Here is a 221,918-nt window from a genome sequence, read left to right as displayed (position 1 = left end):
GTTTCGCAGCGACAGCACCTACAATGATGTTTTCGCCCAGCGCGACCTGATGCTGAAGAAGCTTGACGAAGCCCGCGCGCTCGCCGTTGGCCAGCCGGACATCCTGAAATCCATCGACGATATGCAGAAATCCGCAACCGTGTTCTTCAAGGAACTGGCGGAACCGCAGATCGCCGCACGCAAGACGACCGAGGCACCGATTTCCGAAATCATCGAAATCGGCCGCAATCAGGCGAAAGGCCAGCTCGATGGCTTCCGCGCCTCCGCCGCCAAGATCAAGGACCAGCTGAACGGATTGTCGGCAAGCTACGCCGCGCAGCAGGACACCGCCGCACTCAACCTCAAGCTCGCGCTTCTGGGTGGCGGCGCTGTCGCCGGTCTTCTGGCCTGCGCTCTCATCTGGGCGCTGTCGCGCTCCATCGTCACACCGATTGTCGGCATGACGGCGGCGATGAGCAGGCTTGCCGATGGTGACATGACCACGGAAGTTCCGGCCCTCGACCGCAAGGACGAAGTCGGCAAGATGGCGAAGGCCGTTCTCGTCTTCAAGGAAGCCGGGCTGGAGAAGTCCCGCCTTGCCGGCGAGACCGAGCGCATGCGCTCCGCAACCGAAACCGAGCGCCGCCGCAACGAGGAAGAGAAGGCGCAGGACGAAGCCGCCAACGCCCTTGCGCGTGACGAGCTTGGCAAGGGTCTTTCGGCTCTGGCGGAAGGCGATCTCGCCTACCGCATCGAAACGCCGTTCGCTTCCTACATCGACCCCATCCGTATCGATTTCAACAGCGCCGTCGAAAAGCTCCAGCATGCCATGCGCGCGGTTGGCGAGAACGCGGCAGCAATCAATTCCGGCGCTTCGGAAATGCTGTCTGCCGCCGACGACCTGTCGCGCCGCACCGAACAGCAGGCCGCCTCCATCGAGGAAACCGCAGCAGCTCTGGAAGAAGTAACCACCACCGTGCGCGATAGCGCCAGGGGTGCAGAAGACGCCGGCAATCTGGTTCAGCGCGCCCGCACCGGTGCGGAAAAATCCGGCGTCGTGGTGCGCAAGGCGGTTGCCGCCATGCGCGAGATCGAAAAGTCTTCCGGGGAGATCGGCAACATCATCGGCGTCATCGATGATATCGCTTTCCAGACCAATTTGCTGGCACTGAACGCCGGTGTGGAAGCCGCCCGTGCGGGTGATGCCGGCAAGGGTTTTGCCGTGGTTGCACAGGAAGTGCGCGAACTCGCCCAGCGTTCCGCCAATGCCGCCAAGGAAATCAAGACGCTGATCGGCGCCTCCAGCCAGCAGGTGGAAAACGGCGTCAATCTCGTTGACGAAACTGGCAAGGCGCTGGAACTCATCGTGGCGGAAGTCGAAGAAATCAACGCCCATGTCAGCGCCATCGTCGTTGCTGCCCGCGAACAGGCGACGGGCTTGCAGGAAATCAACACGGCCGTGAACACCATGGATCAGGGCACGCAGCAGAATGCCGCGATGGTGGAGCAGCAGACCGCCGCCAGCCATTCGCTCGCCCGCGAAGCGGAAGCGCTTAACAGCCTGCTCGGCCAGTTCAGGGTCGGCGGTGTTCGTGGTGCCGTTGCCAGCAATGGTGGATATTCCGCCCCCCGTCAGTCCTCGGCTAAGCCGACCTTCCAGCCTGCTCCCGCCGCGCCGGTCAGAAAAGCGCCGGTAAAACCTGCCTCCGCAACCGCAAGGCCGGTCGCCTCGCCAGCCCGCGCGCTTGGCCAGAGCCTCGCCCGCGCCTTCGGCGGTAATCAGGAAGTGCCTGCCGCCAAGGATCAGGACTGGACGGAGTTCTGAGCGAGGCGGTCACGATCGTTGAGTGAGAATTGGGGGCTGTGAAGCCCCCTTTTTGTTGCTAGATGTACGGGTGCGAGCATTCAACCGCCCGTTTGTCGCGGTTTTCCAGCAAAGGTGATTTCGAGATGGCTCCTCGCATCAAGTTGAAAATCCTTGACGGTGCATATGGGGTGGCCCGGCTCCACGCCTCTGAAGCCATTCCGGCCTGGGCCGATGGCGGTGGCTTCGTCAGCATCACCCGGACCGATGACGAACTTTCCATCGTCTGCCGGGAAGATCGTATCCCCGGCGATGTGCGATCCGATACGGGTTGGTCCTGTTTGAAGTTACAGGGTCCATTTGCCTTCGATGAAACGGGCATCGTCTTGTCCGTGATCGAGCCGCTGTCGACCAACGAGATCGGAATATTTGTGGTTTCGACTTTCGATGGCGACCACCTGCTTGTGAAATCGAACGATCTGGAAAAAGCTTTCGTTCTGCTGAAAAATGCAGGGCATACCCTCATTTAGAGATCCATTCGCCAAGACGACGTCTCCAAGGAGGAGCGTTGTGAAGATTGAAATGGACCACCCGGCGCATGGTTCAAAAGCTGCAATTCAATCGAGCCGAATGGCCGTTTCCTCTTTCGCCGTTCGTATGACGACCATGGTGAAAAAGCGTGCGACATTGTTTTGGTCGCGGAACAACCTGTCGCAAAGTGCATCGAACTCCTCCATGTCGCGCAACCGCAGCATCAGAACGACATCAGTAGCACCGGTAACGGAATAGGCGTGTGAAACCGCGTCCTCGGCGCTCGCCAGGTCGAGAAAACGGCGCATATGCTGCTCGCCGTGCAATTTCAGCTCCACCGTCACCAGCGCCTTGATCGCCCGTCCGGCTCTGGCGGGATTGAGGATCGCGACAATGCGGTCGATCACGCCCGATTTGCGCAACCGTTGCAGACGGCGCAGGCAACTGGAGGGCGACAGCCCCACCTCCTCGGCCATGTCCACATTGGTACGCGATGCATCGCGCTGCATGAGGTTTAAAAGTTTGCGGTCGATACGGTCCATTGCCGCAGCATAATCTCCCATGGTCAACTTGCAATAAAATTGCACAAAGCTGCAATCTTTGACCACAAATGCGAACCGGCTCGAGCTAGTGGATGGGGACAATCTTTAAGGAGTCTCCGATGCCATTGCTGATGCCCGTCTGGCGTAAAACGCGGGAAACGCTTGAAATCTATTGGGTGCTTGTCCGGATCACCGTTCCGATTGCGATCCTCACCGAACTGTTGTCGAGGATGGGCGCGATCGAGGCCGTGGCCCCGGTCTTTGCGCCGGTCATGAACCTGATTGGGCTTCCGCCGGAGCTGGGCCTGGCCTGGCTGACGGGAATGCTGGTGGGAATATGGGGCGCTGTGCCGCTGGTTTTCACGCTGGTTCCCGTATCCTCGCTCAGCGTGGCGGATGTAACGGTTTTCTCGGCCCTCATCCTGTTCGCGCATGGGCTGCCCATCGAGCAGAAGATCATTGAAAAGGCCGGCCCCGGCGTGATCGCAACGACGCTGCTGCGTATCGGGGGCGGATTGCTCTATGCCTTTCTCCTGCACCATTTTCTGGAGGTGACAGGGTGGCTTTCAGCCCCGGTGAGCCCCGTCTGGACTGCCATGGGCCCCACGCCCGACTGGGCAGACTATTTCTGGGGCCTTGGCGAAACCATGCTCTCGATGCTCGTCATCCTTCTGGTCCTGTCCTTTGGCCTTGAAATCCTCAGGCTGACTGGCGTCCTGGCATTGATGATGAAAGCGCTTTCGCCCGTGCTGCGTCTTGCCGGCATTCGCGGCGAGGCCGAACATCTCACTGCCATCGGCTTGTTCCTCGGCATTTCCTATGGCGCCGGTCTTCTGATCCGCGAGGCGCAATCGGGAGCGATATCGCCGCGTCAGGTCTTTTTGTCATGCGTGTTCATGGGTTTTGCGCATAGCGTGATCGAGGACACCATTGTCGTGATGTCGCTGGGTGCAGATGTCTACGGCGTTCTGGTCGGGCGGCTCGTTTTCGCCATTGTGGCAACCGCCGCCATTGCCGCACTGCTGCACCGTCTTTCCGACAAAGTGTTCTTCGCGCGGATGTTCAGGCCGCAGGGTACATAGGCGAAGACACGCCAGGTTTCGTCGCGGGACCGGCGTGGTCAACCCGGATGGGGTGCCAGACGGAAATATCGCGCGGGGCATCCAGAAGCTCGGGCAGTGCATCGTGCCATGCCTGCCGATAGGGACGATGAACCTGAACGTCGAGCACGTCCTGATGGTCGCTCCAGGTTTCGTGCAGCAGGAAGTGGTTTTCGTTTTCGCCGTCCCGATGCAGGGTCGCATTCACAAAGGTGTCCTCGTGTCGCATGGCGTCGAGCAGATCGTTCAGCAATGCCAGAAAACGTTCGCGCTGGCCGGTACGGACCTTGAAGCCGATGAGATAGGTGGTGTGCATGGATGCTTACTCCTTCGTGCCGTGCATCAGGGCGGCGCGTGTCTCCGCGTCGGCCGGGTAGAAACATTCCAGCACCAGCTCGGACAGCGTCACATCCGTGGCGGTTCCGAAAACCGTGGTGGTGGAAATGAAACGCAGCACGCCCCCTGACGACGGATCGCGCAGTTCAAGCGGTATCGCCAACGGATCGGTCCCGGCGACATGCCGCGGAGCCGCCGGCGCGGGATAGGCGGAAAGTTCCGCATGCAGCCGAGAGAGCGTCTCGTCTCCGGTCTCTTCGACCTGGCGGCGCAGGCGATCCAGCAGGTGATGCCGCCATTCGGCAAGATTGACGATGCGTGAACTCAAGCCATCCGGATGCAGGCTCAGCCGCAATACATTGAGGGGCGGGTGAAGCAGGTCTTCGGATATGCCGGCGAGAAGCGATTTGATTGCATCATTGGCAAGTACCAGATTCCAGTGGCGGTCGACGGCAAGTGCCGGGAAGGGCATGTGCCCCTGCACCACGGTTTCGACGGCCTTACGGGCTGCTGTCATGTCCGGCGCATCCAGCGATCGTTCGGAATGGATCGGCGCGTAACCAGCAGCCAGCATCAGCCGGTTGGTGGCACGGGCGGGCATCGACAGCTGCTCCGCCAGCCGCGTCAGCATCTCGCGGCTGGGCGATGACCGCCCGCTTTCCACAAAGCTTAGATGGCGCGCCGATATCTCTGCGTCGGAAGCCAGATCGAGCTGGCTTAATCTGCGGCGGGCCCGCCATTCCTTCAGCACCTGGCCGACATGTTCTTGATGATGTGTCATGCCCCGCAGCCTAGCAGAAGATATCGGCAATGCGATTACCCCTGAGGTAATTGTTCTGCGTCGCGGCCCCCGGCATGCTCAGGCCGTCAACCAAAAGGAGCGCAATCATGACGCAACATCTCGCAATCGCCGAAACCTATCTCGCGGTCTGGAACGAGGAGGACGGTGAACGCCGCAAGCACCTCGTCAACAAGGCGTGGACCGAAACGGCGCGCTACGTGGATCCTATGATGCAGGGTGAGGGGCAACAGGGGATTGCCGCGATGATCGACGCGGCGCGCCAGAACTTTCCCGGCTTCCGCTTCGTTCTGACGGGCACCCCGGATGGCCACGGCGTCTTTACCCGGTTCTCATGGCGTCTGGTCTCGCCTGCGGGAGAAGATGTGGCCGGCGGCACCGATGTCGTCAGCCGCGATGCCGAGGGGCGGATTGAAAATGTCGTCGGTTTCCTCGACGGCGCCGCAGCATAATGCAATGAGGCGGCGTGGTTGTCCCCGCGCCGCCTCATCGTAAGAAATGTGCTCTCAGCCAGCGAAACCCATATCCACCCGGCGCTGGCCGAGGGCATCAAACACCGTGGAAACGATGCCGGCACGGTCGAGGCCGGCATTGGCATACATGGTCTCGGGCTTGGCTTGCTCGACCCATTGGTCAGGCAAAGTGAGCGTCCGAACCTTCGGGCCATGATCGAGCAATCCGGCACTTGCCATGAAATGCAGCACATGCGCACCGAAGCCGCCGACGGAGCCTTCCTCGATCGTCACCAGAATTTCGTGATGTGCGGCAAGCTGGCGAATGAGGTCGAGATCGAGCGGCTTGGCGAAGCGCGCATCGGCAACCGTGGTTGAAAGTCCTGCGGCATCGAGGTCTTCTGCCGCGGCAAGGCATTCGGCAAGGCGCGTGCCGAAGGAGAGGAGCGCGACCTTGGTGCCTTCCTTGATGATGCGGCCCTTGCCGATCTGCAGGATTTCGCCGCGCACCGGCATCTCGACGCCCACGCCTTCACCGCGCGGATAACGGAAGGAAATCGGGCCTTCGTCATAGCTTGCCGCTGTGCGGACCATATGTTTCAGCTCGGCCTCGTCTGCCGCCGCCATCACCACCATACCGGGCAGGGTGGCAAGGAAGGTGGTATCGAAGGAACCGGCATGGGTCGGCCCATCCGCACCGACGAAACCGGCGCGGTCGATCGGAAAGCGCACGGGCAGGCTCTGGATGGCCACATCATGCACCAGCTGGTCGTAACCGCGTTGCAGGAAGGTGGAGTAAAGCGCGCAGAACGGCTTGTAACCATCGGCCGCAAGCCCTGCGGCGAAGGTGACGGCATGCTGTTCGGCAATGCCGACATCGAAGGTGCGGGCCGGGAAAAGCTCGGCCATCTTGTCGAGACCGGTACCATTAGGCATGGCGGCGGTGACGCCGATGATCTTGTCGTCGAGGGTCGCTTCCTGGATCAGCGCTTCGGCAAAGACGCTGGTATAGCTCGGCGCATTCGGCTTGGCTTTCGCCTGCGCGCCGGTGATGACGTCGAACTTGTTGACGCCGTGATATTTGTCGGCAGCGGCTTCCGCCGGCGCATAACCCTTGCCCTTCTGCGTCACCACATGGATGAGAACAGGGCCTTTCTGGTTGTCGCGCACATTGCGCAGCACAGGCAGCAGGTGATCGAAGGAATGACCGTCGATCGGGCCGATGTGATAAAAGCCAAGCTCCTCGAACAGCGTGCCGCCGGTCACGTAACCGCGCGCATGGGTCACGGCGCGGGTAATGGCACGGTCGATGGTCTTGCCGAGATAGGCGGTGAGTTTCTTGCCGAAATCGCGGAAGCCCATATAGGTGCGGCCGGATGCCAGCCGCGCGAGATACGCGCTCATCGCGCCCGTCGGCGGCGCAATCGACATGTCGTTGTCGTTGAGAATGACGATCAGCCGCGCGTCGAGCGCACCGGCATTGTTGAGCGCCTCAAACGCCATGCCAGCCGACATGGAGCCGTCGCCTATGACGGCGATGACCTTGCGGTCGCTCTCATCCAGCCCCGCCGCCACCGCCATGCCGAGACCGGCGGAAATGGAGGTGGAGGAATGACCGGCGCCGAAATCGTCATATTCGCTTTCGGCCCGCCGTGTGAAACCGGAAAGACCGCCTTCCTGACGCAGCGTGCGGATGCGCTCGCGACGGCCGGTCAGGATTTTGTGCGGGTAACATTGGTGGCCGACATCGAAGATCAGCCGGTCTTCCGGCGTGTTGAACACCTTGTGGATGGCAATCGTCAATTCCACCACGCCAAGGCCCGCACCCAGATGCCCGCCGGTTTTCGACACCGCGTCGATCATCTCGTCGCGTAGTTCCCTTGCCAGTTCCGGCAGGTCGCGATCGTCGATCTCCTTGAGATCGGATGGAAAATTCACCCGGTCAAGCAATGGGGTCTGTGGCATTCCGGTCAATCGTTCGGCCTTTTCTCGTGGTCAGCGGCGGCGCCAGAGCGTCTTTCATATGGAAAGCCGACGGTCCAGTCCTGCATGTCGTTCACTTCTATAGAATTTCAACCCTCCGGCAAAGGGACAAACTCTTCTTCGTCGCCGGGAACGATATCGAAGCGTCCGGTTCTCCACTCCTGTTTGGCCTGCTCTATGCGTTCTTTTGATGACGAAACGAAGTTCCACCAGATGTAACGGCGCGAGTTGAGCGCCGCGCCGCCGAAGATCATGATGTGACAGCCGCCGCTGCCGCCCTGAAGCGTGATATCGTCGCCGGGTCGGAAAACGAGCAACTGGTCGGCAGCAAAAACGTCGCCCGCGACATCCAGAGAGCCGGAAAGAATGTAGATCGCCCGTTCCTCATGGTCGGCGGAGAATGGGAATTTCACACCCGGTTCCAGCGTCAGGTCGACATAAAGCGTATCGGTGAAGGCCGAAACGGGAGAGGTGAGGCCTTCGAACTCGCCGACCACGACCCGACCGGACGCGCCCTTGAGGTCGATCAGCGGCATGTCTTCCCGTGCCGTGTGGGAAAAGGCCGGGGCGATTTCTTCCATATGATCGGGAAGGGCAAGCCAGGTCTGCAGGCCGGACATGGAAAGCGGATGGCCGCGCAGGTTTTCCGGCGTGCGTTCCGAATGCACGATGCCGCGCCCGGCCGTCATCATGTTGATATCGCCGGGGCGAATCACGAGCTCGGTGCCGAGACTGTCGCGATGTTTGATCTCGCCGTCGAACAGATAGGTGACGGTGGAAAGCCCGATATGCGGATGCGGCTTGACGTCGAGCGCTTCGCCCGCCTTCAGAATAGCCGGCCCCATACGGTCGAAAAAGATGAAGGGGCCGACGAGACGCCGTTGCCGCGTCGGCAGCGCGCGCCGCACCGCAAAGCCGCCAATATCGCTGGTGCGCGGAATGATGAGGTTTTCGATGGCGTCGCAGGCGAAAGCATCACCCGCGACAGGATCGTTGCCGGGAAAGAAGGACATCGGAAGCTCCTCGTATCGTTACCCGGAAGCCTATCACGACCGGCGCAATATGGCAGCGCCGAGATGTTGAACGCTGTGTCGCTCCGTTCAACAGGACGTGTTTATTCGCCGTCCAGCGGCTCCACGCCCTGCGGTTTTCCGGCGCGGTCGAGACGGATTTTCTCGATGCGCTTTTCAGCGGCATTCAGAAGCGTCTCGCAATGTTTTTTCAGGGCTTCGCCGCGCTCGTAGATGGCGATTGATTCGTCGAGAGCTACATCTCCGCGTTCCAGGCGTGCGACAATGCTTTCCAGCTCGGCGACGGCCTTTTCGAAGGAATAACCGCTGACATCGGCTGTGTTGGCATTTTCCGTCATTTTTAACCCTTCATCATTCTCAAAATATGCATGGCTGCCGATTCCGCCAGCCCTTCCAGATCATAACCGCCTTCAAGCAGGCTGACGACCCGGTTCGAGGCGTATTTGTCAGCCATTTCCAGAAGCCGCCCCGTCGCCCAGTCGAAATCCTCGCCGACCAGATTGATCTGCGCCAGCGGATCGCGGTGATGCGCATCGAAACCGGCGGAGATGATGATGAGATCAGGCGAAAAATCGGCAATCGCCGGCAGGACGCGGGATTTGAACGCCTCGCGGAAATGGTCGCTGCCAGTATTGGGCGAAAGCGGCGCGTTGACCACATTGTTCTTCACGCCGGTTTCGTTCTTTTCGCCGCTCCACGGGTAAAGCGGCATCTGATGGGTGGAACAGAACAGCACTGACGTGTCGTTCCAGAAGATATCCTGCGTGCCGTTGCCGTGATGCACATCCCAGTCGATGATGGCGACGCGCTCCGCCCCATGCGCCTTCTGCGCGTGGCGGGCGGCGATCGCGGCATTGTTGAAGAGACAGAAGCCCATGGCCTTTGCGGTTTCCGCATGGTGGCCGGGCGGGCGGGCCGCAACGAAGACGTTGTCGGCAGCACCCGTGAACACGTCATCCACCGCCGCCATCGCAGCACCTATGCCGGTCAGCGCCGCCTGCAGGCTTTTCGGCGAGACATAGGTGTCGGCCTCGATGCGATTGATTTCGCCATCCTCTTCGGGGATCTGCCGCATGACGGCAAGCAGATGCTCCTCCGGATGCGCCAGAAGCACGGCGTCCTCATTGGCCTGCGGCGCTTCTTTCCGGACCAGCCGCTCGAAATTCGGATGTTCGAGCGCGATGTTCAGCGATCGCAGACGATCCGGCCGCTCGGGGTGGCCTTCGGGCGTGATGTGTTCGAGGAAGATCGGATGTTCGTAAAGACGGGTCGCCATTCTTTTCCTCCGGGAAGCGGATTGTTCAGGCGCGCTGCGGCAGAAGCGGATAACCAGCCATCACGGCGCGGCCGGCAAGAGCGGCAAGCACGGCCTTCAGCGCATCGCCCGGAATGAAGAGGAGCGAACCCATGAAGGCCTTTTCGAAGCCGAGCCCGACGACGAGCGCGAGATAGGTGATGCCGAAAGCGTAAAGCACGACCACCCCGCCGGCGAGGCTGGCGATAAAGAAACCGATACCCTGTGTCAGTGCGGACTGGCCGCGATTGACGAATTTTTCCGAGAGAGTGCCGGTGACGAAAACGGCTGCGATCCAGCCGATCAGGAAGCCCGTGGTCGGCGTGGTGAAGATGGAAAGACCGCCGCGTCCGCCCGAAAGCACCGGCAGGCCGATGGCGGCGATGAGGATCGTCAGGAGAACCGCGAGTGTGCCGCGTTTTGCACCCAGCACCACACCGGCCAGCATGACGCCAAGCGACTGCGCGGTGATCGGCACCGGGATGAAACCAAGGGTAATCGGCGGCAGAAGACCGAGCGCAATGATGATGGCGGAAAACAGCGAGATCAGCACAAGGTCGCGGGTCGTCATGGCTCGGAAACTCCGGATGGTTGTTTTGCCGTCAGCTTTGGCCTCTGAAACCGCGCGCGTCAATGGCGTCGGCAATGGCATCGGCATCCTTCAACGTCATAATCACCAGCGGCACGATGATCGTCGCAAACCGAACGGGAAGGCCGCGCGCCCGGTGCGCATCGCGCACGGCATGGTAACGGTTGACGATCTCAGGCACGAACCGCACCACAAGCCCAACCGCCAGCCCGATATCGGCAGCCTTCACGAGCCCCAGCCTTTCCAGCGGAGCGGCGGCAAGCGCGATTTCGTCCATGAACTGCGAAATGCTGACGGTGATGGTAACGGCGGTGGCGAGAAGCGCCAGCGCCGTCAGCCGCAAAAGATTGACACTCGCATCATGGGCCGGAAGCAGCAGATAGCTGAAGGCGGCGACGAGAAGAATGGTCAGCATCGCCGGGCGCAGCCGCAGACCGATCTCGCGAAAGGGCAACCGCGTCTCGCGCAGAATGACGGCGGCCAAGATTACGGCGCATCCCAGCAACAGCAGATCGCGGGTGAGAAACAACGCAATGCTGAAGCCCATCAGTGTCAACAGCTTGAGGCGCGGCGAGACGCGATAAAGCCAGCCGGTGCCTTCGACATGCAGGGATTTCATCGCGATGCCACCTCCAGATAGCGCGCCACCGCTTCTTCGGGCGCGGCATCGGCAACCAGCGCACCCTCGTGAAAAACCAGCACCCGGTCGAAGCCGGCAACCAGCGGCAGATCATGGGTGATGACGATCAACGCCTGCGACAGCCCCGCCATCGTTTTTTCAACGATAGCGCGGTTTTTCAGATCGAGCTGGTTGGTCGGTTCGTCGAGAATGAGGATTTGCGGTTCGGTGACCAGAAGCGCCGCCAGCGCCGCCAGCTGCAATTCCCCGCCGGAAAGCTCATGCGCGCGCCGCTCCTCCAGATGGGCAATGCCAAGCCGGGCAAGAACCGCTTTGACCCTGGTGTCTGTCTCCGCCCTGCCGAGGCCGAGCCGTTTGAGGCCGAAGGCTATATCGTCACGCACGATCGGCAGGATGATCTGGTTCTGCGGATTCTGGAAGATGAAGCCAACCGTTTGCAACACCGCTTTCGTGTCTTTCACGGTGTCCAGACCATTCACCGAAACCTTTCCCCCGGTCGGCTTGGTCAATCCGTTGATCAGCCGCGCGAAGGTCGTCTTGCCCGAGCCGTTGAGGCCGATCACGCCGATACGCCGTTGCGTCAATGTCAGGGATAGCGGCTGTAACGCCTGCCTGCCCTCGAAGGTCACACCGGCGGTGTCGAAACGGATTTCCAAGATTGATGCATCCCTCTGTCGCTTTCCGGTTCTATATCGTGTCATCAACAGAAGTGAAACAAAGAACAAAAAAGAACATTGCAATCCTGAAAAAGCCGTCATACCTTCAGCGCCATGACGATCAAGGTTTCGAACGAAGCGGCAAGGCGGATTTTTCTGGCGCGGCAGGGGCTTTCCTCCCCGCCCGGCAAGGCGCTTTCCAAGGATGGCCTGTTGCAGCTCATTACCGATATCGGTTTTGTGCAGGTGGACAGTATCGGCACGGTGGAACGCGCCCATCACCAGATCCTTTTTTCCCGCAACCAGACCTACAGGCGTGAACATCTGACCACGCTGCTGGAAAAGGACCGCGCGCTCTTCGAGCACTGGACACATGACGCCTCCATCGTACCGACGGAATTTTACCCCTATTGGAAACACCGCTTCCGCCGCCGCGAGCCGATCATTCAGGAACGCTGGCGCAAATGGCATGGCGAGGGTTTCGATGCGGCTTTTGCTGAAACGCTGGAACGCATTTCCGCCACCGGTCCAGTTCTGGCTCGGGAGTTGAAGGAGGAGGGGCATCAGTCCGGCGGCTGGTGGAACTGGCATCCCTCCAAGACAGCACTCGAATATCTGTGGCACACCGGCAAGCTCGCAATCTCCGGCCGCGTGAATTTCCAGAAGGTCTATGACCTGGCGGAACGGGTCATTCCCGGCGAGCACCACGAAAGCGAAGTGGAGCATACGGAATTTGTCGACTGGGCCTGCCGGCAGGCGCTCAGCCGATTGGGTTTCGCCACCCATGGCGAAATCGCCGCCTTTTTCGATCTCGTCACCCCGCAGGAGGCGAGGGACTGGGTCAAGAGCCATCGTGACGAGCTGTGCGAGGTCTCGCTTCTCGCAAGCGATGGCGGCGCTGCCCGCCCGTCCTACGCCTTTGCGGATTTCAGCGCCGATGTCTCCAACCTGCCGGAACCGTCGTCCCGCGTCCGTGTCCTCAGCCCCTTCGACCCGCTTTTGCGCGACCGCAACCGCACGGAAAGGCTGTTCGGCTTTTATTACCGCATCGAGGTCTTCGTGCCTGAGCCGAAACGGCAATATGGCTATTATGTCTTCCCGCTGCTGGAGGGCGACCGGCTGATCGGCCGCATCGACATGAAAGCGGACCGCAAGCGCAGCACGCTGGATGTACGCCGCCTGTGGCTGGAACCGGGCGTGCGCGCCTCAGCAGGACGGCTTGAAAAGCTCGACGCGGAACTATCGCGGCTTGCGAAGTTTACCGGGGTTGAGAGCGTGAATTATCTGGAGGGCTGGCGGGAGGACAAATGAAGGTGTCTTTTCGCGGTGCCGGAATGTAGTGGCGAGCGATGCCACCCGGCGTCATCCTCGCCCTTGAGGCGAGGATCCACAAGCCGCGGAAACAATGGCTTCCGGGGTCGTGACTTCATGTGTCCGGAACATCTCAAGCATGTCACGTCGGGAACTGTGGGATGGATCCTCGGCACAAGGCCGAGGATGACGCCGAGCGGGGGGAGAGCGCGCCAACCGAAGCGCTCTCGCGAAGCCCCTAAATCACCCGATATCCGTAGCCGAAATCTTGATGCCGAAACCTTCGAGACCAACATAATGACGCTCGCGCGTCGTCATCAGCTTGATCGAGCTGATGCCGAGGTCTTTGAGGATCTGCGCGCCGAGACCGATTTCCAGCCATTCGTTTTCGCGCGAGCGGGCCTGTGCATGCGCCTCGTCGGGATCACGCGCCTTGCGCCGTCCAACCACCTGGCCGACGCCGACGGAACCTTCGCGCAGGTAGACGATGACGCCGCGGCCTTCCTCGGCGATCTTCTGCATATAGTGCTGCACCGGCTGGCGGTCGCCGAACACGTCGTCGGCGACGTTTTCCGGGTGCAGGCGAACGGGAATATCGACGCCGTCGCGGATATCGCCGAAAATCACCGCCATATGCTGCATCCGGTCCCAGGGCAGGGAATAGGTCTGCGCCTTGGCAGGCCCGAACGGCGTTTCGATGGTGAAGGAGGATTCCATCTCCACCAGCGTTTCCTTGCGCTGGCGATAGGCGATGAGGTCGGCGACGGAAACCTGCTTAAGCTTGTGTTTTTCCGCAAAAGCGGTGACCTGCGGCCCGCGCGTGACAGTGCCGTCATCATTGACGAGTTCGCAGATGACGCCGATGGGCGGCAGGCCCGCCAGCTTGCAGAGATCGACAGCCGCTTCGGTATGGCCGGAGCGCATCAACACACCGCCTTCGCGGGCAATCAGCGGAAAGATGTGGCCCGGCCGGGTGAAATCGGCGGCGCCGGCATTGGGGTTGGCGAGATTGCGCACCGTCAGTGTGCGGTCGTCGGCGGAAATGCCGGTCGTGGTGCCGTGCTTGAAATCGACGCTGACGGTAAAGGCCGTCGTATGGGCACTGTCGTTTTCCGCCACCATGGCGTTGAGGTTCAGCCGCTTGGCTTCTTCGCGTGGCATGGGCGCACAGACGATGCCGGAGGTGTGGCGCACGATGAAGGCCATGTTTTCCGCCGTGCAATGCACCGCGGAAATAATCAGATCGCCTTCGTTCTCGCGGTCGTCGTCATCGGTCACGACAACGATTTCACCGGCTTCGAAAGCGCGGATGGCGTCGACGACACGTTTCTGATCATATGCCATTTCTAGTCTACCTCACTTTAGCCGGCCGGTCTGGCCGCGGTCTCTCAGATAGTGGTCGGCAACGGTGCAGGCGATCATTGCCTCGCCGATCGGCACGGCGCGGATGCCGACGCAGGGGTCGTGGCGACCCTTGGTGCGCACATCGACATTGTTGCCGTCGGTATCGATGGACAGGCGCTCCGTCAGAATGGAGGAGGTCGGCTTGATGGCGAAGCGGGCGACGACGGGCTCGCCGGTGGCGATACCACCCAGAATGCCGCCCGCGTGGTTGGACAGGAAAATCGGCTTGCCGTCATTGCCCATGCGCATCTCGTCGGCATTTTCTTCGCCGGAAAGCTCGGCGGAGGCAAATCCCTCTCCAATTTCCACACCCTTGACGGCATTGATCGACATCAGGCTGGAAGCGATATCCTGATCGAGCTTGGCGTAGATCGGCGCGCCGATGCCGGCCGGAACCCCTTCCGCCACGACTTCGATGACGGCGCCGATCGACGATCCCGCCTTGCGGATGCCGTCAAGATATTCTTCCCACACGGGCACCATGGCCGGATCCGGGCAGAAGAACGGGTTCTGGTCGACCTGATCCCAGTCCCAATTGTCACGGTTGATCTTGTGTTTGCCGATCTGCACCAGCGCACCGCGCACATTGAGGCTTGGCACCACCTTGCGGGCGATTGCGCCTGCGGCGACACGCGCCGCCGTCTCGCGGGCGGAGGAGCGCCCACCGCCGCGATAATCGCGAATGCCGTATTTCAGGTCATAGGTGAAATCGGCATGGCCGGGGCGGAAACGTTTGGCGATCTCGCCGTAATCCTTGGAGCGCTGGTCGGTATTCTCGATCAGCATGGAGATCGGCGTGCCGGTGGTTATCATCGTCTCGCCGTCCTCATCCAGCATCACGCCGGAGAGAACTTTTACGATGTCATCTTCACGGCGCTGGGTGACGAAGCGGCTCTGGCCGGGCTTGCGCTTGTCCATCCAGTGCTGCACCTCGGCCAGCGTGAAGCGAATGCCGGGCGGGCAACCGTCCACCACGCAGCCCAAAGCGGGCCCATGGCTTTCTCCCCAGGTGGTAACGCGAAAAAGATGACCGAAGCTGTTATGCGACATATTTCTCTAGACCGGAAAACAGGGCACGCCTGCGGACAGGGGCCGTTTAAAACAAGCGGACTTGTCATAGTAGAAAATCGGACCAAGGCAAAAGCCTTTCTTTCATCGCAAGTCCGATAAGAAGGTGACGCACCGTTCACGACGCGGAGCACACCGGAAAACGACAGGCTTCGCCTTGGGAACCGACCCGGGCGGGGGAAATGATTCGGCGGCAATGGCCAGGTTTTTCCAGATGACAGAAGTGTAAAAACGCCGGCGTTTTCCACGCTATTCCGCAGTTTTCCAATATTGCTGTGAAATGCGGTGTAAAAATCACTAACGACTTGAACACGATCCCAAATCCGTTCATCAATTGGGCCGAAAATGTCATGGTTGCGGGCAATTTCCGCCACATTCGAAAGGCAATTCTTCATGCATGTAAGGTTTTCACGCAAATCCACGAAAGCTAGATCGATGCGTATGATGATTGCCGCCCTTCTGGCCACCGCCAACTTGCTTATGCCCATCAACAGCTACGCCCAGAGCGTCGATGTCGAGGGAATGATCAGCAAGATCGACGTGAATGCGCTGACCATTACGCTGAACGACGGAAAGAACTATCGCGTGCCGGAGGAGTTCAACTTCGAAGGCCTGAAGGCGGGCGTGAAGGTCGTTGTTTTCTATACCGAAGTGGACGGGAAACGCGTGGTCGACGATCTCGAGGTCGTGCAGTAAGGGCTGCGGTTGCGGCTCTGCCTCTTGACGGTGCGAACCTCTCTAATCTTGTTCAGGAAGCACGAACATTTCCGTCATGCCGGACTTGATCCGGCATCCAGCCGTTGCGGCTCTCGCGGGGCGGGATGAGCTTTTTCAGCCCAAGGACTTGGGCTGGCTAGATTCCGGCTCAAGGCCGGAATGACGAGGCGAGGGGTTCCAGCGCTTCCCTCAAGAAATCCAGTCTGCAATGTTCCTGTCGATCTCGACTTTCAAAATCCGGTCCTGCGGGATTTGCGTCGTGGAAGCCTCGTCCTTGTCCATGCCGGAAACCAGCCGGAAGATCGAGCGGATGACGCCGCCGTGGCAGACGCATACCGTCGGTACCTCGACGGAGGAGAGCCATGCGCCGATGCGCCAGGACAGGATTTCGTAGCTTTCGGCGTCCTGTCCGGGGGGAATGAAATCCCACTTGTTGGCCTTGCGAGCCCTTACCCGGTCGGGAAATTCTTTTTTCAGTTCCGGAAGCGTCTGACCTTCCCAGTCGCCGAAGGAGACTTCGACGAGGCGGTCATCGGTGCGGTAGGCGAGGGGATCGAGCCCCATCGCCCCGCGCATCAGTTCCATGGTCTCGCGTGTGCGCCCGAGCGGGCTTGCCACGTAATCGAATTCTTCGGCGGAAGCGCCTAGAATTTGCGCGAGAACCTTGCCGTTACCGACCGCCTGTTCGCGGCCGAAATCATTGAGCGGAATGTCTTTCTGGCCCTGAAGCCGGCGTATCGCATTCCAGTCCGTTTGTCCGTGCCGGATCACATAGACGAGCAAGGCGATACCCCTGTTTCAAGCTTCCGCGCTGGTCAGTCCTTGACCACCGAAATATCCGGCGCGTCCACTGCCTTCATGCCGATGGTGTGATAACCTGAATCGACATGGTGGATTTCGCCGGTCACAGCCGTCGAAAGGTCGGACAGCAGGTAAAGCGCCGACTTGCCGACTTCCTCGATGGAAACGGTGCGCTTCAGCGGCGCATTATATTCGTTCCATTTCAGAATGTAACGGAAGTCGCCGATGCCGGAGGCGGCAAGCGTCTTGATCGGGCCGGCGGAAACGGCGTTGACGCGGATGCCGCGATTGCCGAGGTCGACGGCGAGATAACGCACGCTGGCCTCAAGAGCCGCCTTGGCCACGCCCATGACGTTGTAGTTCGGCATGACCTTTTCGGCGCCGTAATAGGTGAGCGTGATGATCGAGCCACCATCGTTCATGATCGGCTCTGCCCGCTTGGCAACGGCGGCCAGCGAGAAGACGGAAATGTCCATGGTGCGGTTGAAGTTGTCACGGCTGGTGTCGAGATAGCGGCCGGTCAGCTCGTCCTTGTCGGAAAAGGCGATGGCGTGCACGACGAAATCGATCTTGCCCCAGTGCTTTTCCAGCCCGGCAAACACCGCATCGATCGTCTCGAGATCGGTCACGTCACAGTGGCCGGCCATGAAGGCGCCCAGTTCCTGCGCCAGCGGTTCAACACGCTTCTTCAGCGCGTCGCCCTGCCAGGTGAGCGCGATTTCCGCGCCCGCGTCCGCGCAAGCCTTGGCAATGCCCCAAGCGATTGAACGATTATTTGCGACACCCAAGATGATGCCGCGTTTGCCAGCCATAAGGCCGGATGCCTGAGCCATTGTATGCTCCCTGATACTTTCGATTGATCCTGCCTATGGCATAGGCTGCAATCCTGTTCAAGATTGCCGGGGATCATCTACTGTTAGGGAGCGTAACAAAGGGTGCGTTGTCCCGCCTATTCGCAAAACTTTCACAAATAGAGGCCTTCGCGCATGTGCCGCATGAGATCGGTCACCTTCTCATCAGGCTTTTCGAGCAGGATGATGCGCAATTCGATGACGAGATCGCCGTATTCACCCTTGCCATCGGCAAGGCCCTTGCCGGCAAGCCGGAGCACGCGATCGGAGCCGGACCAGGCCGGAATGGTGACGGTTTCCTCGCCAAGCGGTGTGCGGATCTTGGTTTCGCAACCCAGAACCGCGTCACCGAGCGAGATCGGCAGCGTCGTATGAATATCGAAGCCGCGCAGGGAAAAGGCGTCGTCGCGTGCCGCGAGCAACGTTACGGAGAGATCGCCACGCGCCATGCCGGGAAGTTTCAGTCCCTGTCCCTTCAGCCGCACCACATGGCCGTCGGTCATTCCGGGTTCAAGCTGGAAACGGGATTCGCGGTCCTCGGCAAGCGCAACGGTTATCCATTTGCGCTCCAGAAGGTCGGCAACCGTGACAGTGGCTTCCGCCGTGATATCGGGTGCCTTTTCTGCTGCCGGCTGGGCGGGGCGGAAGCGGCGCACGAGCGCGCTGAAGAGATTGACGGCAAGCGAGACGGGGGCGGATTTGTCGTCGGCAGCGCCCGGCTGCCCGGGTTCACCGGCGCTCGGCATATCACCTCTGACGCTGCTGGCTGCAGCTTTCGCCGCTTCCGCTGCCTGCTGCACCTTGGGGTCGTTCTGGGCCTCGGCGCCAAAAATCCGCTCGACGATATCCTCGGCCGTTTCCGGCTTGGCATCGGCTTTCTGGCCGGTCTGCGCCCTGTTACGGGCATCCGCACGGGCAAGTTCTTCCATCAGTTTTTCAGCTGCCCTGGCGCGCTCGGCGGCCTCGCGTGCCGCCTCCCGCTGCTGCATGATGGTTTCGCCACGCTGCTTCTTTTCGGCTGCCTTGCGGGCCTGATCGTAAAGATCGCGCTTTTTGGGGTCTTTCAGAAGATCATAAGCCTGCCCCACCTCGGCGAATCGCGCTGAGGCGTCGGGGTCGTCGCGATTGGCGTCCGGATGGACGGTTTTCGCCTTCGTGCGCCAGGCGGCCTTGATGTCCTCGTGGCGGGCGTCACGTTTCACGCCGAGGATGGAATACGGATCGCGCATGCGAAACACCAGTTACGTTGGCTCAGGCGCGTGCCGCCGCTCATGGCGCAATCCTGAAACAAACCCCTCCGAAAAGGGATGCCGCGATCATTCGCAAGCACGCCCTCGGTTTACTCAACGTCGACTGTTGCAATAAGTTGCTAATCAGTTCTTTACGGGGAATGCGTGCTGCCGTGCGGCCAGCCTTATTCCACGCACCAGGGTAAACAGTTTATTTCTGCTCGAAGCGGGTGAGTAACCATTCGCCGGTTTCCGACATGCAGGCCTGTCCGGTGTAGCTTGCAACACCTTCGAAGGAATGGCGTGTCGTCTTGAAATCGCGGCAGACGAAACCGCTGGACTTGTCTTCGCGGATGGTGGTGACGACGCCGGCGCTGCCGGTTGCGGCATTGGCCCATGGCAGCGGCTGCTCTGCGAGTTTGGTGAGATCCGCCGATGTCACGGCGTTGCGGATGGTCGCGTCGTCAGTTTGCGGGCCGTTGCTCGATTGATTGGGGACCGAAGCGGTGGAAAGTGAACGGTCGATCTTGTCGCCGCCGAACAAATCGAGGCTGACGCATCCGCTCAGCACCACGAGCATTGACACGATGGCGGAAACTTCCGCTATCGACGAAAGGAGGCCCTTTGTTCGACTGTTCGACTTTGCTATGACGGTCACCATCTTTCACCAGAGATCATCTCTGGGGTCCAAATCAGCTCGGGAGCATTTTAGTCAATATGTCGGAAACGGGGTTAACATCCAGTGACTTCACTGAAGAAAATGAACCGTTCACGCTTTTTGCCGAGTGGCTGAAGGACGCGGCGGCTTCCGAAATCAACGATCCGAACGCTGTTGCGCTTGCAACCGTCGATGAAAACGGCCTGCCGAATGTACGCATGGTGCTGTTGAAAGACGTCGACGATCGCGGCTTCGTTTTCTACACGAATTTCGAAAGCCAGAAGGGCAGGGAAATTCTGGGGCAGAAAAAGGCGGCCATGTGTTTCCACTGGAAAAGCCTGCGCCGGCAGGTGCGCCTGCGTGGCGAGGTGGAAATTGTCACCGACGCGGAAGCGGACGCCTATTACGCTTCGCGTCCGCGCGGAAGCCGCATCGGCGCCTGGGCATCAAAGCAGTCGCGGCCGCTCGAAGGCCGTTTTGCGCTGGAAAAGGCCGTTGCCGAATATACCGCCAGATATGCGATAGGCGATATTCCGCGCCCGTCCTACTGGTCCGGTTTCCGCATTCGCCCCGTCAGCATTGAGTTCTGGCACGACCGCAAGTTCCGCCTGCACGACCGCGTCGAATTCCGTCGCGAGACGCCGGACGCGCCGTGGTCGAAGGTTCGCATGTATCCTTAAGGGCAGCGAAGGCGGGCTGTTGGTGAGATATCTCGCCAAACTCGACGTCATTCTCGGGCTTGACCCGAGGATCCATGGTCGCCGCTGATTGTGGATCCTCGCCTCAAGGGCGAGGATGACGGAGAGGGAAGCGCACTGCCGCTGCAGGCGCTCCCTTTTCTCCGTCTATTTCAGCAGCGAATCAAACAATGGCAGCCCGATGACGGCGGAAATGGCGATCAGGCCGTAGCAGATGCGCCTGAATGCCGCCTCGTCGGCAAGCCCGTGCAGGCGCGCCCCGGCATAAAGACCCGCTCCGTAAAACGGCAGGGCCAGCAGGAAAAAAACGAAGACATCGGCGGTGAACAGACCACCGAAAAAATAGCTGGCGGTGGAAATCACCGTCGAAATCGCGAAATAGAGAATGACATTGGCGCGCACGAAAGCGCCTTTGAGGGCGCCACCAAGCCAATAGGCGACGATGGGTGGACCACCCAATTGTGCCGCGCCGGAAAACAGCCCGGCAACAAGCCCGGTGAACAGGGTCAGCGGCGTTTTCGGCCGGCCGCTGTAACGCCAGCCGGACACCAGAAACAGCAGCAACACGACGACCACGACGGAAATGATCCAGCGCAGGGTCAGGGGATCTCCGTTGGAAAGCAGGAGTGTGCCGAGCGGCACGCCGACAAGCGCTCCGGCCGCCATGGTGAAGACTTCGCGCCTGTCCGCCATGCGCCAGGCAGGTGGTATCATGCCGAGTGTCAGGACACCGTCCACCACCAGCAGAACCGCCGAGGCGATGCGTGGCCCGACGATGGCGCTCGCCAGCGGAATGAAGATGAGGGCAGCACCGAAACCCGAAAAACCGCGGGCAAGGCCGGCGAGAAAGGCAGCGCCCGCAAACATCGCAAGCAGCGACGGGCTATGCGCGGTGATGAGAGCAGAGAAAAAATCGAGGTGAGACATGGGCGATGGCACGGTTGTTCGAATACCTTTTCTCTATCCCGCTTGCAGGCGCATGTCGCGGAAATTTCCGTTCATGGTTGCACGACGCCCTTAAGGGTCGACGCCGTTGAAGAATCATGATTAGAGTTGTAGCGCAGGAACAAAGGATGAACAAATGCTTGCTGACATGATGCGTCGGTTTGAAGAGGCCTCGCAAAAATATGCCGCTGAAAACGGAATATTCCGCGACCCGGACTGGTACATGCTGAAGCTTCAGGAAGAGGTTGGCGAGGTCACGCAGGCCTGGAACCGACTGACGGGGCGGGGACGCATAAAGGGCAGGAGCAAAGAGGAGATGAAGCGGGATCTGACCGATGAAACCGCCGATCTCCTCGGCCACGTGCTGTTGCTGGCCCATTATAACGGTCTCGACATCAAAGCTTCGATAGAGCGCAAGTGGCGTTTTACGCCACCGGTATGAAAGTTTGCGGCGAGGCATCCAACCTTTGCGCTACCGGTTCTGTCACCGCTGTGATTATGAGAGCGAGACGATAAAGAACAGAATAGCGAGAATGGTGGCTACGGGCGTCATGACCCGCCGCTCCGCACGGCTTCGCGACATTGCGTTCAATCCGATGCTCACCGCAAGAGTGCAGGCGATGATCCAGATGCCGGCTTCGATCCAACCTGCCGGCCACAGAGTAATGAAGCCTGCCTTTTGCAACGGAAATGATGCCGCAAGGGCGTAGATCGCGACAGATGCCAGGCTGGCAATGCGTTGCGTGGCGGGAAGAACCCTTTGCTCGCCGCCCCAGGCGAAGCGACCGAGGGGCGCACCCGCCGCAAGGGCAATCTGAAATGCGCAAAGAGCGAGCAGTATAAGCGTCGTGAGCGACACGGCGACAAGCAACATGACCACTCCGTTTATGGATGCGCCGACAAATGAATTCGAACAGGATCGGCCTGTCAGCCGATATGCTCGTCACCATAAGGACCAATGGCTAAAGGCATGTGACGCACTTTCATACCTCTGATGACGGCGCCTTTTGCAGAAGGCCTGCAACCACATGAAGGTCGCTTGAAACAGCGATGCATTTTTCCCGCATTTCCTCGGTCGGCGGTGCGACGTCAGGCACCATGATCGTCATCATGCCCGCCGAAGAGGCGGAGCGGACGCCGTGCCAGGAATCTTCGAGCGCGAGGCAACGGCCCGGATCGATGCCGAGACGTTTTGCGGCGGTCAGATAGGGCATGGGCGAGGGCTTCGGCTCCGCATAATCACCGCGGGCGACGATGGTGTCGAAACGTTTGAGCAGGTCATAAGGACCGAGATGGCGCGTAACCAGATCGTGCCGCGAGGAGGTGGCGATGGCGCGGCGGATGTCGAGCCTGTCGAGAAGATCGAGAATTTCGACGACACCGGGTTTCAGCGCCACACCTTCCGCCATCATCACGGCAAGATGCCTGAGCCACGCATCGCGGAAGGCATCGATCGGAAAATCTGCGCCATAATCGGCAAAGATGGTTCCTGTGATGACATCCCACGGGCTGCCGCAGACCTTCTGATAGGTCTCGACCCGCATTCCGTGGCCGCCCTCATCTGACGCGGCCAGAAAGGAATCGCGATAAAGCGCCTCGCTTTCGATCAGCAATCCGTCCATGTCGAAAACGACAGCATGCGGGAGAAAAGGCAGCATGGTGGCTTAACCGAACCGGAAGGAGCGTTCGCCGAGGCTCTCGAAGGGCCGGATCAGGTAACCGTCCGGATCGGCCACAATGAATTGCCGGTTGCCGACTTCGACGGTGCCGCGCCTGTACCACTTTTCCTCCGGCGAAAGGACAAGATCGACCGAGGATCGCTCCAGCCGCGCGAGAATGGGCAGCAGCGAAGGAACGGCAAGTTGCAGGTTCATGCCGCGACCCAGCGGAAACTCAAGTGCTGCATTTTCCGCCACGAAAGTCCGGGTCGCACCGATCTGGTCAATCATCAGCTGCGCGTCACCCAGCGCCAGATAGGCAAAGCCCTCTTCGGCGCGCTCGTAGACCACATGAAAACCGATCAGGTCGCAATAAAAAGCGCGGCTTCTCTGCCAGTCGCTGACGGCAAGTTCCGGGACGAGGGCATTTCGTATGATGGTCATGGTCTCCTTTGCCGCGCAGGCCCGGCAATGGGAGGAGGGGCCTGCCGTGATGGTGCGATCTTAGCGTCTTCTCGGCGGCGTGCCAGAGGAATCCTCATCATGGCAGCCATGTGCGATACTGTGGGCTGAGATTATTGCGGCAAGTTCAGCTTTTCGACTGGCCGCAACTCTCCTTCCCGTCATGCCGGACCTGATCCGGCATCCAGCCAGCCCAAGTCCTTGGGCTGAAAGGGGGTATTCACGCCGCGCCGACGCGTATCGGGTGGATTCCAGCTCAAGCCGGAATGACGGATGTGGGGATATGCCGCCAAGGACTACTGACAGTAATTACCAGCAGGTCGGCAGATTTACGCCTTCGTGCCACCGACGGTGATCTGATCCATGCGCAGATGCGGCTGGCCGACGCCGACCGGCACCCATTGTCCGGCCTTGCCGCAGTTGCCGATACCGGTGTCCAGTTTCGAGATCGTTGCCGATCATCGAGACGCGCTTCATCGCATCCGGGCCGTTGCCGATCAGCATCGCGCCCTTGACCGGCGCACCGATCTTGCCGTTCTCGATCAGATAGGCCTCGGTGCAGCCGAACACGAATTTGCCTGACGTGATATCCACCTGTCCGCCGCCGAAGGACACGGCATAGATACCCTTTTTGACGGAGGCGATGATTTCCTCGGGCGTCTTGTCGCCGGATAGCATGTAGGTGTTGGTCATGCGCGGCATCGGCACATAGGCATAACCCTGACGGCGGCCGTTGCCGGTGGCTTTCGCGCCCATCAGCCGGGCGTTCTGGCGGTCCTGCATGTAACCCACCAGCCTGCCGTTCTCGATCAGCACATTATAGGCCGACGGCGTGCCCTCGTCATCAATGGTCAGCGAGCCGCGGCGATTGTCGATTGTGCCGTCATCCACAACTGTCACGCCGGGGGCAGCGACCATTTCGCCCATCAGGCCGGCGAAGGCCGAGGTCTTCTTGCGGTTGAAATCGCCTTCGAGACCATGGCCTACAGCCTCGTGCAGCATGACGCCGGGCCAGCCGGAGCCGAGCACCACATCCATGGTGCCGGCCGGCGCATCGATGGCGGTGAGGTTGACCAGCGCCTGACGCAGCGCCTCGTCGGCGCCGTGCTGCCAGCTTTCCGTCGTGATGAAATCACCGAAACCGACACGGCCGCCAATACCGTAGGAGCCGCTCTCCTGTCGGTCGCCTTCACCCGCCACCACGGAAATGTTGATGCGGGTCATGGGTCTGATATCGCTGACGCGATGACCGTCGGCACGCAGAATGTCCACCATCTGCCAGCTTGCGGAAATCGTTGCCGTCACCTGCCGGACATTCGGGTCCTTGTCGCGCAGATAGGCGTCGATATCAGTGAGAAGCTTTACCTTCTCCTCGAAGCTGGGGCTGCCGATGGGGTTTTCGTCGCCATAAAGCTTCTTGTTGGTGCGCTGCGGCGCTGCGGCATAGGAGCCGGAATATCCTCTGGTCACGGCACCGACGGCGTCGGACGCACGTTTCAGCGCGGCCTGCGAAAGCTCGCCCGCATGGGCATATCCAACCGTCTCGCCGGCGACGGCGCGCAGGCCAAAACCCTGGTCGGTGTTGAAGGAACCGCCCTTCAGGCGGCCATTGTCGAAGGTCAGCGATTCGGCCTGGGCATGCTCGATGAACAGCTCGCCATCGTCAGCACCGGTGAGCGCTTCTGCGACCAGCTTGCGCAACTGCGTCTCGTCGCAATCGAAGAGATTTACAAGGTCGTTGGTCATCGAAGGCTCCAGTCTTTATCGTTATGACCGATTTAGGCACTGGAGCCGTCAGACGCAAGGCTGTCTCTTTATGACAAGCCTCAGGGAAGCGCGTCGTAGCCTTCGGCAAAGCCGGTCAGCTCGATCGGAATGCCGACACGATCCTGATCGACGGATTCACGCAGCGCGAAAACCGCGTTCTTGCCGGCGCGCAGAACCTTCAGCAGTTCGTCGTCGATATCGACCTCGACATAGCAGCCTTCGGAGAAGCAGCGGGTGAAATAGGCGCGGCCGATATTGTTGTTGTCGATATAAAGCTCCATGCCGTCCTTGAGCAGCACGCCGAGCGGCGCCAGAATGCGCAGGATGCGCGACTTGCGGTCGGCGGTCTTCAGCACCACCACCGAAAGCCCGACTTCCGGGCGGTCGTCGGCGATCACGTTCTGCATCAGGGCGCATTGATCTTCGGACGCGCCAGCCGGCTTGTCGCAGATCACCGACCATGCTCCATGCGTCGACTTCGGCGTTCCGGGCGGCTGCTGTTGCGCCAGCGCCGATGCGGCTGGAGCGATGATGGCAAGACCGGCGGCGGCAAGAAAAGTGCGCGCGAGCGGGGAAAGACGCATGGATACCTCTGGGATTCAGATCAGTGCGGCTATTTTGACGCCATAATCCGGAAAAAAAGCCTTGGTATCTCAATTCCAGCCGAGTTGGGCGGAAATAGGACCTGTCCGCTGATGCCGGCACCTGATTTGACCGTCGATCAGTCGGTGTCCGGCGGCTTAAGTCGGCCATAAAAGCGGCTGGCAGCAGGGGCTGTGCCGGATTTTGACCATTGCAAAGCGCGTCCGAAATATCTGGCAGGATGCGGCACGTGGGAAACTCGGCCACGATGAAAAATGGCGAAATTGCCAGACATCCGTGTCCTTACGCATATTGCGGCAGAGGACAAACTGTGGTTTGAAGATTAGTACCATTAGCATGGATTCTGCGTCTGTTATTGATCAAGATCAGACGCGTGAGGGAGAGGGTACCGTGACGAATAGGATTTACGCAGCACTGGCGGGGATGACCTGTCTGCTCACGGCTGTCGGCGCCCACGCCGATCAGCCGGTGCATTGGCAAATGGGCATGCAGGAGGCCGCCACGCCGATCATGCACGAAATACGCTGGTTTGAACAATATACACTGTGGTTCATTGTTCCGGTTACGCTTTTCGTTCTTGCGCTGCTCATTATCGTCGCCTTGAAATTCCGCGCCGCGAAAAATCCGGTGCCTTCCAAGACCAGCCACAATACGACGATCGAGGTGGTGTGGACGCTCGCGCCGGTTCTCATTCTCCTGTTCCTCGCTTTCCCGTCGTTCAATCTTCTGAACGCGCAGCTGACCCAGCCGGAAAACCCGGACCTGACGCTGAAGGCGACTGCGACGCAGTGGCTCTGGAGCTACGAATACAAGGCTGCTGAGGGCGCCGAGCCGCTCTCCTTCGACAGCTACCTGCTGAAAGAGCAGGATCGTGCGGCTGCGGGCAAGGAGGACAAGGCCCGCTATCCGCGTCTTCTTGCGGTAGACAATGAAATGGTGGTTCCGGTCGGCAAGACCGTTCGCCTTCTGGTGACGGCGGCGCCGACGGATGTCATCCACGCCTTCGCCATGCCCGCTTTCGGCGTCAAGATCGATGCCGTTCCGGGTCGTCTCAACGAAACATGGTTCAAGCCGGAGAAGGAAGGCCTTTATTACGGCCAATGTTCCGAGCTTTGCGGCAAGGACCACGCCTTCATGCCGATCGCCATTCGGGTGGTTTCCGAACAGCAGTACAACGCCTGGCACGCCGCCGCCGCTTCTGATCTGAACGGCGCGAACCGGGCACTGATGGCCTCCGTCGATGGCGCTCCGCGCACGGTCGACGTTGCCGCCAACGAAACCAACTGAGACCTGGAGTGACGACAATGGCTGGACCTTCCGCACACGACGATCATCACTCGCATGGTCAATCCGCTCACGATGGGCATGCTCATGACGATCATTCGCATGATCATTCCCATAAGCCGGGCTTTTTCGCCCGCTGGTTCCTGTCGACCAACCACAAGGACATCGGCACGCTCTATCTGATCTTCGCCATCATGGCGGGGATCATCGGCGGCGGCCTTTCGGTTGTCATGCGCATGGAGCTGCAGGAACCGGGCATCCAGATCTTCCACGGTCTGGCTTCCATGGTCTACGGCTTCGAGGGCGACGCTGCCATCGACGGCGGCAAGCACATGTTCAACGTGTTCACGACAGCGCACGCGCTCATCATGATCTTCTTCATGGTCATGCCGGCGATGATCGGCGGTTTTGCCAACTGGATGATCCCGATCATGATCGGTGCTCCGGATATGGCTTTCCCGCGCCTCAACAATATTTCCTTCTGGCTGATCGTTCCGGCCTTCATCCTGCTGCTCCTGTCGCTCTTCGTTGAAGGTCCGGCGGGCGGTTACGGCGTGGGTGGCGGTTGGACGATGTATCCGCCGCTTTCGACCAACGGCATGCCGGGACCGGCGGTGGATCTTGCGATCTTCTCGCTGCACGTCGCCGGCGCGTCCTCGATCCTTGGCGCCATTAACTTCATCACCACCATCCTGAACATGCGCGCACCGGGCATGACGCTGCACAAGATGCCGCTTTTCGCCTGGTCGGTTCTGGTTACCGCATTCCTGCTGCTGCTTTCGCTGCCGGTTCTGGCTGGTGGCATCACCATGCTTCTGACCGACCGTAACTTCGGCACGGCATTCTTCTCGCCGGAAGGCGGCGGTGATCCGATCCTCTACCAGCACCTGTTCTGGTTCTTCGGCCACCCGGAAGTGTACATCCTGATCCTGCCCGGCTTCGGCATCATCAGCCACATCGTGTCCACCTTCTCCAAGAAGCCGGTCTTCGGTTATCTCGGCATGGCCTATGCCATGGTCGCCATCGGCGCGGTCGGCTTCATCGTGTGGGCGCACCACATGTACACGGTTGGCCTCTCGCTTGAAGCGCAGCGTTACTTCGTTTTCGCAACCATGGTCATCGCGGTGCCGACGGGGATCAAGATTTTCTCGTGGATTGCGACGATGTGGGGCGGTTCGCTGACCTTCTCGACCCCGATGGTCTGGGCGATCGGCTTCATCTTCCTGTTCACGGTCGGCGGTGTTACCGGCGTCCAGCTCGCCAATGCCGGTCTCGACCGTTCGCTGCACGACACCTATTACGTGGTGGCGCACTTCCATTACGTGCTGTCGCTCGGCGCCGTCTTCGCGATCTTCGCCGGCTGGTATTACTGGTTCCCGAAGATCACCGGCTACATGTACAACGAGTTCATCGGCAAGCTGCACTTCTGGGTGATGTTCGTCGGCGTTAACCTGATCTTCTTCCCGCAGCACTTCCTCGGTCTTGCCGGCATGCCGCGTCGTTACATCGATTATCCCGATGCCTATGCCGGCTGGAACCTGGTGTCTTCCTACGGTTCCTATATCTCGGCCGTTGCCGTGTTGATCTTCCTGTTCGGCGTTTGGGAAGCCTTCGCCAAGAAGCGGATCGCTGGCAACAATCCCTGGGGTGAGGGTGCGACGACGCTCGAATGGCAGCTGTCCTCGCCGCCGCCTTACCACCAGTGGGAACAGCTTCCGCGCATTCGCTGAATGCCGGACCGGGAAGCGCGGGCGGGGCTCGCGATTTCCGGCAGCTGAAGAAAAAGGGGATGGTGCGGGCCTGCCCGCACCGTTTTTCCCAGATGGACGGCATCTGCTGCGGTATGAGGCATTTTGTCCAAGCGAAGCTTTTCGCGTGACATGATAATGGACATGATAAATGCCAAGTGCTGCCGCTATAATTAAGCGGAGGCAGCAGGATGATGGAACGGGGCATGGTATTATGCCGGGCGTATGACATCGGGTCTTATCCCCCGGAACTGATCCTGCCGGAACGTTCCGTCCAGTGAATTGCCGCCGAAAACGACATCCGGTTTAAGGACCGGTGCAAGGGATGCCGCGACAAGCGGCGTCTACAAGAAAAACAGGACAAGAAATGACCGTCATCGACAATCGCGAAATGCTTGCCGTAGAAAGCTCCGAACCTTCGGAAGCCGGCGCGCGCGATTATTTCGAATTGCTGAAACCGCGCGTCATGTCGCTCGTCGTCTTCACGGCGTTTGCGGGCCTCGTGCTGGCGCCGGGTCACATCAACCCGGTTCTCGGCGTCATCGCCATTCTCTGTATCGCCGTCGGTGCCGGCGCATCCGGCGCGCTTAACATGTGGTACGATGCCGATATCGACGCCGTGATGAGCCGCACCGCCAAGCGGCCGATCCCGTCGGGCCGCGTGGCACCCGGCGAGGCGCTGGCCTTCGGGCTGACGCTTTCGGCCTTTTCGGTTGTTATCCTCGGGCTTGCGGTCAACTGGTTCTCCGCCGGTCTGCTCGCCTTCACCATTTTCTTCTACGCCGTCGTTTATACGATGTGGCTGAAACGCTCGACGCCGCAGAACATCGTTATCGGTGGTGCTGCCGGCGCTTTCCCGCCCATGCTCGGCTGGGCCTGCGTTACCGGCGGCGTTTCGCTCGACAGCGTTATCCTGTTCCTCATCATCTTCCTGTGGACACCAGCGCATTTCTGGGCGCTGGCACTGTTCAAGATGCGTGATTACGGCGCCGTCGGCATTCCGATGATGCCAAACGTGGCGGGTGAGCGCTCCACCAAGAACCAGATGATCGTTTACGCCGTCCTGACCGCCGCTGCCGCCGTCGCCCCGTATTTCACGGGTCTGGCGAGCTTCGGTTACGGTATTTTTGCCGCCGTGCTGAGCGCGATCTTTGTGTACTGTTCGTTCGATGTCCGGCGTATGCCGGAGGGTGACGAAAAAATGCTGCCCGCCAAGAAGATGTTCGCCTATTCGGTGCTTTACCTCTTCGCCATCTTCTCCGGCCTCTTGGCCGATCATTTCGCTCCGGCCCTGAAGGCCGTGATTTCGGGAGTTTTTTGATGGAAACGGTGGAACTGAGCGCGGCGCAGAAAAAATCGAGGCGCGGGCGCAACATCGCGCTCGGTGTCCTGCTCGCCGGTCTGGTGGTGCTGTTTTACGTCATCACCATCATCAAGATCGGCTCGCATTGACGGCCTGACAGCGAGAGCATGATCGGAGGAGAGGAGGGGGACATGGCAAATTTGGGAGCAGATACGGGAAGTTCCGGCACGCAGCGGGTGAGCAATCGCTCGATCCTCGTGCTCTGTCTCGTGTTTTTCTGCGCTATGATCGGCATGGCCTATGCCGCCGTTCCGCTCTACAGCCTGTTCTGCCGCGTCACCGGCTATAACGGCACGACCCAGCGCGTCGAGCAATATTCCGACGTCATTCTCGACAAGACCATCAACGTCACCTTCGACGCCAATACGTCGAACGGCCTCAACTGGGATTTCCGCCCGGTCGACAAGCTGGTCACGCCGAAAATCGGCGAAACGGTGCAGATCAACTTCAAGGCGACGAACCGCTCGCCGGTGGCAACCACGGGCACTGCGGTCTTCAACGTCACGCCCATGGAAGCGGGCGCCTATTTCAACAAGGTGGAGTGTTTCTGCTTCACCGAAACGACGCTTCAGCCGGGCGAAACGCTCGAAATGCCGGTGGTGTTTTTCATCGATCCGGATATCGCCACGGCACGCGAAACGAAGAACATTCATACGTTGACGCTGTCCTATACGTTTTATCCGGCCAAAACCGAAAAACCGGTTGCGTCCTTGCCGGTAAAAACTGAATCTGGCGAAAGCAAATTGTGAGAGGAGATCGGGCCTTTTCAGGAAGGCCGGATCAGGGAAGAGATACCAGGGGATTGTCGCACATGGCAGATACGCATCAGAAGAACCACGATTACCACATCATAGATCCAAGCCCCTGGCCGCTTCTGGCCTCGATCGGCGCCTTCATTCTGACCTTCGGCGGCGTCTGTTACATGCGTTACCTGTCGGCCGGCTCCTTCAAGCTGTTCGGTATGGAACTGGCCAATCCCTGGCTGTTTTACATCGGTCTCGTCATCGTGCTTTACACCATGTACGCATGGTGGGCAGACACGATCAAGGAAGCCAACGAGGGTAGCCACACCCGTGTCGTCTCGCTTCACCTGCGTTACGGCATGATCATGTTCATCGCCTCCGAAGTAATGTTCTTCGTCGCGTGGTTCTGGGCCTATTTCGATGCCAGCCTGTTTCCGCACGAGGCCATTCAGGCGTCGCGCCTCGAATATACCGGCGGGCAATGGCCGCCAAAGGGCATCGAGGTCATCGATCCCTGGCACCTGCCGCTCTACAACACCGTCATCCTGCTTTTGTCGGGCACCTGCGTCACCTGGGCGCACCATGCCCTGCTGCACAATGACCGCAAGGGCCTGATCACCGGTCTCGTGCTCACGGTTGCGCTCGGCATCCTGTTCTCGACCGTGCAGGTCTACGAATACATGCACGCCCCGTTCGACTTCAAGAATTCGATCTACGGCGCGACCTTCTTCATGGCGACCGGTTTCCACGGTTTCCACGTTTTCGTCGGCACGGTTTTCCTGCTGGTCTGCCTGTTCCGGGCCATTGCCGGCGGTTTCACGCCCAAGCAGCATTTCGGTTTCGAAGCGGCGGCCTGGTACTGGCACTTCGTTGACGTCGTCTGGCTGTTCCTGTTCTTCGCCATCTATATCTGGGGTGGCTGGGGCGCACCGGTTCACGGTTAATCGCATCGCGGAGGGGCGGCGGCTTGCCGCCCTTGGTCCAGAGCGAGCTTCCCGCACGCTCGGCGTCATCCTTGGGCTTGGGCCCAAGGGTATAAACCAGCGGCGTCGTGTATCCTCGGGGCAAGCCCGGGGGGATGACGGAGGAGGGGGAGTACCTTCGTCACGACGCCACGGGCGGCGATTGCCGCCCTTATGCTTGGGGTGCCGCTCCTGCGGAGAGCGGTTTGCCAGCGGAAGCGGGAGGCCTTCCATGTCTGAACAATCGAACGACGGTTTTGCGCCGGTGGACCCGATAAAAGTCGGGCTGAAGGGCTGCTGCCCGCGTTGCGGCAATGGCAAGCTGTTCGACGGCTTCCTGACCCCGAAACCCGCATGCAGCGCCTGCGGGCTGGATTACGGCTTTGCCGATGCGGGTGAAGGTCCGGCTGTGTTTGTCATGCTGATCGTCGGTTTTCTGGTCGTCGGGCTGGCGCTGTGGTTCGATCAGCGTTTTGCCCCGCCCGTCTGGGTGCATGTCATGCTCTGGTTGCCGTTTACGGTGATTGTCTCCCTCGTGCTGCTGCGCAAGCTGAAGGGGATCATGATTGCGCTGCAATACCGCAACAATGCAAGCGAAGGCAGGCTTGATCGTGAATGACGTTTCCCACATGAAGGCGGCGGAAAGACGCATCTGGTTCGCCGCGCCGCTCGTTCTGCTGGCACTGGCCATCCTTCTCGGGCTCGGCACATGGCAGGTGAAGCGGCTTTACTGGAAAGAGGCGCTGATTGCCGATATCGAGGAGCGGCGCAACGCAAGCCCGGCCACGCTTGCCCAGATCGAGGCGATCGCCAAAAGCGGCGGCGAAATAGAATATCGCAGGGTCAACCTGTCAGGCACTTTCGATCACGCCCGCGAGCGGCATTTTTTCGCCACCCATCAGGGCAGAACCGGTTATTACATCTATACGCCGCTGTCGCTTGCCGATGGACGTATCCTCTTCGTCAATCGCGGTTTCGTGCCTTTCGAAATGAAGGAGGCGGCCAAGCGGCCGGATGGGCAGGTGGCGGGCGAGGTTGAGATCAAGGGGCTGGCGCGTGCGCCGCTCGTTGCAAAACCGTCTTCTCTGCTGCCGGACAACGATATCGCCAAGAACATCTTCTACTGGAAGGATCTGGCGGCGATGGCCTCAAGCGCCGATGTCCCTCCCGGCCGGCTGGTCAACCTGTTCGTGGATGCCGACGATACGCCGAACCCCGGCGGCTGGCCTGAGGGCGGCGTGACGCTGATAGATTTGCCCAACAATCACCTGCAATATGCGATAACGTGGTATGGCCTGGCGGTGGCCCTTGTCATCGTCGTCGGTTTTGCCTATTTCCGGAACGGTAAGGCGCAAGGTGAATAAAGCGCGCCCTCACCGGCAAGGCAGGTTATAGGGCAAGGCCCAGGAGCAGGCCAAGGAGCACGAATGAACATCGCCGTTTCCAAACCCCCTTTGACGATAAGGCTGTGCGGACCGCGCGGCTTTTGCGCGGGCGTGGACCGGGCGATCCAGATCGTCGTGCTGGCACTCAAGGCCTATGGCGCACCGGTCTATGTTCGTCACGAAATCGTGCATAACCGCTATGTGGTCGAGGGGCTGGAAGCCAAGGGCGCAATTTTCGTCGAGGAACTGCACGAAATCCCCACCGAACATCGCGAGCAGCCGGTGGTCTTTTCCGCCCATGGCGTGCCGAAATCCGTGCCGGCCGACGCTGAAGCGCGCAACCTGTTTTATCTCGATGCCACATGCCCGCTGGTCTCCAAGGTCCACAAGCAGGCCATGCGCCATCAGCGTCTTGGCCGCCATGTCGTGCTGATCGGCCATGCCGGTCACCCTGAGGTCATCGGCACCATGGGGCAATTGCCCGAAGGCACCGTTTCGCTGGTCGAGACGGTTGAAGATGCCGGCATTTACGAACCGGTGGACCGCGAAAACCTCGGTTTCGTCACCCAAACAACACTTTCCGTTGATGATACCGCCGGCGTTATCGCCAGGCTTCAAGAACGCTTCCCCGCCATTCAGGCGCCCGCCGCCGACAGCATCTGTTACGCAACCACCAACCGTCAGGATGCGGTGAAACAGGCGGCGCCCGGCTGCGATCTGTTCATCGTCGTCGGTGCGCCCAATTCCTCCAATTCGAAGCGGCTTGTCGAAGTGGCGTTGCGCGCCGGTGCCAAACACTCCGTTCTGGTGCAGCGGGCAGCGGAAATCGACTGGGATGCTATCGGCGATATCCGCACCGTCGGTCTTTCGGCTGGCGCCTCCGCACCCGAGGTCATCGTCGACGAGATCATCGAGGCCTTCAAGGCGCGGTTCGACACGACGCTCGATCTCGCCGTCACGGTTGAGGAAACGGAACATTTCCTCGTCAACCGCGAGCTGCGCAGCATCGAGCTGACAACGGACGACATGGCGTTCGTCAACGGCAATGCCAGCAATGCCTTGCCACCGAAAACCGCCACTGGCGCCTAAGTAAGATGGCGAAACATGTGAGGGGTTTTCCCTCACATCCGCTATCCTCGCTCAAGATTTCCATTCCATCCTTCATCAAGAGATTTGAAATTGGCAGTTTATACGGACATCACCGAAGATGATCTGAGGAATTTCCTCATACAATACGACGTTGGCACGCTCACATCCTACAAGGGCATCGCCGAAGGTGTCGAAAACACCAATTTCCTGCTGCACACCACCAAGGACCCGCTGATCCTGACGCTTTACGAAAAGCGCGTGGAAAAATCCGATCTGCCGTTCTTCCTTGGCCTCATGCAGCATCTGGCCGCCAAGGGCCTGTCCTGCCCCTTGCCGCTGCCGCGCAAGGATGGCGAATTGCTGGGCGAATTGTCGGGCCGCCCGGCGGCGCTTATCTCCTTCCTTGAAGGCATGTGGCTGAGAAAACCGGAAGCGAAACATTGCCGGGAAGTCGGCAAGGCGCTGGCCGCCATGCATCTGGCTGGTGAGGGCTTCGAGATCAAGCGCCCGAATGCGCTCTCCGTCGAAGGCTGGAAGGTGCTTTGGGACAAGTCCGAAGCCCGCGCCGACGAGGTGGAGAAGGGCCTGAAAGATGAGATCCGCTCGGAAATCGATTATCTCGCCGCCCATTGGCCGAAGGATTTGCCCGCCGGCGTCATTCATGCGGACCTGTTTCAGGACAACGTGTTCTTCCTCGGCGACGAGCTGTCCGGCCTGATCGATTTTTACTTCGCCTGCAACGACCTGCTCGCTTATGACGTGTCGATCTGCCTCAATGCGTGGTGCTTCGAGAAGGATGGCGCTTACAACGTCACCAAGGGCAAGGCGCTGCTGGAAGGTTACCAGTCGGTACGTCCGCTGAGTGCGGCGGAGCTGGATGCGCTGCCGCTTCTGGCGCGCGGTTCGGCGCTGCGGTTTTTCCTGACAAGGCTTTATGACTGGCTGACGACGCCGGAAGGCGCGCTGGTGGTGAAGAAAGACCCGCTGGAATATCTGCGCAAGCTGCGGTTCCACCGCTCCATCGGCCATGTTGCCGAATATGGGCTGGTTGGCGAATGAAACACGTTGATATCTTTACCGATGGCGCCTGCTCCGGCAATCCCGGTCCGGGTGGCTGGGGCGCTGTGCTGCGTTATGGCGAGACCGAAAAGGAATTGTCCGGTGGCGAGGCCGACACCACCAACAACCGCATGGAGCTGCTGGCGGCAATCTCGGCGCTCAACGCGCTGAAAAGCCCCTGCGAGGTCGATCTTTATACCGACAGCGCCTACGTCAAGGACGGCATCACCAAGTGGATTTTCGGCTGGAAAAAGAAGGGCTGGAAAACCGCCGATAACAAGCCGGTCAAGAATGTCGAACTGTGGCAGGCGCTGGAAGCGGCGCAGGAGCGCCACAAGGTCACCCTGCACTGGGTCAAGGGCCATGCCGGCCATCCGGAAAACGAGCGCGCCGACGAATTGGCGCGCAAGGGCATGGAGCCTTTCAAACGCCGGTAACGGAAGCCTGATTTATTATAGGCGGTTTTAAGCCGGACCAATCCTGATCCGGGGTTGTGAAAACTCAAACCCGATCTATCTTGTCGTCAAACAGCTGGACGATGTTCCAGCGGAGGAGAGACATTCGGATGATCCAGCATTGTGTATTTCTACGGTTCAAGGCCGCAACGGCAACCTCTGAAAAACATGCGGTGTTTGAGGCGATTGCGGCCCTGAAGGACGTGATACCCGGCATAATCGATGTGAAATACGGCCAGAACGTTTCACCGGAAGGCCTGAACGGCGGTTTCGTGGATGGCTTCATCGTGACGCTGGAAAGCCCGGAAGCCCGCGACGAATATCTGGCGCACCCGCAACACATGGAAGTCGGTCAACGTCTGGTCTCGCTGACCGATGGCGGTCTGGCCGGGCTTCTGGTGTTTGACATGAACGTATGAAAAAGGGCGGTTTTACCGCCCTTAGACTGCTGACAAAGTCCTGAAATCTTTCCTTCGTCATGCTCGGGCTTGTCCCGAGCATCTGCAACGTCTTGATTTTATGCGACGTGATTAGATCCTTGGGACAAGCCCAAGGATGACGCCACGGGTTTGGGGTGTGTCTACCTCTCGGGTCAACAGGCCACCCCTTTCCGCGTAACCTTACAGTTGCTCGATCATCGCCGCGGCGGCCGAGACGGTCGCCTGACCGGGGTTTTCTTCCACGTTGAGCGACGTTACCACGCCGTCTTTCACCAGCATCGAATAGCGCTTGGAGCGCACGCCGAGGCCGCCGCCGGAGAGGTCGGCATCAAGGCCGAGCGCCTTGGTGAAGCCGGCATCCCAGTCGGCGAGGAAGTGGATTTTGCCCTGACCGCCGGAAGATTGCGCCCATGCGCCCATGACGTGCCAGTCGTTGACGGAGACGACGGCGATGTCATCCACGCCCTTGGCGAGAATGGCGTCACGGTTTTCGAGGTAGCCCGGCAGATGGTTCAGCGAGCAGGTGGGGGTGAAAGCGCCGGGCACGGCGAAAAGAACCACCGTCTTGCCGCCGAAAAGCGCATCGGTGGTGGTTTCCACCGGGCCATCGGCCGTCTTTTCCTTGAAGGTTGCGGAAGGCAGTTTTTCGCCGATCTTGATGGTCATGTCCATGCTCCTGTGGCCGTTCGGTTCGCGCGACTATAGAGCACGGAAATGAAATCTGTCATGCGGTTTTCGCGGTAAATTCCATGGCCGGGACGGTCGCTCAGGCCTGCTCGCCGGTGTGCCTACGGCTTTGGAAAATTGAGCACCGTTTCCATCGACCGGTCGCCGGATTTGACCAGAATGGGCCAGCTGTTGCCCTGCACCTGATAGGTTTTCGGCAAGCCCTTGATGTTCATGTAGAAGGATAGCTTACGCTTGTCGCTCACCATGTTCTGCGGCTCGTAATAGGCAAAACCCGAGGGGCCGGCGATGAATATCTCGGTTTCCTTCGGTGCGTTTTCCGGCAGTTGCAGCTGCACGCCGAGCATGGTCTTGTCAGGCGTGATGTGGAAATCCGTGACTTTGAAATCGTCGGATGCCGCTTCGGGCAGCGTCTCGCGCGCCTCTTCCAGCAATCGCCGTTCCTCGTGATCGTCATCGCCCGCATTGCCGCGGCTGATCGAAAACGTCGCCTCGAACGGAATGCAGATATTCTGGCAGACGCCGATGAAGGCGGTGAGGTCGATGTTGCCGCCCGCTTGGGCGTCCACGGCTCTCAGCTGAAAGGGAATGCTGACGGCGTGATCGTAGCCGATATCGGTGATGTCGCCGTTCTCGATGAGTTTGGGAACAGGATAGGCCATCGAGGTCAGGTTCACGCCGCTTGCCGGATCAAGCGTGATCTTGGGCGGTATTCCGGCTTCACCCGGCTCGCGCCAATAGGTTATCCAGCCGTCTTTCGGCTCGATCTGCAATACGCCGCGCACCACGCCGTCGCCGTCCATGGCAAGGCTTGCCACGCGCATCTGGCCGCCTTCGCTTCTGGCCCAGTCGGTAATTTCGGCCTGCGCGGCCTGCCCGCCACCGAGAAGGGCGGCGAATGCGACGGCAAGGCGAAGATGTGAAAATCGAAAGAATGTCCTGACGCTCATTCTTTCCGTCTAACCCAACATCGTCTGGTCGGCCAGTTACGAATTCGTGCGGTTCATCATTTTCGGTTGATTGATTGGGCGCTATGCCGCATCCTGTATCCTGTCGAGGTGCGAACGCCGTTTTCCGTTTGGTGATGGAACTCGGCCTGCTGGAGGCGCCGGTGAGCTTTTCAACCCTGATGGACAAACGCGAACGTGGTTTTTTCGACAGCCAGTTCCTCATCGCGATGCCGGGGCTGGACGACGGCAATTTTGCCCGTTCGGTAATTTATATCTGTGCCCATTCGGATGCCGGCGCCATGGGCTTCATCATCAACCGGCCGCAGCAGATCACCTTCACGGACATTCTGCTGCATCTGAAACTGGTGGACAGCAACGACGCCATCATGCTGCCCAACCGCACCCGCGAATTTCCGATCCAGTGCGGCGGCCCGGTCGAATCCGGCCGGGGTTTCGTGCTGCATTCGGATGATTACGTCAGCGAATCCAGCATTCCGGTCAGCGACGACATTTCGCTGACGGCGACGCTGGATATCGTGCGCGCCATTTCCAACGGCCGCGGCCCGCAAAAGGCCACCATGATGCTCGGTTATGCCGGCTGGGGTCCGGGCCAGCTGGAAAACGAGATCGCCAACAATGGCTGGCTGAGTTGCCCGGCGGCGGAAGAACTGATTTTCGACCGTGGGCTGGACAATAAATACGAGCGGGCGCTTGCGCTGATGGGCGTTGATGCCCGCATGCTCTCCCCCGATGCCGGGCACGCCTGAATTTACATACCTGAATTTTCCGCCGCCACCAGCCGCGTGCCGGCTGGAACCAAACCTTGCCGCTTACGTTACTCACCCGGAAGGCCAGACAGCCAGTCTGGCTCAACCAGGGAGTAGTGACATGGGTAGCACATCAGACAAGATTGCCGGTAAAGCCAACGAAGTTGCAGGCAAGGTGAAGAAAAGCGTCGGTGAAGCGACCGGCAATGACGAGTTGCGCGCCAAGGGTGCGGTCCAGGAAGCCAAGGGCAAGGTCCAGAGCACCGTCGGCAAGGCCAAAGATGCCGTCAAGGGCGCCGTCGACCGTATGTGATATCGCCTGACGAGATTGCGCCTCTCTGATGAGGCGGCGCTATGGAGCGCATGTGTTTTCGCACATGCGCTCCTGTCGTCTGGGATGCCGGAATGGCGAGCTTGTTACGCCGTTCACGTTGGCATCATAGGTTTACCTCTGCCCAACTCATCCATCGCAAGGGTTTCATGAATGAAGCTTTTCTCCTGCGCTTCCTGTGGTCAGCCGGTCCACTTCGACAATCGTTTCTGCGTCTCCTGCGGCCATCGTCTGGCCTTCGTGCCGGAGCGCCTTTCCATGGAAGCTCTGGCGCCTGCGGGCGAGCCGAACTGGCAACTTGTCGCTCAGCCGGAAAGACAGGTGCGGTTTTGCGCTAACGAGGCGAACGATATCTGCAACTGGTCGGTGCCGGCGGAAAGCCAGAACGCCTTTTGCCCGGCCTGCAGCCACAACCGTCTGGTGCCGGATATCGCGACGGAGCAGGGCATCGAACAATGGCGGGGTATCAGCCAGGCGCAGCGGCATCTGTTTTATTCAATCTTGCGGCTCGGCCTGCCGCATCCGAACCGGGATGCCGATCCGGCTGGCGGGCTTGTCTTCGACTTTCTGGTCGATGAGGTCGCGCCCGACGGTTCGGTTATTCCCGCCATGACCGGCCACGACGAGGGCCTGATTGCCATTCGCGCGGCGGAGGTGGACGATGCGACGCGCGAGCAGGTGCGCGCCAACATGAACGAGCCCTATCGCACCATGCTTGGCCATTTCCGCCATGAGGTCGGGCATTTCATCTGGAACAAGCTGGTGCGCGACGAGAACCGTCTCGAGGCCTGCCGCGCGGTATTCGGTGATGAGCGCGAGGATTATGCAGCAGCCCTGCAACGCAATTACGGGCAGGGACCGCGCCCCGGATGGCAGGAAACCTTCATAAGCGCCTATGCCTCCGTCCATCCCTGGGAGGATTTCGCCGAATGTTTCGCGCATTATCTGCACATCGTCGACACGCTGGAAACCGCGCGTGCCTTCGGCGTGGCGATAGACCCTGATGGACATGAGGAAATGGCGGCGGAGGTTACTTTCGATCCCTACAATGCCCGCAGCGCCGCGCAACTGGTCAGGGCGTGGGTCCCGCTCAGCGTCGCCATCAACTCGATCCAGCGCAGCATGGGGGAGGCGGACCTTTATCCCTTCGTGCTGGCGCCTCCGGTGGTGACCAAGATGGAATTCATTCACGAGCTGCTGCGCGGCAGGGTGGCTGCGATGCCTCAACAGCAGATGCAGCAGTTTGCGATAGTGCAGTGAATACGGCCCGCCACTATTTTGGCACGCCATCGAAAAAATCCGAGGCGTAGAAGAGGACTACCACCTCTCCTCCGTCATCCTCGGGACAGGCCCGAGGATGACGTGGCGCGTGAGGCATGGCGTCGCGCACTGGGAGAAGAGGCGCATCTTAGCCCCATCTCACTTACGAAGCCCGCTTCGTCGGCTGGAACCGCTCCCGCAGAAGCTTCAGCGCGGCATCGCCGGAAACCGGGGTGCCGAACAGGAAGCTCTGGCCGAAATGGCAGTTCATGCGTGAAAGTTCAGCCGCATCCTCTGGCGTTTCGATGCCTTCGGCCACCACCTGCATGTCGAGCGCGCGCGCCATGGCGATGACGGAACGCAACAGCACGTTGCGCTTGTCGCTGGTATTGGCCACCAGCGCCTTGTCGAGCTTGATCGTATCGAAGGGGAAGCGGGTGAGATAGGCAAGTGACGAATAGCCCGTGCCGAAATCGTCCATGGCGAGGCTGAGGCCCGTTTCCTTCAGCTTGGAAAGTACCAGCCGCGCCTGTTCCGGGTTCTCCATGACAACGGATTCCGTCAGTTCCAGCTTCAGCTGCTGCGGATTGCAGCGCGTGCGCGTCAGCATGCCGCGCACATCGTTGTACAATTCGTTGTTCAGCAATTGCGCGCTGGAAATATTGACGGAAATGAAGATCGGCATCTTCTCGATGGCGTGCTGCCAGTCCATCAGATCGGTTGCTGCCCGTTCCAGCGCGAACATGCCGAGCGGTTCGATCAGGCCGGAGGCTTCCGCGATGGGAATGAATTCGCTCGGCGGAATATTGCCACGCTTGGGGTGCTCCCACCGCATCAGCGCCTCGAAACCGGCCAGCGCACCATCGTCCAGCTTGACGATCGGCTGATAGGCGAGCGACAGCTCCTTGCGCTCGATGGCGCGGCGAAGGTCGCTTTCCATTTGCAGGCGGTCGGTGCCTGACGTGCGGAAGGCCGGGCGGAACGGCTCGACGCGGTTTCCGCCAGCCCGCTTGGCGCGGTACATGGCGAGTTCCGCGTCGCTCAAGAGACCGGCGGCACTTTCCTGCTGGTCGATCCATGAGACGAGGCCGATGGAGGCGGTGAGGATGATTTCGCGGTTGGCGAAATTGATCGGTACCATGATCGCCTTGTTCACCGCATCGGCGAAGTCGGCCACACGCTGCGGATCACGTTCCGAGGTCAGGATCAGGCCGAATTCATCGCCGCCGAGACGCGCCAGCGTATCTTGCGGTTTCAACAGACGGCGCAGACGCCGTGTCAGCGCGATGAGGATATTGTCGCCCGCAGCAATGCCGAGCGTATCGTTGACCAGCTTGTAACGGTCGATATCGATCGCCATCACGGTCGGGCGCACGCCGTCGCTTTCGGGGGAGAGATTGAGGATCGATTGCAGGCGGTCGAGAAATACCTGCCGGTTCGGAAGCCCGGTCAGATTGTCGTTCATCGCGTCCTGCAGCAACCGTTCCACCGAATTCTTCTGCTCGGTGATATCGGTAATGGTGCCGACGCAGCGGATGATTTCGCCGTTGGAGCCCAGAACCGGACGAGCGCGGATTTGCAGCCAATGGAAATGCCCGTCTTCGGCACGAATGCGGAATTCGTGGTTGAGGCGACCCTTGCGATGATCGAGCAGCACGTCGAGCGTCGCCTTGAACCGGTCGCGATCGTCCGGGTGCAGGCGCGGCAACCAATTGCGCGCCGCCCCATGCATGGTGCCGGGCTCCAGTCCCAGACGGTTGGAAATGTCGGGTGTGGTGACGATGCGGTCGCGCGTCACGTCCCAGTCCCACACGGTGTCGCCGCTGCCCGTCAGGGCGAGAGATTGCCGTTCGAGATCGGAGAACAGGCCCTGCTGATAGGCGCTGCCGGCAAAGGCGTGCTGGATGACGGTGAAACCGATCAGAAGCACGATCAGCACCAGCCCGCCGCCGAGTGCCGGCTGCACGATGTCGTTGTCCAATTGTCCCGTCACCGTCAGCCAGCTGCCGAACAGCCAGACGAGGATGAGCGCCCAGGAGGGAACGAGCAAAATCGCCCGATCGTAACGGTTGAAGCCGAGATAGATGATGAGCGCGATACCGGCGGTCGCTGTCAGCGCGAAGGACACGCGGGCGATGCCTGACGCGACCGAAGGATCGTAGATCGCGACGCCGAAAAGCAGCGCCAGACCCACCACCCAGGCAAAGGTCGCGTAACCCAGATGCGCATGCCAGCGGTTGAGATTGAGATAGGTGAACAGGAAGACCACGAAGCTGGAGGCGAGAGCCACTTCGGCGCCCGCCCTCCATATTCGCTGATCGCTTGAGGTGACGGTGATGAGTTTTTCAAGGAAGCCGAAATCGACGCAGATATAGGCGAGCACCGCCCAGGCGAGCGCTGCCGATGCCGGAAGAACGGAGGTTCCCTTGACCACGAATAGGATGGTCAAAAGCACGGCCAGCAGGCCGGCAATGCCGAGTACGATGCCGCGATAAAGTGTAAACGCGTTGATCGTGTCCTTGTAGGCTTCCGGTTCCCACAGATAGATTTGCGGCAGCTGCGGCGTGGAAAGCTCGGCGACGAAGGTGATGACGGAGCCGGGATTGAGCGTAATGCGGAACACGTCGGCATCCGGGCTCGGCTGCCGGTCTAGCGCAAAGCCTTCGCTCGGCGTGATCGCGATGATGCGCTGCGAACCGAGATCTGGCCAGAACAGTTTCGAGTTCACCAGACGGAAATGCGGAGCGACAATGACGCGCTCCAGCTGCTCTTCGGAGACGTTGGCGAGCGCGAAGACGGCCCAGTCGCCCTGATGGTCGGTGGAGCTGGCGCGCACCTCGATACGGCGGCGGATGCCATCAGGTCCGGGCGCGGTCGAGACCTGAAAGGCCTCGCCCTGATTGGCATAGATATCGGTGGTCGCGGTGAGGTCGAGCGCCGTGTCGTCACGGGAAATCTTCACCGGTTCGAAGGCGTAGGAATGAGAGGCAACAAGCAGGAAAAACAGGAAGAACGGTGCAGCCAGTGCAAATGCCGCCAGACGTTTCGACAGGCACGGCGCAGAGTGATTGTAAGTCATGTATCGTACTTCGTTCCACTGGAGCTTTGCTTGTCGGCAAGAAGGGAAAACATCGTATGATCCCGCCATTGGCCGTTGATTTTCAGATATTCCCGCAAGAGGCCTTCCCGCTGGAACCCGGCATTTTCGAGAAGCCGGATGCTTTTGAAGTTTTCCGGAATACAGGCTGCCTCGATACGGTGCAACTGAAGTCCGTTGAAGATATAGGGTATTACCAATTTTAATGCGGCAGACATATGGCCTTGCGCGGCGTAGCGTTCGCCCACCCAATATCCGATCATGCAGCTTTGCGCGGCACCCCGGCGGATGTAGCCGATGGTGATACCGCCGACGAGCAGGGTCTCCTTCTCGAACAGCAGAAACGACACTGCCGTGCCGGAGGAAAACTCCTGGCCGTTGCGCACCACGCGCGTGCGGAAGGAGCCTTCCGTTAATTCGTCCGGCCGCCAGGTGGGTTCCCAGGGCTGGAGAAACTGCCGGCTCTCGGAGCGCAGGACGTGCCATTGCCTGAAATCGGCATAGCGCGGCAGTCTGAGAAGATGGTTGGCGCTGCGCAATTCGGGCGTGTCGTTATGTCGGGAAAGAAAACGCAGCATTCACCATCCCTGTGCGGAAGAAACCGCCACCCTCAGCCGTTCGCCTTTATCCTTGCGGGCTGCTGCGCGGAAAGCGCGGCAGTGATGTCTGAAAGAGGCGGCAGCTGTTCGAGCGGGCCAATTGCGGACAATGTCGGAACTGTATCGAAAAACAGCCGTCCTGCAAGATCGGTCAGGCGTTGCTGTGTGATGTGCTCGAGGCGCTCCATCATCTCTTCGTTGGGGATGGGGCGGCCGTAAAGCATCATCTGCCGGGCCATCTGGCCGGCACGGGCAGCCGGGCTTTCCTGACCCATCAGCAATTGCGCGCGGATTTGCGCGCGGGCGCGGTCAATTTCTTCCTGATGGATGGTCTGCGAAGACTTGCGCAACTCTTCCAGGATGACCGGCACCAGTTCCGGCAGGTCGTTGCCGCCGGTGGCCGCATGCACGCCGAAGATGCCGGTATCGGAAAAACCCCAATGGAAGGCATAAACGGAATAACAAAGGCCGCGAGCTTCGCGCACTTCCTGGAAGAGGCGAGACGACATGCCACCGCCGAGAATATTGGCGAGAATTTGCGAACAGTAGAAATCGCGGGCGTGATAGGCCTTGCCCTCGAAGCCGAGAAGCACCTGCGCGTCCATCAGGTCGCGGGTCTCGCGGATTTCCCCGCCGGTATAGATCGCCTTTTCGAGAACCGGCGTGGTGACCGGCAGCTGCGGCAGCGAGGCGAAACGTTCTTCAACCTGCTTCACGAAACTCTGGTGATCGACAGCACCGGCCGCAACGACGAAGATTCGGTCCGTCGTGTAATTGCGGGCGAGATAATGCCGTATCTGGGCGCTGGTGAAGGATTGCACGGTGTCCGGCGTACCGAGGATCGGGCGGCCGATCGTCTGGTCGCGATAGGCGACGCCGGAAAAATTGTCGAAGATCACGTCATCAGGTGTGTCGGTCGCGGCGCCGATTTCCTGGAGGATGACGTTTTTCTCCCGCTCCAGTTCGTCTTCGTCGAAGAGCGATTCCGTCAGAATGTCGGCGAGGATATCGACGGCGAGCGGAACATGGTCTTTGAGGACGCGGGCATAATAGGAGGTTGTTTCCGTCGATGTCGCGGCGTTGACTTCGCCGCCGACATTTTCGATCTCTTCGGCGATCTGCCGGGCGGTGCGGCGCGCCGTGCCCTTGAAGGCCATATGTTCGAGAAGATGGGCGATGCCGTGCTCGGCAGTCGTCTCGTTGCGGGATCCGGATTTGATCCACACCCCAAGAGCGACGCTTTCGAGATGTGGCATTTTTTCCGTGACAACGGTCAACCCGGACGAAAGCCGGGTCACATTAACTCTCATACTCAACGTCTTTCCGCGTCTCTATTTGCCGGCGCGTGCATGGCTGCCGATGAAGGTTTCTACGGCTTTCAGCTCTGCGTCCAGAATGTCGAAACGCTCCTCCCGGTTCATAATGTCAGCTAACCATACTGGAAGCGCCGGGTCGATTGCGCAAGCGGATTTTACGGCGGCCGGGAATTTAGCCGGATGGGCGGTAGACAGGACCACCATCGGGCTGGATGCTTTTTCGTGCTTTTCCGCCACGAAAACGCCGGTGGCCGTATGCGGGTCGATCAGGTAGCCGGTCTTTTCAAGCGTATCGCGGATCGTCGCCGCCACCTGCTTTTCGGTGGCACGACCGGCACGGAAGTCCTTTTTGATGAATTTCAGCGCATGCGGCGGAATTTCAAATGCGCCGGACTGCTTCAGGCCGTCCATCGACGCCTTCACGGCGGCGGAATCGCGGCCATAGGCCTCAAACAGCAGCCGCTCGAAATTGGACGAAATCTGAATGTCCATCGAAGGCGAGGTGGTGGGCGTGACGCCGCGCATCTCGTAACGGCCGGTCTTCAGCGTGCGTGCCAGAATGTCGTTGTCATTGGTGGCGATGACAAGCTTGTCGATCGGCAGGCCCATCTTCTTGGCGACGTAACCGGCGAAGATATCGCCGAAATTGCCTGTTGGAACGGTGAAGGAAATCTTCCGGTCCGGGCCGCCGAGTGACAGGGACGCCGTGAAATAATACACGACCTGCGCCATGATGCGCGCCCAGTTGATGGAGTTCACGCCGGAAAGCTTCACGCCGTCACGGAACTTCGCATCGTTGAACATTTCTTTGACGAGGTTCTGGCAATCGTCGAAATTGCCGTTGATCGCCAGCGCATGCACGTTGGATGCTGTCGAGGTCGTCATCTGGCGCTGCTGCACCGGCGAGACCTTGCCATTGGGGAAAAGGATGAAGATATCGGTGCGCTCACGGCCAGCAAAGGCGTCGATGGCAGCACCACCTGTATCGCCGGAGGTGGCGCCGACAATGGTGGCGCGCTCGCCGCGTTCAGCCAGCGTATAATCCATCAGGCGGGCGAGAAGCTGCATTGCCACGTCCTTGAAGGCGAGCGTGGTACCGTGGAAAAGCTCCAGCACGTAGGTGTTCGGGCCGGTCTGCGTCAGCGGCGCGACGGCCGGATGGCGGAAGGTCGAATAGGCGTCGTCGATCATCGCCTTGAACTTGTCGGCTGGAATTTCACCGCCGGTGAAACGGTAGAGAACCTCAAACGCGATGTCCTGATAGGATTTGCCGCGCAGGTTGCGGATTTCCTTCTTCGACATGGAAGGCCATTCGCGCGGCACGTAAAGCCCGCCGTCACGGCCAAGACCCGCCAGAAGCGCGTCGCAGAAACCAAGCGAAGGGGCCGCACCCCTGGTCGACACATATTTCACGAGATAGTCCCCTGTCTTTTACCGATCTGTCCGTTACCGATTTACCGGCGTCTTCTTCAGCAGCGTCTCACCGAAATGAGGCGATTGGCGAGGTAATGAAGGGCTTTTTTGAAAATTCAAGCAAAACCGAACATGCCAATCGATTTTTTCCGGCGTCGCTGCTATAGACCATCGCCAACCTGCGTGAAAGGTCAATAAACAGCGTCTCCGGTTCGGTTCCGGGACAATGGAGAGGAATTAGAAGAGTGTCAGGGAATTTCTTGCGTTTGTCCGCCGCGATGTCGCTTCTGGCCGTCGTTGCAGGATGTAATTCCTCCAATCCGTCGGACTCGCTTGCCGTCAACCCTCCAACGGCGCAGGCCAATCCGGTCGGTGCAGTCGTGCAGGCAAACTGCCCGACGGTCACGGTTCTCGACGCCAACGCCGTTCACCGGGTCTATGCCGGCGGTGCCAAGGACGATCCGCAGAAACTCGCCTATCAGGTTTCGCTCTCCGATACGACGCGTTCGTGCACCGCGAACGATCCACGCTGACGGTAAACGTGCTGGCCCAGGGCCGCCTCGTTCCCGGCCCGATGTCGAAGCCGGGTCGCGTTACCGTGCCAATCCGTGTCACCGTTAAGGACGGCAACGGCGAGATTTACGGCGAAACGACCAATTTCGCCATCGACGTTGCCGCAGGTTCGGCCGGCACGCAGTTCATCTTCAACAACGATCATGTCGCCATTCCCAACGGACCGGGCGGCGCACCGAAGTCGGTCAGCGTTTATATCGGTTTTGCCGAGCAGGGCGCAAAGGCCAAGACCAAGCGCCGGTAATCCGGCCACGGAACGTTAAAAAACCGGAGGCTGCTTCTGCGGGCTCCGGCTTAGGTGGGTGACAAGCCATCCCCCACACGCGGCGTCATCCTCGGGCCTGTCCCGAGGATCCAAACACGTATCGTAAAATCAAACGGTTGCAGATGCTCGGGACAAGCCCGAGCATGACGGAGGAGAGGCGGTTGCCTTTTGTTGGTTATTCCGCCGCAGGTGGTCTAGCAGCTATGCTCTAACGGCGCCGAACATCTCGATACGCATCCACGGCCTTAAAAAATGCGGGCGGTAAAACGTCCCTGGCGGGATGCGCATTTGCCAGCTCCTCATCCGTCATCTCAGGAAACTCCACGGCATCCCAGTCCGCTTTGGCATAGCCACGCCCAGGCTTGAATTCCTTTGACTTCGGGGCTTCTGCCATAGAGGTTTCCTCAGAAAGCGCCTTCCCATTCCGCCATCGCCGCAATAACAGCCGGCAGGTCCTGCATGCGCGAAATCACCGTTTCCGCGCCCGCATCCGTCAACCGGTCGGCGTGGCTCGGATAGGTGTGGGATGCGCCGGTGAAGCCGATGACCCGCATGCCTGCGGCTCTCGCACCGTGGACGCCATGCACGGAATCCTCGATTACCACGACGCGGTCGGGGGAGACGCCGAACTGTGCTGCGCCGTGCAGGAAGATATCCGGCTTCGGCTTCACGCGGTCGGCGCCGAGATCCTTGGCAGAGTAGATATGCGGGGCAAAATAGGGTTTCAGGCCCACCTTCGTCAGCATCATGTCGAGGCGGTGGCTGGAGGAATTCGAGCAGATGCAGCGCGGCGTCGTCAGGCGCGATAGCGCGAACTTGACGCCTTCGATAATCTTCACGTCGCGTTCCAGCCGCGCGTCGAGCAGCTTTTCCGACTTGTCGAGCAGGGATGCGGACAGCGGGATGCTGGCTTCGCTTTCCACCTGCAGGAGGATGTTCTTCCAGGTCATGCCGGCGAAACGCTCACCCATTTCCTCGACGGAGATCGGATAACCGGCCTCGGTCAAAAGGCGGGATTCCACCTGTGCTGCTATGATTTCGGAATCGACCAGAACGCCGTCACAGTCGAAAATAATGAGATCGAAGCCGCTCATGGGCGCTCCCTGTATCGAATTTGCTTGGAAGAAAGTGATGCCGGGGCTTTTAGCCCAAGTCCGCGCCAAGCTCAACCGGTTGGCCCGCAAGGGTCGGTCCCATCAGGCTCATAGCTTGGATTTGGCTTTGCGCGTTTCCTGCGTGCAAAAACCGCTACACAGATCAGCGCCGGATGCGTTATGGGATGTTATGCCCAAGACAGCGAAAACCAGACCCGAAGATACCATTGCCGCACGCATCAGCCGCACTCTGGCTGATCGCATCGTTCGCGGTGAGCTGTCGCCGGGTGAACGTCTGAGGCAGGATCACATTGCCGCCGAATTCGGCGCATCGCATGTGCCGGTGCGCGAAGCGTTCCGCAGGCTGGAGGCGCAGGGCTTGGCCGCCAGCATTCCGCGCCGCGGCGTGCGGGTCGCGGATTTCGGCCTCGCCGATGTGCGCGAAGTCGCGGAAATGCGCGCCGCACTCGAGGTTCTGGCGCTGCGCCACGCCATTCCCAACATGACTTCAGCCATTCTCGATCAGGCCGAAGCAGCGACGTTGGAAGGCGACAGCGCCGTCGACGTGCAGCACTGGGAGGAGGCCAATCGCCGCTTCCACCGCCTCATCACCGCGCCCTGCAACATGCCGCGCCTGATGGAGGCGATCGACGGTCTGCATGCGGCGAGCGCCCGGTTTCTGTTTTCCGCCTGGCGGGCCGGTTGGGAGCGCCGCACCGATACCGATCACCGCGCGATCCTCGACGCATTGCGCGGCGGCCGTGCGGAGGAGGCGGTGCGTATCCTCGACGGCCATGTGCAATGGATCGGCCGCAAGGCGATCCGCACCTCTTCCGGCTCGGTGCACGATGCCTTCGCGATTGTCGGATAGGCCGGAGGCTATCAGCTGCGCTGCTTTGGACTCCGCCGGAAAAGTCGGTTATCGATATCCGCCCGCGATGACGATCCGCGGTTTGCGAAGGGAGCATGGATGGCAGCTGATACGGCGAAATCACGGAGCAGATTTTTCCTCTGTCCGCTGATCTGTTTCCTTCATCGGAAACGCGCCCTGTGACGGTCCGCCTTCGCCCCCATCACCTTCTCTGCATGCTGACCTATGTCGGGAAGGGTTACACCTCCGGTTTCGTCGAAAATTACGACCGTGTCGCCGCCCGCCTGAATGCGGGCGAGGAGGATATCGAGCTGGTGGACGGTCCTGACGATATCTGCGTCGGCCTGTTGTGCGAGAGCCATGCCCACTGTTTCAACGAGGGCGTTGTGCAGAGGGACGAGGCGGCCCGGCTTTCTGTTTCGACGCTTTTGAACGAGACAATCACTGCCGGAAAGCGGCTGCGGGCAACGCCGGAGCTGCTGGCGAAAATGCGTCTGGCCTTCGCCGCCGGAGACATCCGGCAGGCCTGTCGCGGTTGCCAGTGGATAAGGCTGTGCGATCGTATCGCGGCATCAGGGTTTGCCGGCGTGAAGATTGGTGAGCCGCCGGCGCGCCAAACCGGGCAGCGGCTTGCACCTACTCCGGCACATTCGTCTCGGTTCTCTCGGCGGCCTTGACCGTTGCCTTGATTTCCTTCGGGTCGCGGCCGGATTTCTGGTCATAGCTCACCTTCACCGAATAGTCGCCGGGATGCAGCGTCTCCTGATGCCGGGTGCCGTAACGGCCGGAAATTTCCTTTTGCGTGCCCTGAAGGTCTTTGGTCGTTTCGACGATATCGATCCGCTCGGCACCCGGCGCCGTGATCGCCAGAACGCCCGCATCGAGGTTGAGATTGATTTCGGTGCGTTTTCCCGCAGTTACGGTGAATGGTTGCTCCACCGTGACCTTGCCCAGACGCGCACGCATCACGAAATCGCCAGCGGGCATTTTCATGGTCTTGCCGGTGCCGTAAGTGCCGTTGATGGTCTGGCGGGTGCCATCAAGCGTCTCCTTGGCGGAAAGCGCCTCGAAACGGATGTCGTCCGTCTCCACCGCCTTGCCGCCATCGGCATAGACCGCCTTGGCGACGACTACGCCGCTCGGGATGACAAGCTCGTGGCTGATCGTTTCGCCCGCCTTGATGGCAAGGGTTTCCTGCGCGCGGGCCGGGCCGATGCTGCCGGTGAGGAGGACTTCGCCCGCCGGAACGAAGGTCGCATTCTGGCCGTAGACGCTGTCCTTGAAGTCACCCTTGGTGATTTCGGTTTTCGCCTGGCTTTCCACATCGCCGCCGGGGCTGCGTTTCGGAACCACCGTCAGTTCCGCCGCGTCGAAATTGACCTTCGGCCTTGCGACGCTTCCGTCCTTCACCTCGAAGGGTATTTCGCGGCGGATGTTGCCCAGCGCCGCCACACCGACATATTTGCCCGCGGGCAGCTTCGCCTCGAAAGTGGCGTCGTAGGACCCGCCGGCATTGACATCGCTGCGCGCTCCGGCCCGGTCGGCCTTGTAGAAATCCCACCGCACCCTATCGCTGTTGCCGAGCGAGGGGCCGCCATCGAACAGCACCGCATCGGTGACGACGTTAAATTGCGCCGCCGGCTGCTGCGCCCACAATGGTGACGGCAGCGTGGCCACGAGGAGAGCGGCGGAAATGATTTTCGTCATGGACCCCATTTGCGATTTACCCCCTGAATTGCCGGTCTTCCTGCCGCACCAATATGCGAAACAGGACGACCCGTTGTGCACAACGTTTTTGCGCGACTTCAGGTTCCCCGCCCGCCGCCGCAAATCCGGCGAAGAGGGCGTAATTGCCATTTATTTTGCATTTTCCGTGACTTGTTCAGGCTTTGATAACCATCTTCGGTAACCATAAGCGTCAGTAGAGAGTAAGCGTATGGAGCGAGTACCAATGGCAGCAGTTTTTCCGCTGGCCGATTTTCGGCGTGCCGGTTTTGATCGTGCGGGCGAGAGTGACGCCTGGAAAGACAGCATAATCAAAGGTGATTGTGTTGCTGCCTTGGATGCCCTTCCGAGCCAGTCGGTGGATGCCATATTCGCCGATCCGCCCTATAATCTTCAGCTTGGCGGCACGCTTCACCGGCCCGATCAGTCGCTGGTCGATGCCGTCGATGACGAGTGGGACCAGTTCTCCTCCTTCGAGGCCTATGACGCCTTCACCCGCGCCTGGCTGCTCGCCTGCCGCCGCGTGCTGAAACCGAATGGCACCATCTGGGTCATCGGCTCCTATCACAACATTTTCCGCGTCGGCTCCATGCTCCAGAACCTCGATTTCTGGATCCTTAACGATATCGTCTGGCGCAAGACCAACCCCATGCCCAATTTCAAGGGCCGCCGGTTCCAGAACGCCCACGAGACCATGATCTGGGCGAGCCGCGATCCGAAAGCCAAGGGCTACACCTTCAATTACGAAGCACTGAAGGCATCCAACGACGATGTGCAGATGCGCTCCGACTGGCTGTTTCCGATCTGCAGCGGCCATGAGCGGCTGAAGGGCGACGACGGCAAGAAGGTGCATCCGACCCAGAAGCCGGAAGCATTGCTGGCGCGTATCATCATGGCTTCCACCAAGCCGGGTGACATCGTGCTCGACCCGTTCTTCGGTTCCGGCACCACGGGTGCGGTTGCAAAACGTCTCGGCCGCCACTTTGTCGGCATCGAGCGTGAACAGGATTATATCGACGCGGCCTCTGCCCGCATCGCCGCCGTCGAGCCGCTCGGCAAGGCGGAACTGACCGTCATGACCGGCAAGAGGGCCGAACCGCGCGTTGCCTTCAACACCCTGGTGGAAAGCGGCCTCGTCCGCCCCGGCCAGGTTCTGACGGATGCGAAGCGCCGTTATAGTGCCATTATTCGTGCCGATGGTACGGTTGCATCCGGCGGGACCGCTGGCTCCATTCACCGCCTGGGTGCAAAGGTGCAGGGTCTCGACGCATGCAACGGATGGACGTTCTGGCACTTCGAGGATGGCGACCAGTTGAAGCCAATCGACGATCTGAGAACGATCATTCGTAGTGAACTGGCAAAGGCCTGACAGTCAAAAGCCCAAAAGGCTGAAGGCAACGATCCACCGCCCGCCATTGTCAGCATACGTCTCCGTCCGGTTTAGTACCTTCAGTCCCGGATGGAGAACGACCAACGCCCGGCACCTCGGTGTCGGGCGTTGGTATATTCGCACATCTAAATTTAGCTAGACAAGTTTCGCGCAAGAGAACGGTCATAAAGTCTGACGCAAAGCAATGGTTGTGAAAATCCGGTTCGGAGATTCACGAAAACATTGCTGTCCCATGCCGCTTGCGGCAGGACTGGCGCAGGCCGGAGACCGCCATTTCCGCCTGCGCCAACTTTCTTTTTAGGCCTCCGCGCACTTTCATCAGCCCTTTATGGCGGCCCGCGCGGCCAAGACGAATTCCCCAGCCTTAACAATAGATGTCCTGCGCGTTACGGAAGATTAACGTGACGCTATACATGGCGGGGAGTACATATTCTTCCAGGCTGAGTGTCGCCGGCGATTAAACAGGATCGCGACGCGACGATGCGAGACAGCCGGATTCGTGGGCCATTACCTGCGATGAACAAGGAGGCGTGCCATGCGCTCGCTTTTCAAGACAGTCACAATAACAGCCTTCATTCTGGCGGCCGCCACGGGCGGCGCTTTCGCGGACGGACATTCGCACGGTGAGCATTCCGGCTCCGGTGGAATGCATGGCGAACGCTCCCACGATTTCGACCGGGGTGGGAGACATTTCTTCCGCCATAACGATGACGACATGTTCATGAATGATATGTCCATGAACTATACCGCCCCTGCTGCTTACGGGCAGAGGCCGCATCTGGTCCGTGTACTTCATGAGCTTCGTGTCGCCGACCACCGGATCGATTTCGAACGCCAGCAGGCCAGGTTGAGCGCGAGCGCTTTCAACAGGCTCGAAAATGAATCTTCCGCAATCCGTACCCAGGCGCTGAAAACCGCCGACATGCATGGTGGCTATATTCCCATGAAGGCATTTGCCACGCTCCAAAGCGAAGTCCGGCAACTTGATCGGAACATCGTCCGCATGAGCTGACCTGGGCACGAACCCGCTCTCCCGCCTTCAGGATTGACCCCAAGGGCTGCGCGGATTTCGAAAGAACGATTGGAAACTCAAAAACCATGCGCCTGAACGGCTGAATGGGGTGCGGCTCAGTCTGCTCCCCTGACGGCCAGGGCCGTGGGCAAGTCCCTGAAAGGAAAAACGTCATGCCCAGTATTCTTCGCAGATATCGCATCGCAGCTTTGCTTGGTGCAGCCTTTATTGCCGCACCGCTTGCGATGCCTATTTTCCTGCACAACACGCCCGCTTATGCCCAGGCCGGATTATCGGCCGTCCCCGGCCCGGTAACATCCGGCGGTTCCTTCGCGGGTATCGTCGCCGCCGACAAACCGGCGGTGGTGACGATCACCACTGAAATGAAAACGCAGAAGCAGACGACGGACGATACCACCCCGTTCGAGGAGCAGTTTCGCCAGTTCTTCGGTGAGCAGGGTATTCCCCTGCCGCAGCAGCAGCCCAAGCAACAACCGTCGCAGCAGACGGAGGCACTGGGATCCGGTTTCATCATCTCGCCGGACGGCTACATCGTCACCAACAATCACGTCATCGACAATGCCACCTCCATCAAGGTGACGCTGGATGATGGCACGGAGCTTCCCGCCACGCTTGTCGGCGCCGACGCGAAATCCGATCTCGCCGTCGTCAAGATCACGTCGCCCAAGCCCCTGCCGGTCATTTCATGGGGTGATTCCGACAGGCTTAAAACTGGCGATCAGATATTGGCCATCGGCAATCCGTTCGGCATCGGCACCACGGTCACCGCCGGCATCGTTTCGGCCCGCGGCCGCGATCTGCACAGCGGACCCTATGACGACTTCATTCAGATCGACGCACCGATCAATCACGGCAATTCCGGTGGCCCGCTGGTCGATGTCGAGGGTCAGGTGGTCGGCATCAATACCGCGATCTATTCGCCAAACGGCGGCAGCGTCGGTGTCGGTTTCGCCATTCCGTCCGATCAGGCGCAAAAGGTCGTCGTCCGCCTGATGAAGGACGGTTCGATCCGGCACGGCTTCATTGGCGTCCAGATACAGCCGGTGACCTCGGATGTGGCCAACGCAATCGGACTGGCGACGGCGGAAGGTGCACTGGTCGCCAAGGTTGAAACCGATACACCGGCAGGCCGTGCCGGCATAAAGACCGGTGACGTGATCACCGCACTTGACGGGCAGGCGATCAAGTCCCCGCGCGACCTGTCGCGCATGGTCGCCGATCTCTCGCCCGGCCAGAAGGAGCATGTCACGGTCTGGCGGCAGGGAGAGAATAGGGACCTTCTTGTCACCGTGGGCGGAAACGACCCCAAGAGCGGGCAAGCTTCCGCCGATAACGGTCAACAACAGGGCGGTGCCTCGTCGCAATCCCTGCCGATGATCGGTCTGGGGCTGGCTGACATAACGCCAGCCGTCCGTCAGGCTCTCAACCTGCCGAAGGGCGAGACCGGAACGGTGGTTGAAAGCATCGCGCCTTCGAAACCAGCCGCCAATGCCGGCCTGCAGGTGGGGGATGTGATCGTTTCGGTCAACCAGACCGCGGTGAAATCGGCAAGCGAAGCCAAAGCGGCCATTTCGCAGGCTGGAAAAGCCGGGCGCAAATCCGTTCTGTTTCTGGTTCAGCGCGGCGATTCGCAGACCTACCTTGCCGTGCCCTTTGCAAATGGCTGAAACCTGAGTTCCGGAAGAACTGAACGAGAAAGGGCAGCTCCGCCGGAGCTGCCCTTTCTGTCATTCTCAGGCATCTATCCCGTAGGCCCGCAGATCCTGCCTCAGCTTTTCCGCGCCGGTAAAATGCACCGCCTGCCAGCCGGCCGCCTTGGCGCCGTCTACGTTGGCGAGCGTATCGTCGATGAAGATACTGGCGGCGGGATTGAGGCCGAATTCCTTGGCGTGCAGATCGTAGATCGCCACATCCGGTTTCAACAGTTTCACATCGCCAGAGACCGTCACGCCGCGCGGCAGGGTGAGGAAGGGGAACATTTCCTGCGCCTCGCGAAAGGTGTCGGAGGCGAAATTGGTCAGCATCGTCACGTCGTGGCCGCTATCGATCAGACCCGTCATGATCGCGACGCTATCGTCGTAGGAAGGCGAGACCATCTCGTGCCAGAACTTGCGGAAGGCGCGGATGTGCTCTTCCCGCTCGGGAAACCGTTCCATCAGCAGCGCCTCGGCGTCTTCCCAGCGGCGTCCGCGATCCTGTTCGAGGTTCCAGTCATGGGTGCAGACGTTTTCGAAGAACCATTTGCGCTCGTCGGCATCGGGAATGAGACGGCTATAGGGAATATGCGGATCGTAGTGGATCAGTACCTTGCCGATGTCGAATACGATATGCTCAATCTTGGTCATCGAAACTTCCTGCTTTCATCGAATGCGGATGGAATAGCTTGGGCGATGACTTTTTTCATCACCGTCGGCAAGGCTTGTGCGTCAAGATTTGTAACCGGCTCCCACCATCCGTCATCCGGGCCTGTACGAAGGCCGTCCGGCACCTGCGCACGGTAGACCGTGAGCCGCAGTTCGAAATGGGTGAAGACGTGCACGATGATACCCGCCGCCTGCCAGGAGGCGGCAAAGGGCGCATGGGTTGTGTCCGTGCCGCCATCCAGCCGCGCGGTCCATGCCGTTGTCGGCACCTCGGTCATGCCGCCGAGAAGGCCGCTTTCGATGCGCCGCCGCAGCAGGATTTCGCCGCTTGCATTCACCGCCACGAAAGCCGCTCCCAGCCGCACCGGCTTTGCCTTCTTCGCGGCCTTGACCGGAAAACGCTCCGGCTCGTCATGGGCAAGCGCAAGACAGCAACCGTTGAACGGACAGAGCGCGCAGGCTGGACGCTTGGGCGTGCAGATCGTCGCGCCGAGATCCATCATCGCCTGGGCGAAATCACCGGGACGGTCTGCGGGCGTGAGTTCAGCCACCTTGGCCTTCATGGCGGGTTTCGAACCGGGCAGGGGCGCATCGATGGTAAAAAGGCGGGAAATGACCCGCTCGACATTGCCGTCCATCACCGCCGCCTGCCGGTTAAAGGCGATGGCCGCGACGGCCGCAGACGTATAGTCGCCGATGCCGGGCAGTTTCTTTAGGCCCTCTTCGGTATCAGGAAAGACACCGCCATGCTCTTTCGCTACGGCTTCGGCGCATTTTTTAAGGTTGCGGGCGCGGGCATAATAACCAAGCCCCGCCCATGCGGCCATCACATCCTCTACCGGCGCCGCCGCCAGATCGTTGACATCAGGCCAGGCGGCGAGGAACTTCAGGAAATAGGGCTTCACCGCCTGTACCGTCGTCTGTTGCAGCATGACTTCGGACAGCCAGACATGATAGGGATCGGCACGTTTTCCTTGTGTCGCCATGGCCGGAGAGGTGCGCCATGGCAGCTCGCGATGGTGTCGGTCGTACCATGCGAGCAGCATTTGCGCCTGAGGCGCCGGGGCGGTTTTTTGAAGCATGGTTTGCCGTTTCTCTTCGATTCGGCCTATAGTTGGGCCATTCATACCGACCTATCAAGCAGCTCCGGGCCTGTCCGGTCCTGAAACCCGAGTGAAAAATGCGATATCCACGCAAAGGCGTCATCCAGATCGCCGAAATAGCCAATGGCATCATGGATCCCCTCCTGTCGAAACGGGCGGGTATCAACACGGCGCTGCTCGGCTCGTGGGACGAGATCGCCGGGGATGACTTTGCCGATTGCACGCGGCCTGAAAAGATCACCTGGCCGCGCCGCGACGAAGGACCGGATCGCGGCGGTTACCAGCCGGGCGTGCTGACGATCGCCTGCGAAGGTGCGCGTGCGCTGTTTCTCACCCATGCGCAGGGCGAACTGATTGCCCGCATCAACGGCTTTTTCGGCTTCCCGGCCGTGCGCCAGATCAGGATCGTGCAGAAGCCGGTCTCGCAGCCGGTTACCCGTAGACGAAAGCCGCCGCCGTTGCGCGGCGATGCGGCAAAGCGCCTTGACGACATGATGGACGGCATAGAGAGCGAGGCGCTGCGCAAGGCGGTGGAAAGGCTCGGCACGGCGGTGATGCAGAAGAAACCACCGCGGTCGGGTTTGAAATAGGAAGAAATTTCACCGGCGGTTTATGGCTGGGCGGAAAATAGAATTTCATTCTCTATTTCAATTTGTTGGCCGCCTATTTCCGAATTACTCCATGGTCCAAAGGAGTATGCGGATGGAAATCAAGGAAACGGCTGAAATGTGGGTCCTGCGCATGGCCAAGCGCCTGCGGATACCCGACGTCAGACACGCGGCTGCCGAATATGCGCCGATAATAGAAAAGCAGATCGCCGATTATGGGCTGGAGGCTGAAGGCCCGTGGCTTTTCATTTCCCGTAATCTGCCGAGAGACAGTAAAACCCTCTTCGATTGGGAAATATGCCGATCGGTAAGAAGGCCTGCGCAGCCTGACGAAGCAATGGAGCTTCATCACCTCGAACCAATCATGGTTGCAAGCGCGGTGCATCAGGGATCGCTGAGATCGTTGTTTACCAAGGGATATGCTCCGCTGGTCGCGGAAATAGAAATGTCCCGTCACCATTTCTCAGGCGAAAGCCGTGAAATTTATCACGGCTGGAACGGCCATGGTTCATCTTACCACAATATCGAAATACAGTTTGGGCTGTCCCGTTGAGGTCACGAAAGGTATCCGCTCGCTGCGACCATTGTTCGCGCCTCTGTATTTTGATGCTTTCGCCTTCTCGAAGTCACGATTCTTTGACAATGAAGTTCTAGAGCCCGCTTGTCGTGCTGCCAGTGCTGGTGGTATCGGGTTAGCGAATTGCGCATCAGGCAGTTTCAAATCAACACGGGTGTTTCCATGCCGATTTCCGAATTGAATATTACCAGACGCAGCCTGCTTGGCGGCGTTGCTCTTGCAGCCGTTGCCACGGCGCTGCCGTTTGCCTTCACGCCCGGCCTCGCTGAGGCGGAGGAATTGCCTGAATCCACCGGTGATGTGGACATGGCTGCCGTGTTGAAGCCCGGCCCGCTGCCGGAAGCGGCGCTCGGCGATGCGAACGCGCCCGTCAAGATCGTCGAATACATGTCGATGACCTGCCCGCATTGCGCCAACTTCCACAACAAGACCTTTGACGAGATCAAGAAGAAGTACATCGACACCGGCAAGGTCTACTTCGTTATCCGCGAATTCCCGTTCGATCCGCGTGCGGCGGCTGCCTTCATGCTGGCGCGCTGCGCACCGGAAGGACAGTATTTCCCGTTCGTTTCCATGCTGTTCAAGCAGCAGCAGAGCTGGGCCACGGCGCAGGATGCCCGCGCAGCCCTGCTGCAATTGTCGAAAATGGCCGGTTTCTCACAGGAGTCTTTCGAGGCCTGCTTGACGAACCAGAAACTTCTGGATGATGTGAACGCAACGATGCAACGCGGTGCGACGGAATTTGGCGTCAACTCCACGCCGACTTTCATCATCAACGGCAAGAAATACGCGGGAGACATGTCGGTTGAAACCATGTCGGCTGTCATCGACAAGCTGCTCTGATCGCCGAACCCTTAAAGGAACGGGCGGCGGATACTTCCGTTCGCCCGTTTTTTATTGCCGTATTTCTGTCCGGAGCATGGCGGCATGAAGTTCAACAAGCTCCGCGTCGTTGGTTTCAAGTCCTTCGTTGAACCCTCGGAATTCATCATCGAGCCTGGCCTGACCGGTGTCGTCGGCCCGAACGGCTGCGGCAAGTCCAATCTGGTCGAAGCGCTGCGCTGGGTGATGGGCGAAAACTCTTACAAGAACATGCGCGCATCCGGCATGGATGACGTCATTTTCTCCGGTTCCGGCAACCGTCCGGCCAGAAACACCGCCGAAGTCGGCCTTTATCTCGACAATTCCGACCGCACCGCGCCCGCCGCCTTCAACGATGCCGATGAAATTCAGGTGACGCGCCGCATCGAGCGCGAAAACGGCTCTGTCTACCGCATCAACGGCAAGGAGGCGCGCGCCAAGGATGTGCAGCTTCTGTTTGCCGATGCCTCCACCGGCGCGCGCTCGCCCTCCATGGTGGGGCAGGGGCGTATCGGCGAACTCATCAATGCCAAGCCGCAGGCCCGCCGCCAGCTGCTGGAAGAGGCGGCCGGCATTTCCGGCCTGCATTCCCGCCGCCACGAGGCCGAACTGCGCCTTCGGGCAGCCGAGACCAATCTGGAGCGACTGGAGGACGTCACCGCCCAGCTTGAAAGCCAGATCGAAAGCCTGAAACGGCAGGCGCGGCAGGCCAGCCGCTTCAAGATGCTGTCGGCGGATATCCGCGCCCGTGAGGCGACCCTGCTGCATATTCGCTGGGTGGAGGCCAAGGAAGCGGAAGGCGAAGCGGAAAGCGCGCTCAACCAAGCCACAAACATCGTTGCGGAAAAGGCGCAGGCGCAGATGGAGGCGGCAAAGCAGCAGGGCATTGCCAGCCTGAAGCTGCCGGAACTGCGCGAGGATGAAGCGCGTGTCGCCGCCGCCCTGCAACGCCTGCAGATTGCCCGCACCCAGCTGGACGACGAGGCGAACCGCCTGTTGCGCCGTCGTGATGAGCTGGCGCGCCGTCTCTCGCAACTTGGCGAAGACATCGTCCGCGAAGAGCGGCTTGTCTCTGACAACGCCCAGATCCTTGCACGGCTCGATGAGGAAGAGGCCGACCTTCTCGAAATCCTCGCCGATTCCGGTCGTCATGCCGAAGAGATGCGCGAAGCCTTCGAGGCGGCTGCTGCCAAGCTCACCGAAAGCGAAACCGTTTTCACCGCCATCACCGCCGAACGCGCCGAAGCCGCAGCCGGGCGCCAGCAGCTGGAACGGGCGATCCGCGAGCTTTCCGACCGCAAGCTCCGGCTGGAACGCCAATCACAGGAGGCATCCTCCGAGATCGACGCCGTCGATGAAAAACTCTCCGGACTTCCCGATCCCTCCGAGCGCCGCGAGGCGGTGGAGGCTGCCGAGATCGCGGTCGAGGATGCGCTGATCGTGGCGGAGGAGGCCGAATCCGCCGTTGCCACGGCACGTTCCGCCGAAGCGCTGGCGCGTGGACCACTGGAAACGGCGAGAAACCGGCTGAACGCGCTGGACACGGAAGCGCGCACCATCACCAAAATCCTCGCTTCCAGCGCTGCCGCCAATGGCAGCTTCACGCCGGTGGCGGAAGAAATGACGGTGGAGCGCGGTTTTGAGGCAGCACTCGGTGCAGCCCTTGGCGACGATCTTGAAAGTGCTCTCGATTCCGCCGCTCCCGCTTATTGGGCAGGCAATGGTGATGGTTCGGGCGACCCTGCCTTGCCTCAGGGCGTGAAGCCGCTGCTGAATTACGCGCAGGCGCCGGGTGCTCTCCAACGCGCACTGGCCCAGATCGGCATTGCAACCGATACTGCCGAAGCCCTGCGCCTGATGCCGTCGCTGAAGCCCGGCCAACGGTTGGTGACGCGCGAGGGCGCGCTGTTTCGCTGGGACGGCCATATCGCCAGTGCCGACGCGCCGGGAGCCGCCGCCCTTCGTCTGGCGCAAAAGAACCGCCTTGCCGAAATCGAGACCGAACTGGACGAAGCTCGTTTCGGTCTGGAGGAGGCCGAAGAGCAGCTCTCCATCAGAACCGACGACATCAGAAGCGCCGAATTGCGGCTTTCGGAGGTGCGCGACAGAAGCCGGTTGGCGACACGTCAGCTTGCCGAAGCGCGCGAGGCTCTGACCGTTGCCGAACGCGCCTCGGGCGATCTCCTGCGCCGTCGCGATATCGTTTCCGAAGCGCTGAACCAGATCGGCGCGCAGATCGACGAGATCGTCGTTCAGGGAGAAAACGCCCGTATCGAAATGGAAGACGCGCCCGATCTTTCCGCCCTTGATCTGCGCCTGCGTGAAAGTCAGCTTGAAGTCGCCACCGATCGTGGCCTGCTGGCGGAAGCGCGCGCCCGCCACGAAGGGGTGAGCCGCGAGGCGGAAAGCCGCCAGCGCCGGCTTCAGGCAATTGCGCAGGAGCGCTCCACCTGGGCATCGCGGGCCGCCAGTGCCGCCGATCATATCGCCACCCTGCGTGAACGCGAGGAAGAGGCGCGTGAGGAAATCGCCGAGCTGGACATAGCGCCGGAGGAATTCGACGAGAAACGCCGCAACCTCCTGACCGAACTTCAGAAAACAGAAGATGCCCGCCGTACGGCCGCCGACCGTCTGGTGGAAGCGGAAAACCTGCAACGCGCTGCCGACCGGGTTGCGACAACGGCGCTTTCCGAACTGGCCGAAGCCCGCGAAAAGCGTGGACGCGCCGAAGAACGTCTGGTTTCCGCTCGCGAGAAGCGGCAGGAAACCGAACATCGCATCCGCGAAACGCTGAATACCGAGCCGTATATGGCGCTGCGCCTGACCGGCCTTGGCCCCGACCAGCCGAAGCCAGATATTCGCGATGTCGAGCGCGACCTCGACCGGCTGAAGATCGAGCGCGAGAGGCTTGGCGCGGTCAATCTGCGCGCGGAAGAGGAGCAGGCGGAGCTTTCCGCCAAGCTCGCGGCGCTCATCAAGGAGCGCGACGACATTATCGACGCCGTGCGCAAGCTGCGCGCCGGCATTCAGAACCTCAACCGCGAAGGCCGCGAACGGCTGATTGCCGCCTTCGATGTGGTCAATTCGCAGTTCCAGCGGCTTTTCACCCATCTGTTCGGTGGCGGCACGGCGGAATTGCAGCTGATCGAATCCGACGATCCGCTGGAGGCAGGGCTGGAAATTCTCGCCCGTCCGCCCGGCAAGAAGCCCCAGACCATGACGCTGCTTTCCGGTGGCGAGCAGGCGCTGACGGCCATGGCGCTGATTTTCGCGGTCTTCCTCACCAATCCCGCGCCGATCTGCGTACTGGATGAGGTGGACGCGCCGCTGGACGACCACAACGTCGAGCGCTACTGCAACCTGATGGACGAGATGGTGGCCTCCACCGAAACGCGTTTCGTCATCATCACCCACAATCCCATCACCATGGCGCGCATGAACCGCCTGTTCGGCGTCACCATGGCTGAACAGGGCGTGTCGCAACTGGTGTCGGTGGATTTGCAGACCGCCGAACAATTGCGCGAAGCCGTCTGACACCACAACCCCGGTCATTGCGAATTTATATGAAGGCATCACCCATTCGGGTGAGCGACAATGCGCGGCGTTTTGCTATGTCTTTTTGAAAGCAATCAGGGTTATTTCCAGACCCCCCATCCGGTTTCCTGTACCCGGATGGAATGCCTTGCGAGGCTGCTGTCGCGGCCTCGCAAGGCTTTCTTATGGGTGAGCCGTATCGGCAAAATTGAGGCCATGGTTTTGTGACCGGAATTGCGTGGACGAGGATCCCCACCTCCGTCATACCGGCCTTGAGCCAGTGTCCTTTCAGCCCAAGCCCTTGGGCTGAAAGGACTCTTCTCGCCGCGCAGACGCGCGTCGGCTGGATTCCGGCTCAAGGCCGGAATGACGGATGGAGGGGACACTACGAACCCCGGTAAACGCCGAACTTGCCATAGCTGCCGATCGTGTGGAGCGCTACCACCCACTCACACCGGCACCAGCCGCAGCCTTGTCCCCCATGGATCAATCGCTTCCACGACATTGTTTTCCATCTCCACCAGCACGTAACCGGCGGCCCGCAGCCTTGTCTTTTGCGCTTCAAGGTCGGTGGCATTTCGGACGGTGAGCGAAAACCAGTCGAGGCCGGTTTCGGTGGCGTTGCGTTGCTTCGCGCCGCGGCTGTTCCAGGTATTCACCGCCAGATGGTGATGATATCCGCCCGACGACAGGAAGGATGCATCCGAACGTGCATCCTGCGTCGGTTGCAGGCCGATGGCCTCTTCGTAAAAGGCGCGGGCGGTGGCAATCTCGCCGACCCGCAGGTGAATATGGCCGATGCGCATCCCCGTGGGTGCGGCTTCGTAATCGCTTTTCTTGGTGTCGGTCAGTGCCACGAGATCATCGACGTCGAGCGGTTCGGTGCCCATTTTCACCACGCGGCCGTTCCAGACCCATGTGTCCTTCGGCCGGTCGCTGTAAACCTCGATGCCGTTGCCTTCGGGATCATTGAGATAGACCGCTTCGCTGACATTATGGTCGGCAAAGCCCGTAAGCGGCACTTGCCGCAACGCCGCATGCACCAGCCAACGCGCCAGATCCTTGCGGCTGGGCATCAGATAGGCGATGTGGAACAGGCCGGCGGAGGTCGGGCTTTCATAATCAGCCGTCGGTTTGTGGACGAGATCAAGCAGCGGAACGGTGCCGACGCCGAGTGTCACACCACGCGATGTGCGCTCCACCTCGTTCAGCCCCAGCACGGAGCGATAATAGTCGATCATCGGATCGAGATCGCGGACCCGAAGCGCCGCCTGGCCGATATGCATCGGGGTCGTCAGCGCAAAGGGAAGGGCCGCACCGGCATTTGGGACGGGCGAACCGCCTTCTGCTCTCAGAGCACCGGCAAGGGCGGTGGCGGCGCAAGAAATTCCGGCAAATTTCAACGTGTGACGGCGAGTAAATTGCATGAATAATCTCTTTTGGGCGATGTGAATGGCTTAGGGAACACTCCGTTTCTCCGCACTACACGAATGCGTCAGTAAAGCTGTTATTTTGCTTTTGCGGCAATTCTGGCGCGCAATTCGCCGCAATTATGCTGCACTGCGATGTAAACTGCACGTTGCGGCGTTTCCAACATGGCAGCAATGCTGTAGATGATAGAAAAATGACAACGCTTCTGGGTGGAGAGCGTGGAATGAAAAAGTGGGTTTATACCTTCGGCAACGGTGCTGCCGAAGGAAGGGCAGGTGACGTTGCTATATTGGGCGGCAAGGGTGCAAACCTTGCCGAAATGGCAAGTCTCGGCCTTCCCGTCCCCCCCGGTCTCACCATTATCACCGATGCCTGCGCGCTCTATCACAAGAGCGGCCGCGATCTTCCCGAAGAGCTGAAACTGCAGGTCATGGCCGGGCTTCATGGTATGGAGACCGTGACCGGCAAGACATTTGGCGGCAGCCAGACGCCACTGCTTCTGTCGGTCCGATCAGGCGCGCGCGCCTCCATGCCGGGCATGATGGACACCGTTCTCAATCTCGGTCTCAACGACCGCACGGTGCAGGCGCTCGGCCACGATGCGGGTGATGCCCGTTTTGCCTGGGACAGCTACCGCCGTTTCATCCAGATGTATGCCGATGTCGTCATGGGCCTCGATCACGAGCTGTTCGAGGAAATTCTCGAGGACGAAAAAGGCCGTCTCGGCCATGAATACGATACCGATATGTCGGCGGTCGAATGGCAGCACGTCGTCTCGCTTTACAAGCAGCTGATCGAGGACGAGCTGGGGGAAGCATTCCCGCAGGACTGTCACGTCCAGCTCTGGGGCGCAATCGGCGCGGTCTTTGCCAGCTGGACAAACCATCGCGCGGTGACCTACCGGCATCTGCACAATATTCCCGGCGACTGGGGCACGGCGGTCAACGTTCAGGCCATGGTCTTCGGCAATCTCGGCTCGTCCTCGGCAACCGGCGTCGCCTTCACCCGTAATCCGTCCACCGGCGAGGCGGAGCTTTACGGCGAGTTCCTCGTCAACGCCCAGGGTGAAGATGTGGTGGCGGGCATTCGCACGCCGCAATCCATCACCGAGGCCGCGCGGCTGGCGTCGGGTTCCGACAAGCCTTCGATGGAAAAGCTGATGCCGGAGGCTTTCGCCGAGTTCATCGCGATCTGCAAGCGGCTGGAGAACCACTATCGCGAGATGCAGGATCTGGAATTCACCATCGAGCGCGGCAAGCTCTGGATGCTCCAGACCCGTTCCGGCAAGCGCACCACCCGCGCCGCCATGAAGATCGCCGTCGATATGGTCGAGGATGGGCTGATTTCGCAGGAGGAGGCTGTCTGCCGCATCGAGCCATCCTCGCTCGATCAGCTGCTGCACCCGACCATCGATCCCGGTGTTTCCCGCCCCATCATCGGCTCCGGCCTGCCGGCCTCTCCGGGAGCGGCAACCGGCGAAATCGTCTTCACCTCGGAAGAGGCGGTTGCGGCGGAGGCCGAAGGGCGTCGCGTCATTCTGGTGCGCATCGAAACCAGCCCAGAAGATATTCACGGCATGCATGCCGCCGAAGGCATTCTGACGACGCGCGGTGGCATGACCAGCCACGCCGCCGTGGTGGCGCGCGGCATGGGCATTCCCTGCGTCACCGGCGCGGGTTCCATGCGTGTCGACATGCGCAACAAGGTGCTGATCGGCGTCGGCTGCATGCTGAAACGCGGCGATGTCATCACCATCGACGGCTCGTCCGGCCGGGTGCTGAAGGGCGAAGTGCCGATGACGCAGCCGGAACTGTCAGGCGATTTCGGCAAGCTGATGCAATGGGCCGATGGTCTGCGCCGCATGACTGTGCGCACCAATGCCGATACGCCGGCCGATGCGCGTGCTGCCCGCGCCTTCGGTGCCGAGGGTATAGGCCTTTGCCGAACCGAACATATGTTCTTCGAGGGCGACCGCATTCATGTGATGCGCGAGATGATCCTTGCTGAAAGCGAAAAGGGCAGGCGGGCAGCGCTCGACCAGCTATTGCCGATGCAGCGTTCGGATTTCACCGAACTGTTCCAGATCATGCACGGCCTGCCGGTGACGATCCGCCTGCTCGATCCGCCGCTGCACGAATTCCTGCCGAAGACGGATGGTGAGATCGTCGAGGTGGCCGCCGCCATGGGTATGCCGCAAACGGTGTTCCGCCAGCGGCTGGATGCGCTGCACGAATTCAACCCTATGCTCGGCCATCGCGGCTGCCGGTTGGCGATTTCTTATCCCGAAATCGCGGAAATGCAGGCGCGCGCCATTTTTGAAGCCGCCGTTGCGGCGGCGCGCATGACAGGTGCGCCGGTTGTGCCTGAGATCATGGTGCCGCTGGTCGGCCTCCGGTCAGAGCTTGATTACGTCAAGGCCGTCATCGACACGGTCGCCGCCGAGGTGGCGGAAGAGACCGGCATGACGCTCGAATATCTGACCGGCACGATGATCGAGCTGCCGCGTGCGGCGCTTCGCGCCCATGTCATTGCGGAAGCCGCGGAGTTCTTCTCCTTCGGCACCAACGACCTGACGCAGACGACCTTCGGCATTTCCCGCGATGATGCGGCGCGTTTCATCAATACCTATCAGCGTAAGGGCATCATCGAACGAGACCCGTTCATCTCGCTCGATTTCGACGGTGTGGGGGAGTTGATCCGCATTGCCGCCGAACGCGGCCGCCAGACACGGCCGGAGCTGAAGCTCGGCATTTGCGGCGAACATGGCGGCGACCCGGCCTCGATCCATTTCTGCGAGGATGCGGATCTCGACTACGTGTCCTGCTCGCCCTTCCGCGTGCCCATCGCCCGCCTTGCCGCCGCGCAGGCGACGCTTGCGGCAAAGAACCGGCAGGGTGAGCCCGCAAGCAATGTCGCCTTCATTCCGGTCAGGGGTTTGGTTGGACGATGATCCGTCGTTCCACCACCACCGGCCGGTAGAACATGTCGCGGTTCATCTGCGCCTGCCAGGCGCGGTTATCGGCGCGGCGATCCATGTCCAGATCAAGAAGGCAACCCGCCATCGGGTCGGTGCCGGGGCGGAAACCATAACCCCGGCATGTCGCCTCATCCCGCGCCCGGCGCTCTTCCGGCGTCAGCGTCTGGCAGGCGGTGAGCGCCATGAGGGCGGCAAGCGAACCTAAGACGATGGAAACGCGCATTTTGTTTCTCCCTGGAACATGACAGGCGGACGGCACTTTTATTGCCGCGATTGATACGCCTGTTTTTATGCGGGGAAAAGCCGAGTCCGGGCGGAAAGTTGCATCGGGGTGAGCCATCAGGCTCGCTTGGAGCGCTCCATTTCGGCGCGCATCCAGCTTGAGTCTCCCCAGGTCGATAGCCAGATCATCAAGTCGGTGAGAAAGCCGATAATCGGTAGAAGCAACCTGTGGCCCATGCCGCGCGTCATCTGGTTTTTCTCGGCCTCCCGCAGATGGGCCAGTTCCTGTTCTTGAATAGAGGCAATCAGCTGATGAAGCTCAGGATCTCTCGTCTGCAAAAAGGCCAATTGCTCTTCCAGATGACGGTGAACAGTGCCTTCCACCGCCTCGGTGCAAATCCAGACCATGTTGCGTCCGCCAAGCGCGGTCAAAAAGCCGAGCAGATAACCTCCGAGGCTCCAAAACGCCATCACGCGACAGGGCTTGGCATTTCTTGAAGGCATGGCCTCCCGGAACAGGCGGCAATGATCGATTTCGTCTTCCCGCATTTCATGAAGAGCGGACACGATGTCCGGAAACAGCCGACGAGCCATCCATATCTGTGCTCCATAGATGCGGATAGCGCCAAACTCGCCGGCATGATTGACTTTGAGAATGCGGCGAACGGTAAGAGCCGGATCGTGTTTGCCGAAACTATCGGACATATGAAACATTACCTGCGTGCATGCCCGTTCGGTCGGTCGGTCGTGCCGGTTGCGGTTGGATTGGCTTCCAGTGTCTCCCACAACACTAAACGAATTGCACAACAGTTTTCCGATAGGTGACGCTAGACATGATCGCAGCCGCTCAGCTTTTGATTGCTGGCGGCTGCTTCATGGTGGCATCGCTAAGATGATCGAAATCATCGGTGGCGTTGATCATTGGCAGGAAGGAAGTGGCGTACGGGTAGAAGCCACCTCCAATTGCCTCGATCAGGCGGCCACCGCGTCGCGGTCATCAAGCGCCTCGATGTCCTTGGCGTTGTTATAAACGGCCTCATCCAGAATGCCTTCGCGCTTGGCGACGATGGTGGGCACCAGCGCCTGACCGGCGACGTTGACCGCCGTGCGGCCCATGTCGAGGATTGGGTCGATGGCGAGTAGCAGGCCAACACCTTCGAGCGGCAGGCCGAGCGTAGAAAGCGTCAGCGTCAGCATGACAACAGCACCCGTCAGGCCGGCTGTCGCGGCAGAGCCCAGCACCGAGACGAAGACGATCAGCACATAGTCCTGAATGCCGAGCGGCACCTGAAAGAACTGCGCGATGAAGATCGCCGAAATCGCCGGATAGATGGCGGCGCAACCGTCCATCTTGGTGGTGGCGCCGAGAGGTACGGAGAAGGCGGCGTATTCGCGCGGTACGCCGAGGCTCTTTTCCGTCACGGTTTCGGTGACGGGCAGGGTGCCGATGGAGGAACGCGACACGAAGGCGAGCTGGATTGCCGGCCATGCGCCCGCAAAGAAGCGCGAGGGCTTCAGACCGTGGGCGAGAAGCAACGCCGGATAGACCACGAACAGCACCAGCGCCAGACCGATATAAACGGCCGCCGCATACCAGCCGAGCTGCGAAAGCGTCGTCCAGCCATATTGGTCAACCGCACGGCCGAGCAGGCCGATGGTGCCGATGGGGGTGAGGCGGATGACCCACCACAGGATCTTGCGCACGATGGCAAGCAGCGACTGGTTGAAGGCGAGGAACGGCTCTGCCGCCTTGCCCGCTTTCAGCGCGGCGACACCAAAGGCAATCGACACCACGAGCAGCTGCAACACGTTGAAGTTCAGCGACGTGCTGGCGGAACCGTTGTTGACCTTGGTCGAAGCCTCAAGACCAAAGACGTTGGCCGGGACGAGACCCTTCAGGAAGTCGAGCCAGGAGCCGGTGGAGGAGGGGCGGCCGCTGCCGTATTTGCAATCGCCGTGTTGACGCCCGGCTGGATGACGAGGCCGAGCACGATGCCGATGACCACGGCGATGAGCGCGGTGATGGCGAACCAAAGAAGCGTCTGCCAGACCAGCTTTGCCGCATTGCTGAGGTTCTTGAGATTGGCGATGGAGGCAACGATGGCCGTGAAAATCAGCGGCGGCACAAGTGCGCGCAATAGCTGCACGAAGATGCTGCCGATCGTCTGCAGCGTCACGGAAAGCCAGTTCGCGCTGCCGGCGGCATCAGGACCGATATTGCGCGCAACGAGCCCGAGCAGCAGACCGATGACCATGGCGATCAGAACCTGAAAGCCGAAATTGCGATAAAAGGGTTTTGGCCCGGATGAGCGGGCGGGCGTCGTTGCCTGTGACATGGCTTGTCTCTTTTTTATGCAAGAAAACGAGAATGATGCACGTTTTACACGCATTCTCAAAGGAAGTGACGGAGAATACGCCGATTTCCTCAGCAATTAAGGGATGAGCTTGCGTATTTGTTGCGCTACCGGTGCATTATTCTCTTAAGTTGAGGTGAAGCGGAAAAATATTTCACCATCTCTTCGCCCTCGCTTCTCACGGGGCCGATGCGCCGTGGCTGGATGCCGGATCATCCTCGGGCCTGACCCGAGGACGGGCGTGGCGGAGGCAAGGTTCGCACGCTTTACCGGCAGATCGAACCCGTCCTTTGTTTTCCTTGCCGCAAATCCGGTCTATGACATCATATGCAGGTGATTCCCTTGCCAGATTTCGGGTGCAACGCTTTCAAGCCAATGCGATCTTACGGATATCCGCTTCCATGACAGTGCGTTTCGTCCGGCCTTTTTCGGTTGCTGCCTATCTTTCCCGCTATCTTGGACTAGTGGCGCTTGCGCTTTTTCTTGTCGCCGCCGGCATCCACCGTTTTGGGCCGCTGACGACGCCTGATCTCGTCGGACTGCTCATCATTGCCGCCGGCATTGCGCTGGTGGCGGTGCTTCTGGCGCTGGTTGGCCTAGAACGGCTGTGGACCAAGGGTGCGCGGGGTGGCCTTTCGGCACTTGCGGCGCTGCTTCTGTCGGCGCTGCCGCTCGGCGTCGTCGGTTACGGTGCTTTTCTCTACTGGCAGCAGCCGAAGATTTACGACATCTCCACCGATCTTGCCGACGCCCCGGAATGGCTGGTGCCGCCGGTTGCCAACCAGCAATGGCTGACAAGACCCGCGACCGTTTCCAAAGAGACCCGCGACGCGCAGGCCGTGGCCTATGCGAGCCTTGCCGGCCGCCGCTATGAAGGCGCGATAGACCGCATCTACACCGCCGCCAAAAAAATGGCCGCTGCCCAGAATATCCGCATTACCCATACCAAAGGTGTCATCGGCGCGGTGGAGCCGCCGCCCGTCGTCATTCCCGAACAGGGCAAAACACCGCCCGCCGAGGAATCGCCAGTAGAAGATCTGCCCTCCATCGTGCCGGTTCCCATGGCCCGGCCGCTTGAGGCGCCGCAGCCCACTTTCTTTAACGGCAGCGGTGTGGTGCTGATGCAGGGCGAAACGCGCACGCGCATCTGGGGCCTGCGTTTCGACATCCTCATCCGCCTGAAGGAAGAAGCGGAAACCACCATCGTCGACATGCGCGTGGCCTCCCGTTACGGCCCGCACGATCTCGGCATGGGTGCGGCGATCGCCGAAGCCTATCTCGATGCGCTGGATGCGGAAATGCAGGGGTTGAACGATAATTAGGCTTAGTTTCCGTCATTCCGGCTCAAGGCCGGAATGACGGAGGAGGATGTGATGACTCTGGTTTGAGCGCAGCCTCCAAACAGCTGCCTCACGCCGGAAAATACTCACCCAGCAGCGAAGGCGGGCCTTCGGTCCGCACTTCACCCTTTTCGATCAGGTCCTCGATATGGGCGAGCACGGAAAGTGCCGCCGCGCCGTGCAGGCGCTTGTCGGTGCTGGCGTAGATCACCTTCACCATATCGGCAATCCACCGGTCGCCTTCCCGGATGCGTTTCAGAACGGCCCTTTCCCGCATGCGGCGGTGGGCGCGAAGCCCGCGCATGAAGGCGGCCGGATCGTTGACCGGGCCGCCGTGGCCGGGCAGGAACAGCCGGTCGTCGCGGATAAGCAGCCGCTCCAGCGAGGCCATGTAATCGCTCATCGCCCCATCCGGCGGCGCGACGATGGTGGTGGCCCAGGCCATGACGTGATCGGCGGAAAAGACGATGCCGCTGCCTTCGAGTGCGAAGGCGGTGTGGTTGGCGGTGTGCCCCGGCGTATGCAACGCGGTGAGCGTCCAGCCATCACCGGAAAGGCTCTGCCCGTCACCAAGCGCCATGTCAGGCACAAAAGCCATATCGGAACTTTCGGCAAAGGGATTGGTCTCGCCCACATGCAGCGGCCGGGCGGCCCGATGCGGGCCTTCCGCTACCGTTAGCGCCCCGGTCGCCTCGCTCAGTCGCCGGGCAAGCGGCGAGTGGTCGCGATGGGTGTGGCTGACGAAGATATGGGTGACCTCGCGGCCATCAAGCGCCGCCATCAGCGCCTGAAAATGCACCTCATCCTCCGGGCCGGGATCGATGACGGCGACGGAACGATCACCGACGATATAGCTGTTGGTGCCGTGGAAGGTGAAGGCGGAAGGATTGTTGACGGTGATGCGCTGGATAAGTGGGGCGACAGGAACCGCCTCGCCATAGGCCGGCCTGAAATCGAGATCGAATGCCGGGTCCGCCATCGAGACCTCCTGAGATAATGCCATGCTACCCGCCGCACGGCCTTGGCCGCACAATCGCCAAGCCCTAACATGCCATGTCAGGCACGGCATCCAAAAAGCTTGGATTTTGTGAAAAAATAAACCGTCAGGTCATTGCCGCGTCGGGCAGGCTTTGCTAATCAGGCCCGGTTCAGGCAGCGGCGTTTCGCCCATGCTGCCCTGTTGGGGCGTCGCCAAGCGGTAAGGCACCGGTTTTTGGTACCGGCATTCCCAGGTTCGAATCCTGGCGCCCCAGCCAAATTTTCTTACCGCAGTTAAATAAGAGACTTAGACTTAGATGCGTACCTCACTATGTACCCCGTTTGCCGCAAGATTTGAACTCTTTCGATCACCTATGTTGCGTGAGTGATAGTCGCCCACTTTCTGCCAAGCAGTTAGCGGCGTGATCATCGGAGGTGAGGAAGCTGGAAGAGCGCGCCGCAACCTCATTGATAAATGGTTATTGCCCGGACTATCGAAGAGTGACCTTGATACTATCGGCTGTGGATACCTGCGCGTTGCGAATATTATCGCAATATTCGTAGGATATAGTTTGCGTCTTGTGCCTTGCATTTTGGGGATTGAATTGAATGAGGACAGCTTTATTTCTCTGTGCCGCCGTGATGACACTGGCTGGATGCCAGACTCCGGCACCGCAATCCGTTTTGGATTCGCAACGTCCACCGTCCAGACCGATTAAACGTGACTATGTGGATGCCATGCGCGGAACTATCAAAGCCGGTTATTTTACGAAAGCCGAGATTTCGAGCGTAGTGCTGCTCGACCCTGAAAAGCAGATTTACGCTTATTGCACGCGAACGGCGGAACGTTCCAACCCCGATTGGTCGTATATTGGCGTAGCCGTGTACAAGAATTTAAGCGTGGACGCTTCAAAGAATGACTACCGCTGCCGTGACAAGCGGTTGCGGTACTATAATTTTCCTGAGTTGCTGAACATGAAGTTCTGATAGAGCCGGGCAGGCGGTGCAAAGCTCGTCTTCCGCGCCGCCCATCTTCACTCCCGTGCTGGAGACCATGCAAGGAAACTTCAGGAGAAGTTCGGGGGGCTCAGCGAAAGACAGCACAAGCCACGCTATAACCCAGGATACCGTTAAGCGCGAAAACCTGTCCGCCGTCATTCTCGGGTCAAGCCCGCGGATGAGTGCGGGAAAGGCGTGCATCAACAAAAACGCCGCGCATCCAGAGACACGCGGCGTTCAATCCAAAATCGCAACCAAGCCTTAAAGCGCGATATCCGGAACCTTCTTCACCGGCGCACCAGCAGGTGCCGCACCAGCCCCCTTCAGCGCATCCAGATCGATCTGCGGCGGTGTCGGCAGTTGCAGGTGTTCGGCGGTGTAGGCCCATTCCTGCTGCACTTTTTCCGGGTTGTCATTGAGCTTGGTGCCGTAGCTTGGCACGATCTGGCGGATCTTGGCCTGCCATTCCGGGGTTGCCACCTTGTCCTTGAAGACCTTTTCCAGGACGCTCAGCATGATAGGCGCTGCGGTAGAAGCGCCCGGCGAAGCGCCGAGCAGGCCGGCGATGCTGCCATCCTGCGCGGCGACGATTTCCGTGCCGAGCCTCAGCACGCCGCCCTTTTCCTCGTCGCGCTTGATGATCTGCACGCGCTGACCCGCCTGCCACAGGCGCCATTCGCCCTGCTTGGCGTTGGGGAAATATTCCTTCAGCGCGGCAAAACGGTCGTCATCCGACATCATCAGCTGGCCGGCGAGATATTCCACCAGCGGATATTCATCGATGCCGACACGCACCATCGGCCAGGCATTGCTTGTCGTGACGGAGGAGACGAGATCGAAATAGGAGCCTTCCTTCAGGAACTTGGTCGAGAAGGTGGCGAAAGGTCCAAACAGGATGACGCGCTTGCCGCCAAGCACACGGGTATCCAGATGCGGAACCGACATGGGCGGCGAGCCGACCGAGGCCTTGCCGTAGGCCTTGGCCAGATGCTGCATCGTCACGTCAGGATTGTCGTTGATCAGGAACGAACCGCCGACGGGGAAGCCGGCATAGTTTTCGCCTTCCGGAATGCCGGACATCTGCAACAGATGCAGCGCGCCGCCGCCGGCGCCGATGAATACGAATTTCGCATCCACGGTCTGTTCGGCATCGGTCTTCAGGTTGCTATAGGTCACGCGCCAGCTGCCATCGGCATTGCGCTGGATGTCGGAAACCTCGCTGTTGACCTGCAGGTCGAAGTTTTTATCGCTCTGCAGGTGCGATACGAACTGGCGGGTGATTTCGCCGAATTCCATGTCGGTGCCGAGCGGCGACCAGGTCGCGCCGATCTTCTGGGAAGGATCGCGGCCTTCCATCATCAGCGGCACCCATTTCTTGAGCTGCTCGGGGTCGCTGGAATATTCCATGCCGGCGAAAAGCGGGCTTGCCTTCAGCGCCTGGTAGCGCTTTTCCAGATAGGCGATGTTCTCATCGCCCCAGACGAAGCTCATATGCGGCGTGTGGTTGATGAAGGAGCGCGGGTTCTTCAAAACGCCGTTGCGCACCTGCCATGCCCAGAACTGCCGGGAAATCTGGAAGGATTCGTTGATGTTGACGGCCTGGGTGATCTTGATGTTGCCGTTGTCGTCTTCCGGCGTGTAGTTCAGCTCGGCAAGCGCCGAATGGCCGGTGCCGGCATTGTTCCAGCCGTTGGAGCTTTCAAGCGCTACGCCGTCCAGCCGCTCGATCATCTGCATTGACCATGTCGGCTCGAGTTCGCGCAGCCAGACACCGAGCGTCGCGCTCATGATGCCGCCGCCGATCAGAAGTACGTCGACCTTTTTGGCCGCCGTCGTATTGGCGAGAAGTGAAGATGTCGGCAGCGCCGCCGTCGCGAGCCCTGCGAGCGCAGTGCCGAGAACCTGTCTGCGGTTCATGGGAAGCGCATGTGTGGAAAGATCAGTGAGCTGGGATTTGTCTTGATCGATGGGAGTCACGGCCATACCTGATTCTTGTTTTGTGTTAAAAACACTCCTCCCAATTGCCCCGTTATAGCAAAGCTCAAACCGGCACAACCCTGACTTCTTCACTCCAGTTCAAGCGCTTTTGCAGGGATTTTGCCGGGACATAAGGTCGCAACGGCGATTTGCACGGCTTTGCCGATTGTCATTTTTATGGTTGCGAAGATTAGACGGTGCTTTCAAACGGTTGAAAGTGTCCTAAGTGCGCAATATCGCGGAAAGGCCTGCAATCCAGCGTTTGCAGCGCGTGTCGGGCCAGACCGCGCCGTTCCGGGCAAAAAATTTTTCGGAAACTGACAATAATCTCGAAAAAGTGAAAAGGCCCGCCGGTTCGGGCGGGCCTTGGTTCGTTCCGTTTTCTGGTCGAAAACTTTAGTTTGCGGCGAGGAATTCCGCGCAGTAGCTCGGGCCGTTCACGCCGGGGCGGTCGGAGACCGTGCGCACCGAGGTGATGGTGTAATCGCTGGAGACGGTCAGCTGAACCGTGCAGGAGAGCGAGGCGGTTCGGGCAGGCGAGATTTGGCGACCCTTCTTGCCGTCCTTGCCTTCTTCGAACTTGGCCGGAACAGTGGCCTTCTTGTAGCCGCCGCGCCAGTTATAGATGGTCGAGCTGCCGGTTTCCGTGTCGCTCAGCGGCGGGCCGAATTTTGCAAAGAAAATACCCGCGGACTGACCGACCCACCGCGTCTCAACGGGGCTCTTCTGGGTGAAGGAAGGGGCAGAGCCCGTCGATGTCGTGCAGGCGGAGAGCGCAATGGCGAGCCCTGCGAGCGTTACGCTGCGAAATAGCATGGTGAAATGTCCTTTGTGCCGTGTCCGGCTTCCCGCCGGTCATTCCGTTCCCCTAGCAGATTTGGCGGCGACGGGCAGGGGAGGTGTGCCGCTTGACGAAAATTTCCTGCCACAATTGCTTTTTTGTAACGTTTTCCGGCATCCCACCCCACGCGACAGGTGCTTTGCGACCACCCTTCGCCGCGCTGCGAAAACTTGTCATAAAAAATGCAATATGCCGCTTGTCGAATGCCGGAGGCTGGTCTATAGAAGCGCCGCTGGTCACGGAGTGTAGCGCAGTCTGGTAGCGCACGTCGTTCGGGACGACGGGGTCGGAGGTTCGAATCCTCTCACTCCGACCAGCTTAAGCCCAATCTTTCCCGGGGCTCGCAACTGATCCCGATATTTCCTGAAAATCCCTAAATCAAAGTCTCGCACCGAAACCGGACCGTTTAAAAACCGGACCCGTTAGAATGCATTCGCGGCTGCACCTGCAAATCAGGGCTTTGGCGACTGCACGGACAGTCATTTACTCATTCTCGCCAGCGCGAAAATGAGAAAAACACAAACAACAGCCGTCGGCCAGAAGTCGGTTAAACCATCCCACGACCAATTCCAGAAGTAATAGCCTTCCAGATGGGGAGGGGGCATTTGGACCGAGACCTCGTAGTCGCGTTTTTCCCGACCATGGAAATGACCAGCAGCGAAGGCCAGCCCGACTATCCACGCCATTCGCCAGCTAACGAATAAGCGAAACAGCACGGCGACAATCGACGCCATAATGACGGCTTCTAGAATGTGCCCTGCCCAATCCCAATGGTCTTGAATGTAAGTCCAGTCGATCATCGTTAGCGGTAGCGGTTATCACCACGCCAGTCGCGACGATCGCGCCAGTCCCGGCGATCACCACGCCAATCCCTTCGGTCGCGCCAGTCGCGACGGTCATAATCGCGGTAGTAGCGATCGCGGTCATAGGTGCGGTAATACACGCCTGTCGTATAATATCCGCCGCTACGGTATCCTTGATCGTCGACACAGCCGCTCAGGATGCCGACCGAAACCAGGCAGATCGCTGCAGTCAAAATTTTCATAATCCTCATCTCCCAATGACGGACTCTAACGTGTGTTGGAGTACGCAGTTCCATTGATGAGAGAGTGACGTGTCGGCTATTAACCGGGCCTGAACACAGGTCCACGGGTTTCCCCTGTGAATGGTCGTGGCTGGACAATCCGGGTCACGGCGTAGGCAGCAGCGCCAATGTGAAACGGTGCCATGCGCTCGCCATCTTCTCGGCCCTGCCCACCTTCGCGGACTTGATGCGTTTGCCGTTATCGGCTGGAATGAAGCGATTGTCAGCGCAGCCGCAGGGAACACAACGCTTCCTCAGCCGTTCTCCATTCACAACAACAATGGAGGATAACATGCTGAAGGGTATTGCGCTGTGGGCTATGGGCGTTCCGATCTTCGTGATCATTCTGCTTTATATGTTTGTTTTTTAAGCTGTATCTGACCACAGCCACCACAACAAAAAAAGGCGACCGCAGAGCGCGGTCGCCTTTTTTGTTTTAAGCGGGTTTCTCAGTCCAGATCGCTGATCAGTCGCGAGGCCGTTGCGCCATCCGTGCGGCGGATGTCGATCTCGTCGCGGTGTTTGGCGAGCAATTCGCTTGCCAGAAGCTTCTCAGCCAGATGGGCGGGAAGGGAAAGGATGACCCTGTCGCCCTGTTCCTCGGTCGCGCCAACGCTGCGCTTGCCGGTGATCATGCCGCCCGCAACCGTGTTGTTGGTATCGGGATCGATCAGGATGAAGGAGCCAGTCGCCCGGTTCTGTTCATAGGCGTCGAAGATCGCCGTCTCGTCGAAGGAGAGCCGCACCTTGCCGATGGCGTTCATCGGCAGCGACGTCTCGTGCGACTGCCATTCACCTTCTTTCAGGTTGAGCTGGCTGACCGGCTGTACGCTGACGCGCTGGCGGCGGCTGCCGCTTTTCAGCCAGTAGCGCTTGCCGGCTTCGATGCCACCCGGCTGCAACGCCACGATCTGTGCGTCGAAAGAAAGCCCCGTTTGCGGCTGCGCTTCGATGGAGACGATCATGTCGCCGCGCGATACGTCCACCTGACGGTCGAGAACCAGCGTGACCGCGTCACCCGCTACAGCAGCGTTGCGCAGCAGATCGAAAGTGACGATCTGCTTGACGTTGGCGACCATGCCGGAAGGCAGGACAACGACGCTGTCACCCGGCTTGACCGAACCGCCGGCAACCGTGCCCTGATACCCACGGAAACTTTCGCCGGGGCGTGACACGCGCTGTACCGGGAAGCGGAAGCCACCCGATTGCGCCGAGCGCACCGTGGCTAGCTCCAGCGTTTCGACCAGCGTCGGGCCTTCATACCAGGGCATGGAAGCCTTGCCTGATAGCACGACGTTTTCACCCTTCAGCGCCGACATCGGAATGGCGGTGATCTGCTTGATGCCGAGGTCGGAGGCGAAATCGCGGAACTCGTGGGCAATCAGTTCAAAACCGGCCTTGTCGTAATTCGTCAGGTCGATCTTGTTGATGGCCAGCACGAATTGCCGGATACCCATCAGGGCGGCAATGGTGGCGTGGCGGCGTGTCTGTTCCAGAATGCCAGTGCGCGCATCGACCAGCAGCACGGCGAGATCGGCGGTCGAAGCGCCGGTCGCCATGTTGCGGGTATATTGCTCATGGCCGGGCGTATCGGCCACGATAAAGGCACGCCTGTCGGTGGAGAAATAACGATAGGCGACATCGATGGTGATGCCCTGTTCGCGCTCGGCCTGCAAACCGTCCAGCAGCAGGGCGAAGTCGGGCAGGCCGAGATCGTTCTGCTTGCCGCTGTCTCGGTGCAGTGTGGCGGCCTGATCTTCCTTGACGGCCTTGGTGTCCCACAGGAGACGACCGATCAGGGTCGATTTGCCGTCATCCACGCTGCCGCAGGTAATGAGACGAAGCGGGCGCGTGTCGCGCGTCGCCTTCGAATGTTCGGCAAAGGGCAGAATGGTGGCCGTGGAGGCGTTATTGGTGGCAGCGGCGGTCATCAGAAATAGCCCTCGCGCTTCTTCTTCTCCATCGAACCGGACTGGTCGCGGTCGATGGCGCGGCCCTGCCGTTCGGAAACGGTGGCGATTTCCAGCTCGGCAATGACTTCCTGAAGCGTGGCGGCTTCGGAACGGATCGCGCCGGTCAGCGGGAAGCAGCCGAGTGTGCGGAAGCGGATCGAGCCGTGCTGAACCTCTTCGCCGGGCAGCAATTCAAGGCGCTCATCCTCGGCCAGGATCATCATGCCGTCGCGCTCGATGTAAGGACGCTCGGCAGCGTAATAGAGCGGCACCAGCGGAATGTTTTCCGCTTCGATGTAACGCCAGATATCGACCTCGGTCCAGTTGGAGAGCGGGAAGGCGCGCACGCTTTCGCCCTTGCGGACCATGCCGTTATAGATGTTCCACAGTTCCGGGCGCTGGTTGCGCGGGTCCCATTTGTGGTCGGGCGTGCGGAAGGAATAGATGCGCTCCTTGGCGCGGCTCGCTTCCTCGTCGCGGCGTGCGCCACCGAAGGCCGCGTCGAACTGGCCGGCATCAAGCGCCTGACGCAGCGCTTCCGTCTTCATGATGTCGGTGTAAAGCGCCGATCCGTGGGAGAAGGGCGTCACGTTTTCCGTCTCGCCGCGCGGGTTGGTGTAGGAGATGAGGTCGAGATCATATTCCTTGACGATCTTGTCGCGGAATTCGATCATTTCCTTGAATTTCCAGCCCGTATTGACGTGCAGCAGCGGGAAGGGCACGCGGCCGGGGAAGAAGGCCTTGCGCGCCAGATGCAGCAGCACGGAAGAATCCTTGCCGATGGAATACAGCATCACGGGATTGTCGAATTCGGCGGCAACTTCGCGGAAGATGTGAATGGCTTCGTTTTCAAGCGCCTTCAGATGGGGATCGAGCGGCGGCTTGGATGCGACAGTATTCTTGCTGTCCGTCTCGTGGACTGCGTTGGACATTGTGAACTCCGGAAAATGTACTGAATGATTATCGTTGCGGGATGGCGGAAACGGCGGGTGTCTGTTCCGCACCGGCGACGTGAAGACCGCATTCGCGCTTCTCGTCGTTTTCCCACCACCATCGACCGGCGCGCTCAGGCTCGCCGGGCTTGATGGCGCGTGTACACGGCTCGCAGCCGATGGAGGGGTAACCACGCGCATGCAACGGATTGACGGGAATGTTTTCAGACGCGACATAGGCCTGGATCTGGTCGATGTCCCAGTCCGCCAGAGCATTGATCTTGATGAGATTACGCTCGGCGTCGAACTCGGCGAAAGGCGTCGTCGCGCGGTTGCCCGACTGGCCGCGCCTGAGACCGGTGATCCAGAAGGCAGCGCCATCAAGCGCCTTGCCAAGCGGGATCAGCTTTCTGACATGACAGCAGGCGTGACGCGCCTCGATGCTTTCGTAAAACCCATTGAGGCCGTATTTCGCGGCATAGGCGTCGATATCGTCCTGCTCGGGCCGGAAGCGACGGATTTCAATGCCGAAACGTTCCTCGGTTTCATCGATGAGATCGACGGTTTCCTTGAACAGACGGCCGGTTTCCAGCGTCACGACATCGATCGGCAACCGGTGCGTACCGATGGCGGCGGTGATAACCTGATCTTCGATGCCGAGGCTGGTGGTGAAGACCGCACGGCCGCCGAGACCGGCGATGAAGGAAAGTCGTCCCGCAAGATCGAGCCCGGCAAGCGTGGCGTCGAGGGATGCGGTATCGGCAGAGGCATTTGCTGAATTGATCGTCATTGTCACGTCCGGGATTTCCATGGCCGATTATTGTTGAAATCCGGCCTCCGGAACAGAAATGACAGTCTTTGTGCGCTGCACTTCAGAGCAAAAATGCCTCACGCGCGCTTTGTATGAGCAAAAGATGCCCGTTCACCTTCTTTGCAGCTTGGATTTGAATTGTGACAACTTCTGCGCTAAGCCGGAATTGCCGGGTTTCCGGGCTTGTGGTCTACTGGTTTTACGATGATTTCGCAGAAGGCAAAATATGCGCTGAGGGCGCTTCTCTCGCTGGCAAAGGCCGACGGCGGCTGTCCTGTGCAAATTTCCGATATTGCCCGCGAACAGGCCATTCCGAAAAAATTCCTGGAACAGATCCTTCTCGAAATGAAGAAGGAACGCATCGTCGAAAGCAGACGTGGCAAGCAGGGCGGTTATCTCTTGGCACGGCCGGCCTCTGATATCACCTTCGGCGAGGTGCTGCGCCTGATCGACGGGCCGCTTGCCCCCTTGCCCTGCCTGTCGCAGACCGCCTATCGCCGCTGCGAGGATTGCGATGGCGAGAAGCAGTGCGAGATACGCCACGTATTTGCCCGCGTGGCGGATGCCACCCGCAACATCCTTTTCAACACCACTGTTGCGGATGCCGTTGCCGGTGTGGAAGTGCCCGAGCTTTTGACGGCCTGACGAAAAAATCGTCTAAAAGGCCGTAATATTTTTCGTCTCAGGCGCAAAAAATCGTCAAAAATGTGAAACGGTTTTGCATTCAGCAAAGTTTTACACGACGCTTGTTGCGTGATTGGCTTGTGGTGCGCTGTATTTGTTGCCCGGGGAAACGCTCTCGGGAAACACTTTTTCGATCGTATTCGGCCTCATTGACCAACTCTACTCAACCAGTAGAGTTAAGCCATATTCATCAGGAGGGAATACCGATGTCTAAGCTTCTGTCCGGTTTGAGCGTTGTTGCTCTCGGCCTTTCTTTGGCTCTTGGGGGTGTTGGTTCGGCCGTAGCGCAAACCAAGCTGCTCAACGTGTCCTATGATCCCACCCGCGAACTCTACAAGGATTTCAACGAAGCCTTCGCCAAGAAGTGGAAGGCCGATACCGGTGAAGACGTCACGATCCAGCAGTCGCATGGCGGTTCCGGCAAGCAGGCGCGCTCGGTCATCGACGGTCTGGAAGCGGATGTGGTGACGCTGGCGCTGCAGAGCGATATCGATGCCATCGTTCAGAATTCCGGCAAGATCAACAAGGACTGGCGCGGCCGCTTGCCGCATAATTCCTCGCCTTACACCTCAACAATCGTGTTTCTCGTCCGCAAGGGCAATCCGAAGGGCATCCATAACTGGGGCGATCTGGTGAAGGGCGATATCCAGATCGTCACGCCGAACCCCAAGACCTCTGGCGGCGCGCGCTGGAATTATCTTGCCGCCTGGGCTTGGGCGAATGAAGAGTTCAAGGGCGATCAGGACAAGATCAAGGCCTATGTCGGCGAACTCTACAAGCGCGCCCCGGTTCTCGATACCGGCGCCCGTGGTTCCACGGTCACATTTGCGCAGCGCCAGATCGGCGACGTGCTGCTGGCCTGGGAAAACGAGGCCTATCTCGCCGGTCAGGAATTCGGTGCGGATGCCTTCGATATCGTCGTGCCGCCGATCTCGATCCTTGCCGAACCGCCGGTCGCCGTGGTTGACGCCAACGTCGATGCCAAGGGCACCCGCAAGGCGGCTGAAGCCTATCTGCAATATCTCTATTCCGACGAAGGCCAGAATATTGCGGCCAAGCACTTCTATCGCCCGTCGAACCCTGCGGTCGTCTCCAAGGATCTGCTGAAGCAACTGCCCGAGATCAAGCTCGTCACCATCGACGATCCGATCTTCGGCGGCTGGGCCAAGGCGCAGCCGGAACATTTCGGTGACGGCGGCATCTTCGACCAGATTTACAAGCCCGCCAAGTAAGCGGATGATGGGCTGAAACGAGATCGCCCGCCCCACGAAGGGAAACTCGAAAAGCAGATCAATCGACCGGACACCATGCCGGTCGATACTTTATAATAAGGGCCGGGGAACGCCGGCTCCTTTTGACTATCCGGAGCCTTGATGAGCAATAATACATCCGGAAACAGGTGGAAGTGGCGTCAATCGAGCGTAATACCCGGCTTCGGCCTGACGTTCGGTTACACGGTAACCTATCTGTTTCTCATCATTCTTATTCCGCTCGGCGGCCTTGTCTGGTCCACGGCGAAACTTGGTTTTGCAGATTTTATTACGATTGCCACCGACAGCCGCACGCTGAACGCGCTGCGCGTCAGTTTCGGCACGGCCTTCATTGCTGCGCTGGTGAATGCGTTTTTCGGCGTCATCGTTGCCTGGGTTCTGACGCGTTACCGTTTCCCCGGCCGCCGGTTCGTTGATGCCATCGTGGATTTGCCCTTTGCCCTGCCGACGGCGGTTGCTGGTATCGCGCTCACCACGCTTTATGCCAATCGCGGCTGGGTCGGTTCGCTGTTCGAACCCTTCGGCATCAAGATCGCGTTTACGCCGACCGGCATTGTCATCGCGCTGATCTTCATCGGCCTGCCATTCGTGGTCCGCACCGTGCAGCCGGTCATGGAGGAAATTGACCGGCAGGTGGAGGAGGTGGCGGCAACGCTCGGCGCCAACCGTTTCCAGACCATCACCCGCGTACTGCTGCCAAGCCTGACGCCCGCCATCCTGACCGGTTTTGCGCTCGCTTTTGCGCGCGGCGTCGGCGAATACGGCTCGGTCATCTTCATCGCCGGCAATATCCCTTACGTCTCGGAAATCGCACCGCTGCTCATCGTCATCCGGCTGGAGGAGTTCAACTATGCGGGCGCGACAGCCATCGCCACCATCATGCTGATCATCTCCTTCGCCATGCTGTTCCTCATCAATCTCATTCAGGCCTGGAGCCGCAAGAGGTACGGTTATGTCTGACGCTTCCCGCACCTCATCCCGACCGTTTCGCGATCCCGCCAGCGAGAGCCTGCCCGCCCGGCTGGCGCTGCTCGCCATCGCTTTCCTTTTTCTTGCCGCCTTTCTCGTGCTGCCGCTGATATCGGTATTCTTCGAAGCTTTCCGGAAGGGCGCGGACGCCTTCTGGCAGGCGATCGTCGAGCCGGATGCGCTCTCCGCAATCCGCCTGACGCTGCTTGTCGCCGCCATTTCGGTGCCGCTCAACCTTATCTTCGGTGTCGCGGCCGCCTGGGCGATCGCGAAATTCGAGTTCAAGGGCAAGGCGTTCCTGATAACGCTGATCGACCTGCCGTTCTCGATCTCGCCGGTTATTTCCGGTCTGGTCTATGTCATCCTGTTTTCCGCACACAGCGTGCTCGGGCCGTGGCTGAAGGGTTACGGCATCGAAATCCTATTCGCGGTTCCGGGCATCGTGCTCGCCACCATCTTCGTGACCTTTCCCTTCGTCGCGCGTGAACTCATCCCGCTGATGCAGGAACAGGGTAATGGCGATGAGGAAGCGGCGATTTCGCTTGGCGCAACCGGCTGGCAGACCTTCTGGTACGTCACGCTGCCCAATATCAAATGGGGCCTGCTCTACGGGGTGCTGCTCTGCAACGCCCGCGCCATGGGCGAGTTCGGCGCCGTCTCGGTGGTGTCAGGCCATATTCGCGGCGAGACCAACACCATGCCGTTGCATGTCGAGATACTCTATAATGAGTACAATCTTGGCGCGGCCTTTGCGGTGGCGACGCTGCTCGCGGGTCTGGCGCTCGTGACACTCGTTCTCAAAACCATTCTCGAAATACGCTTTGGCGCGGGCAACGCAGCCGGCAAGCATTGAAAGGCATATTCATGGAAGTGAAAGTTTCCGGCATCACCAAGCAGTTCGATCGCTTTCCCGCGCTGAACGACGTGTCGCTCGACATTCGTTCCGGCGAGCTGATCGCGCTGCTCGGTCCCTCCGGTTCCGGCAAGACGACGCTGCTGCGCCTCATCGCCGGCCTTGAGCAGCCGACCAAAGGCCATATCTTCTTCGGGGACGAGGACGCCTCGCACCGCACGGTGCAGGAACGCAATGTCGGTTTCGTTTTTCAGCACTACGCGCTGTTCCGCCACATGACGGTGGCGGAGAACATCGCCTTCGGCCTGAAGGTGCGTCCCTCCGCCAAGCGCCCGCCAAAGGCCGAAATCCGTCGGCGGGTGTCCGAACTTCTTGACATGGTGCATCTCTCCGGTCTCGAAAAACGCTATCCCACCCAGCTTTCCGGCGGTCAGCGCCAGCGCGTGGCGCTTGCCCGTGCCGTCGCCATCGAGCCGAAGGTCCTGCTGCTCGACGAACCCTTCGGCGCGCTCGACGCCAAGGTCCGCAAGGAGCTGCGTCGCTGGCTGCGCGAATTCCATGACCGCACCGGCCACACCACCGTTTTCGTCACCCACGATCAGGAAGAAGCGCTGGAACTGGCCGACCGCGTCGTCGTCATGAGCCAGGGCAAGATCGAGCAGGTCGGCACGGCGGATGACGTCTACGACACGCCCAATTCTCCCTTCGTTTTCTCCTTCATCGGCGAATCCTCCAGCCTGCCGGTGACGATCCGCGACGGCCAGGTGGTGTTTCAGGGCGAAAGCATCGGTGTCTCCGAAACCGGTACAGGCGAAGGCGAGCTTTTCTTCCGCCCGGAAGACGTTGTGCTGACCGACGAGAAAAACGCGCTTTACGGCAAGGTCACCACCTGTCGCCGCCTTGCCGGCACCCGCATCGCCGAAATCGACATCGCCAATAACGGCCATGAACCCTATCACCTAGAAATCGAGGTGCCGCTGAACGCCGCCGTGGCAGTGGGAGCCGAGCTGCGCTTTCGCCCGACGCGGTGGAAGGTGTTCGGCAAGAAGTAGGGAGAGGATCACGGGTGGCGTGCCACCGGACGCGCGCGTGTGATGATATGTGACGCGGAGAGTGACTGATCGGGCGACTAACACCCCCGTCATTCCGGCCTCGAGCCGGAATCCAGGCGACACGCGTCTGCGTAGCGGAAAGACACCCTTCAGCCCAAGGACTTGGGCTGGCTGGATGCCGGGTCAAGCCCGGCATGACGGAAGGAGAGTGTCACGGGCGGCATCAAGCGTTGAACTCGCGGTGCCGTTCTCAATCGATACCCAGATTTTAATACTGGGCCGCTGAATCCACAAACGGAAAAGGGCCGCCAGAGGCGACCCTTCCATGAGCTTGGTCCTGTTTACAGACCCGGGACTGTTTCTCAACGTTCCGAAGGCAAGAGGTTTTTACGCCGAGGGCTGCCCCGTCGAAAACCTACCCTTTCCATTGCCTGCACCAGAGACCGAAATCTCATTAGACATTGGATCACCTCCTTCCGATACGTTGAACATAACTAGAAGGTAGTACGATCTCGCCGTTAATGCAAGAGGTGTGATTAGGACACCCGCATCACGATCTTGCCGATGTGATTGCTGCTTTCCATCAGCCGGTGGGCTTCGACAACCTCGTCCAGCGTGAAGACCCTGTTGATAACAGGCGCCACCTGGCCGCTTTCGATGAGCCGCCAGACCTGCTCGATGAGGTCGTCGCGGATGGCGCGTTTCTCGTCGGCGGTGCGGGGCCGCATGGTGGAGCCGGTGACGGTGAGGCGTTTGACCATGATTGGCGCAAGGTTGACCTTGTCGGCTACCGCACCGCCCAGAAAGGCGATGATGGACAGGCAGCCATCCTTGGCGAGTGCGGCAATGTTCTTTTCGAAATAGGCAGCGCCGATCATGTCGAGAATGACATCGACGCCCTTGCCATCGGTCTCGGCCTTGATGACGGCGGTGAAGTCCTCGTCGCGGTAGTTGATGGCACGTTTGGCGCCGAGCTTAACGCAGGCCTCGCATTTTTCCGCGGAGCCCGCCGTGGCGTAGACGTCAGCGCCAAAAGCCTTTGCGAGCTGGATGGCCGTCGTCCCGATGCCGCTGGTGCCGCCGTGGATAAGCACGCTTTCGCCTTCAGTCAGGCCCGCCATCTGGAAGAGGTTGGCCCAGACGGTGAAGAAGGTTTCCGGCAGCGCGGCGGCCTTGACGGCGTCGTAGCCCTTGGGGAAGGGCAGGGCCTGCCCGGCTGGCACGGTGCAATATTCGGCGTAGCCGCCGCCATTGGCAAGCGCGCAGACCTTCTCGCCCGGCTTGAATTCATTGACGCCTTCACCGAGAGCAACCACCTCACCGGCAATTTCGAGGCCAAGGATCGGGCTTGCGTCCTTCGGCGGCGGATAGATGCCCTGCCTCTGCGCGACATCGGGGCGATTGACGCCCGCCGCCTCGACCTTCACGAGGATCTCGCCTCTGGCGGGGGTCGGCAAAGGCGCTTGCGAAAGCTGCATCACTTCCGGGCCACCATGGGAGGGAAGGTCGATGAAGCGCATCTTTTCGGGCAGGGCCAAATTCTGGAGCGGGGTCACGGGCAATTCCTCAATTGTCGGCGTCATCAGGAGATTTAGGGCAGATGCACCGCTTAGGGAAGAAGGCCGTTTGTCGCTGGAACGCCACGCGTCCTTTGAGAGACGCCAAAGACGTTCTATCTATTTGAAACTACGCATCGTTCCCGCCGAAAATCGATGCCGATTTTTGACGGGAACAATGCGTAGGTGTCAATTTTTCTCGCCGAACACCCGGATGACGAGGCCGCCTTCGTTTTCTTTCGCGGCCGTCTTGATGCCGGCAATTTCACTGCCGATGCGCTCGGGATTGGCGATGATCAGCCCTTTCGGCAGCGTGAGAACACCGATGGAGCAACGCAGCAGGGCAAAATCCCGTTCATTGCCGCGGCGGTCCAGCCCGACCATGCGGCCGGCCTGACGGTCTTCCGGCGAATAGAGTTCGGCCACCTCGGCGTGGAAATCGCTGAGCAGGCGCTCGAGGATTTCCGTCAGTTCCTCCACCGCCCAGTCACGCACGCCGACGAAAAAGTCGTCGCCGCCGATATGGCCGAGAAAGCAGTCGCCGGCAAAGAAGTAGCGGCGCATCAGCGCCGAAAACAGGGTGATGGCGTGGTCACCGGCGTTGAAGCCGTATTTGTCGTTGAAGGGTTTGAAGTTGTCGAAATCGCAATAGCAGAAGAAGCGCGTCTCATCGCCATCGCCGCAACTGTCGGCAATGAAGCCGCCGATGGCGCGGTTGCCGGGCAGTGCCGTCAGCGGGTTCTGGTCCTGCGCCATCTTGAGCTGTTTTTCGTTGATGACCTTGATCAGCGACGCCGCCGAAACGATGCCGGCGTAACGCATGTTTTCGGTCAGGATGATGCAGGCGCTGCCACCCATGCTGGCGAACATGTTCATCAGCTGGTCGGCATCCGCATCGAGGCCCACGATCGGCGCGGGATCGACGAAGTGGGAAATGGTGCGCTCATATATCTTGTTCTTGAGCAGGTCGCGGCCGAAGGGCCGGTAGATATATTCCTTGAGGTGATATTCGTTGATGACGCCGCGCGGTTCGCCATTGGCGTTGAGAACCGGGAAAAACGCCTGCTGCGGGTTTCGGCGGAACAGTTCGAAGACGCTGTCGACGCTGTCATGCTCATAGACGGTGGGAAGGCGCTCTATTTCGCGACGGATGAGGATTTCATCCAGCGACTGGCTGCTGCGCCGCGCCACGCCCATGCGGTTGAGGTGCGGAAAACTCTCAGGCAACTCGCTGGTGAAGACCGTCGGCTTGGCGATCAGCCAGCCCTGCACCAGATCGACGCCATATTCGCGGCAGGTGAGGAATTCCGCTTCGGTTTCGATACCTTCCGCAATGACCCGGACGCCGAGAACATGGGCGATGTTGACGATGTTGCGGACCAGGTGCTGCTTGCGCGGAAGATGGTCGACGCCGTGGATGAAATGCCGGTCGATCTTCAGGTAATCCAGCGGATAGTCGCATAGAAGCTTCATCTCGCCGTGACCGGCGCCGAAATCGTCGATCGCCAGCTTGAAGCCTTCCTTGCGCATGCGGGCAATCAGCGCCGTGAATTCCGGCACGCTGGTATTGTCGAAACGCTCGGAAAGTTCAAAGCAGATGGAGGAGGCCGGAATACCCGCCCGCGCCAGGTGGCCGACAAGCTTGTCGAGAATGGCATCGCCGTGCGGGATAAGCCGCACATCGAGATTGAGGAAGAGGGTGGTGGTGGAAAAATCCGCCAGGGTGGAGAATTTCGCCAGCGCCCGGCTTGCCAGCATCTGCTCGAAAGCCTTCAGCTCGCCATCCTCGGCGGCCTGATCGAGAAGCGCCAGGGGATTGGAAAAACCAAGCCGGTCGTGGCCGCGCATCAGCGATTCATAACCGAAAATCGTGCCCGTCGTCGCCTCGACAATCGGCTGAAACGCGGTTTCAAGTACAAGTTTCGCCATGGGAAACATGTGCCCGGAGGCAAACCGCCTTATGACATCGTTCTCCAGCGTAACGGCCGGCATTTCTGTTCTCCGCTATTGCCGGTTCCCGTTGGTGGCATGACACATGAAATGCACACACGGAAACCTGTCTCTTTTGCAGCCGACAATCGCAGATTACAGGTCAACAAAAGCTTTCACGACTGTGAAGCTTTGATGAAGGTTTTGTCACAGGCCCCTCGAAAGCCACGGGTCCTCAGGCCCGGCGCGCATGCCCGGTGTGAGCGGCGTAAAGTTCCGCAACATTCAGGCGTTCGCGGTCTGCCTCTACAGGCGTTGCGGGCGTGGTGTCTGTGCCGGTTGCGGCAGAGGCCGCCCATAGTCTCAGCGCGGCCCTGACGACCTCGCTGCCGGATGCGTAAGCGCCGCAATTGACGGCCTCGCGCATTCTTGCTGCCTGTTCCGGGGAAATCGATACTGTTACCATTGGCATGATATCACTCCCTTGTTCAACCGTTGCGAAGGCATCTCCGGTCCATGGTGCGGACAGCGTGCGATCGCGGTCTTGCGGGCGTTTTTTCATCTTTCGTCTGGCGCCGCTTCCAGCGAAATTTGTATCATGCTGCATATTAGCACGAAACGTGTTCCATTCCCAATTTGCAGTATATCACGGTTTAGTTTTTCCCCCGTGAGCCGGGCCGCAGCATGCGTATGGGTAGTCATGTCAGGCTGTGCCGGCGTTTCTTTGATCCATGGCAAATCAGCGACATGAAATGGCGCATTTTTTATTGATTGATTGATCAATCAAGAATATTTTGCCCGCCATCAAGGAGACCTCTATGCCCAAGATCGGAATGGAGCCTGTGCGCCGGAAGGCGCTTGTGGATGCGGCGTTACGCACCATAGGCCACCATGGTTCGTTGAATGTGACGATGTCGGATATCGCCCGGGAAGCGGGCGTATCGGCGGCGCTTGCGCATCATTATTTCGGCAGCAAGCAGCAGCTTCTTCTGGAAACCATCCGCAGCCTGCTGCGGGATCTGAGACGTGACGCGGTGGCGGCGCTGACCCGCGCCAACGGCCCGCGCGAAAGGCTGAGCGCCATCGTGCACGTCTCCTTCCAGAGCGACCAGTTCACGCCCGAGACGGTAGCGGCATGGCTTGCCTTTTACGTCGAGGCGCAGCGCTCGGAAGAAACCCGCCGTCTGCTCGTGCTTTATTCCCGCCGCCTGCGCTCCAACCTCATGGCAAGCCTCAACCGGCTCTGCCCGCCCGATGACGCCGCGCGCATCGCGGAAGGGGCCGCGGCCCTGATCGACGGGCTTTATATCAGGCACAGCCTGCGTTCGGCCCCGCTCGGCCTCGCCTCCGCGCCGGCGCTTGTCGAGGATTATTTCGACATGCAGCTCAAACCCTTTCCCGATGGACAGCGCCCGAAGCCGTCCGTCCGCATTCTCTAGGAGTATTCGACATGACCACCGCGACGTCTCTCCGGGCGCAACCCAAAGCCTCGCATTTCATTGACGGCGAGTATGTCGAAGACAATGCCGGCACCCTTTTCGAAAGCGTCTTTCCGGCAACCGGCGAGGTCATCGCAAGGCTGCATGCGGCAACGCCGGCGATTGTCGAGCGCGCCATCGCTTCTGCCAAACGCGCCCAGAAGGAATGGGCGGCGATGAGCCCCATGGCGCGCGGACGTATATTGAAACGTGCCGCCGAGATCATGCGCGAACGCAACGAGGCGCTCTCCACGCTCGAGACGCTGGATACCGGCAAGCCGATCCAGGAAACCATCGTCGCCGATCCGACCTCCGGTGCCGTTGCCTTCGAATTTTTCGGCGGTATCGCGCCTTCCGCTTTGAACGGTGATTACATCCCGCTCGGTGGTGATTTTGCCTATACCAAGCGTGTGCCGCTCGGCGTCTGTGTCGGCATCGGCGCATGGAACTATCCGCAGCAGATCGCCTGCTGGAAGGCCGCACCTGCGCTCGTTGCCGGCAATGCCATGGTCTTCAAGCCATCGGAAAACACGCCCCTCGGCGCCCTGAAGATTGCCGAAATCCTGATCGAGGCCGGGTTGCCCAAGGGCCTGTTCAACGTCATTCAGGGTGATCGTGATACCGGCCCGCTTCTGGTCAACCACCCGGATGTCGCCAAGGTTTCGCTCACCGGCTCGGTGCCGACCGGCCGTAAGGTTGCCGCTGCCGCTGCCGGACATCTGAAGCATGTGACGATGGAACTCGGCGGCAAGTCGCCGATGATCGTCTTCGATGATGCCGATATCGAAAGTGCTGTCGGCGGCGCCATGCTCGGCAACTTTTATTCTTCCGGTCAGGTCTGCTCCAACGGCACGCGTGTCTTCGTGCAGAAAAAGGCAAAAGCCCGCTTCCTCGAAAACCTGAAGCGCCGCACCGAAGCGATGATCCTTGGCGACCCGCTCGATTACGCCACCCATCTCGGCCCGCTGGTCTCCAAGGCCCAGCAGGAAAAGGTTCTCGGTTACATCGAAAAGGGCAAGGCGGAAGGCGCGACGCTCGTGACCGGCGGCGGCATTCCCAACAATGTCTCGGGCGAGGGCGCTTATGTGCAGCCGACCGTGTTTGCCGATGTGACTGATGGCATGACCATCGCGCGCGAGGAAATCTTCGGCCCGGTCATGTGCGTGCTGGATTTCGACGATGAGGACGAGGTTATCGCGCGTGCCAACGCCACGGAATTCGGCCTTGCCGGCGGCGTCTTCACCGCCGATCTCGCCCGCGCCCATCGCGTGGTCGACCAGCTGGAGGCGGGCACGCTGTGGATCAACACCTACAATCTCTGCCCGGTGGAAATGCCCTTCGGCGGCTCGAAACAATCCGGCTTCGGCCGCGAGAATTCGGCGGCGGCGCTTAACCACTACAGTGAATTGAAGACGGTTTATGTGAGCACGGGCAAGGTGGTCGCGCCTTATTAATTCAGCTCGGTGGGCGGGGGTTACCCCCTCTGTCCTGCCGGACATCTCCCCCTCAAGGGGGGAGATCGACCTGAGGCACGGTCTCACCCATCTCGGTGTTTGAGAATGAAGTTGCGGTAGCGCGTCTTGCCGATCTCCCCCCTTGAGGGGGAGATGTCCGGCAGGACAGAGGGGGTAAACCCGCCCGCTGACAGTCAATCGGAACCAACGCTCATTGGAGAGAGCAAATCATGCAGGCAGATTTCGTCATCGTCGGTTCGGGTTCCGCAGGCTCCGCCATCGCCTATCGCCTGTCGGAAGACGGCCGCTATTCGGTGATCGTCATCGAGGCGGGCGGTTCCGATTTCGGCCCCTTCATCCAGATGCCGGCGGCGCTCGCCTGGCCGATGAGCATGAAGCGCTACAATTGGGGTTATCTCTCTGAGCCTGAGCCGACCCTCGACAATCGCCGTATCACAGCACCGCGCGGCAAGGTCATCGGCGGCTCGTCCTCCATCAACGGCCTCGTTTACGTGCGTGGCCATGCGGAGGATTTCAATCGTTGGGAGGAGCTTGGCGCGCACGGCTGGGCCTATGCGGATGTGCTGCCTTACTTCAAGCGCATGGAACACAGCCATGGCGGCGAAGAGGGTTGGCGCGGCACGGATGGGCCGCTGCATGTGCAGCGCGGGCCGGTCAACAATCCCCTGTTTCATGCCTTCATTCAGGCCGGTGCACAGGCCGGTTTCGAACTCACCGATGACTATAACGGCTCCAAGCAGGAAGGTTTCGGCCTGATGGAGCAGACCATCCACCACGGCCGCCGCTGGTCCGCCGCCAATGCCTATCTGCGGCCGGCGCTGAAGCGCGGTAATGTCACGCTGGTCAACGGCTTCGCCCGCAAGATCGTCATCGAGAACGGCCGCGCCGTGGGTGTCGAGATTGAGCGCAGGGGCGTGGTGGAAACCATCACGGCCAATCGCGAGGTCATTCTCTCCGCATCCTCCTTCAATTCGCCGAAATTGCTGATGCTTTCCGGCATCGGGCCTGCCGCCCACCTGGCTGAAATGGGTATCGAAGTGAACGCGGATCGTCCGGGTGTGGGCGCAAATCTTCAGGACCATATGGAGTTTTATTTCCAGCAGGTCTCCACCAAGCCGGTCTCGCTTTATTCCTGGTTGCCATGGTTCTGGCAGGGCGTGGCGGGCGCACAATGGTTGCTGTCGAAGGGTGGGCTCGGGGCCTCCAACCAGTTTGAAGCCTGCGCCTTCCTGCGTTCCGCACCGGGCCTCAAACAGCCCGATATCCAGTATCATTTCCTGCCCGTCGCCATTTCCTATGACGGCAAGGCGGCGGCAAAAAGCCACGGTTTTCAGGTGCATGTGGGTTACAACCTGTCGAAATCGCGCGGCAACGTCACCCTGCGCTCCGCCGATCCGCATGACGATCCGGTCATCCGCTTCAACTATATGAGCCACCCGGAAGACTGGGAAAAATTCCGCCACTGCGTGCGCCTGACGCGCGAAATTTTCAGCCAGAAAGCCTTTGATGATTTTCGCGGGCCGGAAATCCAGCCGGGCGAGAAGGTGGTGACGGACGAGCAGATCGACACCTTCCTGCGAGAGCATCTGGAAAGCGCCTATCACCCCTGCGGCACCTGCCGGATGGGGGATCGCGACGATCCGACGGCGGTCGTCGATCCCGAATGCCGGGTGATCGGTGTTGAAGGATTGAGGGTCGCCGACAGCTCGATCTTCCCGCATGTAACCTATGGCAACCTGAACGGCCCGTCGATCATGACCGGCGAAAAGGCGGCCGATCATATTCTCGGCAAAACCCCGCTGCCGCGTTCCAATCAGGAGCCGTGGATCAACCCACGCGCGGCCGTCAGCGACCGGTGACGGTCAATGGTAGTCGTCCTCGCGCTGGTGGCGGACGGCGGCGATGGTGACGGTTTCAGGACCGTCGATGCGGAACAGCACGATATAGCCTGACGAGCCGAACGGCACGAGCAGTTCGCGTATCAGGCTGTTTTCCGCAGATGCCTTGCGGCAACTGAAAGGAAAGTCTGTCAAAAGTTGCAGCCCTGCCTTGATGGCATGGATCGCTTTTGCCGCCACATCGATGTCATAGGCGATCAGAAAGTCGTAGATTCGGTCGAAATCACCCAACGCTTCCTCGGTGTAACGAAGCGTATATGTCATTTCCGCTTTGCTGCCTTCGCGGCATCAAGCTTTCTTTGCATCATCGAAAGAACGTCGTCGGTGGTATAATAAACTCCCGTGCGTTCCGCCTCTTCGAGCGACGCCAGCCCGCGCGCAATAAACTCCGCCTGAGATTTGCGGATTTCCACCTGCCTGCGCACGGAATCCTCAACGAAGGAGGAAAGCGTCTCGCCATCCTTCAGCACGCTTTCCGCCGCCTCGCGAAAATCCGCCGTTACCCGCAGCGAAGGGATCGTTGCCGTTTTCATGGATCGTCTCCTTGCGTTGCAATTGCGATGCATAAGATCGAACATTGGCGGCGGCGAGTCAAATGCTAAACCTTGCAATCACGGGCCTTGAGGCAGATAAACAGGCTTCCCGCCTGATGATGAATAGCAAAATTACCGATCTGGACCGCCATGCCCGTCGATTACAAGAAGCTGAAAATGCTCCGCCGTTCCCGTGTCGTCTGGGGCTCCTGGCGGGTGTGGAAGCCACGCGCGGTATTCTGGATCGGCGCGCTTGCCGTCGGTATCATCAGCGTCGGGTTTGCATGGGCGGCAGATCGCGCCCAGCATCTTTTCTTTACCGCAACCTCTTCAGGCGAGTGGGCCTTTCTGCTGCCCCTCATCATAACGCCGCTCGGTTTCACGCTGTGCGCCTGGCTGGCGTTGACGGTTTTCCCCAATGCCGGCGGTAGCGGCATCCCCCAGGCGATTGCGGCTCGGCACCTGCGCGACGATGCGGACCGTTCCCGTCTTCTGTCGCTGAAACTTGCTTTCGGCAAGGTGGTGCTGACGGTAGCCGGGCTTTTGTCCGGTGCTTCCATCGGCCGTGAGGGGCCGACCGTTCAGGTTGGTGCCTCGATCATGCTGCAGGCGGCGCGCTGGGGCGGCATGGCGCAGGCAAAGGGGCTTATTCTCGCCGGATCGGCGGCGGGCATCGCGGCCGCATTCAACACGCCGCTGGCGGGCATCGTCTTTGCCATCGAGGAGATGAGCAAGACCTACGAATCGCGGGCAAACGGCCTCGTCCTCACCGCCGTCATCCTGTCCGGCCTCGCCTCGCTGGCGCTGGTTGGCAGCTATACCTATTTCGGCACCAGTTCCGTGATGGCGCAAACGATGAAGGACTGGCTGCTTGTTCTGGTCTGCGGCATTGGCGGCGGTGCATTCGGTGCGCTGTTCAGCGCCGGCGCTCTTCGCTTATCAGCCCGCATCCGCCGCTTTGCGCAGACCATGCCATTGAAACGGATGCTGGCGGTCGCGGCCGCCTGCGGCCTTGCCTCCGCCATTATCGGCGTTGCAACTGATGGCGCGACCTTCGGAACGGGTTACGAACAGGCGCGTGCGGCGATCGAAGGTCAGGCAGCGCCGGCCTTCTTCTTCATCGAAAAGCTGGCGGCGACTTTCCTCGCGATGATGTCGGGCATTCCCGGCGGTATTTTCGCGCCGTCGCTGTCGGTGGGCGCGGGTTTTGGCAGCACCATGGCGACTTTGCTTGGCACCAGCATCGGCCTTGGCGCCATTGTCGGCATGGCGGGATATTTTGCAGGCGTGGTGCAGGCGCCGATGACGGCTTTCGTGATCATCCTCGAAATGACCGGCAATCACGAGGGGGTAATCCCCATCATGGTCGCATCGATGCTGGGATATCTAACCTCACGCCTGTTTTCCCGCGAGCCGCTCTATCACGGCCTGTCGCGCGTTTTCATCGCCCAGGCCATCCGCGCAAAACGGGCAAGTCACGTCGCCGATGCCTGAAGGCATCAGACTCGGATACCCGCCACCCCGAAATAACCCAGCCCCGGTATCTTCACGCCGGGGCGGATGAAATCGACACCCGCAACCAGACCGAGGAAATTGACCTCGAAGCCGCTGCGTGCGCCTGCGGAAATGCCGAACAGGCCGCCCAGCGAAACACTGGCATCCTTCCAGTCATCGGCAACGTGATAAAACGCGCCGTTCGGCAGATAGTCACGGCCCACCGCGTCTGATGGCAGAACCACGCCGAGTTCCGGCACGCTGCGCAGCACATGGGCGACGAAGGTGTTGGAGTTGGGGCCGGGATAGATGCGGTAGCCGCCCGGTTTGCCATAGGGATAATCGGCAATCGCCTGTTCGATTTTCGGGATAAGCTTTTCCGCCTCCGCGCCATGGATCGCCACCACCTGACGCGGCGTGTTGGAATACCAATAGGCATCCGCCGCGTACCCATTACGGCGGATTGGCATTCCCCAACCCACCTTGTCATAACGATCATAGGCCTTTGCGCCCGGCTTCTTCAGCACGACCCAGGCGTGGCTGGCGAGGGAGCCTTTAAAGCCACCGGTCATGGCGGAAAAGACGTAGACGGCAGCCTCTCTGTCCGCAGCGGCTTGCGGAAGGGTGCCTGAAGAAGACCAGCGGGCATCACGCCAACCCTGCGGATGATCGCGCATGGCCCACAACCCGGCTGATGCCAGTGCGGGAAGCAAATAAATAACGGCAATCGCCAGCAACAGACGTTTGGCAAATTTCACTGATAGCCCCGTGCATCGAAAAATCAATTGCGCTATCAACGACATAAAATCAGAATTTTTTGAGGCCGTGAGCATGAACAATCCCGTTACCGTCGAAGTCGTCAGGGGCAATCTGGTCGAAAGCCGCCATCAGGGCCTTGCCGTGGTGGTGGATGGCGATGGCGGCGTCGTGTTTTCAGCGGGTGATGTCGAGCATGGTGTCTTCCCGCGTTCCGCCTGCAAGGCCATGCAGGCGCTGCCGCTGGTGGAAAGCGGCGCGGCGGATGCCTATGGCTTCGGCAATCGCGAACTGGCGCTCGCCTGCTCCTCCCATTCCGGCGAGGACGAACACGCGGCACTCGCCGCCTCGATGCTCGCCAGGGCGGGCAGGGATGTCGATACGCTGGAATGCGGCGCGCACTGGTCGTCCGACCAGAAAACCATCATCCATCAGGCCCGCACGCTGGAAAAGCCGACGGCGCTTCACAATAATTGTTCCGGCAAGCACTCCGGCTTCATCTGCGCCTGCTGCCACACGGGCACCGACCCGAAGGGCTATGTCGGTTACGATCATCCCCTGCAGCGGGAAATTCGTGCGACGATGGAAAGCCTGACGGGCGCGACACTCGGTCACGACAATTGTGGCGTGGATGGCTGCTCGATCCCCACCTATGCCGTGCCGCTGAAAGGCTTGGCGCATGGTTTTGCCAAAATGGCGACGGGCAGGGGGCTGGAGGCCGGTCGCGCCAAAGCGTCCCGCCGGCTTTTCGAGGCCTGCATGGCGGAACCGTTTTATGTGGCGGGCACCGGTCGCGCCTGCACGAAGCTGATGCAGATCGCACCGGGCAGGATTTTTGCCAAGACCGGTGCGGAAGGCGTCTTCGTGGCAGCATTGCCGGAAAAGGGCATCGCCATGGCGGTGAAATGCGAGGACGGCACGGCGCGTGCGGCCGAAGCGATGATCGCCGCCATGCTGGCGAAATATTTCGATGGCGCCGAGAACGAGGCGCTTCTTGCCATGGCAAACCGGCAGATGCGCAACTGGAACGGCATCCATGTCGGCGATATCCGCGTCGTTGGCCTCTAGAGCGTTTCCAGTAAAACTGCGTTGCGGTTTTGCGTCCGGAAAATGCGTGAAAACAAAAATTTAAAGCGCGTCGCATGCGTTCGACTAAACTCGACGCGCTTCATAAATAACCTTTGACGCGGCCGGCTGTCGGCAGGATGATGGCTTGCCCTTGCGTGTGATGGCCAACCTTGGCCGCCGGCAGGAGCCGGCGTCCGCAACAGGAAAAGGTGGACGCCTTCATTGCCCTGGAGGTCGCATATCGATGTTCACACTGTTTTTCTCCCCCGGTTCCTGCTCCCGCGCCAGCCATATCGTGCTTGAGGAATCCGGCCTGCCTTACACGGCCCATCGCGTCAATTTCGCCGAGGGCGAGCAGCGCTCCGAGACATTCCTGAAGATCAATCCGAAGGGTCGCGTACCGGCGCTGGCAACGGCAAGCGGGGTGCTGACCGAAACGCCCGCCATCCTCGCCTTCATCGCGCAGATGGCTCCGGAGAAGAAACTCGCACCGCTCGACGATCCCTTCGAATTCGCCCTGATGCAATCCTTCAACGCTTTCATTTCCTCCACGGTACATGTTGCCCATGCACATGGCCGGCGCGGCAGCCGCTGGGCGAATGAGGAGGCATCTCTGGCGGACATGAAGGCGAAGGTGCCGCAGACCATGACCGAATGTTTCGACCTGATCGAACACGGCATGCTGCACGGCCCATGGGTTCTCGGCACCGCCTATTCGGTCGCCGATCCCTATCTTTTCGTCATGTCCGGCTGGCTGGCAAGCGATGGCGTGGATATTGCCCGCTTCCCGAAGGTGCACGACCATTTCCGGCGCATGAACGAGCGGCCCGCGGTTCAGAGGGCGCTGGCGGGCGAGAAGGGGTGATGCGCTAAAAAGCTTGCTTCGTCATCCTCGGGCTTGTCCCGAGGATCCAATCACATCTCGTAAAATCTAGAGGTTGCAGATCCTCGGGACAGGCCCGAGGATGACGTCGAGTGCGGAGAGAGGTCTGCCAACTATCCTCAGCTAGCGCCTTCGTTCACGCCGCCTCGGCTGTGCGGCTATCCCACATGGTCTTGAATGCGGTGCGGGCCTGGCAACGCTCCAGCCAGGCCTTGAGCGCCGGATGGGCGTCGAACAGCGGCTGGTGACCCTGTGCGTAACGGACGATTTCCGCGACGTTGAGATCGGCGACGGTGAACCGGTCGCCCACCAGATAATCGTGGCTGGAAAGATGCTGTTCCAGCACCCGGAACGGGCGCTTCAAAAGGCGCGCGGCGACATCGATCACCGCTTTGCCGGTATCGCTGTCCGCCAGACCTTCGGCGATGGCGGAGGAAATCTTCAGCGAATTGGTCTCGACTTCGGTTGCGGCGAAGAAGGACCATTGCAGCATCGCCGCATCTTCCTTCAAATCGACAGGGGCGAGCGGTCCGCCATATTTGCGGGCGAGATAGAGATTGATGGCCATGGATTCGTAAAGCACCATGCCGTCATCTTCGATGCAGGGGATGGTGCCCATCGGGTTGATGGTCAGAAACGCGGGGGACAGCGTGTTGAGCGGCGCGTCCACTGCCAGAGGATCGGCAACGCGGCGGGCCTGCACGACAGGCACATGCTTGAATTCCATGCCCAGTTCCCCGGCAAGCCAGAGCGTGCGCGTGGCGCGGGAACGGTAAACACCATAGATCGTCAACATCGAAGTTACCCCCTTAAGAGCATTTCCAGTAAAACTGCGCCGCAGTTTTACGCCCGGACAATGCGGAAAACAAAAAGCAGGGCACGGCCGACGATGTCGGCAAACAGAACGTGCTCCGGCCTTCTCGATGGCGGCACGTTAAGGTCTCGTCCTTTTAAAGTGAAGTTGCGGATGGCGAGGCCAACTATGATTTTTTCTGATCCGTCAGGAGGTCCGTATCCGGTGACAGCCGGTACTCGAAACGGTCGATGAACCGTTCGAAAAGCCGTGCGAATGTTTCTACATCCTCCTCCGGCCAGCCATCCATCACATCCTGGATGACGCTCATCTTGGTCCTGCGCATTTCCTGAAGCAGATTGGTTCCAAGTGGCGTGATCTCGACGATGCTGCGGCGGGCGTCCTCCTGCGAGACGCCGCGTTTCAGCAGGCCGCGCCCAACCATATCCGCCACCACCCGGCTGCCGCGTGAAGGGTCGATGCGCATGCCTTCGGCAATCGCGCCAACGGTGACATCGCCGTCCGCACGGCGCAATATATCGAGAACGTCGATATGGGAGAGTTCAAGACCCGGAGCCACCTTGGCAAGCGCCATGCGACCGATGATGCGCCGTCCGATCATGATCCGCATGCGCGTCATCGTATTGCCGATACGCCTGATGTCGTCGGGCAGATCCTCGTTCCAGTCTTCCTCAGTCGCCACGCTTCGCCGTTCCTTTCGATGCCAGTTCGCGATCACATTTAAAGCATTTCCAGTAAAAGTGCGTAGCGGTTTTACGCCCGGACAATGCGCAAAACAAAAACATAGAGCGCATCCGACGATTCGATTTAACCGGATGCGCTCGTCCCATTAACATGGATGTCAAAAACTTGCCATTGACATATATGTGCTGATAGCACACAAATTGCCGCAGCAAAACCGCCGAACCTAAACGAGATTTTTCATGGATATGTCCGCAGCCCCCGTGGCGCCGCTTGTGTCGGATCATCGGCGCAGGCTCATCGTCTTTCTGTTTCTGATGCTGGCCATGTTCATGGCGACACTCGACAACCAGATCGTATCGACAGCACTTCCCACCATCGTCGGCGAGTTCGGCGCGCTGGAGCGTTTCGGCTGGATCGGTTCGGCCTATCTTCTGGCGACCAGCGCGGTCATGCCTGTTTATGGCAAGCTCGGCGATCTGTTCGGACGAAAGTATGTGATGATCGCGGCGGTCATCATCTTCACGGTCGGGTCGCTTGCCTGCGGGCTGGCCTGGTCGATGGATAGCCTGATCGCGGCCCGCGTGCTTCAGGGGCTTGGCGGCGGCGGCATCATGGTGTCGATCTTCTCCGTCAATGCGGATCTGTTCGAACCGCGTGAAAGAGCCCGTTATCAGAGCTATTCCAGCCTCACCATCATGGCCTCGGGCAGCGTCGGGCCAATTCTCGGTGGCACGATGAGCGATCTGTTCGGCTGGCGGTCGATCTTCCTCATCAACCTGCCGCTCGGTATCATTGTCATCACCGGCCTTGTTTTCATGCTGCCTTACCGCCGTCCCGCGCGTCAGCCGAAGATCGACTATCTTGGCGCGGCGCTGCTGGCAGCTACGATTGCAAGTGTGGTGTTCTGGGCCGATAGCAGCCAATTGTTCGGCTCGCTTTTTGCCGGACCCAGCCTCGGCATCATCGCTTTTGCGGTCATCGCGGCCTTCCTCTGGGTGCAGGTGGAGCGCCGAGCGCCGGAACCCGTGGTGCCGCTGCGTCTCTTCAAGGACAGCACCTTTCCGCTGTTGATGATCGTTTCTCTGACCAGCGGCGGCATCGGCATCGGCATGGTCAATTATTACGCCCTGTTCCTGCAAACCACGACCGGGCTTTCCCCCTCCCATGCCGGGCTGTTCTTCATCGCGGTCACCGGCGGCATCGTCATGGGCTCGCTATCGGCGGGGCGGCTGATCTCGATCAAGGGCGTTTACAAGCCGTTTTCGGTGGCGGGGCTGACGCTCAATCTTCTCGCCATGCTCAGCTTTACGCAGGTCCATGCCGGCACGCCGCTGGTGCTGATCGGTGCTTTGATGCTGGTGCAGGGTTTCGCCGTCGGTCTCGGCCAGCAGGCGCCGATCATCGGCGTGCAGAATTCGGCACCCAAGGCGGATATCGGTGCTGCGAGCGGCGCGGTGACGCTGACCCGCATGGGCGGTGCTGCCATCGCCATCTCGGTCTATGGCGCGATCATCACCTCGAGCCTGAAGGGCGTGCCCGCCAACATTCCGGGCATCGGCAGGATCGAGGAACTGACGCCGAAAATGCTGTCCGAATTGCCCGCAGCCTCACAGACGGCGGTCGCAGCTCTCTATTCGGATGCCTTCACCCCGCTGTTTTTCGCAGCCGCCGCAACCGCCGCCATCGGCCTTGCCGCAGCACTGATGCTGAAACCGGTCCGGTTGCCGGTGGCGGCGCAGGCGGCGAAGCCGGCAGAGAGTGCGGGGGAGTGAGGGCCGTCGGACGCCGCTGAAAGGCGCGTTCCAATCTTTCCTCCGTCATCCTCGGGCTTGCCCCGAGGATACACAATCCGGCGCACCATGGATCCTCGGGGCAAGCCCGAGGATGACGTGGCGTTTGATGGACAGGTCTGTCAAATAAGTCTCCGCAGGCGCTTGAACGAAATTCACCGCCCCGGCAAAACAAAAACCACACCCCTGGAAATCTAACGCCCGTTCCGCGTTATGCTCGCAGCACTTTAAATTTGCGCGGGCGGCCCTATCTCCATGAATATGAAGCCGGAACAGCTCCTCAACTCCACGCCCAAGGGCCTTTATTGCCCGCCGGGCGATTTTTATATCGATCCCGTTCGCCCGGTGGCGCGGGCGCTCATCACCCACGGCCATTCCGATCACGCCCGTGCCGGCCACGGGGCGGTGCTGGCCACGCGCCAGACGCTGGATATCATGCGCATCCGCTACGGCGAGGATTTCTGTGGCAGCGAACAGGCGGTCGCATTTGGCGAGGAGGTGGAGGTGAACGGTGTGACCGTCGGTTTCCACCCCGCTGGCCATGTGCTGGGCTCGGCGCAAGTCTCCGTAGAAATGAACGGCATGCGCATCGTCGCCTCCGGCGATTACAAGCGCGGCATCGATCCCACCTGTACACCCTTCGAGACGGTGCCCTGTGATGTCTTCATCACCGAGGCCACCTTCGGGCTACCGGTGTTTCACCATCCGCTGCCGCGTGTGGAAATCGGCAAGCTGCTCACTTCCATCCGGCAGTTTCCCGAGCGCACCCATCTGGTCGGGGCCTATTCGCTCGGCAAGGCGCAGCGCGTCATCCGGCTTTTGCGCGACAACGGTTACGCCGACCCCATCTATATCCACGGCGCGCTGGCGCGGCTCTGTGATTATTACGTTTCGCAGGGCATCGATCTCGGTGATCTGAGGCCCGCTACGCTTGAGAAAAGCGATCCCACCGACTTCAGGGGTGCGATCGTCGTCGGCCCGCCCTCGGCCTTTCAGGAACGTTGGGCGCGGCGCTTCAACGAGCCGCTGATCGCCTTCGCGTCCGGCTGGATGATGGTACGGCAACGGGCGAAACAGGGCGGCGTGGAACTGCCGCTGGTCATATCAGACCATTGCGACTGGCCGGAATTGTTGGAGACAATCCAGGAAATTGGCCCGCAAGCCGTATGGGTCACCCATGGCCGGGAAGAGGCGCTGGTGCGGTGGTGCGAGTTGCAGGGCATAGCCGCCAAGCCGCTGCATCTTGTCGGTTACGAGGACGAGGGGGATTGAGATGAAAGCCTTCGCCACTCTTCTCGACCGCCTCGTTCTCACCCCGTCGCGCAACGGTAAGCTGAAACTGCTGACCGATTATTTCCGCGATACGCCCGATCCCGACCGGGGTTACGGGCTGGCGGCGATTGCCGGCACGCTCGATCTCAAAAGCGTCAAGCCCGCCATGCTGCGCGAGCTGGTGCTGGAGCGGATGGACGAGGTACTGTTCCGTTATTCCTATGATTACGTGGGCGATCTTGCCGAGACCATATCGCTGGTCTGGGGCAATATCGGCGGTGCCGATGATTCCGAGGCGCAGGATCCCCGTCTTGGCGACGTCGTGACGCTGATGAATTCACTTGGCCGCACCGAGGTGCGCAGCGCGGTGCGCGATCTGCTCGACCGGCTCGATACATCCTCGCGTTTCGCCTTCCTCAAACTCGCAACCGGCAGCCTGCGCATCGGCGTTTCAGCGCGGCTTGCGCGTCAGGCGCTGGCGGATTTCGCGGGCAGGGACATCACCGAAATCGAGACCCTCTGGCACGGTTTGACACCTCCCTACACATCGCTTTTCGCATGGCTGGAAGGCAGGACTGATCGCCCGGTGCTGGCCACACCAGCCATCTTCCATTCGGTGATGCTGGCGACGCCGGTGGCCGAGGGCGATCTCGATGCGCTGGACCCGGCCGACTATGCCGCCGAATGGAAGTGGGACGGCATCCGTGTGCAATTGTCGCGCGCCGGTGCCACACGAAAACTCTATTCCCGCTCCGGCGACGATATTTCCGGCGCCTTTCCCGATGTGCTTGACGCAATCGATTTCGAAGGCGTGATGGATGGCGAATTGCTGATTGGCGGAACGGCGCGGTCCAACAATCTCACCCGCACCTTTTCCGATCTGCAGCAGCGGCTGAACCGCAAGACGGTCACGGCCAAGATGCTGGACGATTATCCGGCCTTTATCCGCGCCTATGACCTGCTGTTTGATGGCGAGAGCGACATTCGCGCGCAGACCTATCTGCAACGTCGTGGCCGCCTGTCGGATATCATCGAACACGCGCCGCACGACCGCTTCGACCTGTCACCGCTGATCGGTTTCTCGACATGGCCGGAACTGGACGCGCTGCGTGCCGCACCGCCCGATCCTGTCATCGAAGGGGTGATGATCAAGCGTCGTGACAGCACCTATCAGGCCGGGCGCGCCAAGGGGCCGTGGTTCAAGTGGAAACGCGATCCCTATAACATCGACGCTGTCATGATGTATGCGCAGCGCGGCCACGGCAAACGCTCAAGCTATTATTCCGATTTCACCTTTGGCGTATGGGCGGAAGGCGAGGATGGCGAACAGCTCGTGCCTGTTGGAAAGGCCTATTTCGGGTTCACCGATGCGGAGCTGGAAGTGCTGGACAAGTTCGTGCGCGACAATACCGTCGAGCGTTTCGGCCCAGTGCGTGCGGTGCGCGCCACGCCCGATTTTGGTTTCGTACTGGAGGTGGCCTTCGAGGGCATCAACCGCTCCACCCGCCACAAATCCGGCGTCGCCATGCGGTTTCCGCGCATTGCAAGGTTGCGCGCCGATAAATTGCCGGCGGAGGCTGATCGGCTTTCGACGCTGATCGCGATGATCGATGGCGCGGAAGGTTAGGGCGCTTGCCGCTGGATGAGACACCAATTTCGCTCATTCCTGTGCGTGTTGCAGGAATGAGGAAATGTTTGTCCAGAAATTGCCACGATGGCTGCGAATACATTGTTGTCATTCGCAGATCCGTGATTGGACAGTATCCCGCCGCAGTGATGAACTGCTTCTAATGTTTTGATCGCTCAGGTGCGCATATGCCAGACAAACGCTTTCTTTCCCCAGCCTTCGGACAGGAAGAGAGCGGCATGATTTCAGGGAGCCTGACGCGGCGCAGCCTTCTGGCCGGTGCCGTGGGCCTGTCAGCGGCCGCACTTTTGCCGCGGGGCGCGAAAGCGGGCATTCCCGCGCCCGTGATTCTACCGCTGGAAAAGCAGGATTATGGTGAGGCGCGCAAACGTTTCCACACCCATCTGCTGCACAAAATGGCCGCACCGGAAAAATCATCGCCGCTCGGCACGCCGCCCGGTGCCGAACGGGTGACCTATCGCGGCGGGCCGGATGGTTCGATCGAGCTTGTGGCCTGGCTTTCCCATTATCAGCCCTCGACGGTGCTGAAACCCGCAATTCTGTTCCTGCATGGCGGTAACGCCACCGGCGACGGCCATTGGGCGATGATGAGACCCTATTGGGAGGCGGGTTACGTCGTGCTTCTGCCATCCTTCCGGGGGGAGAACGGCCAGAGCGGCAATTATTCCGGTTTCTACGATGAAACGGCGGATGCGCTGGCGGCTGCCGCCTATCTGGAAAGCCTGCCCGGCATCGATAAAAAGCGGTTCTTCATCGCCGGCCATTCCAATGGCGGCACATTGACGATTTTGGCGGCCATGAGCCGCAAGTTCCGGGCCGCTGCGCCGATCTCGGCGGGCGTCAATTCATGGCGTTATTTCAACCGCTATTCGGAGGAACTCTGTTTCGACGACACCGACGAGCGGGAATTCATCATGCGCTCTTCGGTCTGTTTCGGCCCCAGCCTCAAATGTCCAACGCTGTTGCTGCGCGGCACGGAGGAGCGACCGTTCGATGCCGATCATCAGCTTTTCGTGGATCGCGCTTTGACGTCCGGGTTCAAGGTGGACAAGCAATTGCTGCCCGGCACCCATAATGGCGTTGTCCCGGGCGCGGTGGCGGAAAGCATCCGCTTTTTCAACGGTTTTGTCTAAGCGCGATATTGCGCCGCTGCTTGCGGGCGCATGGCGTCCTAGTTTTTGACGATGGACGTCTTGGCCTGCTCCGCCCACCATGCGCCGTCTTTTTTGTCGGCATATTGCGCGCGCTTGTTGGTGAATTGCCCCTGGGTGCACATCTCGCGGTAATTGCGAACCGGCAGCCCGAGTTCCTTGACGACGGCATGCACCACCGTCGGGCCGGTCATGTCATAGACGCTGACGAGCGTTCCCTCTTCGATATTCTGGGCAATACGATCGGCTATCAGCCGCAGCGCCGGGTGGCCGGGTTTGGAAGCCATGAAGTAATTTGTGATTTCGCCATCTTTCATGGCAATGAAAACGGCTTCTTCATCCGTGCCGATCACATCTTCCGGGCGAGCCGCAAAATTGGAATCGATATCCAGATAGATGCCGCCTTCCTGCAGAAGAACCAGAATACGCCAGAAATCCGCCTTGGCGGCACCGACCTGCAATCGCCGGAAGGCATCGGCATAACGTCCGGGAAAATGTCGGTCGATATAGGCCTGGCACGCCTCGTCATCATGGTAACGATATTCGAATTCCGGGGTCAGCCAACGGTTGAACAGGAAATTCGCATAGATCGGCGTCGTCACCCTGTTGGAATAATTCGTCTGCCAGATGATGCGGGGAATGGCTTTTTCCGCTTTTACGCTGCGTTTGGCCGGCAAGAATTCGGGAAGCGTCTTTCTTCTGCCGGGCCTTATAAACAGATCGATCGAGAAGATGACCTTGACGATATTGCCGCCGATCTTGATTGCGCGGTACGCAATGCGGTTATAGCCATGCTTTGCCAAGTTCAGCGCTCCCTCGCGTGGATTCGTTTTTCACGCGCGTGGAAAACGGCGGTACGCGGTATTTATTGGACGCAATTAGTTTGTCAATACGCTGAAAATGAGATCGGCCGAGCCCGGATTAACGGGGCTCGGCCGGTTTGGGAGGGCTTGTGATCAGGCTTTGTTGCGGTTGAAGTAACCGAGCAGCCGCATGGCATTGGCAGTGACCAGAACCGTGGCACCGGTATCGGCAAAGACGGCAAGCCACAGGCCGGAAAGACCGGTGACGGTTGTCACCAGAAACACCGCCTTCAGGCCGAGCGCGATCGTCACGTTCTGGCGGATATTCGCCATCGTGGCGCGCGAAAGGCCGATGAGGCGGGCGGCGTCACCGACATTGTTGCGCATCAGCGCCGCATCCGCCGCTTCCATCGCCACGTCAGTACCCGAGCCGATGGCGACACCGACGCTTGCCGCAGCAAGGGCAGGCGCATCATTGATGCCATCGCCGACCATCACCACGGTCTTCTTCTGGGCAAGCTTGCGGATTTCCTCGACCTTGTTCTGCGGCAGCAATTCGCCGCGCGCTTCAAGCCCCAGCTTGTTGCCGATGGCCTTTGCCGTGCGGGCATTGTCGCCCGACAGCATCAGCGAGGAGATACCCATCTCCTTCAGCGCCTTGATGCCATCTGCCGCATCCTTGCGCGGCTCGTCGCGCATGGCGAAGAGACCGCTTGCTTCACCGCCGGCCATGACGACGGCCACCGTCTTGCCTTCGCTTTCCAGTGCGGAAATGCGATCGGCCAGTTCCTTCGAAAGGGTGCCGACTTCGGTTGCAAAACGCGGTGCACCGATGAAGAGGTCTTTTCCGCCCACATTGCCTTGCATGCCGCGCCCGGAAATCGCCTTGATGTTGGAACCGGGCAGGGGCTTCACGCCGGCCTTGTTGGCATGGTTGACGATGGCTCGTGCCAGCGGATGGCTCGATTCGTGCTCGATGGTCGCGGCTTCAGCGATCAGCCCGGCCTCGTTGCCGTCAAGCGACACCACGTCAGTTACCACGGGTTCGCCGAGCGTCAGCGTGCCGGTCTTGTCGAAGGCGACGGTTTCGGTGCGCGCCAGCATTTCGATAACCGCGCCGCCCTTAACCAGCATGCCATGCCGTGCCGCAGCCGAAAGGCTGGAGGCGATTGCGGCGGGAACGGAGATGACGAGTGCGCAGGGGCAACCGATCAGCAGCAGCGCCAGACCGCGATAAATCCAGGTATCCCAGTCGCCAAGGCCGACAAGCGGCGGCACGACGATGGTGAGCGCCGAAATCGCCACGATCAGCGGCATGTAATAACGCGAGAAGTTCTGGATGAAGCGCTCGGTCGGGGCGCGGGCATCCTGCGCTTCTTCGACAAGCGTGATGATGCGGGCAATGGTGTTGTCTTCCGGCGCCCGGTCGACCCGGATGCGCAGCGAACCGTCATGGTTGATCGAACCCGCAAAGACGCGCGCGCCCTTTTCCTTGGCGACCGGAATGCTTTCGCCGGTCATCGGCGATTCGTCGACGCTGGATTCTCCGTCCATCACCACGCCATCGGCGGCGATGCGGTCACCCGGACGCGCCACGACTACCTGGCCGATGCGGACCTGATCGGCAGCCACCTGCCGAAGGGAGCCGTTTTCTTCCACCAGCGCGGTCTTCGGCAGGAGCGAGCCGAGAGCCTTGATGCCTGAGCGTGCACGCGCGGCCGCAAAACCCTCGAGCAATTCGCCGACGGAGAAGAGCAGCACGACAATCGCCGCTTCTTCCGCCTCGCCAATGATGATGGCGCCGATGGCGGCAATCGTCATCAACATCTCGATGGTGAAGATCGCGCCGAAACGTGCGGCGTTGAAGGCGTTGCGCGCAATGGGAAACAGTGTGACCAGCGTTGCGACGATGAAGGCGTAACCGCCCCATGCCGGAAAGGTCAGTTCCGCCGCATAGGCGGCCGCGACCAGAATGGTGCCGGTGAAGGTGTTACGGGCCTTGGCAGTGCGCCACCATGCGCCTTTTTCATCCGCACCATGCGCATGTCCGACCTCAGTGCTATGGGCTGCCGGTTCTGTCTGCGCGTGGTCATGCGAATGCTTGGCGTGATCATGGTCGTGGCCGCCGCAATTGGCGTGATCGTGATCCGAATGGTCATGTCCGGCGTGGTCGTGGCCCGAATGATCGTGACTTGAGTGATCATGCCCGGAATGATCGTGGTCATGATGGTCGCCGCTGCACGATCCATGATCATGCTCGTGATCTTCCACCTTTCCGCGCGCAGCCTTTTCCTGCGGCAGCAAGGCGGGCTTGAACCCGAGCTTGCGCAGCGTGTCCTCGATTTTTTCGACCGGGGTTTTGCTTTCGGTAAGCGACAGGTTCAGTCTTTCGCGTGCAACGGAGACCTTGACGTCGGCAACGCCGGGAAGGCGGGAAAGCGCGGTCTCGATCTTCGCCGCGCAGCTGCCGCAATCCATGCCGCCAACCGAAAAGATCAACGCATTGCTATCGCTGTTGTTGCTGGTGTTCGTGCCTGCGGCAGTGTCGATCTCGGCATGATGACCTCCGCACGTCGAATGGTCGTGATGGTCATGATCTGCTTCGACTTTTGCCCGGGGAGCCTTCTCCTGCGGCAGCAAAGCCGGTTTGAATCCGAGCTTGCGCAGCGTGTCCTCGATTTTTTCGACCGGCGTTTTGTTCTCGGCCAGCGACAGGTTCAGTCTTTCCCGTGCAACGGAGACCTTGACGTCGGCAACACCGGGCAGGCGCGAGAGTGCGGTCTCGATCTTCGCCGCGCAGCTGCCGCAATCCATGCCGCCGACGGAGAAGGTCAGTTGCTCGCTGTCGTCTGGCTTGATGTTCATGCCTGTCGAAATATTCATGATTTCCGCTCCTGAATTCCACTCGACAGCCAATCTGGCACCTCTAGCAACTAGAGGTTCAAGGGCAAAAATGCACTTTTTCGATTTTTTTTGAAAAGCGCACACCAGCCTCGCGCCAGCCGCGCCGTGCATCATGCGGTCAAACTTGGTTTCATGAAGCGGTTCAGATGACAGCACTCCTATTGAAAACTTGCCGCCGGGCGGCCTCTCTGGCGGGTCTCGCGCTGCTGCCTCTCCTGAGCGGCTGCCTTTTCGTGACGGATACGAGCCGGATGAACCCGGATGTCTTCGTGCAGGAAACGGCGCCGGTCTTCAATTTCAATTCCGTCAGCTCCAATCGCCAGCCGGAACTGCCGCCGCAGCCGGGTCAGCTTTCCACACGCCCGCCGGATCTGTTCAGAACCCGCTTCCATCAGGAATACGGCCCGCCGGTGCGCGGGCAGGGTCTCAGCGCACCGCAGGTACAGGGCCTGAATGTGCCGCAGGCGCAGGGGCAGACGATGGCGTATGGCCTGCCGGTCTCTAATCCGCTGCATCGGGTCATGTATGGTCCGATCCGCGACGAGGACCGCTCCCTGCCGGCCATTCCCTATGGTCGCATCGATTCGCGTTACCTGAGGCAAGAGGTGAGCTACCAGACGGCGGAAGCGCCGGGCACCATCATCGTGGATACGAAGCAGCATTTCCTTTATCTCGTGCAGTCGGGCGGCAAGGCGATCCGTTATGGCGTTGGCCTCGGGCGTGACGGTTACGCCTGGTCGGGTCGCGGCAAGATCCAGTGGAAGGCGAAATGGCCGCGCTGGACGCCGCCGGATGAAATGGTCAAGCGTCAGCCGGAACTCACCTCCATCTCCGCCAAAAATGGTGGCATGACACCGGGTCTCAACAATCCGCTCGGTGCCCGCGCGCTCTATATTTTCAAGGACGGCAAGGACACGCTTTACCGCGTACACGGCACGCCGGACTGGCAGTCGGTCGGCAAGGCGACCTCGTCCGGTTGCGTGCGCATGCTCAATCAGGATGTGATCGACCTCTACGAGCGCGTGCCGCAGGGCGCACAGATTGTGGTTATCTGACCACTTTCTAAAAGAAAGCGCTGCATCGTGGGGTTCCTCCAGCGCCTTGTGACTGGCTTTTAGCGGTCGGTTAACTATTTTCGCAATACGCCTGTGTACGTGGAACAAACGATGTACAACGGCGATTTAGCCGTTCGAAATGTGGGACAATCCGGCCTTATGACAAGCACCGACACAGATCTTTCCAGACGCACTTTCCTTTCCCTTCTGGGTATTTCCTCCGCTTCGTTGCTGGCAGGTTGCGCTTCCTCCGGCACGGGTGAAGCCATTCGCCAGCAGGCGAGCAGCATCGGCAGCGATTTCCGCCAGATGTTCTCGTCTGGTGTCAGCGATGCGGAACTGGCCGTCATGTACGGTTCGGTCGAGGATGGCGGTTACGTCATTCCGGCAATCCCTTATCAGAAAATCGACCGGCGCTTTTATCGCCAGCGCGTCGTCGATCCGACCGGCGAGCGCCCCGGCACCGTCGTCGTGGATACGCGCTCGCGCTTCCTCTATGTCGTGGAGCAGGGCGGCAGCGCCATGCGTTACGGCGTCGGCATTGGCCGTGATGGTTTCGCCTGGTCGGGTGAAGGCGTCATCCAGTGGCGCCAGAAGTGGCCGAAATGGACCCCGCCGGACGAAATGGTCGCCCGCCAGCCGGAACTGGTCAAATATTCCTCCAAGAACGGCGGCATGCCACCGGGCCTGAAGAACCCGCTCGGCGCCCGCGCGCTCTACATCTTCCAGAACGGCAAGGACACGCTTTACCGCCTGCACGGCTCGCCGGAATGGAACTCCATCGGCAAGGCCGTCTCTTCCGGCTGCGTACGCCTGATGAACCAGGACGTCATCGACCTCTACGACCGCGTGCCGCAGAAGGCGCGTGTGGTGGTGTGGCAGTAAGCCAAAGCCCATTTATATAAAAAGGCGGCCTTGTGCCGCCTTTGTTTTTTCGGGATCACGGCCGGGTAAGGCCATCCCTCAACGCATTCACCTGGTCGCGCAGCTGCGCCAGTTCCTCCAGCCCGCAGCCGGTGGCGCCGCCGATTGCGGCCATGATCTTCACGCCTTCTTTTTTGAGGTCGGCGCCTTTCGGCGTCACGGCCACCAGCACCTGCCGCTCGTCTACCGTGCCGCGTTTGCGGGTAATCAGTCCCGCATGTTCCAGCCGCTTCAGCAGCGGGGAGAGCGTGCCGGAATCGAGGCCCAGCATTTCGCCGAGCGCCTTGACGGTGGCGGTTTCCTTTTCCCATAACGCCATCATGACCAGATATTGCGGATAGGTCAGGCCGATCGGGTCCAACAGCGGCTTGTAGGCGCGCGTGAAGGCGTGCGCCGCGCCGTAAAGGGCAAAGCATATCTGCTGGTCCAGCCTCAGCAGGCTTTCCATATTCATGTCGTTGCCCTCTGCGCCCATTGTTCTGCTCCAAAAATCAACCGGGAAGGGAACAATCAGCCCTGCCTTTCGGTTCCTGCCACATGGATGCGCGGCGAAATTTCGTGAAATTATCGCAAAAAACGATTTTTTATTCAATGCGCAAAATTATATTGCGCACAATTGAATTGCGCGTTATAAGAAGCTCAACACCAACCCAAAGGGAGTAAATGCCATGCCTATTCTCTACACGACCAAAGCATCCGCCACCGGTGGCCGCGCCGGCAACGCCAAGTCCGAGGACGGCGTTCTCGACGTTACGCTCACCGTTCCGAAGGAACTGGGCGGCGATGGCGCCGTTGGCACCAATCCGGAACAGCTTTTCGCAGCCGGTTATTCCGCCTGCTTCCTGGGCGCGCTGAAATTTGTCGCCGGCAAGGAAAAGGTAAAGATTCCTGAAGACACGACTGTGACGGCAACCGTCGGTATCGGCCCGCGCGAAGATGGCGGCGGTTTCGGCATCGAAGTATCGCTGAAGGCAAATATTCCGGGCGTCGAGCGCGAAGTCGCTGAAAAGCTGGTTGCTGCCGCTCACATCGTCTGCCCTTACAGCCACGCCATGCGCACCTCCACGGAAGTGCCGGTCTCGGTGGCCTGATCCAATCCGCGTGAGCAATTCCATGTGAGCAATGAGGCCGGGTTCATCCCGGCCTTCTTGTTTGTGGAAAGAAATATGCTATATTCTTTCCAAGGAAAGGATATGCGCCATGAATATTCACGCCAAGACCGCCCTGGATCCTGCTTCGCAGGGCAGGGTCGTCACCAAGGCCGTTATGACCGCTGCCGAGCGGCTGGGCCTGAATGCCGCCCGCACGGCGGATATTCTCGGTGTTTCCGCGCCGACGGTGTCGCGCATGAAGCGGCTGGATTTCCTGCTGGAGCCGGGGGCCAAGTCCTTTGAACTTGCAGTACTGCTGATCCGGGTTTTCCGCTCGCTGGATGCGATTACCGGCGGCGATGAGGCGGTGGCCAAAAACTGGCTGCGCAATCATAATACGGCGCTTGATGCCGTGCCTGCCGAGAGGCTCACCACCATTACCGGATTGATCGATGTCCTCTCCTATCTGGACGCCCGACGCGCTCCTGTCTGAAAAACGCGCCGCATCGGGAAAATACTGGCGGCTGGTGGAAGCGCAGCATCAGGTATCCACCATGAAACTGGTGGATACGGTGGAGGAGCAGTCGCTGCTGGAAGATATTCTGGAGGCGAGTAAACGGCCGTTTCCGCCGGAATGCGCCGGTTTCGACTATCTTCTCGCCACGCCCTTCCGTTATGGCGCTGCCTATCCGCATGGCTCGCGGTTCCGCCGGGCCGGGTTCACCGAGGGCGTTTATTACGCCGCCGCGAAGGTGGAAACGGCGCTTGCCGAAATGGCCTTCTATCGGCTGCTGTTTTATGCGGAATCCCCCGGCACGCCGTTGCCCGCCAATCCCGCCGATTATTCCGCCTTCGCCGCCCGTATCGCCACGGATGCGGCGCTGGACCTGACGAAACTGGGACTGAGCCGGGACGAGGCGCTGTGGACCGATCTGCAAAATTACGAGCCATGCCAGGCGCTGGCCGAGCAGGCACGTCTGGCCAAGATCGAGGCGATCCTTTACCGCTCGGTGCGCGATCCCGCAGGCGGCCTCAATATCGCGATCCTGTCGCCCAAAGCCTTTGCTGAAAAAATGCCGGTGGAACGGATGAGCTGGCGCATCCGCCTGTCGAAGACGGGCGTGCAGGCGCTGTGCGAATTCCCAATGCGCAGAACGGGATTTGCGGTCTCGGATTTCGCCGGCGATCCACGCCTCGCCAGCCTGCTGGGCTGACGGGCGTTTTGCTGGTTTTACCCTCGATCTATTGGAGAGTTGTCATGCCGAAGCGAAAAACGCTTCGGGATCGTCGACTTCCACCAGCCTGCGCTTGTCGATCAGCCAGAAACGGGTTCCGACCGCCCGCACGAAACTTCTATCGTGCGAGACGAACACGCAGCTGGCCTCACGGCTGATGATTTCCGCCTCCAGTGCTTCCTGCCCGTCTATATCAAGATGGTTGGTGGGCTCGTCCAGCAGGTAGAAATTCGGCTCCGCCAGCCGCAGCGCCAGCATGGCAAGCCGCGCCTTCTGCCCGCCGGAAAGCGTTGCGATGCGGCGTTTCTGCATTTCCATATCGATCCCGGCGCCGGCGAGCAGACCGTGGATGCGCTGGTCGCCAATGTCGAAGCGGCGGGTCATGAACGCCGCCGGCGTGCTGTCGTCGTCGATTTCGGCAAGCGACTGATCGACATATCCGGCTACCAGCGAGGGCGTGGCCTTGACGCCCTCCTGTATCTGGCCCGCACCCGATACCGCCGCCTGCAGAAGCGACATCAGCCGCGTCTTGCCGACGCCGTTGCGGCCGAGAATGACGATGCGGTCAGCCTGCCGGATAAATTGCCGGCCGGTGCGAAACAGCACTGTTCCGTCCGGCGTCGAGACGGGCACGTCCTCCAGAGTGACCAGAACCTTGGCATGGGTGCCGCGATTGGCGAGCTGGATCTTGCCGGCGGATCGCTCACTATGGGCGGGCCGCGCCTTCTCCTCCAGCTTTTCGGCGCGCTGGCGCAATTGCTTGGTCTTGACGGTCAGAAGATCGCTGCCGGAATTGATGCCGATATTGTTGAGCTTGGCGGCCTGCCGGCGCAATTGCTGCGCGGTTTTCATGTCGCGCTGGAAACGCCGCTCATCGGCAGCATCATCCTCTTCCAGTGCTAACCGCGCGTGGCCGTAGGGCAACCGGAACAGTGCCGAATTTTCCGGCCGCAGGAACAGCGTGGTCTTCGTGACATTGTCGAGAAAGGCGCGATCGTGGCTAACGATGATAACTGCGGTATCGCGCGGCAACTCAGCGAGCCAGTTTTCCAGCACGTTGATTTTTTCGAGATCGAGATGGTTGGTCGGCTCATCGAGCAGGAGGATATCCGGCTCGGTGATCCATGCCCGCGCCAGCATGGCAAGCCTCTGCCAGCCACCGCTCAGCTCTTTCAGGCGGCGCTCGCGGAACGGCTCCGGCACCAGCATCGCGTCGAAAATAATGTCGGCGCGCCAGCTTTCACTGTCGATCGTGTCCGCCGGAAGGGCGGAAAGCACGGCGTCCCGCATCGTCTGTTCCATAAGGGCGGAGGGGAGATGCTGGTGGACGATGGACTGCGTCAGCCCGCGCAGCTGGGTGATATCGCCACTGGTGGCGTCCAGCTCACCGGCAAGGCAATTGAGCAGGGTGGATTTGCCGCAGCCATTGGCGGCGACGATACCGATGCGGTCTCCCGCATTCACGGTGAGGCTGAGATTGGAAAAAAGCGGCTTGCCCAGAATGATTCCGAGGTTTCGAAGCGTGATGATGGTCATAATTTGTCTCTGGCAAAACGGACCCTCGACGAACCGTGGTCTGCGGCAATGCAGTACGGGGTTTCGGTTCGGGATGATCCGTCGTGAAAACATGCGCAACGGCAGACAAGCTGCATTCTGCGCGGCCTTTTAGGCAAACCAGAGTTTTGGTGTTCCGGTCAGCCCTGCAAACGCGTCTGCAGGGCAAAAAGGTGGCAGAGCTGACGATTGCGCCAGAAGCAGGAAATATCCATGCGAAGCCTCCTTTCTTGATACGTGTTGAACCGCTCCACCATTAACAGTGGTGGTTGTTCGAGGCAATGGCTTTTGGAGGGGGACGCCGTGCGGGAGAATGCGGCAGGTCCGCACTCTCCTGTTTCAATCCGGCTCTCGACCTTGAGCGGCTTTTACTGCTTTCCGACCCGCGCACGCAGCTCTTCGACATGGGCGGCGATTTCAGGCGTCACCACATCGCCGAAATCCTCCATTTCGAACATCGGGCGGATTTCGATCTCGCTGCGCTCCAGCATCGGGTTCGGGCAGCGTTTCACCCATTCCACTGCCTCGTCCATGTCCTTCACCGTCCAGATCCAGAAACCGGCAACAAGCTCGTTGGTATGCGGGAAGGGGCCGTCGACGACGGTGCGGCTGTTGCCATCGAAAATGACCCTCTTGCCCTTGGACGAGGGGTGCAGGCCGTCGCCGGATTGCATGATGCCGGCATTGACCAGTTCCTCGTTGAATTTTCCCATTGCCTCCATGAGTTCGGTCGTGGGCATGACACCATCTTCGCTGCTCTTGGTGGCTTTTACAAAAACGATTGCACGCATGATCTTTCCTCCTTGATCGCGTTCTCCGTGTAGTTTCGCTCCCCGGCACGACGGCCAGATGACATTCTGGCGCACAAAAGTGACGCTATGCCGTCATCCCGTCAGCCGAGATCGATAAGGTCACGGCGCAGCCGGTTTGGATCGCCGCTGCCGATGCGGGCCTCGATTTCGGCATGGGTCTGTTCCCAGATCGGAAATGCGGCGACGAGCACAGCCATGCCCTCGGCCGTCAGCCGCAGACGCTTGCCACGCTTGTCCTTCGGGTCCTGTTCGATGCTGATCAGCCCGCGCCGCTCCAGCGGTTTCAGTGCCGCCGTCAGCGTCGTGCGGTCCATGGCCAGAAGATTGGCGACCGGTCCCATTGGCGGCGGCTCCGGCCGGTTGAGCGACATCAGCAGGGAGAACTGGCCATTGTTGATGCCAACGGGTTTCAGCGCATTGTCGAACAGCCGCGCCAGCGCCCGCGCCGCACGTTGCGCATGCAGGCAAAGACAGGAGTCCCGCACGAAAAGAGTTGCTGAAAAAGGAATCACGCTGGCGTTTGACATGGGATTAATATGTTGATATCAACCTAATTAGTCAAGCGGAACTTGTTAGTCTGCTGGCGGTTTTCTTGGCTTTCAATGCAGAAATAAGCGGCGTCCTCCACGGAAGTGGAGCTGTGCCGTGGTGAAAGACGGATCCAAGGAGGAAAGATCATGTCTCATCCCGTCGTTTCGAAGGAGGAGTGGCTTGCGGCCCGCCGCGATCTGCTGGTGAAGGAAAAGGAACTGACCCGCGCCCGTGACAGGCTGAACGACGCGCGGCGCGCATTGCCCTGGGAAGAGGTGACGAAGGATTATATTTTCGACGCACCTTCGGGCCCGAAATCGCTGAAGGAGCTGTTCGGCAATTGCAGCCAGCTCATCGTCTACCATTTCATGCTGGCACCCGACTGGGAGGAGGGCTGCACCGGTTGCTCCTTTTTCGCCGACCATGTCGATGGTGCTCTGATCCATCTGAAACATGGCGATGCCGGTTTCGTCGCGGTTTCGCGCGCGCCACTCGAAAAGATCGAGGCCTATAGAAACCGCATGGGCTGGCAGTTCCCGTGGGTTTCGGCTGAACGCAGCGACTTCAACTATGATTATCAGGCCTCCTTCCGCGACGAGGATATCGAGAGCGGGGCGATCACCTACAATTATCGTGAGATCGAGCCGATGGGTGATCTGAAGGACCTGCACGGCGTCAGCGTTTTCGCCAAAGGCGAGGACGGCAAAATTTACCACAGCTATTCCGCCTATGCCCGCGGCATGGAGCAGACGGTCGGCACATTGATGCTGCTCGATCTGGTGCCAAAAGGCCGTAATGAAGAGGGTGTAATGGATTGGGTGCGCCGGCACGACCAGTATGAGGACGAGCCGAAGGCCGCGTCTTGCTGCCACTGAACCACAGACGAGGAGGAGGAGACGAAAATGGAAAGTGCCAAGCCGCAGAAGGAACACGAGTTCCTGAGCAGGATCGTCGGCGATTGGGTCATGACCGCCAGTTCAGGCTACGAGGGATACGATCCCACTGACCCCGCCCAGCGGTTCACCGAAACCGTCAGCTCCGTCGGTGGGCTGTGGATCATCGGGAACGGCTCCGGCAAGATGCCTGATGGCTCGGTCATGACGGCCGTCATCACGGTGGGTTTCGACCCGGCCAAGGGCCATTTCGTCGGCACCTGGGTCGGATCGATGATGACCTATCTCTGGGTCTACAAGGGCTGGCTGGAAGACGACGGCAAGACGCTGACACTGGAAGCGGAAGGGCCATCCTTCGACGGTTCGGGCCGCATCGATACCTACCACGATGTGCTGGTGCTGCATGACGACAACCACCGCGGCTTTTCCGGCAGCGTCCGCCAACCGGACGGCAGCTTCAAGACCTTCATGACATCGGAATTCCGGCGCAAGGCGTGATGCCACGCCGGAACTGCCCGACCACGCCGAATGACGCGCCGCCGCCCCCTGCGGCGGCCGATTGCCAGAAAACTCACGTCATAACCCCGGAGAGACAAAATGTCCGATACACACGGAAAATTCATATGGGTCGAACTGATGACGCCTGACATGGAGGCGGGCGCCCGCTTTTATGGCCACGTCGTCGGCTGGCAGACCAAGGATTTCGGTTCGCCGGAAATGCCCTATCTGGTGCTGGAGGCCGATGGCAAAGGCATGGGCGGCGTCATGGAACTGACCGAGGAGCACAAGGGTCAGGGCATTCCGCCGAACTGGACCGGCTATGTCGATGTCGACGATGTCGATGCCACGGCAAAGCTTTTTGCGGAAAAGGGCGGCTCGGTCAGACGTCCGCCGCAGGATATTCCCGAGATCGGCCGTTTCGCCGTGGTGGCGGATCCTTTCGGTGCGGTTATCTGCATCATGACGACACTGCCGATGGAAACCGGCGGCTTCCCCGAGGATACCCAGAGCAAGCAGGGCCATGTCGGCTGGCATGAACTCTTCACCGACAATGTCGATGAAGCCATCGCCTTTTACGGCGAGGTCTTCGGCTGGACGAAGGACCATGATTTCGACATGGGCGGTGAAATGGGCCCGTATCGCATCTTCGCCCACAAGGGCAAGGCAATCGGCGGCATGATGAAACGCATGCCGCAGATGCCCGTCTGCCATTGGAGTTATTACTTCAATGTCGACGGCATCGAGGAAGCCATCACCCGTGTCAGCACTGGCGGCGGCAAGGTCGTCAACGGCCCGATGGAGGTTCCCGGCGACAGCTGGATCGTTAATTGTCAGGACCCGCAGGGCGCGTTCTTCTCGCTGCTGTCGCAGAAGAAATAACCCTTTCGCCTGACATACCGATCTGCCGGAGGCCGCTCCGGCAGATTACCGGTTTCTCGGCAAGCGAACGTGATCGATAAAAGCGCGCAGCTTCGGCGCGAGATTACGGCGATTGGGATAATAGAGATAAAATCCCGCAAAGGTCGGCGAATGGTCCTCCAGCATGGAAACGAGCTTGCCGCTCTCCAGATAGGGACGGAACGTCTCTTCCATGCCGAATGTGATGCCGGCGCCGGCGCAGGCCAACTTTATCATCAGCTGCATGTCGTTGGTGGTGAAGTCCGGCTGCACCGCCACCGCGAACTCACGGCCATTTTCCGCAAATTCCCAGCGATATGGCGCAACGCCCGGACGAGGCCGCCAGCCGATACATCTGTGATGCATCAAGTCGCGGGGCTGCGTCGGTAAGGCGAAACGGTCCCGGTATTGCGGAGAACAGACGGCGAGCTGCCGCTGCGGAGCGGAAACCGGAACGGCAATCATATCCTGCGCGATCAGCTCCCCCAGACGCACGCCGGCATCGTAATGTTCGGCAACAATGTCGAACTCCTCGTCCGTCACGACGATATCGAGCTGCACTTCCGGATGCGCTTCGGCAAAGCTCGCGAGCAATGGCCCGGACAAAAAGCGCTCGGCTATCGAGGAAACGGCAAGCCGCAATTGCCCCCGCGGAGTTCCGCTGAGGGAAGAGGCGGCCTGTGTCGCTTGCACGAGGTTGCCGATGGATGGCGACACATCGGCGTAAAGCTGCTGTCCCGCTTCCGTCAGGCTGACGCTGCGTGTGGTGCGCTGCACCAGCGCTATTCCCATCGTCTCTTCAAGCTTGCGGATGGTCTGGCTGACGGCGGATCGCGTTACGCCGAGCCTGTCCGCAGCGGCCCGGAAACTGCGTTCCTCGGCAACCATGCAGAAAGTGGAGAGCGCGTTGAGATCGACATTCATTGATTAGAAAATCTATCCATAGAGGTTACGATTGAGGCGATTATCACGACAATGGCAAAGCTTTATCTTTCCTGCAACGGCCGCTTCCAAAAAAGCGGGCCGTAACGGCAAGGAGAAAGCCATGACATTGAACAAAGTTGTTCTCATCACAGGTGCATCGAGCGGAATAGGTGAGGGTATCGCAAGGGAACTTGCCGCCGCCGGTGCGAAACTGGTTCTGGGCGCGCGCCGCATGGACCGTTTGCAGGCTTTGGCCGAAGAACTACGCCAGACGGGCGCCGAAGTTGTCGTCCATCCGTTGAATGTAACGGAAAGGCAGAGTGTCGAAGCTTTTGCGGAGGCCGGGCGCAAGGCCTTCGGCCAGATCGACGTTATCGTCAACAATGCCGGTATCATGCCGCTTTCGCTGATGTCGTCGCTCAAGGTCGATGAATGGGACCGAATGATCGACGTCAACATCAAAGGCGTGCTTTACGGGGTTGCCGCCGTTCTGCCTGATATGACCGCGCGTGCTTCCGGCCACATCGTCAACATCGCCTCCATCGGCGCACTGGCCGTTTCGCCCACGGCTGCCGTCTATTGCGCGACGAAATTTGCGGTACGCGCCATTTCGGACGGGCTGCGGCAGGAAAACCGCGATCTCCGCGTCACCTGCATTCATCCCGGCGTGGTGGAAAGCGAACTCGCCGGCACCATCACCGATCCGGCTGCTGCGGAGTTGATGCAGAGCTACCGGGCCGTGGCATTAAAGCCGGACGCCATCGGCCGCGCGGTCCGCTATGCCATCGAACAACCCGAAGACGTGGACGTCAATGAAATCGTCGTCCGCCCGGTGGCCGCGTAGGAGGATCGGGCGAATGAATATTGTTTCGACATCGGTTGCCCTTGTGCTCGCAGCGGCTGGCGCCGATACCGGCCACCATCAGGACGGTCGTGCCGTGAAAGGGAATACGGACAAGATAGTCCAGGCCGAAAGCCACCCCTATATCGGCATGTGGGTCACCGGCGATGGTCATGTCCGTCAGGAGCTTTTGCCTGATGGTCGTTACGATGAGGCACGCGGCCAGCGCAAAAGCGCTTATCAGGGGCGATATGAGGTGAAAGGCAACCGTATCAATTATTGGGACGATACCGGTTTTACCGCCGACGGCGAATTCGTTGATGATGTGCTCTATCACGGCGGCATGATCTTCTATCGCCAGAAATAGGCCGCCACGCCGACCAATTAAAAAGCGCCGCCCGGCTCATCAAGGCTGGGCGGCGTATCTATTTCTACCGCTTCAGGCTTCCCAAAATCCCGCGCACGATGGCGCGGCCCACGGAGGTGGCAACGGAGCGGGCAGCACTTTTCATTGCCGCCTCGATCACCGTTTCGCGCTGATAACCGCTCGTCTTGCGTGCGCCGGTGGTGGAGGCCTTTGTGGGTTCCTCGTCGCCGAAGCCGGGCAGGCGCCAGCGTCCCGAGGCATTGTCGGACTGGTTGGAGGCGTTTTCCTCTTCCGCACGCTTGGCGGCTTCAGCCTCGGCCGCCTTCTGGGCGCGTCCGGCAAGGATTTCGAAAGCCGATTCGCGGTCAATATCCTGATCGTATTGTCCGGCGACCGGACCGGTATCGATCAGCGCTTTGCGCTCCGCATCGGTGAGCGGCCCGACGCGGCCCGATGGCGGCCGCACGAGGGTACGCTCGACGATGGAGGGCGCGCCCTTGTCATGCAGGGTGGAAATCAGCGCTTCGCCCGTGCCGAGCGTGGTGATGATGTCGGCCGTATTGAAGGCAGGGTTCTGGCGGAAGGTGTCGGCTGCGGTGCGCACGGCCTTCTGCTCACGCGGTGTATAGGCGCGAAGCGCGTGCTGTACGCGGTTGCCGAGCTGGGCGAGAACGGTTTCCGGCACGTCGAGCGGGTTCTGCGTCACGAAATAGACGCCCACACCCTTGGAGCGGATAAGCCGCACCACCTGCTCCACACGCTCGACCAGTACCCTTGGCGCATCGTTGAACAGCAGATGCGCCTCGTCGAAAAAGAACACCAGACGCGGCTTTTCAGGGTCGCCCACTTCCGGCAGTTCCTCGAAGAGTTCCGAAAGCATCCACAACAGGAAGGTGGCGTAAAGGCGCGGGTTCATCATCAGCCTGTCGGCGGCGAGAACCGAAACGGTGCCACGCCCGTCGGTGCCGACACGCATGATGTCGGCTATCTTGAGCGCCGGTTCACCGAAGAAGTTTGCCGCACCCTGCTGTTCGAGAACCAGCAGCCCGCGTTGCAGCGAACCGACCGAGGTCTTGGAAATCAGGCCGAACTGGCTTGAAAGCGCGCTGGCGTTCTCACCCATGTAGTTCAAGAGCGACTGCAGGTCTTTCAGATCAAGCAGCGGCAACCCGCCCTGGTCGGCGATCTTGAAGGCGATGTTGAGCACGCCTTCCTGCGCTTCGGAGGCGTCCATCAGCCGCGCCAGCAGCAGCGGGCCCATTTCGGCGATGGTGGCGCGCACGCGATGGCCTTTTTCACCGTAGAGATCCCAGAAGATCACCGGCGACTTGCCATAGGAAAAGTCCGTGAAGCCGATCTGTTCGGCACGTTTTTGCACCCAGTCCTTGGCTTCGCCCTGCGCGGCGATACCGGAAAGGTCGCCCTTGATATCGGCGCAGAAGACGGGAACGCCGGCCTGCGAAAAACCTTCGGCGAGAACCTGCAAGGTCACGGTCTTGCCCGTGCCCGTTGCGCCGGTGATCAGGCCGTGGCGGTTGCCGAATTTCAGCTCCAGATATTCACCCTTGTTCAGGCTGTCGTCCGGATTGCGGCTGGTCCCGATATAGATCTGTCCGTCCTGCAACATCGACCATTTTCTCCTGCGACTGATGCGTGACCCTTAAAATCGGGATCGATTTAACGAAGGTCATGTCCGAATTGAATGTTTTACAGCATCCTCTGACCGCTGCTGCCAAAGCGGCCTTTTCATAGTATGGTTGTGATGATCTTATAAGGACAGTTTCAAGGCGCAACAACTGCTTGATGGCGATGAGGAAAAACCGCTTCCTGAAAGTTGCCGCGCCGGCCGCTTGTATGCGGCTTGAGATTGTTTTACCTTGACGTTAACGTCAGTTATTCGGTGTTGACGTCGTTTTTCAACAGGAGGCAAGAATGAACGAAGTCGTGGACCAGATCGCCGCAAAGGCGGGTATAGACCCTGAACTGGCCGAAAAGGCTGTTGGCATGATTCTCGGGTTTCTCCAGCGCGAGGCGGCAGACGGTCCGATTGCCCATATGATCGAATCCATCCCCGGCGCCAGCGATCTCGTGGCGCAGTATAACGGTGAGGGCGCCACTGGTGGCGGCGGTCTGCTGGGCGGCCTGATGAGCGCGATCGGCGGCGGCGGTATCATGGGCCTCGGCCAGCAGCTCATGAGCCAGGGCATCGGCATGAGCGAAATCGGCACGCTCGCCAAGGAAACCATCGCTGTTGCCCGCCAGCACGCGGGCGATGAAACCGTCGATAAGGTGATCGCCTCGGTTCCGGGCCTCAGCCAGTTCGTTTGAAGCATTTCCAGCCGGATGTGCTCTAAGGCGAGTCTATTCCATTGCGGGGCGCGGCGGTTGTTCGTTGAACAGTCGCCGCGCCTCTTCTATTTCGGCATGGTGGGTTTCCGCCCAGATCCACACGCCGCAAAAGGCGCTGCCGAGTGTCTTGCCGAGTGTGGTGAGGCTGTAATCCACATGCGGCGGAATGACGGGATGCACGGTGCGGCGCACCAGCCCGTCGCTTTCCATCTGCCTCAGTGTTTTCGTCAGCATCTTCTGGCTGATGGTGCCGACCAGCCTGCCGATCTGCGTAAAGCGCAGCGTGCCATGCTCTTCCAGTACCTCAAGGATCAGCATCGTCCATTTGTCCGCGACTTTCGCGATAATGTCCTGAACCAGCGCCTCGATGACCGGATCGGCTTCGGTGGGCGGCGGAGACTTACGCCTGTTTTCGATCATGGGATCGGCGGCATGCCGTTTCATCTTACACTCTCCTTTGGGTAAGTATAAATCTTTTGGGTGCCTACTTTCGAATGGAGAGTATAGCCGCTAATTTCCTGTCATCCAACAGGGAAAGGATTTTCCGATGAAAACGACAGGCAACACCATTCTCATCACCGGCGGCGGTTCGGGCATCGGGCGGGCGCTGGCGGAAGCGTTTCACCGTCTGGGCAACAGGGTCGTCATTTCCGGCCGCCGTCAGGCCGTGCTCGACGAAGTAACGACGGCCAATCCCGGCATGGCCTCGATGGTGATGGATGCGACCGACGCCGAAGGCGTCCGCACTTTCGCTGATAATCTCGTCAAGGCGCATCCGACGCTCAACGCCGTCATCAACAATGCCGGCATCATGCGGCCGGAGGATATCGCCTCGGCCCCGGACTATCTGGAGACGGGGGAAGAAACCATCGCCACCAACCTGCTGGCACCGATCCGGCTGACGGCAGCGCTCTTGCCGCATTTCCTCAAGCAGCCCGATGCTACGGTGCTGACGGTGTCGTCCGGTCTCGCCTTCGTGCCGATGGTGTTGACCCCCACCTACAGCGCCACCAAATCGGCCATCCATGCCTATTCGGTCGCACTGCGCGAGCAGCTCAAAGAAACCTCGGTCGATGTCATCGAAATCGTGCCGCCCTATGTACAGACGACGCTGATGGGCGAAGGCCAGGCAAATGACGAAAGAGCCATGCCGCTCGAAGCCTTCATTTCCGAGGTGATGGATATCCTTGACCGCCGCCCGGATGAAAAGGAAGTGGTGGTGGAGCGCTGCAAGCCACTGCGTTTTGCCGCCCAGAACGGCAATTTCGATCAGGTGTTTTCGATGATCAACGGCATGCACCCGTAGCCTCCCTGTCCGGGGCACGCTGCCTGTGATAGCGTGGCGCTCTTGCAAGGGAGCGTCAGGCTTTTCATGAACGGTCGTCAATTCCGGATGCCGAAAACAGTCATGCCCGGCATTTCTGCGGTTGTCGCGGATAGCGACCGCGCCTTCCCGCGCCACATGCACGATCAGTTCGGCATCGGCCTTGTGGAGCGCGGCGCGCAGAAATCGCTGAGCGGGCGCGGCATGGTGGAGGCCGAAGCCGGCCATGTCATCACCGTCAATCCCGGTGAGATACATGACGGCATTCCGCTGGGAGAGGGCGGCCGTGCCTGGCGGATGCTCTATCTCGACATCGATATCGTGCAGGACGCCATTGCCGATATCAGCGAAAAGGATCACGGCACTTTCGAATTCGCCTATCCGGTCGACATCAGGCCTCTGGCAGACCGGTTCCGCACGCTTTTTTCAGCCATGACCGCAACAGATCGTCCGGGTGACACCCTTCGCTGCGACGAGACCCTGCTGATGTTGCTAGTAGGTGCGATGGAGACGGTGACGATGCCACGCGAAACGGCGGCACCCGACAACATTAGGCGGGCGAAAAACAGGATCGATGACGATCCCGCCCGGCCGTTGCGCCTAACCGATCTGGCGCAGGAGGCTGGCATGAACCAGTTCCGCTTTCTGCGATCCTTCGCCAGGGCCACGGGGCTGACGCCGCACAGCTACCTTTTGCAGCGACGCCTGCATCTGGCACGGGGTGCGCTGAGCAAAGGTGCGCCACCCGCCGATGTGGCCTTTTCCGCGGGTTTTTCCGACCAGAGCCACCTGAACCGGCTTTTCGTGCGGCAATTCGGGGTGACACCGGCGGCCTATAGGGCGGCGGTTTCGTAAAAGCTATCCTCCCTCATTCCTGTGCTTGTCACAGGAATCCAGCCAGCCCAAGTCCTTGGGCTGAAAGGACTCCTCCCGCCGCGCGAGAGCCGCGTCGACTGGATTCCTGTGACGAGCACAGGAATGAGGGAAGGTGGGTGCGTCTCGCGTGTCATCGAACTGCAATTTCATCCAAGACACCCACACCATCTCCGGCCATGCTCAAGCCCTCCACCCCACAGGACTTGCAACTCCCATGACCCTCGAATTCCTCATCACATCCCTCGTCGTCGTCGCTTCTCCCGGAACAGGCGTGGTTTACACGCTCGCGGCCGGTCTTTCCCAAGGGGCGAGGGCGAGCGTTATCGCGGCGTTTGGCTGTACGCTCGGCATCGTGCCGCATCTACTGGCCGCCATCACCGGCCTTGCTGCTATCCTGCACGCCAGTGCGCTGGCTTTCGGCGTGATCAAATATCTGGGCGTCGCTTATCTGCTCTACATGGCATGGAACACGCTTCGGGAAGATGGCGCGCTGAAGATCGATGACGGCCAAGAGCACCGCAAGGCCACGCGGGTCACCGGCGAGGCGATCCTCATCAATCTCCTGAACCCGAAACTGTCGATCTTCTTTTTCGCGTTCCTGCCGCAATTCATTGCGCCGGAGGAGGCCTCTCCGACATGGCGCATGGTCGATCTAGGGCTGATTTTTATGGCCATGACGTTTCTGGTGTTTGCGCTTTACGGCTGCTTTGCCGCCTCGGTCAGGCGCCAAGTGGTGGCGCGCCCGGCCGTGCTCACCTGGCTGAGACGCAGTTTCGCCGCCGCTTTCGTGGCGCTCGGGGCGAAACTGGCTTTAACCCAGCGGTGAGACGGAACCGGGTGCAGCTGGTCAATCGTCCCAATCGGGCGCGAGGTGGCCGGGGTTGACGATGCGGCCGTTCGGTTTGGCAAGCGCGTGGATCGCCTGCATTTCCTCTTCCGTCAGCGCAAAATCGAAAACGTCGAAGTTTTCCTTGAGGCGGCTTTCCGTCGCCGTCTTGGAAAGCGCCACGACATCCGGCTGCTGCACGGCCCAGCGCAACACCACCTGCGCCGCCGTCTTACCGTGCCTTGCGCCGATATCCTTCAGAACCGGATCGTTCGGCACCCGGCCATCGGCCATCAGGTAATAGGCGGTGATCGAAAGCCCGTGTTTGCGTGCGGCCGCGATCACCTTGGTCTGGTCGAGATAGGGGTGGTATTCGATCTGGTTGGTGGCAAGCGGTGTGTCGGAGAGCTTCACCGCCTCTTCGGTCAGCGCCACGTTGAAGTTGGAAATACCGATATTGCGCACCTTTCCGGCCTTGCGAACTTCGTTCAGCGCGCCGATCCGTTCGGCCAGCGGCACATCGCTTTGCGGCCAGTGCAGCAGCAGGAGATCGACATAGTCAGTCTTCAGCTTCACAAGGCTTTCATTGACGGAGGTGAGAAAATCATCGTGGCGGTAGCGGTCCACCCAGACCTTGGTGGTCAGGAAAATATCGTGCCGGGAAATGCCGGAGTGAGCGATCACCTCACCAACGGCACCTTCGTTCTTGTAGATCTGCGCGGTGTCGACATGGCGGAAACCGAGCTTCAGCGCTTCCGGCAGAATGCGCCTGATATCGTCTTCCGGAATGCGGAAGGTGCCGAAACCGAGGGCGGGGATATTCGCACCATTGGCGTTGACGTGATACATGGGGTGTCTCTCCTGTTTCGTGAAAACATGGCCGGCTGGGGATGCCGGACTGGGAAGGCGTCTTTTATTAACTGGTGTCCGCGCCATCGGTTTCAACCGGGCAGGGTGAGATTACATCAGCACGTAATCCACCGGGCGCGGATTGGCTGGAAGGTCGGTTTCGCCCATTGCCTCGCGCAGATTGATCTCGATGACGGTGGCAAGCGAATTGATCGGCAGCGCGTTTAAGCCGCTGCCGAAGGGTTCTTCCAGCTCGTCGGACAGGGCATCGAGACCGAAGAGTGTGTAAGCGATCAGCGTGCTGGTAAAGGGCGTCGCCCAGCCGAGCAGATCGGTGAAACCGAACGGCAGCAACAGGCAGAAGAGATGCGCGGTGCGGTGCAGCAGCAGCGAATAACCGAAGGCAACCGGCGTGTGGCGGATGCGCTCGCAGGAGGCAAGTGCGGCCCCCATCTGCTGCACGGTGGCATCCAGCATTTGCAATTGGATATCGCTGATCTGCCCTTTTGCGTTGGCGGCGAACAGATCGCTGGAAATCGCGCGCAGCAGCATTTCCGGCTTGTTTCGGCTATGGGCGTAATTCTCCGCCACATCATCCGGAATGAGGCTAGCAACGGTGGGCTTTGCCTCGCCGGGGCGCAGATGTGAAACCAGTTCGTGGCTAAAGACGATGGCGAGATCGATGATCCGCCGGCGCGAAACGGGATCGGCCACATCAGTCCGGCTTTCCAGCAAGGCGCTCTGGCGCGCCAGCGTGCGCGCCACGGTAATCAGCGCACCCCATTGTTTGCGGGCCTCCCACCAGCGGTCGTAACAGGCATTGGCGCGAAAACCGAGGAAGACCGAAAGCGCGATGCCCATCAGGGAAAACGGTGCGCCATTCAGCGCCTGCACCAGATCGGGGCGATCCTTGTGCGCCCAGACCACGAGCGTCGACAGCAGGAAAACCGCAAGCACCTGCGGAAAGATGCGGACGATGATTGATCCGCGCACGATGACGAAAAGTTGCAGCAGGTTCGGCTTTGGGCGAACGATCATGGCGGGAACTCAAAATGCCTGTGACGTTGGTGGCGATATCTACATAATGACCGGCCGGCATTGTCCACCCTTTTTTACGCGATTGCACCCGGCGGCAGGCGGCGTTACCTGTCGGGCACGAGAGATCGCCAACGGCAGATCGGAATGTGGAGGAATGTCGCGTGTCGCGCTCACAACGGCTTCTTGATCTGTTGCAGATATTGCGCTCGCACCGCATGCCGGTCAGCGGCACGGCCCTTGCCACACAAACCGGCGTCAGCCTGCGCACGCTTTACCGCGATATAGCAACGCTGCAGGCGCAGGGTGCGGACATTGAGGGCGAGGCGGGTGTGGGTTACGTGCTGCGTCCCGGTTTCCTGTTGCCGCCACTGATGTTTTCGCAGCAGGAGATCGAAGCGCTGGTGCTCGGGTCGCGCTGGGTGGCGGGTCGCGCCGATGCGGGGCTGGCTGAGGCCGCCCGTGGCGCACTTGTGAAGATCGGTGCCGTTTTGCCCGATGTCCTGCGCGAAGAACTCGACAATTCCACCCTGCTCGTCGGCCCCGGACAGGCCATGGCCTCCATCCGCGTCGATCTCGCCGCCATCCGCGATATCATCCGCAAGGAGAGCAAGGTTGTGCTGACCTATCGTGACGAAAAGGGGGAGCTGACGGAACGGGTGATCTGGCCCTTCGCGCTCGCTTTTTTCGATTTGGTGCGCGTGGTGCTGGCATGGTGCGAGACGCGGCAGGATTTCCGCAGTTTCCGGGCCGATCGCATCGAGAGTTTCCAGCCAATGGACAAGCGTTATCCCCGGCGTCGCCAGGTCCTGCTGAAAGAATGGCGCGAGCGGGAAAAACGGCGGCGGCAACAAAACCATGCTGACAAAAACTGACAGCACCGGGGTCTAGAACCTGTTCATCCGCAACCAAGGAGAACAACCATGACCCACCCCGATTTCACCATTCTCTACGTCGACAACCCGCCGGCCAGCACGGAATTTTACAAGGCGCTGCTGGGTGCGGAGCCGGTCGAGGCATCTCCGACATTCTCCCTGTTCGTGCTTCAGAACGGCATGAAGCTCGGCCTCTGGTCGCAGCACACGGTGGAGCCGAAGGCGTCTGTCACCGGCGGTGGCGGCGAGCTTGCCTTCCGCGTCGAAACCGACGCGCAGGTGGATGAAACCTTTGCCGGCTGGAAGGCGAAGGGCATTACCATTCTGCAGCAACCCGCCCGAATGGAATTCGGCCACACATTCACCGCGGCCGACCCCGACGGCCACCGCCTCCGGGTCTATGCCTTCGCGGGTTAGCCCTACTTCTTCACCGCCAGCACGAACAGGCGGGGAAAACGCAACAGCAGCCGGCCGTCCGCCATCGGCGGATAGGCGGCCGCAATGCGCCTCGTATAGTCGGAGAGGAAGGCCTCGCGGTTTTCCTCGCCGGCGGCGGCGAGATAGGGGCGCAGGCCCGTGCCCTTGACCCATTCCACAATGCTTGCCGCATCCTTCATGGGGTGGTTGTAGATGGTGTGCCACACATCCACCCGCGCGGATTTCGGTGCCAGTGCATCGAAATAGGCTGATGGCGCGGGCAGGGGTTTGCGGCGCAATTTGCCATCCGCAAACGTGTCTTTCCAGGGGCCGTTCGCGCCCGTTTCCTCCATGGCGCGATGCGTCGGCTCCTCCAGATTGTCAGGCATCTGTACGGCAAGAACGCCGCCGCTTTCCAGCTGGTCCATCAGTTGCGAAAGAACGGGAAGATGATCCGGCACCCACTGGAAAACCGCATTGGCATAGAGCAGGTCCGCCTTCTGGGTGGGGCGCCAGTTGCCAAGGTCGGCCTTGCCGAAACGGGTGTTGGGCAGCCGGTCCGCCGCCTTCTCCAGCATGTCGTCATCGCTGTCGATGCCGGTGATGACGTTGACGCCGTAACGGTCGGTCAGAAGCTCGGTGGAATTGCCGGGGCCGCAGCCGAGATCGAAGCCGTTCAACACGCGCTCCAGCGGCACCTGCGCCAACAGATCCCGTGCGGGCCGTGTCCGCTCATCTTCGAATTTCAGATATTGGTGGGCGGACCAAGCCATGATTTCCTCCTGCGGAAACGTCGCATCCGGATGGGCGAACTAGGACGGGCAGAAAGCGCTGCAAGCGCCGTCAGAGCCACAGCATCGCATGTGCGAAATCGCGCCGCCATCGTCCGATGCATGAATTATTGTGATGGATCTATTCATCAACCTTTTGTTTCGCCTCACAAAATGTCTTTGTCAGGGCCTGCATTTGTTATTTTCCATCAAAATCAGATATGGCGGCAATTAAAACTTGACCTCGTCCGGTCAGAGGCATTCACTCCGGCCGATTTTGAAAGCATTTCCAGCAAAAGTGCGCAGCGGTTTTGCGTCCGGGAATGCACCAGGACAGAGAGACAGAGCATCTTCGCTTTTCAAAGAAAAAGCGGAGATGCTCAAGACAGGAGCAACTATGACCGTCGATACAGCACCCCGATCAACCACCTGGACCTATGTTGACGGTCAATGGCTGCCCGGCAATCCGCCGCTTATCGGCCCGACTTCGCATGCCATGTGGCTGGCGTCGACGGTGTTTGACGGTGCGCGCTGGTTCGATGGCGTGGCTCCCGATCTCGATCTGCATTGCCAGCGCGTCAACCGCTCTGCCACCAACATGGGCATGAAGCCGACGATGACGGCGGAAGAGATCGAGGCGCTGGCGCTGGAAGGCGTCAACAAATTCGACGGCAAGACCGAAATCTACATCAAGCCGATGTATTGGGCCGAACACGGTTCGCCGGGCAGCGTTGTCGCGCCGGATGCCAATTCCACCCGTTTTGCGCTGTGCCTTTTCGAAGCGCCGATGAATGCCGGTGCATCGCTGACGCTCACCGTCTCGCCGCTGCGCCGCCCTTCGCCGGAAACCGCGATGACGGATGCCAAGGCCGGCAGCCTTTACCCCAATAGCGGTCGCGCCATTCTGGAAGCCCGCTCGCGCGGCTTCGACAATGCCCTGATGCGTGACATGAACGGCAATGTCGCCGAATCCGCATCTTCCAACATCTTCATGGTCAAGGACGGCGTTGTCTTCACCCCGGTTCCGAACCGCACCTTCCTTGCCGGCATTACCCGCTCGCGGGTCATCGGCCTTCTGCGTCAGGCCGGTTTTGAGGTTCGCGAGGCAACGCTTTCGGTCGAGGATTTCCGCGAGGCGGATGAAATCTTCTGCTCGGGCAATTATTCCAAGGTTTCGCCTGTCGTGAAGCTGGATGACCGCGAGTTGCAGGCAGGTCCGGTCGCCCGCAAGGCGCTCGATCTCTACATGGAGTGGGCGCGTCTCGGCGCAGACGTCTGAGGTCCGGTAAAACCAATGGTTTCAAAAGCCGTGACAGGATCGCACCTGTCGCGGCTTTTATTTTGCACTGCAATATCTCCCATAAAATTTGAGGGGAATTTAATCTAATTTTAGAAATGCACCCTGTAGCTTGCAGCATTACAGTTTTAGGCTACGGGGGCCGCCAAATGTCTTTCAGCATACGCAATATACTTGTGGGCTTTTTTCTGCTCGTTGGCATCGCGCTCGCGGGTTTCGTGGGCAACGGCATGTGGCAGTCCGTCAATCGCGCCCGCACTTTTTCGGAGGTCGCGCAGCTCGTTTCGCTCGACAAGCTTCTCTTTAACGCATTGCTGAATTTTCGCAGCGAACGCGGCAACAGCGCCTCGGCGTTGACCGTCGATCCGGCAAAGACGGCGAGCACCATCGCCAGCGTTCAGGCCTCGCGCCAGAAGGTGGATGCGGCCATGGGCGCCTTCCTCGAGCAGGCCGCTGCGCTCGATCAGCCCGGGCTGAAGGCGCCGCTTAGCCGCGTGAAGGATATCTACACGCAGTTCCTCGAACTGCGCAAAAAGGTCGACGCCAACGTCACCTTGCCGATCGACCGCCGCGAAAGCGGGCTGGACAAGACCGTGCTGGCGCTCGGCGCGGATTTCCTGACCGCGCTCGAGACGGGCTCGACGGCGGTTGAGGGCGAGGTCCGCTCGCTGGACCAGAGCCTCACCGGTCTCATACAGCTCAGGTCCTATGGCTGGTCGGCGCGTGCGCTCGGCGGCAGCGCCACCGTGGTCATCAATGCGGTGGTTGCCCAGCAGCGCCCGCTGACGGCGCAGGAAACCCAGCAGCTCAACAATTTCGATGCTGGTGCTGCCTTTGCCTGGAAAGCCACCGGTGAACTCGTTGCCCATGAATCGACGCCGCAATCGCTGAAGGACATCTATGCGGTTGCCGACAGGACCTATTTCAAGGGAGACTTCATCACCCAGCGCGCCAAGCTTATCGACGATCTGAACAACGGCCGCACGCCGACCTTCACCATCGACACATGGCGCAACACGGTTACGGAAAATCTCGACACGGTCGCGAAAATCGCTTCCGAGGCGATGAATATTCTCAACGCCAACGCTGAAAAAGCCAAACAGGACGCCTTTATCGGCTCCATGGTCTATCTTGCGGCCTTCATCTTCACGCTGGCACTCTGCATTCTCTCGCTTGCCGTCATCGTCGGCCGCGTCACCCGGCCGATCAGCCGCCTGACCAATGCGATGATGGAACTTTCGGGCGGCAATCTTGCAATCGATGTCGCCGGTGCAAAGCGCTCCGACGAGATCGGCGAGATGGCCCGTGCCGTGGAAATCTTCCGCGAGGCGGCAATCCGCAACAAGCAGCTGGAGGCGGAAGCCATCGCCAACCGCGAGCGGGCCGAGCGGGACCGTATCGAGCTGCAGCAGCGCGCCGAGGCCGAAGCGGAAGAACGGCTCAATCAGGCCACGGGTTCGCTGGCTGGCGGTCTTCGCCGCCTTGCCTCCGGCGACATGGCCTGCGAGATCGCCACGCCGTTCGCGCCGCAATTCGAGGCGCTGCGCCACGATTTCAACAGCTCCGTGCATCAGCTGCGCGAAGCGCTCACAAGCGTCGGCCAGTCCGTTCAGACGGTAAATGGCGGTGCTCACGAGGTTTCGTCGGCATCCGACGATCTTTCCCGCCGCACCGAGCAGCAGGCCGCTTCTCTGGAAGAGACCGCCGCCGCGCTGGAAGAGATCACCGCCAATGTTTCCGCCACCTCCAAGCGGGCAGGTGAGGCGCGCGACACGGTGCGTGAAGCAAGGACAAAGGCCGATCTTTCCGGCAAGGTGGTGCGCGATGCCGTCTCCGCCATGGAACGCATCGAGCACTCTTCGCGCCAGATCGGCCAGATCATCGGCGTCATCGACGAAATCGCCTTCCAGACCAACCTTCTGGCGCTGAATGCCGGCGTGGAAGCAGCGCGGGCGGGCGATGCGGGCAAGGGCTTTGCCGTCGTCGCACAGGAAGTGCGCGAATTGGCGCAGCGTTCCGCCAATGCCGCCAAGGAAATCAAGCAACTCATCAACACCTCTGCCGTTGCGGTGGGTGAGGGCGTGAAGCTGGTCGCCGATACCGGCGTCGGGCTTTCCGAGATCGAGCAGCTGGTGCTTTCCGTCAACACCCATATGGACGCCATCGCCACTGCGGCGCAGGAACAGTCCGCCGGTCTCTCCGAGGTCAACACCGCCGTCAACCACATGGATCAGGCCACGCAGCAGAACGCCGCCATGGTCGAGGAAATGAATGCGGCGGGCGCCGGTCTCGCGCAGGAATGCGCCAATCTCCACGCCCTTCTCGCGCAATTCCAGCTCGGTCAGCAGACCTCGGCATTGCGGGAAACGGCAAGGCATATGCAGCGGGCCGCAAGCCCCGCCCGCGCGCCTGCCGCACCCGTCGCCGCACCTTCCAGAGCCCGCCCGGTTGCCGCCTCGCGTGGCAATGCGGCGCTGGCCGTGAAGGGTGACGACTGGACGGAGTTCTGAGGTTTACAAATGGAGCCCGCGCCATCAGATGGCGCAGGAGAAATCGAGCCCGCGCCTGAAACCGGCGCGGGCTTTATCGTTTCTGCAAGCTCGGCAGCGCAGCCGCGAGCGCCCGCAGCGGCGCGGTCATGTGCTTGTCGCGTCTGAGAGCAAGGGCAATCCGCCGTTCGAGCGGCGGTTCGAGCGCGCGCCATTCAAGCTCTGACACCGCCCCCTCATGCTCCATTGCCATGCGCGGCACGATGGCGAGGCCAAGGCCGGCACCCGCCAGTTTCTTGATGGCCTCGACGCTGCCCAGTTCCATGGCGGGCTGCACGGTGCGTCCGCTCGCCGAAAACCATTGATCCACCAGCCTGCGCGTATTGCCGCCCTCGTAAAGCAACAGGGGCCGCGTCGAAAGCGTCTCGGCATTCAGGACTGTTGTGTCGCTGACGGCGCCGTGCGGGAAAACCGCGACGAGTTCATCGAGATGGATGTCGCTGATATCGAGGCTGCGGCCGCTGGCGGGCAGGGCCACCACCGCCGCATCGATCGTATTTGCCTCCAGAAGCCGCAGGATATCGTGGGTATTGCCGGTCTGCACGACGATTTCGATACCCGGCATCGCCTGGCGGATTTTGGCAAGCACCGGCGGCAGGAGATAGATGCAGGCGGTGGCGCCCGTGCCGATGCGCAGGCGGCCCGTTACCCCGCTGCGATGCGGTGCGACGGTATCGATGGCATGCGCCACCTCTTCCGCGATCCGTCTTGCATGGATGAGAAAATCCCGGCCCGCCGCCGTCGGCTGCGCGCGCCTGCCCACTCTTTCGATTAGCCGTACGCCGAGCTGTTTTTCGAGAAGCCGGATATGCAGGCTGATGGCGGGCTGCGTCAGCCCCGCCTTGTCGGCGGCGGCGGAAAAGCTGCCGAGATCGGCCACATCCATGAAGCTGCGCACCTGCCGCAGATCGAGATCCATCATCAAAGAAAACCTTATCGTTTGTATAAGACAGATAATCTTTATTTTGACTGAGCCGCAATGCACAATGGGCCCGTGAATGACCACAGGACGAGATAATGACCCTTCTCACAGTATCCAGTTGCACCATCCGCCCTTGCGAGGAAGCGGATATTCCAGCCATTACCGAAATTTACCGGGATGCCGTGCTGAACGGCCGCGCCAGCTTCGAGATTGATCCGCCGGGCGTGGATATGATGCTTGAGCGCCGCCGCCTGTTGGTGGAGGGCAATTATTCCTATCTCGTCGCCGAAATCGATGGAAAGATAGCCGGATATGCCTATGCCGGGGCCTATCGTCCGCGCCCCGCCTATGGCGCGGCGGTTGAGAATTCCGTTTATGTCGATCCGGCCATGAAGGGCATGGGGATTGGCCGCAAACTACTCGATGCGCTGATTGAGGATGCGACCTCGCGAGGCTTCCGGCAGATGCTCGCCGTCATCGGCGATAGCGGCAACGCCGCCTCGATCGGCCTGCACCGTGCGGCCGGTTTCGAGCATGTCGGCACCTTCAAATCCATTGGCTGGAAACACGGCCAGTGGCTGGATACGGTGCTGATGCAGCGCGCGCTGGGCGAGGGCGACACCACGCCCCGTTTTTGATCCGCTGGAGCATTTCCGGGAAATCTGGAGCCCGGTTTTCCGTCTGGAAATGCGACAAAACAAAAAGTTTGAGCGGGATGGCGAAAACTGTGAGCGGTTTTCGCCATCTCGCTGTTTTTTTATATGATTTAGGGCTGGGTGGAGCCGCGGGTTTCCACTTTCAGCGTATCGCCGGCAAGCTCGCTGCCCAGTTCGACGGCCTTGGTTTTCTTGTCGTAGACGCAGATATGGCTGATGGTCGCATCCGCACCCTTGGCCTTGCCGGTGAGGATGGCGAGGCCGTAATTCTCGCTGCCGACCGGATCGACCACCACCTTGGCATCCTCGATCATATCTTTGCTCGCGCCAAGGCATGCCGTCTGCACATCCGCCACGAATTCCTTCCACGCATCGTCCGACGACGCGGCGGCGGGCATGGTGAGTGAAGAGAGCGCGAGCGAGGAGAAGGCGGCGAGCAGCAGCGCGCGTTGGATCATGGGGCGGGTCATGGAATTTCCTTCCTGCAATGTCATAAAAAGCGAACCGATAGGGTGGAAAACGGTACGCCAGGGTTGTGAAACAAATGTGGTGATGGCTGGCTTGAGAGGAATTTTCTCTTTTGTCGGAACATTTTGATATTTCACAGGTTGCCCAAACAGAGGTTCGCTCCTATGGTCCGCTCACACGGTTTCTAGGAGCGGTAACCCGCTGCAAAAAGGAGTAAAAACCATGGCCTTCGAACTTCCTGAACTCCCCTACGACTACGACGCGCTTGCACCTTACATGTCGCGCGAGACGCTCGAGTTCCATCACGACAAGCACCACAAGGCATATGTCGACAACGGCAACAAGCTGGCGGCAGAAGCCGGTCTCTCCGACCTTTCGCTCGAAGAAGTCGTGAAGAAGTCCTTTGGCACCAATGCCGGTCTCTTCAACAATGCTGCCCAGCATTACAACCACGTCCATTTCTGGAAGTGGCTGAAGAAGGACGGCGGCGGCAACAAGCTGCCGGGCAAGCTGGAACAGGCATTCGCCTCCGATCTCGGCGGTTACGACAAGTTCAAGGCTGATTTCATCGCTGCCGGCACCACGCAGTTCGGCTCCGGCTGGGCATGGGTTTCCGTCAAGAACGGCAAGCTCGAAATCTCCAAGACCCCGAACGGCGAAAACCCGCTGGTTCATGGCGCAGAGCCGATCCTCGGCGTCGACGTATGGGAACACTCCTACTACATCGATTACCGCAACCTGCGTCCGAAGTACCTCGAAGCCTTCGTTGATAACCTCATCAACTGGGACTACGTCCTCGAGCGTTACGAAGCGGCTTCCAAGTAAGCTTTGCGGACTGGAATTTTTGGAACACCCGGCTTTCAGGCCGGGTGTTCTGCTTTTGGGGTCTGACATTCCAGCCTGTCGCCCCGGCTTGTCACAAGCCTGTCATCAGCCCGGTTTATCGCGGCGCATCATGACTGAAAAAACCAGCCCTCTCTTTTCCTTCGGCATCATTGCCGATCCCCAATATGCCGACGCCGATCCCCGCCCGGATATGGGCCGGTATTATGCCGAAAGCCCAAAAAAGCTTGGCGAAGCGATCGATGCCTTCAATCGCGAGGAACTTGCCTTCGTGGTGACGCTCGGCGACATCATCGACCGCGGCTTTGAGAATTTCGATGCGATCCTTGGCGTCTACGAGCAGCTTCGCCACCCTTCGGTGATGCTGCCGGGCAACCACGATTTTGCCGTTGCGCCCGAGCATCTGCCCGCCATCCATGCCCGTCTCGGTATGTCGGCGCCCTGGCACGATTTCGCCATCGGCGGGATACGTTTCGTTGTGCTTGATGGTAACGAGGTCAGCCTGTTCGCCCCGCCGCCCAATGATCCGCGCCGCGCGATCGCGCAGGAGCGGTTGCAGCGCCTGCAGGAAATGGGTGCGATCAATGCGCAGGACTGGAACGCTTCGCTCAGCGACGAGCAATTCGAATGGCTGCAGACCGTTTTGCAAAAGGCGGATGTGGCGGGCGAAAAAGTGGTCGTTCTCTGCCATTATCCAGTCTATCCGGAAAACGCCCATAATATGTGGGATGCGCCGCGCATTCTCGATCTTCTGGATGTGCATCCTTCGGTCGTCGCATGGTTCAGCGGCCACAATCACGAAGGCAATTACGGCGTGCAGGGCAACACCCACTTCGTCAACTTCAAGGGCATGGTGGATACCCCCGACCAGAACACCTTTGCCATCGCCGATGTCTTCGCCGACCAGAATCGTTGTCCGCGGTTTCGGGCGTGAAGAGGATCGCTTGTTAAACCTGTGAGGCGAGGCTGGCCGGCTGGTTGCTCTGCCAGCCGCTCATCCACAATTGCCGCAGCTTTTCGCCTTCCATCTTGAAGAAACTGCCGGTGGTTTTGCAGGCGAGCACCCGGTCCGAGCGGAAGTTGCGAATCGCCTGCCGCAACTCGCACCAGGCGACGATATTGGTCGTTTCCGAATAATAGATCACGGCGATGGGCCGGATCTGCCGCCGGGTTTCGAGGCCAGCTTCATCGCGATAGCTGATATCCAGCCGCTCTTCGTCGCGCACTGCCCGCCTCACCGTGGAAAGATCGATGCCGGCGGGTGAGGGTGCGATGCTGCCCCAGGCGTGCAGGGCATTGGCCGAGAGGGTTTTCGACAGGGGTTCGGGCAGGGATGCGGCGATCTTGTCGCTGACCTTTTTCGCCGCCTGCCGCAATTCGGTATCGCCGGTACGGGCGACCATGGCGAGCGCAAGCACGATTGCCTCCGTCTCTTCGATGGAAAACATCAGCGGCGGCAGGTTGAAGCCGGGGCGCAGGATGTAACCGACGCCGCGCTCTCCTTCGATCGGCACACGCATGGTCTGAAGGGCCGCTATATCGCGATAGACCGAACGCGCTGTGACCTCCAGCGCCTCCGCAATCGTCTGCGCGGTAACCGGCCTGCGCGCCACCCGCAGGATCTGGATGATCTCGAACAGTCTCGATGCCTTGCGCATGGCCGTTTTCCCGGTTGCTTTCTTGACGCAACTGACACAACGCTGTCAGTTGGCTTTTCCTATAAACAGAAAAACACATTGAGAAACATGAGCTTTCCAGAATGTGTTGCAAACTGTCTTGGGAGATACTGACATGAGTTACGCCGAAAATCTCTGGCTTTTCTTTCTGGTCCTGTTCGGCATCATCATCCTGCCGGGCATGGACATGCTGTTCGTGCTGGCAAGCGCGCTAACGGGCGGTAAAAGAACCGGGCTGTCTGCCGCAAGCGGCATGAGCGCCGGCGGCATCGTGCATTCGCTTTATGGCGCGGTTGGCGTCGGCATGCTCGCTGCCTGGATGCCGTCGCTGTTCCTGCCGCTTCTGGTTGGGGGCGCTGCTTACATGGTCTGGATCGGTATCGGCCTGATGCGCAGCGCAATCGTGGTGAATGGCGATGAGGCAGAGGCGAGTGCCTCGGTCCGAAAGGCGTTCTGGCGGGCGGTGCTGACCTGCCTTTCCAATCCGAAAGCCTATCTTTTCATGATGGCGATCTATCCGCAATTCCTCAAACCCGCCTATGGCCCGATCTGGATGCAGGGGCTGGTGATGGGCGCGATGGTGGCGGTCACCCAGTTCACGGTCTATGGCGCGGTGGCGCTGACGGCGGATAAAAGCCGGGCGTGGCTGGTTTCGTCGCCCGCCGCAACGATTTTCATCGGCCGCGCCGCCGGTTGCATGCTGATTGCCGCAGCCCTGCTGACGCTCTGGGAAGCCTTGTCCTAGCGCCGCGCAAGATGAGATGGAAGAGGTCCTGCCACTCCAGGTTTTGTTTGAGCGCCGGGTGATCCGAAAAGTGCGGCGGTCTTTTCGGTTCGCTGCCCTAGACTTCTGTTTTCACGGAAAAATTCACCGCAATGTGACTTCTTTTCGCCAAGCGGAAAGGGCATCCTCCCGCCGTTGCGTCAAGCGCCCGGCGCCCGCCGGAATCAAGGAGAGAATGTATGAAACTGAAAACCATCGCGGCGGCCATGCTTTTCGGCTGTCTTTGCGCCGGAGCGGTCTACGCTGCCGGCGAAGTCGAAAAACGTGAAGGCATGATGAAGCAGATCGGCGGCTCCATGGGTGCGCTCGCCGCTATCTCCAAGGGCGAGAAGCCTTACGACGCCGAAGTCGTCAAGGCTGCCGTGACAACCATCAGCACCAATGCCAAGGCTTTCCCCGACCAGTTTCCGCAAGGCAGCGAGACCGGCAGTGCTGCGGCACCCGCCATCTGGGAAAATTTCGAGGACTTCAAGGCCAAGGCCGCCAAGCTCGGCGCGGATGCGGATACGGTTCTGGCCGGTCTCCCTGCCGATCAGGCCGGTGTCGCCACCGCCATGAAGACGCTGGGAGCCGATTGCGGCACCTGCCACCAGACCTATCGTCTGAAGAAGTGATCCTTGAACTTCGAAACGCCGCTTCCCGGCGGCGTTTTTTTGAGCATTTCCGTCAAAAGCGCGTAGCGGTTTTTCGTCAGGAAAATGTGCAAAAACAAAGAGATAGAGCAGACTGAACGTTTCCGTTTAAACAGGATGCGGCTCTAGAGCTGAAAAGACACCTGATCTCATCAGGTGAGCATGGGGAGAGGGGTCATGTCCTCCATTTGGACGAAGCTCGCGGGCGGGGTCGCGATGGCGGCGATTGCCGGTTTCGGCATTTTTGCCTGGGTCACGGCACCCGTGCGTCAGGCGCCGAGCCATTGGGTAAGCCTTGGCGAACCGGATCTGGCCAATGGCGAAACGCTGTTCTGGGCGGGCGGCTGCGCAAGCTGCCATGCGGCGCCTGATGCCAAGGGCGATGCGCTGCTGACGCTTTCGGGCGGGCAGGCGCTGAAAAGCCCCTTCGGCACCTTCCATGTGCCCAATATTTCTTCCGATCCGCAGCATGGCATCGGCAGCTGGACGCTGGCGGAATTCGGGGATGCGATGACACGCGGCGTCGGCAGGAACGGCGAACATCTGTACCCGTCTTTCCCCTATGCCTCCTATGCCCGCATGACGCAGAAGGACATCAACGACCTCTTCGGTTATCTGCGCGTTCTGCCCGCCAGCCAGAATGACGCGCCGGATCACGAGCTGCCGTTCCCTTTCAACATGCGAATGGCGCTGGGCGGCTGGAAGTTCCTCTATTTCGATACGTCCGGGCCACCCCGTGTTGAACTTGCCGATGCCAATGCCGAATTGCTGCGCGGCCAATATCTGGTGGAAGGGCCGGGCCATTGCGGCGAATGCCACACGCCGCGCAATGCACTCGGTGGTTTTCTGGAAGGCAAATGGCTGGCCGGTGGCCCCAACCCGGAAGGCGAGGGCCGCATTCCCGATATTACCCCCGGTTCCAAAAGTATCGGAAGCTGGGCGACGGCCGATATTGCCAACTATCTTGAAACCGGCTTCACCCCGGAATTCGACAGCGTCGGCGGCTCCATGGTCAAGGTGCAGCAGAACATGGCGCATCTGAGCGCCGACGACCGTAACGCGATTGCCGCCTATCTGAAGGCGATACCGTCGCGGTAGGGCGTGATACCTCTCCTCCGTCATCCTCGGGCTTGACCCGAGGATGACGCCGAGAGGGTAGCGTCGTGAGGTGTCGGACGCGCCGTCGCCATTGACTCCCGCACCCACCCGACGGATAACAATCCTGTGATGGTTCCTTCCGGGCGTTCCGGAAGGTGAAAAGGGAACACGATAGGGAGAAATCCTCATTCGTGGCTGCCCCCGCAACTGTGAGCGGAGAGCCTGAAGCGAAGTGCCACTGGTAAGCTGTCTCGCCGGATCTGGGCGAGGGCGATGCCGGGAAGGTGTTTCAGGTTTTGACCCGCAAGCCAGGAGACCTGCCATCACGGAAATGTCCATGCCGGCGGGGTGTCCGGAAGAGCGGAATTTCAGGGTGGCGACGCTGCTTCCCTGTGTCAGTCTCGTATCCCCGTGGTGAAGTGTATCGCATGCGGCTGTCCGGCTTTTGCCGTTCCGCCGCGTCTAAAGGCGCGGGGTCGCGCCGGGAGAGGGGTCACCATGTCCATCAACCAGAATACGGCAAATGCTGCCGTTTCAGCCAAAACGGGCAGCTTTGCACAATCGCTGACAGCGATCATGCTTGGCCTGTTCGTCGTCGGTTTTGTCGGCTTTTCGCATGTGGAAGCCGTTCACAATGCCGCGCATGACACACGTCATGCCAATGCTTTTCCCTGCCATTGAGGGGTGAGGCATGTCGTTTTTTCGTAATATCGTTTTTACCGCCGTTCTCGTCGGTATCGTCGGTGGCCTTGCCGTCTCGGCCATGCAGGCATTCGGCACCACACCGCTGATCCTCAAGGCGGAAACCTATGAAAATGCCGGCGGTGAAGCGCCTCACAGCCATGATGCTCCAGCCACGACCGGCGCGGATGCCGCTGCGGTTCCCGCCCATGAGCACAATGAGGAAGCCTGGGCTCCGGCCGATGGTTTTGAGCGCACCGCCTATACCTTGGCTGCCAATGTTCTGACCGCGATCGGTTACGCGCTGGTGCTGACTGGCCTCATCTCGCTGCGTGGCACCAATGCCGGCTGGCGCGAAGGTCTTCTGTGGGGCGTGGCCGGTTTTGCCGCCGTCATGCTCGCACCGATGATCGGCCTGCCACCGGAACTGCCGGGAAGCCCGGCCGCCGCCCTTGAGGCACGGCAAATCTGGTGGCTTTCGACGGTTGTCGCAACCGCGGGCGGCATTGCGCTCATCGCGTTTCGCCGCGAACCCTGGGCCATCGTACTGGCGCTGGTGTTGATTGTTGCCCCGCATGTCGTGGGTGCGCCCCTGCCGCCGGAAGGCGAACACGCGCTGGCACCGCTGCCGCTGGAGCGTCAGTTTATCGTTGCCGCCACCGTGACCAGCTTTGTTTTCTGGGCCTTGCTCGGAACATTGAGTGCGTTTTTCCTGAAGCGTTTCCAGTCGGCTTAAATCCATGCAGGACGCAGCCGAATGGAGTGACGAACTCGATGCGCTGCGTTTTGCCGTTCCCGGTCACGGCGCCTTCTGCGCCGTGCACCGCCTTGCCTTCAAGGCAGTTCTTGGCGCAAACCCCGACCGGGAAGCGGCGCTCGCCTATTTTCGAGATCACGAGGCCGCCTTTACGGCTGCGGCACTTGCGAAGATAAAACGCTCGGCCTTGCCCGCCGGTCGCAACCTGCATCTCAACAGCCGCGATATCCGCCGGGCAATTGCGGGTGAGGGCGGTGAGCCAGCGCCCCGTGTCTGTCGCGTACTTGACGGGCGGTGAGCCTTACCGGTGTTCCGCCGCGAAAATTCCAAGTTCAGCCTCGGCTTCCGGACCAAAGAGGCCGAGGCTTTTCAGAATTTCCGCTGCGAAACTGACCGGTGCACTGCCGGGTGCCGTGACGATGCCGCCATCGATCACCGCCTTCGGCTGGTCGCGATAAAGCGCTTCGCCACGATAGGCCGGATAGGCCTTGTGCGAGGTCAGCGAATTACCGGTATGGGCGACGTCATCAAGGACGCCCGTGCCCGCAAGCGCGCTTGCCGCCGCGCAGATGCCGGCAACCAGCCGGTCCTTCTCGCGAAACCGGTGCACCAGCCCGCCAAGATCGGCAGCCGTTCCCTTTTCCCAGCTGAGACCGCCGGGAATGACCAGCGCATCGATGTTGTCAGGATCAAGCGCGTCATAGCTTGTGTCGGGAGTAACGTTGAGCCCGCCCATCGAAATCACGGGGCGTCCGTCCGGGGTGGCATAAACGATATCGACGCCGAGATAGCTGCGCGCGGTGGCGGCAAGCAGCGCCGGTTCCCAGTCCGCAAAATCCTGCGCGAGCGCGATGGCAATCCGTGTCATATCTGTCTCCGTCGGTTTAATCAGGCGATCGACTGCATGTAACGCATGCCGGTGACCGGGCGGGGTGCGAAATCCATGCTTTCGTAGAAACGATGTGCCGCGACATTACCGGTCGTGGCGCTGACGGAAAGATAGTCACAACCGAGACGCTTGGCTATATCGCGGGCGCGGGAAACGAGGTGCTGGCCAGTGCCATGGCCGCGATGGCCATCACGCACGAAAAGATGGTGCAGCTCAAGCCCGCGGCGGCCTTCCTGCGCCCTGTAGAGCGGCAGCATCAGGGCGTAGCCGATCAGTTCGCCATCGGCTTCCGCCACGAGACCATGTACCCAGGGAAGGGGGCCGAACAGGTCGCGTTCCAGCTTCGCCGGCGTAATCGCCGCCGCATCGCCATGATAGGTGGCAAGCAGCGTGATCATCTCGTTGAGCTCAGGCAAATCTGTCTTGCGTGCGCCACGAATGATGACGACGGGCGGTCTTTCCAGTGTAAGGGAGCTATCTTCGGTCATTTTTCTGGTCCTTCGGTTTTATCGGTGCCGTCAGGACGCTTGAAAAACAACAAAGCCGCCTGACGGCGGCTTGTTGACAAAATGATCTGTCGAGCCGCCCTTTACAGGTAGGCCCAAAAGTACGAGCAGGAGATGGGTGCGCGTTCGTTGATCATGCGGATGTGATGCGCTCGAGATCCGAAATCTGTCAAGCGGGTCAATTCGCAAATCGCGCGATTGCCGAAACGATAGCCTCCTCCATCCCCGCATCCCCCGTGGAATGTCCGGCTCCGTCGATCATGATCAACTCGCTTCCCGGCCATGCGGCGGCAAGCTCGTAAGCGGTAACCGGCGGTCCCTGCAGGTCACGCATGCCCTGAATGAGTATGCCGGGAATGCCCGCCAGCCCGCTGGCGTTGCGGATAAGCACCCCATCGTCCAGCCATGCCGCATGGTAAAAATAGTGCGCGCAAAGACGCGCCCGCGTGAGCCTGTAGTCCTCATCGCGCCATTTTTCGGGAAAGGCTGACGTGCTCTCTGCGGTAATCGAACCGGCTTCCCACAGATGCCATTCATAGGCCGCCTTTGCGCGGACTGCGGGATCGGCATCGTTCAGAAGTTGGTAATAGGCACTGACCGGGTCTTCCTTCGGCATGTGGTCCGGGATCGCCGCAATGAAACGCTGCCACTGCTGCGGCAGGAACATAGCCATCCCCTTGTATAGCCAGTCGATCTCCTTCTGCCGCGTCGTCGTAACACCCGCCAGCACCATGGCACGCACCCGCTGGGGATGGCGCTGGGCATAGGTAAGAGCAAGCGTTGAACCCCAGGAGGTGCCAAAAACCAGCCAGTCGTCTACTGCCAGCGCGACCCGAATGGCCTCGATGTCGTCGATCAAATGATGCGTGGTGTTGTATTCAAGGCTGACGGCGGCATTCGGCGTGCTTTGCCCACATCCGCGCTGGTCGAACTGGATGATGCGGTAAAGCTCGGGGTCGAAATGACGTCGCGCCGTTGCCGATAGTCCGGAGCCCGGGCCGCCGTGAAGCAGGATCGCCGGCTGTCCCTCCGGGTTGCCCGCTATCGTCACGTGCAGCCTGTGGCCATCAGAAACATCAATGAAAATAGCGTCGAAGGGGACGGTTTCGGCAAGGTTTTCGGGCATCCGGCATGTCTTTTTGAGGCAGGTGGGACGCGCATATATCGTTCGGGTGACAGTTGAATGTCACCGTCTCAATCTTGCGGACGCCTCAATGCTCGCCTTCGCACATGCCGTGGTTGGAAAGCGCGCGGATGACGTAACAATCCTCGATCGAATGGCCATCGCAATGGGCGACGATGCGTTCCAACTCGTATTCCAGCTTCTTCAGCTTGGCGATTTTTTCGCGCACGTCGGCCAGATGTTCGGCGGCAATGCGGTCGGCACCCTCGCACGGCATCTGCCGGTGCTGGCTGAGCGCGATGAGTTCGCGGATCGCATCGATGTTGAGGCCAAGATCGCGCGCATGGCGGATGAAGGCCAGCCGTTCGAGATCGGATTTTTCGTAACGGCGCTGGTTGCCGTCCGAACGGTCCGCCTCGCGGATGAGACCCATCTGCTCGTAATAGCGGATCGTCGGCACCTTGACGCCGGTACGCTTGGACAGTTCACCGATGGACAGCATGGCTTTCTCCATATCTCCAGAGCAGCCGAGACAACAACGGACCCGATGCTCTAGTCTCTAGAGATATAGCTTTTCAGTCCGCCGTTCAATGGCTGTCACGCGGCTTCATCCACGCCAAGCGCCTGAGCCAATGCTTTCAGAACTTGGGACTCGATGCCGGAGGCGGCTTCAGGCTGTGCGGATGCGGCCATATCCAGGGCAGGTTCGGCTTTGGCGGAGGCGCCGCTATCGAGGTTCCAGAGTGCGGCGGCAAGGCCGGCGGAGGCGCTGGCGGCAGCCGGTGCGGCGGCCATGGCAACGCTCTCGGCGCTCGAAATGGCGCGATGTGCGGTGCGGGTCAGTTCCAGCAGGGCCTCGGTGGTGGCGTTGGTTTCCTTGGCTTTTGTCGGTTCAAGGCTCCGGACCGGAGTGGCGTAAAGGCTGCTGGTGGTTGCTGCGATAGTCGTCATGACTGATTCCCCCTTAGTTCTGATGGGGTATTTCTAGGGTCCGAAACATTCGCGAAGATTGCGTTCTTCAGGGCTTGAACGGAAAATCGTCGCAATATACTATACCCCCCTATAGTATATGAGGTACTCATGTCCCATACGATCCGCAACAAGGAAAAGCTTCTGGCCCGCATCCGTCGCCTGAAAGGGCAGATGGAGGCGGTTGAACGGGCGCTTGATGATGCCAAGCCCTGCGGCGAGGTGCTGCAATTGCTGGCTTCGGTGCGCGGCGCGCTTTCCGGCCTGACGGGCGAGGTGATGCAGGAGCATCTGCACGAGCATGTCGTGCACGCCGAAAACGAAGACGAGCGGGCGCGGGCAGCGGAAGAGCTGGCTCAGGTGCTGAAGACTTACATCCGCTAAAATTAAACAGGATTGAGCGACATGACGACGACATCCGAATTCTCGGCCACAGCCGGCCACGACCATGTTTTCCTCGGCCAGAACCATAAACGCAACGAAAGGCGCGTCTGGATGGTGATTGCGCTGACCACCGTCATGATGGTGGCGGAGATCGTCGCCGGCAACTGGTATGGCTCCATGGCGCTGACGGCGGATGGTTGGCATATGTCCACCCATGCGGGCGCAATGCTCATCTCGGCGCTGGCTTACCTTTATGCCCGGCGCGAGGCGCGCAATCCGCGCTTCACCTTCGGCACCGGCAAGTTCGGCGATCTCGCCGGCTTTGCAAGCGCCATCGTGCTGGCGGTGGTGGCGCTGCTCATCGCCTCCGAAAGCGCCATGCGTCTAATCAATCCGGTCGAGATCGATTTCAATCAGGCGATTTTCGTCGCCGTCATCGGTCTCGCGGTCAATCTCGCCAGCGCCGTGCTGCTGAAGGACGACCACCATCATGGACATGACCATGGCGGCTCGCATGCCCATCACGGCCAAGGCAGCCACGCCCATCACGATCACGGCTCCCATGCCGGTCATCATGGTGCTCACGCGCATCACGTTGACCACGATGCAAAGGGCGGCAGGGACAATAATCTGCGTGCGGCCTATCTGCATGTGCTGGCGGATGCGCTGACCTCGGTGCTGGCCATCGTCGCTCTGCTGCTCGGCAAGTGGAACGGCTGGTCTTTCCTTGATCCGGCAATGGGTATCGTTGGCGGTCTGGTCATCGCCCACTGGTCATGGGGGCTGATCCGCCTGACGGCGGCAACCCTGCTTGATGCGGTGCCGCAGGCGGAGGACTTGCCGCAGGAAATCCGTCAAAGCGTGGAAACGGAAGAGGATCGCATCACCGACCTGCACGTCTGGCAGGTGGGGCCGGGGCATCATGCCGCCATCGTCGCCATCCATTCGCAGGTGCCGAAGGCACCGGCCTTCTACAAGCAGAAGCTTGCCGCCATACATGAACTCTCGCATGTGACGGTGGAGGTCAGCCCGGCAAGGGCCTGATGGGGTAAGTTTATTCGTATTCGGAATAGGCGCTGCGCACCCATTCGGCCTGTGCTTCCGCCTTGTCTTCGGCAGAGGCTGCCGCCGGCGTATCCTGATAGGCCGGCGCGCTGCCATTGCCCACCGCCCACAGCACATTGGCCAGCGAATGGGAGAGAATGGTGCTGGAAACGGTCGGGTTGCCGGGGCCGCGTTTCACGGCCTGCTCCTCGGGCGCGCTTTGCGCGCTGCCGGGTTTTTCGATGTCGCGGACACGAGCCTGATAGTTGTATCCGCCAATATTGCTTTCGATCTGCATGCTGGTGATTCCGCGTTCAAAAGTTAACAAATGGTTAACGGCGGCGGCTTGCCTGAAACTTGCGCTTGCTGCATTGCAACGACGTTCCCGGCTTGACAGGCGACAAAGGGGTGCTTCGTTTTTTAGGTGGGGTGCAGATATGCGGGGGGAGACTTGTGCGACGGAGACGGGGGAAGGGTCCTTGGCGTGCCCCCACACTCGACGTCATCCTCGCCCTTGAGGCGAGGATCCATTTTACGACAATAAGCTCCCGGCCATGGATCCTCGCCTCAAGGGCGAGGATGACGGAGGAGAGGTTTGCGATCTGACGAACCCAGAAACCGGGTTAAGCCGTCTCCTTCTCCACCTGGGCAACCGGTTCCCGTATTTCCCCCGGCTCCTCCACAGCTTCCACCTCGGCGTCGGGTTGCGGCGCTGCGGGCGTCACCATCGCCGCCACCAGCGTGTCGAGGCCGATGCTGCCGACCGGCTTGCCGTCCTCGTCCACCACATGGGCGTTGGTTTCGTTGGCCTCCGACATGTCGCGGGCAATGGTTTCCAGCGTCGCGTTTTCCGGCACGGACACGCCCTCGGGCTTCGCCGTCAGTGGCTCCATGACGGTGGTGGCCTGCAGCACGCGGCCGCGATTGACGTCGCGCACGAAGTCGGTGACGTAACCATCCGCAGGGGACAGGATGATGCTCTGGCCATCGCCCTGCTGCACCACTTCGCCGTCTTTCAATATGGCGATATGGTCGCCGAGGCGCAGGGCCTCGTCCAGATCGTGGGTGATGAACACCACGGTCTTTTTCAGCTCCTGCTGAAGGTCGAGCAGCATCGTCTGCATATCGACACGGATCAGCGGATCGAGCGCCGAATAGGCCTCGTCCATCAGCAGAATATCGGCGTCATTGGCAAGTGCCCGCGCAAGGCCGACACGCTGCTGCATGCCACCGGAAAGCTGGTTCGGATAATAATCCGCATACCCGTCCAGACCGACGCGATTCAGCCAGTAACGACCTTTCTCCTCGCTCTGTTTGCGCGGCATGCCCTGAATATCGAGGCCGTAGACGCTGTTTTCGAGAACGGTGCGATGCGGCAGAAGGCCGAATTTCTGGAATACCATCGCGGTCTTGTGGCGGCGAAACTGTCGCAGCGCCGAAGCGCTCATGCCGCAGATATCCTCGCCGTCATAAAGCACTTCGCCAGCGGTCGGGTCGATCAGCCGGTTGATATGGCGGATCAGCGTTGATTTGCCGGAGCCGGAAAGCCCCATGACCACGGTGATCTTGCCGCCCGGCATGGTGATGTTGATATCGTTGAGGCCAAGCACATGGTTATGTTTGTCGTTCAGTTCGACCTTGTCCATGCCTGATCGTACCGCTTCGAGGTACTTCTCGGGATGCTTGCCGAAGATCTTGTAAAGATTCCTGATTTCGATGCTTTTAGCCATGGGAAACCTCGCGGTACTTCTGCAGACGCTTGCCGAAAGCCTGGCTCGCCCGATCGAACATGATGGCGATGGCGACCAGAGCGAAACCGTTCAGGAAGCCCACCGTGAAAAACTGATTGTTGATGGCCTGCAGCACGTTCTTGCCGAGCCCGCCGACACCGACCATGGAAGCGACAACGACCATGGCGAGCGCCATCATGATGGTCTGGTTGATGCCGGTCATAATGGTCGGCAGCGCCAGCGGCAGCTGCACGTTGAACAGCTTCTGGCCATTGGAGGAGCCGAAGGCATCGGCCGCCTCAAGCACTTCCCGGTCCACCAGCCGGATGCCGAGGCTGGTGAGGCGGATGACCGGCGGAATGGCATAGATCACCACCGCGATCAGGCCCGGCACCTTGCCGATGCCGAAAATCACCACCACGGGGATGAGATAAACGAAACTCGGCAGGGTCTGCATCACGTCGAGCACGGGGTTGATGATGCGCTGCAGGCGTTCCGAGCGTCCCATCAAAATGCCGAGCGGCAGGCCGATGACGATGGCGATCAGCGTGGCGATGGCGACGATGGAAAGCGTCGTCATGGCATCGCGCCACAGGCCGACGGCGCCGATCAGGAAGAGAGATATGGCAGTGCCACCGGTGATCTTGAAGCTGCGCCCGGCCAGATGAACGATGGCCAGAATGACCAGCATGGTGATGATCCACGGGGTCTGGATAAACAGCCGTTCCGAGGCATTGAGGAATAGCTGCAGCGGATGCACGACGACGTCGATCGCATCGCCATAATTGCGCACGATGTCGCGAAAACCGTCATCGATGGTCTTGCGTGCCACACGCATCGTGGAGTTGTCGATGGCCGGGAACTTGCAGAGCAGGTCCGGCAGGTAGTTGCAGAGGGCCATTATTGTTGTTTTCCCTTTGGGTTAGATGGGATGAGAGGGACGGTGGAGCCGCTGGAGTGCGCGGCCACCCCCTCTGTCCTGCCGGACATCTCCCCCTCAAGGGGGGAGATCGACAAGCGGCGAGGCTTCACCCATCACATACGTTGCGGATTGAGCGAGGGGGAGGCCTCCTGCCGATCTCCCCCCTTGAGGGGGAGATGCCCGGCAGGGCAGAGGGGGTAAGCCACGGACACAAACCCAAGCTTTTCCCTCCTGCGGATGCGTTACATCGAAGCCTTGATCTTCTCCGCCACCTCGCCCGGAACCCACTTCGTCCAGATATCCTCGTGGTTCTCGAGGAAATACTGGGCGCCGTCCTCGTTGGTGCCCTGGTTCTCATCCATCCAGGCGAGGATTTCGGCGACGGTTTTGTTGTCCCAGTTGCGGGCCTTGATGTAGTCCATCGTCACACCGGCTTTGTCCGCGAAACCCTTGGTGATGACGGTGTAGACGTCGGCTACCGGATAGGCGTTTACCTTGGGATCGGCGCAATCGACCTTCGCCGTGCAATCGTCGAAATGGGCGCGGTCGAGTTCGACGCCGTCGTCCAGCTTCACCATCTCGTATTTGCCGAGAATGGCGGTGGGCGACCAGTAATAACCGAGCCAGCCTTGCTTCTTTTCGAAGGCGTTGGCGATGGAGCCATCAAGACCGGCGGCCGAGCCGGTGTCGACCAGCGTGAAGCCCTTGCTGTCGCCTTCGCGCGCCTTGTAGAGATTGGCGGTCGTCACCTGGCAGTTCCAGCCGGACGGGCAATTGTGCACGGCGCCCTTGCTGGCGTCTTCCGGGGCGGGGAAGAGTTCGGGATGCTTCAGCGCGTCTTCGACGGTCTTGATGTCGGGGTGTGCGTCGGCGATGAATTTCGGGATCCACCAGCCTTCGATGCCGCCTTCACTCAGGATTTTCGACGCCTCGATCATGCGGCCGTCCTTGACGGCGGCGCTGAGCGGTTCGCGCACGGCATTCAGCCACAATTCGGACGCCATGTCCGGCTGGCCCTTTTCATTCATGGAAGCGAAGGTCGGCATGGTATCGCCGCTGATGACGTTGACCGTGCAATCATAGCCGTTTTCCATGATGAACTTGTCGACATAGGCCGCCACACCGGCGGATGCCCAGTTCATTTCGGCGATGGTGACGCTGCCGCATGTTTCAGCGGCGTTGGTGGAATTTACTGCACCGGCAGCGATGATAAAGCCCGTTACGAGAATGGTCGAGGCCAGGAGTTTCTTCATAGGAGACCTCCAAGTCTGATGCAGTGTTTTCAGTTGGCAAAGCGGGAGCACTGCAAAGCCCGAATTGCCAAGGGCGAACTGACATGGCGCGTGGAAAAGCCGAAAAATTCCGGCGAAAAGAATATCCGCAAGACGTGCTGCAGGATTACCGCAAGAGGGGCGGCGAAAAGGCGCGTAAATATGTCAACGACCGGCATAATACGGCCAAAAAGTGATATTGCAATGCGAAATGGCGCATCGCAGCCATGCGTTCAATTTTCGGAACATTTTCTCATGTCGAATAATACATGAGTGTTATTCGGAATTATGTTAGATATATTAAGAGTTGCAGTAACTTGAAATAAAAATTCATTGGTTGTGTAAGTGGTGTTTGCAGAAGAGACGCAAGCGAGATTTTGTGGAAAAAATATTCGTAATGAAGATTTTTACGGGTATTTTCGTCCATATTGAGGCCGGGCGGCGACGGAATCGCCGCCCGTTTCCGTAATCAGGCCGTCACACGGCGTCCTTGCCCGCCACCTTCAGCGCGAAGGCATATTCGAAGGCGACTTCCTCCAGCCGCTGGAAACGGCCCGACTTGCCGCCATGGCCGGCCGCCATGTTGGTTTTCAGCAGGATGGGGGCGGTGCCCGTGGTCTTTTCGCGCAGTTTCGCCACCCATTTGGTCGGTTCCCAATAGGTCACGCGCGGATCGGTGAGACCGGAAAGCGCAAGCAGCGGCGGGTAGGGTTTTTCGCCGACATTGTCATAGGGGCTGTAGGCGGCGATCCAGCCGTATTCCTCTTCCGATTCCAGCGGATTGCCCCATTCCGGCCATTCCGGCGGTGTCAGCGGCAGCGTGTCATCAAGCATGGTCGTCAGCACGTCCACGAAGGGAACGGCAGCGATGATGCCGGCGAACTTCTCCGGCGCCATGTTGACGACAGCGCCCATCAGCATGCCGCCGGCCGAACCGCCCTCGGCGATGATACGGTCATAGGAGGTGAAGCCTTCCTGAACCAGATGATCGGCAGCGGCGATGAAGTCCTTGAAAGTGTTCTGCTTGCCTTCCATCTTGCCGTTTTCGTACCACTCGAAACCCTTGTCCTTGCCGCCGCGGATGTGGGCGATGGCATAGATGAAGCCACGGTCGGCCAGCGACAGCGTGGTGGTGGAGAAGGAGGCGGGAATGGTGATGCCGTAAGCGCCGTAGCCGTAAAGCAGGCAAGGTGCGGAACCGTCCAGCGCCACGTCCTTGCGATAGAGCAGGGAGACCGGCACCAGTTCGCCGTCATGCGCAGGCGCCATGATGCGGCGGGTGATGTAATCATCAGGATTGTGGCCGGAAGGCACTTCCTGGGTTTTCAGCAGCGTGCGGTCGCGCGTCACCATATTGTAGTCGAACAGCTGGCTCGGCGTCGTCATCGACGAGTAAGAAAAGCGGATGACGTCGGTGTCGTATTCCGCAGCACCGTGCAGACCGAGTGAATAGGCCTCTTCGGCAAAGGCGATGGAATGTTCCTCGCCGGTGCGGCGGTCGCGAATGACTATGCGCGGCAGGCCGTCGCGGCGCTCCAGCCAGATCAGGTGGCGGGCATAGGCATCGACGGAGAGAATGAGACGGCCCGGCTCATGCGGGACGATCTCTTTCCAGTTTTCCTTGCCCGGTGCGGTGACCGGGGTTTCCATGATTCGGAAATCCTTGGCGTCGCCGTCATTGGTGAGGATGTAGAAGACATCGCCGCCTTCGCACATCGAATATTCTATGCCCTCTTCGCGCTCCGCCACCACGACAGGCTCTGCTGTCAGGTCCTTGGTGGAAAGAATGCGGTATTCGCTGGTTTCGTGGTCGTGAATATCGATGAAGATGAAATCATCGAGAACAGACGCGCCGACGCCCATGAAGAAGCCAGGGTCCTTTTCCTCATAGACCAGCCGGTCGGCCGATTGTGGCTCGCCGATGATATGGTGAAAGACTTTCGAGGGACGGTGGTTTTCGTCCTGCAGCGTGTAGAAGAAGCTCTTGCCATCAGGCGCCCATGCACCGCCACCGCCGGTGTTTTCCACGACATCGGCAAGGTCTTCGTCGGTTTCGAGGTTGCGGATGCGCAGCGTGAAATATTCCGAGCCCTTGTCGTCGTAACCCCAGATGCCGTGGCTGTGATCGGAAGACTGGTCGAGACCGGCAAGACGGAAATAATCCTTGCCTTCCGCTTCCTTGTCGCCGTTCAACAGCACATGTTTTTCGCCGCCATCACGCGGGGTGCGGAAATAATGCGGCTGCTCGCCGCCGGTCACGAACAGCGTGCCATAGGCATAGGGACCGTCATTGACCGGAACGGAGGAATCATCCTGCTTGATGCGGCCCTTCATCTCCTCGAACAGCTTTTCCTGAAGCGCTTTGGTGTCACCCATGGCGGCTTCCATATAGGCGTTCTCGGCCTCTAGGTGGGCGCGGATGGCCGGGTCGAGCAGGGTGGGGTCCTTGAACATGGCCTGCCAGTTATCGGCCCGGAACCATGCGTAGTCGTCGGTGCGGGTTATGCCGTGATGCGTATCCTGAACGGGCCGTTTTTCGGCGGTCGGAGCAATGGGCAGGTTCTTGAAAATCGGCAAGGGAAACTCGCTTTCCTATAAAAATCCGTGGGCGTACCAAGGTGCGGCACCAAGATGTAGAGTGCCCCCCTCGGCCGATCAAGTTTCAAATCTCCACAGGTGAAATGAGGCTTGGGCACAATTTCGTCAGCTTTCGATCACATTTTGGCAATATCCGGCAAATCAGCGATGATGCGCGCCGGCCATCGGCCTGCCGCCCATCGACAAGAACAAACGAAAACTGACAGGATTCCATGCGAAAGCTTCTTCCCGCTGCCCTTTCTGCCTTTTTCCTTGCCTTGCAGGCCTTCACGCCTGCTTTCGCAATAGACGCCAACGTCATGCGGGAGCTGAACGTGCTTGCCCCCGAGGAGCGCCTGGAGCAGCGTTGCGATATCGAGGCGATGGAGAGAATAGCGACGGAGCAGAAGGGGATGCGGCCGGACAAGGTCATCGCCTATACATTCGGCGATCCAGAAGTTGGCAAGAATTCCATCAAGGCGTCGGGTGCGGTCTTCAGAAGCTCGGGCGAATGGTTCAAGCTGAAATACAAGTGTCAGCTCAAGAGCGACAGCCTCAGCATCCAGTCCTTCGAATATCACGTCGGCGACAGGATTCCTGAAGAGCAGTGGAAGAAGTTGTATCTTTATGACTGATCGCGGAATTCTTCGGCTTCGCGACAAGGTTTAACCTGCACTTTTCTTGCCGCCATGCCGACGGCTCTGTAACCCTGTCCTTCGATCGAAATGAGGGACATGGGCATGGCGAAGCGATTCAAGGGACTTTCGGCTTTTCCGATCACGCCGGCCGACGAGGCCGGGCAGGTGGATAGCCAAGCCTTTTCTGCTCTCGTCGAGCGGCTGGATGCGGCGGAGGTCGATTCCATCGGCATTCTCGGCAGCACCGGCACCTATATGTATCTGTCGCGCGCGGAGAGACGCCGGGCGATCGAGGCGGCCGCGGCTGTCCTCAAGGGCAGGCGCACGCTGATGGCAGGCGTCGGCGCGCTGCGCACCGATGAGGCCGTGGCGCTGGCAAAGGACGCGCAAGCCGCCGGTGCGGATGCGCTACTGCTGGCACCCGTTTCCTACACGCCGTTGACGCAGGAAGAGGCCTATCACCATTTCGCTGCCGTTGCGGGCGCAACGGGCCTGCCGCTTGCCATCTACAACAACCCGACGACGACGCGGTTTTCCTTCAGCGACGAGCTTCTGGTGCGTCTTGCCTATATCCCCAATATCCGCGCCATCAAGATGCCGCTGCCGGCCGATCGGACTATGCGGGCGAGCTTGCGCGGCTGCGGCCGAAACTGCCGGACGATTTCGCCATCGGTTACAGCGGAGACTGGGGATGCGCCGAGGCGACGCTTGCCGGAGGTGATGCCTGGTACAGCGTCGTTGCGGGCCTGCTGCCGGTCCCGGCTTTGCGGCTGATGCGGGCCGCGCAAGCTGGTGACGCAGACGAGACGCGCAGGCTCGACACGGCCTTCCAGCCGCTCTGGACGCTGTTCAAGGAATTCGGCAGCATCCGCGTGGTTTATGCCGCGGCCAACGCATTGTCGGTAACGGCCTGCGAACCGCCCCGGCCGATCCTGTCACTCACCAGCGCGGAACGCCAGCGGGTGGAAGAGGTGCTGAGTGCTTTGTCGACGCTGGAAGCCGCGCCATAATTCGGGCGTTTTGCAGGCAGATTGCCACATCCTCACATTCCGGAAATTGAAAAATGCTGCGTAGCCTGTCCTTTGCCGCTCTCTTCCTGTCGCTTGCGACCTCCGCTTTCGCGGGGACGGGCCTTGTCGAGCCGACGCTGAAAATGACGCCGAAGCATGACGGCAAGGTGCGGGTGGCGATGACGCTGGATGCCTGCATGGGCAAGACAGACCACCGCATTCTCGATACGCTGGTGAAGGAAAAGATCCCGGCAACGATCTTCGTGACAGCCCGCTGGCTGAAGCACAACAGCGAGGCGCTTTCCGTGCTGATGGCGCATCCGGATCTGTTCGAGATCGAAAATCACGGCGAAAACCACGTGCCGGCGGTGGACAAGCCCGTCTCCATTTATGGCATCGCCGCTGCCGGTTCCGAGGCTGCTGTCGAGCAGGAGGTCGAGGGCGGCAGGCAGGCAATTGTCGCGGCCACCGGCCTTCAGCCACAATGGTTTCGCGGTGCGACGGCAAAATATACCGCCTCGTCCATGGCCACCATCAACAGGCTCGGCATGCGGGTGGCGGGTTATTCCGTCAATGGCGACGGCGGTTCGCTTCTGGGCGCTGCCACCACGGCAAAACACATTGCCTCTGCCAAGGACGGCGACGTCATCATTTCCCACATCAACCAGCCCACCCATGAAGCGGGCGAGGGCGTGGTCAAGGGTCTTCTGGCGCTCAAAGCCCGCGGCGTGGTGTTCACAAGGCTGGACGACCCATCGTTTTTGCCGCCGGGGAATTGAGCTGGGCTTATAGAAACGCCCTCGTTCCGTCACCCCGGACTTGATCCGGGGTCCAGCGCGATCAAGTCTTTGATCGCGTAAGACACTTCCACGGCACAGACGCGCCGTGGCTGGATGCCGGATCAAGTCCGGCATGACGGAGGAAAGGTCATCGGCCTGATTACACATTCCAGTGACAGGCACGAGATGCATTGCCCCACATCCATGCCCGTTTTTCGGCGGCGCGCTGCTAAAATTTGCGCTAGCATCCTCCCATGCTGTTCAAACGCCCCGACACCGAAACCCTATATTCCGCCCTTGTGAACAAGGACCCCGCCTATGAGGGCGTGGCCTATGTGTGCGTGATCTCGACGAAGATTTTCTGTCGTTTCACCTGCACGGCGCGAAAGCCGAAGATTGAAAACTGCCGGTTTCGCGAAACCATCGCCGAATGTCTGGAAGCGGGTTTTCGCCCCTGCAAGCGCTGCAAGCCGATGCTTGCCTATGGCACGGCCGACGAGACTGTGACCGCGCTGTTGACGGCGCTGGAAAACGAACCGGCGCGGCGCTGGCGCGAGGAGGACGTGGTGGCGATGGGGCATGATCCCTCCACCGTGCGCCGCACCTTCAAGCGCCGTTTCGGCATGAGTTTTCTGGAAATCGCAAGATTGCGACGTCTCGGCGATGCGGCGACAAGCCTTGCCTCGGGCGAAGCGGTGATCGGCGCGCAGATCGACGCCGGTTATGAATCGGGCAGCGGTTTCCGCTCGGCGATCAACCAGTTCTTCGGCACATCACCCGCCGCCATGAAGGGCAAGGGGTTCCTGAAGGGCGACTGGATCGACACCCCGATCGGCCCGATGCTGGCCGTTGCCGACGACCATGCCCTGCACCTTCTCGAGTTCGCCGATAGGCCGGCGCTTCCGGCCGAGCTGAAACGGCTGAAGACGCGCACCGGTGCGGATATGGTGCTCGGGCGGACGCCCGTGATCGACCAGATCGCGGCGGAACTTGCGGTCTATTTCGCCGGTCGCTCGGCGGCCTTCGAAACCCGGCTCGCAGGCCATGGCACACCGTTTGAGCGTGACGTCTGGCGTGCGTTGCGGGAGATCCCGGCGGGAGATATCGTCAGCTATTCTTCGCTTGCAACCACGATGGACAGGCCGACCGCCGTGCGCGCCGTTGCCCGTGCCAATGGCGCCAACCAGATCGCCATCGTCGTGCCCTGCCACCGGGTGCTGGGGGCGGATGGCAGCCTGACCGGTTATGGGGGCGGGCTGTGGCGCAAGAAGTGGCTGATCGAGCATGAGCGCCGCATGGCGCACAAGGCCGCCTTGTCGCTGGCGTCCTGAGCGGCCTTAGAGCGTTTTCGCTTTTGGTAGAAATACTTCAATCCGGCAGGTTGGGAACGACCCGGCGCGATGGAAACAGTTCGCGCGTCAACGTCATGGCGATCAGCGACAGCGGCAGCGCCAGCATGGCGCCCGCAGCACCCCACATCCACGTCCAGAAGATGATCATCACGAAGACGAGGAACGGGTTGATCTCCATGTTGCGGCCAATCACCGCCGGAAAGGCCAGGTTTTCCATCAGCAGGTGAATGGTGAAGAAGATCGCCGCCGGCAACAGCGCCAGAATGATGTTGTCGTGGGTGATGATGCCCGCCACCGTCAGCGATATCGTCATCAGGGTGATGCCGAGGAACGGCACGAAGCTGGAGAGGAAGGCGAACAGCCCCCACAAAAGCGGCATTGCCAGCCCGCCCAAATAGGCGATGACCACCATCGTCACGCCGAGGCCGGCATAGATCAGCGCCGCCGTCGCAAAATAGGTGCCGAGCACTTCTTCCACCGCACCGATGATGCGGATGGCTCGTAGCCTTTGATGCCGGGCCGGAAAGGCCATGATGATCGCCTTGCGCAACCGCAGGCGGCTGTAGAGGAACATCAGCAGCGCGGCGAGGAAAATCATGCCCTGAATGACGGCGGGGGTGACGTTGGAGCCGAGCACGGAAATGATCTCGCCGCTGCGCGAAATCAGCGATTCCATCGACATCGACCCCATGCTGAAGGTTGCTGCCGAGATGTTCAGCCATCGGATGCTTTGCAGATAGGGGAGGAAGCGGTCCATACTGCGTTCGATCAGCGCCGGGCCTTCCGAGGCGAGCTGCGATAGCGGGTCGATCAGCGAATTGACCACGAAAAACATCACCGCCGCCACGAGGGTGGAGAGGATGAGCGCAACGCCGAAGCCGGGAATGCCGTAGGAACCGAGTTTTTCCGCAGCGATGCCGAGGATCATGCCCACCACGATCGCCATCACCACCGGAATGAGGATGAGCGACAATTCGTGGATGACCGCCATCGAGACGATGAGGAAGATGCCGATAACTGACCATGCGACGACCACATCCAGAGCTTCGCGGCCGAGCGGTTGCTGGCTGCGCGCATCGTCGCGGCGCGAACCGTGCGCGTGAGCTTCCAGCGGATCGGCTCGCGTTACCGCGACAGTCCCGCTACCGGCGCCAATTTTTGTGTCATTGCTGGCCAAAGCGCCGGTTTTGTCCGGTCTGGCATTTTCATTCATCGAACGTTCCCCCAATAAGATGAGAAACGTTCGAAAAATGTGGCGGTTCCGGGGCAGCAGCAAATTTCTGCCGCCCCGTTTTTCGTTAAGCAGAAAGCCTGAGACTGATACCCCACGGGTCTTTCAGGACGATGCCGTCGCTTTGCCGCTCGGTTTGGATCTCCAGCCGGTCGAGTGCGGCAATTGCATTGTCGAGAGCCGCAGGTTCGTTGAATCTCAACGAGTAACCGGAAAGGCCGGTCATAGTGTCCTTGCGGGCAGTGGCGCCACGGCTGTTCCAGATATTGGCCGCGACATGGTGGTGATAGGCCCCGGAGCCGAAGAAGCTGGCCCCCGGATAACGCGCCATGATTTTCAGCCCCAGCACGTCCTGATAAAACTCATCCGCCTGCGGAATATTGCCGACCTGCAGATGGATATGGCCGATCGCCGTTCCCTCTGCCGCACCGTTGAAGGCCGTCTTCGGTGCGTCGTCGTAAAGCGCCTGAAGATCGAGGCGGAGCGTGGCCATCTCCACCGTGCCATCCTGCTGGTATGTCCATTCGGACGGCGACCGGTCGCGATAGACCTCGATGCCGTTGCCTTCGGGGTCGGCGAGATAGATCGCCTCGCTGACCAGATGGTCGGACGCGCCCTGAAGCTGGATATTGTTGTGGGCGGCATGCGCCAGCCAATGCGCCAGATCATCGCGGCCCGGCATCAGGAAGGCGGTGTGGAACAGGCCTGCGGCATTGCGCGGCGCGCGTTCTGCCGCATCTGAGGTGGAAAGCGTCAGCAGCGGCTGGCCGTTGACGCCGAGAACCTCGCCGCTCGGGCTTTTCTCGATGACGGAAAGACCGATGATTTTCTGGTAGAAATCCGAAACGCGCGGCAGATCGTGAACGACGAGATGAGCCTGGCCGACATAAGCCGGGCGCGTCAGGGCGAATTGTTTGATTTCACTCATCATAATCTCCATATTGAATCCGACGCACCGAGGCGTGGATCGCCGGTCGCCGACATCGGCCGACGCCGCTTCGCGGCGTTCGTTTGAGGTGAATATGGGCGGATTTCGTCGTTCAGCAAAGACCACCGTCTGGCGATTGACCGTCCACTATTCGTTGACAATGCCCGATTCCGGCGCTCGTCCCGGCTTTGACTTCGATCAAGGCGAAGGGCGTGCCGACGGGGAAATATGAGCTTGAGCCCGACACGCGAAACGGCAGATTACGCCAAAGGAGACAACCATGTACAAAAAGATCATCGTACCGGTAGACCTCAGCGCCATCGACAAGGGAGAAAAGATCCTCGCCAAGGCCAAGGCGCTGCTGGATGTGGACGGCGAGATCGTCCTCATCAACGTGGTCGAGGAACTGCCCGGCTATATGGCGATCGATCTGCCTGTCGACCTCATCGAAAATGCCATCAAGGACGCCAAGACGAAACTTTCCGACATTCAGGCAAAGGCCGGCTTCAAGGGCCAGCACGAGATCAGAAGCGGCGCGCCCGCGCGTGAAATCATTGCCGCTGCCGAAGAGCACAAGGCTGATCTCATCATCATCGCATCGCATCTGCCTGATTTTACCAACTATTTCATCGGCGCCACCGCCGACCGCGTGGTGCGCCACGCCAAGTGCTCGGTGCTGATCGACCGGTAAAGCGTGAAGTCGCAGGGTTGCGGGCGATCTCCGCCCGCACCAGCTGGAGGAGAAGACCATGAATGTCGAAAGTTACGAGAAAATCCTGCGTGACCGCCAGCGCGAGCTTGATAGCCGCCTGCACCGGATCGAGGCCGATTTCGAGGAGCCGCGCAACCCGGATGACAATGACCGCGCCGTCGAGCGCAACAATGACGAAGTGCTGGACGAACTGGGGCAGGTGGGCCAGGACGAGCTGCGCGCCATCGACGCAGCGCTCGACCGCATCGCAAACGGCACCTTCGGCATCTGCGTCAAATGCGGCAAGCGGATTTCGGACGAACGCCTGAAAGCCGTGCCCTATACGCCGTTCTGCCAGGAGTGTGCTGCGGCGCTGTGAGGGGCGGCGTTGCCCCTCGTTTCTTCTCCCCGAGGGGGAGAAGGTGGCCCGAAGGGCCGGATGAGGGGGCAAGCTCTCCGAATATCTCGACCGTCGCCCCCTCATCCCGCTGCCGCGGACTTCTCCCCGGCGGGGAGAAGAAACAAGCGGCACTCACTCGCTCCATGGTGATGGGCTCTGGCTCGAGGGCGACCCCACCACCTCTCATTTCACAACAGCCTCGAACGCAATTTGATTGCCGTTAACCTGCCGCTGTCTTGTTCCTGTCTAATATTGCCGTCATGCTTGGTCATAAGCAGGCAAACGGGTATGGACTATGAGTAACGTGTGGCGGTTTGGGCGCCAGTATGATTTTCACGAGATCGTCGCCGATGGCATCGTGCACGGCGTCGGCATTGTGTTCGCGCTGGTTGGCGCGACGGCGCTGATTTTTTACGCGACCGTCTGGGGCAGCATCAGCGCCATTGCGGCCGCCTGGATTTATGGTCTCGGTCTGGTTGCCTGTCTTTCCGTATCCTTCACCTACAATATCTGGCCGCACTCCAACGTAAAATGGTTCCTGCGCCGGCTGGATCATTCGGCGATCTTCATCCTGATTGCCGCCACCTACACGCCCTTTCTGATGCGCGGCATTCATGATCCGCTGATCGCCACCATGCTGGGGCTGATCTGGCTTGCAGCCATCTGCGGCATATTGCTGAAATGCCTGTTTCCCGGCCGTTATGACCGCGTCGCCATCGGCCTTTATCTCGCCATGGGCTGGAGCGGCATCATGGTGGTGCAGCCGCTCTCGTCGCATCTCGCTCCTGTTACGATCTGGCTGATCATTGCCGGCGGCGTCATCTATTCGCTCGGCGTGGTCTTCCATGTCTGGGAAAAGCTGCGCTTCCAGAACGCCATCTGGCACGGTTTCGTTGTTGCCGCCGCCGTTGTCCATTATTTTGCAGTGGTCACCTCCTTCAGCCTCGCTCCCCTGACTTCCTGAAGAGTGACGTCCTGAAGAGTGGCCTCCTGATATTGCGGGCACTGGACAGCCATCCACGCCATCGCCTAATGCTCGCCTGAAGATCGCGCCCGGAGAATGACGGGCGCGGTGCAGGCAAGAACGAGGGCGAAGGACAATGACCGTGGAACTGCGCGACGCGACCGTGGATGATCTCTCCGGCATCATGGAGATTTACAACGACGCGGTCCTGAACACGACGGCGATCTGGAACGAGGTGCTGGTCGATCTGGATAACCGCAAGGAATGGTTCGCCGCCCGCACGTCACGCGGCTTCCCGGTCCTCGTCGCGATCCTCGACGGCAAGGTTGCCGGTTATGCCTCCTATGGCGACTGGCGCGCCTTCGACGGTTATCGCCATACCCGCGAACATTCGGTCTATGTGCATAAGGACGCGCGCGGCCACGGCATCGGCAAGCGGTTGATGCAGGCGCTGATCGACCATGCCTCAGGCAACGACGTGCATGTGCTGATCGCCGCAATCGAGTCGGAAAACGTCGCCTCCATCCGCCTGCACGAAAGCCTCGGTTTCACGGTTGCAGGCCGGTTTTCGGAAGTCGGCATCAAGTTCGGCCGCTGGCTGGACCTGACCTGCATGGAGCTGAAATTAAGCATTTCCAGTAAAAGTGCGTAGCGGTTTTACGTCCGGAAAATGCGTAAAATCAAAGACCTAATACGCTAGCGGGTTTTCTTTCAGGCGGGACGCCGCGCGAAGGCGAGCATGACGCCGAAGGCCATCATCATTGAGCCACTGATCCGGTTGACGCGCTTCAGGGCGCGCGCATTGCGCATGAGACCGGACAGCCGCGAGCCGACAAAGGCGTAAACGGTGATCGCCACCACTTCGAGCAGCAGGAAAATTCCGCCGAGCGTGGCGAAACTCTGCCAATAGGCGTCCTGCTGGATGAATTGCGGGAAAAAGGCCGTGAAGATCAGGATAGCCTTGGGATTGCCGGAGGCGACGAAAAACTCCTGCCGCAGATAGGTTTTGAGGACATTGCCGTTGCCCGAGGATACATCGGGAGCGGTCACGTCAGCCTTTGAGCGGATGAGCTTGAAGCCGATCCACAGCAGGTAAAGCACGCCGATCCATTTGATCAGCGAAAACATCATCTCGGAGGCCATCAAAAGCGCGCCGAGCCCGAGTGCTGCAATCGCGATCATGCCCGCAAAAGCGACCAGCCTGCCGCTTGCCGCCATCACCGCCGTCGCCATGCCGTAGCGCGCACCGACCGTCATCGACAAAAGATTGTTCGGCCCGAACGCCATGTTCAGGGCAAAGCAGGCGGGAATGAAGATGAGGATGGTTTCGAGCGCCATGGTGGTGATCCGGAAGGAGTGAGATGGCGATGATCTCACTCTCCGGCCCGGCTGTCGAGATAGCCGTTTCAGCGATGAAGGCCGGCGAGGATAACCGGCCTTTCACCTGTCTTTTATCAAACCGGCTCGAACACCATCGAATGGCCGTTGATGCAGTAACGCAGGCCGGTGGGCGGCGGGCCGTCGGGGAAGACGTGGCCGAGATGACCGCCACAATTGGTGCAGCGGATTTCGGTGCGCACCATGCCCAGCGTCGCATCGCGATGTTCGGTCACGGCACCCGGTTTCACTGGCTCGAAATAGCTCGGCCAACCGCAGCCCGCATCGAACTTGGTGTCGGAGAGGAACAGCGGCTCGTCGCAGGCGGCGCAGCGGTAGAGGCCTTTCTGGAATGTGTCCCAATAGGGACCGGTAAAGGCGCGCTCGGTGCCGTGTTCGCGGAGAATGCGATATTGCTCCGGCGTCAGCTGCTCGCGCCAGTCGGCATCGCTCTTATTCACTTTCGGGGATGTCAGATCGCTCATGGAATGATCCTTTCTGTTCCTGCCAGAAATAGTCATCGTCGCTACCGATTGGAAGAGGGCAGCTGTCATAACGAGTACGTTACGGGCAGGGGAGGGAGTCGATTTGGGTTGAGATGGCGGTGTCTATGCCTTAACTGAAAACTCGATTTGAAAAAAAGAACGCCAGTCATTGGCGCGCAGGGGTGGGGGACACCCCGGGAGATGTGAATGACATCAGATGTCACGCAGCTGACATTCCTGTCGCTGTTCTTGCCGTTTCTGGCAGCGCTTGCCGCACCGGTGCTGGTGAAGAAGTTCGGTCACAATGCCGCGTGGATCCTCGCGATCGCGCCGGCGCTGGCCTTTGTCCATTTCGCGCTGATGCTGCCGCAGGTGGCGGCAGGCGGCGTGGTGACAGGCGGTTACGTCTGGGTTCCGAGTTTCAACCTCAGCTTCTCCTGGTTCATCGACGGCCTGTCGCTGACCTTCGCGCTTCTCATCACCGGCATCGGCCTGCTGATCGTGCTTTACGCCGGCGGGTACATGAAGGGGCACCCGCAGCAGGGTCGCTTCCTGTCCTTCCTGCTGCTGTTCATGGGCGCGATGCTGGGCGTTGTCGTTTCCGACAGCCTGTTGATGCTGTTTGTTTATTGGGAACTGACCTCGATAACCTCCTTCCTGCTGATCGGCTTCGACCATGCGCGCCCGGCCGCACGCCGTGCCGCCTTGCAGGCGCTGGTGGTAACGGGCGGCGGCGGTCTGCTGCTGCTCGCCGGGCTGATCTTCATCTGGGACATGAGCGGCATGACGCAATTGTCGATGCTGGTGCGTGGCGGCGATATATTGCGCGACAGCCCGTTTTATCTGGCCGCGCTGCTTCTGGTTCTCGGCGGTGCCTTCACCAAATCGGCGCAGTTTCCCTTCCATTTCTGGCTGCCCAACGCCATGGAAGCGCCGACACCGGTTTCGGCCTATCTGCATTCGGCAACCATGGTGAAGGCCGGCGTCTATCTTCTGATGCGCCTCAATCCCGTTCTCGGCGATACCGCCGCCTGGCAGATATTGCTGCCGTTCTTCGGCGGACTGACCATGCTGACAGGCGCGCTGCTTGCCGTGCGCCAGACCGATCTGAAGCTGATGCTCGCTTATACCACCGTATCGTCGCTCGGCCTGCTGGTCATGCTCACCGGCTTCGGTTCGGACCACGCCATCGAGGCGGCGGTGATTTATCTGGTGGCGCATTCGCTGTTCAAGGGCGCGCTGTTTATGGTCGCCGGCATCATCGACCACGAGACCGGCACCCGCGACGTGACGAAGCTCGGCGGCTTGCGAAAAGCCATGCCGATAACCTTCGCAGCAGCACTTGCGGCAGCGATTTCCATGGCCGGCCTGCCGCCCTTCTTCGGCTTTCTCGCCAAGGAGGAGATTTATTATGCGCTGGCGCATGGCAATCCGCGCGCCGTGCTGTTCACCGGCATCGCCATTCTCGGCAACGGGCTGATGTTCGCCGTCGCCTTTGCCGTGGGGCTGAAACCCTTCCTCGGCAAGCCGGTGAAAACGCCGAGACATGCACATGAGGGACCGGTGCTGCTCTGGCTCGGCCCGGCGCTTCTGGCGGTGAAGGGGCTGACCATCGCGCTTTTTTCCGGCATCGCGCATTTCTACATCTCGACACCCATGGCAAGCGCGATTGCGGGCAAGTCGCGGCCGGTGGAAATCTCGCTCATTCCCCATATAGGCGTGCCGCTCGGCCTGTCGCTGCTGACGATCGCGCTCGGCATCGCCCTCTATACGCAGCTTTCCGCCGTCCGTGGCCTGATGGTGCGCACCTTCAAGGCGATGGGGCCGGGGCCGGACAGGGGCTTTGATGTTTTCATCACAGCACTCGTCAAAGTCTCGTTCCATGTGACCCGGCTCATCCAGCCCGGCAGGCTGGAATTTTACGTCACCGCCACTTTCGCCATCGTTGCCGTCGTGCTGCTTGCGCCGCTGTTTCTCTATGGCGAACTTCCGTCCATGCCGGCCTGGCCGCGCGACATGAAGATCCATGAGCTGACCTTCATCGCCATTGCGGTTGCGGGCCTTGTAGCGGTGCTGACGGCTTCGAGTCGGCTTACCGCCATCATCGCGCTCGGCATTCAGGGTTTTGCCGTGGCGGTCATCTTCCTGCTGTTCGGTGCGCCCGATCTTTCCTTCACGCAGTTCATGGTCGAAACGCTGTCGGTGGTCATCCTGACGCTGGTGATGACGCGGCTTCGCCTGTCGCCGTCAGACCATCGCGGCCTTGGCCAGACGTTGCTGGACAGCACCATCGCCCTTGCCTGCGGAACCGGCTTTGCCCTGTTCCTGATGCGGGCGACGGAGGCGAGTTTCGACAATCGCCTCACAGATTTCTACAACACCTATTCCAAGGTCATCGCCCACGGCGCCAATGTGGTGAATGTCATTATCGTCGATTTCCGCGGCACGGATACGCTGGGCGAGATCGCGGTGGTGATGATAACAGGCCTTGCCATCCTCGCGCTCATCCGCATCCGCCCGGCGGTCGTCAAGGGACCGGCGAAGATCGCCAAGAAAAAGGGAGCGCGGGCATGAACACGCTGATTCTCCGCACCGTTGCCCCTGTCGTCACCAGCCTTATGGTGCTGTTTTCCATCTTCGTGCTGCTGCGTGGCCATAACGAGCCGGGTGGCGGTTTCATCGGCGGGTTGATCGCGGTCTCGGCGCTGGCGATCTACGGCATCGCTTATGGCGTGGCGGCGGTTCGGCGCGCCATCGTGTTTCATCCGCTGTCCATCGCCGGTGCGGGGTTGCTTATGGCGATGCTGTCCGGCCTCGTATCGATTGCCGCGGGCGTGCCCTTCATGACCGGACTTTGGGTCTATCCGAGCCTTCTGGGCGTCGAAGTGCCGCTCTCCACCGTCATGTCCTTCGATATCGGCGTTTATCTCGTCGTGGTCGGCGCCATCACCTCCATTGCGCTTGCGCTGGAAGAAAGGGAAAGCGACTGATGGAAGCGGTTTTCTCCATTCTCGTCGGCATCTTCTTCTCGGTGGCGATCTATCTCATGCTGTCGCGCCACAGCATCCGCATGCTGCTCGGCATCGCCATCCTCGGCAATGCGGTCAATCTCCTGCTGTTCACGGCGGGCAGGCTGACGCGCGAGGTGCCGCCGATAATTCCGCCCGGCATGGATACACTGCCCGCAGGTGCGGCCAATCCGCTGCCGCAGGCGCTGATCCTGACGGCAATCGTCATTTCCTTTTCCTTCTTCTGTTTCCTTCTGGTGCTGACCTGGCGCGCGTTCCAGGAACTGCAGACCGATGACACGGACGAAATGCGCACCGCAGAACCGGCAGGCGAGCCTTTGCCGCCGCTCGGTTATTGAGCGGGCGAGGCGTAAACAGACATGGCTTCATCCACCACCTCCGCAATCTCCGATCTTTCCGCAGCGCTCGTCACGGCACCCGTGCCCCTGTCCGACTGGCTGATCATTCTCCCCGTCGCGCTCTCAATCGGCGCGGGCGCGGTGCTGATGATGCTGCGCCACACCATGCGTCTGCACGCGCCCATCGCGATCACGGCGCTCGTCCTGCTGGTGCTGCTCGATGCCGCCCTTTTGTGGAAGGTCGTGACCGAGGGGCCGTTCACCATGGTCATGGGCCGCTGGCTGCCGCCCTTCGGTATCGCCTTTACCGCCGACCTCACCGGCACGCTGCTGTCACTCGCGGCGGCCATCGTGGCGCTTGCCGGCGCTATCCATGCCAGCGCCGATATCGACGCTAGCGGCAGGCGATACGGGTTTTATCCCTTCCTGATGCTGTTGATGGCGGGCGTCACCGGCGCGTTCCTGACTGGCGACCTCTTCAACCTCTATGTCTGGTTCGAAGTGCTGCTGATCTCGTCCTTCGGGCTGATCGTGCTTGGCTCTACGCGCGAGCAGATCGACGGCGCGCTGAAATACGCCATTCTGAACCTCATCGGCACGACGCTGTTCCTGATCGCGGTCGGTTATCTCTATGCCATCTTCGGCACGCTCAACATGGCTGACATCGCGCTGAAGGCGACGCAACTGCGCGGCACGGCACCGCTGATGACGCTTACCAGTCTGTTTGCTCTCGCCTTTGCCATGAAGGCGGCGGCCTTTCCGGTGAATTTCTGGCTGCCCGCCTCCTATCACACGCCGCGCATCGTCGTTTCCGCCCTGTTCGGCGGGTTGCTTACCAAGGTCGGTATCTACGCGCTGCTGCGCGTCATGGTCATGCTGTTTCCGGTCGAGCGGGAGGAGTTGAGCATCGTCATCGCCGTCTCTGCGGCACTGACCATGGTGCTGGGGGCCATGGGTGCGCTGGCCCAGAACGATATCCGCCGCATGCTTGGTTACATCGTCATATCAGGCATCGGTTACATGATGGCGGGCATCGCCATCGGCACGCCCTCCGGTGTGTCAGGCGCGATCCTTTATGCGCTGCACTCCATGGTGCTGATGACGGCGCTTTATCTCGCTGCCGGCCATACAGCCCGTCTCGGCGGCAGTTTCGCCCTGACCTCGCTCGGTGGCCTTTACCGGCAGGCGCCGTGGTTTTCGGGCCTCGCGCTCGCGCTGTTTTTCGCCGGTTCCGGCCTGCCGCCCTTTTCCGGCTTCTGGCCGAAGGTCGTTCTCGTCAAATCGGCGATCGATATCGGTGCCTGGTGGCTCGCTGCCTCCATTCTCGCCTCCGGTTTCATTACCACCATCGCTTTCGGGCGGGTCTTCCTTCTGTGCTTCTGGCGTCCGGCATCGGCTGTGGCATCGACCGGGCAAGCTCCGGCGCAGCCTCTGTCGCCTCTGGCGGCCCCGTCTTTCGCGCCGCTCGTGGGGCTGACATTGCTGGTGGTGTTTTTCGGCCTGTTCCCGGAAAGCCTGCTCAATCTCAGCCAGCAGGCGGCGGCGGGCCTTGGCAATCCTGAAGCCTATATCCAGTCGGTGTTTTCCGAAGGGGGCAACCCATGAGCCGCTACGTCTTGATATTGCTCTTTGTCGCCGTGTGGCTTGCCGTAACCGGCAGCGTCACCCCGGCCAACATCTTCTTCGGCCTCATCGTCTCAGGCCTGGCGCTCGGCCTTATCCGTCACCAGATACCGGGGGGCGAAGCTCACCGGCTGCGTCCCGTCCGCGTGCTGTCGCTGCTGCTGCTGTTCTTCAAGGAGTTGGCGCTGTCGGCCTGGAAGGTGGCCGTGATGGTGACGCGGCGCAAGCTCGACGTGCAGCCCGGCATCTTCGCCTATCCGCTGAGGCTGACGACGGATTTCCAGATCACGTTGCTTGCCAATCTCATCACGCTGACCCCAGGCACGCTGTCGGTCGATGTTTCCGAGGATAAAAAGACGCTCTACGTTCACGCGATCGACTGCAGCAATATCGAGGCCGCGAAGAACGACATCAGGAACGGCTTCGAAAAAAAGATCATGGAGGCGTTTCAGGGATGACGCCGGAACAAATAGTTTCATTTGCAACTATACTTGCCACGGTTGTACTGTCGGCTGCGTTTTTGCTGACAGTATATCGCGTTGTCGTCGGTCCGACCTTGCCGGACCGGATCGTCGCGCTCGACATGCTGGTCGGCATCGCCATCGGCTTCATCGCGCTCATCGCCATCCGCACCGGTTTCGATCTTTATGTCGATATCGCCATCGCACTCGGGCTGGTGGGTTTTCTGGCGACGGTGGCCTTTGCCCGCTTCGTGTTGTCGCGCGGCGCAGATGGCAGGCGCGGGACAAAGGCGGTTCTGGACGGGGAGCGGGCATCGGAAGCCCCTGAAAAGCTTATGAAAACTGGGCAGAAGCGCGGAAAAAGAAGGGGCGGACGATGATGGGCTGGATCGTGGCTATTCTGGTTGCGGCACTGACGGTTTCAGGCGCTGCCTTCTCGCTGATTGCGGCAATCGGGCTTAATCGCCTGCCGGATGTCTATACCCGCATGCATGCGGCCTCCAAGGCGGGCACGGTGGGTTCCGGTCTGCTGCTTCTGGCTGTGGGCATTCATTCCATGGAAATATCGACCTTGGCGCGGGCGCTTGCCGGTTTCTTTTTCTTTGTTCTGACAGCACCCGTCTCGGCACATCTTCTTGCTATGGCTGCACACAAGGCAGGTTATCCGCTTGCTGATAAATCGGTAGTTGATGACCTAAAGAAAATTTGAAGTTGAATTACCCCCTAATAATAGGGGGTCTTCGTTTTCCATTACTACTTGGCATAGTATTTTATTACCCGTGATTTTTTGTATTCCAATTAGACTGTTTTGAACTGAAAAATTCATAATAGGAATTTGACTTTTGCTGTTTTGATGCTATCCAAATTAAGTGTAAAGTTGCTTATCGCGATTTGCATCTAGCCTCTTCATGGTCGACATAGGCATTTTATTAATGTCTAATCTATGGTTGATCAGACCATTGTTGGCCATGTCGCGGGCTACAAGTTGAATCTCGGATCAATTCGTTTCCGGTTTCGCTTGAAATCTAGGGGTAGATTTCACGTTGGTTTCAACAGGCGAAGGTGGGGCACCGGGTAACTTCACATCGCTCGATGCGGCGTTCGCTCGCGTCTGGAGATCAATAACAGGAGATACTTAAATGACGGAAACTGCATACGGTAACGCCCAGGATCTGCTGGTCGAACTGACGGCGGATATTGTGGCTGCCTATGTTAGCAACCACGTCGTTCCGGTAACTGAGCTTCCCGGCCTTATTTCGGATGTTCATACGGCACTCAGCGGAACATCGGCACCGGCATCGGTGGCGGTCAATGTTGAAAAGCAGAAGCCTGCCGTGTCCGTTCGCAAGTCGGTTCAGGACGATCATATCGTCTGTTTGGAATGTGGCGGCTCGTTCAAGTCGCTCAAGCGCCACCTGACGACGCATCACAGCATGACGCCGGAAGAATATCGCGAAAAATGGGACCTGCCGGTCGACTATCCGATGGTTGCTCCCGCCTATGCCGAAGCCCGCTCGCGGCTCGCCAAGGAAATGGGTCTCGGCCAGCGCCGCAAGGCGAACCGTTGATTTTCTAAAAACGGATCGGTCTGGCCGGTTCTTCTCCCCGCTGGGGAGAAGGTGGCCTGAAGGGCCGGACGAGGGGCACTCTCGCAGCATATTGCTGGCTTTGCCCTTTCAATCCGCTGCCGCGACCTTCTCCCCAGCGGGGAGAAGGCGGCAGGACGCAAACGCCTGCTCCAGATGTAACCATGCCCTATGCCCAGCCGGTCCTTCGACCGGCTTTTTTATTGCCGCGCGTAATTTCGGTAGAGGAAAAGAATCCTTCTCTGAGGCCAGCTCTTCTTCAAAAACAAAGCGAAATCAATCGCATGTTTTTCGACGCCAAATTCACACTTCCCCACGATCGTTCTCAGGTGTATGAATTAATTCCTATTCGTAAAGGAGTTGCATATGCCGCCGGATATGTCGTCTTTGCCTGCCCCGTTGCGACCTTGCGTGCAGGTCGACCATCGCAATTTTCGCCGCTTTCCACCCGTGGCCGGGCGGGATGAGATTTCGCGGATTTGCCGGCTGATCCGGCAACTGACGGGCGAAATGGTGCAATTGACCGGCGATCGTGTGGCCGCGCGCCGGGACAGGCGGCGCAGTGAATGCCATATCCGCCAGATCGCCATGTATGTGTGTCATGTGCAGCTCGGTATTCCCATGTCGGATATCGGCCCCTGTTTCGGCAGGGACAGAACGACGGTCGGTCATGCCTGCCAGGTGGTCGAGGACCGTCGCGACGAGCCGGCCTTCGACGAGTTCGTTGCCATGCTAGAGCGGCTTGCCGGCAGCATTTTTAATGTGATGAAGGGTGTGCGGGATGAGTGAGGCGAAAAGCGCAGCAGCCATGCCTCCCGATCCTGTCCTGTTGCGGCTCCTGCGTTTTATTGCTGCGGGCGTGGCTGAAATCTCGGAGGATGGCGGCGATATGGTGCTGCGACGGTCCGAGGCCGGGAAAGACATGGCAGGGCGTCCAGCCTTGCGGTTTCCGGCCGCAACGGTGCGGCTCGCCGTCTCTGGGGGATTGATCGGCAGGCAGGAAAACACGCTCGCCGCCGCGCCGCCGCTCGCCGCATATCTCAAGCGCGCGATAGCCAAGGACCGAGACGAGATTTTTCAGGAACAGCATTGGGATTTGCAGGCGGTGGTTCTGGATGTCGGCGAAGACAGGCAGCCGGCCCGGCGCAACCTCAATACCTCGCCGCTGACAAGCCTTTCACGCTTGAAGGAGCGGGATGGCGCGGCATTTTTTCCCACTGACGCCTTGCAGGCGGGCGAACGCCTCGCCGCCGATTTCCACCGCGCGCAATTGAGCCCGAGGATAACGGCAACGTGGGAGCCGAAAACAGCCAGCCGCACGAAAGGGGAGGCGGGTGGTGCGCTTGATCTCACAGAGGCGGCGATGGCTGCACGGACGCGGTTTTCCCGCGCGGCCGACGCGATGGGGCCTGAACTGTCGGGCGTCGCCATCGATGTCTGCTGTTTCGAAAAGGGTCTGGAGGCGGTGGAGCGGGAGCGGCAATGGCCGGCGCGTTCGGCAAAACTGCTGTTGCGTGCCGCACTTTTGTCCCTTGCCCGGCACTATGCGCCGCAAGCGCAACGTACCGCAAGGACGAGCCACCACTGGGGCGACGAAGACTATCGCCCGCCGATGGCAACAACGGTGTCAACAGGGTGAGGGGTCAGGCGGCCAGAAGCCGCGCTTCCTCGCGGATACGCTTGATCATGGAGCGCAGGCCATTGGCACGCTGCGAGGACAGATGTTCCACCAGCCCGATCTTGTCGAACACCTTGATGGCGTCGAGATCGGCGATATCGGAAGCCTTCTTGCCGGAATAGACGGCGAGAACGATGGCGACGAGGCCGCGCACGATATGCGCGTCGGAATCGCCCTCGAAGGTCATGAGAGGATCTTCTGCACCGTCGCTATGGCTGACAAGCCAGACCTGACTTGCGCAACCCTGCACCTTGTTCTCAGACGTGCGCTTGTCTTCCGGCAGATCGGGCAGCGCCTTGCCGAGTTCGATGACGTAACGATAGCGATCCTCCCAGTCGTCGAGGAAGGCGAAATCGTCAAGGATCGTATCGAGAGAGGCCATGTTGTGCGCCGTATTGTCCGTTATTGCATGTCTTCGCTAGGATATAGGTGAATTGTGGTCGCTTTTGAACCATGCAGGCCACGAAAAAGCCCACGGAAAACAGGTTTCCGTGGGCAAGTTTGGCAGGCAGTCTCGCAGACGGACATATCCGGCTGCAGGAATGGGATGGCGCGGCGATGCGCGGCCGGGAAAAAGTCAGGGTGCGGGGCGCTTCAGCGGCAGGGGAATGATGGTACCGGTCTTCAGCGTGTCGGTATTTCCAGGGAATTCGACGCTGATCGCGGGGGCTTCGGCCAGTTTTTCGCCCTCGTTGACGAGCTTGGCGACGGGAGCCGTCTTGTCACCGGAGGCAAGCTGCTTGTCGAGCAATTCATAGGCGACCTTGGCGCCTTCCTTTGCCCGTTCGCCGAGCGCGTGGAAGGTTTCGGCGCCCTTGACGCAGACATCGGGTTTTTCGATGCAGATGGCGCTAACATAACGATAGGCCTCACCGGCTGCCGAAACGGCGCTGGGAAGATCGAATGCCGAAGGTTCCTTGGCGGGATCGTTGCTGCTGCCGATATAGGACAGCGCCACGAGTACCAGCGAAAACCAGAATGTTCCTTTGATCAGAAACCACATTGTCAGACACCCTGCCAGATGATCTTTGTTTTGAAGCCCCGCCCGTTTCGGGTCATCGGCCTTTGTCCCGTTTTTCGGGCTTGGGGAGAAGCTACAGGCGACCGGCGAACAGCCAATTGCAAAAAGCAGCGCAATTTAATTCAAATTGTATCTATTCTCCTCGCATCGGGACCGGCTTCAGCAATTCCGTTGCATTTTAACAGTCCATGTTAAGCATAATTGCGACAGATGCCGCCTGTTCCCGGCGAAAGCTGGGCCCCCAGTTGCCACAAAGGTTAACACGATGGCAAAAATGAAGCGAAATCCGTCGCTTACCCGTCATTAACCATGATTGGCAAAGCTTGGTTGAAATGCTCCGTATTGGGACTGCGGCGCATTTGACGGGCGTTTGGCGCCATTCTTTTTATCCATTCCTTAAGCCGCGGCCTTCTATTGTCGGAGCCGTTAGATCCGTCTCAGGGATTCGGTATTGGTATTGCGTAATATGAGAGAAAAAGCGGTCGCATTGGTCGACCATGCCGCAGGCAGATGGCTTGCGCGTATGGAGGAGGACGCCGAAAGGCGCGCCGGAACCGTTGCGCGCCTGCGCCGTCTGTTTGCCTTCAGCGCCGTCGGCCTTGTGGTTGTTCCCGCCCTCTTCAGCCTTGTCTTCAGCCCTGCCATCGCGCTGCCCATCGGTGCTGCTCTGGTGCTGGCGCTCTATCTGGCAGCCGCCGCCCTGCTGATCGCCTTTTCACGTCCCGCGCGTGGTGTTGCGTCGCTCTCCGCCCATGCCGGTGATGATGATCTCGTTGCGGCATCGCAGGTGCCCGGCCTTGTGCTGACGATCAATGAAAATGGCCTCGTCGAGCGTGTCTCCGGCCGTGACCTCGAAAAGTTTCCGGCCGATCTTCAGGCCTGCAAGGACCATGTCTTTGCTGAATATGTCTATGTCTCGGATCGTATCGAATTGATGCAGGCTTTCGATCTGCTACGGCAGGGCGAGGACAAGGCCAGCGTGGAACTGCGGTTCGAAACCGGCGCGAAATCGCGCCCGCTACAGTTCATTCACGCGCGTATGGAAATGACGGCGATCCGCAGCGCGGCCGGCAGGCTGCGCCGCATCGTCGCCCAGCTCTCCGACGTCACCGAGATGGAGCTTCTGCGCCGCGATGTCGCCCGCAAGGCGGCGGAAGCGGAATCGGCCAATGATGCCAAGTCGCGTTTCCTCGCCGCCGTTAGCCACGAGCTGCGCACGCCGCTCAATGCCGTCCTCGGCTTTTCCGACATTCTGGCGGGCGAATATTTCGGCCGGCTGGAAAATGATCGCCAGCGGGAATATGTCGGCTTGATCCGCCAGTCCGGTGCGCATCTCCTGTCGGTGGTCAACACCATGCTGGATATGAGCAAGCTGGAAGCCGGCCGTTACGAGCTGATGATGGAAAGCTTCCCGATTGCCGAGACCATCGCGTCCTGCGAGGCCATGCTCGGCCTGCAGGCGAAGGAAAAAGGCCTGACTTTGACCAGCCGCATCCAGCGCGGTATCGGTGAAATCGCAGCCGACCAGCGCGCCATCCGTCAGGTTCTCATCAATCTGGCCGGCAACGCCATCAAGTTCACCGATGCCGGCGGCGTGGTGTCCATTGATGCTGCGCGTGAAGGCAGGATGCTGAAACTGACGGTCAGCGATACCGGCATCGGTATCGCGTCCGACAAGATTGAACTGCTGGGCCAGCCTTTCATGCAGGTCCAGAATGAATATACCCGTCGCTATGAGGGCACGGGTTTGGGATTGTCCCTGGTCAAGGGTCTGGTGGCACTGCATGGCGGCACGTTCGTCATCACCAGCCAGCCCGGCGAGGGGACAGTCGTAACGATCATGTTGCCTGCCGACGGTTCCGGCATGGCAGGTGGCGAAAACGCTGAAACCGAATGCATGGTGGAGTTTCCGCCGCGCATCAAACGGCTCGGTGAAATGGCCGCGATTATGAAGAAGGATGGTGACGATGGCCCCGCGAAAGCGAAAATCGCCTAAGAAAACAACGGCCCAGATCGGCGCCGGGATTGTTTCCTTGGTGGTTTCGGCCATCGGGCGCGAACTCCTGCGCCGTCCGAAACTGGTGGGCGGCTGCGGTGCCTTCGCGGTCGTCTTCGGTTTTGTCGCCGCCAATGCTCTCTGGTATCAGCCGGGTGTCCACCCGTCGCCTTTCCTGCGCACCCGCGATGCGGCAAACCCGAACGGTATTGCCGGTTACCGCGCGGCGGAGCCGCTCGGCGCGCAGGGCAACGTCACGACCTTCCGTATAGAACGTCCAAGCGAGACCGACACGGCGCAGCAACCGGCAGCCGGAACGGCGGCACCTGCGACTTCGCTTGCGGCTGACAACCAGAAACCGCAGCAGATCGTCGCCGATATTCAGGCCGAACTTAAAAAACGCGGACTTTACGAAGGCGAGGCCGATGGCCGGATGGGACCGCGCACGGCCGCCGCCATCATGTTCTTCGAGGAAACGCTCGGCATGGAACAGACCGGCGAGCCGACGACACGGGTGTTGGCAGCGCTCCGGATCGACGGTGCAACTGTTGCGGCAATCCCGAAAGACCGGCCTTCCGATACCGGTGGCGGCGTCGAGATCGACCCGGTCGCGGCCGCCATCCGCAAGGCTGAAACCCCGCGCCCCAAGGCCGAACCGGTTTCCCTGAGCAGCGCGGCGGCGGCTGCGAAGCCGGTAAGCCGCGAACTGATCGCCAAGATCCAGCAGGGGCTGATCAATATCGCCTATGCCGACGTGAAGGTAGACGGCGTAGCCGGCGAGCAGACCCGCAACGCCATCCGCCACTTCGAAAAACACTACCGCCTGCCGGAAACCGGCGTGCCGAGCGAAGTGGTGCTGAAGAAGTTGAAATCGATCGGCGCGCTTTGAGGCTTAAGCTTCCGGAGGTTGTCGATTGATAGCGGCTGAAGGTGCGTGGGGCTTCCCCCCTCTGCCCTGCCGGGCATCTCCCCCTCAAGGGGGGAGATCGATCTGCGGCAAGGTCTCGCCCATCTCGAAGCTTGAGAATGAAGCGACAAAAGGGCCCCTTGCCGATCTCCCCCTTGAGGGGGAGATGCCCGGCAGGGCAGAGGGGGTAAGCCCCACGCACCTTCGATCCGTTGTCAAATCACCATTGAGAGCACGCCCAACCGTTTAATCGAAAGCACATCAATGCGCCTCAAATCCGAAATTTTCGTCTCAGCCCTTATCCGCCGGGTCTTTTCCGCCGGTGGATTTGCCGCTGTCGAAAAGAAGGGGGCCGAGGAGGCGGGGGCGATCTTCATCCGCCAGCGTCTACGCGATGGCCGTGAAAACCTCTACGGACCCGCGCCACAAAGTTTTTCAGATGACGGGGAAATTCGTGCCGAGCGCCGCTTCGAGACACGCCTTGCCGGTGTGGAGGGGGAGGAAAGTGCCGCCCTTCTGGAAAGGGAGCGGCGTTTCGACAGCGATCTGTGGGTCGTAGAGATCGAAACCGACGAGATCGGCGATCTCCTGACGCTGGTTGACCAGCCGCAGGCCTAGAACGCGTCGGGAGACGTGCGGCGGGTTTAACCCTGCGTCCCCGTTCTGTGGACGACAGGTGCGCTGCGGTTCGGCCGTTCCTTGCCATGCGTATAGCTGTCGGCGCGCCGCCAGCTTTCCACTCGCTCTTCGCATTCGATGATTTCCAGGCGGTCGAGCAGGGCTTCGGCGCGGCTCATATCGCCTTCGGCGGCGGCAAGATGCGGATAGAAACATTGCAGGATGAATGCGGCTTCGGAAAATTCCATGCCAAGCCCGATCAGCGTGGTGGCGAGCTGCGCGCCTGATATATCGAGCATGATCCGCTCCGACAGCCAGTAGCTGGACGACAGTGCATCCGCCAGCGCCACCGCAAACTGTCGCGCATCGCGCTCACGGGCGAACCGCACCAGCAAGGCTTCCTGCACGTCGCTCAGACGGCGAAGGCCAAGAACGTCGCTTTCCGGGCGATTGAGGTGGTGCGCCATCTGTTTGATCCGCTGGCGCATTTCTTCTTCTAGCGCGGATGCGGCCTCGATGCGGGTGGGCTTTTCTTCCACCTTCGTTTCTTCGGTTTCGGCAACGGCTTGCTGCGGGGCAACGTCCATTTCCTCGTTCGGCCGCTTCAGATCCTCCATATGCCGCAGGCCGACAAGCGCGTCGATGACGGTCGGCGACAGGTCCTCGCGCCGGACGATGGCGCGGGCATGGGCGGCCCCTTGCGTGCGGGCAATGGTGATCAGCGTGTCGTCATCGAGGCACTTCGACGAAATGAGGAACGGGGCGGCAATCGAGATCGGCTGGCAGGCAATGAAGAAGGCGACGGCCGAAGGCACGCTCGGATGCTGGGAGAGTGCCGCAATGGCTTCCCGCTTGGCTTCTTCGGTGGAGGCGTTGAAAAGCGGCATGAAAAGTTCGGCAAACTGCCGAAGGTCCGTTTTTGACGGATGGGGAACGGTCTCAAAATTCGTAACAGTGGCCATCAGCACCACATCTTTCTTCCTCACGGCTCTTGGCCTCTCAAGTTCTCGAAACCGGTCGGTCAACGCACTACCCAACAAAAACGCAAACACAATATCGGTTCAAATTAGAGCAAATCCGTTGACGCCCTGTTAACTATGGGGGGTGGCAAGAGAGATTCCGCATTTATCAACAAGGAAATTTTAAAACCTTCGTGACGGAAAAAACGTCATGGAACTTTGCCGCCTCGCCTTTGTTTTCAGCGCATGCGGCTTTGTGAGGGATAAGTCGGCGTCCGGCGGTTAGGGTTAACGGATCATTAACCTCTGTCTGTTTGTAATTTCATGGGCAGTATTAGGATTCCATGTTATTCTGATCGATAGAATAAATTCGAAAATGGCATGCCGAAGCCTTAATCTGCGCATGATCCCTGATAAAATCGCCATCGGTTTTTGGGTCATGCGAAACCAGTCTGTGGACTGGAATATGCGCAATGTGATGGTGATGAAATTCCCGACGCAAGACGAGGCTTGCGCGGTTCCCATGGGCAACATTGACTCCCGAAGAGGAGACGAGCATGGCAGTTATTATTCCAATCGGCGAAGCCCGACGAAGCCTGCGCCCCACCGGCGTGGCCGGCAAGGTGATGGGCCCGGCGAAGGTCGTGCTGTTTACCGGCGTGCGTTATGAAAAGCGCGATACCGAACCGGCCGGCAAAGACGCGCGCAAGCGCAAGCCCGCACCGGAAACCGCCTTCAAATCCTGATTATGCTTGATAGATCGGCGTTATTTCCACGGCGTCGGCTGGCATTTCGCCTCGTTCAGGAACCGTTCCGCTTCTTCCCCGAAACTCGGCTGCGGCACCATTGTCCGCAACACCACATATCCTTCCGTCTGATCCGATTCCGCCAGAATGGCCTGTGAAAGCGCTGGCGGCTGCGCCTTGCGTATGGCCGCGATCTGGACAGCATCCGCCACCAGAATATCCATCACCCCGCCGGCGGACGTGCGGTCGTTCATGCTGAACACCTCGTTCGAGGCCTTGTCGTAAACCGCGACGGACCAGAAGGGCACGGCACCGATTGCGGTCAGCCGAACCGGCTTTTCCTCGATATCGAAGGTGCAGACGGCAACCCGCATGAAGGGATCGCCGCTTCCCAGCGCCTTTTTCTCCGCCGTCTCCTCAAGCAGATGAAACTGATGCGGCTTTCCTTCAGCAACAGCACGCGTATAAGCATCGCGGTTGCTGAAATGCGGTATCGCCAGAAGAATGATGACATGCAAAACGGCGGCGGCGACAAGACCGGTGAGGATGGCGAGCAGGATCCTAAGCATTGCCACACCCCAGCTTGCGGATTTGCGGCATGGCGATATCGATCAGGCCGGAACTGCCCGCGACCGGCGTATCGAGCAGCGTCATGACCAGCTTGAAGGTCTGGCCCTGCGGCACCGCCAGCCAGTTATAGGTCTGGGCATCGGGGGCGATGGTGATGTCTATGCCGCCATCGGCGCTACGCAACAGCGTGCGGGAATTGAGCGCGAAGGGCCGCCCGGCATCTTCCGCCAGCACATTGCCCTGCTGGTCGGCGGTATATAGCGTCCAAAACCGAGAGGGTGGCACGGCGCCTGCCAGCCGGTAACGACACTCGCCGGTCAGGCGCTGACCGTCGCTGTCGACGGAGGCGGTAAACGCCAGCCCTTCTGCTGTTCCGTAAAGCAGCTTGCCGGCATCCGCGCGGTGCGACTTGGCGTAGGGGTCGGCTTCGATTGTCTGTGCCTCCGGGAAGGCATCCCATGAGCCTATGCGGATCGAGCCGAAGCCGGATGTCGCCTCAAGCGCTGCCAGCGTCGCGGCAATGCCACCACCAAAGGCGATCAGTAGGGCGATGCCGACAAGGAATGGAACTCGAAACACGCTGTTTTCCCGTTTTTGTACAGGTCGAGGACTATCACTGATTCCCTGTTTGGAAAATGGTACGCCTTGTCTAGTCTTTGTGGAAATGATCGAAACCGGGGATTCCCTGGCTCAGGCCCCTGCCACCAGCTTGAAGGCGATGGCCCACATGGTGACGGCGATGACGCCTTCGAGGATTCGCCAGGCGGAAGGTTTTTCGAAAATCGGCCGCAGCCAGCGCGCTCCGTAGCCCAGCGAGAAGAAGAACAGCAGCGAGCCGGTGGCAGCACCCGCCGCAAAGGTCTTTTCGAAACCGGGAAATTGCGTGGAAATGGTGCCGAGCAGCACGACGGTATCGAGATAGACATGCGGATTGAGAAAGGTCAGCGCCAGGCAGATGGCTAGCGTCTGCCACAGGCTTGCCTCCCGCCTTTCTGCCACCGAAAGCGCCTCCGACGAGCGCAGCGCCGAATGCAGGCTTTTGGCGCCATACCAGATGAGGAAGGCCGCACCGGCATAACGCATGATGGGATCAAGCGCCGGCATGACGGCGCTTATCCGCTGAAAGCCGAACACGCCGACGGTGATCAGCAGCGCATCGGAAATCGCGCAGGTGGCGCAGACGGCAAAGACATGCGAGCGCGCCAGCCCCTGCTTCAGAACGAAAGCATTTTGCGCGCCAATGGCGACGATGAGGCTCAGACCCATCGTCAGGCCGGTGAAGAAGATTTGTATGTCCATGCTGGCTGCTGCCTTTTTGTCGCTGCCTGTGCGGATGGCCGGTGCCATCGCTTGCAAACCGAGTGCTTGGATATTTCCTTCACATGCATTAATCCAATTAAATAAACTCAGCTTAAGTAAGCAAATCTAATGATCGATCAGCGCATGCAACCCGGCGATTCCATGGGCCGTTGCCTCCCCACCACCCTCATTCCTGTGCTTGTCACAGGAATCCAGTCGACGCGCGTCTGCGCGGCGAGAGAGTCCTTTCAGCCCAAGGACTTGGACTGGCTGGATTCCTGTGACAAGCACAGGAATGAGGGTGGAGGAAAGCACGGCGAAAGACCGCATGCTTTACGCCAGCCGCACCCATACCAACCTCTACACGGAGGGCTGTAATGCTCGACTATCCCTCCATGCGGGCCGTGGCGCTCGTTGCACAGACCGGCAGTTTCGAAAAGGCGGCGCAGGTACTGTGCGTCACGCCGTCTGCTGTTTCCCAGCGCATCAAGCAGCTGGAGGAGCGGCTCGGTGTGGTGCTGATCGTGCGCGGCAATCCTTGTGTGGCGACGGAAAAGGGCGAGTGGCTCTGCCGGCATATGGATCATGTCGGCATGCTGGAAAGCGAGCTGTTCCGCCAGCTTCCGGCGCTGGCGGAAGCAGGGGATGCGCAGGAGCGCGTCACGCTCAACATCGCCACCAATGCCGACAGCCTCGGTACATGGTTTCTCGACGCAGTTTCAAAATTCACCGCTCATTCCGATTATCTCGTCAACATCGCGGTGGATGATCAGGATCACACGGTGGAATGGTTGCGCGGGGGCAGGGTGCTTGCTGCCGTCACTGCTCATGCGAAACCGGTGCAGGGCTGCCGGGTCACACCGCTCGGCGTGCTGCGCTATCACGCCACCGCCAGCCCGGATTTCATGGCCCGCCATTTTGCCGATGGGGTGACGCCCGCAACGCTTGCCCACGCGCCGGGGCTGACCTTCAACCAGAAGGACAGGCTGCAGGCCAGTTGGATCAAAAAAGCGTTGGGTGAGGATATCTCCTATCCCACCCACTGGCTGCCCTCGACCGATGGTTTCGTGAAGGCGGGCCTTACCGGCATGGGCTGGGGCCTCAACCCCGTGCAACTCGTCGGGGAGCATCTGAAAGCGGGGCTGCTCGTGGAACTCATCCCCGGCACGCCGCTCGATATCCCGCTCTACTGGCAGGTCAACCGGCTCGCCGCCGACCGTCTTGGCGCGCTGACGTCGCATGTGGTGGAAACGGCGAGGGCGGCGTTGCTGCCTTGAGCATTGGGCGCTCGATTTGCAGAGAAGGGGGCTGTGGAGCGTGTGGCTTACCCCCCTCTGTCCTGCCGGACATCTCCCCCACAAGGAGGGAGATCGGCAAGAGGCTTTACCCCCGCTTCAATCTCAAACGTTGAGATGGATGAGACATCGCCTCGGGTCGATCTCCCTCCTTGTGGGGGAGATGTCCGGCAGGACAGAGGGGGGTAAGCCGCACGCTCCGACAGAATTTTTAGGCTATCCGCAGCCATGGCATGTCCCCAGCATCACGGCTTCCCCGCCCGTTCCATCAAATGACGCGCCACAGCCTCGTAGGCGGGCAGGGATGTCGGGTCGTTGGCGGCATTGCCGGCAACGGGGTGCGAGGAAAACCGGGCGATGACCATGTCGGCTGTGGGGTCGATGTAGATTGCCTGGCCGTGCACGCCGCGCGCCATGAAGGCACCATTGGCATTGTGGGTGACCCACCACATGGCGCGATAGCTCCAGCCCTGCAACGCTGGATAACCGCCCTTCGCAAAAGCTGCCTTGTCGCCGCCGTGGCGGATATTGTCGATTGCCTTCTGCGGGATGAGATGCTGGCCGCCCGCCACGCCGCCATCGAGCAGCAGCTGGCCGATGCGCGCCATGTCACGCAACCCGGCATTTAACCCGCCGCCGGCAAAGGGCGTGCCGGTAGAATCGACGGTGTAATAGGCGTCCTGCTCGGCGCCCATCCGGCTCCAGATCCGCTCCGACAGCAGTTCGGCCACCGATTTTCCCGAAGCGCGAGCGATGACCCAGCCGAGTGCATCGCTGTTGATCGTCTTGTAACCGAAGGCGGAACCGTGTTCGCCCTGCTTCACCACCGTCTTCAGATAGTCGAAATAGCTGCGCGGCCCTTCATAGCCCTCGGGCTTGGGAAGCGGATTGCCGGCCGCGGAGTAGGTCCACACATCGGCTTTGGGATCGGCATAGTCCTCGCTGTAGCGCAGGCCCGTCGTCATATCGAGCACCTGCCGGATCGTCGCATCACCGAAGGCGCTTTTTCCAAGTTCGGGGACGACGGTCGCGACCTTGGCATTCTCGTCCAACGTGCCTTCGGCAACCAGCATCTCGCCGAGAAGCCCCGTCAGCGACTTCGTCACCGACATGGCGCCGTGCTGCCCCATTTCGTTCAGGCAACCGGAATAGCGCTCATAGACGAGCACGCCCTTGTGCAGCACGACGATGCCGTCGGTGTAGTTGGCGGAGAGAGATTGCAGCCAGGTCATGTCGCGGTCGGCACCCGTCGGCCGAAAAGTCACGGTGTCGATGGCGGGATCGATCTTGCGTTCAAGCGCCGCGGGTGCGCCGAGGCCACGGCTTACATTGACCGTCGGCATCAGCTGGCGGAAATGGCAGACCGTCCATCGCGATTTCGGAAAGTTGAAATAGTCGCTGTCGGAAAAGCGGATGATCTTGTCTTCCGGCGGCGGAAACCCCTGCATCCAGCCGAGCTTGACCGGGTCCGACTGTTCCGCCGAAAGCGGGGCGGCGTCCTGACTGGAAGCGGCGAGCGGAAACGCCAGAACGGGCAGGGCGGCGATAAGCGCGATCGACAGGGTTCTAGAAATTGACGATGACATTAACGAAACCTCCAAGCCAGTTCGGCGAATTTTCTGCGGTCATGGAATCCATGCCCTTGCCGGGGAAGGAAATGCTGACGCCGGCGGTGAGAAAGGTGTTGGGATTGATGACGCGCGAATATTCCAGATAGATGTCGTCGGCGAGATGGCGGTTGCCCACGCCGGCAACCGGGGTGGGGGTGCCGTCGATGTCATCGAGGCGCGTGCCCTGACCGAACTGGATCGGGCTGTTCAGCTCATTGGCGCGGATATGCGCGTAACGCAGTGTCCATGTGTCGGCCTGCGTCGGCTTTACCTGCAGGCTGAGCTGGTGCGCATTGACGTTCGAATTCAGGAACATCATCGAGGACTTGGTGCCCGTCGACCATGCGCTGGGGTTGCCCTCGTAATAGAGCGGGTCGAAACGTTCCAGACGCGAGGTCGAAGGGTCGTCGCCGGAGAAGGTCTGGTAGCTGTAGGCAATCGTCGGCGTCCACGAAACCTCTTCGAACGCATAACCGATCTGGGTGCGGCCGCCCCATGCCTGCAGGTCGATATCGGGGTTCCATTGATAGGCGATATCACCGCCGATGAAAAACCCCGAAAGCCCTCCCTCGAACGGATTGGTGCGGGCATAGGCGTTGACGAAGCTCAACCCCTCGCGCGCACCCGGCACGATCACCGGCGCGCCGATGCCGCCAGCCGCAGCTCGGGGGTAGGGTGAACCGGATTCCGGGACATGGCCGAAAGTGATGCCGGCATATCGCCCCTTGTCCACTTCATAACGCAGATCCGCGCCGACGATCTTCGTGCCGCTGTCCTTGTCGGATAATTCGTTGGCGTCGATGAAAAAAGCCGTCGCCGTCAGGTCATCCACACCGAACCGGAGAATGGCCGCCTGTTCCCATGCCTTTCGGGGGCCAAGTTTCAACGCGCCCCGCTCAAAGCCGCTCGATCCGCCATTGGCGATCAGCATGCCGGTTCCGGTCTGGAACGGACGCGGCCCTAGGGAGATATCGAAGAAGGGACCGGTTTTTGCCTTCGAGCGCAGCCCGAGATAGCCATCCTCGAGCGTGATGGCGCCCGTGCCACCCGCATCGAAGGCATCGGTGCCGAGAGTGCCGGAGGCAACGGCGGAGATTTTTCCATAGACCTGTAGCAGGTCGCCGGCATCGGCGGTGAAGCCGATGCCGGGCATCAGATAACCTTCAAGCCACCTTGTATCGCTGTCGAAACCGGCTTTTGGCGCGAAAGTGTCGGCGAAGTTCCAGAACAGGTTCTGCTCGGCCACGGCGTTCACACCGGCCTGAAAATGCAGGCGCAATTCGAAGCCCGGTTCGTCGATCAGAAGCATCGGGTCCTGCGCATGGGCCGTAGCGGGCACAAGCCCCAGGCCAGCGATAAGAACGGCCGCAACTGCCCGCTGTCCTTCCCCCGCATTGTTCATGCCGCCCTCCGGGATCGGTTCGTTATCAGACAGAGATAACCTTGCCGACAATAGGCATGAATTTACCGGAACGGTCCATTCAATCTTTGAGTGTAGAAAGATTATTCACGGTTTTTACCATGTCTGGCGTATCCGGGACGCACGTAAAGGGCTTTTCGAGTGCATCGACTATTGGCGAATATATTAGAAATCCGCACTTATACTTGACATCTGTCACCGGCAGACCTCTGCCGGTGAGGTGAGGATCCCTAAACGTGCAATTTTAGGTTGGTGATCGATAGAGGCAGGATGCTAATGCCGCGCGGGTTCATCCCTGCCGTCGCGGATGGCCGCTTCCGCCACCTTCTGCGTCGTCACGGTCAAAGGTGCCGCTTCCTTCATCTTCTTGGCGATGGAGCGGATGACGCGGGTTGCTTCCGCCGAGAGCGAGCGTGGGCGGGTGAGTGCCGGCATGGCAGGCGTGTTGGCGGATGCGGCAGCGACCTGCGCCGGAGGCTGCGGGCGCGCGCCGGTTGGCAACGGGTTCTGGATGCCGGGAATGGGGCGCAGCTCCATGCCCTGATGGGCATAATCCATCAGCCGCTTGTACGTCATGGCCGGAAGCGCGCCGCCGGTCATGTTGTTCATCGGCGTGAAATCATCGTTCCCGAACCAGACCGCGGTGGTGTAATTGCCGGTGAAACCAATGTACCAGGCGTCGCGATAGGCCTGCGAGGTGCCGGTCTTGCCGCCGGAAACGATGCCGTTTTCCAGCGCGCCACGCCGGGCGGTGCCCATAACGGGGATCGTCACCAGCATCTGGTTCATCTTCGAATTGGCCTCTTCGGAAAGCACGCGCTTGGCGGGCGCCTCGTCACGGCCGAAATCGTAGAGAACCTTGCCTTCGTAATCCAGCACCTGCTCGATGCCGTGGCGACGCGATTGCATGCCGTTGGCTGGGAACACCGCATAACCGGTCGCCTGATCGAGCACCGTCACTTCCGACGTGCCGAGCGGGATGGTCTTGTCGCTGCGCAGCGGCGTGGTCACGCCCATCGCCTTAGCGGTGTCAACGATCACCTGCGTGCCGAGCACGTCCTTGGCGAGCCGCACCGGCACGGTGTTGTAGGATTTGGCAAGCGCCACCTGCAACGTCACCTTGCCGGCATAGGAACGGCCGTAATTCTGCGGCGACCAGCCGCGCCAGGTCACGGGCGCATCGGAAATCAGCGTCTCTGGCTTCATGCCTTTTTCCATGGCGGCCGAGTAGGTATAGACCTTGAAGGAGGACCCTGGCTGGCGCAGAGCCGCCGTGGCGCGGTTGAACTGGCTTTCACCGTAGTCACGCCCGCCGACCATGGCGCGCAACGCCCCGCCGTTCTCGATCATCACCATCGCGCCCTGTTTGACGCGGTAGCCCTCGCCATATTCGCGCAGTTCCATTTCCATCGCCTGCTCGGCCGCCTGTTGCAGCCCGGTATCGATGGTGGTGCGCACGACGACGGTATGGTCCTTGAACCTGCCCTGTGCCGCCAGCCGCTGCACCTCGTCGAAGGCCCAGTCGAGGAAATAATCCGGCGCCTTCACATCGGCGCGGTCGATGACGGTGGCGGGATTGCGCCGCGCGCCGATCACCTGCCCCTCGGTCATCAGCCCGCTCTGCACCAGATTGGAAAGCACGGTGTTGGCGCGCGCACGCGCGGCAGGCAGGTTGACATGCGGTGCGTATTTGGCCGGCGCCTTGAACAGGCCGGCAAGAATGGCGGATTCGGCAAGCGTCACATCGGTCAGGTTCTTGCCGAAATAGAACTGAGCCGCCGCCGCCGCCCCGAAGGTGCCGCCGCCCATATAGGCGCGGTCGAGATAAAGGCTCAGGATTTCCTTCTTCGACATGTTGGTCTCAAGCCAGAACGCGAGGAAGGCTTCCTTGATCTTGCGCTCCAGCGAACGCTCATTGGTGAGGAACAGGTTCTTGGCAAGCTGCTGTGTCAGCGTCGAGCCGCCCTGTACCACGCCGCCGGCGCGGGCGTTTTCGCTCATGGCGCGGGCAAGGCCGATGAAATCGATGCCGAAATGGTCGAAGAAACGCCGGTCTTCGGTCGCCAGAACCGCCTTGATGAAATGATCAGGCATCTGGTCGATCGGCACGGAATCCTCGTGGATGATGCCGCGATGGCCGATGGTGTTGCCGTAACGGTCGAGGAAGGTCACGGCGAAGTCGCCGCGATAACGCCAGTCCTTCTTGGTTTCCTCAAAGGCAGGCATGGCAAGCGCCAGAAGCACGACGCAGCCCGCCGTTCCGAAGGTCAGCGCGTCGCAGGTCAGGTTGACGAGAAGTTTCTTCCAGCCGCGCACATGCAGTTTGCGCGAGGCGATGGTGACGTCTTCCCAGAAATCCACCAGCCTTGCCGCAGCCGTCCACAGGCCGGAGTCGATGAATGAATCGATTCTCAGCAGGATATGCCGCTTTTTGCGACCGTTTTTATCGTCTTTTTCTTCCTGCACCTGGCGATGTTTTCCTGTTCAACGCAACGCGGACTGTCGATGTTTCTGCGCTTCACCCAATTCCGGACGCAAAACCGTGGCATGGTTGTGGCAGAACTGCTTGACGCGGCGGCTTGTCCCGGGCCAATGACCGTTTGCCACCCGCTAGAATGCTAAAATATCGTACAAACCAGCCCTTGGCGATACGATATTAAGGATTAGGGATCGGTTAAGCCCCACTCTTCAAGAGATCAAAATGAAACGGAAATGTTAACGATGAATGACGCGCCGTTCTGGAAAACCAAATCGCTCACCGAGATGACCGGCGAGGAGTGGGAAAGCCTGTGCGACGGCTGCGGCCTGTGCTGTCTGAACAAGCTGGAAGATTGGGACACCGGTGAGGTGGCCTTCACTTCGGTCCGCTGTCAGCTGCTCGACGGCGAAAGCTGTCGGTGCTCCGACTATGAGAACCGCCGCGCCACCGTGCCGGACTGTATCCAGCTGGATTTGAAGAAGGTGCACGAGATCGGCTGGCTGCCGCCCACCTGCGCCTATGCGCTGGTTCGCGACGGCAAGGATCTGTACTGGTGGCACTATCTCGTCTCCGGCGATTGGGAGACGGTGCATCAGGCCGGCATTTCCGCGCGTGGCCGCACCGTTAATGAACTGGATGTGGATGTTGACGATTTCGAGGATTATGTGGTCGACTGGCCGCTGACAGTGGGCGAGACGGCGGGCGAAAGGGAGCATAGCTGACGGAAAGCGCCAATTTTCGTTTTGGTCCTATTCCTGCCCCATCGTTCTCTTATGGCATGTCGCCGAAACTGTGCCGCAGTTTCGAGAGAACGACATGCCCGAAAAAGGCCCACCGTTCGACCATTCAGGTAAATGATCCGCAAAAAGCGGACGAGGGACATCAAAACGCATGCGCTATCGGCTGTCCGCCATCGTTCTTTCGTGCATTGCCCTCCAGGGCATCCTGTCGCTTCCCGCTTCGGCCCAGCAACCGCCGGCTTTCGAATGCACGCTGGTCACCTCCATCGAAACCGGCGCGGTCATCAACCAGCAGGGCGCCTGCGACCAGCGCGTGGCGCCGGCCTCCACCTTCAAGGTGCCCTTGGCGCTGATCGGTTATGATGCCGGTATCCTGCTGGACGACAAGACGCCCGCATGGGACTGGAAACCCGGCACGGAGGCCCGCGCACAGGACCGCAAGACGGTCGATCCAACCTCATGGGAACAGGATTCCGTGCTGTGGTACTCGCGGGAACTCACCCGCCGCCTCGGCCCGGAAAAATTCGCCGCCTATGTGAAGCGCCTGGGTTACGGCAATGCCGATGTGTCCGGCGAGCCGGGCAAGAATAACGGCCTCACTCATTCCTGGCTCGGCGCTTCGCTGACCATTTCGCCGGTTGAACAGGTGGGCTTCATCCGCCGCCTGCTTGCCGGAAATCTGCCGCTCTCGCGCGACGCGCAGGCAAAGACAAGGGCGATCGTACCGGTATTCGATGCGCCGGAAAGCTGGAGCGTGCACGGCAAGACCGGCACGGGCTACATGCGTGACGAAAAGGGCAACCCCGACCGCAACCGCCCCTTCGGCTGGTTCGTCGGCTGGGCGGAGCGCGAAGGCCAGCACATCGTCTTCGCAAGGCTTCGTGTTTCCGACAAGCCATCAAACGAAGCGCTCGGCCCGCTGGTACGCGACGCCTTCCTGCGCGATATCCCGCGGCTGGCGGTGCATCGGTAGTTAAGCGTTTGTCAAGCTGCACTCACGATTCCGTGTGCAACAAAAAACGTCGTCTTCCCTTGACCTTCCCATGATGGGAATCCCTACATAAGGTCTCAAGACGGGCGAAGGACGCCCATAGGGAAGTGATGACATGAATATCGGACAGGCATCGGATGCATCCGGCGTTTCCGCCAAGATGATCCGTTATTACGAGCAGATCGGCCTCATCACGCCCGCCGCCCGCACCGGCAACAATTACCGGGTCTATGGCGAGCAGGACGTGCATAATCTGCGCTTCATCAAGCGGGCGCGCACGCTCGGTTTTTCACTGGAAGAGACCGAAACGCTGCTGAAACTCTGGCAGGACAAGAGCCGCGAGAGTTCGGCGGTGAAGGACATCGCGCTCGGGCATATCGCCGATCTCGAGCAGAAGATCGCCGAGATGAAGGGCATGGTGAAGACGCTGTCGCACCTTGCCCATTGCTGCGGCGGTGACCACCGGCCCGATTGCCCCATCCTTGATGATCTAGCGGCAGGCGTCGAAAAGCCCGCCCACAAGCCGGCGAAAGCGCATTGACCTTGCAATAGCCGGGCACGGCAACATCGTTATGATCTTCCCCGTTACGGACACGAGCTGCCGCCATGCCGCTGGAATGAAGATGGAAAATATGCTACTGAGTAGCATCATTTTCTTGAAACGGGATCGCCGCCATGTCCGTAAAGGCATCTGTATCCATTTCCGATCAGCAGGATATTTTCGCGCGCAGGCTGGTGGAGGAGGGGCGTTACGCCAGCCTCAGCGCCGTGGTCCAGCGCGGACTGGAACTGCTCCGGCAGGAAACCGAATTGAAGGACGCCGAGCTTGCCGCCCTTCGCGATTTGCTGACTGAGCGCGGGCAGGGAAAATTTATCTCCGTCGAAGACGGCAAGGACAGAACCGCGGCGATGATCGCGGCCAAAAAGGCCAGCTATGGCCTTTAAGGTCCTGCGTTCGACGGAAACGGATCAGGACCTCGGCCTCATTCTGGACCATCTCGTCCAATCCTATCTCGACCTTGGCGATGCCTTGCCGGCTGCTTTCACACGGGCTGCACGGCGTGTGGGGTCGATTGAAACGGATGTGGAAGCCCTTCACAAAGCGCCTTTTCAGGGGACATTGTCACCCGAAATATTGCCAGGCCTTCGCCGGGTAACGAAAAATCAGACCGTCTTTTATTTCGATGTCAATGAGAGCGAAAAGACCGTTCGTATTCTCGCGGTGTTTTTCAGCGGGCAGGACCATCTGCGCCATATGCTGAAGCGCCTTGCATCCTACCCCGCAGAGGGTTCCTGACGCCGCCGAGTTCACCCAAACGGAAAAAGCTGAAAAGCCGCCTTGACCTCAATGGCGCTTGAGGTTCTAGTTTGCCCGCCGTATCGACAAAATGGAAAGGATACGGCTTTGACGAGTGTGGAAATGACGGAGAAAAATAGCTGGTCGGAATTGCTGAGCGGGGCGAACCTCTCGCTTCTGACCGTTATTTCCTCCGGAATAGGCCTGCATGCCTTCAACCAGTTCGCGGTGGTGACGGCCCTGCCGGTTGCCGTGCGCGAAATCGGTGGCGCGGCCTTCTATAGCTGGGCCTACAGCCTCTATTTCGTCGGTTCCGTGGCGGGCGGTGTTACCGCCGTTCTGTTTCGCGAGCGTTTTGGTGCACGCAGCGTTCTACTCCTGTGCTGCCTGATCTTTTCCTTCGGCTCCGTCATGTCGGCGCTCGCCGACAGCTTTTTATGGGTCGTCATCGGCCGGACGTTGCAGGGGCTTGCGGACGGCCTGATCGTGGCGGTGTGTTACAGCCTCATACCCGCCGGTTTTCGTTCGGCGCTGCTGCCGAAGGTCTTTGCCATCGAGGCGGCCATCTGGGCGGTCGCGTCTTTCGTCGGGCCGCTGACCGGCGGTTTTGCCACCGAACACATCTCCTGGCGCGCCACATTCCTGCTGTCGGCACCACTGATCGTGCTGCTGCTGGCCTATACGGCCATTGCCGTCTCAGCCGAACGGCCGGTCGCGGCGTCACGCAAGCCACTGGTTCCGCTGCTTCTTTGCCTTGTCGGTGCTTTGGCCTTTTCCGCGCCCTCCGCCTTTGAGGATGCCGGTCTGCGCATCGTCTCCCTGCTTGCCGGGGCAGCGCTGTTATGGGCCTCGCTGAAGGTGGGCATCCGTCCTTCCATGGGGCTTTTCCCGAAGGATTCGTTCCGGCTGAAAACGGTGCTCGGAAGCGGCTTCTGGGTGCTGTTCCTGATGTCCTATGCCCATGCGCTGGGCAGCGTCTATCTCGCTTATGTCGCCATCAATCTCTGGCACCATGAACCGACCTTTGCCGGTTTCATCGTCGTGACGATGCCGCTTGCGTGGAGCCTTGTCGCGATGCTCATCGGCAGCCTGCGTTCCAATCGCTTGCGGGAACTGTGCCTGCATTACGGCCCTTACCAGATGGTGCCGGGCTGCGCCCTGCTCGGACTTGGGCTGGCGACGGGCAACTGGCCGGAAATGTTGCTTGGGCAGATATTGATCGGTTCGGCGTTCGGCATGTCCTGGGCCGGCATCAGCCAGGCCGCCATGGAGGCCGCGCCGGAAGAGGAGCGCAAGATGACCGGCGCGCTGCTTCCCACGGTCGCGACGCTTGGAGCAGCAGCCGGTGCGGGCGCAAGCGGCACCGTCGCTGCGGCGAGCGATCTTGTCACGCAGATCGATCTTGCGGATGTGACGATGCCGATGGTCTATCTTTACGGGCTGGGTGTCATTGTTTCGCTGCTTGCGATCCTGACCACCCGCGGCTTGCGGAGCGGACAGCGCTAACGCCTCTGCGGCGTTCACGCGGTTACGACTGGGTGGTGGCGATGGTGATCGCCGCCAGATAAACCACGAAAGCCATGATCGCGATCGCGCCGATAATGATGATGACACCCTTGCCGGCGCGTTTTTTCTCGGCCTTGTTCTCGTTGGCTTCGGTTGGAAACAGGATGGGATCGCGGGAATCGCTGATTTTTGTCATGCCGTTTCTCCTTTCGGCGGTTGCTGGATCATCAACAGCCAGCTCCGCCAAAAGGTTCCTCACGGACGCAGCGCCCAGGTGGTTGCATGGACCACAGCGCCCGGTGCTGCCCTGAGGAGTGCCGAGCGCACGGGCTCGAAACCCTCGATGCGTTTTGTGCCGACATACCGGCCCCGGTTGGCAAAGACTTCGATGGAGCCGTAATCCAGAAAGATGCGGATGCGTGAGACCCTCGCACCCTTGGCGATATAATGCGGCGAGGGGCCGTCACGCCCGTCCTCGTGGCGAATCCACAGGCCGGTTTCATCGGAGACAAGACCAAGCTCGACCGCCGGATGATCGAGCACAAGCTCGAAAGGCGCGCCGGGCGAGGCAAGCTCGATCAGTATCTCCACCGCCCCGTTGATGAAGGTGACACGTTCGCCGGCCGCCAGACGTGTGCGATCGAGAATATGGCTGCGCAGGCTTTCCGCAGCACCGATCGGCGGGGTCAGAAGCTCGCCGTGCGAATAGTGTATGCGGCGCGGCAGCGTCATCGAGGTGGGGAAATCGATCTCCGGATTGGCATCCGCCCAATTGGCGAGCCAGCCGATGCCGATGATGCTGTCCCCGTCAAGAAACGCCTGAAAGGCGTAATTGTCGGTGCCGAAATCCAGTTCCTGGCCGAATTCCCTGGTGAAGAGCTTGCCATCGAACCAGCCGACATCGGCCATGGTCAGGTTCTTGCGGCCGGTCTCCGGGTCTTCCGAATGCATCAGCCCGTAGACCAGCACCCAGCGGGTGGAGCGGGCATTGGCCGGGCCGTCAAGCGGCAGAAGGCAGGGGCATTCGATGGCCGTGGTTTTGTAGCGCGTTTCCACCCAAAGCTTGCCGACATAGGTCCAGCCAGATGCGGCGGTGGGGTCGAGCGTCTCGTAAAGCAGGATGACGCCGCCACCGTCGCTCTGGCTGCCCAGCACCATTTTCCACAGGCCATCGGGGCCGCGAAAGACATAAGGGTCGCGGAAATCCGGTGTCAGCCCCTGTCCGCCCGGGCGGTGACCCAGAATGACCTCGGCCTGCCCGGCCATGATGAGATCGGAAGAGGTGGCGGTAAGCTGTATCTGCTGTTCGGGAATGCGGTCCTGCACCTGCTCGGTGAAGAATACGCGGATGCCTGAGCCTTCCACCAGCGGAATGGTCGAGCCGGAATATGCGCCGCCGCGTTTGTCGGGCCGGGTCGTCAGATCCTCTGACGGGAAGAGGAAGATCGGCAGGTGTCGCCAGCGCAGGTAGTCCGAGGATACCGCGTGGCCCCAATGCATGGTGTTCCAGCGCAGCCCATGCGAATAATGCTGGTAGAACAGATGCGGCCGGCCTTCGAAACGGCCAAAGCCGTTCGGGTCGTTCATCCAGCCGAAGGGCGGACGGAAGTGGTAGCTATCAGGCAATTCGGGTGCGGCATTATCAGGCTTGGTATGAACGACGGTAATGCCGGTTTCGAGCACGTCCGAAGCGGTGAACCAGTAGATGACGGAAACTGCTGTGGTGACCGTGTCGTAACTCAGCTCGACATGGCCGCCGCCGAAGACCTGATAGATTCTAAATCCGAACTCTTCGGTGTTGACGCTTGAAACTTCAGCGAATTTTCCATTCGCATTGGAAAAAGAGACGGCGCCGGGTTCGGCAGGCTTTTTCGCCTTCAGCCAGACATGGAAGGTGGCATTAACCGGCAGATCGGTGTGAAGGGTGCGGATTGCGCTTTCCGGCTCGGCGGTTACGGCGTCAACGACGGTCATTCCCGTTCCTTTCGTTGCGGCTACTCTGGTTCAGGAAACGCAACGAATGGGACGAAAGAAAGTTCAACTGCCTGACGTTTCGCCGTCCTCAGCCTCGTATTTGCCATCCAGTTCGAACACCAGCCCGTCCGGATGGTAGAAGGTGCGGCCTTCGCCGGAGAAATAGGCCGCAACAATCTGGTTGGTAAGCCGCGAGCCGAAACCCTTGCGCGTCGGCGGCCTGACCGTTGGTCCACCAGTCTCGCGCCAGCGCAGTTCGAAGCGGTCGCTGTCATCCAGCGTCCAGACGATTTCGACCCTGCCGCTCTCATTGGAAAGCGCGCCGTATTTCAGCGCATTGGTGGCCAGTTCGTAGACGGCGAGCGACAGGCCGAGTGCCTGTTGCGGCGCGATTTCCATGTCCGGGCCGGAAATAATCACGCGCGCCTTGTCGTCGAGATGCGGATAAACCGAATCGCGGACAAGCGCGGAGATGCTGGCGCCCTTTCCCGAAGCGTGCATGAGGTTCTGGGCGTTGCCGAGCGCTGCGATGCGCCTCTTGATGGTGTCGCGTGCCTCCTCCAGCGTCGGCGAATGGCGCAGGGTGGCGCTGACGACCGCGGTGGTGATCGCCATCGTGTTCTTGACCCGGTGGACGAGTTCGCGCCGCAGAACCTCTTCCCGTTTGCGGCTTTCGACCGTCGGAGTGGTCTCGACCGTGATGTTGATCAGGCCGGCTACTTTGCCGTGATCGTCATAAAGCGGGCTGTAGGAAAAGGTCCAATAGGTGTCTTCCGGATAGGCGTTTCGATCCATGACGAGGTGCAGGTCCTCGGCAAAGGTGCCCCTGCCGGACAGCGCTTCGTCCACGAAGGGTTTCACGTCGTCCCAGACATCGGACCAGAGAATGTGAAACGGCTTGCCGAGCGCATCCTGTTCCTTCAGCCCCAGAAGCGGCCGGTAGGCATCGTTATAGATGATGTTGAGGTCAGGGCCCCAGAACAGGCAGATGGCATGGCCTTGCTTGAGGATCATCTGCACGGTGGTTTTGAGCGATACCGGCCATGTTTCTATTGGCCCCGTGCTTGTCGACGCCCAGTCGAAGCGGCGGATGGCCTTGCCCATTTCACTATCGTCATAGGGGAAATCTGGCACGAATATATCCTGCTTGCACTGCGGCTCATCTATTGGATGTTTGTATGTTCAAATAGACCCACAGTTCAAACGGATTTTGGCAAGTTTTCGTTGCTCGTACACATCTCCATCCCGCGTTATTGCCAACATACAAGACAATAGCGACGAAAGCGGTGTCTCAAAATTCACTTGTGGATTGATGAGCAAACGGAGGGAGCGGCCTTCAAGCACGAGACCGTCGACTTTTCAGCGACGGTCTCGACTCGATAGTGCTTAAAAGCCAACGCTGCAATTTCCGGGAACAGGTGTGGTGTGCGGAAGCGGCGTTGGCCTAGGAAACCCCTAGAGCACGTCCGGTCTTAACGGAACCGTTGGACGTGCCTTATCTCTTTGTTTTATCGCATTATCCTGATGTAAAACCGCTACGCAGTTTTACTGGAAATGTTCTAGAACTTGACGTCCCAGCGCAGATTTACGGCGTTGTTTGTGCCTTCTTTTGCGAATTCCCCGCGATAACCGAGGGAGACGGTGTTCTGTTCGGCTACCTCGAGGTTCAAAGCAGCATCGAGGATGGCGGCATTTTTTGCCACACTCGCGCCGCTGGACTGGAAGTTCGCGCCCGTTCCGGCGAAGGCGTTCTTCTTTGCGCCGTCGGTTTCCCCGAAAGCGTGAGTGTAGCCGAAACCGCCTGTGAAAAAGGCGTTCATCTCGGTTTCCAATTTCACCTTCCCACGAACGCCAAGCGTTGCAAAGGTCACGTTGTCGACGCTGTCCCTGACATCGAGCGCGCCGATGCCCCCGGTTTCACGCAGGCCACCGAGATCGACGCCTACATGTGCCAGCGATACATAGGGCGAGATTGTTTGTTTGGCATCGGCGATGATATCGGTGCTGGCCTCGCCGAAGATCTGGTATTGCCAGCCATTCATCTCGCCGCGCATCTTGCCGGCAAGGCCGGGGATCCACAATTCGCGCCGTGCTTCGCTGTCGAGATAGGAGTAGGTGCCGCCGAGACGAAGCTTGATCGCATCAAATTCCGCAGCGGCGTACATGCCGAAATGGTAAGCATCCACCGCGACGCGGGACTTCTGGTCGTCCGTTACGCGGCTTTGTTCGTAACCCGTGACGAAACCGACCGTCAGGTCATCGCCAAGAGTGCCGTCCAGACCCGCCAGCACACCCCAGCCGCTGTTACTGACCGTTTTTGTGCCGCTGTCACCGTTAAGCCGTCCGGCATGGCCCCAGGAGGTCATCCAGCCGGCCTGGTCGTTCGATGTGTCGCCGCCAGGTAACATGCGGTCGTTGATCGCATCGCGAAGATGAACGCTGTTCATGATCAGCGCCGTCTGTGCGGCGTCATAAATTCCGCCGGAAAGATTGTCGAGTATCCGGTTACCGTTTGCGACATCCGTCCAAAGGATCGAGTCGTAAAGCGTATTGCCCGAGCCGAGAGTTTCTATGGCCCTGCCGACGCTACACTGGCTTCCGGTCGATCCCGGCCGGCACATGGAGGCGTCGAGCCGGAGGTAGACGCTTGTCGGATCATAACTCAAAGAGGGGGTAAGGAACGCATATTGCCCGATCACCGCGTCGAAGCCGTTTGACGCGCCGCCACGGACAAGCCCGCCATCGGCCTTCAGTATCGTATGGTTTGTGCTCGGTGCATAAGCACCTTTTTCAGCGATAACATTCACCGTGCCGCCGCTGATGGTCGCCTGTCCCGATGCAAGGATGGCGTCGTGTTGGCCCCGCGCATTGACCTCGACGTTGTAGGTCGACCCCGGTCGGAATTCGATGGAAGTCGTGGAAAGCGTGCCGATGGAGTTGCCGGGCGCGACGACACCGCCGTTACCGACGATCATTTTGCTGAGCTTGCCCTTGCCGGACATCTGTCCGCCCCGCATTATCTCGAGATCGGAGAGCAATTCGCCATTGATCACCAGATCGCCGCCTGCGACAATGGAATTTCCGGACAATTTGTTTTTGCCGTCAAGGACGAGCTTGCCCTGATTGAGGGTAAAACCGCCGAAGCTGTTATCGCCTGCAAGAACGAGCGTGCCGTCACCGGCTTTCGTCAGACGTCCCGGGCCGGAAATATCGTTCTTCCAGATATCCCACGTGCCGAAGTCGGCGATGTCGTCGAACTTGCCGGCGGTTTGCTGCACAGTGATGTCGCGGTAGAGTTTGGCGGGCCCGTCATAGGCGGCGGGCAGGTTGATAAGCCCCCAGGTCGACTGGTCGTCGTTGAGATCTATGTTCCAGCCGGCGAGGGAGTTGGCCGGATAGGCCGTGCCTGCGATGATGTCGCGCCGGTCCTCGACGGAAAGATAGGGGAAGCGCAGGCGCAGCAATTGCCCGGATTGCTTATTAAAATGTTTAGGCTCAAGCGTCACATCGCCGTCCGTCCTGCGTTGATTGTAGTAGCCAATCGAAAAACCCGCATTCGCCTGTTCGTCGTAGAGCGGTGTCGCCTGTGTTTCCAGGCATTGGCGCAGGGTGGTTCCGCAAAGATTTCCGATTTTCTGCCGCACGGCGCGACTGCTGGCGGCAATGTCACCCACGATCTCGTCGTCGTTCAGCACATTCGACAGGGTGAAGTAGGCGGCGGTCTGTGCCGCAATTGTATCTGTCGGAAAATGAGCCTTTAGAATGACACGGCTTTCGCCATACTGGATGGCGCGGGAAAAAAGCTCCTGCCCACGCTCCGGAAATATCAGGCTTAAGGTCTGCGCCTGCTGGTATCCCTCCCACGTATGACCGCTTGGATAGCCCTGATCCCCGCGAATAATGTGGCGGCCCGGTATATAATTTCCGTCGCTGTCAAGCGCGCCCCATGGTCGCCCGCGATCAAAATAATCTTTCAGGATGAAATCCGCCGCACGCAGTCTATTCTTCTTCGGGTCGAAAGCGGCGCCGGCGTGGTTAACATATTTGACCAGCTTTTTATATTCCGCATTGTCAAAGACAGCGTTCGAGGCCGCATATTGCCCGAGTGCGTTCGTCGCGAACTTTCCATAAACCAATATTTCGTCGGCTTCAGAGTCGGTGCCGGCCAGTTGCTGGCGTGGTCCGGTTATCGTCTTCAGTTGGTTGACGCCCAACCGGTCGGCCTCGGCTGCCCATGAACCTGGCTCCGGAAATTTCCGGATGACCTTCTCAAAGAGAACCTTGTACCAGGCATCACGAAATTCCACGATCCTGTTAAAGCCCGCTTCCTGCGCATGGGCGGCCGTGGATGCCAACAGGAATACCGAAGATAGCAAAACTGAATAGTATTTTCCCATGATTAAAAAATCCTAATATATAAAGTAACAAACATAGTATTTTTCTAGTTTGTTTGTTTAGTTGATGATTTATGAGGATAATTTCAAATATAGTACTTATTTCAGGCCGTTAAATAGGCGAATTTTGTGACGGATTATTAATAGTAAACTGTAGGTATGAAATTTATTTTGATTAAATGATTGGGGCCGTGCGCAGTATAGTTACGGAGAGGCAATGTCGGGTGACGAGAGTGGTTTGCGGGCGGGCCGCCATGCGATCCCGCATCAAACCCAGTCTGTTTCTGCCTTGATTGAGTGCCGCTTCAAAAGGACGGTGTCGTTGCCGACGTGCCATAGACGCTCCGGATTTTCTTGAAACACCGGTTCGAAGGCTGCATCCGCCGGTTTTGCCTACCATCCGGTCTTGCCCCGTCCTACATATGTTCTAAATTCCTGCCTATGCTCTCGATAATGGGGTGCGACCGTGATGAAATTCGACAATTCCTATGCCCGCCTGCCGGAGCGGTTCAGCGCCGCCGTTTTGCCGACGCCAGTGAAGGCGCCGCGCCTCATCGCTTTCAATCGCGCGCTGGCCGACGAGCTTCTTCTTGATGTTTCGGGCCTAGACGACGAGAGGCTGGCGGCGATCTTTTCCGGCAATGTGGTGCCGCAGGGGGCCGAGCCGCTGGCCATGGCCTATGCCGGCCACCAGTTCGGCGGTTTCGTGCCGCAGCTGGGTGATGGCCGCGCCATTCTTCTCGGTGAGGTGATCGACAGAAACGGCAAACGCCGCGATATCCAGCTGAAAGGCTCCGGCCCGACGCCGTTTTCACGACGGGGAGACGGGCGTGCTGCCCTTGGCCCGGTGCTGCGCGAATATATCGCCTCCGAGGCAATGTTCGCGCTCGGTATTCCCGCGACAAGGGCGCTGGCAGCCGTTCTTTCCGGCGAAAGGGTGCAGCGCGAGGTCGGCCTGCCGGGTGGCGTTTTCACCCGCGTTGCGGCAAGCCACATCCGTGTCGGCACCTTCCAGTTCTTTGCCGCGCGCGAGGATGACGAGGCGATCAAAAACCTCGCGGACTACGTGATCGACCGCCACTATCCCGAAGCGAAAGATGCGGGCAATCCTTACCTCGCCCTTTTGCAGGGGATCGCGCAGCGACAGTGCGAACTCATTGCCCGCTGGATGATGGTGGGTTTTATCCATGGCGTGATGAACACCGACAATATGGCGGTCTCCGGCGAGACGATCGATTTCGGGCCATGTGCTTTCCTCGACGAATATCACCCGAACAAGGTGTTTTCCTCGATCGACGCGCAGGGGCGTTACGCCTTCAACAACCAGCCGGGCATCGCCCAGTGGAACATCGCAAGGCTGGCGGAATGCCTTCTGCCGCTGCTCGACCCGGAAGTGGAGAAAGCCGCCGAACTCGCCAATGCCGTGCTCGCCGATTTCGCCGCCGCCTTCCCCAAACGCTGGCTTGCCGGTATGCGTGAAAAACTGGGCCTGACAGTGGAGGAAGAGGGCGACATCGATCTGGTGCAGGCGCTGCTGGCGTTGATGCAGGCATCGGAGGCCGACTACACGCTGACCTTCCGGCGTCTTTCCCACGCGGCTGACGGCGATGCCGAGCCGTTTCGCGGCATGTTCATCGATATCGCAGCGGCGGATGAATGGCTGGCGCGCTGGCGGGCGAGAGCCGGGCGGGAAAGCGTCTCCGCCACGGAGAGGTCGCGGGCGATGCTTGCCACCAACCCGGCCATCATTCCGCGCAACCACCGCATCGAGGAACTGATCGCAGCGGCGGTGGAAGACGGTGATTTCGAACCCTTCCATGCCATGCTGGCCGCGATTGCCACACCCTTCGAGGAACGACCGGACAACTTCGTCTACATGCAGCCGCCGATGAGCGACGAGAGGGTGTTCCGGACGTTTTGCGGGACGTGATTTGGTGAGGCATTCCGCGTCTGTGGAACGAGCGGGGGCACCTTGCCGTCTTCTTCCCATCGGGGAGAAGGTCGCGACAGCGGGATGAGGGGGCAAGGGTAGTGAGTTAGGGCGACGTTGCTCCTTATCTGACCCTTCGGGCCATCTTCTCCCCGGCGGGGAGAAGAAACAAGCCTCGACGTCGCGCCCCATAGACGCCCTTAGTTACCCAACCCGAGCCAGCGGCTCATGCGTGCCGTAATATCGGCCGAACCGGTTTTCGAGGAATTTCGGCAGGGCTACTTCCTCCTGACGGACGAACCCCTTCTGCGGCAAAGAGCCTTCCGCGAGCAGATCGAGAACCGTGCAGATGCCTGCAGCCGTGGTGATCTGGATGGCGCTCATCATCCGGCCGGAAACCGGACCCGCATAGACTTTGTTGGCATAGGTTTCCTGCAGGAAACGGCCATTGCGGGTGCCGCAGACGGTGACGAAGACGATGACCACGTCCTGCATGGTGCCGGGCAGGGCGTTTTCGAACAGATCCTTCAGCACATCGCGGCGGTTGCGCAGGTTGAGGTCGTTGAGGAGCGCCTTCATGATCGCCACATGGCCGGGATAACGGATGGTGCGGTAATTCATCGTCCGCACCTTGCCTTCCAGCGTGGCGCACAGCGTGCCGAGGCCGCCCGAGGTGTTGAAGGCCTCGTAGGTGACGCCATCGAGCGAGAATTCCTCGCGCTCCTCAAGGGCGGGAACGGCGGTGAGGCGTCCTTCGACGATTGCTTCGCAGGGTTCGATATATTCGTTGATCAGCCCGTCCGTGCTCCAGGTGAGGTTGTAGTTGAGCGCGTTGGACGGATATTGCGGCAGGGCTCCCACGCGCATGCGCACGCTGTCCAGCTTGTCGAACCGGGCTGCAAGATCGGCGGCGACGATGGAAATGAAACCGGGGGCGAGGCCACATTGCGGGATGAGAGCGGTTTCAGCCGTTTCCGCCAGGGCCTTGACCTTGCGGGTGGATTCGACGTCTTCGGTGAGATCGAGATAATGCGTGCCGACGGCGACCGCCGCTTCCGCAATGCCCGCCGTCAGGTGGAAGGGGGCGGCGGAAAGCACGGCGAATTTGCCCTTCAACAGCGCTTCCAGCGCCGGACGGTCACCGATGTCGACGATTTCGGTATCGACGCGCTCATGCGCCGGTACGTTCGTCAACTGGTCGGCCGAGCGATCGGCAACCGTGATGCGATAATCGCCGGTGACGGCCAGCATCCAGGCGATGGCTGAACCGATATTGCCCGCGCCGATGACGACAATGTTTTTCATGATTTTGTTCCCCGCAGTAAATTCGCATGTATCTGCGCACCGAATGCGCTTCAAAGGCAGAATGCCAGCTTTTATTGACGATTCGCAGCTTCACTATGTGCGGATAGCGGGTTAATATTGAGCAATTAGACGACAGGATTGGTCACTATGACGATTGCCGAAAAGGACCGGGCGCTGCTTGCCCTGCTTTCCGAAAATGCCCGCATGCCGGTGGCGGAACTGGCGCGCAAACTCGGCCTTTCGCGCACCACGGTGCAGGCCCGCATCGAGCGGCTGGAGGCCGACGGCGTGATCGCCGGTTATGGCTTGAGGCTTTCGGAAAGCTATCTTTCCGGGCTGGTGCGTGCCCATGTGCTGATCACCATCGCACCAAAGGCGCTGCCCGGCGTGACGGCAGCACTTGCCGCCATCAAGGAGGTGACGACGCTGCATTCGGTGAGCGGCACGTTTGATCTCATCGCCATTCTGGCAGCGCCATCAATCCTCGACCTCGACCGGCTGATCGACCGGATCGGCGCGCTGGATGGTGTGGAGCGCACCTTGTCGTCGATCATTCTTTCGACGCGGATTTCGAGGTAGGGCGTTGGGGGAAGTGCGGCAGGCGAAAGGTGGGCGAGTACGCGCGATGTTCTCTTCTCCCTCATCCCTGTGCCTGTCACAGGGATCCTTTCAGCCCAAGTCCTTGGGCTGAAAGGACGCTTCCCGCCGCGCAGACGCGCGTCGGCTGGATTCCTGTGACAGGCACAGGGATGAGGAAGGTGGGGGGGCCGCCTTGCCCTAAGCCGCAACCCTCTCATCATAAGCCTTCTGTGCCGCCAGCACCGCGTCGATATTGCCCTCCGCCCAATGGGCAAGTGCCGCAACCGTTTCGGTGAGCGTGCGCCCCAGCGGCGTTAGAGAATATTCCACCGTGACCGGAACCGTTGGAAAGACCTGCCGTGAAATCAGCCCGTCACGCTCGAGCTTCTTCAGCGTCTGCGACAGGACCTTCTGCGAAATGCCCTTGATCTCACGACGCAGCAGGTTGAAGCGCACGGGGTCCAGCCGCAGCTTGTCAAGGATCAACAGCGCCCATTTGTCGGCGATCCTGTCCAGAACCATGCGTGTCGGGCAGCGGTCCTCGTAAACGTCATAGACGCGTTCCATCGATGTCATCCCTTCTTCAAAGGCCGTGCCGGTTTCCACAAGGATACCAGATAACCGAAAAGTGCTCTCTTTTCATGATTTCCAGCACGCAGTATGTGTGTTTCCGAAACATGGTTTCCATTAGATACTACGGAGATTTGAGATGACTGGCAAGATACTCGTAATCGGTTCCACCGGCACCATCGGCACGCCGCTGGTAAAGGCGCTTCTGGCCAAGGGCGAAAGCGTGAAGGCGGCCTCGCGCACCGGCAAGGCGGCGGACGGCGCGGAAGGGGTGCGCTTCGATTATACCGATGCCTCGACTTACGCGGATGCCTTCGACGGTGCCGACCGGCTGTTTCTGATCCTGGCGGGCGGGCGTCTGGATGCCATCGACGCGCTGACGCCGGTGGTCGAGGAAGCCGCTCGTCGCAAGGTGAAGATCGTGTTTCTCAGCGTCTTCGGCGTCGATGCCGACGATTCCATTCCCTATCGCCAGATCGAGCTGAAGATCATCGCCTCCGGCGTGCCTTACGTCATTTTGCGCCCCAACTGGTTTGCCGATAATTTCCACACCTACTGGAAGGCTGGCATCGAACACGGCGAGATCGCCGTTCCGGCGGGCGAGGGCAAATCGAGCTTCATCGACGTGCGCGATATCGCTGACAGCGCCGCCGCCGCCCTGACTTCCAATGCCTTCGACGGCAAGGCGTTCAACCTGACCGGCCCGAGGGCGATCGGTTACAGTGAAGCGGCCGCGATCATCTCGCAGGCAATCGGCAAGCTGGTCGGCTATAGCGCGGTTTCGGACGAGGTCTTCATCGGCATCCTCACCGGTGCGGGCGTTCCCAAGGACTACGCGTCCTTCCTCGCCTCGATCTTCCACCCCGTGCGCGAGGGTTGGACGTCGGCGGTCACCGGCGATGTCGAGACTTTGACCGGCCACGCGCCGCGTTCGCTGGAGACCTATGTGGCCGACCATCTGGATGCGCTGAAGGGCTGACACTTCAAGGCAACACGCCCGCTGCGTTTACGCCGGATCGGTGGAGCCGCGGCGGGCCTTGAAGAGCATTTTCAGCCGCTGGATATCGTCTGTAGTCCAGCCTTGTGGATCGGTCACCTCTGTCCACGCATCGATATAATGTTCCGGCGCATAGACATGGCCGTAACCGATCGGTGCCGTGGTGGCGGCGGCAACATCGAGACCGAGCTGTAGCAGGGTCACCACCGGGAACCAGCGGAAGGATGTGGAAACGTCTGGGCCGTGATGCGCCATCCATTGCGGCCGCCGGTAAAGCGAGGCGGGCTCGAAGAAGGTGATCGGGTCGCTGGCATATTGCAGATAAACGATGCGCATCGGTCCCCACGCCGCATCAGGCATATGGGCGGTGGTATATTGGTTGGCGAAGCGGATGACGGAGGAATCGCGGAAACGCGGCAGCCATTCCGGCGTGCCCGGCACCCGCCCGTTGGTCGCCATGCGCCATGTGGGGCTGGAAAAGGGCGGTCCGCTCCACAGTGCGCCCTGGAAGGGGTCAGCCAGTACATCGTAAAGATCGGAGGATTTCTGCGAATTGAGCGAACCGAGGCTGAGGCCATGCAGATAGAGTTTGGGCCGCGTTTCCTTGGGCAGGGTCGTCCAGTAGCCATAGACGGCCTGAAACAGCGCACGCGCCGTTTCCACGCCATAATCCGGTTCGGTCAGAAGCGCGATCCAGCTTGAAAGATAGGAATATTGCACGGCAACGCTGGCGACATTGCCGTCATGTAGATATTCGACCGTATCGAGCGCTTCGGGATCGATCCAGCCGGTGCCGGTGGGAATGACGACCAGCAGCACCTTGCGCTCGAAACCGCCGACCCGCTTCAGCTCCTCCAGCGCAAGCGCTGCCCTTTGCTCGGGTGTCGACGCGGAATTCAGCCCCGCATAGACCCTGAGCGGTTCCTTGGCGGCGCGATGGGTGAAGGCGGAGATTTCTTGGCCACCCGGCCCACCGGCCACGAATTCCCGGCCTCTGCGGCCAAGCGATTCCCATGTCATCAGCGAGGCGCTGCTGCCGGTCTTGAGCGGATCGGAAGGGCGCGGCACATCCGGCTCGATCAGCGCATCCACCTGTTTCAGCGAGGAATCCGCAAACTTCAGGCCGATATCGAAGATCAGGCCGTTCAGCAGCATCCATGACAGCACGATTGCCGCAGCGATACCAAGCACATTGGCCAGCCGGCGCGGCAGGAAGTGACGGCTGCGCGCGGAAAAGAACCGCCGGATGAGCTGGAAAAGACGGCCCGCGCCGATGAGCAGGGCGGCGACCAGCACCGCAACACCGCCGGTCTTGGTGGGGTGGGCACTGGGCAGCGGATCGAGTTCCATCAGGATACGGATGGAATTCTGCCAGTCTCTTGCCTGCCATAAAAACGCGATTGCCGTGATGGCACTCGCAAGTGCGATGAGAAAACGGATGCTGCGCCGGTTGTGGTGCGAGGGGTGGGGCAGTTCCAGATAGGTCCAGACGGCGGTGAGCGCCACGCCGATCAGATAACCGATGGCAAAGGAAAATCCGCACAGCACACCCTGCATCAGCCATGTGCGCGGCAGAAGAGACGGTGTGAGCGAAGCGCAGAACAGAATAGTGCCGAAGACGATGCCGGTTGCCGAAAGACCCGCAAACAACCGCCCAACCCATTGTTTCAACAACTTGACTTGCCCCTTTTGCCCGCCACCTGACGCGAGTGTAGTATGCGGCGGGCGAGGGTGCAAACCCTGTTCGCAGGATAAAAATCACAAAGATAGGAAAATAATCCTTTACAGCGTGACGGTGGTTTGATAGGTTTAGGTCACAGTCGGAGATTTGCGGCTGAACGGCGAATGCCGGTTCGATAAGCTGTCGTCCGATTTTATGACAACCCCCGCCATATTCGACGTCATCCTCGCCCTTGAGGCGAGGATCCATAGCTGCTCAAGCGGTGGATCCTCGGGACAGGCCCGAGGATGACGTCGGAGTGTTTGGTGAGGGGCGTCATGCATTGGATGATGCCCACGCCTCGTTCGTCTCCGAAAGACGCATGACGATAGAGGGCGCTCAGACTTTATCTGCAATCTGAACCGGTTCCGAGGGTGGCATTCCCCCAAGCGGCGCGCTCTTGCGTATTCATATTATTCTCTCGCAGGTCGATCCCATGACGAGTTTCCGTAATTGCGATCTGACGCTCCACGGCGTCTGGCCGGAAGAGTGCGCCTATGGCGGTGAGGGAAGGCTGGAGACCGCGCCCGAGACAAAATCGCGAGCCGATAAGCTGGCCGCCGAAGATGCGGCGCGTAACGGCGAACTGCGGCAGATGCTGAACGAACTGACGGTGGAGATGCGCGATCAGTTTTACATGTATCGCAACCTGCGGCAGGCAAGCGAGGCGGCATTATTGGCGACGGCGGAAGATGCTTCGGGCAAACAGGCGCGCGCCGATGTGAAGGCCGCGACAGATCAGCTTTCGGTGGTCGTCCGCACGCTGGAGCGGATCGATGTCTTGCAAAGGCTTTTGGCGGAAGAGCGCGCCGCGCTTTCCGGGGAGGACGAGACCGACAACGAAGATTATGAGGCCGCTGTGGTGTATTTCCTCAAACGCATCGACGAACTGGCCGAGCAGAAATGCCGCGCAAGACTGGAGGCAGCGACCACGCTTGCGCCGGACATTCCGGCAGGGTCTGGCGCATGACGGGCCTTTCGCCAGAACCCCGACTACAGGAGCAGGTCTTTACCCTTTTGCGCGACTGGCGCTTCATTGGCAACCTGCCACAGCAGCCGCCTGAGGGCGACTGGCGGACATGGCTTCTGATCGGCGGGCGCGGTTCAGGCAAGACGCGTGCTGGAGCGGAATGGGTGCACAGGATCGCTTCCGCCGGCAAACACTCGGATTTGCGCATCGCGCTGGTGGCGGAAACGCTGGGGGATGCCCGAGAGGTGATGATCGACGGCATTTCCGGCATATGCCGCATTGCCCGCCGACGCCGTCCTGCCTTCGAGGTCACGCGCCGGCGGCTCGTCTGGCCGAACGGGGCGATGGCGCAGGTGTTTTCGTCCGAAGACCCCGAAAGCCTGCGCGGCCCGCAATTCCACATGGCCTGGGCCGATGAGCTGGGGAAATGGAAATATCCGCAGGAAACCTGGGACATGCTGCAATTCGGCCTGCGTCTGGGCGAGGCCCCACGGCAATTGGTGACAACGACGCCACGGCCCATTCCGCTGTTAAAGGCGCTCCTGGCCGACCCTTCGAGCCGGGTGGCGCGTATGCCGACGGCGATGAATGCGCAAAACCTGTCGCCGGGTTTCCTGAAAGCCATGCATGACCGTTACGGCGGCACGCGGCTGGGGCGTCAGGAAATCGGCGGCGAACTGATCGACGAGCGGGAAGGCGCACTGTGGAAACGCGCCGATCTGGAAGCGATTGTAGAAACCGACCACGAGCCGCTGGCACGGATCGTGGTGGCGGTCGACCCGCCCGTGGGTGTGGGGGAAAATTCCTGCTGCGGCATCGTCGTAGCGGGGCTTGGCATATCAGGCAAACTGGTGGTTCTTGCGGATTGTTCGGTGGAGAGCGAGACGCCGGCCGGCTGGGCGCGTGCCGTGGTCGCTGCCGTTCGCCGCCATGAGGCCGACCGGGTGGTGGCCGAGGTCAATCAGGGCGGAGAGATGGTGCGGGCGATGTTGCAAAGCATCGATGCCAACCTGCCGCTGACGCTGGTACGGGCAAGTCGGGGCAAATTCACCCGCGCCGAGCCGGTGGCCGCGCTTTACGAACAGGGCAGGGTGCGTCACGCCGCGCGATTTGAGAAGCTCACGGACCAGATGGCGGATTTCGGACCCGATGGGTTGTCCTCCGGACGCTCGCCCGACCGGCTGGATGCGCTGGTCTGGGCGATAACGGCGCTGACGACGATGGTCGTGAATGAGCCGAGGGTGCGGGGGATGTGAGCGCACCCTCCAGTCCAAACGCCGAGGTATCGTTATTCCGGTAGCTTTTTCGGCAACCAGAGCCACGCGATAACGCCGACAATGAGGGTAAGCATGCCGCCCGTCCCGATGGCGATGTGCAGGCCGGTCAGAAAGGCCTGCTTGGCCTGCATAACGGCCTCGGGAGTGATGCCCGCATGATCGAGTGTTTCGTTGAGCGTTCCGGCAACACCGGGGCCGAGCAGACGGAAGCTGAGCGAGGCCAATGATCCAAGCAGGGTGATGCCGAGCGCATTGCCCAGCTCGTTGCTGGTCTCGGCGATTGAGCCGGCAGCACCGGCCCGCTCGGCGGGAACGGCTGACACCGCGACCTCGGCCACGAGGCTGAAGGACAGTCCGTAGCCGATACCGGCAATGATCGTCGAGGCGATGAAGGCGGGCGCACCTGCGTCGGTGCCGGTGAACAGCAGTATGAAAACGCCCGCGCTAATCAAAAAGTGCGTCGCCACAAGCGCGGTCTTGCGGCCGATCCACTCCACGATGCGGGCAGTTCCCACACATGTTGCGGTCAACACGATGGCTCCCGGCAGCGTCAAAAGCGCCGTGGTGAAAACATCAAAACCGAGCACCGATTGCAGATAGATGCCGGAGAGGAAGCCGGCGGCCGACCATACGAGCAGGGACAGAAGCCCGGTCAGGATCGCGATTGAAAAAATGCGATCGCGGAACAGGCTGATGTCGAGCAGCGGATAATCGATACGGGTCTGCCGATAGAGGAACAGCGCCAGCGCGACAATGCCGACGATACCGCCGGTGGATTGCGTCACCGTCAGGCCCTCGGCTGCGGCGGTCTTGAGCGACCAGGTGAACAGCAGGATGCCGGCAAACGACAGCACGAGGCTCGGGATGTCGATCCGGCTCTCAACCGTCGAGCGCACTTCGCGCAGCAGGGCCGGCGCGACGATCAGGAAGGCGAGCGCGATGGGAACATTGATCAGGAAGACGGCGCCCCACGCGAAGTGCCGCAGCAACATGCCGCCGATAAGCGGGCCGATGGCGAAACCGGCCGCGAATGTCGCCGCGAAAATGCCGATGGCCTGCGCACGCATACGCGGATCGGGAAACAGGGCGCTGACGATTGCCAGCGCGGACGGCAGCAATGTCGCGCCACCCAGCCCCATCAGCGCCCGCGCGGCGATCAGCATCAGGGGCGATTGCGAATAGGCCGCACTGAGCGATCCCGCACCGAAGATCACGGCACCGACCATGATGAGTCTGAGCCGCCCGTAGCGGTCGCCGATATTTCCGAAGGCGATCAGCAACGATCCGACCACGAAACCATAGATATCGAGGATCCACAGCGCCTGGTCGGCAGTCGGCGTGAGAGCGGAGGTCACATGCGGCATGGCGAGGTAAAGAATGGAGCCGTCCATGGCAACAAGCAGGACAAGCGGCAGCACGGCCATCAGGCCAAGCCATGCCTTTCGATCCGCGGAGTGTGGAAGTGTCATTTCAGTTATTGGGTCAGTCGCCGGGTCAGTCATGGGGCAAAAATCCTTGGCAAACGGCGCGCACACGCGTGCCGTTCCGGCCGCCGACGCGAGGGCCGGCGGGTGGTTGCGGTTGGGAGGTTTCTTCTATATACTTAACGTAACTTACTTTTGGTATATAGATATGTCAAGCACACATGATGACAGCCAGGCGGCTGCGAAACGCGTTCGTCTCAGCCGTGAGCAGCGGCTGCGCCAGCTCCTTGATGTGGCGTGGCGGCTGGCGCGTGTGGAAGGCACCGACGCGCTGACATTGCCGCGTCTGGCTGAAGAGGCCGGTGTCACCAAACCGGTGATTTACGATCATTTCGGCACGCGCAACGGCCTGCTGACCGCGCTCTATCAGGATTTCGACGTACGCCAGACGGCGTTGATCGACGCCGCTCTGGAGGCGAGCGGGTCGACATTGGAGGAGACGGCCAAGGTCATTGCCTCCTCTTATGTCGAGTGCGTGCTGGCCCAGGGCCGCGAGATTCCCGGTGTGCTGGCCGGGCTTGCCGGCTCCCCGGAACTGGAGCGCGTGAAGCGGGATTATCAACTCGTCTTCATCGGGAAATGTCGAAGCATACTTGCTCCATTCGCGGGGCCAAAGGCTATCGCGCAATCCGGCTTCTGGGCGATGTTGGGTGCCGCCGACGCCTTGTCCCACGCCGCCGCGACGGGTGAGATCACAGCGGAACAGGCGCAGGCCGAACTCTACGAGATCATCGTCGCGATGGTCGGCAGGAACCGTCGACGAGACATGGCGTGAATAGGGAATTCGCGCGGAACGTGTGAGGCATCCTGCACACGGTCAAAAACAAATGGCCCGGCAAACTTACCGGGCCATTTGTTTTTGCGCCTGTAATGCTGCGTCAGGTCTCCACAATCGATGACACAACCTCGGTCAGAACCTGCCCGGGGACAATGTCGAGTGCGCAGAAGCGTTTAGCAATAAACGCCAGCAGCCTTTATTTCTTCGGAGATTGCGCCGGTTTCGGCTGAGAGCCGGTTTCGCGCATCTGGCGCCACTCGTTTTCGAGACGGTCATAAACGGTCTGGGGGATTGTCGCTGTCATGGTGGCATTCCTCCTTGAATGGTCAACGCTGCGATATTGCGCGGTGAATGGAGTTAGCGCTCCAAGGTTGCGGAATTCAAGGAATTTTTTACCTCAAAACCCCGGCCTCTGGATTAAAATCGATTAGGTTTTTTTCAAATCGATTTAGTTCTGATGGCCGTCATGTGGAAAACTTGGGGGGTGATATCGCCCCCGATTTTCAGGAGCCGGCTATGGCCTATGACGAGGCGCGATTCTTCGCGCCGGTGCGAATTTCCATTTTCGGTGGCCGCCTGCGCGCCGCACAGCTTGCCGGGACGAAGACGATATTGGCGGGTTTCGACAAGGCACTGCCGGGCGGTGATCCGCGCTGGCTGGCCTATATGCTGGCCACGGCCTTTCACGAAACGGCGGCGACCATGCAGCCGGTGCGCGAGACATTGGCGGCAAGCGATGCGGAGGCGATAGCACGGCTCGACCGGGCTTTTGTGGCGGGCAGGCTGCCCATGGTGCGCAAGCCCTATTGGCGGCAGGATGCGGAGGATAAAAGCTGGCTGGGGCGTGGTTTCGTGCAACTGACCCATCGCCGCAATTACGAGGCTATGTCGGCGCTAACGGGCGTGGACCTGCTGGCTCGGCCCGAACGGGCCATGGAGCCGGATGTGGCAACCGCGATCCTGATCCACGGCATGGCGGCAGGCAGCTTCACGGGCCGCAAGCTTTCCGATGTCTTTGAGGGCAGGCGGGAGGATTGGGATGGTGCGCGTGCCGTCATCAACGGCAGCGACCGGGCCCGGCTTGTGGGGGATTACGGCCGCGCATTTCATCGTGCCCTTTTGGCGGCGCGGATTGAACCGGCGCGGGCCAGATGATAACCCGTTAGCAAGCGCCGCAAAGGCCATATTCGAATTTTGCATGACAGGTGACACCGTGATCCGCCATATCGTTTTTTTCACCGTTCCCGAGGAAAACCGCGACGCCGTGCGCAAGGGGCTTTCCGGGCTGACCGCCATTCCACATTCGCTGAAGCTGGAAATCGGTGAGAACGTGAAGAAGGACCAATGGGGCAATTCGGTCGATTTCATCGTCTATGGCGAGTTTGAAAACGAAGCGGCGCTGGCCGCCTACAAAGCCGACCCCGCCTATGATCTTTCGACCCGTACCGTGAAGCCCCTGCGCGAGACCCGCGTGGCCGCTGATTTCAACAGCGATACGGCGGTAAAAGCGCCGATCCGGTAAGCGTTTCGTTTCGCCGAAGTCGGGGGGAGGCTATAGCGCCTTCAGTGTGAGGACAGCATGGCCCTACACTCGACGTCATCCTTGGGCTTGTCCCAAGGATCTAATCACGTCCAATAAAATCGAGACGTTGCAGATACTCGGGACAGGCCCGAGCATGACGGAGGAGGGGGTTCAGGGTTTTGTCAGCGGTCTGGGGACGCGGACGCGCCCTTATCCTGTTGCTGGAAACCTGAGACACCGCTTTCCCCGACACGCCGCCGCACGGCGGCAAAACAAGAACAACTCCATGCGATTTCCGTTTTCCCTGCCGCGCAAGCGCCCGGCGGATGGCAAAGCCGTGCCTGAAAGCCAGAAAATGGCCGGCGGCTTCATGGCGATGTCGATGCAGGGCGGGCAGGCCTTCTGGTCCGGCCGTTCCTATGCGGCACTTGCCCGCGAAGGCTTCATGAAAAATCCGGTGGCGCACCGCGCCGCCCGCATGGTGGCGGAAGCGTCTGCATCGGTCAGCTGGCTGCTTTACGATGGCGATGAGGAGATCGGCGATCATCCGCTGCTGGCGCTTCTGGCCAAACCGAGCGCCCATATGGGCGGGCCGGATTTCTTCGAGGCGCTTTATGGCCATCTGATGCTTGCCGGAAACGCTTATATCGAGCCGCTGATGATCGGCGGGCGGTTGCGCGAATTGCACCTTCTGCGGCCCGACCGGGTGAGCATCATCGAGGGTGCGGATGGTTGGCCGGTGGGCTTTGACTACCGCGCCGAGGGTCGCGCCGTCAGGCGCATCGCCGCTGACCGTGACGGGTTGGGGCTTTTGCACCTGAAGCTTTTCCACCCGCTGGACGATCGCACAGGGTTTGCGCCGCTTGCTTCTGCGGGTGCTGCTCTCGATCTGCACAACGCCGCGAGTCAGTGGAACAAGCGCCTGCTCGACAATTCCGCCCGGCCTTCCGGCGCGCTGGTCTACCAGCCGAAAGAGGGCGGCAATCTCTCCACCGAGCAATATGAGCGGCTCAAACGCGAGCTGGAGGAAGGTTATCAGGGCGCGATGAATGCCGGACGTCCGCTTCTTCTGGAAGGCGGGCTAGACTGGAAGGCCATGGGGCTTTCGCCACGCGACATGGATTTTCTGGAGGCACGTAACGGTGCGGCGCGCGATATAGCGCTCGCACTCGGCGTGCCGCCGATGCTGATCGGCATCCCCGGCGACAACACCTATGCCAATTATCAGGAGGCCAACCGCGCCTTTTATCGTCTCACCGTGCTGCCGCTCGTTAACCGCACGGCGGCACGGCTCTGCGGTTGGCTCTCGCCAATCTTCGGGGCGACGTTACGGTTGGAACCGGATCTCGACAGGATCGCCGGGCTTGCGGGCGAGCGGGACGCACTGTGGACACGGATCGGCGCGGCTTCGTTTCTGACCGACGAGGAAAAGCGGGAGGCGGTGGGGTACTAGGTGCTTCGCCCTGACCACCGGGTCGGCTCTTCGACCAATTTATGAACCAGCGGAATCGTTTTGTGAGGGCTTGCCGCCAAGCGATTCTGAAGACTCGCGAAATGGCGTTTTGAAACAGCGCAACTCACCTGCGGGCGACGCGGCGCGTCCGTCCGATGTCTCACATCCTAAACCGGAATGATTACCCATGTCTGAATTCGCCAATGAAAGCGGCATCTGGGCCGCCCGCATCACCGGTGCCGTGGCAGGCGCGGGTGTGTCGCTCGTTTATCTGCTGCCAAAAAGCAAACGCGAAGCGGCCAGCCGTTTTGTCACCGGCGTGTCCTGCGGCATGATCTTCGGCGGGCCGGTGGGCCTGTGGATCGTGCAGCAGCTCGAAATCGCCGGTGCGCTTTCCGGCCGGGAAATCATGGTGGCGGGTTCGGCCGCCGCCAGCATGGTGGCCTGGTGGGGGCTTGGCCTTCTGGTGCGCGTGGCCGACCGTTACAACGCCCGTCCACGCACCTAAGGCCGCAAAGCCTCGCTTTTCCTTCACATCGCAGGAGTTTCCCATGCACGTCTATCGCGGGCCGCGTCCCGCCACGCGCAAATTCGCCAATCTGGAACTGCGCGGCATATCCGGGGACGGCACGTTTTCCGGTTATGCCAGCGTCTTCGGCGAGGTCGATCTTGGCCGCGACGTGATCGAGCGCGGCGCTTTCCACCGCTCCATCGAGGAGCGCGGTGCGGGTGGTATCCGCATGCTCTACCAGCACGACCCGGCCGAACCTATCGGCGCATGGCGCACGATCCGCGAGGACGAGCGCGGGCTTTATGTCGAGGGAGTTCTTGCCCCCGGCGTCGCCCGCTCCCGCGAGGTGCATTCGCTGATGAAGACGGGCGCACTGGACGGGCTGTCGATCGGTTTCCGCACGGTACGCTCCGGCAAGGCCGAACGTGCCGGCGTCAGGCGCATTCTCGAAGCCGACCTCTGGGAAATCTCGGTCGTGACCTTTCCGATGCTGCCGTCCGCGCGGGTTTCGGATGTCAAACATGCCCGCTTCTTCCGCGACCGCGAGACCGAACTGGTGCGCACCATGCGCCGCGCCGCGCGCTCGCTTTTCGACACAGCTTTCAAACGCTGACTTTCCGACAACCACTTCCGACACAAGGATGGCGACATGACAGAGCAGATGACAAAACCGGCCGCAATGACGGTTGCGCCGCAGGTGAAGGCCGTGCCCGATACGATGACGGCGGCCTTCGACGAATTCATGGAGGCCTTCGAGGCCTTCCGCGACACCAACGACCAGCGGCTTTCCGATATCGAGCGCAAAATGGGCTCCGACGTCGTGACCCGCGACAAGCTCGACCGCATCGACAAAGCGCTCGACGACAACCGCAGGGTCATGGACGATCTGGCGCTCAAGAAGGCGCGTCCGGCACTTGGCCGCAGGGAGGCACTTTCCCTCGATACGGACGAGCATAAGGCCGCTTTCGAGGCCTATATCCGCCGCGGTGAGGAGGGCGCGCTGCGCGATCTGGAGGCCAAGGCGTTCGCCGGATCAAGCGGTGCCGATGGCGGTTATCTCTTGCCGACCGAAACGGATGGCGAGATCGGCCGCCGCATGACAGCGATTTCGCCGATCCGGGCGCTGGCAACCGTGCGGCAGGTTTCCACCACCGTGCTGAAGAAGCCGTTTTCGCCCGGCGGACTTGCGACCGGCTGGGTTGCCGAAACGGCGGCCCGCCCGCAGACGGCGACGCCGCAGCTGGCCGAGCTTTCCTTCCCGACCATGGAACTCTATGCCATGCCCGCCGCAACCCAGGGGCTGCTGGATGATGCGGCGGTCGATATCGAGGCCTGGATCGCCTCGGAAGTGGACACCGCCTTTGCCGAACAGGAGGCCGCTGCCTTCATCGCCGGCGACGGCGTCAACAAGCCGAAGGGTTTCCTTTCCTATACGGCCGTCGCCAACGGCGACTGGAGCTGGGGCAATATCGGTTATGTCTCAACCGGTGTTGCGGGCGGTTTTGCCTCCGCGGGACCGATGGATATGCTGATCGATGCCATCTATTCGTTGAAGGCCGGCCACCGCCAGAACGGCAACTTCATGATGAACCGCAAGACGCAAGCGGCGCTGCGCCGCTTCAAGGACACCAACGGCGCCTATCTGTGGCATCCGCCAGCCGCTGCCGGTCAGCCCGCCTCGCTGATGGGCTTTCCGGTAACGGAGGCCGAAGACATGCCGAACGTGGCGGCAAACAGCTTCGCCATCGCCTTCGGCGATTTCCGCGCCGGTTATCTCGTCGTCGACCGCACCGGCGTGCGCATCCTGCGCGATCCCTATTCGGCAAAACCCTATGTGCTGTTCTACACCACCAAACGTGTGGGCGGTGGCGTGCAGAACTTCGAGGCGATCAAGCTGGTGAAGTTCGGGGTGAATTGACACCCATCCTCTCCGTCACCCCGGATCTAGTCCGGGGTGACGGAGTGCGGATGCAACATTTTCGCCAAATGCTTTGGGTCGGAATTCTTTCTGCCCCCATCTCCGGAGACCCCATGACCTATGCCCTCATTCATCCGCCGCAGGCGGAGCCGCTGACGCTTGCCGAGGTCAAGGCGCATCTGCGTCTCGACAGCGGTGACGAGGACGCGCTTCTTGTCGCGTTGATCCGCACGGCCCGCGAGCATCTGGAACGCACCACCGGCCTTTGCTTGATCCGCCAGACATGGCGGCTTTATCTCGACCGATGGCCGCCAAGCGACGTGATTCCGATTGGCAAGGGACCGGTGCAAACCATCGAAACGATTCTGGTTTTTGATGGTCAAGGGCGCTCAACCGACATTACTGCTGCTGACAAATTGCTCGACGGCGAGGCGCGTCCGGCGCGGTTGTGGCTGCGCAATCCGCCGGCCCCCGGACGGACGATGAACGGCATCGAGATCGACTTCATCGCCGGTTATGGTGAGGCGGGAACGGATGTGCCCGACACGCTGAAACGCGCCATGCTGATGCATGTGGCGCAGATGTTCGCCTTTCGTGGTGCCGTTGCTCTGGAAAATCAGCCGGCGGGCGTTCCTGCCGGTTACGAGCGGCTGGTGTCGCCCTTCTGCCGCGTGGGGCTTTAAGCCATGAACCTCGTTTTTCTCGACCCCGGCAAGCTGACGGCGCGGCTGGAGCTGGAAGTGCGTACCGAGACGCCGGACGGGCAGGGCGGTGCTGCGGAAAGCTGGGATTTCCTGCGTTCGCTCTGGGCGGCAATCGAGCCGGTCTCGAATGCCTCCCATGAGCGGGCCTCGGCCGAGGGCGTGACGATAACTCACCGTGTCTGGTTGGCCTGGCGCGGTGACATCAACGCCGGCATGCGCTTCCGCAATGACCGGCGCGTTCTGGCAATCCGGACGGTAATGGACCCGGACGAGACCCGCCGTTTCATCGTCTGCCGCTGCGAGGAGGAAAGCCCGTGAGTGCCGCAAACCCGCTTCTGCAGGCGATTTTCGCAAGGCTTGCCGGGGACGCCGCGCTGGTGGCGCTCACCCCCGGCGGCATCGCCGACCGGCTTCTGCCGCGCGCCGTCTTGCCCTTGATCGTCATCGGCGACCTTGAAAGCCGCGACTATTCGACCGCGACGGAAAAGGCCGAGGAGCATTTTCTGACGCTGGAAATCTGGAGCGATGCCAATGGCCGCAAACGCGCGGGCGAGATCACCGCTCGGGTGACGAGCCTGCTCGACGATGCGTCGCTATCGCTCGCCGGTGTTTCGCTCGTCAATCTGCACCTTCTTTCCAGCCGTTCGCGGCGCGAGGCGAAGACGCGGAATTTCATCGCCGAGATGCGTGTGAGGGCGGTGACGGAATAATCGTGCTTCAGGACCCCTGTCTGCGCACGGTTTTCCATAGGAAGATCAGGAGCATAAACGAAATGGCGATCAGCACGGCGGCAATACCAAGCATGGCCGCCACCCCGCCGCGGTCGAGCGCCAGCGTGAAAATAACAGGTGCAACGGCAATGGCGAGGTTCTGCGGCAGGGAGATGCGCGCGGCCTGCAGCCCATATTCCTCCGGGGAAAATACCGCCAGTGGCAGCACGGCACGGCTGACGGTGAGCACGCCGGCGCCGAAACCGAAAAGAACGATGAAGCCGATGAAAGCCGGCATGGCCGGGGCAAAACCAAGCAAGAGCAGCAGCGACAGCAGCAGAAGACCGAAGCCGATCATGGCGGTGACGAAGGGGTTGCCACGTTTCCCCAGCAGGAAATCCAGCCCGCGCGCCGTAATTGCCAGCAGGCTGCGCGCCGATGCCAGCTGCACGGCAAGCGATTGCGTTGCGCCCGCCTGGACGAGCAGCAGCGGCAGCAGCGGTGACAGGCCGAAGGTCGTAAACGCGCTGATCGTCGTCATCGCCGCCAGAAGCAGAAAAGCCCGGCGTGTATCAACGGGCGAGGACGAAAGGGCGTCGGCTTTCTGCCGCTTTGTTTCCTTGCGGGCCGGACGGGCGGGAAGAACGAAGAGATAGAGTGGCAGAAGGACGAAGATCTGCAGACAGGCATAGAGCAGAAGTGTGCCGCGCCAGCCGAGATGCTGTTCCGCAAGTGCGGTGACCGGCAGGAAAACCGCCCCCGAAAGCCCGGTGAACAGCATCAGAAGCGTCAGCAACCGGCCGCTTTCCGCGCCCACACGCTCCACCACAGCGGTATGTGCAGCCGTCGTCAACCCGCAGGTTGCGGCCAAACCCATCACGCCCCAGCCGAAAAGATAACTTGTGACATTGCCCGAAAAGGCGAGCACGGCAAAGCCGGCGGCAAATAGCGCCGAACCGGCCACCAGCACGGGTGCCGCACCGCGACGGACGAGCATTCTTCCCAGCAGCGGGCCGCAAAGCGCGCTGATCAGCATCATGATGGTGAGGCCGGCAAAAACGATCTCGTTGCCGATCGCCAGTTCGCCGCCGATCCGTGGCGCCAGAATGGCCAGCATATCGAAACCGCTGCCCCAGCTGACGATCTGCCCAAGCGCCAGCACGCCGATAAGGCGCACGCGGGACGTCATTGAGGCGGCGTCGGACATGGTGAGATCGCGGGGTGCGAGGTGCGGGAAGCCATTTCGTAGCAGGCCCGCCGCACCCCCGCAACAGCAATCGAGATGAAAGGAAACAACATGGTAGCGCAGAAGGGCAAGGACCTGCTGCTGAAGATCAACAATGCCGGCTCCTACGTGACCGTGGCGGGGCTCAGAACCAAGCGGCTGGCCTTTAACGCGCAGGCCGTCGACATAACCGACGGCGAAAGCGCCGGGCGCTGGCGTGAGCTTCTGGCCGGTGCCGGCGTGCAGCGGGCATCGCTGACGGCCTCCGGCATCTTCAAGGATCAGGCGAGCGACGCGCTGGTGCGCGGTGCTTTTTTCGCCGGCTCCATTCCCGGCTGGCAGATCGTCATTCCCGATTTCGGTACGATCACCGGGCCGTTCCAGATCGTCGCACTCGAATATTCCGGCCGCCACGATGGCGAGGTGCAATTCGAGACCGCGCTGGAATCGGCAGGCCTCCTCAATTTCGGAGCACTGTGATGCCGCAAGGACTGCGTTACGGACGGGCCAACCGCCATCGCGGCGAGATCGAGGCTTTGATCGACGGGGAAAGGCGTATTCTCTGCCTGACGCTCGGCGCTCTCGCCGAACTCGAAACCGCCTTTCAGGCCGATGATCTCACCGCGCTCGCCGAACGTTTCGCAAGCGGGCGCATGAAGGCCGCCGACATGATCCGCGTCATCGGCGCTGGCCTGCGCGGCGCCGGCAATGTGTTTTCCGATGAGGATGTGGCCGCTGCCACCGTGGAAGGCGGCATTGCCGGCCACGTTGCCATAGTCGCCGATCTTCTGACCGCCACTTTCGCCGGTGCAAGGGGGCAAACCCCGCCGGACCCTTGAGCGCCGCAGCAGGCGAGGCGGGCGATGGCACACCGCGTCCGTTTCCTTGGGAAGCGGTGATACACACCGGCTTCGGCCTGCTGCGGCTTTCTTCCGAAACCTTCTGGCGGCTGACGCCAAGGGAATTCTTCGCGATGACGGGCGGCACACGCGCCTTCTTCCGCACGCTCGACCGTCAGGCAATGGAGGCGATGATGCGGCGGTTTCCGGATGGGTGAATTGGGTTTTCGCATTCGTGAAAACGACGAGGTAATTCAAACAGCTACGACTCCGTTTTGAATCAGAAAGGCAAGCGCGATGGCAGGCGATAGATCGATTGCGGATAGCCGCGAGGAGGCGGAAGCGCTCGTGGACGTGATGGGCGATCTCGAGCGGCGTTCCGAGCGGTTCGGGGCGGCGCTGACCTCCGCCATGCAGGCGGCGATGACCGGCGGCAAGGGGCTGGACGATGTGTTGCGCGGGCTGGGGGAACGGCTGTCCGGCATTGCGCTTTCCGCCGGTCTGAAGCCGCTCGAGAACATGATCGGCAATGCCGTCGGTGGGCTTTTGAACGGTGGCGGTTCACTCTTCGCCTTCGCCGATGGCGGCATGCCGGCGCGCAGCATCACGCCCTTTGCGGATGGCGGCGTTGTCTCCAGTCCATCTTTTTTCCCGATGGGTGGCGGGCTTGGCCTGATGGGCGAGGCGGGCGCGGAAGCGATCCTGCCGCTGAAACGCGGTTCGGATGGGGCGCTGGGTGTTGCCGCACCGGCGGGCGGGGGCGGTGCGCAGATCGTGTTCAACGTCACTGCGACGGATGCGACGAGCTTCAGGAAAAGCGAAGGCCAGATCGCGGCCATGCTGGCGCGCAGCGTTGGGCGCGGCCAGCGCGGCTTGTGAGCCTGCCGAGAGTCCTTCGGCGGGAGCGAGATGGGCTAGCTTTCACGTTGAGTGGGAAACCCTCGCCAAACTCCGGTCATCCTCGGGCCTGACCCGAGGATCCACTCCTTCGACGGTCGATGGATCCTCGCCTCAAGGGCGAGGATGACTGCGGAGTGGCCTCGGCCCTTTGTCGTGGCTTTCGGCCGACCTTCCCGGCCATTCCCTTGATGTAGCAAAAAGAATCCAGGAACAACGACATGGCGGCATTTCATGAAGTGCGGTTTCCGCTGCGGCTGGCGCTCGGCACGAGCGGCGGGCCGGTGAGGCGAACCGATATCGTCAACCTTTCCAACGGACGGGAAAACCGCAACCAGCGCTGGAAGAATGCCAGACGCGCCTATGATGCGGGATCCGGCATCCGCTCCGTCGGCGATCTTTACGAGGTACTTTCCTTTTTCGAGGCGCGGCGTGGTGAGCTTTACGGCTTTCGGTTCCGTGATCCGGTGGATTTCAAATCCTGCCCGCCGGGCGAGGCACCCGCTGCGACCGACCAGAAGATCGGCACCGGCGACGGCACGACGGTGGGTTTCCAACTGGTGAAGACCTATGCAGATACGGGCGGTTCCTTCACCCGGCGGGTGGAGAAGCCGGTCGAAGGTTCGGTCGTCGTCTCTCTCGACGGGGTCAGAGTTTCGCTGCCGGATTTTTCCGTCGATCACGCAACCGGCATGGTGACGTTTCGCACCGGACAGGTGCCGCCTGCGGGGGTGATCATCCGCGCCGGTTTCGAATTCGACGTGCCGGTGCGGTTTGCAATCGACCGCATCGACGTGAACCTCACCGCCTTCGAGGCGGGCCGAATTCCCTCCATTCCGCTGATGGAAGTCCTGCCATGAAGACCATTGCTGCTACCCTTGCGGAACATCTGAGCGGAGACGCCACGACCACCTGCCATTGCTGGAAGGTGACGTTGAAGGATGGCGTGGTGATCGGTTTTACCGACCATGACGAGACGCTTTCCTTCGCCGGCACGACCTATTTGGCCGCAAGTGGCTTCGGGGCAAGCGACAGCGACAGCGAGGCTGGGCTGGGCGCTAGTGCCGGGGAGGTGACGGGCGGCTTTTCCAGCGAGGCGATTTCGGAAAGCGATCTAGCCGCCGGGCGTTTTGATGGCGCGAAGGTGGAACTGTTTTTGGTCAACTGGCAGGCACCGGAACAACATGTGCTGCTGAACATGCGCGAAATCGGTGAGGTGACGCGGGCGGGCGGGGCGTTTCGCGCCGAGCTGCGCAGCATCGCCCATCGTCTCTCCCAGCCGCAGGGCAGGGTTTATGGACGGCGGTGCGATGCCGCCCTTGGTGACCGGAGGTGCGGCGTCGATCTGGCGCGGTTTACCGGTAGCGGCAGCGTTGCGGGCGTGGATGCGGTGGGCAACCTGCTGGCGGTGGGGCTTGATGCTTTCGCGGATGGTTTCTTCAGCCGGGGAAAATTGCGGTTTTTGACCGGCGGGCTTACCGGCAAGAGTTTCGATCTCGACGGACACGAGAAACGCGACAGCGGCACGCTTCTGTCCTTCTGGCTGGCCCCGGAACAATCGTCCAAACCGGGTGACACCTTTTCCGTCACCGCCGGTTGCGACAAGAGTTTTGCGACCTGCAAGGCGAAATTCGCCAATCACCCGAATTTTCGCGGCTTTCCGCATCTGCCGGGGGCGGATTTCGCCTATTCCTACG

General features: G+C 60.2%; 228 protein-coding genes, 2 tRNA genes, 5 pseudogenes and 1 riboswitch (2 of these 236 running past the window's edge). Of the genes and pseudogenes, 135 read left to right on the top strand and 100 right to left on the bottom strand.

From position 1 onward, the window contains the following. On the top strand, positions 1–1,804 hold the 3' portion of the coding sequence (locus RBH10_RS19210; RefSeq protein ID WP_281036104.1) for a methyl-accepting chemotaxis protein. It extends 218 nt beyond the left edge of the window; the window shows 1,804 of its 2,022 coding nt (coding positions 219–2,022); the start codon falls outside the window, past its left edge; its stop codon occupies positions 1,802–1,804. Between the two features lie 125 nt (positions 1,805–1,929). Beyond that, positions 1,930–2,313, top strand: coding sequence for an ACT domain-containing protein (locus RBH10_RS19205; RefSeq protein ID WP_281037347.1), 384 nt, complete (start codon positions 1,930–1,932; stop codon positions 2,311–2,313). Positions 2,314–2,400: 87 nt separating this feature from the next. Here RBH10_RS19205 and RBH10_RS19200 read toward each other — a convergent pair whose 3' ends face one another. Beyond that, entirely contained in the window at positions 2,401–2,856 is a 456-nt protein-coding gene (locus RBH10_RS19200) for an Lrp/AsnC family transcriptional regulator (RefSeq protein WP_112496974.1), read from the bottom strand. 119 nt (positions 2,857–2,975) lie between these two features. Between RBH10_RS19200 and RBH10_RS19195 the strand changes: the two genes are divergently transcribed. Further along, positions 2,976–3,938 carry a nucleoside recognition domain-containing protein gene (locus RBH10_RS19195; protein WP_281036105.1) on the top strand — a complete coding sequence of 321 codons (963 nt, stop codon included), beginning with the start codon at positions 2,976–2,978 and terminating at the stop codon, positions 3,936–3,938. On the opposite strand, the gene RBH10_RS19190 is transcribed toward RBH10_RS19195, so the two are convergent. Together RBH10_RS19190 and RBH10_RS19185 are read right to left on the bottom strand one after the other, a co-directional pair. Then, the gene (locus RBH10_RS19190) at positions 3,919–4,272 is read right to left on the bottom strand and encodes a putative quinol monooxygenase (protein WP_281036107.1); all 354 of its coding nucleotides are present in this window, start codon (positions 4,270–4,272) and stop codon (positions 3,919–3,921) included. The two genes, RBH10_RS19195 and RBH10_RS19190, sit on opposite strands and share 20 nt — an antisense overlap. A gap of 6 nt (positions 4,273–4,278) precedes the next feature. Next, the gene (locus tag RBH10_RS19185) at positions 4,279–5,073 is read right to left on the bottom strand and encodes a helix-turn-helix domain-containing protein (RefSeq protein ID WP_281036108.1); all 795 of its coding nucleotides are present in this window, start codon (positions 5,071–5,073) and stop codon (positions 4,279–4,281) included. Positions 5,074–5,180: 107 nt separating this feature from the next. On the opposite strand from RBH10_RS19185, the gene RBH10_RS19180 reads away from it, so the two are divergent. Beyond that, positions 5,181–5,543 (top strand): nuclear transport factor 2 family protein, encoded by a 363-nt coding sequence (locus tag RBH10_RS19180; protein ID WP_281036109.1) that lies wholly within the window; start codon positions 5,181–5,183, stop codon positions 5,541–5,543. A 54-nt stretch (positions 5,544–5,597) separates the two neighbouring features. On the opposite strand, the gene dxs is transcribed toward RBH10_RS19180, so the two are convergent. The 7 genes from dxs to RBH10_RS19145 all read right to left on the bottom strand — a co-directional run bounded on the left by dxs (position 5,598) and on the right by RBH10_RS19145 (position 11,736). Then, positions 5,598–7,517 carry a 1-deoxy-D-xylulose-5-phosphate synthase gene (gene dxs / locus RBH10_RS19175; protein ID WP_281036110.1) on the bottom strand — a complete coding sequence of 640 codons (1,920 nt, stop codon included), beginning with the start codon at positions 7,515–7,517 and terminating at the stop codon, positions 5,598–5,600. Positions 7,518–7,615: 98 nt separating this feature from the next. After that, a complete protein-coding gene (locus RBH10_RS19170; RefSeq protein ID WP_281036111.1) occupies positions 7,616–8,539 on the bottom strand; it encodes a pirin family protein in 924 nt (307 codons plus the stop codon). 101 nt (positions 8,540–8,640) lie between these two features. Then, positions 8,641–8,895: an exodeoxyribonuclease VII small subunit gene (locus tag RBH10_RS19165; RefSeq protein WP_003503059.1), complete on the bottom strand. Its 255-nt coding sequence runs from the start codon at positions 8,893–8,895 to the stop codon at positions 8,641–8,643. 2 nt (positions 8,896–8,897) lie between these two features. Then, on the bottom strand, positions 8,898–9,833 hold the full coding sequence (locus RBH10_RS19160; protein ID WP_281036112.1) for a histone deacetylase family protein: 936 nt from the start codon (positions 9,831–9,833) through the stop codon (positions 8,898–8,900). A gap of 25 nt (positions 9,834–9,858) precedes the next feature. Next, entirely contained in the window at positions 9,859–10,422 is a 564-nt protein-coding gene (locus tag RBH10_RS19155; RefSeq protein WP_281036113.1) for a biotin transporter BioY, read from the bottom strand. A 31-nt stretch (positions 10,423–10,453) separates the two neighbouring features. After that, positions 10,454–11,059 (bottom strand): energy-coupling factor transporter transmembrane protein EcfT, encoded by a 606-nt coding sequence (locus RBH10_RS19150; RefSeq protein WP_281036114.1) that lies wholly within the window; start codon positions 11,057–11,059, stop codon positions 10,454–10,456. Then, on the bottom strand, positions 11,056–11,736 hold the full coding sequence (locus RBH10_RS19145) for an energy-coupling factor ABC transporter ATP-binding protein (protein WP_281036115.1): 681 nt from the start codon (positions 11,734–11,736) through the stop codon (positions 11,056–11,058). Before RBH10_RS19145 ends, RBH10_RS19150 begins: the two co-directional genes overlap by 4 nt. Positions 11,737–11,850: 114 nt before the next feature. On the opposite strand from RBH10_RS19145, the gene RBH10_RS19140 reads away from it, so the two are divergent. Then, positions 11,851–13,047: a winged helix-turn-helix domain-containing protein gene (locus RBH10_RS19140; protein WP_281036116.1), complete on the top strand. Its 1,197-nt coding sequence runs from the start codon at positions 11,851–11,853 to the stop codon at positions 13,045–13,047. 243 nt (positions 13,048–13,290) lie between these two features. Here RBH10_RS19140 and ribB read toward each other — a convergent pair whose 3' ends face one another. Both ribB and aroC read right to left on the bottom strand, forming a co-directional pair. Continuing rightward, positions 13,291–14,391, bottom strand: a complete 1,101-nt coding sequence (ribB, locus tag RBH10_RS19135; protein ID WP_281036117.1) for a 3,4-dihydroxy-2-butanone-4-phosphate synthase — start codon at positions 14,389–14,391, stop codon at positions 13,291–13,293. A gap of 12 nt (positions 14,392–14,403) precedes the next feature. Continuing rightward, positions 14,404–15,501, bottom strand: coding sequence for a chorismate synthase (gene aroC, locus RBH10_RS19130; protein WP_281036118.1), 1,098 nt, complete (start codon positions 15,499–15,501; stop codon positions 14,404–14,406). A gap of 453 nt (positions 15,502–15,954) precedes the next feature. Here aroC and RBH10_RS19125 point away from each other — a divergent pair, with 453 nt between their 5' ends. Next, a complete protein-coding gene (locus RBH10_RS19125) occupies positions 15,955–16,215 on the top strand; it encodes a DUF1344 domain-containing protein (RefSeq protein ID WP_281036119.1) in 261 nt (86 codons plus the stop codon). Between the two features lie 210 nt (positions 16,216–16,425). Here the strand turns inward: RBH10_RS19125 and RBH10_RS19120 are convergent, their stop codons facing one another. The 4 genes from RBH10_RS19120 to RBH10_RS19105 form a co-directional block, all read right to left on the bottom strand. Further along, complete coding sequence (locus RBH10_RS19120) at positions 16,426–17,019, bottom strand: histidine phosphatase family protein (RefSeq protein ID WP_281036120.1); 594 nt, start codon at positions 17,017–17,019, stop codon at positions 16,426–16,428. A 32-nt stretch (positions 17,020–17,051) separates the two neighbouring features. Then, positions 17,052–17,870, bottom strand: coding sequence for an enoyl-ACP reductase FabI (gene fabI / locus RBH10_RS19115; RefSeq protein WP_045018275.1), 819 nt, complete (start codon positions 17,868–17,870; stop codon positions 17,052–17,054). 131 nt (positions 17,871–18,001) lie between these two features. Then, complete coding sequence (locus RBH10_RS19110) at positions 18,002–19,117, bottom strand: DnaJ C-terminal domain-containing protein (RefSeq protein ID WP_281036121.1); 1,116 nt, start codon at positions 19,115–19,117, stop codon at positions 18,002–18,004. A 211-nt stretch (positions 19,118–19,328) separates the two neighbouring features. Further along, a complete protein-coding gene (locus RBH10_RS19105) occupies positions 19,329–19,778 on the bottom strand; it encodes an RT0821/Lpp0805 family surface protein (protein WP_281036122.1) in 450 nt (149 codons plus the stop codon). A 56-nt stretch (positions 19,779–19,834) separates the two neighbouring features. Here RBH10_RS19105 and pdxH point away from each other — a divergent pair, with 56 nt between their 5' ends. Next, positions 19,835–20,455 (top strand): pyridoxamine 5'-phosphate oxidase, encoded by a 621-nt coding sequence (gene pdxH, locus RBH10_RS19100; RefSeq protein WP_281036123.1) that lies wholly within the window; start codon positions 19,835–19,837, stop codon positions 20,453–20,455. 165 nt (positions 20,456–20,620) lie between these two features. On the opposite strand, the gene RBH10_RS19095 is transcribed toward pdxH, so the two are convergent. Further along, entirely contained in the window at positions 20,621–21,400 is a 780-nt protein-coding gene (locus RBH10_RS19095) for a sulfite exporter TauE/SafE family protein (protein WP_045018269.1), read from the bottom strand. 154 nt (positions 21,401–21,554) lie between these two features. Here RBH10_RS19095 and RBH10_RS19090 point away from each other — a divergent pair, with 154 nt between their 5' ends. Further along, positions 21,555–21,860 (top strand): MazG nucleotide pyrophosphohydrolase domain-containing protein, encoded by a 306-nt coding sequence (locus RBH10_RS19090; protein WP_281036124.1) that lies wholly within the window; start codon positions 21,555–21,557, stop codon positions 21,858–21,860. A 54-nt stretch (positions 21,861–21,914) separates the two neighbouring features. On the opposite strand, the gene RBH10_RS19085 is transcribed toward RBH10_RS19090, so the two are convergent. From RBH10_RS19085 to RBH10_RS19065, 5 genes and pseudogenes are all read right to left on the bottom strand, one after another. Next, positions 21,915–22,292 (bottom strand): hypothetical protein, encoded by a 378-nt coding sequence (locus RBH10_RS19085; protein WP_281036125.1) that lies wholly within the window; start codon positions 22,290–22,292, stop codon positions 21,915–21,917. A 109-nt stretch (positions 22,293–22,401) separates the two neighbouring features. Then, complete coding sequence (locus RBH10_RS19080) at positions 22,402–23,076, bottom strand: HAD family phosphatase (RefSeq protein WP_306180758.1); 675 nt, start codon at positions 23,074–23,076, stop codon at positions 22,402–22,404. A gap of 6 nt (positions 23,077–23,082) precedes the next feature. Beyond that, positions 23,083–23,520, bottom strand: a complete 438-nt coding sequence (locus RBH10_RS19075) for a VOC family protein (protein WP_281036128.1) — start codon at positions 23,518–23,520, stop codon at positions 23,083–23,085. A 347-nt stretch (positions 23,521–23,867) separates the two neighbouring features. Next, positions 23,868–25,284, bottom strand: a pseudogene (gene tldD / locus RBH10_RS19070) (metalloprotease TldD). An 80-nt stretch (positions 25,285–25,364) separates the two neighbouring features. Further along, the gene (locus RBH10_RS19065; RefSeq protein ID WP_045018257.1) at positions 25,365–25,889 is read right to left on the bottom strand and encodes an invasion associated locus B family protein; all 525 of its coding nucleotides are present in this window, start codon (positions 25,887–25,889) and stop codon (positions 25,365–25,367) included. Positions 25,890–26,331: 442 nt separating this feature from the next. Between RBH10_RS19065 and coxB the strand changes: the two genes are divergently transcribed. The 12 genes from coxB to RBH10_RS19005 all read left to right on the top strand — a co-directional run bounded on the left by coxB (position 26,332) and on the right by RBH10_RS19005 (position 36,415). Beyond that, positions 26,332–27,195, top strand: a complete 864-nt coding sequence (gene coxB, locus RBH10_RS19060; RefSeq protein WP_045018256.1) for a cytochrome c oxidase subunit II — start codon at positions 26,332–26,334, stop codon at positions 27,193–27,195. 17 nt (positions 27,196–27,212) lie between these two features. Further along, positions 27,213–28,922 (top strand): cytochrome c oxidase subunit I, encoded by a 1,710-nt coding sequence (gene ctaD / locus RBH10_RS19055; RefSeq protein ID WP_003511781.1) that lies wholly within the window; start codon positions 27,213–27,215, stop codon positions 28,920–28,922. A gap of 385 nt (positions 28,923–29,307) precedes the next feature. After that, positions 29,308–30,261 (top strand): heme o synthase, encoded by a 954-nt coding sequence (locus tag RBH10_RS19050; protein WP_045018255.1) that lies wholly within the window; start codon positions 29,308–29,310, stop codon positions 30,259–30,261. Further along, a complete protein-coding gene (locus RBH10_RS19045; protein WP_003509137.1) occupies positions 30,261–30,392 on the top strand; it encodes a hypothetical protein in 132 nt (43 codons plus the stop codon). The genes RBH10_RS19050 and RBH10_RS19045 overlap by 1 nt, the downstream gene beginning before the upstream one ends. 42 nt (positions 30,393–30,434) lie before the next feature. Beyond that, complete coding sequence (locus tag RBH10_RS19040; protein ID WP_281036130.1) at positions 30,435–31,052, top strand: cytochrome c oxidase assembly protein; 618 nt, start codon at positions 30,435–30,437, stop codon at positions 31,050–31,052. A 62-nt stretch (positions 31,053–31,114) separates the two neighbouring features. After that, positions 31,115–31,990, top strand: a complete 876-nt coding sequence (locus tag RBH10_RS19035) for a cytochrome c oxidase subunit 3 (protein WP_045018253.1) — start codon at positions 31,115–31,117, stop codon at positions 31,988–31,990. Positions 31,991–32,240: 250 nt separating this feature from the next. Next, a complete protein-coding gene (locus tag RBH10_RS19030) occupies positions 32,241–32,627 on the top strand; it encodes a DUF983 domain-containing protein (RefSeq protein ID WP_045018251.1) in 387 nt (128 codons plus the stop codon). A 10-nt stretch (positions 32,628–32,637) separates the two neighbouring features. Beyond that, a complete protein-coding gene (locus RBH10_RS19025) occupies positions 32,638–33,372 on the top strand; it encodes an SURF1 family protein (RefSeq protein ID WP_281037349.1) in 735 nt (244 codons plus the stop codon). Between the two features lie 63 nt (positions 33,373–33,435). Next, positions 33,436–34,482 (top strand): 4-hydroxy-3-methylbut-2-enyl diphosphate reductase, encoded by a 1,047-nt coding sequence (gene ispH / locus RBH10_RS19020; protein ID WP_045018250.1) that lies wholly within the window; start codon positions 33,436–33,438, stop codon positions 34,480–34,482. 90 nt (positions 34,483–34,572) lie between these two features. After that, on the top strand, positions 34,573–35,541 hold the full coding sequence (locus tag RBH10_RS19015) for a homoserine kinase (RefSeq protein ID WP_281036131.1): 969 nt from the start codon (positions 34,573–34,575) through the stop codon (positions 35,539–35,541). After that, a complete protein-coding gene (gene rnhA, locus RBH10_RS19010; protein ID WP_003511799.1) occupies positions 35,538–35,978 on the top strand; it encodes a ribonuclease HI in 441 nt (146 codons plus the stop codon). The genes RBH10_RS19015 and rnhA overlap by 4 nt, the downstream gene beginning before the upstream one ends. Before the next feature lie 128 nt (positions 35,979–36,106). Further along, on the top strand, positions 36,107–36,415 hold the full coding sequence (locus tag RBH10_RS19005; protein WP_045018247.1) for a Dabb family protein: 309 nt from the start codon (positions 36,107–36,109) through the stop codon (positions 36,413–36,415). A 201-nt stretch (positions 36,416–36,616) separates the two neighbouring features. On the opposite strand, the gene RBH10_RS19000 is transcribed toward RBH10_RS19005, so the two are convergent. Together RBH10_RS19000 and RBH10_RS18995 are read right to left on the bottom strand one after the other, a co-directional pair. Beyond that, on the bottom strand, positions 36,617–37,102 hold the full coding sequence (locus RBH10_RS19000) for a peroxiredoxin (protein ID WP_045018246.1): 486 nt from the start codon (positions 37,100–37,102) through the stop codon (positions 36,617–36,619). A gap of 122 nt (positions 37,103–37,224) precedes the next feature. Then, the gene (locus tag RBH10_RS18995; protein ID WP_281036132.1) at positions 37,225–38,073 is read right to left on the bottom strand and encodes a protein-disulfide reductase DsbD domain-containing protein; all 849 of its coding nucleotides are present in this window, start codon (positions 38,071–38,073) and stop codon (positions 37,225–37,227) included. A gap of 161 nt (positions 38,074–38,234) precedes the next feature. Here RBH10_RS18995 and RBH10_RS18990 point away from each other — a divergent pair, with 161 nt between their 5' ends. The 3 genes from RBH10_RS18990 (at position 38,235) to RBH10_RS18980 (ending at position 40,431) form a co-directional block, all read left to right on the top strand. Then, the gene (locus RBH10_RS18990) at positions 38,235–38,840 is read left to right on the top strand and encodes a YqgE/AlgH family protein (protein ID WP_045018411.1); all 606 of its coding nucleotides are present in this window, start codon (positions 38,235–38,237) and stop codon (positions 38,838–38,840) included. A 121-nt stretch (positions 38,841–38,961) separates the two neighbouring features. Further along, entirely contained in the window at positions 38,962–39,153 is a 192-nt protein-coding gene (locus RBH10_RS18985; RefSeq protein ID WP_045018242.1) for a CsbD family protein, read from the top strand. A 171-nt stretch (positions 39,154–39,324) separates the two neighbouring features. Continuing rightward, entirely contained in the window at positions 39,325–40,431 is a 1,107-nt protein-coding gene (locus RBH10_RS18980) for a putative zinc-binding metallopeptidase (protein WP_281036133.1), read from the top strand. A 163-nt stretch (positions 40,432–40,594) separates the two neighbouring features. On the opposite strand, the gene RBH10_RS18975 is transcribed toward RBH10_RS18980, so the two are convergent. From RBH10_RS18975 to thrC, 4 genes are read right to left on the bottom strand one after another with little or no spacing between them, the layout of a single operon-like run. Continuing rightward, the gene (locus RBH10_RS18975; RefSeq protein ID WP_045018238.1) at positions 40,595–43,510 is read right to left on the bottom strand and encodes an EAL domain-containing protein; all 2,916 of its coding nucleotides are present in this window, start codon (positions 43,508–43,510) and stop codon (positions 40,595–40,597) included. Continuing rightward, positions 43,507–44,106, bottom strand: coding sequence for a GNAT family N-acetyltransferase (locus RBH10_RS18970; protein WP_045018236.1), 600 nt, complete (start codon positions 44,104–44,106; stop codon positions 43,507–43,509). Before RBH10_RS18970 ends, RBH10_RS18975 begins: the two co-directional genes overlap by 4 nt. A gap of 32 nt (positions 44,107–44,138) precedes the next feature. Beyond that, on the bottom strand, positions 44,139–45,437 hold the full coding sequence (locus tag RBH10_RS18965; protein ID WP_045018234.1) for a pitrilysin family protein: 1,299 nt from the start codon (positions 45,435–45,437) through the stop codon (positions 44,139–44,141). A 21-nt stretch (positions 45,438–45,458) separates the two neighbouring features. Beyond that, the gene (gene thrC / locus RBH10_RS18960; protein WP_045018232.1) at positions 45,459–46,856 is read right to left on the bottom strand and encodes a threonine synthase; all 1,398 of its coding nucleotides are present in this window, start codon (positions 46,854–46,856) and stop codon (positions 45,459–45,461) included. Positions 46,857–47,134: 278 nt separating this feature from the next. Between thrC and RBH10_RS18955 the strand changes: the two are divergent. Continuing rightward, a pseudogene (locus tag RBH10_RS18955) lies at positions 47,135–47,673 on the top strand (PilZ domain-containing protein). 229 nt (positions 47,674–47,902) lie between these two features. On the opposite strand, the gene RBH10_RS18950 reads toward RBH10_RS18955, so the two are convergent. Beyond that, complete coding sequence (locus RBH10_RS18950; protein WP_281037403.1) at positions 47,903–48,088, bottom strand: hypothetical protein; 186 nt, start codon at positions 48,086–48,088, stop codon at positions 47,903–47,905. Positions 48,089–48,098: 10 nt separating this feature from the next. Then, positions 48,099–48,788 (bottom strand): HAD family hydrolase, encoded by a 690-nt coding sequence (locus tag RBH10_RS18945; protein WP_045018230.1) that lies wholly within the window; start codon positions 48,786–48,788, stop codon positions 48,099–48,101. A 190-nt stretch (positions 48,789–48,978) separates the two neighbouring features. On the opposite strand from RBH10_RS18945, the gene RBH10_RS18940 reads away from it, so the two are divergent. Continuing rightward, entirely contained in the window at positions 48,979–49,659 is a 681-nt protein-coding gene (locus RBH10_RS18940) for a GntR family transcriptional regulator (protein ID WP_281036136.1), read from the top strand. Positions 49,660–49,874: 215 nt separating this feature from the next. Next, complete coding sequence (locus RBH10_RS18935) at positions 49,875–50,336, top strand: DUF1284 domain-containing protein (protein ID WP_281037350.1); 462 nt, start codon at positions 49,875–49,877, stop codon at positions 50,334–50,336. Here RBH10_RS18935 and RBH10_RS18930 read toward each other — a convergent pair. Further along, the gene (locus RBH10_RS18930; protein WP_281036137.1) at positions 50,296–51,375 is read right to left on the bottom strand and encodes a hypothetical protein; all 1,080 of its coding nucleotides are present in this window, start codon (positions 51,373–51,375) and stop codon (positions 50,296–50,298) included. The genes RBH10_RS18935 and RBH10_RS18930 overlap by 41 nt on opposite strands. On the opposite strand from RBH10_RS18930, the gene RBH10_RS18925 reads away from it, so the two are divergent. From RBH10_RS18925 to RBH10_RS18910, 4 genes are all read left to right on the top strand, one after another. After that, a complete protein-coding gene (locus RBH10_RS18925; RefSeq protein WP_281036138.1) occupies positions 51,353–51,568 on the top strand; it encodes a hypothetical protein in 216 nt (71 codons plus the stop codon). The genes RBH10_RS18930 and RBH10_RS18925 overlap by 23 nt on opposite strands. A gap of 42 nt (positions 51,569–51,610) precedes the next feature. Then, positions 51,611–52,753 carry a site-specific DNA-methyltransferase gene (locus RBH10_RS18920; protein WP_045018221.1) on the top strand — a complete coding sequence of 381 codons (1,143 nt, stop codon included), beginning with the start codon at positions 51,611–51,613 and terminating at the stop codon, positions 52,751–52,753. A 556-nt stretch (positions 52,754–53,309) separates the two neighbouring features. Further along, positions 53,310–53,786 (top strand): hypothetical protein, encoded by a 477-nt coding sequence (locus tag RBH10_RS18915; protein ID WP_281036139.1) that lies wholly within the window; start codon positions 53,310–53,312, stop codon positions 53,784–53,786. A 173-nt stretch (positions 53,787–53,959) separates the two neighbouring features. Beyond that, complete coding sequence (locus RBH10_RS18910) at positions 53,960–55,474, top strand: DegQ family serine endoprotease (protein WP_281036140.1); 1,515 nt, start codon at positions 53,960–53,962, stop codon at positions 55,472–55,474. A 66-nt stretch (positions 55,475–55,540) separates the two neighbouring features. Here RBH10_RS18910 and RBH10_RS18905 read toward each other — a convergent pair whose 3' ends face one another. Beyond that, a complete protein-coding gene (locus tag RBH10_RS18905) occupies positions 55,541–56,152 on the bottom strand; it encodes an HAD family phosphatase (protein ID WP_281036141.1) in 612 nt (203 codons plus the stop codon). Then, positions 56,149–57,252 (bottom strand): A/G-specific adenine glycosylase, encoded by a 1,104-nt coding sequence (mutY, locus tag RBH10_RS18900; RefSeq protein WP_281036142.1) that lies wholly within the window; start codon positions 57,250–57,252, stop codon positions 56,149–56,151. The genes RBH10_RS18905 and mutY overlap by 4 nt, the downstream gene beginning before the upstream one ends. Positions 57,253–57,350: 98 nt before the next feature. Between mutY and RBH10_RS18895 the strand changes: the two genes are divergently transcribed. The 4 genes from RBH10_RS18895 to RBH10_RS18880 all read left to right on the top strand — a co-directional run bounded on the left by RBH10_RS18895 (position 57,351) and on the right by RBH10_RS18880 (position 62,853). Then, positions 57,351–57,863, top strand: a complete 513-nt coding sequence (locus RBH10_RS18895; RefSeq protein ID WP_281036143.1) for a DUF721 domain-containing protein — start codon at positions 57,351–57,353, stop codon at positions 57,861–57,863. A gap of 112 nt (positions 57,864–57,975) precedes the next feature. Next, positions 57,976–58,434 (top strand): hypothetical protein, encoded by a 459-nt coding sequence (locus RBH10_RS18890; protein WP_281036144.1) that lies wholly within the window; start codon positions 57,976–57,978, stop codon positions 58,432–58,434. Between the two features lie 186 nt (positions 58,435–58,620). Further along, positions 58,621–59,301, top strand: a complete 681-nt coding sequence (locus RBH10_RS18885) for a DsbA family protein (protein ID WP_281036145.1) — start codon at positions 58,621–58,623, stop codon at positions 59,299–59,301. An 84-nt stretch (positions 59,302–59,385) separates the two neighbouring features. Next, a complete protein-coding gene (locus tag RBH10_RS18880; RefSeq protein ID WP_281036146.1) occupies positions 59,386–62,853 on the top strand; it encodes a chromosome segregation SMC family protein in 3,468 nt (1,155 codons plus the stop codon). A gap of 449 nt (positions 62,854–63,302) precedes the next feature. Here the strand turns inward: RBH10_RS18880 and RBH10_RS18875 are convergent, their stop codons facing one another. Beyond that, positions 63,303–64,280, bottom strand: a complete 978-nt coding sequence (locus tag RBH10_RS18875; RefSeq protein WP_281036147.1) for a VOC family protein — start codon at positions 64,278–64,280, stop codon at positions 63,303–63,305. A gap of 227 nt (positions 64,281–64,507) precedes the next feature. On the opposite strand from RBH10_RS18875, the gene ppdK reads away from it, so the two are divergent. Beyond that, a complete protein-coding gene (gene ppdK, locus RBH10_RS18870) occupies positions 64,508–67,234 on the top strand; it encodes a pyruvate, phosphate dikinase (RefSeq protein ID WP_281036148.1) in 2,727 nt (908 codons plus the stop codon). On the opposite strand, the gene RBH10_RS18865 is transcribed toward ppdK, so the two are convergent. The 3 genes and pseudogenes from RBH10_RS18865 to RBH10_RS18855 all read right to left on the bottom strand — a co-directional run bounded on the left by RBH10_RS18865 (position 67,212) and on the right by RBH10_RS18855 (position 69,819). Further along, positions 67,212–67,484, bottom strand: coding sequence for a hypothetical protein (locus tag RBH10_RS18865; protein ID WP_281036149.1), 273 nt, complete (start codon positions 67,482–67,484; stop codon positions 67,212–67,214). The two genes, ppdK and RBH10_RS18865, sit on opposite strands and share 23 nt — an antisense overlap. Positions 67,485–67,600: 116 nt before the next feature. Next, the gene (locus RBH10_RS18860) at positions 67,601–68,197 is read right to left on the bottom strand and encodes a demethoxyubiquinone hydroxylase family protein (RefSeq protein WP_281036150.1); all 597 of its coding nucleotides are present in this window, start codon (positions 68,195–68,197) and stop codon (positions 67,601–67,603) included. Positions 68,198–68,455: 258 nt separating this feature from the next. Further along, positions 68,456–69,819, bottom strand: a pseudogene (locus RBH10_RS18855) (dicarboxylate/amino acid:cation symporter). 419 nt (positions 69,820–70,238) lie between these two features. On the opposite strand from RBH10_RS18855, the gene RBH10_RS18850 reads away from it, so the two are divergent. Continuing rightward, positions 70,239–71,159 carry a DUF1499 domain-containing protein gene (locus RBH10_RS18850; RefSeq protein ID WP_281036152.1) on the top strand — a complete coding sequence of 307 codons (921 nt, stop codon included), beginning with the start codon at positions 70,239–70,241 and terminating at the stop codon, positions 71,157–71,159. 88 nt (positions 71,160–71,247) lie between these two features. On the opposite strand, the gene RBH10_RS18845 is transcribed toward RBH10_RS18850, so the two are convergent. Further along, positions 71,248–72,156 carry an MBL fold metallo-hydrolase gene (locus RBH10_RS18845; protein WP_281036153.1) on the bottom strand — a complete coding sequence of 303 codons (909 nt, stop codon included), beginning with the start codon at positions 72,154–72,156 and terminating at the stop codon, positions 71,248–71,250. Positions 72,157–72,358: 202 nt separating this feature from the next. On the opposite strand from RBH10_RS18845, the gene RBH10_RS18840 reads away from it, so the two are divergent. After that, positions 72,359–72,433: transfer RNA gene (locus tag RBH10_RS18840), tRNA-Gln, on the top strand. 331 nt (positions 72,434–72,764) lie between these two features. Next, entirely contained in the window at positions 72,765–73,142 is a 378-nt protein-coding gene (locus RBH10_RS18835; RefSeq protein WP_281036154.1) for a hypothetical protein, read from the top strand. Between the two features lie 273 nt (positions 73,143–73,415). On the opposite strand, the gene mqo is transcribed toward RBH10_RS18835, so the two are convergent. Both mqo and RBH10_RS18825 read right to left on the bottom strand, forming a co-directional pair. Next, positions 73,416–75,137, bottom strand: coding sequence for a malate dehydrogenase (quinone) (mqo, locus tag RBH10_RS18830; RefSeq protein ID WP_281036155.1), 1,722 nt, complete (start codon positions 75,135–75,137; stop codon positions 73,416–73,418). Between the two features lie 390 nt (positions 75,138–75,527). Further along, on the bottom strand, positions 75,528–75,947 hold the full coding sequence (locus RBH10_RS18825; protein ID WP_045018188.1) for a hypothetical protein: 420 nt from the start codon (positions 75,945–75,947) through the stop codon (positions 75,528–75,530). A gap of 264 nt (positions 75,948–76,211) precedes the next feature. Here RBH10_RS18825 and RBH10_RS18820 point away from each other — a divergent pair. Further along, positions 76,212–76,288, top strand: a tRNA-Pro gene (locus RBH10_RS18820). 163 nt (positions 76,289–76,451) lie between these two features. On the opposite strand, the gene RBH10_RS18815 is transcribed toward RBH10_RS18820, so the two are convergent. Together RBH10_RS18815 and RBH10_RS18810 are read right to left on the bottom strand one after the other, a co-directional pair. Further along, positions 76,452–76,772, bottom strand: a complete 321-nt coding sequence (locus tag RBH10_RS18815) for a hypothetical protein (RefSeq protein WP_281036156.1) — start codon at positions 76,770–76,772, stop codon at positions 76,452–76,454. A 2-nt stretch (positions 76,773–76,774) separates the two neighbouring features. Further along, the gene (locus RBH10_RS18810) at positions 76,775–77,017 is read right to left on the bottom strand and encodes a hypothetical protein (RefSeq protein ID WP_082065746.1); all 243 of its coding nucleotides are present in this window, start codon (positions 77,015–77,017) and stop codon (positions 76,775–76,777) included. A 169-nt stretch (positions 77,018–77,186) separates the two neighbouring features. On the opposite strand from RBH10_RS18810, the gene RBH10_RS18805 reads away from it, so the two are divergent. Continuing rightward, complete coding sequence (locus tag RBH10_RS18805; RefSeq protein WP_281036157.1) at positions 77,187–77,426, top strand: hypothetical protein; 240 nt, start codon at positions 77,187–77,189, stop codon at positions 77,424–77,426. Between the two features lie 79 nt (positions 77,427–77,505). On the opposite strand, the gene cysN is transcribed toward RBH10_RS18805, so the two are convergent. The 3 genes from cysN to RBH10_RS18790 are packed head-to-tail and all read right to left on the bottom strand — an operon-like array spanning position 77,506 to position 80,751. Beyond that, positions 77,506–78,987 carry a sulfate adenylyltransferase subunit CysN gene (gene cysN, locus RBH10_RS18800; protein WP_281036158.1) on the bottom strand — a complete coding sequence of 494 codons (1,482 nt, stop codon included), beginning with the start codon at positions 78,985–78,987 and terminating at the stop codon, positions 77,506–77,508. Then, a complete protein-coding gene (gene cysD / locus RBH10_RS18795; protein WP_045018182.1) occupies positions 78,987–79,940 on the bottom strand; it encodes a sulfate adenylyltransferase subunit CysD in 954 nt (317 codons plus the stop codon). Before cysD ends, cysN begins: the two co-directional genes overlap by 1 nt. A 28-nt stretch (positions 79,941–79,968) precedes the next feature. Beyond that, on the bottom strand, positions 79,969–80,751 hold the full coding sequence (locus tag RBH10_RS18790) for a phosphoadenylyl-sulfate reductase (protein WP_281036159.1): 783 nt from the start codon (positions 80,749–80,751) through the stop codon (positions 79,969–79,971). Positions 80,752–80,955: 204 nt separating this feature from the next. Between RBH10_RS18790 and RBH10_RS18785 the strand changes: the two genes are divergently transcribed. The 5 genes from RBH10_RS18785 to RBH10_RS18765 all read left to right on the top strand — a co-directional run bounded on the left by RBH10_RS18785 (position 80,956) and on the right by RBH10_RS18765 (position 85,580). Next, positions 80,956–81,396: an Rrf2 family transcriptional regulator gene (locus tag RBH10_RS18785; protein ID WP_003509013.1), complete on the top strand. Its 441-nt coding sequence runs from the start codon at positions 80,956–80,958 to the stop codon at positions 81,394–81,396. A gap of 245 nt (positions 81,397–81,641) precedes the next feature. Then, positions 81,642–82,667, top strand: a complete 1,026-nt coding sequence (locus RBH10_RS18780; protein WP_281036160.1) for a sulfate ABC transporter substrate-binding protein — start codon at positions 81,642–81,644, stop codon at positions 82,665–82,667. Between the two features lie 141 nt (positions 82,668–82,808). Then, the gene (gene cysT / locus RBH10_RS18775; RefSeq protein WP_045018176.1) at positions 82,809–83,666 is read left to right on the top strand and encodes a sulfate ABC transporter permease subunit CysT; all 858 of its coding nucleotides are present in this window, start codon (positions 82,809–82,811) and stop codon (positions 83,664–83,666) included. Further along, positions 83,659–84,528, top strand: a complete 870-nt coding sequence (gene cysW, locus RBH10_RS18770; RefSeq protein WP_045018175.1) for a sulfate ABC transporter permease subunit CysW — start codon at positions 83,659–83,661, stop codon at positions 84,526–84,528. The genes cysT and cysW overlap by 8 nt, the downstream gene beginning before the upstream one ends. Before the next feature lie 11 nt (positions 84,529–84,539). Next, the gene (locus RBH10_RS18765; protein WP_281036161.1) at positions 84,540–85,580 is read left to right on the top strand and encodes a sulfate/molybdate ABC transporter ATP-binding protein; all 1,041 of its coding nucleotides are present in this window, start codon (positions 84,540–84,542) and stop codon (positions 85,578–85,580) included. Positions 85,581–86,116: 536 nt separating this feature from the next. On the opposite strand, the gene RBH10_RS18760 is transcribed toward RBH10_RS18765, so the two are convergent. The 3 genes from RBH10_RS18760 to RBH10_RS18750 form a co-directional block, all read right to left on the bottom strand. Next, a complete protein-coding gene (locus tag RBH10_RS18760; RefSeq protein ID WP_281037351.1) occupies positions 86,117–87,100 on the bottom strand; it encodes an NAD(P)H-quinone oxidoreductase in 984 nt (327 codons plus the stop codon). A gap of 225 nt (positions 87,101–87,325) precedes the next feature. Then, a complete protein-coding gene (locus tag RBH10_RS18755; RefSeq protein WP_281036162.1) occupies positions 87,326–89,128 on the bottom strand; it encodes a GGDEF domain-containing protein in 1,803 nt (600 codons plus the stop codon). 172 nt (positions 89,129–89,300) lie between these two features. Beyond that, a complete protein-coding gene (locus RBH10_RS18750; protein WP_045018398.1) occupies positions 89,301–89,537 on the bottom strand; it encodes a type II toxin-antitoxin system ParD family antitoxin in 237 nt (78 codons plus the stop codon). A gap of 346 nt (positions 89,538–89,883) precedes the next feature. On the opposite strand from RBH10_RS18750, the gene betI reads away from it, so the two are divergent. The 3 genes from betI (at position 89,884) to betA (ending at position 93,877) form a co-directional block, all read left to right on the top strand. Continuing rightward, on the top strand, positions 89,884–90,504 hold the full coding sequence (gene betI, locus RBH10_RS18745) for a transcriptional regulator BetI (RefSeq protein ID WP_045018167.1): 621 nt from the start codon (positions 89,884–89,886) through the stop codon (positions 90,502–90,504). Positions 90,505–90,515: 11 nt separating this feature from the next. After that, complete coding sequence (betB, locus tag RBH10_RS18740; RefSeq protein WP_281036163.1) at positions 90,516–91,997, top strand: betaine-aldehyde dehydrogenase; 1,482 nt, start codon at positions 90,516–90,518, stop codon at positions 91,995–91,997. Positions 91,998–92,227: 230 nt separating this feature from the next. Then, on the top strand, positions 92,228–93,877 hold the full coding sequence (betA, locus tag RBH10_RS18735; RefSeq protein WP_281036164.1) for a choline dehydrogenase: 1,650 nt from the start codon (positions 92,228–92,230) through the stop codon (positions 93,875–93,877). 3 nt (positions 93,878–93,880) lie between these two features. Here betA and RBH10_RS18730 read toward each other — a convergent pair whose 3' ends face one another. Both RBH10_RS18730 and RBH10_RS18725 read right to left on the bottom strand, forming a co-directional pair. Beyond that, positions 93,881–94,180: a type II toxin-antitoxin system RelE/ParE family toxin gene (locus tag RBH10_RS18730; RefSeq protein ID WP_045018161.1), complete on the bottom strand. Its 300-nt coding sequence runs from the start codon at positions 94,178–94,180 to the stop codon at positions 93,881–93,883. Next, positions 94,177–94,449: a YlcI/YnfO family protein gene (locus tag RBH10_RS18725; protein WP_281036165.1), complete on the bottom strand. Its 273-nt coding sequence runs from the start codon at positions 94,447–94,449 to the stop codon at positions 94,177–94,179. Before RBH10_RS18725 ends, RBH10_RS18730 begins: the two co-directional genes overlap by 4 nt. A 150-nt stretch (positions 94,450–94,599) precedes the next feature. On the opposite strand from RBH10_RS18725, the gene RBH10_RS18720 reads away from it, so the two are divergent. Beyond that, positions 94,600–95,943, top strand: coding sequence for a chloride channel protein (locus tag RBH10_RS18720; protein ID WP_281036166.1), 1,344 nt, complete (start codon positions 94,600–94,602; stop codon positions 95,941–95,943). Positions 95,944–95,948: 5 nt separating this feature from the next. Here RBH10_RS18720 and RBH10_RS18715 read toward each other — a convergent pair whose 3' ends face one another. Further along, on the bottom strand, positions 95,949–96,701 hold the full coding sequence (locus tag RBH10_RS18715; RefSeq protein ID WP_281036168.1) for a DUF3750 domain-containing protein: 753 nt from the start codon (positions 96,699–96,701) through the stop codon (positions 95,949–95,951). Between the two features lie 73 nt (positions 96,702–96,774). On the opposite strand from RBH10_RS18715, the gene RBH10_RS18710 reads away from it, so the two are divergent. Together RBH10_RS18710 and RBH10_RS18705 are read left to right on the top strand one after the other, a co-directional pair. Continuing rightward, positions 96,775–97,767 (top strand): asparaginase, encoded by a 993-nt coding sequence (locus RBH10_RS18710; RefSeq protein ID WP_281036169.1) that lies wholly within the window; start codon positions 96,775–96,777, stop codon positions 97,765–97,767. 244 nt (positions 97,768–98,011) lie between these two features. Further along, positions 98,012–98,632: a glutathione S-transferase family protein gene (locus RBH10_RS18705; protein ID WP_281036171.1), complete on the top strand. Its 621-nt coding sequence runs from the start codon at positions 98,012–98,014 to the stop codon at positions 98,630–98,632. Between the two features lie 154 nt (positions 98,633–98,786). Here RBH10_RS18705 and RBH10_RS18700 read toward each other — a convergent pair whose 3' ends face one another. Both RBH10_RS18700 and RBH10_RS18695 read right to left on the bottom strand, forming a co-directional pair. Further along, positions 98,787–99,446, bottom strand: coding sequence for a glutathione S-transferase family protein (locus RBH10_RS18700; RefSeq protein ID WP_281036172.1), 660 nt, complete (start codon positions 99,444–99,446; stop codon positions 98,787–98,789). 184 nt (positions 99,447–99,630) lie between these two features. Then, on the bottom strand, positions 99,631–100,146 hold the full coding sequence (locus RBH10_RS18695) for a MarR family winged helix-turn-helix transcriptional regulator (RefSeq protein WP_281036173.1): 516 nt from the start codon (positions 100,144–100,146) through the stop codon (positions 99,631–99,633). A gap of 241 nt (positions 100,147–100,387) precedes the next feature. On the opposite strand from RBH10_RS18695, the gene RBH10_RS18690 reads away from it, so the two are divergent. The 4 genes from RBH10_RS18690 to RBH10_RS18675 all read left to right on the top strand — a co-directional run bounded on the left by RBH10_RS18690 (position 100,388) and on the right by RBH10_RS18675 (position 105,991). After that, positions 100,388–101,920, top strand: a complete 1,533-nt coding sequence (locus tag RBH10_RS18690) for an MDR family MFS transporter (protein ID WP_281036174.1) — start codon at positions 100,388–100,390, stop codon at positions 101,918–101,920. Between the two features lie 279 nt (positions 101,921–102,199). Next, a complete protein-coding gene (locus RBH10_RS18685) occupies positions 102,200–103,210 on the top strand; it encodes a ligase-associated DNA damage response exonuclease (protein WP_281037352.1) in 1,011 nt (336 codons plus the stop codon). Between the two features lies 1 nt (position 103,211). Next, positions 103,212–104,837, top strand: coding sequence for a cisplatin damage response ATP-dependent DNA ligase (locus RBH10_RS18680; protein WP_281036175.1), 1,626 nt, complete (start codon positions 103,212–103,214; stop codon positions 104,835–104,837). 188 nt (positions 104,838–105,025) lie between these two features. Then, complete coding sequence (locus tag RBH10_RS18675; protein ID WP_281036176.1) at positions 105,026–105,991, top strand: S9 family peptidase; 966 nt, start codon at positions 105,026–105,028, stop codon at positions 105,989–105,991. Positions 105,992–106,029: 38 nt separating this feature from the next. On the opposite strand, the gene RBH10_RS18670 is transcribed toward RBH10_RS18675, so the two are convergent. Together RBH10_RS18670 and RBH10_RS18665 are read right to left on the bottom strand one after the other, a co-directional pair. Further along, positions 106,030–106,812 carry a glycosyltransferase family 32 protein gene (locus RBH10_RS18670; protein WP_281036177.1) on the bottom strand — a complete coding sequence of 261 codons (783 nt, stop codon included), beginning with the start codon at positions 106,810–106,812 and terminating at the stop codon, positions 106,030–106,032. A 153-nt stretch (positions 106,813–106,965) separates the two neighbouring features. Then, the gene (locus RBH10_RS18665; protein ID WP_281036178.1) at positions 106,966–109,695 is read right to left on the bottom strand and encodes a heavy metal translocating P-type ATPase; all 2,730 of its coding nucleotides are present in this window, start codon (positions 109,693–109,695) and stop codon (positions 106,966–106,968) included. Positions 109,696–109,862: 167 nt separating this feature from the next. Here RBH10_RS18665 and RBH10_RS18660 point away from each other — a divergent pair, with 167 nt between their 5' ends. Together RBH10_RS18660 and RBH10_RS18655 are read left to right on the top strand one after the other, a co-directional pair. Then, positions 109,863–110,771 (top strand): L,D-transpeptidase, encoded by a 909-nt coding sequence (locus RBH10_RS18660; protein ID WP_045018130.1) that lies wholly within the window; start codon positions 109,863–109,865, stop codon positions 110,769–110,771. 159 nt (positions 110,772–110,930) lie between these two features. Further along, positions 110,931–111,656 (top strand): L,D-transpeptidase, encoded by a 726-nt coding sequence (locus RBH10_RS18655; protein ID WP_045018390.1) that lies wholly within the window; start codon positions 110,931–110,933, stop codon positions 111,654–111,656. A 55-nt stretch (positions 111,657–111,711) separates the two neighbouring features. On the opposite strand, the gene RBH10_RS18650 is transcribed toward RBH10_RS18655, so the two are convergent. After that, positions 111,712–112,170 carry a MarR family winged helix-turn-helix transcriptional regulator gene (locus tag RBH10_RS18650; RefSeq protein ID WP_281036180.1) on the bottom strand — a complete coding sequence of 153 codons (459 nt, stop codon included), beginning with the start codon at positions 112,168–112,170 and terminating at the stop codon, positions 111,712–111,714. Between the two features lie 193 nt (positions 112,171–112,363). On the opposite strand from RBH10_RS18650, the gene RBH10_RS18645 reads away from it, so the two are divergent. The 3 genes from RBH10_RS18645 to RBH10_RS18635 all read left to right on the top strand — a co-directional run bounded on the left by RBH10_RS18645 (position 112,364) and on the right by RBH10_RS18635 (position 114,000). After that, positions 112,364–112,786 carry an organic hydroperoxide resistance protein gene (locus tag RBH10_RS18645; protein WP_045018126.1) on the top strand — a complete coding sequence of 141 codons (423 nt, stop codon included), beginning with the start codon at positions 112,364–112,366 and terminating at the stop codon, positions 112,784–112,786. Positions 112,787–112,895: 109 nt separating this feature from the next. Continuing rightward, positions 112,896–113,279 (top strand): MbcA/ParS/Xre antitoxin family protein, encoded by a 384-nt coding sequence (locus RBH10_RS18640; protein WP_281036181.1) that lies wholly within the window; start codon positions 112,896–112,898, stop codon positions 113,277–113,279. Continuing rightward, on the top strand, positions 113,239–114,000 hold the full coding sequence (locus tag RBH10_RS18635) for an RES family NAD+ phosphorylase (protein WP_281036182.1): 762 nt from the start codon (positions 113,239–113,241) through the stop codon (positions 113,998–114,000). Before RBH10_RS18640 ends, RBH10_RS18635 begins: the two co-directional genes overlap by 41 nt. A 42-nt stretch (positions 114,001–114,042) precedes the next feature. Here the strand turns inward: RBH10_RS18635 and RBH10_RS18630 are convergent, their stop codons facing one another. From RBH10_RS18630 to RBH10_RS18620, 3 genes are all read right to left on the bottom strand, one after another. Beyond that, on the bottom strand, positions 114,043–115,557 hold the full coding sequence (locus tag RBH10_RS18630) for an ABC-F family ATP-binding cassette domain-containing protein (protein ID WP_281036183.1): 1,515 nt from the start codon (positions 115,555–115,557) through the stop codon (positions 114,043–114,045). A 386-nt stretch (positions 115,558–115,943) separates the two neighbouring features. Further along, positions 115,944–116,366: a YciI family protein gene (locus RBH10_RS18625; protein WP_281036184.1), complete on the bottom strand. Its 423-nt coding sequence runs from the start codon at positions 116,364–116,366 to the stop codon at positions 115,944–115,946. Between the two features lie 101 nt (positions 116,367–116,467). Next, positions 116,468–116,914, bottom strand: a complete 447-nt coding sequence (locus RBH10_RS18620) for a MarR family winged helix-turn-helix transcriptional regulator (protein ID WP_281036186.1) — start codon at positions 116,912–116,914, stop codon at positions 116,468–116,470. 150 nt (positions 116,915–117,064) lie between these two features. Between RBH10_RS18620 and RBH10_RS18615 the strand changes: the two genes are divergently transcribed. From RBH10_RS18615 to RBH10_RS18605, 3 genes are all read left to right on the top strand, one after another. After that, positions 117,065–117,793 carry a thioredoxin family protein gene (locus RBH10_RS18615; protein ID WP_281036187.1) on the top strand — a complete coding sequence of 243 codons (729 nt, stop codon included), beginning with the start codon at positions 117,065–117,067 and terminating at the stop codon, positions 117,791–117,793. 27 nt (positions 117,794–117,820) lie between these two features. Next, positions 117,821–118,309: a DUF1579 domain-containing protein gene (locus RBH10_RS18610; protein WP_281036188.1), complete on the top strand. Its 489-nt coding sequence runs from the start codon at positions 117,821–117,823 to the stop codon at positions 118,307–118,309. Positions 118,310–118,408: 99 nt separating this feature from the next. Then, positions 118,409–119,191, top strand: a complete 783-nt coding sequence (locus RBH10_RS18605; RefSeq protein ID WP_281036189.1) for a VOC family protein — start codon at positions 118,409–118,411, stop codon at positions 119,189–119,191. Between the two features lie 45 nt (positions 119,192–119,236). On the opposite strand, the gene RBH10_RS18600 is transcribed toward RBH10_RS18605, so the two are convergent. Next, the gene (locus RBH10_RS18600; protein ID WP_281036190.1) at positions 119,237–120,133 is read right to left on the bottom strand and encodes a LysR family transcriptional regulator; all 897 of its coding nucleotides are present in this window, start codon (positions 120,131–120,133) and stop codon (positions 119,237–119,239) included. Positions 120,134–120,254: 121 nt separating this feature from the next. On the opposite strand from RBH10_RS18600, the gene RBH10_RS18595 reads away from it, so the two are divergent. Beyond that, a complete protein-coding gene (locus RBH10_RS18595; RefSeq protein WP_281036191.1) occupies positions 120,255–120,977 on the top strand; it encodes an SDR family oxidoreductase in 723 nt (240 codons plus the stop codon). Positions 120,978–120,990: 13 nt separating this feature from the next. Further along, on the top strand, positions 120,991–121,341 hold the full coding sequence (locus tag RBH10_RS18590) for an Atu4866 domain-containing protein (protein WP_281036192.1): 351 nt from the start codon (positions 120,991–120,993) through the stop codon (positions 121,339–121,341). A 64-nt stretch (positions 121,342–121,405) separates the two neighbouring features. On the opposite strand, the gene RBH10_RS18585 is transcribed toward RBH10_RS18590, so the two are convergent. After that, entirely contained in the window at positions 121,406–122,968 is a 1,563-nt protein-coding gene (locus tag RBH10_RS18585) for a helicase HerA-like C-terminal domain-containing protein (protein WP_281036193.1), read from the bottom strand. A 305-nt stretch (positions 122,969–123,273) separates the two neighbouring features. On the opposite strand from RBH10_RS18585, the gene RBH10_RS18580 reads away from it, so the two are divergent. Further along, positions 123,274–123,669, top strand: a complete 396-nt coding sequence (locus RBH10_RS18580) for a hypothetical protein (protein ID WP_045018095.1) — start codon at positions 123,274–123,276, stop codon at positions 123,667–123,669. Positions 123,670–123,702: 33 nt separating this feature from the next. Here the strand turns inward: RBH10_RS18580 and RBH10_RS18575 are convergent, their stop codons facing one another. Further along, entirely contained in the window at positions 123,703–124,134 is a 432-nt protein-coding gene (locus RBH10_RS18575) for a helix-turn-helix domain-containing protein (RefSeq protein ID WP_045018093.1), read from the bottom strand. A 103-nt stretch (positions 124,135–124,237) separates the two neighbouring features. Here RBH10_RS18575 and RBH10_RS18570 point away from each other — a divergent pair, with 103 nt between their 5' ends. The 3 genes from RBH10_RS18570 to RBH10_RS18560 all read left to right on the top strand — a co-directional run bounded on the left by RBH10_RS18570 (position 124,238) and on the right by RBH10_RS18560 (position 126,716). Then, complete coding sequence (locus tag RBH10_RS18570) at positions 124,238–124,996, top strand: SDR family oxidoreductase (protein WP_281036194.1); 759 nt, start codon at positions 124,238–124,240, stop codon at positions 124,994–124,996. A gap of 66 nt (positions 124,997–125,062) precedes the next feature. After that, positions 125,063–125,869 (top strand): AraC family transcriptional regulator, encoded by an 807-nt coding sequence (locus tag RBH10_RS18565; RefSeq protein WP_281036195.1) that lies wholly within the window; start codon positions 125,063–125,065, stop codon positions 125,867–125,869. A gap of 235 nt (positions 125,870–126,104) precedes the next feature. Continuing rightward, a complete protein-coding gene (locus tag RBH10_RS18560) occupies positions 126,105–126,716 on the top strand; it encodes a LysE family translocator (protein ID WP_281036196.1) in 612 nt (203 codons plus the stop codon). Between the two features lie 21 nt (positions 126,717–126,737). Here RBH10_RS18560 and RBH10_RS18555 read toward each other — a convergent pair whose 3' ends face one another. Together RBH10_RS18555 and RBH10_RS18550 are read right to left on the bottom strand one after the other, a co-directional pair. After that, positions 126,738–127,565 carry an aldo/keto reductase gene (locus tag RBH10_RS18555; RefSeq protein WP_281036197.1) on the bottom strand — a complete coding sequence of 276 codons (828 nt, stop codon included), beginning with the start codon at positions 127,563–127,565 and terminating at the stop codon, positions 126,738–126,740. A gap of 111 nt (positions 127,566–127,676) precedes the next feature. Beyond that, complete coding sequence (locus RBH10_RS18550; protein WP_281036198.1) at positions 127,677–128,603, bottom strand: bestrophin family protein; 927 nt, start codon at positions 128,601–128,603, stop codon at positions 127,677–127,679. A 161-nt stretch (positions 128,604–128,764) separates the two neighbouring features. Here RBH10_RS18550 and RBH10_RS18545 point away from each other — a divergent pair, with 161 nt between their 5' ends. Next, positions 128,765–129,475 carry a YafY family protein gene (locus RBH10_RS18545; protein WP_281036199.1) on the top strand — a complete coding sequence of 237 codons (711 nt, stop codon included), beginning with the start codon at positions 128,765–128,767 and terminating at the stop codon, positions 129,473–129,475. 48 nt (positions 129,476–129,523) lie between these two features. Then, positions 129,524–129,892 (top strand): VOC family protein, encoded by a 369-nt coding sequence (locus RBH10_RS18540; protein WP_281036200.1) that lies wholly within the window; start codon positions 129,524–129,526, stop codon positions 129,890–129,892. A 2-nt stretch (positions 129,893–129,894) separates the two neighbouring features. Here RBH10_RS18540 and tam read toward each other — a convergent pair whose 3' ends face one another. Next, a complete protein-coding gene (gene tam, locus RBH10_RS18535; RefSeq protein ID WP_281036201.1) occupies positions 129,895–130,665 on the bottom strand; it encodes a trans-aconitate 2-methyltransferase in 771 nt (256 codons plus the stop codon). A gap of 394 nt (positions 130,666–131,059) precedes the next feature. On the opposite strand from tam, the gene RBH10_RS18530 reads away from it, so the two are divergent. Both RBH10_RS18530 and RBH10_RS18525 read left to right on the top strand, forming a co-directional pair. Beyond that, the gene (locus tag RBH10_RS18530; protein ID WP_281036202.1) at positions 131,060–131,941 is read left to right on the top strand and encodes a branched-chain amino acid aminotransferase; all 882 of its coding nucleotides are present in this window, start codon (positions 131,060–131,062) and stop codon (positions 131,939–131,941) included. A gap of 167 nt (positions 131,942–132,108) precedes the next feature. Beyond that, positions 132,109–134,469, top strand: a complete 2,361-nt coding sequence (locus RBH10_RS18525) for a methyl-accepting chemotaxis protein (protein ID WP_281036203.1) — start codon at positions 132,109–132,111, stop codon at positions 134,467–134,469. A 73-nt stretch (positions 134,470–134,542) separates the two neighbouring features. Here the strand turns inward: RBH10_RS18525 and RBH10_RS18520 are convergent, their stop codons facing one another. After that, positions 134,543–135,430, bottom strand: a complete 888-nt coding sequence (locus RBH10_RS18520) for a LysR family transcriptional regulator (protein WP_281036204.1) — start codon at positions 135,428–135,430, stop codon at positions 134,543–134,545. A 95-nt stretch (positions 135,431–135,525) separates the two neighbouring features. On the opposite strand from RBH10_RS18520, the gene RBH10_RS18515 reads away from it, so the two are divergent. After that, a complete protein-coding gene (locus RBH10_RS18515) occupies positions 135,526–136,068 on the top strand; it encodes a GNAT family N-acetyltransferase (protein WP_087743555.1) in 543 nt (180 codons plus the stop codon). 128 nt (positions 136,069–136,196) lie between these two features. Here RBH10_RS18515 and RBH10_RS18510 read toward each other — a convergent pair whose 3' ends face one another. Then, a complete protein-coding gene (locus tag RBH10_RS18510) occupies positions 136,197–136,556 on the bottom strand; it encodes a hypothetical protein (RefSeq protein WP_281036205.1) in 360 nt (119 codons plus the stop codon). A gap of 220 nt (positions 136,557–136,776) precedes the next feature. On the opposite strand from RBH10_RS18510, the gene RBH10_RS18505 reads away from it, so the two are divergent. Both RBH10_RS18505 and RBH10_RS18500 read left to right on the top strand, forming a co-directional pair. Beyond that, positions 136,777–137,379 (top strand): superoxide dismutase, encoded by a 603-nt coding sequence (locus RBH10_RS18505; protein WP_003511955.1) that lies wholly within the window; start codon positions 136,777–136,779, stop codon positions 137,377–137,379. Positions 137,380–137,509: 130 nt separating this feature from the next. Then, a pseudogene (locus RBH10_RS18500) lies at positions 137,510–138,356 on the top strand (metallophosphoesterase). Here the strand turns inward: RBH10_RS18500 and RBH10_RS18495 are convergent. After that, the gene (locus tag RBH10_RS18495; protein ID WP_281036207.1) at positions 138,345–139,055 is read right to left on the bottom strand and encodes a YafY family protein; all 711 of its coding nucleotides are present in this window, start codon (positions 139,053–139,055) and stop codon (positions 138,345–138,347) included. The pseudogene RBH10_RS18500 and the gene RBH10_RS18495 overlap by 12 nt on opposite strands. Before the next feature lie 133 nt (positions 139,056–139,188). On the opposite strand from RBH10_RS18495, the gene RBH10_RS18490 reads away from it, so the two are divergent. From RBH10_RS18490 to RBH10_RS18465, 6 genes are all read left to right on the top strand, one after another. After that, entirely contained in the window at positions 139,189–139,818 is a 630-nt protein-coding gene (locus RBH10_RS18490; protein WP_045018064.1) for a LysE family translocator, read from the top strand. Between the two features lie 218 nt (positions 139,819–140,036). Further along, a complete protein-coding gene (locus RBH10_RS18485; RefSeq protein ID WP_281036208.1) occupies positions 140,037–140,471 on the top strand; it encodes a cytochrome c in 435 nt (144 codons plus the stop codon). 195 nt (positions 140,472–140,666) lie between these two features. After that, positions 140,667–141,587, top strand: coding sequence for a cytochrome c (locus RBH10_RS18480; RefSeq protein WP_281036209.1), 921 nt, complete (start codon positions 140,667–140,669; stop codon positions 141,585–141,587). Positions 141,588–141,700: 113 nt separating this feature from the next. Next, positions 141,701–141,927: riboswitch (cobalamin riboswitch) on the top strand. 158 nt (positions 141,928–142,085) lie between these two features. Then, positions 142,086–142,268, top strand: coding sequence for a CbtB domain-containing protein (locus tag RBH10_RS18475; RefSeq protein ID WP_045018058.1), 183 nt, complete (start codon positions 142,086–142,088; stop codon positions 142,266–142,268). Between the two features lie 10 nt (positions 142,269–142,278). Continuing rightward, positions 142,279–143,004: a CbtA family protein gene (locus RBH10_RS18470; RefSeq protein WP_281036210.1), complete on the top strand. Its 726-nt coding sequence runs from the start codon at positions 142,279–142,281 to the stop codon at positions 143,002–143,004. Positions 143,005–143,008: 4 nt separating this feature from the next. Further along, positions 143,009–143,323, top strand: coding sequence for a hypothetical protein (locus RBH10_RS18465; RefSeq protein ID WP_281036211.1), 315 nt, complete (start codon positions 143,009–143,011; stop codon positions 143,321–143,323). Between the two features lie 3 nt (positions 143,324–143,326). Here RBH10_RS18465 and RBH10_RS18460 read toward each other — a convergent pair whose 3' ends face one another. The 5 genes from RBH10_RS18460 to RBH10_RS18440 all read right to left on the bottom strand — a co-directional run bounded on the left by RBH10_RS18460 (position 143,327) and on the right by RBH10_RS18440 (position 146,494). Then, positions 143,327–143,893: a type 1 glutamine amidotransferase family protein gene (locus RBH10_RS18460; protein ID WP_281036212.1), complete on the bottom strand. Its 567-nt coding sequence runs from the start codon at positions 143,891–143,893 to the stop codon at positions 143,327–143,329. Positions 143,894–143,913: 20 nt separating this feature from the next. Beyond that, positions 143,914–144,402, bottom strand: coding sequence for a GNAT family N-acetyltransferase (locus RBH10_RS18455; protein ID WP_045018050.1), 489 nt, complete (start codon positions 144,400–144,402; stop codon positions 143,914–143,916). Between the two features lie 196 nt (positions 144,403–144,598). After that, a complete protein-coding gene (pip, locus tag RBH10_RS18450) occupies positions 144,599–145,546 on the bottom strand; it encodes a prolyl aminopeptidase (RefSeq protein WP_281036213.1) in 948 nt (315 codons plus the stop codon). A gap of 85 nt (positions 145,547–145,631) precedes the next feature. Next, positions 145,632–146,045, bottom strand: a complete 414-nt coding sequence (locus RBH10_RS18445; protein ID WP_045018046.1) for a helix-turn-helix domain-containing protein — start codon at positions 146,043–146,045, stop codon at positions 145,632–145,634. 95 nt (positions 146,046–146,140) lie between these two features. Next, positions 146,141–146,494, bottom strand: coding sequence for a hypothetical protein (locus tag RBH10_RS18440; protein WP_281036214.1), 354 nt, complete (start codon positions 146,492–146,494; stop codon positions 146,141–146,143). A 129-nt stretch (positions 146,495–146,623) separates the two neighbouring features. Here RBH10_RS18440 and dmeR point away from each other — a divergent pair, with 129 nt between their 5' ends. Both dmeR and dmeF read left to right on the top strand, forming a co-directional pair. Further along, complete coding sequence (dmeR, locus tag RBH10_RS18435; RefSeq protein WP_003509296.1) at positions 146,624–146,896, top strand: Ni(II)/Co(II)-sensing transcriptional repressor DmeR; 273 nt, start codon at positions 146,624–146,626, stop codon at positions 146,894–146,896. A gap of 21 nt (positions 146,897–146,917) precedes the next feature. After that, positions 146,918–147,940, top strand: coding sequence for a CDF family Co(II)/Ni(II) efflux transporter DmeF (gene dmeF / locus RBH10_RS18430; protein ID WP_281036215.1), 1,023 nt, complete (start codon positions 146,918–146,920; stop codon positions 147,938–147,940). Between the two features lie 10 nt (positions 147,941–147,950). Here the strand turns inward: dmeF and RBH10_RS18425 are convergent, their stop codons facing one another. The 4 genes from RBH10_RS18425 to RBH10_RS18410 form a co-directional block, all read right to left on the bottom strand. Beyond that, positions 147,951–148,238, bottom strand: coding sequence for a hypothetical protein (locus RBH10_RS18425; RefSeq protein ID WP_281036216.1), 288 nt, complete (start codon positions 148,236–148,238; stop codon positions 147,951–147,953). Positions 148,239–148,563: 325 nt separating this feature from the next. Next, on the bottom strand, positions 148,564–149,670 hold the full coding sequence (locus tag RBH10_RS18420) for a glycine betaine/L-proline ABC transporter ATP-binding protein (RefSeq protein ID WP_281036217.1): 1,107 nt from the start codon (positions 149,668–149,670) through the stop codon (positions 148,564–148,566). Then, positions 149,663–150,571 (bottom strand): proline/glycine betaine ABC transporter permease, encoded by a 909-nt coding sequence (locus RBH10_RS18415; protein ID WP_281036218.1) that lies wholly within the window; start codon positions 150,569–150,571, stop codon positions 149,663–149,665. Before RBH10_RS18415 ends, RBH10_RS18420 begins: the two co-directional genes overlap by 8 nt. Positions 150,572–150,834: 263 nt before the next feature. Further along, the gene (locus RBH10_RS18410; protein WP_281036219.1) at positions 150,835–151,845 is read right to left on the bottom strand and encodes an ABC transporter substrate-binding protein; all 1,011 of its coding nucleotides are present in this window, start codon (positions 151,843–151,845) and stop codon (positions 150,835–150,837) included. 83 nt (positions 151,846–151,928) lie between these two features. On the opposite strand from RBH10_RS18410, the gene RBH10_RS18405 reads away from it, so the two are divergent. Continuing rightward, positions 151,929–152,060 carry a hypothetical protein gene (locus RBH10_RS18405; RefSeq protein ID WP_306180753.1) on the top strand — a complete coding sequence of 44 codons (132 nt, stop codon included), beginning with the start codon at positions 151,929–151,931 and terminating at the stop codon, positions 152,058–152,060. Between the two features lie 280 nt (positions 152,061–152,340). On the opposite strand, the gene RBH10_RS18400 is transcribed toward RBH10_RS18405, so the two are convergent. Beyond that, complete coding sequence (locus RBH10_RS18400; protein WP_281036220.1) at positions 152,341–154,440, bottom strand: S9 family peptidase; 2,100 nt, start codon at positions 154,438–154,440, stop codon at positions 152,341–152,343. A 233-nt stretch (positions 154,441–154,673) separates the two neighbouring features. Here RBH10_RS18400 and RBH10_RS18395 point away from each other — a divergent pair, with 233 nt between their 5' ends. The 4 genes and pseudogenes from RBH10_RS18395 to RBH10_RS18380 all read left to right on the top strand — a co-directional run bounded on the left by RBH10_RS18395 (position 154,674) and on the right by RBH10_RS18380 (position 158,198). Continuing rightward, positions 154,674–155,075 carry a DUF930 domain-containing protein gene (locus RBH10_RS18395; protein WP_045018032.1) on the top strand — a complete coding sequence of 134 codons (402 nt, stop codon included), beginning with the start codon at positions 154,674–154,676 and terminating at the stop codon, positions 155,073–155,075. A gap of 105 nt (positions 155,076–155,180) precedes the next feature. Next, positions 155,181–156,088 (top strand): annotated as a pseudogene (locus tag RBH10_RS18390) (dihydrodipicolinate synthase family protein). Positions 156,089–156,141: 53 nt separating this feature from the next. After that, the gene (locus tag RBH10_RS18385) at positions 156,142–156,867 is read left to right on the top strand and encodes a polysaccharide deacetylase family protein (RefSeq protein ID WP_281036222.1); all 726 of its coding nucleotides are present in this window, start codon (positions 156,142–156,144) and stop codon (positions 156,865–156,867) included. Between the two features lie 254 nt (positions 156,868–157,121). Further along, positions 157,122–158,198: a bifunctional transcriptional activator/DNA repair enzyme AdaA gene (locus tag RBH10_RS18380; RefSeq protein WP_281036223.1), complete on the top strand. Its 1,077-nt coding sequence runs from the start codon at positions 157,122–157,124 to the stop codon at positions 158,196–158,198. Between the two features lie 37 nt (positions 158,199–158,235). Here the strand turns inward: RBH10_RS18380 and RBH10_RS18375 are convergent, their stop codons facing one another. Together RBH10_RS18375 and RBH10_RS18370 are read right to left on the bottom strand one after the other, a co-directional pair. Next, on the bottom strand, positions 158,236–159,432 hold the full coding sequence (locus RBH10_RS18375) for an AI-2E family transporter (RefSeq protein ID WP_281036224.1): 1,197 nt from the start codon (positions 159,430–159,432) through the stop codon (positions 158,236–158,238). An 85-nt stretch (positions 159,433–159,517) separates the two neighbouring features. After that, the gene (locus RBH10_RS18370) at positions 159,518–160,378 is read right to left on the bottom strand and encodes a VOC family protein (RefSeq protein WP_281036225.1); all 861 of its coding nucleotides are present in this window, start codon (positions 160,376–160,378) and stop codon (positions 159,518–159,520) included. Positions 160,379–160,658: 280 nt separating this feature from the next. Between RBH10_RS18370 and RBH10_RS18365 the strand changes: the two genes are divergently transcribed. From RBH10_RS18365 to RBH10_RS18350, 4 genes are all read left to right on the top strand, one after another. Next, positions 160,659–161,069 (top strand): universal stress protein, encoded by a 411-nt coding sequence (locus tag RBH10_RS18365; RefSeq protein ID WP_281036226.1) that lies wholly within the window; start codon positions 160,659–160,661, stop codon positions 161,067–161,069. Between the two features lie 58 nt (positions 161,070–161,127). Next, on the top strand, positions 161,128–161,448 hold the full coding sequence (locus RBH10_RS18360; RefSeq protein WP_281036227.1) for a TraR/DksA C4-type zinc finger protein: 321 nt from the start codon (positions 161,128–161,130) through the stop codon (positions 161,446–161,448). Between the two features lie 316 nt (positions 161,449–161,764). Then, positions 161,765–162,433 (top strand): hemolysin III family protein, encoded by a 669-nt coding sequence (locus RBH10_RS18355; RefSeq protein ID WP_281036228.1) that lies wholly within the window; start codon positions 161,765–161,767, stop codon positions 162,431–162,433. Between the two features lie 136 nt (positions 162,434–162,569). Beyond that, positions 162,570–163,085, top strand: coding sequence for a GNAT family N-acetyltransferase (locus tag RBH10_RS18350; protein WP_281036229.1), 516 nt, complete (start codon positions 162,570–162,572; stop codon positions 163,083–163,085). A gap of 59 nt (positions 163,086–163,144) precedes the next feature. Here RBH10_RS18350 and RBH10_RS18345 read toward each other — a convergent pair whose 3' ends face one another. Both RBH10_RS18345 and msrB read right to left on the bottom strand, forming a co-directional pair. Continuing rightward, positions 163,145–163,771, bottom strand: coding sequence for a LysE family translocator (locus RBH10_RS18345; RefSeq protein WP_045018017.1), 627 nt, complete (start codon positions 163,769–163,771; stop codon positions 163,145–163,147). 116 nt (positions 163,772–163,887) lie between these two features. Further along, the gene (msrB, locus tag RBH10_RS18340) at positions 163,888–164,295 is read right to left on the bottom strand and encodes a peptide-methionine (R)-S-oxide reductase MsrB (protein ID WP_281036230.1); all 408 of its coding nucleotides are present in this window, start codon (positions 164,293–164,295) and stop codon (positions 163,888–163,890) included. Positions 164,296–164,502: 207 nt separating this feature from the next. On the opposite strand from msrB, the gene RBH10_RS18335 reads away from it, so the two are divergent. The 10 genes from RBH10_RS18335 (at position 164,503) to RBH10_RS18290 (ending at position 172,971) form a co-directional block, all read left to right on the top strand. After that, the gene (locus RBH10_RS18335; RefSeq protein WP_281036231.1) at positions 164,503–166,869 is read left to right on the top strand and encodes a putative monovalent cation/H+ antiporter subunit A; all 2,367 of its coding nucleotides are present in this window, start codon (positions 164,503–164,505) and stop codon (positions 166,867–166,869) included. Continuing rightward, on the top strand, positions 166,866–167,285 hold the full coding sequence (locus RBH10_RS18330; protein ID WP_045018011.1) for a Na+/H+ antiporter subunit B: 420 nt from the start codon (positions 166,866–166,868) through the stop codon (positions 167,283–167,285). Before RBH10_RS18335 ends, RBH10_RS18330 begins: the two co-directional genes overlap by 4 nt. Next, a complete protein-coding gene (locus RBH10_RS18325; RefSeq protein WP_003509263.1) occupies positions 167,285–167,662 on the top strand; it encodes a Na+/H+ antiporter subunit C in 378 nt (125 codons plus the stop codon). Before RBH10_RS18330 ends, RBH10_RS18325 begins: the two co-directional genes overlap by 1 nt. Before the next feature lie 21 nt (positions 167,663–167,683). Beyond that, entirely contained in the window at positions 167,684–169,267 is a 1,584-nt protein-coding gene (locus RBH10_RS18320; protein ID WP_281036232.1) for a Na+/H+ antiporter subunit D, read from the top strand. Next, positions 169,264–169,743, top strand: coding sequence for a Na+/H+ antiporter subunit E (locus RBH10_RS18315; RefSeq protein ID WP_281036233.1), 480 nt, complete (start codon positions 169,264–169,266; stop codon positions 169,741–169,743). The genes RBH10_RS18320 and RBH10_RS18315 overlap by 4 nt, the downstream gene beginning before the upstream one ends. Next, on the top strand, positions 169,740–170,126 hold the full coding sequence (locus tag RBH10_RS18310) for a cation:proton antiporter (RefSeq protein WP_281036234.1): 387 nt from the start codon (positions 169,740–169,742) through the stop codon (positions 170,124–170,126). Before RBH10_RS18315 ends, RBH10_RS18310 begins: the two co-directional genes overlap by 4 nt. Then, positions 170,123–170,455, top strand: a complete 333-nt coding sequence (gene mnhG, locus RBH10_RS18305) for a monovalent cation/H(+) antiporter subunit G (protein WP_045018002.1) — start codon at positions 170,123–170,125, stop codon at positions 170,453–170,455. The genes RBH10_RS18310 and mnhG overlap by 4 nt, the downstream gene beginning before the upstream one ends. A 430-nt stretch (positions 170,456–170,885) precedes the next feature. Then, on the top strand, positions 170,886–171,314 hold the full coding sequence (gene ros, locus RBH10_RS18300; protein WP_003512037.1) for a MucR family transcriptional regulator Ros: 429 nt from the start codon (positions 170,886–170,888) through the stop codon (positions 171,312–171,314). A 384-nt stretch (positions 171,315–171,698) separates the two neighbouring features. Then, positions 171,699–172,121 (top strand): helix-turn-helix domain-containing protein, encoded by a 423-nt coding sequence (locus RBH10_RS18295; RefSeq protein ID WP_281036235.1) that lies wholly within the window; start codon positions 171,699–171,701, stop codon positions 172,119–172,121. After that, a complete protein-coding gene (locus RBH10_RS18290) occupies positions 172,114–172,971 on the top strand; it encodes a DUF6456 domain-containing protein (RefSeq protein ID WP_281036236.1) in 858 nt (285 codons plus the stop codon). Before RBH10_RS18295 ends, RBH10_RS18290 begins: the two co-directional genes overlap by 8 nt. Before the next feature lie 4 nt (positions 172,972–172,975). Here RBH10_RS18290 and RBH10_RS18285 read toward each other — a convergent pair whose 3' ends face one another. Both RBH10_RS18285 and RBH10_RS18280 read right to left on the bottom strand, forming a co-directional pair. Further along, positions 172,976–173,392, bottom strand: a complete 417-nt coding sequence (locus RBH10_RS18285; RefSeq protein WP_045017996.1) for a SufE family protein — start codon at positions 173,390–173,392, stop codon at positions 172,976–172,978. A 195-nt stretch (positions 173,393–173,587) separates the two neighbouring features. Next, positions 173,588–174,013: a DUF5330 domain-containing protein gene (locus RBH10_RS18280; RefSeq protein WP_281036237.1), complete on the bottom strand. Its 426-nt coding sequence runs from the start codon at positions 174,011–174,013 to the stop codon at positions 173,588–173,590. Between the two features lie 484 nt (positions 174,014–174,497). Between RBH10_RS18280 and RBH10_RS18275 the strand changes: the two genes are divergently transcribed. The 3 genes from RBH10_RS18275 (at position 174,498) to RBH10_RS18265 (ending at position 177,552) form a co-directional block, all read left to right on the top strand. Further along, the gene (locus RBH10_RS18275) at positions 174,498–176,027 is read left to right on the top strand and encodes a HAMP domain-containing sensor histidine kinase (RefSeq protein WP_281036238.1); all 1,530 of its coding nucleotides are present in this window, start codon (positions 174,498–174,500) and stop codon (positions 176,025–176,027) included. After that, positions 175,999–176,916, top strand: a complete 918-nt coding sequence (locus RBH10_RS18270) for a peptidoglycan-binding domain-containing protein (RefSeq protein WP_281036239.1) — start codon at positions 175,999–176,001, stop codon at positions 176,914–176,916. Before RBH10_RS18275 ends, RBH10_RS18270 begins: the two co-directional genes overlap by 29 nt. Positions 176,917–177,198: 282 nt before the next feature. Beyond that, entirely contained in the window at positions 177,199–177,552 is a 354-nt protein-coding gene (locus tag RBH10_RS18265; protein WP_281036240.1) for a DUF1491 family protein, read from the top strand. Between the two features lie 26 nt (positions 177,553–177,578). On the opposite strand, the gene RBH10_RS18260 is transcribed toward RBH10_RS18265, so the two are convergent. After that, positions 177,579–178,514 carry a DUF2336 domain-containing protein gene (locus tag RBH10_RS18260; protein WP_281037353.1) on the bottom strand — a complete coding sequence of 312 codons (936 nt, stop codon included), beginning with the start codon at positions 178,512–178,514 and terminating at the stop codon, positions 177,579–177,581. A gap of 554 nt (positions 178,515–179,068) precedes the next feature. On the opposite strand from RBH10_RS18260, the gene RBH10_RS18255 reads away from it, so the two are divergent. Continuing rightward, positions 179,069–179,257: a hypothetical protein gene (locus tag RBH10_RS18255; protein WP_281036241.1), complete on the top strand. Its 189-nt coding sequence runs from the start codon at positions 179,069–179,071 to the stop codon at positions 179,255–179,257. 20 nt (positions 179,258–179,277) lie between these two features. Here RBH10_RS18255 and RBH10_RS18250 read toward each other — a convergent pair whose 3' ends face one another. The 3 genes from RBH10_RS18250 to RBH10_RS18240 all read right to left on the bottom strand — a co-directional run bounded on the left by RBH10_RS18250 (position 179,278) and on the right by RBH10_RS18240 (position 181,126). After that, a complete protein-coding gene (locus RBH10_RS18250; protein WP_045017983.1) occupies positions 179,278–179,826 on the bottom strand; it encodes a membrane protein in 549 nt (182 codons plus the stop codon). Further along, a complete protein-coding gene (locus RBH10_RS18245; protein ID WP_045017981.1) occupies positions 179,819–180,406 on the bottom strand; it encodes a DUF1214 domain-containing protein in 588 nt (195 codons plus the stop codon). The genes RBH10_RS18250 and RBH10_RS18245 overlap by 8 nt, the downstream gene beginning before the upstream one ends. Before the next feature lie 111 nt (positions 180,407–180,517). Beyond that, on the bottom strand, positions 180,518–181,126 hold the full coding sequence (locus tag RBH10_RS18240) for a LysE/ArgO family amino acid transporter (RefSeq protein ID WP_281036242.1): 609 nt from the start codon (positions 181,124–181,126) through the stop codon (positions 180,518–180,520). Positions 181,127–181,503: 377 nt separating this feature from the next. Here RBH10_RS18240 and RBH10_RS18235 point away from each other — a divergent pair, with 377 nt between their 5' ends. Beyond that, positions 181,504–182,403 carry a LysR family transcriptional regulator ArgP gene (locus RBH10_RS18235; protein ID WP_281036243.1) on the top strand — a complete coding sequence of 300 codons (900 nt, stop codon included), beginning with the start codon at positions 181,504–181,506 and terminating at the stop codon, positions 182,401–182,403. A gap of 263 nt (positions 182,404–182,666) precedes the next feature. On the opposite strand, the gene RBH10_RS18230 is transcribed toward RBH10_RS18235, so the two are convergent. From RBH10_RS18230 to RBH10_RS18220, 3 genes are all read right to left on the bottom strand, one after another. Further along, positions 182,667–184,007: a serine hydrolase gene (locus RBH10_RS18230; protein ID WP_281036244.1), complete on the bottom strand. Its 1,341-nt coding sequence runs from the start codon at positions 184,005–184,007 to the stop codon at positions 182,667–182,669. Further along, the gene (locus RBH10_RS18225) at positions 183,988–185,433 is read right to left on the bottom strand and encodes an alginate export family protein (RefSeq protein WP_281036245.1); all 1,446 of its coding nucleotides are present in this window, start codon (positions 185,431–185,433) and stop codon (positions 183,988–183,990) included. The genes RBH10_RS18230 and RBH10_RS18225 overlap by 20 nt, the downstream gene beginning before the upstream one ends. A 291-nt stretch (positions 185,434–185,724) precedes the next feature. Beyond that, the gene (locus RBH10_RS18220) at positions 185,725–187,917 is read right to left on the bottom strand and encodes a transglycosylase domain-containing protein (protein ID WP_281036246.1); all 2,193 of its coding nucleotides are present in this window, start codon (positions 187,915–187,917) and stop codon (positions 185,725–185,727) included. A 255-nt stretch (positions 187,918–188,172) separates the two neighbouring features. On the opposite strand from RBH10_RS18220, the gene RBH10_RS18215 reads away from it, so the two are divergent. The 6 genes from RBH10_RS18215 (at position 188,173) to RBH10_RS18190 (ending at position 192,464) form a co-directional block, all read left to right on the top strand. Then, positions 188,173–188,652, top strand: a complete 480-nt coding sequence (locus RBH10_RS18215) for a YcgN family cysteine cluster protein (RefSeq protein WP_281036247.1) — start codon at positions 188,173–188,175, stop codon at positions 188,650–188,652. Between the two features lie 169 nt (positions 188,653–188,821). Beyond that, on the top strand, positions 188,822–189,643 hold the full coding sequence (gene blaOXA / locus RBH10_RS18210; protein WP_045022801.1) for a class D beta-lactamase: 822 nt from the start codon (positions 188,822–188,824) through the stop codon (positions 189,641–189,643). Positions 189,644–189,776: 133 nt separating this feature from the next. Continuing rightward, positions 189,777–190,202 (top strand): Cu(I)-responsive transcriptional regulator, encoded by a 426-nt coding sequence (gene cueR / locus RBH10_RS18205; protein ID WP_045022802.1) that lies wholly within the window; start codon positions 189,777–189,779, stop codon positions 190,200–190,202. A gap of 134 nt (positions 190,203–190,336) precedes the next feature. Beyond that, positions 190,337–190,606, top strand: coding sequence for a type II toxin-antitoxin system ParD family antitoxin (locus RBH10_RS18200; protein WP_045022803.1), 270 nt, complete (start codon positions 190,337–190,339; stop codon positions 190,604–190,606). After that, entirely contained in the window at positions 190,596–190,958 is a 363-nt protein-coding gene (locus RBH10_RS18195) for a type II toxin-antitoxin system RelE/ParE family toxin (protein ID WP_281036248.1), read from the top strand. Before RBH10_RS18200 ends, RBH10_RS18195 begins: the two co-directional genes overlap by 11 nt. Before the next feature lie 123 nt (positions 190,959–191,081). Further along, positions 191,082–192,464 (top strand): MFS transporter, encoded by a 1,383-nt coding sequence (locus tag RBH10_RS18190; RefSeq protein ID WP_281036249.1) that lies wholly within the window; start codon positions 191,082–191,084, stop codon positions 192,462–192,464. A 22-nt stretch (positions 192,465–192,486) separates the two neighbouring features. Here RBH10_RS18190 and RBH10_RS18185 read toward each other — a convergent pair whose 3' ends face one another. The 4 genes from RBH10_RS18185 to RBH10_RS18170 all read right to left on the bottom strand — a co-directional run bounded on the left by RBH10_RS18185 (position 192,487) and on the right by RBH10_RS18170 (position 198,793). Next, the gene (locus RBH10_RS18185; protein WP_281036250.1) at positions 192,487–192,660 is read right to left on the bottom strand and encodes a hypothetical protein; all 174 of its coding nucleotides are present in this window, start codon (positions 192,658–192,660) and stop codon (positions 192,487–192,489) included. Positions 192,661–192,719: 59 nt separating this feature from the next. Then, the gene (locus RBH10_RS18180) at positions 192,720–194,438 is read right to left on the bottom strand and encodes a glycoside hydrolase family 32 protein (RefSeq protein WP_281036251.1); all 1,719 of its coding nucleotides are present in this window, start codon (positions 194,436–194,438) and stop codon (positions 192,720–192,722) included. 63 nt (positions 194,439–194,501) lie between these two features. After that, entirely contained in the window at positions 194,502–195,572 is a 1,071-nt protein-coding gene (locus tag RBH10_RS18175) for a sensor histidine kinase (RefSeq protein WP_281036252.1), read from the bottom strand. Positions 195,573–195,997: 425 nt separating this feature from the next. Next, the gene (locus RBH10_RS18170; RefSeq protein WP_281036253.1) at positions 195,998–198,793 is read right to left on the bottom strand and encodes an autotransporter domain-containing protein; all 2,796 of its coding nucleotides are present in this window, start codon (positions 198,791–198,793) and stop codon (positions 195,998–196,000) included. A 508-nt stretch (positions 198,794–199,301) separates the two neighbouring features. Between RBH10_RS18170 and RBH10_RS18165 the strand changes: the two genes are divergently transcribed. After that, positions 199,302–200,762, top strand: coding sequence for a YdiU family protein (locus tag RBH10_RS18165; protein ID WP_281037354.1), 1,461 nt, complete (start codon positions 199,302–199,304; stop codon positions 200,760–200,762). Positions 200,763–200,966: 204 nt separating this feature from the next. Here the strand turns inward: RBH10_RS18165 and RBH10_RS18160 are convergent, their stop codons facing one another. Continuing rightward, a complete protein-coding gene (locus tag RBH10_RS18160) occupies positions 200,967–202,067 on the bottom strand; it encodes a saccharopine dehydrogenase family protein (protein ID WP_281036254.1) in 1,101 nt (366 codons plus the stop codon). 147 nt (positions 202,068–202,214) lie between these two features. On the opposite strand from RBH10_RS18160, the gene RBH10_RS18155 reads away from it, so the two are divergent. Then, complete coding sequence (locus RBH10_RS18155) at positions 202,215–202,646, top strand: Lrp/AsnC family transcriptional regulator (protein WP_045022810.1); 432 nt, start codon at positions 202,215–202,217, stop codon at positions 202,644–202,646. Positions 202,647–202,844: 198 nt separating this feature from the next. Here the strand turns inward: RBH10_RS18155 and RBH10_RS18150 are convergent, their stop codons facing one another. Then, entirely contained in the window at positions 202,845–203,213 is a 369-nt protein-coding gene (locus RBH10_RS18150) for a helix-turn-helix domain-containing protein (RefSeq protein ID WP_281036255.1), read from the bottom strand. A 142-nt stretch (positions 203,214–203,355) separates the two neighbouring features. On the opposite strand from RBH10_RS18150, the gene RBH10_RS18145 reads away from it, so the two are divergent. Beyond that, positions 203,356–204,195, top strand: a complete 840-nt coding sequence (locus RBH10_RS18145) for an SDR family oxidoreductase (RefSeq protein WP_281036256.1) — start codon at positions 203,356–203,358, stop codon at positions 204,193–204,195. Positions 204,196–204,222: 27 nt separating this feature from the next. On the opposite strand, the gene RBH10_RS18140 is transcribed toward RBH10_RS18145, so the two are convergent. After that, complete coding sequence (locus RBH10_RS18140; protein ID WP_281037355.1) at positions 204,223–205,863, bottom strand: alpha/beta-hydrolase family protein; 1,641 nt, start codon at positions 205,861–205,863, stop codon at positions 204,223–204,225. 506 nt (positions 205,864–206,369) lie between these two features. Here RBH10_RS18140 and RBH10_RS18135 point away from each other — a divergent pair. Together RBH10_RS18135 and RBH10_RS18130 are read left to right on the top strand one after the other, a co-directional pair. Beyond that, positions 206,370–206,903 (top strand): hypothetical protein, encoded by a 534-nt coding sequence (locus RBH10_RS18135; protein ID WP_281037356.1) that lies wholly within the window; start codon positions 206,370–206,372, stop codon positions 206,901–206,903. Then, positions 206,900–208,159: a DNA-packaging protein gene (locus RBH10_RS18130; RefSeq protein ID WP_281036257.1), complete on the top strand. Its 1,260-nt coding sequence runs from the start codon at positions 206,900–206,902 to the stop codon at positions 208,157–208,159. The genes RBH10_RS18135 and RBH10_RS18130 overlap by 4 nt, the downstream gene beginning before the upstream one ends. Before the next feature lie 32 nt (positions 208,160–208,191). On the opposite strand, the gene RBH10_RS18125 is transcribed toward RBH10_RS18130, so the two are convergent. Further along, a complete protein-coding gene (locus tag RBH10_RS18125; protein WP_281037357.1) occupies positions 208,192–209,658 on the bottom strand; it encodes an MFS transporter in 1,467 nt (488 codons plus the stop codon). 154 nt (positions 209,659–209,812) lie between these two features. Between RBH10_RS18125 and RBH10_RS18120 the strand changes: the two genes are divergently transcribed. From RBH10_RS18120 to RBH10_RS18075, 10 genes are all read left to right on the top strand, one after another. Continuing rightward, a complete protein-coding gene (locus tag RBH10_RS18120; protein ID WP_281036258.1) occupies positions 209,813–210,439 on the top strand; it encodes a TetR/AcrR family transcriptional regulator in 627 nt (208 codons plus the stop codon). Between the two features lie 519 nt (positions 210,440–210,958). Beyond that, positions 210,959–211,597 carry a hypothetical protein gene (locus RBH10_RS18115; protein WP_281036259.1) on the top strand — a complete coding sequence of 213 codons (639 nt, stop codon included), beginning with the start codon at positions 210,959–210,961 and terminating at the stop codon, positions 211,595–211,597. Between the two features lie 43 nt (positions 211,598–211,640). Next, entirely contained in the window at positions 211,641–211,964 is a 324-nt protein-coding gene (locus RBH10_RS18110) for a Dabb family protein (protein ID WP_003512096.1), read from the top strand. A 286-nt stretch (positions 211,965–212,250) separates the two neighbouring features. Next, positions 212,251–213,417, top strand: coding sequence for a phage portal protein (locus RBH10_RS18105; RefSeq protein ID WP_281036260.1), 1,167 nt, complete (start codon positions 212,251–212,253; stop codon positions 213,415–213,417). A 187-nt stretch (positions 213,418–213,604) separates the two neighbouring features. After that, positions 213,605–213,925 (top strand): DUF6107 family protein, encoded by a 321-nt coding sequence (locus RBH10_RS18100; RefSeq protein ID WP_045022819.1) that lies wholly within the window; start codon positions 213,605–213,607, stop codon positions 213,923–213,925. A 43-nt stretch (positions 213,926–213,968) separates the two neighbouring features. Next, a complete protein-coding gene (locus RBH10_RS18095; protein WP_281036261.1) occupies positions 213,969–214,541 on the top strand; it encodes an HK97 family phage prohead protease in 573 nt (190 codons plus the stop codon). A gap of 36 nt (positions 214,542–214,577) precedes the next feature. Further along, positions 214,578–215,846, top strand: coding sequence for a phage major capsid protein (locus tag RBH10_RS18090; RefSeq protein ID WP_281036262.1), 1,269 nt, complete (start codon positions 214,578–214,580; stop codon positions 215,844–215,846). 113 nt (positions 215,847–215,959) lie between these two features. Then, positions 215,960–216,529 (top strand): head-tail connector protein, encoded by a 570-nt coding sequence (locus tag RBH10_RS18085; protein ID WP_281036263.1) that lies wholly within the window; start codon positions 215,960–215,962, stop codon positions 216,527–216,529. A 3-nt stretch (positions 216,530–216,532) separates the two neighbouring features. Next, positions 216,533–216,868: a phage head closure protein gene (locus tag RBH10_RS18080; protein ID WP_281036264.1), complete on the top strand. Its 336-nt coding sequence runs from the start codon at positions 216,533–216,535 to the stop codon at positions 216,866–216,868. Then, positions 216,865–217,260, top strand: a complete 396-nt coding sequence (locus RBH10_RS18075; protein WP_281036265.1) for a DUF3168 domain-containing protein — start codon at positions 216,865–216,867, stop codon at positions 217,258–217,260. Before RBH10_RS18080 ends, RBH10_RS18075 begins: the two co-directional genes overlap by 4 nt. A gap of 7 nt (positions 217,261–217,267) precedes the next feature. On the opposite strand, the gene RBH10_RS18070 is transcribed toward RBH10_RS18075, so the two are convergent. Continuing rightward, a complete protein-coding gene (locus RBH10_RS18070) occupies positions 217,268–218,467 on the bottom strand; it encodes an MFS transporter (RefSeq protein WP_281036266.1) in 1,200 nt (399 codons plus the stop codon). A 90-nt stretch (positions 218,468–218,557) separates the two neighbouring features. Here RBH10_RS18070 and RBH10_RS18065 point away from each other — a divergent pair, with 90 nt between their 5' ends. From RBH10_RS18065 to RBH10_RS18040, 6 genes are all read left to right on the top strand, one after another. Continuing rightward, on the top strand, positions 218,558–218,965 hold the full coding sequence (locus RBH10_RS18065; RefSeq protein ID WP_045022846.1) for a phage major tail protein, TP901-1 family: 408 nt from the start codon (positions 218,558–218,560) through the stop codon (positions 218,963–218,965). After that, complete coding sequence (locus RBH10_RS18060; protein WP_281036267.1) at positions 218,965–219,324, top strand: gene transfer agent family protein; 360 nt, start codon at positions 218,965–218,967, stop codon at positions 219,322–219,324. Before RBH10_RS18065 ends, RBH10_RS18060 begins: the two co-directional genes overlap by 1 nt. Continuing rightward, complete coding sequence (locus tag RBH10_RS18055; protein ID WP_281036268.1) at positions 219,321–219,542, top strand: rcc01693 family protein; 222 nt, start codon at positions 219,321–219,323, stop codon at positions 219,540–219,542. Before RBH10_RS18060 ends, RBH10_RS18055 begins: the two co-directional genes overlap by 4 nt. A 79-nt stretch (positions 219,543–219,621) precedes the next feature. Then, complete coding sequence (locus tag RBH10_RS18050; protein WP_281036269.1) at positions 219,622–220,203, top strand: phage tail tape measure protein; 582 nt, start codon at positions 219,622–219,624, stop codon at positions 220,201–220,203. A gap of 239 nt (positions 220,204–220,442) precedes the next feature. Continuing rightward, a complete protein-coding gene (locus RBH10_RS18045) occupies positions 220,443–221,081 on the top strand; it encodes a TIGR02217 family protein (protein ID WP_281036270.1) in 639 nt (212 codons plus the stop codon). Further along, a protein-coding gene (locus RBH10_RS18040) for a DUF2163 domain-containing protein (RefSeq protein WP_281036271.1) crosses the window boundary here: on the top strand, positions 221,078–221,918 show its 5' portion. The gene runs 44 nt beyond the window's last position; the window shows 841 of its 885 coding nt (coding positions 1–841); its start codon is at positions 221,078–221,080; its stop codon lies off the right edge, out of view. The genes RBH10_RS18045 and RBH10_RS18040 overlap by 4 nt, the downstream gene beginning before the upstream one ends.

It is taken from the genome of Rhizobium sp. AN73 (genome assembly GCF_030757975.1).
GTDB lineage: Bacteria > Pseudomonadota > Alphaproteobacteria > Rhizobiales > Rhizobiaceae > Agrobacterium > Agrobacterium arsenijevicii.
Note: the sequence above shows the minus strand (reverse complement) of the source record. Positions and strands in the feature narration are given on the sequence as shown.

Excerpts from the sequence above, each read along its gene's own strand:
- RBH10_RS18780 (WP_281036160.1), top strand. The coding sequence starts at position 81,642 with ATGTCTAAGCTTCTGTCCGGTTTGAGCGTTGTTGCTCTCGGCCTTTCT.
- RBH10_RS18540 (WP_281036200.1), top strand. The coding sequence starts at position 129,524 with ATGACCCACCCCGATTTCACCATTCTCTACGTCGACAACCCGCCGGCC.
- RBH10_RS19110 (WP_281036121.1), bottom strand. The coding sequence starts at position 19,117 with ATGCGCGATCCGTATTCCATCCTCGGCGTGAAACGTGACGCCCGCCAC.
- RBH10_RS18640 (WP_281036181.1), top strand. The coding sequence starts at position 112,896 with ATGAATATTCACGCCAAGACCGCCCTGGATCCTGCTTCGCAGGGCAGG.
- RBH10_RS18700 (WP_281036172.1), bottom strand. The coding sequence starts at position 99,446 with ATGTTGACGATCTATGGTGTTTACCGTTCCCGCGCCACGCGCACGCTC.
- RBH10_RS18630 (WP_281036183.1), bottom strand. The coding sequence starts at position 115,557 with ATGACCATCATCACGCTTCGAAACCTCGGAATCATTCTGGGCAAGCCG.
- mutY (WP_281036142.1), bottom strand. The coding sequence starts at position 57,252 with ATGCTTCAAAAAACCGCCCCGGCGCCTCAGGCGCAAATGCTGCTCGCA.
- RBH10_RS18060 (WP_281036267.1), top strand. The coding sequence starts at position 218,965 with ATGCCGCAAGGACTGCGTTACGGACGGGCCAACCGCCATCGCGGCGAG.
- RBH10_RS18910 (WP_281036140.1), top strand. The coding sequence starts at position 53,960 with ATGCCCAGTATTCTTCGCAGATATCGCATCGCAGCTTTGCTTGGTGCA.
- RBH10_RS19025 (WP_281037349.1), top strand. The coding sequence starts at position 32,638 with ATGAAGGCGGCGGAAAGACGCATCTGGTTCGCCGCGCCGCTCGTTCTG.
- RBH10_RS18180 (WP_281036251.1), bottom strand. The coding sequence starts at position 194,438 with ATGACCGTCGTTGACGCCGTAACCGCCGAGCCGGAAAGCGCAATCCGC.
- RBH10_RS18765 (WP_281036161.1), top strand. The coding sequence starts at position 84,540 with ATGGAAGTGAAAGTTTCCGGCATCACCAAGCAGTTCGATCGCTTTCCC.
- RBH10_RS18790 (WP_281036159.1), bottom strand. The coding sequence starts at position 80,751 with ATGGAAATCCCGGACGTGACAATGACGATCAATTCAGCAAATGCCTCT.
- RBH10_RS18225 (WP_281036245.1), bottom strand. The coding sequence starts at position 185,433 with ATGAACAATGCGGGGGAAGGACAGCGGGCAGTTGCGGCCGTTCTTATC.
- RBH10_RS18690 (WP_281036174.1), top strand. The coding sequence starts at position 100,388 with ATGGATATGTCCGCAGCCCCCGTGGCGCCGCTTGTGTCGGATCATCGG.
- RBH10_RS18495 (WP_281036207.1), bottom strand. The coding sequence starts at position 139,055 with ATGCGCAAGGCATCGAGACTGTTCGAGATCATCCAGATCCTGCGGGTG.
- RBH10_RS18090 (WP_281036262.1), top strand. The coding sequence starts at position 214,578 with ATGACAGAGCAGATGACAAAACCGGCCGCAATGACGGTTGCGCCGCAG.
- ppdK (WP_281036148.1), top strand. The coding sequence starts at position 64,508 with ATGAAAAAGTGGGTTTATACCTTCGGCAACGGTGCTGCCGAAGGAAGG.
- RBH10_RS19170 (WP_281036111.1), bottom strand. The coding sequence starts at position 8,539 with ATGTCCTTCTTTCCCGGCAACGATCCTGTCGCGGGTGATGCTTTCGCC.
- RBH10_RS18410 (WP_281036219.1), bottom strand. The coding sequence starts at position 151,845 with ATGAAGAAACTCCTGGCCTCGACCATTCTCGTAACGGGCTTTATCATC.
- RBH10_RS18710 (WP_281036169.1), top strand. The coding sequence starts at position 96,775 with ATGAACAATCCCGTTACCGTCGAAGTCGTCAGGGGCAATCTGGTCGAA.
- rnhA (WP_003511799.1), top strand. The coding sequence starts at position 35,538 with ATGAAACACGTTGATATCTTTACCGATGGCGCCTGCTCCGGCAATCCC.
- cysN (WP_281036158.1), bottom strand. The coding sequence starts at position 78,987 with ATGACCGCCGCTGCCACCAATAACGCCTCCACGGCCACCATTCTGCCC.
- RBH10_RS18650 (WP_281036180.1), bottom strand. The coding sequence starts at position 112,170 with ATGGGCGCAGAGGGCAACGACATGAATATGGAAAGCCTGCTGAGGCTG.
- RBH10_RS18280 (WP_281036237.1), bottom strand. The coding sequence starts at position 174,013 with ATGTGGTTTCTGATCAAAGGAACATTCTGGTTTTCGCTGGTACTCGTG.
- RBH10_RS18195 (WP_281036248.1), top strand. The coding sequence starts at position 190,596 with ATGGCCTTTAAGGTCCTGCGTTCGACGGAAACGGATCAGGACCTCGGC.
- RBH10_RS18595 (WP_281036191.1), top strand. The coding sequence starts at position 120,255 with ATGACATTGAACAAAGTTGTTCTCATCACAGGTGCATCGAGCGGAATA.
- RBH10_RS19090 (WP_281036124.1), top strand. The coding sequence starts at position 21,555 with ATGCTTGCTGACATGATGCGTCGGTTTGAAGAGGCCTCGCAAAAATAT.
- RBH10_RS18110 (WP_003512096.1), top strand. The coding sequence starts at position 211,641 with ATGACAGGTGACACCGTGATCCGCCATATCGTTTTTTTCACCGTTCCC.
- RBH10_RS18680 (WP_281036175.1), top strand. The coding sequence starts at position 103,212 with ATGAAAGCCTTCGCCACTCTTCTCGACCGCCTCGTTCTCACCCCGTCG.
- RBH10_RS18460 (WP_281036212.1), bottom strand. The coding sequence starts at position 143,893 with ATGACACGGATTGCCATCGCGCTCGCGCAGGATTTTGCGGACTGGGAA.
- RBH10_RS18380 (WP_281036223.1), top strand. The coding sequence starts at position 157,122 with ATGCTGTTCAAACGCCCCGACACCGAAACCCTATATTCCGCCCTTGTG.
- aroC (WP_281036118.1), bottom strand. The coding sequence starts at position 15,501 with ATGTCGCATAACAGCTTCGGTCATCTTTTTCGCGTTACCACCTGGGGA.
- RBH10_RS18965 (WP_045018234.1), bottom strand. The coding sequence starts at position 45,437 with ATGAGAGTTAATGTGACCCGGCTTTCGTCCGGGTTGACCGTTGTCACG.
- RBH10_RS18550 (WP_281036198.1), bottom strand. The coding sequence starts at position 128,603 with ATGATCGTTCGCCCAAAGCCGAACCTGCTGCAACTTTTCGTCATCGTG.
- RBH10_RS18265 (WP_281036240.1), top strand. The coding sequence starts at position 177,199 with ATGCGCCTCAAATCCGAAATTTTCGTCTCAGCCCTTATCCGCCGGGTC.
- RBH10_RS18850 (WP_281036152.1), top strand. The coding sequence starts at position 70,239 with ATGACAGTGCGTTTCGTCCGGCCTTTTTCGGTTGCTGCCTATCTTTCC.
- pdxH (WP_281036123.1), top strand. The coding sequence starts at position 19,835 with ATGTCGGAAACGGGGTTAACATCCAGTGACTTCACTGAAGAAAATGAA.
- RBH10_RS18135 (WP_281037356.1), top strand. The coding sequence starts at position 206,370 with ATGACGAGTTTCCGTAATTGCGATCTGACGCTCCACGGCGTCTGGCCG.
- RBH10_RS18945 (WP_045018230.1), bottom strand. The coding sequence starts at position 48,788 with ATGAGCGGCTTCGATCTCATTATTTTCGACTGTGACGGCGTTCTGGTC.
- RBH10_RS18465 (WP_281036211.1), top strand. The coding sequence starts at position 143,009 with ATGCAGGACGCAGCCGAATGGAGTGACGAACTCGATGCGCTGCGTTTT.
- RBH10_RS18475 (WP_045018058.1), top strand. The coding sequence starts at position 142,086 with ATGTCCATCAACCAGAATACGGCAAATGCTGCCGTTTCAGCCAAAACG.
- RBH10_RS18355 (WP_281036228.1), top strand. The coding sequence starts at position 161,765 with ATGAGTAACGTGTGGCGGTTTGGGCGCCAGTATGATTTTCACGAGATC.
- RBH10_RS18095 (WP_281036261.1), top strand. The coding sequence starts at position 213,969 with ATGCACGTCTATCGCGGGCCGCGTCCCGCCACGCGCAAATTCGCCAAT.
- RBH10_RS18520 (WP_281036204.1), bottom strand. The coding sequence starts at position 135,430 with ATGATGGATCTCGATCTGCGGCAGGTGCGCAGCTTCATGGATGTGGCC.
- RBH10_RS18645 (WP_045018126.1), top strand. The coding sequence starts at position 112,364 with ATGCCTATTCTCTACACGACCAAAGCATCCGCCACCGGTGGCCGCGCC.
- RBH10_RS18860 (WP_281036150.1), bottom strand. The coding sequence starts at position 68,197 with ATGTTTCATATGTCCGATAGTTTCGGCAAACACGATCCGGCTCTTACC.
- RBH10_RS19095 (WP_045018269.1), bottom strand. The coding sequence starts at position 21,400 with ATGTCTCACCTCGATTTTTTCTCTGCTCTCATCACCGCGCATAGCCCG.
- blaOXA (WP_045022801.1), top strand. The coding sequence starts at position 188,822 with ATGCGCTATCGGCTGTCCGCCATCGTTCTTTCGTGCATTGCCCTCCAG.
- RBH10_RS18610 (WP_281036188.1), top strand. The coding sequence starts at position 117,821 with ATGGAAAGTGCCAAGCCGCAGAAGGAACACGAGTTCCTGAGCAGGATC.
- RBH10_RS18285 (WP_045017996.1), bottom strand. The coding sequence starts at position 173,392 with ATGGCCTCTCTCGATACGATCCTTGACGATTTCGCCTTCCTCGACGAC.
- RBH10_RS18415 (WP_281036218.1), bottom strand. The coding sequence starts at position 150,571 with ATGGCCCTCTGCAACTACCTGCCGGACCTGCTCTGCAAGTTCCCGGCC.
- RBH10_RS18565 (WP_281036195.1), top strand. The coding sequence starts at position 125,063 with ATGAACGGTCGTCAATTCCGGATGCCGAAAACAGTCATGCCCGGCATT.
- RBH10_RS18755 (WP_281036162.1), bottom strand. The coding sequence starts at position 89,128 with ATGCCGGCCGTTACGCTGGAGAACGATGTCATAAGGCGGTTTGCCTCC.
- RBH10_RS18515 (WP_087743555.1), top strand. The coding sequence starts at position 135,526 with ATGACCCTTCTCACAGTATCCAGTTGCACCATCCGCCCTTGCGAGGAA.
- RBH10_RS18360 (WP_281036227.1), top strand. The coding sequence starts at position 161,128 with ATGAATGTCGAAAGTTACGAGAAAATCCTGCGTGACCGCCAGCGCGAG.
- RBH10_RS19085 (WP_281036125.1), bottom strand. The coding sequence starts at position 22,292 with ATGTTGCTTGTCGCCGTGTCGCTCACGACGCTTATACTGCTCGCTCTT.
- RBH10_RS18560 (WP_281036196.1), top strand. The coding sequence starts at position 126,105 with ATGACCCTCGAATTCCTCATCACATCCCTCGTCGTCGTCGCTTCTCCC.
- fabI (WP_045018275.1), bottom strand. The coding sequence starts at position 17,870 with ATGGCTCAGGCATCCGGCCTTATGGCTGGCAAACGCGGCATCATCTTG.
- RBH10_RS18445 (WP_045018046.1), bottom strand. The coding sequence starts at position 146,045 with ATGCTGTCCATCGGTGAACTGTCCAAGCGTACCGGCGTCAAGGTGCCG.
- RBH10_RS18950 (WP_281037403.1), bottom strand. The coding sequence starts at position 48,088 with ATGGCAGAAGCCCCGAAGTCAAAGGAATTCAAGCCTGGGCGTGGCTAT.
- ros (WP_003512037.1), top strand. The coding sequence starts at position 170,886 with ATGACGGAAACTGCATACGGTAACGCCCAGGATCTGCTGGTCGAACTG.
- RBH10_RS19030 (WP_045018251.1), top strand. The coding sequence starts at position 32,241 with ATGTCTGAACAATCGAACGACGGTTTTGCGCCGGTGGACCCGATAAAA.
- RBH10_RS18845 (WP_281036153.1), bottom strand. The coding sequence starts at position 72,156 with ATGGCGGACCCGGCATTCGATCTCGATTTCAGGCCGGCCTATGGCGAG.
- RBH10_RS18940 (WP_281036136.1), top strand. The coding sequence starts at position 48,979 with ATGCCCAAGACAGCGAAAACCAGACCCGAAGATACCATTGCCGCACGC.
- RBH10_RS18785 (WP_003509013.1), top strand. The coding sequence starts at position 80,956 with ATGATTTCGCAGAAGGCAAAATATGCGCTGAGGGCGCTTCTCTCGCTG.
- RBH10_RS18270 (WP_281036239.1), top strand. The coding sequence starts at position 175,999 with ATGGCCCCGCGAAAGCGAAAATCGCCTAAGAAAACAACGGCCCAGATC.
- RBH10_RS18335 (WP_281036231.1), top strand. The coding sequence starts at position 164,503 with ATGACATCAGATGTCACGCAGCTGACATTCCTGTCGCTGTTCTTGCCG.
- RBH10_RS18425 (WP_281036216.1), bottom strand. The coding sequence starts at position 148,238 with ATGCAGATCGAAAGCAATATTGGCGGATACAACTATCAGGCTCGTGTC.
- RBH10_RS18555 (WP_281036197.1), bottom strand. The coding sequence starts at position 127,565 with ATGTATCACGTCAACGCCAATGGTGCGAATATCCCCGCCCTCGGTTTC.
- RBH10_RS18920 (WP_045018221.1), top strand. The coding sequence starts at position 51,611 with ATGGCAGCAGTTTTTCCGCTGGCCGATTTTCGGCGTGCCGGTTTTGAT.
- RBH10_RS19150 (WP_281036114.1), bottom strand. The coding sequence starts at position 11,059 with ATGAAATCCCTGCATGTCGAAGGCACCGGCTGGCTTTATCGCGTCTCG.
- RBH10_RS18865 (WP_281036149.1), bottom strand. The coding sequence starts at position 67,484 with ATGCGCGTTTCCATCGTCTTAGGTTCGCTTGCCGCCCTCATGGCGCTC.
- RBH10_RS18665 (WP_281036178.1), bottom strand. The coding sequence starts at position 109,695 with ATGAATATTTCGACAGGCATGAACATCAAGCCAGACGACAGCGAGCAA.
- RBH10_RS18625 (WP_281036184.1), bottom strand. The coding sequence starts at position 116,366 with ATGCGTGCAATCGTTTTTGTAAAAGCCACCAAGAGCAGCGAAGATGGT.
- RBH10_RS18155 (WP_045022810.1), top strand. The coding sequence starts at position 202,215 with ATGACGATTGCCGAAAAGGACCGGGCGCTGCTTGCCCTGCTTTCCGAA.
- RBH10_RS18925 (WP_281036138.1), top strand. The coding sequence starts at position 51,353 with ATGATTTTCGTCATGGACCCCATTTGCGATTTACCCCCTGAATTGCCG.
- RBH10_RS18100 (WP_045022819.1), top strand. The coding sequence starts at position 213,605 with ATGTCTGAATTCGCCAATGAAAGCGGCATCTGGGCCGCCCGCATCACC.
- RBH10_RS19200 (WP_112496974.1), bottom strand. The coding sequence starts at position 2,856 with ATGGACCGTATCGACCGCAAACTTTTAAACCTCATGCAGCGCGATGCA.
- RBH10_RS19040 (WP_281036130.1), top strand. The coding sequence starts at position 30,435 with ATGGCAAATTTGGGAGCAGATACGGGAAGTTCCGGCACGCAGCGGGTG.
- RBH10_RS18290 (WP_281036236.1), top strand. The coding sequence starts at position 172,114 with ATGAGTGAGGCGAAAAGCGCAGCAGCCATGCCTCCCGATCCTGTCCTG.
- RBH10_RS18915 (WP_281036139.1), top strand. The coding sequence starts at position 53,310 with ATGCGCTCGCTTTTCAAGACAGTCACAATAACAGCCTTCATTCTGGCG.
- RBH10_RS19155 (WP_281036113.1), bottom strand. The coding sequence starts at position 10,422 with ATGACGACCCGCGACCTTGTGCTGATCTCGCTGTTTTCCGCCATCATC.
- RBH10_RS18615 (WP_281036187.1), top strand. The coding sequence starts at position 117,065 with ATGTCTCATCCCGTCGTTTCGAAGGAGGAGTGGCTTGCGGCCCGCCGC.
- RBH10_RS18240 (WP_281036242.1), bottom strand. The coding sequence starts at position 181,126 with ATGGACATACAAATCTTCTTCACCGGCCTGACGATGGGTCTGAGCCTC.
- RBH10_RS18485 (WP_281036208.1), top strand. The coding sequence starts at position 140,037 with ATGAAACTGAAAACCATCGCGGCGGCCATGCTTTTCGGCTGTCTTTGC.
- RBH10_RS18725 (WP_281036165.1), bottom strand. The coding sequence starts at position 94,449 with ATGAAAACGGCAACGATCCCTTCGCTGCGGGTAACGGCGGATTTTCGC.
- ribB (WP_281036117.1), bottom strand. The coding sequence starts at position 14,391 with ATGGCATATGATCAGAAACGTGTCGTCGACGCCATCCGCGCTTTCGAA.
- RBH10_RS18325 (WP_003509263.1), top strand. The coding sequence starts at position 167,285 with ATGGAAGCGGTTTTCTCCATTCTCGTCGGCATCTTCTTCTCGGTGGCG.
- RBH10_RS18150 (WP_281036255.1), bottom strand. The coding sequence starts at position 203,213 with ATGGAACGCGTCTATGACGTTTACGAGGACCGCTGCCCGACACGCATG.
- RBH10_RS18250 (WP_045017983.1), bottom strand. The coding sequence starts at position 179,826 with ATGCTTAGGATCCTGCTCGCCATCCTCACCGGTCTTGTCGCCGCCGCC.
- RBH10_RS19140 (WP_281036116.1), top strand. The coding sequence starts at position 11,851 with ATGACGATCAAGGTTTCGAACGAAGCGGCAAGGCGGATTTTTCTGGCG.
- RBH10_RS18970 (WP_045018236.1), bottom strand. The coding sequence starts at position 44,106 with ATGCTGCGTTTTCTTTCCCGACATAACGACACGCCCGAATTGCGCAGC.
- RBH10_RS18385 (WP_281036222.1), top strand. The coding sequence starts at position 156,142 with ATGCTGCGTAGCCTGTCCTTTGCCGCTCTCTTCCTGTCGCTTGCGACC.
- RBH10_RS18620 (WP_281036186.1), bottom strand. The coding sequence starts at position 116,914 with ATGTCAAACGCCAGCGTGATTCCTTTTTCAGCAACTCTTTTCGTGCGG.
- RBH10_RS18530 (WP_281036202.1), top strand. The coding sequence starts at position 131,060 with ATGACCGTCGATACAGCACCCCGATCAACCACCTGGACCTATGTTGAC.
- coxB (WP_045018256.1), top strand. The coding sequence starts at position 26,332 with ATGACCTGTCTGCTCACGGCTGTCGGCGCCCACGCCGATCAGCCGGTG.
- RBH10_RS18320 (WP_281036232.1), top strand. The coding sequence starts at position 167,684 with ATGGCTTCATCCACCACCTCCGCAATCTCCGATCTTTCCGCAGCGCTC.
- RBH10_RS18975 (WP_045018238.1), bottom strand. The coding sequence starts at position 43,510 with ATGACTTACAATCACTCTGCGCCGTGCCTGTCGAAACGTCTGGCGGCA.
- RBH10_RS18070 (WP_281036266.1), bottom strand. The coding sequence starts at position 218,467 with ATGTCCGACGCCGCCTCAATGACGTCCCGCGTGCGCCTTATCGGCGTG.
- RBH10_RS18405 (WP_306180753.1), top strand. The coding sequence starts at position 151,929 with ATGGCGCGTGGAAAAGCCGAAAAATTCCGGCGAAAAGAATATCCGCAA.
- RBH10_RS19165 (WP_003503059.1), bottom strand. The coding sequence starts at position 8,895 with ATGACGGAAAATGCCAACACAGCCGATGTCAGCGGTTATTCCTTCGAA.
- RBH10_RS18525 (WP_281036203.1), top strand. The coding sequence starts at position 132,109 with ATGTCTTTCAGCATACGCAATATACTTGTGGGCTTTTTTCTGCTCGTT.
- ispH (WP_045018250.1), top strand. The coding sequence starts at position 33,436 with ATGAACATCGCCGTTTCCAAACCCCCTTTGACGATAAGGCTGTGCGGA.
- RBH10_RS19160 (WP_281036112.1), bottom strand. The coding sequence starts at position 9,833 with ATGGCGACCCGTCTTTACGAACATCCGATCTTCCTCGAACACATCACG.
- RBH10_RS18490 (WP_045018064.1), top strand. The coding sequence starts at position 139,189 with ATGAGTTACGCCGAAAATCTCTGGCTTTTCTTTCTGGTCCTGTTCGGC.
- cysD (WP_045018182.1), bottom strand. The coding sequence starts at position 79,940 with ATGTCCAACGCAGTCCACGAGACGGACAGCAAGAATACTGTCGCATCC.
- RBH10_RS18505 (WP_003511955.1), top strand. The coding sequence starts at position 136,777 with ATGGCCTTCGAACTTCCTGAACTCCCCTACGACTACGACGCGCTTGCA.
- RBH10_RS18165 (WP_281037354.1), top strand. The coding sequence starts at position 199,302 with ATGAAATTCGACAATTCCTATGCCCGCCTGCCGGAGCGGTTCAGCGCC.
- RBH10_RS19190 (WP_281036107.1), bottom strand. The coding sequence starts at position 4,272 with ATGCACACCACCTATCTCATCGGCTTCAAGGTCCGTACCGGCCAGCGC.
- RBH10_RS19045 (WP_003509137.1), top strand. The coding sequence starts at position 30,261 with ATGGAAACGGTGGAACTGAGCGCGGCGCAGAAAAAATCGAGGCGCGGG.
- RBH10_RS18310 (WP_281036234.1), top strand. The coding sequence starts at position 169,740 with ATGACGCCGGAACAAATAGTTTCATTTGCAACTATACTTGCCACGGTT.
- RBH10_RS18315 (WP_281036233.1), top strand. The coding sequence starts at position 169,264 with ATGAGCCGCTACGTCTTGATATTGCTCTTTGTCGCCGTGTGGCTTGCC.
- msrB (WP_281036230.1), bottom strand. The coding sequence starts at position 164,295 with ATGAGCGATCTGACATCCCCGAAAGTGAATAAGAGCGATGCCGACTGG.
- RBH10_RS18345 (WP_045018017.1), bottom strand. The coding sequence starts at position 163,771 with ATGGCGCTCGAAACCATCCTCATCTTCATTCCCGCCTGCTTTGCCCTG.
- mqo (WP_281036155.1), bottom strand. The coding sequence starts at position 75,137 with ATGGCCGTGACTCCCATCGATCAAGACAAATCCCAGCTCACTGATCTT.
- RBH10_RS18600 (WP_281036190.1), bottom strand. The coding sequence starts at position 120,133 with ATGAATGTCGATCTCAACGCGCTCTCCACTTTCTGCATGGTTGCCGAG.
- RBH10_RS18080 (WP_281036264.1), top strand. The coding sequence starts at position 216,533 with ATGAACCTCGTTTTTCTCGACCCCGGCAAGCTGACGGCGCGGCTGGAG.
- cysT (WP_045018176.1), top strand. The coding sequence starts at position 82,809 with ATGAGCAATAATACATCCGGAAACAGGTGGAAGTGGCGTCAATCGAGC.
- RBH10_RS18985 (WP_045018242.1), top strand. The coding sequence starts at position 38,962 with ATGGGTAGCACATCAGACAAGATTGCCGGTAAAGCCAACGAAGTTGCA.
- RBH10_RS18510 (WP_281036205.1), bottom strand. The coding sequence starts at position 136,556 with ATGACCCGCCCCATGATCCAACGCGCGCTGCTGCTCGCCGCCTTCTCC.
- dmeR (WP_003509296.1), top strand. The coding sequence starts at position 146,624 with ATGTCCCATACGATCCGCAACAAGGAAAAGCTTCTGGCCCGCATCCGT.
- RBH10_RS18085 (WP_281036263.1), top strand. The coding sequence starts at position 215,960 with ATGACCTATGCCCTCATTCATCCGCCGCAGGCGGAGCCGCTGACGCTT.
- betA (WP_281036164.1), top strand. The coding sequence starts at position 92,228 with ATGCAGGCAGATTTCGTCATCGTCGGTTCGGGTTCCGCAGGCTCCGCC.
- RBH10_RS18685 (WP_281037352.1), top strand. The coding sequence starts at position 102,200 with ATGAAGCCGGAACAGCTCCTCAACTCCACGCCCAAGGGCCTTTATTGC.
- RBH10_RS18605 (WP_281036189.1), top strand. The coding sequence starts at position 118,409 with ATGTCCGATACACACGGAAAATTCATATGGGTCGAACTGATGACGCCT.
- RBH10_RS18705 (WP_281036171.1), top strand. The coding sequence starts at position 98,012 with ATGTTCACACTGTTTTTCTCCCCCGGTTCCTGCTCCCGCGCCAGCCAT.
- RBH10_RS18120 (WP_281036258.1), top strand. The coding sequence starts at position 209,813 with ATGTCAAGCACACATGATGACAGCCAGGCGGCTGCGAAACGCGTTCGT.
- RBH10_RS18825 (WP_045018188.1), bottom strand. The coding sequence starts at position 75,947 with ATGCTATTTCGCAGCGTAACGCTCGCAGGGCTCGCCATTGCGCTCTCC.
- RBH10_RS18885 (WP_281036145.1), top strand. The coding sequence starts at position 58,621 with ATGCCGATTTCCGAATTGAATATTACCAGACGCAGCCTGCTTGGCGGC.
- RBH10_RS18255 (WP_281036241.1), top strand. The coding sequence starts at position 179,069 with ATGGCAGTTATTATTCCAATCGGCGAAGCCCGACGAAGCCTGCGCCCC.
- RBH10_RS19065 (WP_045018257.1), bottom strand. The coding sequence starts at position 25,889 with ATGCGTCTTTCCCCGCTCGCGCGCACTTTTCTTGCCGCCGCCGGTCTT.
- betI (WP_045018167.1), top strand. The coding sequence starts at position 89,884 with ATGCCCAAGATCGGAATGGAGCCTGTGCGCCGGAAGGCGCTTGTGGAT.
- RBH10_RS19080 (WP_306180758.1), bottom strand. The coding sequence starts at position 23,076 with ATGCTGCCTTTTCTCCCGCATGCTGTCGTTTTCGACATGGACGGATTG.
- RBH10_RS19050 (WP_045018255.1), top strand. The coding sequence starts at position 29,308 with ATGACCGTCATCGACAATCGCGAAATGCTTGCCGTAGAAAGCTCCGAA.
- RBH10_RS18350 (WP_281036229.1), top strand. The coding sequence starts at position 162,570 with ATGACCGTGGAACTGCGCGACGCGACCGTGGATGATCTCTCCGGCATC.
- RBH10_RS18635 (WP_281036182.1), top strand. The coding sequence starts at position 113,239 with ATGTCCTCTCCTATCTGGACGCCCGACGCGCTCCTGTCTGAAAAACGC.
- RBH10_RS18575 (WP_045018093.1), bottom strand. The coding sequence starts at position 124,134 with ATGAAACGGCATGCCGCCGATCCCATGATCGAAAACAGGCGTAAGTCT.
- RBH10_RS18420 (WP_281036217.1), bottom strand. The coding sequence starts at position 149,670 with ATGGCTAAAAGCATCGAAATCAGGAATCTTTACAAGATCTTCGGCAAG.
- RBH10_RS18835 (WP_281036154.1), top strand. The coding sequence starts at position 72,765 with ATGAGGACAGCTTTATTTCTCTGTGCCGCCGTGATGACACTGGCTGGA.
- RBH10_RS18260 (WP_281037353.1), bottom strand. The coding sequence starts at position 178,514 with ATGGCCACTGTTACGAATTTTGAGACCGTTCCCCATCCGTCAAAAACG.
- RBH10_RS18330 (WP_045018011.1), top strand. The coding sequence starts at position 166,866 with ATGAACACGCTGATTCTCCGCACCGTTGCCCCTGTCGTCACCAGCCTT.
- dmeF (WP_281036215.1), top strand. The coding sequence starts at position 146,918 with ATGACGACGACATCCGAATTCTCGGCCACAGCCGGCCACGACCATGTT.
- RBH10_RS18655 (WP_045018390.1), top strand. The coding sequence starts at position 110,931 with ATGACAAGCACCGACACAGATCTTTCCAGACGCACTTTCCTTTCCCTT.
- RBH10_RS18730 (WP_045018161.1), bottom strand. The coding sequence starts at position 94,180 with ATGACATATACGCTTCGTTACACCGAGGAAGCGTTGGGTGATTTCGAC.
- RBH10_RS18890 (WP_281036144.1), top strand. The coding sequence starts at position 57,976 with ATGGAAATCAAGGAAACGGCTGAAATGTGGGTCCTGCGCATGGCCAAG.
- RBH10_RS18130 (WP_281036257.1), top strand. The coding sequence starts at position 206,900 with ATGACGGGCCTTTCGCCAGAACCCCGACTACAGGAGCAGGTCTTTACC.
- RBH10_RS18295 (WP_281036235.1), top strand. The coding sequence starts at position 171,699 with ATGCCGCCGGATATGTCGTCTTTGCCTGCCCCGTTGCGACCTTGCGTG.
- RBH10_RS19195 (WP_281036105.1), top strand. The coding sequence starts at position 2,976 with ATGCCATTGCTGATGCCCGTCTGGCGTAAAACGCGGGAAACGCTTGAA.
- RBH10_RS18675 (WP_281036176.1), top strand. The coding sequence starts at position 105,026 with ATGCCAGACAAACGCTTTCTTTCCCCAGCCTTCGGACAGGAAGAGAGC.
- RBH10_RS18275 (WP_281036238.1), top strand. The coding sequence starts at position 174,498 with ATGAGAGAAAAAGCGGTCGCATTGGTCGACCATGCCGCAGGCAGATGG.
- RBH10_RS18455 (WP_045018050.1), bottom strand. The coding sequence starts at position 144,402 with ATGACCGAAGATAGCTCCCTTACACTGGAAAGACCGCCCGTCGTCATC.
- RBH10_RS19005 (WP_045018247.1), top strand. The coding sequence starts at position 36,107 with ATGATCCAGCATTGTGTATTTCTACGGTTCAAGGCCGCAACGGCAACC.
- RBH10_RS18045 (WP_281036270.1), top strand. The coding sequence starts at position 220,443 with ATGGCGGCATTTCATGAAGTGCGGTTTCCGCTGCGGCTGGCGCTCGGC.
- RBH10_RS19180 (WP_281036109.1), top strand. The coding sequence starts at position 5,181 with ATGACGCAACATCTCGCAATCGCCGAAACCTATCTCGCGGTCTGGAAC.
- RBH10_RS19125 (WP_281036119.1), top strand. The coding sequence starts at position 15,955 with ATGCGTATGATGATTGCCGCCCTTCTGGCCACCGCCAACTTGCTTATG.
- RBH10_RS18375 (WP_281036224.1), bottom strand. The coding sequence starts at position 159,432 with ATGAATGAAAATGCCAGACCGGACAAAACCGGCGCTTTGGCCAGCAAT.
- RBH10_RS19105 (WP_281036122.1), bottom strand. The coding sequence starts at position 19,778 with ATGGTGACCGTCATAGCAAAGTCGAACAGTCGAACAAAGGGCCTCCTT.
- RBH10_RS18065 (WP_045022846.1), top strand. The coding sequence starts at position 218,558 with ATGGTAGCGCAGAAGGGCAAGGACCTGCTGCTGAAGATCAACAATGCC.
- RBH10_RS18440 (WP_281036214.1), bottom strand. The coding sequence starts at position 146,494 with ATGACGACTATCGCAGCAACCACCAGCAGCCTTTACGCCACTCCGGTC.
- RBH10_RS18160 (WP_281036254.1), bottom strand. The coding sequence starts at position 202,067 with ATGAAAAACATTGTCGTCATCGGCGCGGGCAATATCGGTTCAGCCATC.
- RBH10_RS18875 (WP_281036147.1), bottom strand. The coding sequence starts at position 64,280 with ATGCAATTTACTCGCCGTCACACGTTGAAATTTGCCGGAATTTCTTGC.
- RBH10_RS18935 (WP_281037350.1), top strand. The coding sequence starts at position 49,875 with ATGCTGACCTATGTCGGGAAGGGTTACACCTCCGGTTTCGTCGAAAAT.
- RBH10_RS18930 (WP_281036137.1), bottom strand. The coding sequence starts at position 51,375 with ATGGGGTCCATGACGAAAATCATTTCCGCCGCTCTCCTCGTGGCCACG.
- RBH10_RS18235 (WP_281036243.1), top strand. The coding sequence starts at position 181,504 with ATGCTCGACTATCCCTCCATGCGGGCCGTGGCGCTCGTTGCACAGACC.
- RBH10_RS18810 (WP_082065746.1), bottom strand. The coding sequence starts at position 77,017 with ATGAAAATTTTGACTGCAGCGATCTGCCTGGTTTCGGTCGGCATCCTG.
- RBH10_RS18570 (WP_281036194.1), top strand. The coding sequence starts at position 124,238 with ATGAAAACGACAGGCAACACCATTCTCATCACCGGCGGCGGTTCGGGC.
- RBH10_RS18215 (WP_281036247.1), top strand. The coding sequence starts at position 188,173 with ATGAATGACGCGCCGTTCTGGAAAACCAAATCGCTCACCGAGATGACC.
- RBH10_RS18980 (WP_281036133.1), top strand. The coding sequence starts at position 39,325 with ATGAAGCTTTTCTCCTGCGCTTCCTGTGGTCAGCCGGTCCACTTCGAC.
- RBH10_RS18470 (WP_281036210.1), top strand. The coding sequence starts at position 142,279 with ATGTCGTTTTTTCGTAATATCGTTTTTACCGCCGTTCTCGTCGGTATC.
- RBH10_RS18190 (WP_281036249.1), top strand. The coding sequence starts at position 191,082 with ATGACGGAGAAAAATAGCTGGTCGGAATTGCTGAGCGGGGCGAACCTC.
- pip (WP_281036213.1), bottom strand. The coding sequence starts at position 145,546 with ATGCCCGAAAACCTTGCCGAAACCGTCCCCTTCGACGCTATTTTCATT.
- RBH10_RS18720 (WP_281036166.1), top strand. The coding sequence starts at position 94,600 with ATGCCCGTCGATTACAAGAAGCTGAAAATGCTCCGCCGTTCCCGTGTC.
- RBH10_RS18995 (WP_281036132.1), bottom strand. The coding sequence starts at position 38,073 with ATGAGCGTCAGGACATTCTTTCGATTTTCACATCTTCGCCTTGCCGTC.
- RBH10_RS18185 (WP_281036250.1), bottom strand. The coding sequence starts at position 192,660 with ATGACAAAAATCAGCGATTCCCGCGATCCCATCCTGTTTCCAACCGAA.
- RBH10_RS18660 (WP_045018130.1), top strand. The coding sequence starts at position 109,863 with ATGACAGCACTCCTATTGAAAACTTGCCGCCGGGCGGCCTCTCTGGCG.
- RBH10_RS19000 (WP_045018246.1), bottom strand. The coding sequence starts at position 37,102 with ATGACCATCAAGATCGGCGAAAAACTGCCTTCCGCAACCTTCAAGGAA.
- RBH10_RS18145 (WP_281036256.1), top strand. The coding sequence starts at position 203,356 with ATGACTGGCAAGATACTCGTAATCGGTTCCACCGGCACCATCGGCACG.
- cysW (WP_045018175.1), top strand. The coding sequence starts at position 83,659 with ATGTCTGACGCTTCCCGCACCTCATCCCGACCGTTTCGCGATCCCGCC.
- ctaD (WP_003511781.1), top strand. The coding sequence starts at position 27,213 with ATGGCTGGACCTTCCGCACACGACGATCATCACTCGCATGGTCAATCC.
- betB (WP_281036163.1), top strand. The coding sequence starts at position 90,516 with ATGACCACCGCGACGTCTCTCCGGGCGCAACCCAAAGCCTCGCATTTC.
- RBH10_RS18895 (WP_281036143.1), top strand. The coding sequence starts at position 57,351 with ATGCGATATCCACGCAAAGGCGTCATCCAGATCGCCGAAATAGCCAAT.
- RBH10_RS19205 (WP_281037347.1), top strand. The coding sequence starts at position 1,930 with ATGGCTCCTCGCATCAAGTTGAAAATCCTTGACGGTGCATATGGGGTG.
- RBH10_RS18050 (WP_281036269.1), top strand. The coding sequence starts at position 219,622 with ATGGCAGGCGATAGATCGATTGCGGATAGCCGCGAGGAGGCGGAAGCG.
- RBH10_RS18580 (WP_045018095.1), top strand. The coding sequence starts at position 123,274 with ATGAACGAAGTCGTGGACCAGATCGCCGCAAAGGCGGGTATAGACCCT.
- RBH10_RS18590 (WP_281036192.1), top strand. The coding sequence starts at position 120,991 with ATGAATATTGTTTCGACATCGGTTGCCCTTGTGCTCGCAGCGGCTGGC.
- RBH10_RS19185 (WP_281036108.1), bottom strand. The coding sequence starts at position 5,073 with ATGACACATCATCAAGAACATGTCGGCCAGGTGCTGAAGGAATGGCGG.
- cueR (WP_045022802.1), top strand. The coding sequence starts at position 189,777 with ATGAATATCGGACAGGCATCGGATGCATCCGGCGTTTCCGCCAAGATG.
- RBH10_RS18105 (WP_281036260.1), top strand. The coding sequence starts at position 212,251 with ATGCGATTTCCGTTTTCCCTGCCGCGCAAGCGCCCGGCGGATGGCAAA.
- RBH10_RS18760 (WP_281037351.1), bottom strand. The coding sequence starts at position 87,100 with ATGCGCTTCATCGACCTTCCCTCCCATGGTGGCCCGGAAGTGATGCAG.
- RBH10_RS19075 (WP_281036128.1), bottom strand. The coding sequence starts at position 23,520 with ATGACCATCATACGAAATGCCCTCGTCCCGGAACTTGCCGTCAGCGAC.
- RBH10_RS18370 (WP_281036225.1), bottom strand. The coding sequence starts at position 160,378 with ATGAGTGAAATCAAACAATTCGCCCTGACGCGCCCGGCTTATGTCGGC.
- mnhG (WP_045018002.1), top strand. The coding sequence starts at position 170,123 with ATGATGGGCTGGATCGTGGCTATTCTGGTTGCGGCACTGACGGTTTCA.
- RBH10_RS18750 (WP_045018398.1), bottom strand. The coding sequence starts at position 89,537 with ATGCCAATGGTAACAGTATCGATTTCCCCGGAACAGGCAGCAAGAATG.
- RBH10_RS18905 (WP_281036141.1), bottom strand. The coding sequence starts at position 56,152 with ATGACCAAGATTGAGCATATCGTATTCGACATCGGCAAGGTACTGATC.
- RBH10_RS18115 (WP_281036259.1), top strand. The coding sequence starts at position 210,959 with ATGGCCTATGACGAGGCGCGATTCTTCGCGCCGGTGCGAATTTCCATT.
- tam (WP_281036201.1), bottom strand. The coding sequence starts at position 130,665 with ATGGCTTGGTCCGCCCACCAATATCTGAAATTCGAAGATGAGCGGACA.
- RBH10_RS18365 (WP_281036226.1), top strand. The coding sequence starts at position 160,659 with ATGTACAAAAAGATCATCGTACCGGTAGACCTCAGCGCCATCGACAAG.
- RBH10_RS18480 (WP_281036209.1), top strand. The coding sequence starts at position 140,667 with ATGTCCTCCATTTGGACGAAGCTCGCGGGCGGGGTCGCGATGGCGGCG.
- RBH10_RS18200 (WP_045022803.1), top strand. The coding sequence starts at position 190,337 with ATGTCCGTAAAGGCATCTGTATCCATTTCCGATCAGCAGGATATTTTC.
- RBH10_RS18815 (WP_281036156.1), bottom strand. The coding sequence starts at position 76,772 with ATGATCGACTGGACTTACATTCAAGACCATTGGGATTGGGCAGGGCAC.
- RBH10_RS18230 (WP_281036244.1), bottom strand. The coding sequence starts at position 184,007 with ATGTCATCGTCAATTTCTAGAACCCTGTCGATCGCGCTTATCGCCGCC.
- RBH10_RS19035 (WP_045018253.1), top strand. The coding sequence starts at position 31,115 with ATGGCAGATACGCATCAGAAGAACCACGATTACCACATCATAGATCCA.
- RBH10_RS18585 (WP_281036193.1), bottom strand. The coding sequence starts at position 122,968 with ATGTTGCAGGACGGACAGATCTATATCGGGACCAGCCGCAATCCGGAC.
- RBH10_RS18880 (WP_281036146.1), top strand. The coding sequence starts at position 59,386 with ATGAAGTTCAACAAGCTCCGCGTCGTTGGTTTCAAGTCCTTCGTTGAA.
- RBH10_RS18395 (WP_045018032.1), top strand. The coding sequence starts at position 154,674 with ATGCGAAAGCTTCTTCCCGCTGCCCTTTCTGCCTTTTTCCTTGCCTTG.